Below are 230,686 nucleotides of genomic sequence, written 5' to 3' on the forward strand. Positions count from 1 at the left end.
TTCAGGCCGGTCAACTCGTCTGTGTAAACCAGAAAAGTCACTTTCGCCTCAATCCGTTCCTTGGCCAAAAGCAGGGACAGATAGCTAGCGGCCACGGTATGCAGCAGCACCAGCAGCGCCATGACGAACAGCCAGTTCGAAACCGGCACCCAATGGATCAGCCTCACGGGAGACATCACCGCAAAGGGCACGACAGCCACATGGACAAATGCAAAGCTGTAAAAGGTGACAGCAGCATAGCGTGCGGATGGCAAAGGCACGCCACGATCATCATCACCGCGCTGAACCTCGTAGGCCGTCAACGCGAAGAAGAGTGCCGCAGTACAGAAAATATAGACTTCGCGCGACAGCAGCACAGACAGGGCGCTCTGGTCAAAAGACAATCCCAGCGGGATGAAACCGAGCAATGCCAACCCCGGTAACCACAGGATGATCTTGCGCTGAAAGAAGGACCGCATCCCAAGCCAGACACAGGCAATGCCTAGGAGAAAGGCCATGCAGCCGAGATAATCACTCAGAAAATGCGGTTCCAGAGGACGTAGGGCAATCAAAACGCCGGCGACCGCCGGGGCCCAAAAGGTGACGGCCCAAAAACGCAAATGGCCGGACGCAGACTTTGAGAGAACAGCCACGGTAACGGCCAGCAGAAAGAAGCAGTAGACAGCGGCAAAACAAAGAACAACTGCTGGAACCGAGAGGACGAGATCCAAAGAATCACTCCGGTTTGAGACCAGGCACATATACGCAGAAGCACTGATATAATCCAAATGCCCTGCGGGGCAACCCGCAGGGCACTGTAAATGTCAAAGGGTGTTGAGGTGTGTCTCAATCGCCGCAATCGCCTCATCGGCCTTGGCGCCATCCGGACCACCGGCCTGGGCCATTTCCGGGCGACCGCCGCCACCACGTCCGCCCAGAGCCCCTGCGCCCTGACGAACCAGATCAACCGCATTGACCTTCTCCGTCAGGTCAGCCGTCACAGCCGTAACGATGGCAGCCTTGCCATCATCAGCCACGTTGATCAGCACCACCACACCCGACCCAAGCTGCGTCCTGATCTCTTCAGCCAGACCCTTGAGATCTTTGCCATTGATGCCCGTAACCACGCGCGCCATCAGCTTGAAGCCATTCACCTCGCGCGCGGCATTGCCGCCCTCTGAGCCACTGCTCATGGCCAGCTTCTTGTTGGCATCGGCGAGATCTTTTTGCAGACGTTTGCGATCGTCGATAAGCTGCGACACACGGACCGTCAGATCCCCCGCACCGACCTTCAACAGTGCAGCAAGCTCTCGCACCCGGCGATCCTGCTGATCGAGATAGGCCCGCGCCTGCGATCCCGTCAGAGCTTCGACGCGACGCACGCCCGATGCCACCGCGGCTTCGGAAACGATCACGACCAAGCCGATATCACCAGTTCGCGACGCATGGGTCCCACCGCAAAGCTCGACGGAATAGGTCTTGCCCGCCTTGTCGCCATGCAGCGCCCGACCCATCGAAACGACCCGAACTTCCTCGCCGTATTTTTCGCCGAACAACGCCATTGCGCCGCTCTCGATAGCATCGTCCACCGCCATCAGACGGGTCTCGACGGGCGCATTCTGCAGGACGATTTCATTGGCCAGAAAAGCCACCTGCTGCAACTCTTCATCCGTCACCGGCTTGGGGTGAGAGAAATCAAAGCGCAAACGCTCAGAAGTGACCAGCGACCCCTTCTGCGCCACATGTGAACCAAGCACTTCGCGCAAGGCTTCATGCAACAAGTGAGTGGCCGAATGGTTGGAGCGAACCGCGCCGCGACGGTCGTGGTCGACCACCAGCTCGACAGCGGCATCAAGCTTCAAGGTACCTTCATCAACGCTGACACTATGAACGAACAGACCATCGGCCTTTTTCTGCGTGTTGGTGACACGCACCCTCAAGCCCGGCGCCGAGACTGTGCCGGTGTCGCCAATCTGCCCACCGGATTCGCCGTAGAACGGCGTCTGATTGACCATCATGAAGCCGCTTTCACCCGCTGCGATCTGCTTGACTTCCGTCCCATCCAGCACAAGCCCCGTGACAACGCCTTCCACATTCTCGGTCTCATAACCGAGGAATTCAGTGGCACCGAGACGATCCTTGAGGGCAAACCAAATGGTTTCCGTGGCAGTCTCGCCTGAGCCGGACCATGCTGCGCGGGCTTCCGCCTTCTGGCGCGCCATGGCGGCATCAAAACTGGTCACATCGACGGTAATGTCGCGTGCACGCAAAGCATCCTGCGTCAAATCAAGCGGGAATCCGAAAGTGTCATACAGTTTGAACGCCGTTTCGCCATCCAACTCGCCACCAGCGCTCAGATCGGCGGTCGCATCATCGAGTAGCCCAAGACCACGTTCCAGCGTCTTGCGGAACTTGGTTTCTTCCAGCTTGAGCGTCTCTTCGATCAGGCTTTCAGCGCGTACAAGTTCCGGATACGCCTGCCCCATTTCACGGATCAGTGCCGGAACCAGCTTGTGCATCAGCGGATCGCGCGAGCCCAGCAAATGAGCATGGCGCATCCCGCGACGCATGATACGGCGCAGAACATAGCCGCGCCCTTCATTCGACGGCAACACGCCTTCCGCAATCAGGAAGCTGGTCGACCGCAGGTGATCGGCGATCACTCGGTGACTGGACTGGGCCGCGCCTTCGGCCGCAACACCGGTGGCATTGACCGAGGCAGAGATCAGGGCCTTGAACAGATCAATATCATAGTTGTCATGCACGCCCTGCAACACGGCGGCGATGCGTTCCATGCCCATGCCCGTATCAATGGAGGGACGTGGCAGATCGACGCGCGCGTCCAGCGTTTGTTCATACTGCATGAAAACGAGATTCCAGATCTCGATGAATCGGTCGCCATCTTCCTCAGGGGATCCCGGAGGGCCACCCCAGATGTGATCGCCATGATCATAGAAGATTTCCGAGCATGGGCCACAGGGACCGGTTTCACCCATGGTCCAGAAGTTGTCCGAGGTTGGAATGCGGATGATCTTGTCGTCCGTCAGCCCGGCAATCTTCTTCCAGTAGGCCGCAGCATCTTCGTCCTCGGAATAGACAGTCACAAGGAGCTTGTCCTTGTTGAGGCCGAACTCCTTGGTAATCAGATTCCAGGCCAGCTCAATGGCCTTAGTCCTTGAAATAGTCACCGAAAGAAAAGTTACCGAGCATTTCGAAGAACGTATGGTGACGCGCCGTGTAGCCGACATTGTCGAGGTCATTGTGCTTGCCACCGGCGCGCACAACCTTCTGCGAGGTGGTCGCACGGCTGTAATCGCGCTTCTCGACGCCGGTAAAGACGTTTTTGAACGGTACCATACCTGCATTGGTGAACATCAGGGTCGGGTCGTTGCGCGGCACCAACGGTCCCGACGGCACGATGGTGTGCCCGTTTTTCTCAAAATATTCCAGAAACGTCGATCTGATCTGATTCACGCCGGTCATGCGGTTGTCTCGCTTGCGTCTCTTGAAGGCGGGTCGGGGATGCCCGGAAGCCAAAAGGATGTTGTTCGCCAGCCCCCCAAGGGCCACGAAAGTCGTGAAGCCTTTTAGCTTTCTGGCGCGACACTGTCCAGAACACCAACCGCACGCGGTCCGGAAATCGGCAGAAAAAGCCACCCTCATATTCTTTGCAGCACACCCCTGCCCCAGACCAGAACGCGCGATGCTCGAGTTCGGTCTCATAGAGACGCTTTAAATGGCGTCATAAAGCGCAATGAGCTTGCAGGAAAGGCGGGGAAGAAAGAGGGCTTTGGCCAGTTGAGCCATCTGACGCAGCCGGATCGCCGCGGCTTTGACATCCAAGAAGAGGCGGGCAGAGTGGCCTGTCTGTGTCGTTGCGACGTCTTGAAAACCCTACGGTTTTCTGCGCATCTGCGCCTCACAGGCAGGACAACCTGCTTTGACTATTTTAAATGCATTTATGGATCACCACCCTAGGTGCGCTCACTCCACCTCACGTTACCAACGAGACAGGGAAAGCGCACACAAAAAACCCCGAAGCAACCACTCCGGGGTTTCTCAAATCAGATCAGACCAAACGAGCAGATCACTCGCCGTCATCCTCGGCAGAACCGCCAGCATCCGGATCAATGATGCGCTCGGCAATCAAGCCGGCATTCTGACGAATGGCCAGTTCGATCTCAGCCGCAACCTCTGGATTGTCACGCAGGAACTGCTTGGAGTTTTCACGTCCCTGCCCCAGCCGCTGGCTGTTATAGGAGAACCATGCACCAGACTTTTCGACGATACCTCCCTTGACCCCAAGATCAATCAGCTCGCCCATCTTGGAGACGCCTTCACCGTAAATGATGTCAAATTCAACCTGACGGAAAGGCGGGGCCAGCTTGTTCTTGACCACTTTCACACGGGTCTGGTTGCCAATCACCTCGTCCTTGTCCTTGATCGCGCCAATCCGGCGAATATCAAGACGAACAGAGGCATAGAACTTCAGCGCATTACCACCCGTGGTGGTTTCCGGCGAGCCAAACATCACACCGATCTTCATGCGGATCTGGTTGATGAAGATGACCATGCACTTGGAGCGGGAAATCGAGGCGGTCAGTTTGCGCAAGGCCTGGCTCATCAAGCGTGCCTGCAGCCCCGGCAGACTGTCCCCCATTTCGCCTTCAAGCTCGGCTTTCGGTGTCAAAGCGGCCACGGAATCGACCACCAGAACGTCGACCGCGCCAGAGCGCACCAACGTATCGGCAATTTCCAACGCCTGTTCACCTGCATCCGGCTGCGAAATCAGCAATTCATCCAGATCGACACCCAGCTTGCGGGCATAGATCGGATCCAGCGCATGCTCGGCATCAATAAAGGCACACACGCCGCCAGCCTTCTGAGCCTCGGCAATGGTGTGCAGTGTCATGGTCGTCTTGCCCGACGATTCAGGACCATAGATCTCGACAACACGACCGCGCGGCAATCCACCGATCCCCAAGGCGATGTCGAGACCAAGAGAACCTGTCGAAACAGACTGAATATCAACCGCCTGCTTTTGCCCCATCTTCATGACGGAACCTTTGCCGAAGGCGCGCTCGATTTGCGATAGCGCTGCGTCCAACGCTTTGGTCTTATCCATCTGGTTGCTTTCTACAAGACGAAGTGAAGTTTGTGCCATAGCTCAACGCTCCTTATTTCACGATGGACGCGGCGTTTCAAACCATGACTTTGTACCTGATTTGTTCCATCAATGCAAGCATTCATAAACCATTGAAAAACAAATAGAACAGAGATTATGTTCTTTATCTGTACCAAATTTGATTTTGTTAAATTACCCCAACGGCATCAATCACTTCACGCATTGCAACACAGAATCACATCCCCCGACACGGTCTTTTGTGCGCTGCTCAGGGCTTTCACACCGCATACTTATGCCCATCTGATTGACATGTCGCTATGCGAACAGATGGAAATCTGGCTTTGCCTTGCGATAAATCGGAGTGTCGCAGTGCGGCCACAAAAGCCTGAGAAAAATGCGGAAGACGATGCTTTTCCCGACACTAGATTGACTCGACCCCAAGTCGCTGACTAGTTGATAGCAGGCGACAAAGCGAATGATGAGCCCGCCCCGCCATTCGGCCTTTTGTTACCTTTCAAAGGAGTTTCCTGACATGACGGAATTGACCAGTTCTCCTTCTACCTCCCTTTCGCCCTTGCAGTATCTCGATCGCGCGCTCGGCAAGCTGCGCGAGATGGGGCTGACACCTCAAAGCGAAACGGATGCACCGATCAACGCCCTGCTTCAGCAAATTTCGGTGCTGGACCCGGACAAGGTCGCCGTGATCACGCGCACGCTTGCGCAAGCCAGCGCCTTTAACGAGGTGGTCCGCTCCCAGGTCGGCCAAATGGACATCGGTCAGCGTTACGAAGAGATCACAGAAGCCTTTGACAGCATCCGCGACGATGCCCGCACGTTGGTCGACCAGCTTGACGACGGCAAGATTTCCTTCACCGAGAGCTTGTCCAACAAATGGCGCGATTTCCGCCGGGGCACGATTTCAGACCGCTTCAACGACATTCGCACGACCTACAAGGATGTTGCCGCAGCCACCCGCGACCAGATCGAGCGCGAGCAGGCCATTCTGGAGGCTTACCGGGATTTCCGCGGCGCACTGAAGCAGGCAGAGATCGAGTCTCTGGATCTGTTGACTGTCGCCGCAGAACGCTTGCAGACAGCGCAAACGGCACTGGAAAGCGCCTCTGCGACACTTGATGGCGCCGATGCAGAAGAGGCCGCTGGCAAAGCCCGGCTCGAACTGGCGCGCGACGAACGCCTGCGCGAGGTACAGGACGAGGAAAAACGCTATCAGATCGTCAAGGATCTTTCGGACAATCTGACGGTTGGTTACAACACCTCTGAAGTGATCATGGCGCGACTGGTGCAGACCACCAATGCCAAGGAGCGCGTTTATGCGCAGTCGATCAGCTTCTTCTCGACCAATGAATCCGTTCTCACTGCGCTGAATGCGTCCTTCACAGGATTGCAGGGGCTGCATGAATCAACGGAAACCCTGAACGCGATGAAGGACGGCATCAACAAGAGCCTGGAAACACTGGCCGATATGGGCGATCACGTCCAGAAAGAAGCCCTGAAGGCGGGGTATGGCCCTACCGTGCAGGCCTCCGCGGTCAAGAAGCTCGTGGATTCGGTCGTCGCCTACCAAAGCTCATCTCGTGATATCATTGATGAAATGCGCCGCATGTCGACGCGAAATTCCGAGGAAATCCGCGAAGCCGTTGAAGACGGCAAGCAGCGCCTTGTGAAATTGGCCCAAAAGGAAGCAGCCTGCCAGCCAAGTGAGAGTGCGGTTCACCTCCCCCTGAACGACACACCGCTTTGCCAAAGGCCTGACACTGCACATGAGATCAGCTGCCCCCCTCGACGACATGATGATGGCCATGGACGTGGTGGATACTCTGCGCCATGAAGAGGCCCTGGTCCAACAGGAGATGTCCGCCGAAGATCGCGACGCCCAGATGGTGACCCGGCTTCGGGAAATCTACCACCGGCAGGGCATAGAAGTCTCTGACGAGGTTATCCGGGAAGGCGTGGAAAGCCTCAAACAGGACCGTTTCGTCTATCACCCGAAGATCTCGCGGCTGACGCGAGCGCTGGCAACCGCCTATGTCACCCGTGCCAACTGGGGTAAATATGCCCTCGCCGCCATCGGCGTCGTTGTTCTGTTGATCTTTGCTTACTGGCTGTTTCTGATCAAGCTGCCCGATGATCGGGCCGCCGCCGCCTTGCAGATCGAACTGACACAGACCCTGCCTGCCTCGGTCAAGTCGCTGAAGGCGGAAATTTCGTCAATTGCGCTGGATCAGGCGGATGTCAAGGAAGCTCAAACGCTGGCCACCGCCGCACAAGATGCCATCGACAAGAAAGACGCGGTGACAGCCCGCAAGAACGTCACGGCACTGCAAACCCTTGCGGCACAACTCAAGAGCGTCTTCAGCGTTCACATTGTGTCCAAGCACTGGCACCACAACCGGCGTAACCCGCATACCCGACGCCAATCCGCAAGCGCGCAATGATTACATCGTTGTTCAGGCCATCGCGCCAGATGGTTCAGTCCTGCCGCAAACGATCCTCTCTGAAGAGGACAATCAGCAACACACGGTCACCATCTGGGCGCAACATGTGACGCGCGAAACCTTCGAGCGCATTCGCAAGGACAAAGCAGACGATGGCTTGGTCGAAAACAAGGTTTTAGGTCAAAAGAAGCGCGGCGAACGCACCATCGACTGGGGCCCCGGCGTCAAGAAGGGAGCCATCACCCAATGGTAAACTCTATCGGTTTCCTGCTGACGACGACGAAAGATAAATCATGCTGACGGGTCGCCAGACACTGAACACCCTCAATGCTGCGCTCGCCGACTTGCGCCGCGAAGAGCTGGAACTGGCCAACCGTATTGAACGATTGGGCAGGTCGATCACCGATATTCGCGGTCGACAAAGCGATGCATACCGCGAACTTGCAAGGTTCCGACTGGACCAGAATGTCTCGACCGCGCTGGATGTACGGCTGGACGACGCTTCGCGCGAGGCGCGTGAGATCATGGACAAGCGTGCCCGCGATCACAAGATCCTGACGGACAAGTTGCGCGACATTGAAATCGAACACGCCGCCCTGCAAAAACAACGTGAAGCCCTCAGTGAAGAACGGGACGCAGCCTCTGAAAAAATGGACGGCCTGATGGAGGAGGTCGACCAGCTTCTGGAACAAGACCAGAGCTATCTGACCCAGAAACAGATTTCCGAGGAAGCCCATGACACGGCGGAGCGCGCCGAAAACAAGGTTTCGCAAGCCTTGCAGGATCAGGACGACAAGGGACGCGCCTATCAGGACGACGTCCTGTTCATGTACCTATGGAAGCGTCATTTCGCCACCGACAGCTATGACCAAAGTGGTCTCATCCGCAACCTTGATCGATGGGTGGCGCGCAAGATCAATTATGAAACCGCACGTATCAACTTCTCCCTGCTCAATAGCATCCCCGATCGGTTGTCGACACATGCGGAGCGATGCGCCCTGAGGGCACAGGATGCTGACCACCAACTGGCTGTGATGAGCCGTGAAGCGCTGACCCGGCTGGCTGGTGACGATCTCGCCGGGCACATTGATGCGATGAGCGAAACCATCGCCGGTCTTGATCGCCAGATCGACGGCCTGTCCCGCTCGATGGAAACCCTGAGCTAAGGCCTTGCAGGATTTCTCGGCCGGTGAAGACGACGGCTTTCACAAGGCAGAGGCGCATCTGGCAAATTCGCTGCAAGACGACAGTCTTCGGGTTCTATGGCAAGAAGCCTTGTCCACTCCTTCGCCGGAGGATGAGGTCATCGTCAGCCGCCTGGAAGAGCTGGCCGATCTTGTGAAAGACAATGAAGCGGAGATCCGGCAGGACCGCGAGTTGCAACGCAATGTCGCCCTGCGACGTCAGGAAGTTGCCAGTGTATCGCGCCGGTTCCATACACATGGCTTTGATCAATGGAATTCCTATTTCACCGATGAAGCGTTGATCAGCGACCTTCTGGCTGACCTGATCAATGGCGCTATTTCGGGAGATGATTATTGGGAGCGCGCCAAGAACAGCCATCGCCAACGCAGCACACGTGGACGACGTGTTGGCTTTCGCCATGGCACCGGCGTGCCCTACACCATGGGCGGCATGTTTCCCGGACCGGGCCTCGGCGGCGGCTTCGGCGATGACGGGTTCGGCGGCGGATCTGGTGGCGGGGGCGGTTTCGGCGGTGGTGGCTTTTCCTCAGGCGGCGGTTTTGGCGGCGGTGGTTTCACGTCCGGAGACAGTTTCTGAGATGCGATTGTTTCCGAGCAAAGAAAATTTGCAACTTTCCTCCGGAACGCAAGTTGACCCATCGGGGGCGCGATGAAAAATCGTTCATGTTCCGACCGGATCTTTGCAAATAAGTCCGCGTCATCATGAAAGCCATGCGCCCCGACCAATCAGCCTATTTCGGGGGGCCCATGAAAAAATATATCGTCCTTGCTCTCATGCTCGGCGTTGCCGGGTGCCAGAGCACCAGCACCACACATTATTCAGGCAACGGAGTTGGCTCTGTCGCGCAAACGCCTTAGCTCTCAAAGTGTGACCATTGCCGCATCGCCCGACACCGTGCACAAAACGCTGGTTGCAAGTGCCACCCGCAAGGGCACCAGCATCATCCAGAACCAGCCGGATATGCTGGTCATGGAGCGCCGCCTGACAGGTGACAATCCGGCTCTTGATGCACAGTTCGGCAAGTCCGCTGTCGGTTATCGCACAGTCCGCATTCGCATTCGCTTCCGGGCACTGCCTGCCATACGATGGCCGTGCAGGACATGGCGATCATCAACAATGCCCGCACCTCTCGTGAAGAAAGCTTCGCGATGCCCGGCAACCGCAACACCATGCGCAGCCTCGAAGGTCTGAAGTCCCACGCCGAACGTCAGAGCCCCTGCCCGAGCGTCTAAGCTGACAGAGATCTTTCAAAACATCCTCGTGAGACAAAATAGTCAAACGACCATCACACAAAAAAGCCGGCTCGCTTGAGCCGGCTTTTTCAATGTCTACCACATTTATGAAGTGGCCCCCTGAACAAGCTGATATGACTTAATCGCCAGAGGTCACTGCCACTCAACTCTGCGACTGCCGGATCAGCTTGCGAGCACTTCCTTGACCTGCGTTGCCAACTGCTTGAGCGTGAAAGGCTTGGGAAGGAAGAAGAACTTTTCACCAAGGCGGCAGATTTTCCTCGAAAGCATCTTCGGCATAACCGGAGACGAAGATGATCTTCAATTCCGAGTTGATCTTGCGCAATTCGACAAGAAGCGTCGGGCCGTCCATTTCCGGCATCACCACGTCGGACACGACAAGATCAATCTCGCCATTTGTCTCATCCATGATCTCAAGCGCTTCCGTGCCCGAGCCTGCCTCATAAACCTTATAGCCCCGCGACGACAATGCCCGTGCGCCAAAGGCGCGCACGGCCTCCTCGTCTTCCACCAGCAGGATTGAGGCTGATCCCGTCAGATCGGCGACTTTCTCGGGCTGAATCACTTCCCTGATTTCAGGCTCATCTTCCGCCAGCGGTGTATGACGTGGCAGGAAGATGCGGAAGGTCGTGCCTTCATCTACTTCACTGTTGCAGAAGATGAAGCCCCCCGTCTGCTTGACGATACCATAGACCGTCGACAGGCCAAGCCCGGTGCCCTTGCCCACTTCCTTCGTTGAGAAGAAGGGGTCGAAGATTTTCTCCATGACTTCCGGTGGGATACCGTGGCCGGTATCTTCTACCGGATCAACGTGTATTCGCCCGGAGGCATTCCGCGTGTGTTTTCAAACTGGGTCGATTCGGCTTCTTCCACATTGCGGGTACGAATGGTCAGAATACCGCCTTCGGACATGGCATCGCCGGCGTTGACTGCCAGGTTCATGATCACCTGTTCCAACTGGTTCTCATCTGCCATAACCGGCCAGAGATCACGGCCATGCACAACCTTCAATTCGACCTTCTCGCCCAGCAGACGATCCAGCAGGATCGACAGGTTGGCCAGCACATCATTCAGCTCAAGCCGCTGCGGCCGCAAGGTCTGACGCCGAGAAAACGCCAGAAGCTGCCGCACCAGACCTGCCGCACGATTGGCGTTCTGCTTGATGTTCATGATGTCCTGGAAGGACGGGTCCGTGGGCCTGTGGCTGGCCAGAAGCAGATCAGAAAAGCCAATAATAGCTGTCAGAACGTTGTTGAAGTCATGCGCGACACCGCCAGCCAACTGGCCGATTGCCTGCATCTTCTGGCCCTGCGCAAATTGCGCTTCCAGCGCGCGTTGCTGTGTTGTTTCAAGCGCATAGACAATTGCAGATTCGCCATCCCCCTCGCCTTCCTGCACCGCAGACACATAGAATGTCGCAGATCGGGGATCCGTGCCTTCCGATAGAGGAATATCGACCGGAGAGATCTCGCCAATGCCATGCGAGGCCGATGTCAGCGCAATGGACAGGTCGGAGCGACCGCTTTCAGCCACAAGCTCGCTCAGGAAGGGCGGTTCGCCGCTTAGATCCACCGGACCGAACAGGCGCAGGAACGGCGCATTGGTACGCAGCACCCGGCCATCCTTGTCAAGCGATGCAATGGCAATTGGCGTGTTGTTGAAGAAACGTGCAAACCGCACTTCCGCCGCCCGCAAGGCCTCTGACACCTCTTCGCCGCGCGACCGGTTGAGCACCAGCGTGCGGCTGTCTCCCGGCAGACCGTTTTCACCGAAGGGCACCCGGTGCAACAAGCGCACCGGCAAGCCGTGACCGTTGCGGGTCACCAGATCCAGATCAACCGAAATGCTCTTCACTTCGCCCGCATGACCGGTAACGGAGCGAATCAGCTCGGTGCTGTCACCGCTGACGATCTCACTGAGATTAAGTTCGCCCGCTTCGAACTGCGCCAGATCGTACCCCAGCCAATCAGCCAGCGTCGCATTGAGGTAGACAAGACGACCATTGGCATCGCAGGAAAAGAACCCCGCCGGCGCATGATCAAGAAAATTGATGACCCGCTGCAATTCCTGAAACGAGTTTTCCTGTTCAGCCCGGTCGCGGGTGATATCCGCAAGCTGCCAGACGCCGAGACGGCGGCCTGAGCCAGCGGCTTCCTTTTCGTTGAGTGTCAAGGGACGCACCGATACACGATACCAGCGCGCCGCCCCTTCCTGCCGCCCCAGCGGGTGCGGCATACGCATTTCCTCAACGGCGCGGCGTCCATCGCGCACAGCCTGGGTCAGACGAAAAATGGCATCGGCGGCATCAGGGTCAGACGAAAACACCCGTTCGACCATACGCACTTCCGATGCGGTCGCAGCGCCCGTCAAACTGGCATAAGCCTGATTGGCATAGACAAGGCGTCCTTGACCATCGGCAATCAGAACCCCGTCATCCAGCGAGTTCAGAAAAGTTGAGGCGACCGGATTGCCACCTGAGCTGACCCCCAGACGCAGAAAGCCGATAGCGCCGGCAAACAGACAGAACACACCGATCACCGACAGGATGCCGAGCAAGGCCAGTACGAACGGCTGCGATTGTTCCTTGCCCACAATCGTGAAGGCCGCAACAGCCATGATGAGCGCCAGGGCAAGCCCGATCAAAAGCCATATATTCCCGGACCGCTCGGGCCGGTCTATGATGGGGTCGCTTGGCACACCGTTCACGTCTGTCATCTCCAAAACTCCGAAAGCCCGAATCATTCTGTCGAGCTCTGCACCAAGCATTCTGTGCAATGCCGGCGAATTCAACCATCTCAGTCGTCTTTTGCCCGCCAACCGGAGCTACTGCGCATTTTGAACACGAAACCGATGATTTCCGCGACCGCCTTGTAGTGCTCCTCGGGGATTTCCTGGTCAACGTCCACAGTTGCGTAGAGTGCACGCGCCAAAGGCGGGTTCTCCAGCACCGGAATGTCATTGTCCTTGGCCACTTCCCTGATTCTGAAGGCAACGGCATCATGCCCTTTGGCGAGACACAATGGTGCAACCATACCCTCTTCATATTGCAGAGCGACGGCATAGTGCGTCGGGTTCGTGACGACCACGGTCGCCTGAGGCACAGCGGCCATCATGCGCTTGCGACTGCGTTCCATGCGCAACTGACGGATCTTGCCCTTGATGTGCGGGTCGCCTTCCTGCTGTTTGTATTCTTCCTTGACCTCGCGCTGGGTCATCTTCTGCTTTTCAAACCACTTATGACGCTGATACAGAAAATCCCCTGCCGCAACGACCGTCATGAAGGCCAGGACAGCACCCAGAAGCTGAAGGGTCAGCATTCGCGTTTCACCGAGAATCGCAGGAATTTCGGCAAAGATCACCGCTTCCACCTCATCACGATGCGGCCAAAGCACACCGCCCATGAGCGAACTCACCACACCAATCTTGATCAGGCCTTTCAGAAAGTTCACGAGACTTTCTGACGAGAACAGGCGTTTGAAGCCGGATGCAGGCGACACCTTGGAAAACTTTGGCTTGATCGGCTCTGCCGTCAGCACGGCGCGGCCCTGCACCAGATTTCCAGCCACCGCCATGGCGACCATGATCAACAACGGCAGGCCTATCACCGCCGCAAGCGCAAAGGCAGAGGTGCGAAACAGCGAACGCAAGGCCATGCCATCGACAGGAATGTCGCCCGCATGTTCAAGATAGCCACGCAGGATCGAGCCCACGGAGCCGGCCATCGTCGGCGCAAAAATCAGAATGAGCAGCGTGCTCCCGGCCATTGTGAACCAGGTGTTGATCTCTTGTGATTTCGGTAGGTCCCCTTTGTCCCGCGCATCGCGCAGGCGTTTTTGGGTGGGGTCCTCAGTCTTATCTGAGTCGTCGCCTTCATCGGCCATGACGCGCTCCTAACCAGAAGTGAAGACCCCGACCGCCGTTCTGAAATGATCCATATAGAAAGTCATCAGAGACGAGACGAGAACGTACAAAAGGACCAGACCCGCAGAGATATTCACCGGCATGGCAATGAAAAAGATCTGCATCTGCGGCATCAACTTGTTCAGGAGCCCCAGACCAAAATAGAAAACAAGTCCCACTACAATAAACGGCGCGCTCAAGCGCACTGCAATCGAGAAAACGTTCGCAACCGTGTTCGTCACCAGATTTGCGAAATCCCCGACCGGCAACCAATGACCAGGAGGAAAAAGCTGAAAGCTGTCATGCAATGCCGCAATCAGCAGAAAATGGGTATTGGTGACGAAAACCAGCGTCACGCCGATAATCGACAGGTAATTGCTGACCAACGTGCCTTGCTGGCCCGCATTGGTCAGGTCCTGCCCCATGGCGTAGGAGAGGCCCGTCTGGTTGGCGATGATGGTGCCGGCGATCTGCAGGGCAGTTGTGATCAGCTTCATGCAAAGGCCAAGCGACAGACCAATGGCAAACTCTCCCGCCAAAAGCACCAACAGGCCGGTCGGGTTGGCCAGCAGATTGCCCGGATAGAACGCCCGCGCCGCCGGATACATGATGTAAGTCAAAAGCAGCGCCATCGCCAGACGCAGGCGCATGGGAATAGATGTCTCCCCGAGTGCCGGCATCTGCATCAGCATCGAGCCAAGCCGGGCGAACATCAGCATGTAGATAACGGCCAGTTGGGGAAGCAGACTTATTTGCAGCGACATGCGTCAGGTCCCGGCCAGAACATGTGATCGCTCAAACGCAGGCGCCAACCACTCATACGTTTGGAAGATGACCCCGCACATCGCTCCGGTCCCCACACCGAGGTGACCAAGAGATAAGGTCGTGCGCCAATTTGCGGTCATCATTCGGGACGTACCCTAATTTGGCAAAGCCAGTATCATTTGCGATATCTTGGCCATGAAGCCTGCCATGACCTGTCCCATGAACGGCAGGGTCAAAAGAAGAATAACGAAGATGGAAAGGATCTTGGGAACAAAGACAAGCGTGGCTTCCTGGATCTGTGTGAGCGCCTGAAACAACGCAATCACCACACCCACCAGCAGCCCGACAATCATCACCGGCCCTGCCATCAGGATCATCGTCCAGACACCTTCTCGTCCCAGGTCCAGAACCTGTCCAGCCGTCATGATGAATATCCTTATCCCCAAAAGCGATCCCGGAGCCGTTTTCAGGCTAACTCCGGGAAAGCTAAAGGTCTGTAATTTTGTATCTTTTCCGAGTGGATGCCATGTGTGAGTGCACCATCTGGATCAGATCGACATCCGCATAATATCCTGGTACGCGGAGATAACCTTGTCACGAACCGTGACCATCGTTTCAAGGGCCACCTGTGTTTCTGCCACCGCCGTGACGACGTCAACGACGTTGGACTTGCCATCCACAAGGCCGATGGACTTCTGGTCCAGGTTTTGCCCCTTGTCGACGACGTTCCCGACAGCACTCTTGACCATTTCACCGAAGTCGGCGCCTGTGCCGTGCTTCGAATTATCTTCCGGAAACACCGGATTGCTGGTCAGATTCGCCGCTGTTTTGTAGGCGTTACTGGCTACGGCTGGAATAGTCATGCTTGTCACCTTTCTGAAAAAGGCCCTGTTAAAGCCACCTCAAAACACTCACGGTCACCACAAAGGCTCAGGCCTTCAGGATGTCGAGAGTTCGCTGAATCATCTGCCGCGTTGCATCGACGACATTCAGATTAGCTTCGTAAGACCGCTGTGCCTTAGCGCATATCGACTGTTTCGATCAGCGTGTTCACATTGGGCAACTTGACGTAGCCGTCCTTATCTGCGGCCGGGTTTCCCGGCTCATATTTTGTATTGAACGGCGTCTTGTCCTCGGCCACTCGACCGAGTTCCACCACCTCTCCGCCCACTTCATCATCGAAGTGAGACCGAAAGGTCGGGATCTTGCGCCGATACGGATCCTCACCCGGAGTACGTCCGGTGGAATCCGCATTGGCGATGTTTTCTGCAATCACCTGCATCCGGGCATTCTGTGCCTTCAGACCCGATGCAGCGACAAAAAGAGACTTTGAAAATTCCATCATACGTCTCCGCGTTTACGAGCCCTTGGAAAGAGCCGTTTTGATCAATCCCAGCGCTCTTGGCGTAAAGCGTCGAGGCGGCCTGATAGTCCATTTGGTTCTGAGTGACCTTCATCATCTGCTCTTCCAGAACCACGTTGTTGCCACTCGGCGTGATCTCGAACATGTCTGGCTTGTCGGTCTCGACATTCCCCGTGTCCGAGATGCCCGTGACGAAGTGTTCAGGGTTCGTCGCCTCGGTTCGCAGACTGGAGACATGCAGCCCCATCTCGTCTTCGAAGCTGAACGGCTTCACCTCACGCGCCCTGTATCCCGGCGTATCGGCGTTAGCGATATTTTCCGACAACACGCCCTGCCTGACCTGATGCCATCGCATTTTATCCTTGAGGGCCTGCAAGACCGGAAGATCAGTGAGCGCCATGGAATTCACCATCTGTTAACGAACTAGGCAAACCCTGCCGCCCTAATGGTTAACAAAAGGTTAACAGGCGATCTCTCAAGGCTTATTTTCAGCCTTTTTCACCGCAACCGCAAATTCGCATTCTGCAATTCACAATAAAAAACCGAGATACAGGGGCAGAAATTGCCCGGTTCTGTTAACATAAACTTAATGACGGGAATCGATTCAAATGAAGAAAAAAGGTTGTCTTTCAACGCTTAATAGCTCTGAAATCATTTTAGCCGCCGCCGTGCCACAGAAGCACCCACAACTGGCTATAAGCAGTCTTGCCAAGTGTGGAATACAGTGACACTCAGACTTAAACATCCTGAAGCTGGTGGCAGAGAAGAATCGAACGCGAATCGGCACCCGAACAGCCCGTAGTAATGAGGACGGCATGTATACTTGGATTTCTGAAAACCTCGGGTTTCCCGACGCAGTCGCAAGAGCAATGTCCTTTGCGATCGCGCTGGCGATCGTTCTGTTGCTGATCGCGCTCTTCGTATACATCCTCAAGCGCCTGACGGGTACACGCGTCCCAGGTGGACGGTCGCGTCAACCACGACTGGCCATCATGGATGCCACGAACATCGACACCCGTAGACGTCTGCTGCTGATCCGTCGTGACGACGTCGAGCACCTGATTCTCGTTGGCGGCGGTAATGATTTCGTCGTCGAGCAGAACATCGTTCGCAGCCCCCGAACACCAGGGCCAGACACAGGGGCACGGCAAACGCCGTCCATCAGCACGACGCAGACCCCAATCCCTTCGCCTGCGTATCGCGACGCGCCTGCCATTGAGTCGACGCAAGGTCCAGTTCAACCGGAAGTCAGACCTGACCCGGAACGCATATCCGCTGCCGTTGACGGGCTTCCGCAGGTTGCGGACGCCGACTTTGCCCAAATGGAGCAGACCGCACCAGAAGAGCACAAGGCCGCAGAACTTTCAGTGCCTGCGCCTGCCGTGTCCACAGCTCCTCGCGCTGCTCGCACGCCATCAGAGGGACGCGAACGCTCGGTCCGCTGGGCCCCTGAGCATCCGGCAGACAAAGTCGTTTCAGATGCTCCACGTGCGGCTCCTGTCTCTCCCGCGGCGGCGGAAGAGACCCGCGAAGCATCGCGTACCAAATCTGCCGATCCCGGTGAAGCAGAACAACGGCGCATCGCCGCCTCCGTCTTTGGCTCGCTTGATCAGCCGTTTCATGGCGAAGCCCATGATCGCGGCTCCCTCGACAATGCCCGCCCCCGTCAAGACCGCGCACCGCGCCAGACATCGCAGGCCGCATCCTACGATGCCGACAACCGGGACGATGATGCGTTCGGCAGTGACCGCGTCACCGCACAACCAACGGTTCGCGCACCTCGCCCAGAGACCGATTTTCCCGATCAGGCCCCTCGCGTCGTACCGCCAGTGCAAAACGCGTTCACCGCGAGTGATGATGAGGTAGAAGAGCGCAAGGCACGCTATGACGCGCGTCATCGCGATCATGATCTTGACGCTGGTCGCAGTCCGAGACGCACAACGACGGAACAGGTTGCCGACATCGCCCGTGACCTTGGGCACTTTGCCCGCGACCCGAACCAGGAACAATCGTTTGTCCGTAAGGCCAGCAGTGTGCAGATTTCGCCGCCTGCATCCGGGCCAGCCGCGCGTGCAACAACTGCTTTTCCCAATGGTCTGAGAAGTCGGGCAGACGACGATGACGACCAATCTGACCAGAATGGCCGTGGACAGTCTGCTGCCGGGCGCTCCCACTTTGGCGCGCCAACCAGCGGCCCTTTGAAGCCCATTGCCGTCAACCGACCTGATCGTCACCTGACTGCGAATGGAGAGGATGACCCGCTTGCTTCAACCGTCGTCAAGGCTCCCGCGAAATCCGTTGTCAAAAGCTTCGTCGATCAGGTGACAGCGACCCGCCAGACATCCATGCGATTCAACAAGCAAGCACAACCTCCGCGACCGGCAGAAACAAGCAAAGCACGTTTCAAAGTCACAACAGCCCGCGAAACCACTGTCTCCGAACGGACCGTGTCAGAAGTCACCGTATCTGAAACGGACGACGAGCAATACACCCATCAAAACAGATCGCGAACCGTATCGTTCTCTGACCGGGCCATGCAAACGCATGAAACCTCCATGGATGATGATGAGAGCATCACCATCCTGTCACAGCCGGTGGTTCGTGACGGTGTAACAGCCTATCGCGCAACTGCATTTGGCCGCACGGACGGTCCGCATGGATCGGAAGAATTATACATCGAGCACAGCAGCAGCGAACCCGCGTCAGCCGACAACGATCTTTTTGCCGGTGATGGCCCCAATGGACTCGTCGATGTATCACCACCTACGTCCGATACACGTGGGACCAGCGATGCACGCACGCTATCGGCCTATAGCCAAAGCCGCAACATGCGGATGCCAGACCCTGTCGTGCGAGTGCCGAACGCCGATCGCCGCGACGTAAACCCCATCGAGGACGAAATGGCGAAACTGATCAACGAACTCGGCGGATCGAAGAAATCATGACATCGACCATCAGCCGCTCACGCAACAAGCGGCTGATTGCCCTTTGCATCGGCTCGTTTCTGACGCTCGTTCTTGGCCTGACCACGGCGGCCTATGCGCAGGACATAGGACTGAATTTTGCGCCCGGCACCTCGCTGACAGAGCGGTCGGTACAGCTTGTCGCGCTGATCACGGTCCTCAGCCTTGCGCCGTCGATCCTGATCATGGTCACGAGCTTTACCCGCATCATCGTGGTTCTGTCGTTGCTGCGCTCGGCCATCGGCCTACAAACGGCGCCCCCCAACACGGTGCTGATCTCGCTTGCCCTGTTTCTCAGTGCCTTCATCATGGCACCGACATTTCAGACCGCTTACAACGACGCGGTCGAACCTCTGGTCAACGGCGATATTACATTGCCTCAAGCCTTTGACCGGGCTCAAGGGCCGTTCCGCACCTTCATGCTCAAGCAGGTGCGCGAAAAGGACCTGATGTTATTCCAGCAGATGTCCGGACGACCGGAACCGGCAACCCCCGACGACCTTACCATGAGCACGCTGATTCCGGCCTTCATGATCAGTGAGTTGCGTCGCGCCTTTGAAATCGGCTTTCTGCTCTACCTGCCGTTTCTGATCATCGACCTTAGTGGTCGCCTCCGTCTTGATGTCCATGGGGATGATGATGCTTCCACCTGTCGTGATCTCCCTGCCCTTCAAGCTCATTTTCTTTGTGCTTGTTGACGGCTGGAATCTTGTCGCTGGCAGCCTGATCCAGAGTTTCGGCGGGACTGGTTAAGCATCGCTGTCTATCTGAAACTGAAAAAGCCATCGCCTTTCACAAGACGGTGGCTTTTAGTTTTCTTGACGTTTTCTGTATCAGCAGCAGGCACCAAAATAAGTTACGGACCCAAGTTTGGAGACAAAGGCTGCGATGGGCCGAGACAGTAGTATGAAAACGGCTCACTTCGGTACAAAGCAGTTCAGAAAGCCTCACTTAAAGAAGAGAGCTGTCTTCACAATCACCCGTTGTTGGTTGCTGGCGCTGCCGGGGGTGCAGCTCCCGCATTGTTGGCCGGTGCCGTCGGTTGAGCACCGCCGGGTGCCGCCGGCGCTGGCGTATTGGCAGCGACCGGCTCACCCATACCACCATCTGCATTCCCGGATGGGGTCATGTATTGCTTGCGATATTGCTGAAGAAAGGTCTCAAGCTCATCCGTCTCGGAGATCTGCTTTTCGACGTTCAGAAACTCAACGCCTTTTTCTTCGATAGGACGGGTCACCGTCTCAAACGCCAGAGATTGCGGTGTATCAGCCATTTTGGCTAGGTACTTCTGCTTGATCCGATCGAGGCTCAACTGATCATCGGCTAGAGAGTAGGCAATCGCCGCCTTGAGAATATCCCGTTGCTCGGTCTTGTCGAGCGGCACATTGTCTTGCCAACGTGCGCCATGCATCGCCTCTAACGCTTCACCGGCCTCGCGCCAACTCTTTGCTGCCCACAATGTATCGGCACGCAGACGCTCAACATCTTCACCACGCATATTGCGCACCAGTTCGAGCGCCAGATCCGGCCGCCCACTTTCCGTCAGAGCACGCGCTTCCACCACATTCCGCTGACGCTGCAACTCCGGCGGCAAAGCGGCCTGCCTGGTTTCTGTTGAGCACCCGCAAGGCTTTCTCCGGCTTGCGGTCGCTGAGATAGATGGCAGCAAGATCGGCAGCAATCTGCGCCCGTGCTGCGCCCTTCAAACGATTATCGACCTGATGTTGCAGCAGATCCTCCGCCTGATCCAGCAAGTCAACCTCGACAAGACGACGCGCAAGATTACGCACCATTGCATCGCCCTCATTACCTATGGCGGCACCATTTCCTTGAAATCGTAAAACAGCGCAAGCGCCTTGACCGGAGGCATCTTGTTGGCTTTGCCATCCAGAAACAGCGACGAGAACAGTGTGCTCATTTCATCTTGCAAAAGGCGTGTGGTCTGCGCATCCGGATTGGCCTGAACTGCGGACCGCATCGCCTCGAACGCCTCGCGGTAATTGCCTTTTTCCGACTGCAACTGAGCCAGTAACCGCAAGGTCTTCAATTCGGTCTCGTCGCCACGCCAGGATGTGGCCAGACCTTCAAGATTGTTGATCGCATCATCAATCTTCTCATCGCCGTCGCGATAGCGAATTCGCAGCGCCCTGTAGCGAGCCTCTGCCGCCCGGGGGCGATCGTCGGACTTGGCGACCAGATCAAAGGCTCGCAATGCCTCCTGCGAGCGTCCGGAAGCATCCGCGACCCGACCCCGCAGAATGTCATAACGGGCGGCCTGTGACGCACTCATATCGCTTGGTTCGATCTCGGCCAGAATACCGGTCGCCGCTCCAAAATCATTGGCCTCGACCATGGCCCGGGCAGCAGCCAGCTTGAACTCTGTCTGCAAGGAAACCGGATAATTGCCGATAATTGCACGCCCGCGTGGCAAAGCGATACGGGCTTCCGTCCACTGGTTCAGGTTGGCATCAACAATGGTCTGCCACACAGCCGCGTCGGCACTGTCGCGCAACTGCGGTCGGCTGAGGTATTTGTAAGCTTCCTTTTCACGCCCGGCAAGCGCATGAGAAGCCCCTTGCATAAGGTTGAAAGACGCACTGTCGGCAAGGGTCGGATCTTCCTCCACCGCCAGATCCATCACGCCAAGCGCCTCCTGAGCGAATTGATGCGCCAAGTAGAACTTGGCAAGGTTCATCAAGGGGGCACTGCGCTTGCCTTGCGGCTCATTGGCGAGTGTCTCCTCAAGCTGCAAGAGCTTATCGCGATAGTTTGCCGGATCCTCGGTCTTCAGAGAAACAAATTCGACGCTGCCCTTGTCGCTGGGGCCAGCGACCGAATCCATACTGGAGTGACGTTCCGCGTTGGCTCCCGTGGAAATAGACAAGCCCTGCGGACGCTGAATGACGACGTCATCTCCAGACAACGAGACTTCGACATCGTCTGACTTCTTCACAAGGGCGACACCCTGAGCCGACGACAGAGCATTCAGATCGACAAAATCATGAGCCTTCAACACACCGCGCGCCGGACCAAAGCCTGTCACCACAGTGATCTTATCGCCGACAAATGGATCTGCAATTTCATGTACCTGCTGCGGATCGCCATATTTGATACGCAGAACAGATCCACCGTCACTGCGAATATTGCGGTCAATCGTGAGAGGCCTCGACGGCGCAAGAATCATGTTGCCAATCACGAGGTTCCAGGCATTGCCCTCCAATCCGACCGAGGCCAACGCCGGGCTCGACAGATCGACACGGAGCACCTGATAACCGTCCTTGCGGTCTACTGAAATCGAGTTTGACATATCTGCGAGAGCCGAACGCAGACCACGCGTATCGATGGTCGCTTCCGTGTCAAAGATCATCCAAACCGTGTTGTGACGCCGAAAAACAGCGCTGGCAACCGGCTCGGAAAAGGGAAACACAACGCGCACTGTATCACCGATACGCCGCGCCTCGGCTGAAACGAAACTGCGCGCTTCTGCACCAACATTTTGCGGCGGCGTTTCAGGCGATGGCTCCGCATTGCCAGCCTTAGTCGGAGATCTGAGCCTCTTTCCAGACCTTCTCATCGCGCTTCGGACGCCCCTCAATCTCAATCGCGGGAGGCATCACTTCAGCAGTTCGCGCTGGTGCCTGTGCGTCTGCCTGAGCCATCTCCGAGGCTGGAGCTGGAACCTCCTGCGCCGGTGTTGCCTCATCGGGCGTCGTGCGAATGGGCGCGCGTGCAGCCGCTTTGGCCGGTTCAGATGTCTGGGCCGTCTGCGGAGTTTGAACCGCAGGCGTTGGCTTGGCAGGAACAGTCGCAGGCGCGGCCTCCGGAGCAACGGACGTTGCCTGTTGCGGCTGGCTGGCCTGCGTTTCAGATTCGGTGTTCGGCTCGGGCTCAGGGGCCGGTGTCACAAGGGTCATCGGCGTGCCGTTTGGCGTTTCCGGCGTGCCCTCTTCAGCCGCAGTAGTGTCATTCGCCTTTGGCAGGGAGGCCGTCACATCAGTACCAAAAGCCACCTGATCGGGTGTCACAGCTGCCATCTGATCAGCGGGCAACACCGGCAGGCTCGCGGCCGGTTTGGGGGCCGGGGTTATCGGCTGCGCCGCAGCAGGAGCAGGCTGCACCGGGGAGGCTTCCGACGCGGCAGCATCAGACGACTGATCCGTGCTGTCTTGGGCCGATGGAACGACAGGCACTTCCGTATTCGGATCGCCGTTCAACTGCGCTGCACCAGCGTCTTCCCCCGGATCGCGATTTGCGGGCGCGTTGATCACCGACGACTGATCACCTTTCGGCTCAACACCCATCTTGCGATCAATCTCGGCGTTGAGTGGATCGGGCTTTGTCATATCTGCGGGTGTGATATCCACCACGTAGGTGTTCTTCTCGCGAAACGCGCGAATGTCCACCTTGGGATCCAGCCGCATCAAAAACTTGAGCTTTCCCTTGTCCTTGAAGGCCGCGGCATCCACCACACCGGGCGGCAAATTGGTCTTCATCTCGGTAATGTCGAGATCGGCGGGATGATTGAAGGACACCCGCACCACATCACCGTCACGCGCAAAGGAACTGTCGAAATTCACAGACCAGTCGAACACCAGACGAGTGAAAGTCGGATGGGTTCCAATCCTCAGTTTGACGGACGGACCATCCTGCGCCTGCAACCGATCCTGCTCCAGCGCGCGCACCTTCTGCAAGGCTTCCTTCGCCCGTTCGGCCAATTGCTTGACGACATCTTCAGGCAAACCTGGAGGCAGACCCTGCCAGTTCTTCGGCAGTATATCGACGAACAGTTTTTCGCCCGCTTCCAGCGTACTGATGCGATAATCGGATTTCAGCGCAAACCGCACGGCCGTGCCATCCGGATCACTGCGGGCAATCGAAATGTAATCGCCCAGCTTCAAGGGAACATTATCAACGTTTGCATCCACCGGCGCCTCAAAGGACACTTTGAGAACGCCGCCTGAAACCGAGGCATCATAATTCGGCAACAAGGTACGCTTACTGAATGTCAGAATGATCCGGCCATAGCCGTTTTCCGCAATTGCCTGCACATCAACCGGCTCGGCAGACTGCGCCATGGCAGATCGGACCGGCACCAGCACAGCAAAAATGACGGCACAAATGGACAAAAAAAGGCCGACTGCGGGGAGACGCGCAGAACGTGCCCGGTCGCTCCGCTTCAGGCGAAGGCCTAATCGTCGAAGTGGACCGGTTTGAAAGAACACGCTGTCAGTTTCCCCTGGATGCAGATTGGCCAACCATCTTTATGCGCGTTGACTTAACGTGGCCTTACAACGGCCTTACCAAACAGTCGTTCTCGTCAATTGGACTGAATTTTCGGCAAGGCCTGCGGGGAAGAACTCGCATCGGCAGATGCCTGCTGAGGCGGGGTCTCGTCGGTTGCCAAGGCAACGGTCAGTCGCTCAGCCGCCTCTGGCGACATCTTACCAAGAATATCCGCCATTTTACGCGGTTTCATACTGCGAACAACCTTGAGAAGAACATCAAGGTTCAACCGGTCGAAGATGCGCGCCGCGTCTTTCGGCTTCATGTTTTCATACATCTTCACAACACCTGCGATTTTCTCGTCTTCTTCCTTCTTCTTCTGCTCGGCAGCCTGATTAATATTGGTCTGCAGCTTCTTTAGCTCATCGACGCGCTTCTGGATGCGCTCTTCTGTCGCTTGCAGCAGTTTTTCGCGCAAATCCAGTTCACCACGCTGTGATTGCAACTGCTGACGGCGCTTGCCAAGGCTTTCCAGCACCGCACGCTCCGCAGCAGATCCGCCAATCTCGCTGGAATCCGGTAAAGCCGGCGGCATATTGAGATCAGGCGTCGCACCACCGGCCTTGGTGGACGCATCGCCTTGCTGCATCTTGGCATCGTCAGGCGCAGCCTTCGTCGTGCCAGCATCCTTGGGAGCGCCGGGTGTCGCAGTATCCGTTTTTCCTGGGCCACAGCCCCTTCAATGGGCATAAAAATGCCCGAGCCGCCCAACGCGAACGAAAGCAGCTTCAGCGCCAAAAGGGCGCTGGCAGCTACTACGATCATGGGCAGCACTCTTATATTCATGCGACAGCACCGTTTGCATTTCGTCTGAAGCGTTCAACACGTGCCGTTGCTTCCGCAGCCGCGCTGCGAATATCGGCGACACTGAAACTCCGCGTCTGGGTCGTCGAGGCGGCAGCCACATCTTCGCTTGCTGCCGGCGCTTCGCTCTGCACGGGGGCCGGAGCACTCACCGCTTCGGCCAAGGCCGTACGAGCCAAGGACACATCACGCCCTGCGTCGGCCTTGCGGGCCGCCTCTGCAATCTGACTGATGCGGGTAAAGATTCTGTCTCCTTCAACGATCTGCTCGCCGAGTTTCTGCGACAAGCGCTCTGCGTCAGTGAGATGATTGCCAAGCGTCTGGTCCGCACCTGCGGCTGTCGACTTCAGACCCATGATCGCCCGCTCGGCAATTTCGGTGGCCGTAATAAGCTCGGAAATCGTTGCCTTCAGCGTTTCCTCATCGGACCGCAGATGTTTCAGACGCTTGTTGAGCAACCAGCAATAGGCAATCGTGACGACAAGAAGAACCGAAACCAAGCACTCGATGAGCATACCGATAGGAAAAGTGGTCATTGTGTTTCCATTTCTTTTTGCATGGCCCGTTCGAAAGCAGCGAGCGTCATCTTTGGTTTCTTGAGGTTCTTCGCAACACGAATGGCAATCGAATCATCAATCTTGCCCATCGTTCCTTCGGTCAGATGAATGTTGCCACACTTCAGTTTCACAAGGTCCGTTGGCTCCACATCGAAAACCAGCGTCTGACCGACGTCCAGACTAAGCACTCGACTGAGTGGCAGATGCGTTTCATACAGAACCGCATCCAGTTCCACTTCAGCGGAATGGATCTCCGATGCCAAATGGCCTTCCCAGATGGGATCACGCCCGAACTTTTCGCCCATGAACATCTGCAGCAGCAGATCGCGGATCGGCTCCAGCGTGGCATAGGGCATCATGATTTCAACCGTGCCGCCGCGATCTTCCATGTCGATGCGAAGCTCGACCAGAATAGCCGCGTTGGCCGGACGAGAAATGGCGGCAAACCGAGGGTTTGTCTCCAGTCTCTCAAGGTTGAAGCGAACCGGCGACAAGGGCGCGAACGCCTGCTCGGCATCCTGCAAAATGATCTTCACCATCTGCTGGACAAGGTTCGTTTCGATCGTCGTATAAGGACGGCCTTCAACGCGAACCGCACTGGCGCCGCGTCCGCCGCCAAGCAGCACGTCGATGATCGAATAGATGAGGCTTGATTCAACCGTCACCATGCCGAAGCCGTCCCACTCCTCAGCCTTGAAGACACCGAGAATGGCCGGCAACGGGATCGAGTTCAGATAATCGCCAAATCGAACGGAGTTGATCGAATCAAGCGATACTTCAACATTGTCCGAGGTGAAATTGCGCAAGGACGTTGTGGTCAGACGCACGAGGCGGTCAAACACGATTTCCAACATCGGCAGGCGCTCATACGTCACCATGGCTGAGTTGATCAGCGCCCGGATGCCACTCTGGTCGCCCGCAATCGTGTCTTCAATGTTGAAGCCGAGAAGATTGTCGATTTCTTCCTGGTTCAGAATACGATCAGCGCCGCGCGTCGCATTTTCCAGCTCCGGCTCGCTGTCATCGATCATCGCCGCCCACTGGGCCGCCATGTCGTCGCCACCACCAGCACCCTGCTCCTCAAGCGCAGCTCCCCAGGCCGCAGCGAGATCATCATCATCGCTGCCGGCGCCCTGCTCTGCGAGAGCCGCCCCCTGAGCATCAGCCATATCTGCTTCGGACAGATCGTCGTCGTCGACCATTGTGTCACCAAGTGCTCAGGTTACTGGACCAGTATTTCCTTGAACAGCACACCTTCAACGTGTCCTGGATATACGGAAACATTAATTCTACGCAGCAGCTCTTCCTTGAGCCGGAACAACCCGGCCGATCCTTCAAGGTCTGCTGGACGCAACTCGCGCATATACACCTGAAAGGCATCAAGTATTCTCGGCAGATACGGTTCAATCTTGCCGATCATTTCTTTATTCTCGACTTCCAGCGCCACCTGAACCTTGAGATAGGTCGCCCGCCCGTCGGTGGCCAGATTGACCGTCATCTCAGGCAGATCATAGAAAACAACTGGTTTCTGCGCTGGCTTGGCAGGCTCCCCATCGGCCACAGCAGTTTCGCCACTGTCACCGCCCATCAGGAAGAAATAGGCTCCGCCGCCAATTACCAGAAGAGCCACGAGCCCGATCACACCAAAGAGGACAAGCTTCTTTTTCTTGCCGCCTCCGGCGTCATCGCCGCCGCCGTCTTCTGTGTCGTCAGCCACCCCTTCGTCAGCCATTAGGCTCTCCGCATCCATGCCCGCGCGTAAAAGTATCTAAAGAGTTAATGGTTAACGAATCCTTACCAGAGCGTTAACGCATTCAACCCGGCAATAATTGCCACACGGTTAATATCTGCCGGAACTTCTTGCCTTTGACACTTCGTATTTTTGACGTTTTCGGCCTTTTGCCCATGTTTTTCAGGCGTTTAATTTTTGGCACGCTATGTGCATTAAGCATTGCAAGCCGCGAATCTGGGGAGATTGGCGGCCTTTCGGGGAGTAAAGGATTCAACCATGGAAAACGCGCAGCTCGTGACACTGTCGCGCCAGACGGTTCTCAGGAAACAGCTCAATGTGGTCGCCAACAATATGGCGAATCTCAACACCACGGGCTACAAGCGGCAAAATATGCTCTTTGAGCAGTACATAATGCCGGTTGCCGAGAACAACGCCTTTCCGCGCAAGTCCGACGAAGACATTTCGTACGTTCATGATTACACCACCGCCCTTGATATGTCGGACGGTGGCATCAAGACGACGGGGAATGATCTGGATGTCGCCATCAATGGCAAGGGCTTTTTCGCCGTCCAGATGGATGACGGCAGCGAGCGGTACACACGCGACGGCTCGTTCCAGCTCAACGCCAACGGCACGCTCGTTACCGATGACGGTCACCCCGTCATGACAGATGGTGGCCCGATCGTGTTTTCGGCCGCCGACGGCAAGGTCGAGATCGCCAAAGACGGCACGATCAGCACCAAGCAGGGCATCCGTGGCCGTATCCGCCTCGTCGACTTCACCAATCCGCAAACAGACCTCCAGAAGGAGGGCGACAATCTGTTCCAGGGTCAAAACCCCGTTCCAGTCACCAACGTGCGTGTTGAACAAGGAGCCATCGAAGGCTCCAACGTCAACGGCGTTGTGGAAATGACAGACCTCATCAAGCTGCAGCGCGCTTATGACAGCGCCACGAAGCTGATGCAACAGACCGACGATTTGCGCCAGAAGGCCATCGACCGGCTCGGTAAACTCAGCTCGTAATCGCATCGAAGGAACAGACAAATGAAAGCTCTCCAAATCGCTGCGAGCGGCATGCAGGCGCAGGAACTCAACGTTGAGGTCATCTCCAACAACGTCGCCAACATGCGAACCTCCGGCTACAAGCGCCAGCGCGCAAATTTCCAGGATCTACTCTACCAGAACACCCGCCGCATGGGCTCGCAGACCTCTGCCGCCGGCACAGTGGTGCCAACCGGCATCCAGATCGGTTCTGGTGTGAAGACAGCGTCTACAACCCGCATCATGTCACAAGGGACGCTGGAGCAGACCAACAAGGAACTCGACGTTGCGGTTCGCGGTGAAGGCTTCTTCCAGATCCAGATGCCGGACGGCACGACCGGCTACACCCGCGACGGCTCGTTCGAGCGAGACCCCAACGGCAATCTCGTGACTGCCGACGGCTACATTGTTCAGCCTGGCATCACCATTGGCGATACCAACCGCGACGTAACCATCACGTCTGATGGGACGGTGCAGGCAGCTGATGCCAATGGCAATACGGTCAATCTCGGCCAGATTGAATTGGCCCGCTTCGTCAACAAAGCTGGCCTTGAGGCCATCGGCGACAACCTGTTCAAACAGACGGACGCATCCGGTGACCCGCAAACCGGCAATCCGGGAGACGACATCTTCGGTACCATTCAGCAAGGTTATCTGGAATCGTCCAACGTCGAAGCCGTTTCTGAAATCTCGGACCTCATCGCCGCACAGCGCGCTTATGAGATGAACTCCAAGATCATTCAGGCTGCCGATGACATGTTGCAAACGACGTCGAACATTCGATAGGGAGCCGGACAATGAAACGCATTCTTGCGATTGTTCTGACGCTCACCGGACTGGTGGCGGTCGTGCCCGCAGCCTTCGCCGACAGTACACCGGTGCTGAACTCGAATGTCACGACGCTGGCCAACGTGGTCACCATTGGCGACTTTTACGAGAACGCAGGACCCTATGCCGACGTACCGTTGTTCAGGTCGCCAGATCTTGGCACCTCGGGCAATGTGCCCGCCGACGTGGTTGCCAAACGCGCCCGCGCCGCTGGTCTGATTACTGCCGGGACCAACGGTCTGCAATCCGTTTTGGTCAGCCGCCGGGCAGAAGTCTACGATCAGAACCGCCTCAAGAGCATGGTGAAAAGCGCCATTGCCAAGCAGGGTGGCGGCTTGACTGCGGACGATCTGGAGATCCAGTTCTACCGGACACCGCAGCCCATTCAGGCCAATCCCTCGGCAGATGATCCGGTCGAGATCTCGCATGTCAGCTGGTCCCGCAGCGACGGCCGTTTTCAAGCAGAGCTTGCTGTCAGCGGTATGCGCGGCACCTATCAGGTCGTGCTGACAGGCTATGCCCGCGAAACAATGGAAATCGCTACTCTGTCGCGCCCGCTGCACCGTGGCGAAATCCTGCGCCAGAGCGACATCGAGATGAAGCGCATGGCCGTTGCTCTGATCCCGGCGCACGCCCTCAATTCGGCAACGAGCGTTGTCGGCATGGCAGCCACGAACAACCTGCGCCCCAACGCACCGTTGATGCCTCGGAACTTCGAGTACCCCGTGCTGGTGAAGCGCGGCGACAAGGTCACGCTAACCTACCGCATCGGCGGCATGAGGCTGACAACGCGCGGCAAGGCCATGGATGACGGCGCCAAGGATGATGTCATCGACATCATGAACACCACCAGCAAGCGGATCGTCCAGGGAACAGTTGTGTCCCGCGGCCAGATTGCGGTCGAAAACCGGAACCCGAAGGTGGCCAGCCTGAGCACCACCCCCAAGGGGAGCGTCCAGTGATGGCGATGACCAAGACACCTTTTGCCCTGATCACCTGCAGTCTGCTGGCGTTCAATCTTGCAGGCTGCGGAGCGGCCACCCGATTGGCAGACGTTGGCAAGCAGCCTGCCCTGACCGCCATTCAGGACCCCACGACAACGGCAGGCTATCGTCCGGTGCGTATGCCGATGCCAGAACCAGAACAGGCCCATTACAACCCCAACTCGTTGTGGCAATCGGGCAACCGCACCTTTTTCGGCGATCAGCGCGCCAAGAAGGTCGGCGACATTCTGACGGTCAAGGTCACGATTGCCGACAAAGCCCAGTTCGACAACACCACTGAGCGCAAACGCACAGACACCAATTCCACCGGAGCGGGTGGCGCTGTCGGTGCGGCACTGAATACCGTCTTGCTTCCCGCCGGAGCGGATGCCAGCAACCTTGCATCGATCGACAGCTCGAATGATTACAAGGGCGAAGGCAGTATCGACCGGAAGGAAACTCTGCAGACATCCATTGCCGCAGTTGTTCTACAAGTCTTGCCAAACGGCAATCTGGTGATTGAGGGCCGGCAGGAAGTTCGTGTCAATTACGAAGTTCGGGAGCTGGTCGTCGCCGGTATTGTGCGCCCGGAAGACATCTCGTCTGAAAACATGGTCGACAGCGACAAGATTGCCGAGGCCCGCATCGGCTATGGCGGTCGCGGCCAGATCACCGATGTGCAGCAGCCGCGCTATGGCAGCCAGGTCATGGACATCATGCTGCCGTTCTAAAGAAATTCGGTAAGGGCCCCCTAGCCGATCTCCTCCCCCGGTCACAGAAACTGGTTTTCTAGAAACGGCGTTGCTGTGACTGATAAACGGGTACGGTACCTCGCTCCCCGAGTGCCGTACCCGTTTTCTTTTCTGCCATCCCCACAGGTGAACATCAAGACATGGCCTTTGGTCAGCCCCTATTCTGCCAAAAAGCCAGATCATGTTTTCCAAACATAAAAAAATCCCGACAGCGTCTGGCCTGACACTATCGGGATATGAAATTCTTCTCTGTGCGTTTGCGTTTACTCGTCCCGGTAAACGCGCTCGCGTCTTTCGTGGGCCTCTTGTGCCTCGATCGAAAGGGTAGCGATGGGGCGTGCTTCGAGACGACGAACCGAAATGGGTTCTCCCGTCTCTTCACAATAGCCATAGCTGCCATCTGCAATGCGTTCCAGCGCCGAGTCGATCTTGGAGATCAGCTTGCGCTGTCTGTCACGGGCACGCAGTTCAATTGCGCGATCCGTTTCCGAAGAGGCTCTGTCGGCCAGATCGGGGTGGTTCTGGCTTTCTTCCTGGAGGGTGGCAAGCGTTTCCTTGCTCTCGCGCAGAATGTCATCTTTCCAGGCGAGCAGCTTGTTCTTGAAGTACTCACGCTGTCTGTCACTCATGAACACTTCGTTCTCAGACGGACGATATTCAGACTCAAGTTCCAACGTCATCGATAGCTCCGGATCTCCGTTAGATTGTCGGCAATATATCGTCACGTAAACAAAGCGACAACGCTCCTTTTCAGAAATTTAACGTGCAAAATAGTGATTTAAATTCAACAACATAAATAAAGGCGATCAAATTACAGGCAAAGAACGCCGCCGAAACGACCACATCAATCAGAAGAATCGGCCCAGTTTTGCAAGCTCAACCTTGGCCCGCAATTCGATCTCGCCGAGCAACTTATCAAGCTCCTCGTCCCCGCTCTCCTCGCGATCAGAAACCTGCCGCAACAAGGCATCAAGCCGCTCAGGGGCAACCCGCCCCTCAAGCATATCCAGCTTCAGATCGTCGAGAATATCGAGCATCGAGTGGCCCCGCTTCTTGGCCTTCTTCTTGCGATCCGGCTGCGGCCCGACTTCCTGCAAGCTCAGAAGTGACTCAACATTAAAGACACTGGATGCACCGGATGATTCACTCGTCTCGCTTGCACTTTCAGAGAAATCCGGTGCAAACGTCGAATTGCTGGAACCCGCCCGCTTCTTGCGGTTGCCGCCAGATACACTGGACGTTGAGTTGGGTCCATTGATACGCATTCTGCCTCCGGTCGATTGCCTGTGTTCGGCCACACCACGTTATAACAGTCGTCAGGTCGGCACCTGAAGGCACCCTTCTACCCGCAACCAAATAAGGACGGACAACCGAAACTCCGCGAGCCTTGCCATCCAGCGCCCGCGCCATCACAACGCAGACGACCGACATAGCGGGTCGCAAGATCGTCACCATCATGATGCTCCCAATATCTTCAAAGAGATAGATCAGATATTCGAGGCCGTTCTATGACGGTTAGAATCTGCCGAGAGGGTAAAAGAAAAACCACCAACTCGGCAATGTTTGCCTCCCTCAATACCCATCTATGTTGCGCGTCTTCTCGACTATTTTTTCAAACCACTGATTTATATAATCAATTTTTTTAAATTGTGATGGAACCACTTTGGCACGGCATTCGCAATATGAACTGCGAATTCACGGGCACGGTGTGCCAGAGACAGATTTTGCCGTAGTCGGGGCACTCGCATGAAGATCAGGTTTTTTATCGGTTTCGCTCTGCTTGCCTTGATGATGTCCACCATCGTCGAGCCCGCGTTTGCCGCCTCCCGCATCAAGGACCTTAGCCGATTTCGAAGGCATCCGTGAAAACCAGCTCATCGGCTACGGCCTTGTCGTTGGCCTGAATGGCACTGGCGACAACCTGAAGAACGCCCCCTTCACCAAACAGAGCCTGCAAGCCATGTTGGAACGTCTCGGGGTGAACATCCGCGACGTTGATCTGAATACCAACACGGTTGCTGCCGTCATGGTCACCGGCAACCTGCCGCCATTTGCAACGCAGGGCACACGAGTAGACGTCAATGTGAGCGCGCTCGGCAATTCCTCCAGCTTGCAAGGCGGCACATTGCTTGTCACGCCGCTGGTCGGTGCGGACGGTCAGGTCTATGCCATTGCGCAAGGCTCGGTCGCCATCGGAGGTTTTTCTGCACAGGCTGATGCAGCATCGGTTGTTCGCGGTGTTCCAACTGCGGGCCGCATCACAAACGGCGCGCTCGTTGAGCGCGAACTCGACTTCAAACTCGCCTCGCTGACCAGCTTGCGCATTGCCCTGCGTAATCCGGATCTGACGACCGCACGCCGCATTGCGCTTGCCATCAACGAATTGATCGGCGAACCAACGGCAGAGCCGCTCGACCCGGGTACAGTGCGGATCAATCTGCCGAAAGACTACGACGGCAACATCGTCGACCTGCTGACAGACATCGAGCAACTTGTGGTTCAGCCCGATCTGCCCGCCCGCATCGTGATAGATGAGAATTCCGGCATCATTGTCATGGGCCAGGATGTGAAGGTCTCTACTGTCGCCGTCGCCCAGGGCAACCTGACCGTGACCATTTCCGAAACACCTCAGGTCTCACAGCCGAACCCTCTTGCCAACGGCCAGACGGCAGTGGTGCCACGATCCAATCTGACTGTGAACAGCGATCCTAACGCCAAACTCGCTATTGTTCCGGAAACGGTAACCCTGAAGAAGCTCGTCGATGGCCTCAACGATCTGGGCATTGGCCCACGCGACATGATCTCCATCCTTCAGGCGATCAAAGCCGCAGGTGCCCTGCAAGCCGAAATCGAGGTGCTGTGATGACTGACAGTCTACAATTAAGCAGCACGCAATCGCAGACAAACCCGTTGACCCTGCTGAAAGGCCTGGATCACAGCAACAAGGCTGCCGTTCACAAGACGGCGCAGGAATTCGAGCACGTCTTTTTGAAAAACATGCTGCAACCGATGTTCGATACGCTGCAAGGCGGTGGCACCTGGGGCAACGGCCCTAGCTCCGACATGTGGCAAGGCATGCTCGTCGACGAATACGCAAAGTCCATCACCAACAGCGGCGGCATTGGCATTGCCAGCACCGTTGAGCGCGAGCTCCTGTCGGTTCAAGAGGCCTCACAGTAATGACCAGAGAAACACAGCCAATGCCATTTTCCGAGGAACGCCCGCACACGGCCTCCGAGGCAACCCTGTTTTGCGCAACGCTGGCTCAAACGATGGAAGGCCTTTTGCGCCTCATTGAAAGGGAGACAGAACTGGTGCGGGCCGGCAGCCTGCGTGAAGCCGGTGTGCTTCAGCCGGAAAAGGCCCGTCTCATTCATGAATACACACGCGGCATGCTTTGTGCGAAGGAACACTCAGTTGCGCTCGGCAATCTGTCGCCTGGCGCAGCGCGCGATCTGCGCCGCCAACATGCCGAGTTCCAGCCCTTGCTCCGCATTAATCTGGCTGTCCTATCGACTGCCCGTGACGTGGCAGGTACCATTGTCAGCACCGTCGCGAAAGCCAAAGGTGCGGGCCAGAAGCCAACGACTTATGGTCGCAAAGGCACCAAGCCAGCCGGACCGGACATGATCAATGGCATTTCGGTTAATCGCTCTCTGTAATAGACTCAGGCCAGACGACGTCACTCCAAGGTGATATGAGATGACGCCGTCCCACTTTACCTGCTCACCAGATCTCGCTGGAAAAGACAAGTGAGTTACTCTGCGTAAGAATCGTTACAATCGTTAAAATTGTAATGGTCTTTGTTATGTCGCGTTCAGACCTAAGGTCTAAGGTCGTTCCATCGGGTACTCCACAAGCCTACCCGGAGGGCAAAGCAATGGAAACGACAGCAGTAAGGCCACCAGTACCAACGTATACTTCGATCACACCGACGACACGTGCGCCTGAAGTCACGCAACCCGCCGCCACAACAGATGTTCCGGCTCGGGCAGCCGTCAGTCCCTCATCCGACACCAACGACAGCTCTCGCTCGTCGGACAATGGCAACGGAAAAAACGACGAGGGCACAGCCGAATTCCAGACACCTGTCGACCGGCTGGAGCGCAAGAACCTGATCGACCCGGACAGCGACACCCTTGTGTTCGTTGCAACCAACCGAGATACAGGTGAAGTCGTCCGTCAGATCCCGAATGATTCCCTGCTGCGGCTGCGGGCCTATGCGCAAAAGCTTGAAAAGCAGGAAGACAATTCGGTCGAGACTGCGGCCTGATCAAAGCAAGGCACGCCTTTGACAGCGATAGCACGCTTTAAAAGGATGCCATAAAGTCGCCGGCCAGATCGCGCGACCGCTTCTGATCCTCATCGTGAGGTCTGCATAAATTCAAAATTCACAAGCCCTGCCCCGACCCGGATCTTCTCAAGATTACCCCGCAAACTTTCAAAGCCCCGCATTGGGGCTTTTCTTTTATCCAAAAAAATCAAGTAAATATAATGATCTATATCAGTTCGTTTACTGTATTGATTTTAATTGACTTAACGTTAATTGCCAATAACCAACTTAATTATCATTCGATACAAATTTTAAACTCAGGATCTCTCCTGTCATTCAGAACGAATGATTGGGATAGAAAGGGATCTAGTAATGAGTGGTATTACTCTTTCAAGTGCAGTACGCACGAACCTCAATGCTCTTCAGGCGACATCTGACCTGATGAGTTCCGTTCAGGAACGCTTGTCGACCGGACAAAAAGTCAACTCGGCTCTGGACAATCCAAACTCCTTCTTCACGGCGCAAGGTCTGAGCAACAGAGCCAGTGACCTCTCCTCCCTCCTCGACGACATGGGGCAGTCGGTTCAGACATTGAAGGCCTCCGACAAGGGGATCGAGGCCATTTCAGATCTGGTCGATGCGGCGAAAGCCAAAGCCAACCAGGCAGCGCAGACGTCCAGTCAGACCGAGCGGGCGCAGTATTCCAAAGAGTACAATGAGTTGCTGACGCAAGTTGAAGACCTTGCCAAGGACTCTGGTTACAAAGGCAAGAACCTGCTTGGCGGGACAGGTAACGACCTCTCCGTGACCTTCAACGAGGACGGCACGTCTTCCTTGTCGATCTCATCTGTCGATTTTACAGACACATCGCTTTCCACCGGCCTGAACCTGTCCGACCTGGCAGAGGGAGCAAGCGGCACGGCGACCATCACCCTCAGCACGGGCGTCACGGCGGGCACATTGCTGTCAAACGACAGCAACTATGCGGTCGGTGACACCATTACGTTGACAGATGTCAACGGGACGGACATCGCGGAATTCAAAATCGAGGATGACACCACCGCACAGGACTTTGTCGACTTTCTGGACGAGCAGGATGGCGTGGACGCGAGCATCACCGGCACAGCCATCTCGATCGAGATCCGAATACCAAATCACCGTCGACAGTGATGGGTCCGGCTACTCCTCAACAACAACCGCTGGCGGCACAGACTCAGGCTTTGCCAAGGACGATGCAATCGACACAGTGTTGAGCGGATTGCAAAAGGCTCAGGACACTCTCCGGTCGCAGGCCTCCACCTTCGGGACCAACCTGTCCATCGTGCAAAATCGACAGGACTTTACAGAGTCCCTGGTCAATACGCTGGAAGAAGGCGCGGGCAAACTAACCCTCGCCGACACCAACGAGGAAGGGGCGAACCTTCTCGCCCTGCAAACGCAGCAGACTTTGGCCTCGACCTCCCTGTCACTGGCGGCCCAGGCAGACCAGAACGTCTTGCGATTGTTCTAAACATGACCCTAGGTATTTTTTTAAAATAAAGTAAAAACAAGAGCATGGCGATAGATACTCGCCATGCTCTGCTATCGTTTCAAACTGCATTAACGTAAGAATCTTCGTAACCATATTTCTTTACGTTTGTTTACTTCCACCCTGCCATGTTCAGTCGCGTCGGGTCCAGAACGGACCCAGTAATGCGTACATCCTAGAAAGGATACATCATGGCTGATAGCATCAATCTGTCCTCCGCAGTTCGTTCGAACCTGAACGCCTTGCAGGCAACCTCCAAGATGATGAGTTCCGTTCAGGAACGTCTGTCGACGGGGAACAAGGTCAATTCCGCGCTGGACAACCCGAACTCCTTCTTCACAGCCAAAGGGCTGAGCAATCGCGCGAATGACCTTTCGTCCCTGCTCGATGACATGGGCCAGTCGGTCCAGACGCTGAAGGCAGCCGACAAGGGTATTGAGGCGATTTCGGATCTGGTCGATGCCGCAAAGGCAAAGGCCAACCAGGCCGCTCAGACATCCAGTCAGACAGAGCGGGCCCAGTATGGTCAGGAATACAACGAACTGCTGACGCAGATCGAGGATCTGGCCAAGGATTCGGGCTACAAGGGCAAGAACTTGCTCGGCGGGACAGGTAACGACCTCTCCGTGACCTTCAACGAAGACGGCACGTCTTCCTTGTCGATCTCGTCTGTCGACTTTACCGACTCGTCGCTCTCGACCGGCCTGAACCTTTCAGACCTGGCCGAAGGCACCAACAGTGCAGCGACCATCACTTTGAGCACAGGAGCCACCGCCGGTGCCCTTCTCTCAGGTGATAGCAACTATTCTGTTGGCGACACCATCACGTTGACCGACGTTAACGGAGCCGAGATTGGCGAATTCAAAGTTGAAGACGACACGACCGTTCAGGATTTTGTCGACTTCATTGATGAGCAGGATGGCGTTGATGCGAGCATCACCGGCACAGCCATCTCGATCGACTCCGAGTATCAGTTGACCGTCGACAGTGACGGAGCTGGATATTCGGCAACGACAACGACTGGTGGCACGGACTCCGGCTTTGCCCAGGACGATGCGATCGACACCGTGTTGAAAGGCCTGCAAAAGGCTCAGGATACACTGCGCTCGCAGGCCTCCACTTTCGGTACCAACTTGTCCATCGTGCAAAATCGGCAGGATTTTACCACCTCGCTGATCAACACTCTGGAAGAAGGTGCCGGCAAGCTGACCCTAGCCGATACCAACGAGGAAGGTGCAAACCTTCTGGCTCTGCAGACACAGCAGTCACTGGCTTCGACATCCTTGTCGCTGGCAGCTCAGGCCGACCAGAACGTGCTGCGACTGTTCTAACAGCCCCTTGCAAACTGCGAAGAACGGCGGGTTTCACGACCCGCCGTTTTATTTGACTGAAACCAATCATTAACGTTAATACACGCTAACCATAATTCTTTACTTAAGGTTATTTAGATCAAACTTTAATCAAAATCGTAAGTTCCAGGAAGGAACTGAGTATTGCGTAGATCAAGGAAGGTCTTTTTACTATGGGTGACATCACCATCTCCAGCGCCGTGCGCTCCAACCTCATCGCTCTCCAGTCCACATCCGATCTGATGAGTTCCGTTCAGGAGCGTCTGTCAACGGGCCGGAAGGTCAACTCGGCGCTGGACAACCCGAACTCCTTCTTCACGGCCAAAGGACTGGAAAACCGGTCCAGCGATTTGTCGTCCCTTCTCGACGACATGGGCCAGACCGTTCAGACATTGAAAGCATCCGATCAGGGGATTGAATCGATCTCTGACCTGGTTGACGCCGCCAAGGCAAAGGCCAACCAGGCTGCACAGACATCCAGCCAGACAGAGCGCGCTCAATATGGCAAGGAATACAATGAGCTCCTGACGCAGATCGAAGATCTGGCCAAGGATTCCGGCTACAAGGGCAAAAACCTGCTTGGCGGAACCGGCAACGACCTTTCCGTGACGTTCAATGAAGACGGTTCGTCTTCCCTTTCGATCGCCTCCGTGGACTTTACAGACACGGCGCTCTCGACCGGCCTGAACCTGTCGGATCTGGCGGAAGGCACAAACAGCACCGCCACGATCACCCTGAGTGCAGGGATCACAGCCGGCGCCCTCTTGTCGACAGATCCCAGCTATTCTGTCGGCGACACCATCACGTTGACAGACGTCAACGGCGCAGAAATCGGCGAATTCAAGATCGAAGACGACACGACCGTTCAGGATTTCGCCGACTTCCTCGATGATCAGGACGGCGTCGATGCCAGCGTCAGCGGGACGGACATCTCCATCGATTCCGAATACCAGCTTACGATTGACAGCGATGCGTCCGGCTATTCAGCAACGACGACTGCTGGTGGCACGGACTCAGGCTTTGCCAAGGACGATGCGATCGACACCGTGTTGAAAGGCCTGCAAAAGGCCTAGCGACACGCTGCGCTCGCAGGCCTCCACTTTCGGGACCAACCTGTCCATCGTGCAAAACCGTCAGGATTTCACGAACTCCCTGATCAACACGCTGGAAGAAGGTGCTGGAAAACTGACCCTGGCTGACACCAACGAGGAAGGTGCAAACCTTCTGGCTCTGCAAACGCAGCAGTCACTGGCTTCGACTTCCCTGTCGCTGGCAGCGCAGGCGGACCAGAACGTTCTGCGATTGTTCTGACCCCTCCCCCAAATCAGTGAAAACCAAGTTCAAAAGGCGGGCCACAAGGCTCGCCTTTTTACATTAGGTCATAAGTATATTTTACAATATTACTGTAATTTATTACAATGACCGAAGACAAAATTTCTAAAAAACCGCGTCACTTAACTTCCGATTAACCATAGAAATGCAAGTTCTTAAGCATTGATTAGGGTTAACAGAAGGTAATCCCGATCAGTCTGCTCAGGATGAACAGACATATTCAGGACCCAGGAAAGGGACGCATAAAATGGGCGACGATATTACCCTCTCTGCCGCCGTGCGGCAAAACTTGCTCACTCTACAGTCGACGGCTGATTTAATGTCCGGTGTCCAGAACAAGCTGGCAACCGGCCTGAAGGTAAACTCGGCCCTTGATAATCCCAACTCGTTCTTCACCGCTTCCGGATTGAACTCCCGCGCCAGTGATCTAAGCAACTTGCTGGACGACATGGGCCAGTCTCTGCAGACCATCAAGGCGGCAGATCAGGGCATCACCACGATCACCGATCTGGTTGAAACGGCAAAAGCCAAGGCCAATCAGGCCCTGCAAACCCAAAGCCAATATGAACGTGCCCAGTTTGCCAAGCAGTACAATGACCTGCTTGAACAGATTGAAGACGTTGCCAAGGACTCGTCCTACAAGGGCAAGAACCTGCTTGGCGGTGATGGCAACGATCTGACGGCGATCTTCAACGAAGACAACACGTCAAAGCTGACCGTCAAGGCTGTCGATTACACCGACACTGCAATCTCCGATGGCCTTAACCTCTCGGAGCTCGCCGAGGCCCAGGGTGGCGCGACCTCTTTCCAGCTCGAAGGTGGCGCAGGAAGCCTGACCCTCACCGATTCAAACTCGGATGCCTTGAATTCCGGATCACTTCTGACAGATAGCGGAGCCTTCACCGCTGGTGACAGCATCACCTTGCGCACCGCAGCAGCTAGCGCCGGGACTGCACTCGTCACGATCAGCATCACATCAACGCTCACCGTTGCTGATGTTGTGTCGCAACTGGACGCTGTCGCAGGCGTTCGGGCGACCTTTGACGAAACCGACGGGTCTCTGGACCTTGTCGCGAATGACGATGTGTATCTGCACTCAGATGCGACAACTGATCTTATCAGCCTGACATCGGCCAATTTCAGTGCGACCTCACAACTGCTGACAAATTCGGCCTCCTTCAAGGTGGGAGATGTGCTGACCCTGCAAGATGGCAACAACTTCGAGCTTGGGTCTCTGGAAATCGACGAGACCACGACAGTCAAGGATCTCCGTGACTTCCTGGACGAGTCAAAAGGCATTGATGCAAAATTCAATGCTTCAACTGGCAAGGTCACGATCCAGAGTGACGTCTCGCTCAGCCTGACCAGTGACAATGCGGATTTCAATGCGGATAATTTTGTCGCCGACACAGATGGCGTCAATGTTGCTGCCTTTGTGGATTCGGGATTTGCGACCGATTCTGCCATTAACAAGACAGTTGACCGGCTGAACTCCGCCCTGTCCGAACTTCGAGCACAGGCCAGTGACTTCGGCACCAATCTGTCGACCGTTCAGATCCGACAGGACTTCACCAAGACGATGATCAACACCTTGCAGGAAGGTGCAGGTCTTCTGACCCTGGCCGACACGAATGAAGAAGGTGCCAACCTTCTTGCCTTGCAGACACGACAGCAGCTTGCCACAACATCCCTCTCGTTCGCGTCGCAGGCGGACCAGACAGTTCTCTCGCTCTTCTAAGACAGAAGAATCACCCGGCAAAGCGACTCACAACCTAACAACCAGACCCGGCGGGCAAACCACGCCCGCCGGCGGTCATTAACGTTTTAAATTTAGATTAAAAGGGATATTTCTCTAGAAAATTCAGCATATTATCGGATTTCTCTTGGTAACTGAGAAATTGAAAGTTTTGACAACTGCACGCAGCGTTAACTTTCAATTTACACTTACAGCCTGAGCGCCTCGAAACAACGCGAGGCGGACAATGCGCATTGCCTGAATGCGCGCTCAAACTGTGGTGGAGCCATGAGCGATATTGTTCTTACAAGTGCCGTCCGTGACAATCTTCTGTCCTTGCAGAAAACAGCGGACTTGCAGTCTCGCACGCAAAACAGGCTGGCTACCGGGCTGAAGGTCAATTCGGCGCTGGACAACCCGAACTCCTATTTCACGGCGGCGTCTCTGAATGATCGCGCCAGCGACATGACCAACCTGCTCGATAACATGGGTCAGGGTGTTCAGACCATCCGGGCAGCCGATGACGGCATCACCTCCATCACCAAGCTGGTGGAATCCGCAAAGGCAATTGCCAATCAGGCCCTGCAAACGCAAAGCGAATATCAGCGCAAGGTCTACTCCCAGCAGTACAACGACCTGCTCGAACAGATCGAGGATCTGGCGCGCGATGCCGACTACAAGGGCAAGAACCTTCTGGCTGGCGAAGGCAACGAATTAAAGGTGATCTTCAATGAGGACAGCACCTCAACGTTAAAGGTCGAACCGGTCGATTACACCGACACGACGCTTTCAACAGGTCTGGCCCTGATGGATCTCGACACCGGCGCCGGAGCGACCACCGCTTTCGGCATGGCCTCTGGCAATGTCAGTGTAGCGCTGACCGGGCTGCAAGCCTCATCCAAATTGTCTGACCTCGCAAACTGGTCAGATGGCGACATCGTGACCGTTTCAGATGGCGCTGTCAGCTATCAGTTGACCGTTGGCACGACCATCACCACGGTGCAGGATTACGTCAACGCCTTGGACGATCTTCAAGGCATCAAGGCCACTTACGACGAAGACACGGACTCCCTGTCGATCACTTCGGGGCTCGATACGGGCACGACATTGAGTGTATCCAAGGACAATGCAGGCGGCGGCACGGCCACGGCCGGTGGCGCGGCGGCCGGCACGGCAACCACCCTCGTCACGACCGCAATGACTGCCAATGCGACATTGATCTCTTCCGGTGGGTTTTCGGTTGAAGACATTCTCTACATCACCGATGGCAACAATTATGAAGCGGCTTCGCTGGAAATCGACGACGACACAACCGTGAGCGATTTCGTCGATCTGCTGCAATCGGTCAAGGGCCTACAGTCCACCTTTGCGCCCGGTAGCATCAGCCTGCAAGGCGATGTCAGTTTCAATGTCACCAGCACGAACAAAGATTTCAACGTAACGGACTTCTCTGTCACCGATGGCTCAGTCGCGCTGACGGCAACGGATTCAGGCTTCAAGTCGGATACGGACATCGAGCGAACACTGCAAGCAATCAACAATGCGCTCGATGAACTCAGGTCGTCAGCCAGCACCCTGGGGACCAGTCTGTCCACTGTGCAGATCCGAACCAACTTCACCAAAGAGTTGGTCAATACACTGGAAGTCGGAGCCGGAAATCTGACGATTGCCGACATGAACGAGGAAGGCGCGAACATGCTGGCACTTCAAACGCGGCAACAGTTGTCGTCAACCGCCCTTTCCCTTGCCAACTATAGGCAGAGCAGAGCGTCCTGAGCCTATTTGGTTAATTTTACCAGTGATGAACAAAATTAATGCCACTATTTCATAGTAATTTTTGACATAGCAAATAAATACGATAATCTATTAGAATAAACGTCTCTCTTAAAAAGAATCCACGCCTGTCTGCGCAAGTTCAATTTGTTAACTTTTAAGAAATGTGGATGTCTGATACTTGATATGGAGGTCAAGAAATGGCGCTCAAGGTAGAGCTGAAGCCTGGTGAACGAGATCATCATTGGCGATTCCGTCATTACAAATGACAATCAGAGGACCCGCCTTTTTATCGAGGGAAACGCGCCAATTCTGCGGGAAAAGGATATTTTCACCGCGGCCACAGCGAACACCCCCGCCAAGAAGGTCTACCTCGCCGTTCAGCTCATGTACCTCTCCAGTGAAGTGGAGAAAATTCAGGAAGACTACTTCACTCTTGTCAACGACATCATCAAGGCTGCGCCCAGTACGATTCCGTACATTACGAGAATCAGCAACGCGATCCTCGGCGGAGCCTTCTACAAAGCACTGAAAGAAGCACGCAAGCTCATCGAGTATGAGAGGACGCTGATAGAAAATGTACAAACAGGCAGCGCAGGCCTACCAGAAGACGAGTCAGGTGGCAGTGTCACCGAGGGAACTGGAGGCAAACCTACTGATGAAGGCCGCAGGTCGGCTCCAGTTGATCAGGGATGACTGGGAACAGTCGTCCTTCGCCGAACGTGACGAGGTCCTGGTCTACAATCGAAAGCTTTGGACCATTCTCGTCACTTCTGCCACAAGCGCTGAAAGCACACTGCCACAGGATTTGAAGAACAACCCGGCTTCGCTGGGTGTTTTTGTGTTCAAGCACACCATGACGATCATGATGTATCCCGATCCGGACAAGCTCGCCAGCCTGATCCAGATCAACCGCAGTATCGCGGAAGGGCTCCGGGCACGGCCTGAACAATGATCCGGATGGCGGCGCGGTATAAGATCCGGGCCGCCCCACAGACAGCCCCCAATTCCTGCCTGCTTCAGCCGTGGCCGATACTCGGCATGCGTAAGCCAACGGACACGGGCTTGATGGCGTAATGTACCGCGCCCCTCCCCCGTCTCCACGTCTCCACGTCTCCAGAAATGAACGGTCGCCTCGATCAAGCCAAGGATCACCTCCCGTGGCCGTGAGGGGCAGCGTCTCAGTCGCAGTGCTGCTCCACGGGTCATACCAGCCCCTTGCCCGATGCTGACAGGACAAAGGCTCGGTCACCACAGCCCAGCGCGCTCCTCAACAGGCAGAAGCCCAAAAAAAACGCCCCCGAAAACGGAGGCGTGGAGTAGATGTGCATAAGGTTATACGTTCAAAGGAAGTCAACCAGGCTCAAATTATAAACAATTGATGAAGCGCGGTAAGATGCCTCGATGTTGGTCTTGAGCTGAAGGATCTCTGCGGCAAGAACTTCATTGTCCACCCCTTCGATTTCATCAATGGTTCCCTGGTAGGTGGACTTGGTCTGAGCGTGGCGATCATCCGTATCGCTCACTGTGCGAAAGGCGATGGAAATCTCGGTGTTGATGTCGGCAATACCGGACTGATCCACCCCCTCGGGTGCCAGCACACTTTTCATGCCCTCAGACAGCGCATTGTAATAGGCCTCGTCCGTTGTGCCCCCGCCGGAAAAATCCGCAGCCACGAAGGTCGCCAGCGCTTTCATCACAGCAGCAGGGCCTTCCTCATTTGCCCGAACGCCGTAACGCACCGACAGGTTGTCGTCGATGACCGCCGTTTCATCCTTGCGTGGATTATCCGTGGGCGAATTGTCGCCAGTGTACCAGGCGACTGTTGTGCCCGCACCCGACACTTGTGCCGTCGCCGTCTCGTAAGGCGGACCATCAATGCGAAGCGTGTCATCCCCGCCAAACGTGTCAAAGAACTCATCCGCCGCCCACCCATCGGCCGTGGCCTTCAACTTGGTCTGAGCATGCGTTTCAATCTCTGAAGTGATGGCGCTCAGGAGATTGTTCGCCGTCTCTTCCAGATCCGCACCAATTGCAAACTGCCCATCGGCCCCATTGGTCGAGGCGGCCGTAAAGGTAAAGGTCACCGGCTCGCTATGGTCCGGCGGCAGGGTCAACTGGATCTCCAGCGTCTCCCCCAATGTCGGCTGTCCGGTGAATTGAACGTCGAAGCTGTCCGGATCGCCGCCACTTGGACCTGTCAGCGTCACATTGCTCAGATCATTGGTGACGCTGTCAATGTCATACCCAAAGTCATGTGCGCCATCTTCGGCAATGGTGAAAGTGCTGTCCGTGGGAACTGCTCCGGCAAAGTTGGTGGTTGAGGCAGCCGGAATGATCAGACGACCATGATTGTCAGCGCCCAGATTGGCCGCCTCATATTCCGCCATCACATCGCGCAGCCCGGCCTTGCCGTCTGCGCCGTCGAGCAGTTCCTCAACCTGTGCCACCGGATTGCTGTTGGCATCACTGCCCCCATAGAGATAGCGTCCGGCAACATTGCTGTTCAGCAAGCTGACGGCTTCATACAAGAGCACCTCGGATGTAGCTTGCGACGTGGTTTGCCCGTCAAGCTGCAATTCATAGTCATTCGGGTCGATGGCGGCCTTTGAATCAAGCCGAAGGTCTTCCAGACGATCCAGCGTGATGTTCAGCGTATTGAGTTGCAGGTTCGCCTTGGTGATCGTCTCCTGATAGGAATCGATACGCGACACCTTCTGTGTCAACTCAAGATCGAGAAGCCGGTTTTGTCCTACACCACCATAGGTGTTGGACACTTTGCCAGTGGCAAGTTGCGTGGTGCGTTCCTGCAATTTCTTCGTCAGGTCCGTAACCTGCTGCGTCAGATAGGAACGCGATGTTGTAATGGTATCAAAAGCCATGACGTCACCTAGACTGCGTTGAAGAGAACATCGTACATTTCATTCACCGCCTGCATGACCCGTGCATTGGCCGTGTAGGAATTCTGCAACTCGATAAGAAACGCCATCTCCTTGTCGACATCGACGGAGTAGCTTTCCTCGTAGCGGATCGCCAGATTGCTGGTCAGTGTTTCCTTGGCATCGGCATAGGTCGCCGCGTCTGACGCCTGATCGCCCTGATACGCCACCATCTGATTGACATAGGACAGAACCGTGCCTTCATAGGGTGTGCCCTTGGTGCCAATGCCCGCCGAAGGGTCAAACGCAACCGTGGTCTGCGCCAACTGCCCAACCAGATATTCTGCCCGCGACGAGTCATTTTGCGAATTTTTTGTTGGCGTGGTCTCATAAGTGACCAGCAAATCGCTGTCATCCAACAGATCTGGATTGACGGTGATCGCACCGGCGTAGCCAACGCTCTGCCCGCCATCCTCAAGAGCATCCGTGAACAGACCGCCCCCATCGCGCGCGTCGGTGAAGATGTTGAGCCCCAATCCCTGATCTGAATTGGCGGTCGGCGTGATATTGGCATTCAGGCTGTCGACACTCGCTCCGGTTCCCGTATTGCCGAGAATCTGGAGATTGTCAGAGCCGTCGTTGCTCACCGCCAAATCCGTTGTCGCAAGGGCAGCCTGGATCTGGGTGATGGTATCTGCGGGGTCACCACTGGAAATATCGATGCCATAAACCGTGTCACCCTTTTGGGCCGTCTGACTGTCAGCCAGTGGCAGCAAGGACGGATCAGTGACGGCAACGAACGACACATTCTGCGTCGCGCCCGCCGCATCCTCATAGGACAAGGTGATCGTGTTGCCACTCTGCAAGCCGGAGACATCCAGCGTGAAACCGTCTTCTGTTCCCACGGTGGTATCTTCGCCCTCAACATTCACATTGGACATGGCGAGCGACAGCTGTGTGGCCAATTCGTCAAGTTGAGCCTGTGCTTCCGGGAGAACCTCATCGCGCAATTCGCCCAATGCCACCATGGAGCCAGAGCGCGAACTGTCGAGCAGATCAAACGTGGTGCCACCGGGTGTCTTCACCTCAACCGAACGACCCGACGCGCCGGGTTGCAGATTGACGCTTTCGGTAAAGCTCAACGTCGAGGCCTTGTTGTCGGCATAAAGCTGATCCCCGCGCGCCGTCATGATTTTCAAAGTGCCAAGGCTGCCCTCAGAAACACTGACATCAAGGTAGCCGGACAATTGCTCGACGTAACGGTCGCGCTGATCTTCAAGTTCGACCGTTGTGACACCGCGGGACTGGGCATCAAGGATCTGGCTGTCGGTATCCTGAATATTCTGCAACAGATCGTTGACGTCATCAGTCTGCGAAGCCAGCAGATTATCGGTCTCGCTGCGCAAGTCGTCGATGTCACCGTAACTGCGGTTCATTTCCTGCGCCAGATATTGAGCCGATGAGACAACCTGCTGCTGCGCGGAAAAGCTGCCCGGCGAGTTGACGAGCTGTGCCAGAGAATTGGAAAAGTCTGTCACCAGCGACGCAACACTCGACCCATCGTCCAGCGTGCCGAACACCTCATCCAATCGCGTGGTGAAATCGCTCATGGCCGCCGAATATTCCCGGTCCGACAGGGACTCGAAATAGGAAGACTGGATCTGCTCGTCGACAACGCGCCGCACATTGCCAGACAACACGCCGGCGACGCTGCCATCGCCCTGGAAGAAGACATTTGCCTCGACCGTTTTCAGCGTATAGCCCGCCGTATCGGCGTTGGCGACGTTGGCGGCGGTCAGATCGATCTGCTTCTGATTGTAAGTCAAACCGAAAAGCGCTGTATTCAATGCTGACGACAAACCCATGGTCGTGTCTCCTGGTGTTGCACACCCAGTCCATGCGACCTCATTCGAGGCCAAAAACCTGCAAGGCTGGCGCAGCACGAAGAAGCTTCATGCCCCTACGCGCCACGCCTGCCCGAAAGCCGTTACCGAACCATGCTCAGCGCATCGTCCAGCATCTGATCCGCCGAAGTGACGACCCGTGAGTTGGCCGAATAGGCCTGCTGGGTGATAATGAGTTTCGCGAATTCGTCGGCAATGTCCGAGTTCGACTGCTCCAGCGCATTCGCCACCACCTCACCGCCGCCGGTTAAATTGGCAACGCCAGATGTAGCTGTGGCTTGAAAAGCGGCGCCATCGACGCGTTGCAGGTTCTGCTCAGCCTGAAAAGTGGCGATCGGAATTTCGAAGAGCGCCCGGCTCTGGCTGTTCGAATACGTCGCATTCACCTGTCCAGCAGAATCCACGGCAATACCGATCAGCTCACCCGCCCCATAGCCGTCCTGTTCCAGATCGACAGAGGACGCGATGCCGGTTGAATTCGAATACTGCGACAGGGAATCCCCCGCGAAGGACACATTGACGTTGGACGTCGTGGTCGATCCGATGGTCAGGGAGGCGATGTCGAAGCCTGTGCCATTGCTGTCGACGGTTCCGTTTGCGCCCGTCGTCAATGTATCCAGCGCACCGCTGCTATCGAACGTGGCCGACCCGATCTGCAACCAGGAGGGATCATTGCCGCCACTGCCCAGATACATACTCCAGGTGTCTTGCGTAGATGTCACGGCATCTTCATTTGCGGTCTTGGCCCACCGCGCCTGCACATTCATTTCGGTGCCATTGGCATTGTAGATCGTGATGGAGCCGCCACCAATGGATCCAGCCAAAAAGGTCGATTCATCCGCGGATGCAACATCACCGGTGCCGACGGTCGCCGTATCCAGCAGCGCCGTGTCCGGATCGCTGCCGTCGTAATCCGTCGTATCAGGCACGATCGGCAGGGAAATCTGATAGTCGATGTCGCTGGTTGCCTGTGCCGCAAGTGGCAAATCGTCAATCTGGATCACTTCGGGAGAATCGCCGACCGGATTGCCCGTGGTCGGATCAATCTCGAAACCCGTCAGGTAATACCCGGAGCTGTTGACCAGATAACCGTCTTCATCGATCTCGAAATCACCGGCGCGCGTATAATATGGCGTATCGTTGAAGGTCGTTGTCCCGTCAGATACGCTCTCCGGTGTCTGCACGACGAAATAGCCTTCGCCGTTAATCGCCAGATAGGTGTCCACTTCATTCGACGCGATGTCGCCCTGCAAGGTATTGGTCGCACGCGATGTGGCGTAGGTCGTCCCGGAAACCTGGTCTCGCCTGGACGGATCCCCCGCCGGACACAAGATCCGAAAAAGTCGTATCCAGTCGCTTATAACCAATGGTCTGGGTGTTCGCGACGTTACCGGACAAGTTCTCCAGGGCGGTTGCCTGTGCAGCCAACCCGGAGATGGCCGAATTGATAGCCCCATAAATGCCCATCTTACTCTGATCCTCTCAAGCTCTGGGCCAACGCCCACTCAACACCCTCAAGTATTCGCAAGCGGCATGCCAAATCGTTCCAAATATTTTTTCGAATTCGAATCAGTGACTTGCGCCGGGACACTGAAATCAATCCTGATAAAAACAACAGGACCACAAAAACTCAGAGAGGAAACTTTTATCCGGCAAGTTCCATCTCAGGTCTTTTGACAAATGTTGATTTGGACATTGCTTTTATTACGAAGTTTTCTTGGAAAAATGAGCGCACGGAAGATTGCTGATGCATGTGAGCAATCTGACAAGGCGGCTTGCGCTTGAGGGCTGCCAGACCGACAATACATTTTGTACAGATCAGATTTGCGCGCGCCATGACGCGCATCGCAAGGTCATGGAGGCCCCGCTGACTTTGACACCTCGACAGCCATCCGCGGACGAGCCGCTATACCACCGGCTGCGGTTTCTATGGTGCCTTGGCACTGGCAGTCGCATGCCTGATGGGGGCAGCAGTCACCGCACAGGCCGAGGATTATCTGATCAAGGAAGACAACGGCTGGATCAATGATGTTCTGGGCATGCACCATTTTTCCGGCCTGCGCTGCCCGGACAAGGTGGGCGCATTCTATCGCACTAAAGTGCTCGCCTCGGATGGCGACCGGGTGGCCGGTTGCATCTACACCACCCGAAAAGGGCTCAACGCCGTTTTGCGCCAGCACGAGAAGAACAGTGGCGAACGTGCAACGCAAGAGTTCATGACTGCCTATACTCAGGCAGGCTTCACCCCCATCACACTGACAGGCGCAGCTGCCGACGGCATTTCCTTCAAGACCCGTTCATGGACGCCGGAACCGCTGATCGAGACCATGTGGCGATTTTCTGGCCCCAAAGCAGATTACACCCTCTGGATCGCCTATCAGCTGCCCGAGGATGAAACCACCATAGGACCCGGGCTTGCCGCCTTCGTCCAGACCCTCCAGAATCAGAATTGATCCATGTCCAATAAAGATACCAAGACCCTTCGTCTCATTCTCATGCGCCATGCCAAATCAGACTGGAGCAATCCTGAACTCGACGACCACGACCGCCCCCTCAACGCACGTGGCGAGCATTCCGCTCCGCTGATGGCGCGGTGGCTTTTACAGAACGACCTGCTGCCCGACCGGGTCGTGTGTTCAACCGCCGTTCGCGCCCGCAAGACGCTGGACCCGCTCCTGCCTTTGCTGGCTTCAAACGTAGATCCCATTCTTGCCGAGGAACTCTACCGGGTGAGTGACAGCACCTATGTCGACCTGATCAACAAGCAGCCCTCGAATGCCAAGGTTCTGATGATCATTGGCCACAATCCAGCAATTTCCGAAACGGCTTGCACGCTGATCGGATCCTCAGAGCCTGATCTTCGGGATCTCAGGAGCCAGAAATTCCCAACCGGAAGTGTCGCCGTTCTCGACTTCGACGTGCCGACCTGGGCGGATGTCGACAGGCGCAGCGGTAAGCTGATCAATTTTCAACGGCCTCGCGCCCTCGACTAAAGACTTCGTGACAGGGTCGCACTTGCCCTGCCCTCTCACAAACCTACATCAGAGCCGGAGGAACTTGCGTGAGCCGACTGTTGTCACCTGGCCGATGAGGCCCGTCTGACATTATCGAACCTGAGTGATGCGGCCGTCGATCTGACAGTGCCCAGCCTGCGTCTTGGGGTGACGGGACTGGCACGGGCCGGCAAGACCGTCTTCATCACCGCGCTGGTGCATAACCTGCTGCACGGAGGCAGACTGCCGGTGTTTCGTGCCGCCGCAGGTGGTCGCCTTAGCGATGCCTATCTTCAGGCCCAGCCCGACGATGCCGTGCCGCGTTTCGATTATGAAGCTCATGTCGCCGCGCTGGTGAAAGATCGCATATGGCCCCAGTCGACGCGACAGATTTCTGAACTGCGGCTCACCCTCGAATACGAGAGTGCCTCCTATTTCTCGCGCAAGTTCGGACCCGGCAAGCTGCACCTCGATCTGATTGATTATCCAGGCGAATGGTTGTTGGATCTGCCACTTCTGGGCAAGAGCTATGCAGCCTTCTCCGCCGAGGCCATCAAGCTTGCCCGCGCATCCAACAGGAAGGAACCGGCAGCCCCGTTTCTTGCTGCGCTCAGCTCTGTCGATAAGACCGCAGAAGAGAGCGAAACCGATGCGCAAAAGCTGGCAGAGGCTTTCAAGCGCTATCTTGCAGACTGTCGTCAGGAAGCCTATGCGCTATCGATGCTGCCGCCCGGCCGCTTTCTGATGCCGGGCGATCTGGAAGGCTCACCCGCTCTGACCTTCGCTCCGCTTGACATTCCCCATGATGCTGCAGCACCGCGCAAGGGATCGCTTCATGCAATGATGGAGCGACGCTATGAGGCTTATAAGGCGCATGTCATCCGCCCGTTCTTCCGGGATCACTTCGCACGGCTGGATAGGCAGATCGTTCTGGTTGACGTCCTGCACGCCCTGAATGCCGGCCCCACTGCAATGACCGATTTGCAGACCGCCCTCGGCGAGGTCCTCACCAGCTTTCGGCCCGGCAAGAAGTCATGGCTCAGCTCCATCCTGTCCCGGCGTATTGACCGCATTCTGTTTGCCGCGACCAAGGCGGATCATCTGCAACGACAGGATCATGACCGTCTTCAGACCATCTTGAAGAAGCTCGTCAATCGCGGCATGGAACACGCCCAGTTCAAGGGGGCCGACGTTCAGGCACTGGCCCTTGCCTCGGTGCGCGCCACCCGAGAGGCCAGTATTCAACATGGCCGCGAAGACCTGCCCGCCATCTTCGGCACGCCCATGCCCGGACAGAAATTTGACGGCAAGCTTTATGACGGCGAAACGGAAATCGCTATGTTTCCCGGAGACTTGCCTGACGACATTGACTCACTTTTCCAACATTTTGAATCAAAACCTGAAGCAGAGGCCAAGCAGGCCAGCGCCGTTGAATCAATTTCTGAAGCGCAAGACGATGCCATCCACTATCTCAGGTTCCGTCCGCCGCAACTGGACAGAACCGCAGAAGGTATGACCTTGTCCCTGCCGCATATTCGCTTGGACAGAGCCCTCGATTTCCTGATCGGAGACTATCTCGCATGAGCCAGCCCTCGGATCTTTCACAGCCTCCGCGGCGTCGCCCGACCGCGCTGTCGCTTGATGATGAGCGCGTGAGGTTCTCCACCCGAGCCTCTCTCGCAGATGCAGAAGACGAGGCGGATTTTGCAGAACCGCTGATGACGCAGGACGGACAGGAACTGCCACGTCTGGAAGCGGGCGTCGCCTCACCCAAACGCCGCTGGCACTTCGGCCGCTGGATCATGAGCGGGCTGGCCGGTCTGGTCAGCCTGAGCATTGGGCTGGCCATCGACAATCTGGTGCGCGATCTCTTCGCCCGCACGGACTGGCTTGGCTGGGTTGCAGTCGCCCTTACCTGTCTGGTTGGGGTCGGGCTGGTCGGCCTGATCATTCGGGAGGCCGTCGGTTTGCGCCGTCTCAAGAAGATCGACGGATTGCGCGAGGCGCTTGCTTCATCGGCTGCAAGCGACGATAGCCGAGAGGCAACGAAGGCCCTCAAGGACCTGATGGCCCTGTATGAGGACCGCCCCGAAACAGCGCGCGGACGCAAGGCGCTCAAGAGCCATCTTGAAGAGATCATTGATGGCCGTGATCTGGTCATGCTGGGAGAGCGCGAGTTACTCGCCCCTCTTGATCTGGAAGCGCGCCGCATTGTCATGAACAGCGCCAAGCGTGTCTCCATCGTCACGGCGGTGAGCCCTCGCGCGCTGATCGATATTCTGACGGTGCTGTTCGAAAACCTGCGCATCATTCGCCGTCTGGCCAGCCTTTACGGAGGTCGCCCCGGCACTCTGGGCTTCATCCGGCTCACTCGCCACGTACTGACACATCTGGCGGTAACAGGCGGCATGTCGGCAGGTGACAATCTCGCCTCTCAAATCCTCGGTCACGGACTGGCAGCGCGCCTGTCCGCCCGTCTTGGCGAAGGCGTCATCAACGGTCTGCTGACAACCCGCATCGGGCTGGCTGCCATCGCGGTGTGCCGCCCATCGCCGTTCCTAGCCACGAAAGGGCCAACGGCTGCCGAATTCATGAGCGAATTGGTCCGCAGCTCCACGCCACCCGACAAGACGTCGGAAACAACCAAATCCAAATCGCGCGCAGAAAACCGCAAGACCAACGCTTGATCCGGCATCTGTTGCACGTCACGGACCGTCAGCCACATACAAAAATGGCACCGGCGACACCGGTGCCAAATGCACTTTGAAAATCAAAGCCGCAAACACTGCCCAGAAGCGTGACGCTCAGGCCTGACGCTCAGGTACATGTACGACCAAGCCATCAAGATTTGCATTTACCTGAATCTGGCAGGACAGACGCGAGGTCGGCTTCACGTCATATGCAAAGTCCAGCATATCTTCTTCCATGGGATCCATGTCCGAAAGCTTGTCCTTCCAAGCCTCATCCACATAGACGTGGCAAGTCGCACAGGCACAGGCACCGCCGCATTCGGCCTCAATTCCCTGCACCATATTTTTGATAGCCGTTTCCATCACCGTGGCACCTTCAGAGGCTTCCACTTCGGTGCGCTGCCCATCAGGCGATACATAAGTTACTTTTGGCATGACCCACGTCTGGTTATCGTTGTCGACTGTTCCTCTCTTCGACATAAGCCTTCGTGATCAAAGGTCAAGCAAAGATGGTCAATTCTGTTCGCGACATCGCGCCTTTTGAGGAAGGTCAAGAAGTCCGAGCACTGCCGGAAAAGCCATCAATGACCTGCACAGCCTGTTCAACATCCGCCCGCAATCCGGCAAAGGAAACAGGCTCGCCCTTTAACAGACACTCTTCAAGCGCGGCGCACTGCCCGGCCACGCGCACGGCAGCCACGGCTTGCGACGACCCCTTTAAACTGTGCAACTTCTCGGCACACAAACGTGGATCCGCCTCGCGCTCGATCTCAGACAGCATCGCAAGAGATTGTGTCCGATACATCGTCAACACCTGATTGCGCAAATCCGCATTGCCAAGCGTGTTGGTGTCCAGAAGCTGCATGTCGAAAGCATCATGAGGGTCCGGGCCATTCTCGGGAAACATCGTGGTGTCGACCTTCTGTCGTCGTGATTCGAAACGGGACGCCCCACCGCACCCCACGCGCGGCGCACCATGACCGCCTGTGCGGGGAATGTCATTAACCCTTTAACCCTTCCGCGAAGTCACACGCGGTTTCCCCAAAAAATTTAACAAATGGTTAACGTCGATTCATGAATTTATGCTAACTGTCAAACTTGGCGAGAGTAGATTCTGCTATTTTCCTGCACCCACTGTGGAGCGTTGACCCCGTCAGATCGGCATCAGCCGCCCCCTCGACACGAACGGCGCCACCGGTAACACTGACTCTGCGGCAGAACGCCCCCAAATCAAGCGCCTGAAAAAGGCTTTTTACTTCAAGCCTCTACCATTTATGCCCCTACGTCATATATATGAATCAAAACTTTAAGAAGCCGTCCAAACAGTTTGTATGACTCTGCTTTTTGGAGATTGAAGCAGCGCGATATTTCTCGCCCAACCCACAAAAACAGTATCGGCTGGCAGGTGCAAAACAGCTTCAAACGGCTTTCAAAGAGATGTTTTTCACCACAAAAAGACCCTAGATTTTGCCCGAAGAGACAATCCTAGCGCCTTAAAAGGATTGCCGTTTGTCATTCGTTAGTAGACACTGTGCGATGACATTCAAAGATGTCTGACAAGGTGACATTAAGGCTAACGGAAAGACATGTGTAAGTCTCCGCTTTGCCGTCACCCTGTCAAACCATGAAGGACTTCGAAAGGGCAGCTTTCAAGTCCCTTCACAGGTCAATGCATTCGGCAGGTTACGGCTTGACCGAACCGACCGAAATGTAACGAGTACGGACGTGAGGCGATCCCATATGGCAAATCCCCCGAAGGTGAAAGACCCTGCGGAAGCGGCACTCTCCGCTGTAGAAGAAGCTTTAAAGCTCGATTTCGGCGACACCGCTAGTGACGATCAGACAAATTCAACCATGTCGTCTGCACCTGCAGGATCGCGAGTATCAGATCAGCCGCAGCCCAGCACGGGCGCGAGCGCTCGTGAGAAGCGCCAGGCTGAACGCGAGAAGCGCAGAGGCGGACGGGGCGGAAGACCCCCGGCAGCAAACGATGACCGCCGCAACATTGGCAGCCTCATCTTTGCCCTGCAAAGACGGCCCTCGACGGCCCCCTTCTGGGGCGCCTTTGCCTTGTCGATTGTGTGGGCGCTGATTGGAGTCAGTCTGACGGCGTCGTCGTTCGGACCTCAGTTCTCAAATATTCGCGGACTTGGCGATCTGGCCAATGCACCGGGCGTGCTGTTGGCCATTGTCGCCATCGCCGTGCCGATCGTGTTCTTCTGGGTTATGGCCATGATGATCTGGCGGGCGCAGGAAATGCGCATCGTCGCACGCGGCATGACCGAAGTTGCACTGCGTCTTGCAGAGCCGGAGGACATGGCCAAGGAGTCCATCCTCAGTGTCGGCTAAGGCCATCCGCCGCGAAGTCTCCGCCATGGGGGACGGCATCGAAAGGGCGATTGCCCGCGCCAGCGAGCTGGAAGTTCTCGTTCATAACGAAGTGTCTTCGCTCGAACGCTCCTACAATGACAACGAATTGAAGATCCGCTCGCTGATCGATGAACTGGTCAGCCAGCGTGAATCCATCGTTGCCAATGCAGATCGCGTCCGTGACACGATCTCCGGTGCTCACGAGTCCGTCGCTGCCCGACTGGCCGAGACATCCGACCGCTTCGGCAACACCATCGATTCCGCCACGACGCGGATGATTGATGCCGTTGACGGCCGTACCAACCAGTTCACCTCCTCGGTTGACAAGCAGCTCGAATTCCTGCGCGAAGGACTCGACAGCTCGGGCAACGAACTCGTTGAAACCCTGTCGTCCCGTGCCGGCGATTATCTTGACCGTCTTCTCACGTCGGGTCAGGATCTCGTCGAAAACCTGTCGACCTCGGGCAACACCATCTGGGAAACCCTGTCGACGCGTGGCGAGGAACTCAACACCCGCTTTGCGACAACGGCACAGACCTTCGTTCAGTCGCTGGAAAGCCACAGCTCGAACATCGAGCAATCCATGAATGGCTCCTCCACCCGCGTCATCGAAACGCTGGGCAGCACGGCAGAGGAATTCCGAAAGACGCTGGAAGCCACGGGCAGCACGGTTCACGACGCAATTTCGCGACGCGGCGACGAAGTCAACGACCGCCTCAACAGCACCACCGAGTATTTCGTCGAGACCCTGGGCGCACAGAGCGGCCGGATCGAGGAAATCATGTCCGGCTCGTCCAGCCGGGTTGTTGAGGCTCTTGATCAGAAGACCCAGGAATTCCGCACCACGCTGGAGACCACCGGTCTTTCGGTCGGCGAGACGATCTCCAAGCAGGGCGAAGAGATCAACGCCAACATCGCACTCACCAGTGGCCGCCTGATCGACACGGTCACGACACGCACCGACGAACTGATGTCGTCCATGGAAATGCGCGTCACCGGTCTCGATGCCTCGCTCAGCCAGACGGGCGCAATGGTTGTCGACAGCATCTCCACCCGCGCAGCAGAGGTCACCACAGCCATATCCGAAAGCGGCGCGGACATTGTCGAAACCCTGTCGGAGCGCACCTCGGAAGTTGCGGAAATCCTGCGCGGCACCGGAGAATCCATCGTTGTGGATCTGTCGCTGCGCGGTGGCGAAATCGCCTCCAAGCTGGACGAAACCGCTGGCAGCCTGTCCACCACAATCACCGTCAACGGCGGCGAACTGGTCGACAAGCTCGGCAACATCTCCGAGCGCATCTACGAATCCATTGCCGTCAACGGCACGGATCTCGACGAGCGTCTGGCCAGCCGTGGCCGCGAAATGGCCGACATCATGGAACAGCAGACCATGGGTCTGCGGGACAGCCTTGAGGGCATTTCCGCAAGAATCTCTGCGTCTCTGGGTCAGGAAGCCAACAACCTCACGTTCACTCTGGCCGAAACCGGCACGTCGCTGGCCGAACTCATTGGTACACGCGGCGATCGCATCACCAGCGACATCACCGCAGCCGGCGACCGCCTTGCAACGAATGTCAGCACCATTGGTGAAACGATCACGGCCAACGTCACCATGCTCGGTGACAACATCACCAGCACTGGCACATCCCTGGCTGAAGTGCTCGACAGTCGTGGCACACAGATCACCGCCGACATCAATGCGGCAGGCGATCGCCTGACCACCAACGTGACGTCCATCGGCGAAAATCTGGCTGACAACATCAGCACGATTGGTGATCTGATCACCTCGACGCTGGAAACCAAGGGCTCCAACATTCAGGCCATTCTGGGCAACCAGCTCAATGATCTGGATCACATCGTCACCGAGCGCGGTGGCAAGCTCATCGAAGGCTTCGATGCACGCACCTCGCATCTGACGGAAAGCCTAGACAGCCGCCTCTATACGCTCGACTCCACCTTCTCGACCCGGATCGAGAGCATGGACGAGTCGCTTGGCAGCCACATCAACACGCTGGATCTGACGCTGGATCAGCGCACGTCTTCCTTCGAAGCCGCGCTTGAAACCCGCACAGTGATGCTGTCCGAAGCCATTGAGCAGCGGACATCAGGCATCACCGAAGCCTTGGAAGAAAAGACACGCAACATCTCGGACATCCTGATGGATCGTTCAGACGCCATCACCGTCCGTCTGGGCGAGCGCGTCGAAGCTGCCGGATCAACACTTGCCGAGCGCGCCGAGATCATCGGCACGACCCTCAGCAGCCGTGTCGATCAGGCTGCAACCTCCATGTCGGAAAAGGCAGAACATCTGTCCAAGACGATGACGGAAGGCACGCAGCGTATCGACGAAACCCTCGATACCCGCGCGCGCACCATCAGCGAAACACTGATCACGCGAACCCGCGAGATCGCATCCGCCTTTGTCTCCGGACAGGATGAAATGAACACGGCGCTCGATTCGCGTCTGGCAGAGGCAGGCCTGATCCTGTCGCGTCAGTCCGAACAGTTCACCGAAACGCTGTCTGAACGTGTTGCAGAGATCAATGTCTCTCTCGGAGCCAAGGTCTTCGAAGTGGCCGAGACCCTGGACACGCGCGCCAACCAGCTTGAAACGGTCCTCAACGAGCGTCTGGAAAGCATTTCCGGCACATTGAGTGGCGAAAGTGAAAAAGCCCGCGATATTCTCACCACGGTCATTTCTGAAGCCAGCACCACGCTGTCGGGCGAAAGCGACCGGATGAAGAGCATGGTTCTCGATGCCGTCGCTCAGGCCGTGGATTCTCTGGCTGCCGAACGGTCGCGCACCGTTGATGAAGTCTCGGGTACGGTCAACGACATCACGACCAAATTGTCGGGTGAAGGCGATCGGATGCGTCAGGCAGTTCTTGGAGCCGTGGGCGAAGCACGCGGTGTGCTTGTCAGCGAAAGCCAGAAGGCTGCTGCAATCATCAGCACCACGATGGTCGAGGCCAGTGAACAGATGGACGGCGAAAGCAACAAGGTTCGTGACCTGGTGCTCTCCGCTGTTGCAGACGCTGCCCGCACCATGGCCGCTGAGAGCGAAAATGCGCGCACCCTCTACGTTGGTACCCTCTCCGATTTCTCCGGCTCACTGACCGGCGAAAGCGAGAAGGTCCATGCAGATCTGTCGCGCCTCATCGCAGAGATCTCTGGCAACCTGTCTGCAGAAAGCGAACAGGCTCGCGAAACTCTCAACGAAACGCTGGAACAAGTCCGCGGCCTTCTGACCGGCGAGACGACCGCCATCCGCGATCGTGTCACCAAGGCCGTCACCGAGGCGTCGGATCTGCTTGCCAATCGCGGCATCTCGGTTGCCAACGACCTGTTCGACAAGGCTGCCACCCTCAACGAGGCCTTTGGCGCACGCTCTGGCGAACTGGCCCGTATCATCGGCAACGATGGCAACCAGCTTATCAAAGCTATCGAAGATCGGGCTCATGACCTCACCGACCGCGTCGGCGAAGTTCACCGTGCTATCCTCGATGCCATTACCGTCAAGGGCAGCGAAGTCAGCGATACCTTTGCACAGAACGGCCTTGCAGCGACCCGCTCGCTGGTCGAGGCAGGGGATCGCATCGTCGAGACCCTGAACGACCGCACAGACCGGGCCACCAATCTGCTCAACGACACTCGCGACCGTCTCGACACCGATGTCAGTGGCATCCTGTCGCGTCTGGAAAGCTCCAACAGCGACTTCCAGCAGATTGTTGATGGTGCCAACCAGAACCTGGGCGACATCGAACGCAATCTTGGCTCGCGGGCAAATGAGTTCCGTCAGGCCGTGGATCGTGCCGTCACACAGACCAACTCTTCAGTTGGCCTGATCGACGAACAGGTCGGCGCCTTGCAGACAGTCACGGAAACGACGCTGGCGGACATCACCACCCTCAGCCAGAAGTTCGCCGGTCAGGCCGACGATCTGGCCAGGGCAGCACAGCATCTCGAAGAGACAAATCGTTCTGTCGAGAGCCGCGTCAGTGATCGCAAGACGGCCATCGAGGAAGTCGCCCAAACGCTTCTGGCCAAGACGGAAGCCGTCGACAGCCTGATGCGGTCGTTCACCCAGACCCTGAGCGAAACACTCGAGAACGCCGATGATCGCGCCCGCGAAGCCGCCTCCATGTTGAGTGCTGCGGCAGAAGCGGCCAGCCGTCAGGTGGCCGAGCAATTCGAGGGCATGCGCATGACCGCCGGTCTGGAAGGCAAGAAGGCTCGCGAAGCCATCCGTGCCGCCCAGGACGACATCATGACGGAAATGGGCCGAACGGTGACCGAATCCTCCGAACGCTTCAATGAAGCAGCGACGCGCATGCGTGACGTTGCCCGCGAAGTGCATCGGGAGTTGCAGTCAACCCGCAACGAGCTGAAGCAGGGCATTCTGAACCTTCCGGAAGAAGCTGAAGAAAGTACTGCGGCTCTTCGCAAGGTCGTCAAGGAGCAGATCCAGGCGCTGAACGAACTGTCGGGCATTGTTGCCAAGCACTCCAACTCGCTTGACATCTCCCGCCCACAGTCCCGTGATGCAAGTCTGGCACCGCGCCAACCTGCCGCCCCTGCGCCGCAGTCGTCCTATGCTCCGGCACCGCGTCGTCAGGAAGCAGCTCCAGCCCCGCGCGAACGGGCGCCGGAACCGCGTGACAGCCGCGCAAGCTCCCCCGCCGGCACACAGCCGAACGAGTTGCCACGTCGTCATTCGAAGTCCGCAGAAAGCGTTGGCAACAACAAGGGCTGGGTTTCGGATCTTCTGCGCCGTGCATCACGCGAGAACGAAGACGACAGCACCGGCGAAAGCCCCCGCGGTCGCTCCCCCTGCACTCGGTTGAGAGCCTGAATTCGCTCTCCGTCGATATTGCCCGCGCCATCGATCACGACACCTTCGTTGATCTGTGGAGCCGCTACCGCAACGGCGAGCGCAACGTCTTCACACGACGTCTCTACACTCTGCAAGGACAGCAGACGTTTGACGAGATCCGTCAGAAGTACTCCCGCGACAGCGACTTCCGCACCGCAGTGGATCGCTACGTTTCGGACTTCGAGCAACTTCTCGCTCAGGTCGCGCGCAATGACCGGGACAACATGCTGGGGCAGACCTATCTGACGTCTGACACGGGCAAGGTCTACACCATGCTCGCCCACGCCAGCGGTCGCTTCGACTAAGCGCACCGTCAAATACAAAACACAAAAAGGCGGGTCACATGACCCGCCTTTTTTATTGGTGACCTGCTTCCCCCGAAACGAAAGTCAGGTTGATGCACCGCCTGTGCGATCCGCTCTGACTGAACCTCTTGTTTTGCAAAAAACAACGCCTTGCCGCTGGTCTGACCTGACAACATCAAGGCAAAGGCAACTTTCAAAGGCATCGCTCGCAAAAGCGCCGCAAACACCAGCTCAAATAATACCAGTTTCTTTCACGGCAGAGCAGCGCTTCGCATGAGCAACCGATATTCCGGCTTGGACCGAAGGCAATTTCTTCTGGCCTCATTGTGGTCTGCCACGGCATTTCCGGCACACGCAGCGACGGTTCAACGACTGCACTCAACTGATGTTTCACTGTGGCCGGAGGGGCCGCCGGGCGGTGGCGGCCCAACCGGGCCTCTGCGTATCAATCGCAATGGTGCCCTGTCGCATATCTCCAACCCCTTCTTGCGGGTGTACATCCCGGATCAGCCCACCGGCGCGGCAATGCTGGTCGCCTCAGGTGGTGGGTATCGGTATGTTCAAAACCGTCATGAAGGCGATCAGGCAGCGCGCTGGTTGCTGTCACGTGGCATCACGGCTTGCGTGCTGACCTACAGGCTGCCTCGCGAGAAATGGCAAGCAGGTGCTTTCGCTCCGCTTCAGGATGCCCAAAGAGCAATCCGCCTCATGCGATCAGGACAGTTCACCTCCGCGATCCATCCAAAGAAAATCGGGGCCCTAGGGTTTTCTGCAGGAGGCCACCTGATGGGACTGGCGGCCAATCATCCGCAATTTCACTCTTATGCTGCCATCGACCGGATTGATACATTGCCGGCGACGGTCTCCGTTGTCGCCCTCGCCTATCCCATAGTAACCTTGATGCCACCCTACCAGCACACGGCCACACGAGTTCAGATTGTCGGCCGGAATCCGCCCCCTGGTCTGGAGAAAGACTGGTCAGTCGAAACCTACATCACCCACGCCTCGCCCCCAACGTTTCTGATACAGGCGGCCGATGACCCGATCTCAGCGCCCTACAACACCGCCCTGCTGCAGGAGACATGCAAACGCATGCACGTTCCCGTGACGCGCATTCTGCTACGTAGCGGAGGTCATGGGTTCGGGATGGGGAGACGTGGCACACCCAGCAGCGGCTGGCCAGACGAACTGGAACACTGGCTGCGTCAGCAAAAATTCATTTAAGAGGCCGTTTCATGAAGGCGAAGGTCTGTCACGAGAACAACGGTCAGAGGAGACAAACCGACGTCGGCACCCTAAGCTCCGGTCGTTGTCGAACGCCGGGAGGCGATACGCTCGTAAACGCCCTCATCATGATCATCAGGGACGCACGTACGCAGGCCCCTCAACGAGATCATCAAATGCTCTTCAGACCTTAGTGATCGCCCATGTCGTGATCTGCGTCACAACGCTCTGAAAGGCTTGATTGAGAGCCTGCACAGCCTGCTGAGGATCGTCACTGGTCGACGGTGTCTCTGCATGGAAAACCTGCGTTGCAATGGTCTGCCCAACGCGATCATTGACGATCTTGGCGGCAATCTCGACAACAGCCCGGTCGCCCTTGCTCACATCAAGGCCGAACGCACGAATTTCCGTTTGCAACTGATAGTCGATCAGCAAGCTGTCACCCGGAAACCCGACGCCTTTCAGGCTACCGGTGTTCTGAAGGGCTTCAACCAACTTCGTTTGCACGACATTCGGCAGCGTATCCGTCCAAGCAACATTTGGGAAATAGCTCACTGCCTGCGACTTGTTGATCACCGCAATATTGGCGGTATCCAGCGCTTTGAGCGCACGCGGCTGAGCCACCAGAACCTGCTTGCGAGACCTGGCCCGGCCCGGATCAATCTGCGGCACAGACAGACCGTAATAAGCTGAAGGGGCACCGCTCATGCAGCCGGCCATCAGCACACCGCCCGCCAATACGCTGAACATGCTCCGCCTGCTCAACCCAGTTCCGCGTCCCGATCCTGCCATGTGATCGTCTGTCCCTTGCCGCCGTTTCAAATCTTAACAAGTCCTTGATAACGCCTTGGTGGCATTTGTCGAGTCATCGACGGTGGCCCCCCTTGTAGGTCGGAACGTTTTCACCACCGAAAATGATCCGGTTCGGATCCCGATCGAAATTACTGACCGCTCGCTGGATTTCGACCAACGTCCGGTTGAACTGGTTCATCGCCGACTGGAATTGAGCCGAGCCCTGGCTGGTAAACTTCTGCAAGCCACCCGCAATCACATCGGCACGACCGGCAAAGGCATCCGCAACCTTGCGGATCGACTTGGCCGCCTTGGTCGCCTCATCAAAGAAGCCCTGGCCGCTGGTGCCATCGACCATGGCGCCAACACGGTTGACGATGCCCTGCACCCGCGTCGATGCCGCGTTGAGCTTGGCCGACACTTGCTTGGCGTTGGTGATCACAGCATTAACGTCATCCGTGCGCTTCGACAGGTCGTCGGTCATGTTGGAAATATTCACGGTCGCCTTGTTGGTGTGTTGCAGAATGCTGTCGATGTTCGACTTGTTCTTGGCCACACCGTCCGTAATCGTCTCGAGTGAACTCGCGATACGGGCAATTTGTTCCGGCTTCACCGCAGCAACCAGCTGTTTGACGCTGGTCATGCTGTCGTTGAGCTTGCCGGAAAACGCCTTGAGGTTATCTGTCGAGGTCTTGGCGTTGGCGACAATATCGGTCATCTGGCCCTTGGCGGCCTTCAGGCCATCACTGAAATCAGACAGGTTCTTGACGATCTCGTTGACCTGATCCGAGGGCACAGCCGCCAGAATTCGGTTGGCCTGATCCACTAGTTTGCCCATGCGGCCGGAGAGATCAGTCAACGCCTGGCTGACGGATGCCACACTGCCCATGAACTTCTTCACACCATCGGAATTGGAGGCAAGCGCGTCCGAGAAGGTAGCCGCGTTGCGCACGATCCGGTTCACCTGCGGTTCATTTTTCTGAATGACGTTGTCGATGGTCGACATGGTGGAGTCGGCCCGCTTCAGGACATTGCGCGCGCCATCGGCAATATCGTCAAACAACGACTTGTCGGCCTTGATGGTCGGCACATGATCGGATCCCGGACGCAGCAACAGCGGAGAATCCTGCGAACCGCCGTTCAGATCCACATACGCCACACCCGTCAGCCCCTGAAAGTTCAAGGATGCCTTGGTATCTTTGCGCAAAGGGGTGTTCGGCTTGATACGAACCGTGGCGATAACGACTTTCGGGTTTTGCGGGTCAAAGTCGATGCTTTTCACATCGCCGACCTTGATACCGTTGTAGAGCACCTGCCCGCCAACCGGCAGGCCCGTGACCGGGGCAGGGAAAATAACGCGCACATAGACATTCTCGCGGCTTTCTGCTGTGGCCGCCAGCCAGTACACGAACCCGAATACGCTGACCAGAACAGCCACCATGAAGGCGCCGATCAGAATGTAGTTCGAACGGGTTTCCATTCACTGTCCTTCAGATACGTCTGAGGGCGCGTTCGCCCCGAAAATAAGAGATGACCCACGGATGATCGTTATGCATCATATCGTCGATCGTTCCCTCGACAAGGACCCGCTTTTCCCCAAGAACGGCAATGCGGTCACAAATCGAGTGAAGGCTATCAAGGTCATGTGTGACCATATACACGGTCAAACCCAATGTGTCGCTCAGACTCCGGATCAGAGAGTCGAATTCTGCCGCGCCAATCGGGTCGAGACCCGAGGTCGGCTCATCCAGAAAAACCAGATCCGGATCCAGTGACAAAGCGCGTGCCAGACTGGCGCGCTTGATCATGCCGCCCGAAAGCTCTGACGGGAATTTGTTGGCTGCACTGCCCGGCAAGCCCACCAGCGCAAGCTTCAATGCTGCCAGTTCATCCATCAGCGACTGAGGCAAGTTGAGATACTCGCGCATCGGCACTTGAATGTTCTGGCGCACTGTCAGCGACGAAAACAACGCTCCCTGCTGAAACAATACGCCCCAGCGCCTGTCGATCAGCCGCTTTTGCTTTGCCGTCACCTTGTCAATATCCTGCCCAAACACCTCAATCGTGCCGCTCTGTTTCGGCGTCAGACCCAAAATGGTGCGCATGAGCACGGACTTGCCCGTTCCCGAGCCGCCCACGAAGCCCAACACTTCCCCCTGTTTGACTTCGAGGTCGAGATTTTCAAGCACGGTGGGACCGCCAAAGCCGACAGTCACATTCTTGGCGGACAGAATGATCTGACCTTTTTGTGCCTCCCTTTCCGGAGACACAGGTGGCGCATCGGGGGAAGACGTCATCTCTCGCTCAAACTCCGATCGCGGCCAGGAAAATCGCAAAGACACCATCCATCACGATGACGAGGAAAATCGCCTTCACGACGGACATGGTGGTGTGATGACCGAGCGAGTCGGTCGAACCACCAACCTTAAGGCCCTCGACACAGGCAATCAAACCAACAACAAGTGCCATAAAGGGTGCCTTGAGGATGCCAACCAGAAAACTGCTCAGCGTGATGGCTTCATGCAAACGATTGAGGAAGGCCTGTGGCGGGATATCCAGATAAGCCCACGTCACCAGCGCACTGCCAAGCAATGACGACAAATCGGCAATGAAAGTCAGAATCGGCAAGGCAATCATCAAGGCAAGAATTCGGGGGAGAACCAGCACTTCCGTCGTGCTGAGACCGATAACCTGCAAGGCATCGACCTCCTCACGCATTCGCATCGCCCCCAATTCGGCAGTAAAGGCGGACCCGGACCGCCCGGCCACCATAATGGCCGTCAGAAGCACACCAATCTCGCGCAAAACCAGAATTCCGGCCAGATCAACCACGAACAGGTCTGCGCCAAATTGCCGCAGGTAAAACCCGCCCTGCTGTGAAATGATCGCGCCGATCAGGAAGCTCATCAGCATCACAATCGGCACCGCGCCGATGCAGGTCTTGTCGAACTGCACCGCAACAGCCACAGCGCGAAGCCGCCGAGGATGCACGATGACCGAGGCCAACAGCGCCCCAAGCGATCCCAGGATATGCAGCATCGAGATGGCATCATGGCCGATATGGGCCGTATTCCTGCCAAGATAGATCAAAAACTTCGTCAGAAAGAACTCTTTGGAATCGGGTTTCCACTGCTCCGGATCAGCTTCACCGATGCGTGCCAGCAGATTGTCCTGCATCTCATTCAACCCGACAACTTCTACGTTTGCGCCCTCGCGGTCACAGGCCGAGCGCAGCTTATGAACCAGCCATGCGCCTGATGTATCAAGGTGTTTCACAGCGGTGAGATCAAGCCGCACAGAACTGCCGGACTGCTGCGAAACCGAATTGACCTTGCGCTGGCCTTGGGCGGCCGTGGCAATCAACCAGTCTCCGGTCAATTTTATCGTCGGAACTCCTTGTTCCGTAACGACTTCAAGGTCCGGTGCCTCATTTTTACTCAAGAATGACATTCCGGGCACTGCCCCCTTGCCGCTGGCTCGCTATACCCCCTATACCTTGCTCTGAACTGAAACGTCCAGTCGTTAGCGGGACTGGAAATTTGTGGAGCAGCCCAGCATGAAAATAGAATTTCCATATCTTCTGTTCCTCGGCGATGTGCCGGATGCGCTGGCAGCGAAGACTGCAACCGGAATCGTCGACTGGCGCAAGGACTGGTGCCTAGGCCAAAACCGCCTGGATGGCTGTGTCGCCGACACCGGTCTCCCGGATGTTTCCATCAAGGATGCCGCCTCGCAAGGCGCAAAGACAATGATCGTTGGCGCGGTCAATGCAGGTGGTCGTTTGCCCGAGCATTGGGTCGCCTCCATCGTTGAAGCCCTTGACGCCGGCATGGATGTTGCCAGCGGCCTGCATGTTCGCCTTGGCAGCGTGCCCGCAATCAAGGAAGCAGCCGAGCGCAACAACTGCAAACTGTTTGATGTCCGCCACGCCGACCAGACCTTTGCCACCGGCAAAGGCACCAAACGCACAGGCAAGCGCATTCTGGCCGTCGGCACCGATTGTTCGGTCGGCAAGAAGTACACCGCTCTTGCCATGGAAAAAGCCATGAGCGACCGTGGCTATGCCGCCACTTTCTGCGCCACGGGCCAGACGGGCGTTTTCATCTCGGGTCGCGGTGTGGCGCTTGATGCGGTTGTGGCCGACTTCATCTCCGGTGCAGCCGAATGGATCTCACCGGATACGGACGATACCCACTGGCAGATCGTCGAGGGACAGGGATCGCTCTACCATCCGTCGTTCGCAGGTGTGTCCCTGGGTCTGCTGCATGGCTCTCAGCCGGACGGTTTCATAGTCTGCCATGAACCGACCCGCAAGACCATGCGCGGCGTTCCTGCCGCCCTGCCGACGATTCAGCAGGTCATCGACCTGACGATCCAGTGCGGCCAGCTCACCAACCCGGACATCCGCTGCATCGGCATCGCCATCAACACCAAGGCTTTGGGCGAAGACGAAGCCAAGGCGTATCTGGCTGACGTCTCCAGGGCGCACAACGACCTTCCAGCAACCGACCCGGTTCGTTTCGGCATGGAGGCCATCGTTGATCAGGTTGAAGCCGTTTACGGTGCAGCCTGATGCGCAAGCTCACCATTGAAGCTGCCAGCTTCAAGATCGCGGGTGATGGATTTTCCATCTCCCGCGGCACACGCACCCACGCGCATGTGCTTGAAGTCAATTTGAGCGAAAACGGCATTACCGGACGAGGCGAATGCACACCCTACCCGCGTTATTATGAAACCTTTGAAAGTGTTTCGACGCAGATCCGCGAGATCGAACAGAAACTTGCCGAGGGACTGGACCGTCAGGGCCTGCTCTCGGCAATGCCGGCAGGTGCGGCCCGCAATGCCGTCGATACGGCGCTGTGGGATCTCGAGGCCAAGACCTTGGGCAAGCGTGCTTTTGAAATCGCAGGCCTGCCGTCGCCAAAGCCGTTGATCACCGCTTACACCATCAGTGTCGGCACTCCGGACAAGATGGCAGCCGATACGCGCGCCGCCCGCACACGCCCCCTGCTGAAGGTCAAGCTGGGCGGAGATGGGGATGCAGAGCGCATCGCCGCCGTGCGCGAGAGCGCGCCCGATGCCGACCTGATCGTCGATGCCAATGAGGCCTGGGATGAGCACTGCTACAAGGCCAACATGGAAGCTTGCCTGAAGGCGGGCGTTCGCTTGATCGAGCAGCCACTGCCTGCCAACAACGACGATCTGCTGGCTCGCGTCGACCGTCCCGTTGTGGTCTGCGCCGACGAAAGCGCCCACACCAGCGCTGATCTGGAAAAGCTGAAAGACCGCTATGACGCCGTCAACCTGAAGCTCGACAAGACCGGTGGGCTGACGGAAATGCTCATTGCCGTCGAACAAGCCCATGCCCTTGACTTCAAGTTGATGGTCGGCTGCATGCTTGGCAGCTCCCTTGCCATGGCTCCGGCACTTCTTGCGGCTCAGGTGGCCGACTTCGTCGATCTCGACGCGCCGCTCCTGTTCTCGGAAGACCGTGACCCGGCGCTTGTCTACGAAGGCAGCACAGTTTTCCCACCGGAGGCCTCTCTCTGGGGATGACCCTCGAGAAATTCGAAAGAGCGGCAAGGCGGGCAAACGGCAAGTTTCCCGCCTTGCCTGTCAGAAGAGACTGGTCAACACACAGAAGAATACATCGTCCTGACAGGCTCTATTCGTTCGCATCTTTCACAGCCTAATAATAAATCTCAATAGCCTTAGCCGTTAACCAAACAATACGATCCGTATTTTTTGCAATTCGATAGCCTCCTAAAGAGATGTTAACGATTCACGATGTAGCGTTGAACCATGCCGTATCGCGGCTTCCGCTCGACCTTGAGGCCAATCGAGATAGTCTTCCCAATGCAAACATCACAAGCCATTGCATCACCAGAACAAATTGGCGAAGAAGAATATCGCACGCTGGAGCAGACGCTTACAGAATCGACTCGCGGACGCCTGTTTCTGAATGAGTTTCTGAAACGCAACAAGTCACCTGAAACGCAGGAAATCCTTGAAGCGGTTCTGCGTGTCGAAAAGACCGTCACACGCCAGCGCAAAGTGCCTGATCTGGACCGCATCCGGCTTGATATTGCCGATATGCACGAGGCCATTGAACGCACCAAGAACGAAATTGCCAACATCAAGGCCGAGGAAGAAGAGAGCAATCGCTTCCTCGATGCCTCACACGAGCTTGATGCGATCCTGACCCAGACAGAGGGCGCGACGCAGACCATTCTGGAAGCCGCTGAACAAATTCAGGAACAGGCCTGGACCCTGCGTGAATCCGGCGCGGCCAGCGAAACCTGTGACGAAATTGACGCCAAGGCGACCGAAATTTTCATGGCCTGCTCATTCCAGGATCTGACAGGCCAGCGCACGACCAAGGTTGTGCAGGTGCTGCGCTATCTGGAAAGCCGCATCAACATGATGATCAACATCTGGGGTATTGAAGACCAGGGTGCCGACGACACGGCTGGCCCGGTTGATACACGCCCGGATGCGCATTTGCTGCATGGTCCGCAAATGGAAGGCAGAGGCGTCGACCAAAGTGCGGTCGACGATATGTTCTCATCTGGCGGATCGGAAACAGACGACAGCTTTGAAGCCGAGACCGCAGTTTCCGGCGACGTTGAAGCCGTTGCCGACATGGTGACGGAAGAGCGAGCCACAGCCGACGTGACGCAGGAAATTGCGCCAGAGCAGGCAGAGGCAATCGGCGAGACAAACGCCCATCTTGACAGCACGTTGCCCGACACGGTGGCCAGTGAATCTGACATTGACGCCATGTTCACTCAGGTCAGCGCCGCATCAAACGATCTCGACATCGAAATGGTGTTGGACGACACGCCTGACGTCGGTGTTGACGCTTCCCTGGACAGTCCTGACGACGCCGTGGAGCAAAGTGCCACACCGGACGATCTGTCTACCGAGGCGGAAGATACAACCGACGCAGGCGACGTCGAAGAGGTCCTCAGCGAGACAGACATCGACAAGCTCTTCGACACCGTTGAGGAAACGGAAGCGGATGAAAACTGGGAAATGGAGGCCATGGCCGAACTCGAGCAGGACGATCCGCTGGCCGATCTGAGTGAGGCCGAGCGTCAGGCTCTCTTTAACTGATTGCCCCCGCGGACTAAGGCCCTTTGAGAAAAAGCGCCTCAACGGCGCTTTTTTGTTTTCCTGACGTTGAGAAAGGCGACCAAAGATCGCCGCCCGACAGCCGCTCTCACACAGGCAGACTGAGCGCCTGCTCCAACGTCTGTGCATCCAGATTTCCACCCGTCAGCACGATCGCCACGCAGCGTCCTGAAATATCGAGTTTTCCGGACAAAAGTGCTGCAAGAGCAACCGCCCCGCCGGGTTCGACCACCAGTTTCAATTCCCGAAATGCAAAGGCAACTGCAGCCAGCGCCTCTTCATCGCTGACGGCATAGCCGGGCGTGCCATGGGCGGTGAGAACATCCAGCGCAATCTTGCCGGGTGTCGGTGCCAGCAGCGCATCACAGCAAGACCCGCCAAGCCGCAGGTTATGCTCGCGGACGCCGGACATCAGCGAACGATTAAGATCGTCAAAACCCTCCGGCTCGACCACTTGCAGCCGACATCCCGGCAAATCACTGGCAAGTGCCAGAGCAACGCCTGAAGCCAGTCCGCCGCCAGAGGCGCCGAGCAACACCGTATCCGGAGCCAGCCCCATCGCAAGGGCCTGCTCGACCAATTCCACACCGGCCGTGCCCTGCCCGGAGATCACCCCGGCGTCATCGAAGGGATGCACGAAGGTCGCACCTGTTTCTGCGCAAATTGCGTTGGCGATAACCTCACGGTCATCGGTTTCGCGATTGTAGGTGACAACCGTTGCACCATAATCCTGCGTCCGCTGAAGCTTGATTGCGGGCGAATCCAGCGGCATCACGATGGTCGCTTTCATGCCGTGCAGCCGCGCGGCCAGGGCAACGCCCTGTGCATGATTGCCGGACGAACAGGCCACGACGCCATTCGTGCGCTGCGCGTCCGGGATCTGTGAAATACGGTTGTAGGCGCCGCGAAACTTGAAGGAGCCGGTGCGTTGCAAATTTTCCGCCTTCACCAGAACCGTTCCGCCGGTGGCCTCATCCAGAACCGGAAACCGCACCAAAGGCGTGACAACCGCCTGACCCTGAATACGCTTCCGCGCTGTTTCGATATCCTGGCGTGAAACCGGCAAATCCATGCAACCCTCCTGACACTGACCATCGTCAGCGTAAAAGGTTGGCTCCGACAATCAATTGCAGAATTGTTCCGAGTACAAACCTTTGGAGGAAAGCGCATCTCGCCGCACACCAACGGAGAGGAAAACCGCATCAGCTGGCGCGTTTGCGCGCAAACTGGCCGTAAGACGCACGTGGCGTCGGAACGACGTCTTCGACCTCGTCATTGGACTGGACAACATTATCCCAAAACTGCCGCGCACTGGCCGCCCAGCTATATCGCAACGCGGTCTGCCGGCAATGCTCACGCGGAATATCGAGCGCAGCCTCTGCCGCTTCTGCAAGATTGTTGGACAGAACACCTGCCCCGCTTCCTTGCAGAATATCCAAAGGCCCCATGACTGGGAACGCAGCCACGGGAACACCACAGGCCAAGGCTTCCAGAATGACATTGCCGAAAGTATCCGTCAGCGACGGAAACACAAAGACATCAGCGGAGGCAAAGTGCCGGGCCAGATCTTCACCACTGTGCGCACCGGTAAACAGCACGTCCGGATACTTGCGGCGCAAGGTCTCCAACTGCGGTCCGTCCCCGACGACCACCTTGCTGCCATCCAGATCCAGATCGAGGAAAGCCTCGATGTTCTTTTCAACCGCGACTCGACCGACGTACATGAAAACCGGTCCCTTCAGGGTACTCGGCAGAACACTTGTCTCATAAGGGCGGAACAGATCCGCATCGACCCCCCGTGACCAGCGGCGCAAGTTGGTGAACCCGCGCGCGTCAAGATCTTCGTCAAGCGATGCGGTCGCAACCATGCAGCATGTGCCGGAATTATGGAACCGACGCAGCAAAGAATAGGTCCAGGCCTTGGGCACGGGCAGCCGTGCGGCCAGATACTCAGGAAAGCGTGTGTGATAGCTGGTCGTGAACGCCTGATCGGTCTTGCGGGCATAGGATGCCGCCATCAACCCGAGCGGGCCTTCTGTAGCCAAGTGCAGATGCTTGCAGTCTTTCTCCGCAATCTTGCGACCGACCATACCACGATGCGCCAGACTCATGCGTATCTCGGGATAGGTCGGGCACGGCAGCGTGCGGAAATCGGCCGGCGTCAGAAACTCGACGCGAATACCCATCTTGCGCAATTCAGCCGCAGTGCGTTCCAAAGACCGCACGACGCCATTGATTTGCGGATACCAAGGCATCCGTCACGATGAGAAGCGAGGTCATGCAGCCACTCGCTTTCCATCATTGGTTGCCAACACGAGTTCGCGAGAGGAAGAGACCCAGTTGATCACCTCGAAGGTGCCATCCATATTTTCCGCCACAACAGTGCAGCTCTCGACCCAGTCGCCGGTATTGAGATAGTGAATACCGTTGACGTCACGGTCCGCAGCATGGTGGATGTGACCACAGATCACACCATCAACGCCCTGACGACGGGCTTCTTCGGACAAGACATCTTCATACTGGCCAATGAAGCTGACTGCATTCTTGACCTTGAGTTTCGCCCAAGCCGACAACGACCAATAGGTCAGACCCATGCGACGGCGGATGCCATTCAGCAATGTATTGATGCCCAGCGCCAGCTCGTAAGCCTTGTCACCGAAGAATGCCAACCACTTGGCATGCCGGATGACGACATCAAACTGATCGCCGTGCATGACGAGATAACGTCGCCCGTCGGCGCTCTCATGAATCACACGGTCAGCAACTTCGACACCGCCAAAATGCGTGCCAATGAAATCGCGCAGGAACTCGTCATGATTGCCGGGGATATAGAAAATCTTCGCACCCTTGCGGCCTTTTCGCAAGATTTTCTGCACCACATCATTGTGTGACTGCGGCCAATACCATGACCGGCGCAGACGCCAACCGTCTGCAATATCGCCCACAAGATAGATCATCTCGGCATCATTGACCTTGAGAAAATCAAGCAGAAGATCTGCCTGACATCCACGGGTCCCGAGATGAAAATCGGAAAGAAAAAGTGCACGGTACTGTTTGCTGACAGGGGCCTTTTCCATGGCTCGCACTCCATCGAGGTCTTTGGATGCCCTTAGACGCGATTCAGTTTGCAGCAATGTGACAGAAGGGCATGTCTTTTACTTGGAACTGTCGATAAACGACTTCACGGACACCATATCTGGTAGGCGAAACGGTGAACCGAACCCGAAAAATTTTCGTCTCAACCGATTCCGGAGCCTATTTCCTTCGTATGTTCAGAAGCTTCGCGCCACTTATTCGTGAGACGAACAGAAGAAAACGGCTCTCGTTCACAAATGAGGCAAAAGAGAGCCGCAATCGGGGGATCATGTTTCAAATGATCTAATTGTGACAGGTCAGACCTGCGCCAGACCACCATCGACGAAAAGTTCTGCACCTGTCACATAGGACGAGTCATCGCTGGCCAGAAAAAGTGCCGTATTGGCAACTTCTTCCGGTTGCCCCAAGCGACCGAGCGGAATGCGGGAGGTAATGGCCTGATGCATTTCTTCCGAAACGGCTTCAAACATTTTCGTGGCAATAGGACCGGGGCTGACCACATTGACGCGGATCTTGCGCCCCGCCAATTCATGCGCCCAAGTCCGGGCAAAGGCCCGCACGGTTGCCTTACTGGCACCGTAGACACCATACCCCGGCGTGCCCGTAACACCAGCAATCGACCCGATCAACACGATGGAACTACCTTCCCCCATCAAGGGCAATGCTGCTTGTGCGGCGAAGACCGGAGAACGCACATTGAGCGCAAACGTCTGATCGAACGTCTCTTCGGACAGATCTTCAAGGCTTGCATATTCTGCGCGCCCGGCGTTGATGACCAAAGTGTCCAGCCGGTCGAGACGCTGCCCCAAGCGGGCCACCAGTGCCTTCACCAGCGCAGCGTCGCTGGCATCGGCCACTTCGCCTTCCCCGTTCGCCCCGATGGTTTTCAAAGCTTCGTTCAGTCGCTCCTGTGTCCGACTGGTAATGATCACGCGCGCCCCCTCAGCGGCAAAGCGTTCCGCAATCTTCAGGCCAATCCCGCTTGCACCACCGATGACCAGCGCCGTCTTGTTCATCATTCTTGTCATTTCAAACCTCATGTTCTGGTGCTTGACGACAAGATATAAATTATATACCTAATATCAATTACGCACTTTAAAGTGCCTAAATAGCCTGGAGTATATCGTGCCCTTAACGTCCCATAACGAAGCCTTGATCGACGTGGAGTTGACCCGCCCGGTTCTCGATCAGATTTCCAACAAGTGGTCGATCCTGATCCTCAATGTGGTCTGCCAGCACCCCACCCGGTTCAATGAGCTGATGCGACGTCTTGAGGGCATCACCCATAAGGCCCTTGCCGAAGCGCTCAAGCGACTGGAGCGCAATGGCCTGCTGCATCGCAAGGTTTTGCCGACAGCCCCCATCGGCGTTGAATATTCGATCACGCCTTTGGGCATGTCGTTGAAAGAGCCGTTTGCCGCACTCTATCTTTGGGCAAAACAGCACGCAGACGATCTGGAGGTGGCTCGACAGATGTACGACGCCCGCTCGGAGTAAAACGACAAAGCCTTCATTTTTCAGACAAAAGGGCTTGTCATAGAAGGCCAACAAGGCACTCTGCGTGTCGCATGTCAAAGAGGAGCATCATCATGGATCTGGGTCTCAAGGGAAAACGCGCGATCATCTGCGCTTCAAGCCGTGGTTTGGGCAAGGGCTGTGCCATGGCGCTAGCGTCAGCTGGGTGCGACGTAGTCATCAACGGGCGTAATGAAGCCAAGCTTCAGGAAACCGCCGACGCAATTACAAAGGCCACCGGCGTGACAGTAACGGCTGTCGCTGCAGACGTCAGCACGCACGCTGGACAGGATGCCCTCCTCGCCGCCTGCCCCAATCCGGATATTCTGGTCAACAACAATGGCGGCCCGCCTCGCCGCGACTATACAGAGCTTGACCGCGAAGCAATGCTTTCAGGGGTCGTGCAGAACATGGTCACACCGATTGAACTGATCCAGCGTGTGATTGATGGCATGTGCGGGCGCGGTTTCGGGCGGATCGTCAATGTCACCTCCATGTCAGTGCGTATGCCGATTGAAGGTCTGGACCTGTCGTCCGGAGCGCGCGCCGGGCTGACGGCGTTTCTGGCTGGCGTCAGCCGTCAGGTTGCCGGCAAAGGGGTTACAATCAACAATCTGCTTCCCGGCAAGATGGATACGGACCGCCTGACCGGCGGGTTTGAACGTGCTGCCAGGCAAACCGGCAAAAGCATTGAGGACATTCGCAAGGCACAGGCCGGAGAAGTGCCGATGCAGCGTTTCGGCACGCCCGAAGAGTTCGGCGAAACCTGTGCCTTCCTGTGCTCGGTCCATGCCGGATACATGACAGGCCAAAACATCCTGCTGGATGGCGGTCTGTATCCGGCAGCCTTCTGAGAACGGAGTTGAAAGCCTGTAAATAGACCAGAGACATCTCCAGGACACAAAAAGGCCAGCACCTGCGAAAAGTGCTGGCCTTTTTAAACAAACACGCCGATGTCAGACGCGAGACGGGCTCGACGCACGCCGCATCTTGGTACGATCCAACCCCAGCCGATGCTCGCGGTAGATCACAAAAACTCCGGCCATGATGACAATCGCGGAACCAAAGAGAACGCTGGCCTCCGGCACCTCGGCAAAGACGAACCAGCCCAGCAAAATCGCCCAGATCATGTTGGTGTAGTCAAAGGGCGCAATAGTCGAGGCATCGGCATAGCGATAGCTCTGCGTCAGCAGGATCTGCCCCATGCCACCGGACAGTCCCACCATCACCAACAGCGCAGCGGTCAGCGGATCTGGCATGACCCAAGCCTGAGAGGGCCAGATCAACCCCAGGAAGGGCGTCATCATCGACAGAATCGTCGAGGTCATGGTGAACCAGAAGACGATGGTTGATGTGCGTTCTGTTAAACAAAGACGGCGCACGCAAATCATCGCCAGCGCAGCGACCAATGCGTTCAGCCCACCGAAAATCGCTCCAAGGGACTGATTGCCCGTCATCTCGGCTTCCCCCAGATGCGGCGACAGGATCACCAGAATGCCAAGAAAGCCCAGCCCGACTGCACTCCACCGATAAACCCGGACAGTCTCTTTCAAGATCAGCCAGGCAAAGACAATCACCATCAGGGGCGTTGCAAAACTGATGGCCGTTGCTTCGGGCAAAGGCAGAAGGGCAAAAGAATTAAATGAACAGAACATCGCCGTAAGACCGACGCAGGAGCGCACGAGATGGCCAAGACGGTTCTGGGTGGAAAAGGCGATCTTCAATTCACGGCGATACGCCACCATGGCCACCACCGGCCAAAGGCCGAAGAAGTTGCGGCCAAACATGACTTCACCGATCGGCACCGATTGCGATGCCTTTTTCAGGCACACCAGCATGATGGCGAACAGCACTGTCGACAGGACTTTCAAGGTAATGCCCAGCATCGGCGCTGGTCGATTCATACCCGTTGGTGCAGGGCCTTTATCGTGCCCCGTGGCGAGCCCATCGCTGCCAGTCATTTTTGCCCCCAATGGCCGAACGTCCTGGTGTGCAATCGCGGCGCAAGGCTTGCGCGCTGCCATCATCCCACGGGCCTCTGGCGCTTCGGCGATACGCAAGACCCCGGATGGTGACAAGTCGATGCCGTGAAGCAGATCCACGGATGTCCCTCAAGCTGACCGCACCCACGGGCTGACCTCTCCTCAGACTGCAAAAAACAGGGGCTGTTGAAAGGATCGGCGGACACGCCAGGACAAAGAACTGTGTGATGTGTGCAGGACACAGCTTGAAAGACACCTTTGGTCTTAGACCTGCTTTTTGAAAGCGACAAGCAGCATTGAGGGAAAAAATCTTGTTCTTTGAGCAGCACCTTCCCACCATCCGCCAAAACAAGCGCCGTCGGGCTCCGACATATGCAGAAAACCTACACTCGAAATCCCGGCGTTCTGCCCTTTGCCTTTCCCTGAAGCCAGATGGCGACAGTCTGACCAGCGCTGTTTTCAAGGCGCGTTTTTTCGGTGCACCGCTGGGGCATGTCGCCTGCAACAAAGAAATCTGCCGCTAAGGCAGTCGAAAAAGAAACATGGTCAAAGTGTCGCAGCTGGCCTATGAAAGCGGTGTATCCATTCATTTCCAAGGCTTTGCTGCAGGTCTTTCCTGCATCACTCATCAAGAGCGCAAGGCCCTCGCCCGATCCCGGAGCCTTGATGACACAGGCCACTCCTCCCGACACGCCATCTTCTGTCCCTTGCAAAACAAAGGACATGGATGACCGTCTGGGAGTGAGGCTACGCACCAAATTGCACTCCTTGCCCAACAACAGCATCGGTGCTTTCTGGATCTTGCAGGCAGCACTTTATTTCACTGTCATGACCACGGTGATCAAATTGCTGGGCACGGATCTTCCGGTCGTGCAGATCCTGTTTCTACGCCAGATCGTCATGTTCTCGATCTCGCTGCCAAAGATCCTGCGGGGCCTGCCGCATTCCCTCATCACCCGGCGGGTCGATCTGCAAGTCGTGCGTGTGATCCTGGCCTGCTGCGCCATGATGTGCAGCTTCACGGCCCTCGTGTATCTGCCATTGGCCACCGCGACTGTCATCAGCTTCTCGAAGACCTTCTTCGTCACCATCTTTGCCATCGTGTTTCTCAGCGAAAAGGTTGGCCTGCACCGGTGGAGTGCCACGATCATCGGCTTCCTGGGCGTCTTGCTAATCGTCAGTCCGGATGGCGACGGAGCCACCCTCAGCTTCTATGCATTGCTCGCCCTCAGCGGTTCAGCCATCGCCGCGCTGATCACTATCGTGGTGCGTAAACTCAGTCAGACGGACCTGCCCATCACCATTCTCACCTATCAGGCGTTTTTCGTCGGCGTGATCATGGCCGGACCCGCCATCTATTATTGGCACACGCCAACGCCCTTCGAGTGGCTCTTGCTGGTCGTGGTCGGCGCCGCGTCCTGGGCTGGGCAGATGTGCAATATCAACGGCTACCGGATCGGCGAGGCCACAGCCATCGCCTCACTCGATTACACCCGCATCCTCTACGCCTCGATTATTGGCATTCTGGTCTTCAGCCAATGGCCAAGCCTGATGACGTTATGTGGCGCTGCTGTGATCATCGCCGCATCGCTCTACACCGTCTGGCGAGAAGCAGCCCTCGGCCGCCGCGTCCGCTCGACACCGCATCACGATTGATCGGCGGGCTTAGCGTGGAATTGCCAAGGACTTAATTAAAAAACGTAATCACCTAAGATAGACGCAGCCTCCCCGTCCATCTCTCGTATCTTCTGTAAAGTCTCTTCTTTCATCGAAAAATCTTTAGATCGTTCCGAAACATTAATGCGGCCCGCAACCCTTGGTCGCTCTCCAAAAACAAGCTCTGCATCACGATCTAATTCTTCTTGATGCAAAAATTTAATTTTTCCTGCAATTCTCTTGAGCTCGTCGATGACTTCCTCATAGGTTTGAAAGTCTTCTGTGCGGGCCATAGAAAAATGATGGACCATGGTCCACGTCCAAAACCCCATACGGGTCCGACCAATGAATGAAAATATATCAGAGAACGATTGAGCGTATACTATAGAAGAACTCAATTTTTGCTCAGCAGAAAAATTTTCAGAATCAAACATATTACTTATCATTTCATCAAAACTACAAGTCAATGAGTCTTGACAGTATGCGCTAATAGGATGTGATGGTGGAAAATTACCATCTGATTGCGCCGCAGCGTTAAGCCCTTTAATTCTAAAGTAATAAAATGAAAGATACCAATCATCCGGCGAACGTATAAGTCCTAATATTTTTGGATTATTTCTTAGTTTCGCATCACGAAGAGCTCCATGGCCAATTTGTCGAACATCCCATCGAGTATTGAGATCCCACACCTCGCGAAGATAGGTTCCACCACATTTAGGTGTATGGACAAGTAATTTCTCTCCAAATAATTTAATTCTTATTTTATTGATTAATGCAGTCACGAAAACCTCAAGAGTTTATTCGTTAATATAAAAATATAAGATAAAATTCGTATTATTATTTCAAGTCAAAAATCGAATCGCATCACGATTGATCGGCGGGCCTATCCGTTGACAGCCCGTCTGACCCGTTCTTCGGCCACCAATTCCTTCTTGGAAAGCTTGCCCACCAGTGTCTTGGGCAAGGCACTGCGGAACTCGTATTCGTGCGGTTGCTCTATGGGCGAGAGACGGGTTTTGAGAAACGCTCGCAGATCAGCTTCGGCCAGGGCCGCACCGTCACGTATCTTGATGAAGGCCTTCGGTGACTGGCCGCGATAAGCGTCAGAAACACCGATAACAATCACCTCCTCAACACTTGGGTGCTGATAGATGGCGTCTTCGACCATACGCGGGTAAACATTATAGCCAGAGCAGAGGATCAGATCCTTGATGCGGTCGACCAGATAGATATACCCCGCCGCATCCTGATAGCCGACATCGCCCGTGTGCAAAAAACCGCGAGCATCCAGCGCGTGCCGGGTTTCCTCCGGTCGCCGCCAATAGCCCAACATCACTTGCGGACCACGGATACACAATTCTCCCTTCTCGCCCGGGGCAACGGTCTGGCCCGGATGGTCAAGATCTCGAAACTCCGCTTGTGTTCCCGGCAAAAGCAGGCCGATCGAGCCTGACACATTGGAGCGGTCCAAAGGATTGACCGCACACACTGGCGCACATTCGGTCAGCCCGTACCCCTCCACCAGCGTGCAGCCGGTCGCCACCTCAAAGGCCTGCTTGACCTCCACCGGCAATGGCGCTCCCCCCGAAATGCACAGGTCAAGACTGCTCAGGTCTTCAGGAGACAGGCCTTTCGCGCCATTGATGGCAGTAAACAACGTCGGCACACCGGGAAACAAAGTGATTTTGCGATCCCGAATAATCTGGAGCAATTGCTTCAGATCAAACTTCGGCATGAGCACCATTTCCGCGCCAAGGATTACTGAAAGGTTCTGCGCCACCGTCATGGCAAAGACGTGGAAAAACGGCAACACCGCAAGCAACCGCTCCTCCCCCGGCCGGGCCTGCTTGAAGATCTCGCGCATCTGCTCGATGTTGGCTGCCAGATTGGCATGACTCAACATCGCTCCCTTGGGCAGGCCTGTGGTCCCGCCGGTGTATTGCAACACCGCAATGGCGGTCTTCGGATCAAGGCTGACCGGCTCAGGAGCCTCTCCCTTGCGGCAGACATCGCCAAAACGAATGTGGGCTGCATCACTGGGCACATGAGCCAGTTGCCCCCGCTTGAACACGCTGAACAAGAACCGTTTCAGCGGCGACAGAATGCCGATCATCGGACACACAATGATGCTGTCCAGCTCATGGCATTTCAGGATGCTTTCGATCTTGTCATAGATGAGGCTCAGATCAATCGTCACCATGATGCGGACATCCGCATCGCGGATCTGATATTCCAGCTCTTGTTCGGCGTAAAGCGGATTGAAATTTACAACTGTGCCACCGACCTTGAGAATGGCAAAATAGAAGATCGTATAATACGGCGTATTGGGCAGGCACAGCCCAACATTGACCCCCGGCCCAACGCCGCGCTGCTGCAAGCCCGCCGCAGTTTCTTCAATCAGTCGGCCATAGTCAGCGTAGGTCCACACACGCCCCAGAAAGTCCGCAGCCGGGCGATCACCAAATCGGGCAACGGTTTCATCCAGATACGAGTGCACCAAACGCGGCACGAAGTCCGCATTCCACTCCTCCCAAGGGGCCATGGCGATCTCCCATCGCAAGCTGGACGGCGTCTCAGTCTGTCTTCACGCACCACCTGATCGTGTCCAGAGACCCCGCATCAAGCTCCTCCGGCGCAACAGAGAAAACATATGAAATGTCGCTAGCTTATTGCTCTTTATAGATTAAATCTGAGCCGAGTTGATGTGCCCGTCAAGAAGAATGCGCAGAACAAGGAAAACACAATACTGCGATGGTTCGTGAAAAAACCAACGCCATGTGCAACGGCACGGAGCAGATGCGGCGCACACGCCTCATTCTATCAGCTTGAAAGCATCGACATCGAACAGGCCGAAATCCGTGATTTTCAAATGCGGGATCACCGGCAGTGGCAAAAAGGCGACTTGCAGGAACGGCTCCGGCAAAGTACACCCCAGCGCCTTCGCGGCATCGCGCAAAACCTCTAATCCCTCTTTGACCTCTTCAAACGACTTGAGGCTCATCAGCCCCGCGATTGGCAAGGCCAATTCTGCCTGAACGCCAGTGTCGTCGGCGACCACAAAGCCCCCCTTCAGGGCGATCACCCGATTGACCGCCTGCGCCATGGCGGCATCACTGGCGCCCACTACGCAGATGTTGTGGCTATCGTGACCGACAGAAGACGCAATCGCCCCTTTGGTCATACCAAAGCCCTTGACGAAGGCCCGACCGATGTTGCCGGTGTGCCGATGACGTTCGACCACACAGACCTTGAGCACATCGGCAGTCAGATCCCGATCCACCACGCCATCACGCACGCTCAGTTCATGCTGTAAATGCCGGGTCAAAATCAGCCCGGCTTCCACACCGATGACATGCGCCTGAACCGTATTCGCTCCCTCAGGCCTCGGCGAAATGCGGAAATCCTGCGCCCTCACCGGGTCCGCATGCACACTGTCCAGTCCGACCGGCGCAACTTGCCCCTTACCGTCAAAGAGCGCCGGCGTGACCCAGCGCCCGGCGCTGACGACATCGCCGACCTGACAGGTTTCGAAATCGTCCAGAATGACCAGATCCGCCCGCCAGCCTGGCGCAATCAACCCGCGATCCTTGAGGCCAAAGGCATTGGCTGCCGACCAGCTTGCCGCACGATAGGCATCCAGCGGCCGCACACCCTTGGCAATCAGACGCCGGACCATCAGATCCAGATGGCCTTCTTCAGCAATGTCCAGCGGATTGCGATCATCCGTACACAGCGCGATGAAGGCAGAGACATCCGGCTTGAGGATCGGCGCAAGTGCATCGAGATCCTTCGAGACCGATCCTTCGCGGATCATCACCGTCATGCCCTTGGAAAGTTTCTCAGACGCTTCTTCCGCCGTGGTTGCCTCATGATCCGTCCGGATACCTGCCGCCAGATAACCATTCAACGCCATGCCACGCAAAAGCGGCGCATGCCCGTCAATGTGACCATCCTGAAAGGCCGCAAGCTTCGCCAACACCTTGGGATCACAGGCCAGCACACCAGGAAAATTCATGAACTCCGCCAGCCCAATCACCTTGGGATGTTGGCGCAAGGGCAACAGGTCCTCCACCTCCAGCACGGCGCCGGAGGTTTCAAAAGCCGTCGCAGGGACACAGGACGACAGATTGACCCGCAAGTCCATCACCGTCTTCAGTGACGCATCAAGGAAATAGCGAATGCCTTCTTCACCCAGGACATTCGCTATTTCATGAGGATCGCAGATCGCCGTGGTCACCCCATGTGGCAAGACGCAACGGTCGAACTCAAACGGTGTCACGAGGGATGATTCGATATGCAGATGCGTGTCGATAAAGCCCGGAACGACCATACGCCCCCCAAGGTCAATTTCCTCGCAGCCCGTATAGGTTCCCTGAACGCCAACGATACGGTCCCCAACGATAGCAATATCAGTTTGACTCACAGAGCCATCGAGCACGGAAAACACGCGCGCATTCTTGAGCACCAGATCGGCTTTTGCCGTCCCCGTGCCAGCCTTGATAGCCCTGGCCAAAAACTCTTGCGTCGCATCGCGTTCAGCCTGCCTCGGCCCGTTGGGGTCTGTGGTGTGCATTCAGTGGCCTCCATTGGCATCTTTTCTGCCTCCAGCATAGCGCCGTGAGCCAGCGGAACAATGACGCATCATCACCATTCACCGCTGCACCCTTTCATTCAGCGTCGCCCGACATGCCTCAGCCGTCGTGTTTCTGAACGATTACCGGCCGAACTCAGTCTCGAAGCACCTGAAATTCAGAAACATTTTGCAGCCTGGGGATAAGCTCGCCTTGGCAATTTTATCAAGCCTTTAAAAAGAAAGAGCTTTTAAGGCTGAAAACCCTCCCCAAACTGGCATATCGGCCTTTCACGACTGCGTGAAATATGCGGCACCGCACGCAGTTTTACGTAGAAGGCCTTTTCCAATTGAGAAACGAAAACAGGGTCTTAGAAAAAACAGAGCCCCTTCGTAGAGGAAGGGTTTGCTGCATCACGGAATTGCTTTCGCACGCACAGCACCTTTCCAAATTGACATCATGGATCTCCGTAAAATAACTTTAGGAGAATTAATAAACCCCGGTCCAGCCGATGAGGAGGATCTGCTGATCTCGGGGTGACAGTAAAGAGTTCAGGTCAACAGTCGATCCGTGGAAAACAACGGATTTCAGAGTGTTGTCGGGAGGAGACCTGAGATGAGGAAGGGGCATCAGTCCGCCGGTGACGCAAGTGCGTCGCCTCGGCGGCGATACACCGAGCGTATCGTCATCGAACTTCTGCGTCGCATGCAACCGACGTCGAAGGCCGAAATTGCACGCGCCGCCGGTCTGACGAATGCGTCGGTCGGCACGATTATTCAGCACCTCATCGAAGAAAGCATGATCGTCGAAGTCGGCAAGCATCATGGCGGCGGCCGTGGTCAGCCCGCGACGCTTCTGGCATTGTCCCCGCGCGGCGCCTTTAGCATCGGCATCAGCATTGATCGCACGATGATCGAGGTCGTGCTCGTCGATTTCGATGGAAATATCCTGGAGCGCACCGCTTACGACGGACTTCTGCCGCCTCCGGAGGAGACCATCCGCACGCTTTCAAGCAAGATCAGTGAATTGATCGGCACCCTGAAGAAAGCCGAGCGCAAGCGCATTGTCGGCATCGGTCTGGCGCAACCCTTCAATCTGGAAGCCTGGATTGACGAACTCGGCCTGCCGGAAGCAAATTTTGCGCTCTGGAAAGATCACGACATCAGCGATGAGCTGTCAAAGGCTGTCGGCTTGCCGGTCTACCGGGAGAACGATGTGACGGCGGCCTGCGTGGCCGAGCTGTTTCATGGCCGCCAGCGCCACCACAAGGATTTCCTGTATCTCTTCTTGGGCGCGGCCATCGGTGGTGGTCTGTGTATCGACGGCGAAATCGTCCGGGGCCCCAGAGGAAACGCCGGCGATGTTGCCATGATGCCTGTACCGCATTCCTCCCTGAGCAGCGCGCCGTCCTCATCGAAACCCTGGAGCCTGTTGCTCAGTCGCGCCTCGATGGTGTCTCTCGCCCGCCACCTCAATCCTGATGATTTTGTCTCTACCACCGTGGACGAGTTGCGTCAGGCGATCGCCAGCCAGGATCCACGGGTCGAGGAATGGCGCACAGATTGCCTCAATGCCCTCGCTCCCAGCGTCAATTCTGCTGTAGCTCTGCTCGATTGTCCGCTTGTGGTGCTGGACAGTCATCTCGATGGCCCCTTCCTGCAATCAATCGTCGATGACCTCGCTGCCCTGCTCAACAAGACCGCGCCCGAGGCCCGGCCGGTGGCACAGGTGACCGCTGGTAGCTTTGGCTCGGACGCCGGCCCCTTGGGTGCGGCAAGCCTGCCCCTGTTTTTCAATTTCTCACCCAAAAGCCCTGACGCTCAGGATCACTCCGCCGTCCTTCCGGACGGCGTCGAGACCGTCGACGACTTGGCCTTTGACGAGACCAGCATGAGACCGGAGGAAAAACTGGCCGCTTCCGGGCCTCGGGAGGAGACCATGGCCAGGGAGGAAACAAAATGATCCGGAAGTTTCTTGTGACTGCGTCCATGCTCACCGGCATGGCGTGCACCCCTGCATTGGCGGCAGATATGTCTGCCTGCCTGATCACCAAAACCGACATCAACCCCTTCTTCGTCAAAATGAAAGAAGGTGCCAAAGCAAAAGCTGACGAGCTTGGCATTGATCTGAAAACCTATGCCGGCAAGGTGGACGGCGACCACGAAACCCAGGTTGCAGCCATTGAAACCTGCATTGCCTCTGGCGCGTCAGGTATTCTAATCACCGCCTCCGACACCAAGGCGATCGTGGATTCGGTCAAGATGGCCCGTGACAATGGCCTGCTGGTCATTGCGCTGGACACGCCGCTGGATCCGGTGGATGCCGCCGATGCAACCTTCGCCACCGACAATTTAAAAGCTGGTGAACTGATCGGCCAATGGGCCAAGGCCCGTATGGGTGATAAGGCCAAGGATGCCAAGATTGCCTTCCTCGACCTCAATGCCAGCCAACCCACTGTTGGCGTCTTGCGCGATCAGGGCTTCATGAAAGGCTTCGGCATTGACGTGAAGGATATCAACAAATGGGGTGACGAAGATGATCCCCGCATTGTTGGCCATGAAGTGACACAAGGCAACGAAGAAGGCGGGCGCACCGCCATGGAAGGCCTGCTGCAAAAAGACCCCGGCGTGAATGTCGTCTACACGATCAACGAACCGGCAGCTGCAGGTGCGTATGAAGCCCTCAAGGCCGTTGGCCTGGAAAAGCAGGCGCTGATCGTCTCCGTCGATGGCGGCTGCCCGGGTGTAAAGAACGTGCAGGAAGGCGTCATCGGCGCAACCTCGCAGCAGTACCCATTGCTGATGGCCTCCAAGGGCATTGAAGCCATTGCGGCCTGGGCCAAGGACAAGACCAAGCCCCAGCCGACCTCCGGCAAAGACTTCTTCGACACCGGTGTGTCGCTGGTTACAGATCAGCCTGTTGACGGCGTGAAGTCGATTTCGGTCAAGGAAGGTCTGGACAAGTGCTGGGGCTAAGCCCTGCGCCTGACTGGTCCTGACGGATCGAACTCCAACTCCAAGACTGTCTTTCGCGCGCTTTGCCGCGCGGAAGACGTCCGGAATGTAACGGATGCCGAAGACAATCGGGACACCCGGGGTTTCGTCGGCACCAAAGGGAGGTTCCATGAGCTCTGCTGCTTCCAACGCACCCAAAGGTACGCCGTCCGGCGAGGACCAGCACCCGGCTGCGTTTCAAACCCACCCCAAGAATGGTCTCGATCGCCTCCAGCATTTTTTGCATGGCAACCCCACCATGGTGCCTGTCATCGTGCTGGTATTATCATTGCTGGCCTTCTGGGGCATTGCCGGGCACCGTTTCTTTTCGGGCTTCAACCTGTCGCTCATCATGCAGCAGGTCTCCATCATCGGTATTCTTGCCTCGGCCCAAAGCCTCGTCATCCTGACGGCCGGCATTGATCTGTCGGTGGCCGCCGTCATGGTTCTGATGTCCGTTATCATGGGGCGTCTCGGCGTCGAGCTGGGGTTCCCCTGGCCGTTGGCTCTGCTGATCGGCTTTGCCGGTGGCACTCTCGCGGGCATGTTGAACGGCTTGTTGGTGACCATTGTCCGGCTCCCGCCGTTCATCACCACGCTTGGGACGTGGAACGTTTTTCTGGCGCTGAACTATTATGTCTCCGACCGACAGTCGATCCGCAGTCAGGATATTGATGCCCATGCGCCGATGCTGAAATTCTTCGGCGAAAACTTCGCCATCGGCTCTGCCCGCTTCACCTATGGCTCCGTCTTGATGATCCTGGTATTCGTGGTGCTTTGGTATGTGCTGAACAAGACGGCCTGGGGTCGACAGGTCTATGCCGTGGGCGACGACAAGGAAGCTGCCGAGCTGGCCGGAATCCGCACCAACCGCGTGCTCATTCAGGTCTATGCCGTGGCCGGGCTTATCTGTGGCATTGGCGCCTGGGCCTCTATCGGGCGCGTTGGCTCAGTATCTCCGACCAGCTTTTTCGAAGGCAATCTGGAATCCATCACCGCGGTGGTCATCGGCGGTATCTCCCTGTTCGGCGGGCGTGGTTCGATCATGGGACCGCTGTTCGGGGCCTTGATCGTCGGGGTCTTCAATTCGGGACTTCGCATCGCAGGCGTCGATGTTCTCTGGCAACTCTTCTCGGTCGGCTGGCTGATCATTCTCGCCGTCGCCGTAGACCAGTGGATCAGAAAGGTATCAGCATGACACAGTCTCCAATTCTGACCGCCCGCAATCTGGTCAAGCGCTACGGACGTGTGGTGGCGCTGAACGATGCCGACTTCGATCTCTATCCAGGCGAAATTCTGGCCGTCATCGGTGACAATGGCGCTGGCAAATCGTCCCTGATCAAAGCCTTGAGCGGTGCCGTGCAACCCGACGAAGGCGACATTCATCTGGAAGGTGAAAAGGTTCACTTCGCCTCACCGATGGAAGCCCGGCAATACGGCATCGAAACCGTGTATCAAACGCTGGCGTTGTCGCCTGCCCTGTCGATTGCCGACAACATCTTCATGGGCCGCGAACTGCGCAAACCCGGACCGCTTGGCACCTATCTGCGGATGCTGGATCACAGGAAGATGGAAGAGTTCGCCCGCGAGAAGCTCTCCGAACTCGGCCTGCTGACCATCCAGAACATCAATCAGGCCGTGGAAACCCTGTCGGGGGACAGCGACAAGGCGTTGCAGTGGCTCGGGCAGCGGCCTTCGGATCCAAGGTCATTATCATGGACGAACCGACAGCCGCCCTTGGCGTCAAGGAAAGCGGTCGTGTTCTGGATCTGATCAAGGACGTCAACGCACGGGGCATGCCCATCGTCCTGATCAGTCACAACATGCCGCATGTTTTTGAGGTGGCCGACCGGATTCACATTCATCGGCTGGGAAAACGCATCGCTGTCATCCGTCCGAAAGACTTTTCCATGTCAGATGCAGTGGCAATCATGACGGGGGCTATGGAACCGCCCGCAGAAACAGCATAGAAGGGGGCGGTCGGTTCTCAAACGAACCGGCCGAGCACTGTCGAAGATTTGCCCCGACACCGGCGTCGTCGGGCCCTAAAGCAATGGATGTCCACCATGATTCTCGTTTGCGGCGAAGCCCTGTTTGACTTTTTCACAGACGACATTTCGCCCGATCCCATTGAGTTTCGCGCGCACCTTGGCGGCTCGCCGTTCAACGTCGCCATCGGCATTTCCCGCCTCTCGGGCAAGTCGGCCTTCTTCGGCGGCCTCTCCAACGATCTGCTTGGCGGTCGTCTGGCAAAACGCCTCACCGATGAGGGCGTCAACGTCTCCTATGCGCGCCGCAAGGCAGCGCTCACGACCCTGAGCCTCGTTCAAAAAGCACCTGACGGCCAGCCGTCCTACACCTTTTACGGCGATGGCGCCGCAGACCGCGTCATTGATAAAAATGACCTTCCGGTCCTTGATGAAAGCGTGACCTGTATTCATATCGGATCTTATACGACACTTGTTGAACCGATAGGCTCCGCCTTGAAGCATCTCATCTCCACGCAAGGCAAGGATCGAGATCGTTGCCTTTGATCCGAACATCCGCCCGACGGTCGTGTCCGACATGACGCAGTGGCGTGACAACACGGAAGAGCTTGTGACGCGGTCCAACGTCATCAAGGTCAGTGACGAAGATCTGTCGCTGATTTATCCTGACCGCACCCCCTCCGAGATTGCACAGGACTGGGTGAAGAAAGGCCCGGCTCTGGTCGTCGTCACATATGGTGCAGATGGCGCAGAGGCCTTTACTGCAAACGGTTGCATCCGCACCCCGGGCCACACGGTCAAGGTGGCTGATACGGTGGGCGCTGGCGACACCTTTCAGGCCGCTCTCCTGTGCGAATTACAGAGCCGCGACATTCACACACCGACCGATCTTCATACCCTTACCGACGACACATTGACCCGTATTCTGGAAACAGCCACCGCCGCTGCCGCCATCACTGTTTCACGACAGGGTGCCGACCTCCCGACAGCAAATGACTCATGGCTGACTACTTGCAGACCCGCTGAGACTTCGCCTAAGTGTGTCTGCAACCGCCTGCCTTTTAAATTGAGGACCCCCACATGAGCGCTCGCATCATTGAAGTTGATGAATTTGATCTGGTCGTATTCGGCGCCTCCGGCGACCTTGCCCATCGCAAGCTGATCCCTGCCCTGTACCACCGTTGCGCTGATGGTCAGGTTCCCGAGTATGCACGCATCATCTGCTCTTCGCGTCGCGATTATTCCGATGAGGAGTATCAGAAGTGGGCGGAAGAGGCGCTGCGCGAACACGTTAAGGATCTGGACGAGGCCGAGCTCAAATCCTTCCTCAAGCGTTTGTCGTACGTCTCCATCGACGTTGGATCAGGCGAAGGCTGGGACCAGTTGCAAACGATTTTGTCGCACCGCCCCGATGTCATTCGCGCCTTTTATCTGGCCGTTGGGCCGGACTTGTTCGGCACCATCTGCGAGGCCATTGGCAAGGCGGGTCTCGTCAATGACAACACACGCGTCATCATTGAAAAGCCAATCGGCAAGGACGGTCAATCGGCACACGAATTGAATGCCACCGTTGGCCGGGTGTTCAAGGAAGAACAGATTTTCCGCATCGATCACTACCTTGGCAAGGAAACCGTGCAAAACCTGATGGCGCTGCGCTTTGCCAATGCCCTGTTCGAACCACTGTGGAACGCTGCTCACATCGACCATGTGCAGATCACCGTCTCCGAAACGCTTGGAACCGGCAACCGCACCGGCTATTACGACACGGCTGGGGCGCTGCGCGACATGGTGCAGAACCACATTCTCCAGCTTCTCTGTCTGGTGGCAATGGAACCGCCAGCATCCATGGATGCTGACAGCCTGCGTGATGAAAAGCTGAAGGTGTTGAAGGCCCTTTCACCGATCAACAGCGACAACTCCGACAAGCTTACAGTGCGCGGCCAGTACACCGCAGGGGCCTCTGCCGGCGGCCCGGTGCCCGGCTATCTCGAAGAGCTCGGGGACGAGAGCACGACCGAAACCTTCGTGGCGCTCAAGGCCGACATCAACAACTGGCGTTGGTCCGGTGTCCCCTTCTACCTGCGTACCGGCAAGCGCCTTGCCGAACGCATGTCGGAAATCGTCGTCCAGTTCCGCCCGATCCCACATTCAATCTTCAACACCGAATCTGGCCACATTCCGCCAAACCGACTGGTCATTCGCCTGCAACCTGATGAAGGTGTGCAGATGAAGATCATGATCAAGGACCTGAGCCCCGGCGGCATGCGCCTGCGTGAAGTCCCACTCGACATGAGCTTTGCCGAAGCCTTCAAGGTGCGCAACCCGGATGCCTATGAACGCCTGATCATGGACGTGATCCGCGGCAACCAGACGCTGTTCATGCGCCGCGACGAAGTAGATGCCGCATGGGCCTGGATCGATCCGATCCTCAACGCCTGGGACAATGCCAAGGAGCGTCCGCGCAACTATACCGCTGGCACATGGGGTCCGTCTGCCTCCATTGCCCTGGTGGAACGTGACGGCCGGACCTGGGACGAAGACACGGATCTCTTCTGATCCAAAGACGCTTCGCGTTCAACGCCCTCTCCCTGCCCCGCGACCGAGGCTTTTGCTTCTGGCCGCGGGTGCACCGACCTCCCGATCGAAAACCTCGTCTTCACAGAAAATCTCAAGCCAACAAGCATTTGACATCAATCCTTTACAGATGCAGGCTTAGATTAAATCGATTTAAAAGCCTTTTTTTCGCGCGAAGCGCCGAACCCGTTGACGGTGAGATGAGTTCACCTCATGTGGTTCCAGGCAAGCCGCAGAAACGCCATCTTGGAAGGAAACAGACATGACAATCCAAGCCCGTATCGGTGAGGTCACCGAGCGCATTGCCAGAGCGCAGTCATGACAGCCGCTCAACCTATCTGGAGCACCTGAAAGGGGCTGCAGAAAAAGGCCCGACCCGGACCAAGCTTGCCTGCGGGAATCTCGCGCATGGCTTTGCCGCCTGTGGTGTCGACGACAAGGCCGCGCTTTCCGGCGATACAGTGCCTAATCTTGGCATCATCACCGCTTACAACGACATGCTGTCAGCCCACCAACCCTATGAGCATTTTCCGGATCTGATCCGCAAGGCTGCCCATGAGATTGGCGGCGTGGCGCAGGTGGCCGGTGGCGTTCCTGCCATGTGCGACGGCGTGACCCAAGGCCAGGAAGGCATGGAACTGTCGCTGTTCTCACGCGATGTCATCGCCATGTCGGCAGCCGTCGGCCTGTCGCACCAGATGTTTGATGCCGCCGTGTTCCTCGGCATTTGCGACAAGATCGTTCCGGGCCTCGTGATTGCAGCTCTGTCGTTTGGCCATCTGCCTGCCATCTTCATTCCGGCAGGCCCGATGACCACCGGCATCTCCAACGACGAGAAAGCCAAGATCCGCAACCTCTATGCCGAAGGCAAAGTCGGGCGGGCGGAACTGCTTGAATCCGAGTCCAAGGCGTACCACGGTCCAGGCACCTGCACCTTCTACGGCACAGCAAACTCCAATCAGATGCTGATGGAAATCATGGGCCTGCACATGCCGGGAGCCTCCTTCGTCAATCCGGGCACACCCTTGCGTGAAGCCCTGACCCGCGAAGCTGCCAAGCGCGCACTGTCGATCACAGCCCTTGGCAATGAATACACGCCGGTCGGTGAAATCATTGATGAAAAGGCCATCGTCAATGGCGTGGTCGGTCTGCATGCCACCGGCGGCTCGACCAACCACACCATGCATCTGGTGGCCATGGCCAATGCAGCCGGCATCAAGCTGACGTGGGACGACATTTCGGATCTCTCCGATGTCGTGCCCCTGCTGTCGCGTGTTTACCCGAATGGCAAGGCTGATGTGAACCACTTCCAGGCCGCTGGTGGCCTTGGCTTCATGATCCGTGAACTGCTGGACGAAGGTTACATGCACCCGGACGTCAAGACCGTCTTCGGCACCGGCCTCGATGGTTATACGGTGGAAGCCAAGCTGGACGAGAACGGCAACGTGCGGCGCGACCCCGCACCGAAAACCTCTGGTGATGAAACTGTTCTGGCGCCCTTCTCCAAGGCCTTCCAGCCCAATGGCGGTCTTCAGGTCCTCAAGGGCAACATCGGCAAGGCCGTCATCAAGATTTCCGCCGTTGAAAAAGAACGTCACATCATCGAGGCTCCGGCGCGTGTCTTCCATTCGCAGGAAGCCTTTCTCGACGCGTTCAAGAACAAGGAACTCAACGGCGATGTCGCTGCAGTGGTCCGTTTCATGGGCCCCAAGGCCTGTGGCATGCCGGAACTTCACAAGCTGACGCCACAGTTGTCGATCCTTCAGGCCCGCGGACACAAGGTTGCGCTGATCACGGATGGACGCATGTCGGGCGCATCCGGCAAGGTTCCAGCCGCCATCCACGTCACACCGGAAGCGGCCATGGGCGGTCCGATCGGCAAGATCAAGGACGGCGACATGATCCGCGTTGATGCGACCACCGGTGAATTGACCGTGCTTGTCGACGAGGCCGAATTCAACGCCCGGCCGAATGCAACGCAGGACATGTCCGCCCACCAATACGGCGTTGGCCGTGACCTGTTTGCCGCTTTCCGAGCAAATGTCGGAACCGCAGACAGCGGCGCACACGTCTTCGGCGCTTGACAAAACAGGCTGGTGAACGCCATTGAAGCGTCAGCTTTTATGAAATTCGGGTGTTCCCGGAAGCAATTGGAGAAAATGGATGCCACAGGATATTGCCCGTGTTGAAGCCGTGATGATGGCCGCACCCGTGATCCCGGTTCTGATCATCGAAGATGCCAAGCTGGCTGTTCCGATGGCTGAGGCCCTGGTTCGCGGCGGTCTGCCCGCCATCGAGATCACTCTGCGCACGGACGCAGCTCTGGAAGCGATCAAGCTGGTGGCGGACAATGTCGAAGGCGCAATTCCGGGGGCAGGTACGGTATTGAATGAACTGCAATACGAGCACGCAGTTGCGGCTGGAAGCCAGTTCATCGTCTCGCCCGGCGCAACACCCAAGCTGCTTGACGTGGCCGACCAGAGCGATGTTCCGCTGCTGCCGGGTGTTGCAACAGCTTCGGAAGTCATGGCTCTGCTGGAGCGCGGCTACGAGCGCCTGAAGTTCTTCCCGGCCGAACAGGCCGGCGGTGCTGCATACCTCAAGTCGCTGTCTTCGCCCCTTGGAGCGGTCAAATTTTGCCCGACAGGCGGTGTTTCGCTGGACAAGGCGCCCGACTACCTCAAGCTCCCGAATGTTCTGTGCGTTGGCGGATCGTGGATTGCGGATGCCAAAGCCATTGCCAATCAGGATTGGGCGGGCATTGAAGAGCGGGCGCGCGCCGCCTCCAAACTTGGTGCCTGAGCGACCACCGATTGACACAGATGACGTAGCGCCGGATCAGTTTGGTCCGGCGCTTTTGTATTTGCATTCATGAGTTTGAGAGAAATAATGCTGCGGCACTGTTCCCGACAGGAACGCACTGTGCGCCGCCGCATGACCCGCATTTACAGGACCACAGCCTGCTAGCCGACAGCCTCGGCGGCCTGTGGCTCGGTAACAGCCCCCCATTCCAGTCGCAGTCCGGCTGATTTTTCGGTGCGCTAGGCGAATTCGGCCATAACCGGACGATCAAACTGGGACATCTTGACGATAACCTCTTCCGGCAGATCCGCAAAGCCCGTCCCCGTGACCCGACAGCCGTTCGGGCCAGCATCCGTGATGACACAATCAACAGTCAAAGCCCCGTTGGGATCGGAAATTTCAGCAGGAATTTCAACTTTGTTGCGCCGTTCGCGACGCTTATCGTGGGCCTTGACCTCACTTTTGAGCAAGATAACAGCGGCCTCATTCCGTTTGACAGCCGTCACCTGCGCCCGAACCATATTGACCTGACCCGGAATCCGAATACCGATGCTTTTGTGCAGCTCATTGGCGAGGTCCGAGATCACACAACAGCCCCACTCGCTAACGTTGCGAATCTTTGCCTCGATACAGGCTAGATTGTCCAGATCGACAACCGTCACTTCCTGATCGCTTTCGGCGACTCTTGCTAATTTTTGCCAGTTTGACATGGCATCCTCCAAGATCCGAAATCTGTGTATCAAGAAATGATTGCCAGCAACTTAAGGCATCATTGTTAAAATGACCAAGTATTAAACCGAAAGTAATTTATAATACTGTAAAATATAACAGTAATAATTCTGATAAATAAAATATATTCATAATATTTTAAATATTTGAAAATCTCATAAATAAAACAAAAGATCATGCCCGTTCTTCCGGAGACGAAATATGCATTTTTCGAGCGTCACTGCTTTTGGGATTGCCCTTGCCCTGGTTTTTTCAGCAACACCGTCTTCAGCCCAGTCACTTTGTACTGGATTTGGCCCACAAACACCTCGCGATATTGCTCAGCACGCGGGCGAGAACAAACGCATTTTCTCTGCGGCACCAGCAGCCGAAAAGCTCAATCTCTGCAACATCCATACTCATACCAACGCCGAGCACAAGGCACCCGGGTTCTCGATATATGCAGGCCCGGGAGAACACGGCGGCTACAAATGCAATGGCACGGGAAACCTGACGCCGGCCGAGCTGGCCCCGCCGAAGCATGGGGCCGAAGCCTTTCATGGCGTCAAGCCCGGCGATACGATCGAAGTTCACTGGGTCTACACATCTTGCGCCGCCAAGCCTGGCAAAGGTCTTGGATCCTGCCTCAGTGATAGCTGTGCCAATCCGGAATTGCGCGTGGAAGCGCAGGCTTTTCTTGTGGTGAATAACCCAGACGCTCTCAATTTTATGGATTACGTCTATCAGGGCAACATGGCCAACGGTCTGTACCAGCCCCTGAAGCTGCCCACTGGCACGGGCACACCTGTTGAATTTGCAGGCTCCACCACAGGCCCCAGCTACACTCAACAGAAGTGCTCCCCTCTTCAGGTAACCTGGAGCGTGCGCCCACAATGTGCAAAACTGGATATCAACTCGCTCCAGGTCTGGGCAGCTATGGGTAACGTCTTTCAGGAAGACCATTCCCACGGCGTCCGACAGCTTGTGACCGCTCCGTCACTCCTGTCGCAAATCGCTGATTGATTTCACTTTTGTCCGGGCCGATGCAGCCGCAATGGCCCGGATAAAGCCAAATGAAATTTCAGTCCCTCTTGTCCTCCCCTTCCGACACCTTACGTGTTATTCCCTTGGCGCAAGTTGTTCCGACGCGCGGCATCGCCGGCTCAGTCGATTATTTTTGAAAGGGAAAAACTCATGGCCCTGTCCACCGCTCTCCAGAAACTCACCGATCATGCTTCGACGCTGAAAACGCAGTCTCTGCGAGATCTGTTTGCTACAGACCCGGACCGGTTTGCGAAGTTTACGGCGCGCACCGACGACATGCTGCTCGATTTCTCCAAGAGCTTGCTTGACGAAACTGCACTGTCCCTGCTGATTGAACTGGCGGAAGAGCGCGGCGTCGCCAAGCGCCGGGATGCAATGTTTGCCGGCGAGCGGATCAACACGACGGAAAACCGGGCCGTGCTTCATACAGCCCTGCGCAACCGCTCCGACAAGCCCGTCATGGTGGATGGCAAGGATGTCATGCCCGACGTTCATTCCGTGCTGGATGCCATGTCCGATTTTTCTGATGGTATTCGCTCCGGAGACATCGTGTCGTCGTCTGGCGATCCTTTCACCGATGTGGTCAACATTGGCATTGGCGGCTCGGACCTCGGACCGGTCATGACCACGCTGGCACTCGCTCCCTATCATGACGGGCCGGAGCTGCATTACGTTTCCAACGTTGATGGTGCCCACATTGCCGACACGCTGGCCCAGCTCGATCCCTCGACCACACTGATCATTGTCGCATCCAAGACGTTCACCACCATCGAGACGATGACCAACGCGCAGACCGCGCGCGACTGGATTTCCTCGACACTTGGCGAAAAAGCCGTTCCGCATCACTTTGCTGCGGTCTCGACAGCTCTCGAAAAGGTAGATGCTTTCGGCATTCAGGCTGATCGCGTTTTCGGGTTCTGGGACTGGGTCGGCGGACGCTATTCAGTCTGGTCCGCCATCGGTCTGCCGCTGATGATTGCCGTCGGCCCCGATGCCTTTGCCGAGTTCCTCGACGGCGCACACGCCATGGACACACACTTCGCCGAAGCCCCTTTGCGCGAAAACTTGCCTGTTCTGCTTGGCCTTGTCGGCGTCTGGAACCGCAATGTGCTGAAACACAGCGCCCGCGCCGTGCTGCCCTATGACCAGCGTCTGTCGCGTCTGCCTGCCTACCTTCAACAACTTGACATGGAATCAAACGGCAAGGGTGTCACCCATGCCGGCGAACCTGTTGACGTCGACACTGGCCCGCTGGTGTGGGGGAACCTGGCACAAACGGCCAGCACGCCTTCTATCAGTTGCTGCACCAGGGCACGACCGTCATTCCCTGCGAGTTCATCGTTGCAGCCAATGGCCACGAAGAAGACCTCAAGCATCATCACGAAATGCTGGTTGCCAACTGTCTCGCACAGTCCGAAGCCCTGATGCTGGGCCGCACGCGGGATGAAGCCAAAGCTCTGCTCAAGAACAGCGGTCTTGACGAGGCAGAGGTGGACCGCCTGACGCCGCATAAGATGTTCCCGGGCAACCGCCCGTCGCTAACCATTGTTCACGACAAGTTGACCCCGTTTGCGCTCGGCCGCCTGATCGCGCTTTATGAGCACCGCGTCTTCGTGGAAGGCGCCATCTGGGACATCAATTCGTTTGACCAGTGGGGCGTCGAACTAGGCAAGGAACTGGCGACAGCGCTTTTGCCCATGGTGCGCGGTGAGACAAGTGCCAAGGACAAGGATTCCTCGACACAAGGCCTGCTCAAGGAACTGACCGGTCATTGATCGGCATTTTCCCGATTAAGAACAATCGGCCTCGGCGTTTCAAACGCTGAGGCCTTTTTTGATCTGACGCCTGCTCGCCTCTCAGGGACTGAGTTGGACCATCTCCTAAACCTTTTTTAACTCTCTCACGTTTGGCCGGAACCAACCTCGATACCGCACGTTGTAAAAAGCAAGACGGGGGTGTCGGCAAAGATAATTTGCAGATCTCTCGCACACCGGCAAAACCGGTGACACGCGGACGATGGCGAATGTTCTTCAACGTTTCCGCTCCATAAACTGATCCGGGAGATACCGATGAAAAAGCTTTTTATTGTAGCCATGGCCCCTCTTTTCCTCGCAGCTTGTCAGTCTGACAGCCAGAGCGACCGCGCCCTTGTTGGCGGCGGCCTCGGCGCAGCAACAGGTGCGGCAGTTGGCGCAGCAACAGGTGGCGGTGCTGGTGCAGCGCTTGCAGGTGGCGCGATTGGTGCAGTCGGCGGCGCAGCCATTGGTGCCTCAACGACTCCAAAGAATTGTACTGCATATGACCGTCATGGTCGCCCTTACGCAGTTGCTTGCCGTTAAGGCTATAAGTGTGCTTTGATCAGCTGGGCTGATCATTTCATTTGACGAGGACCTAAGATGAAAAAGTTGTTTTTGCTCGGTGTAGCAGCAATGCTGCTGGCTGGCTGTCAGTCTGATAGCCAAAGAGACCGCACCTTGGTTGGTGGCGGTCTTGGGGCAGCGACCGGCGCTGTTGTGGGCGCAGCCACAGGTGGTGGCGTTGGTGCCGCTCTGGCAGGTGCTGCAATCGGTGGTGCCGGTGGCGCGATCATCGGCTCGGCAACGACGCCGAAGAACTGCACCGCACGTGACCGTCACGGTCGCCGTTACGCGGTTGCTTGCCGCTAACAGCGGCTAGTCAGAAACAACAAGCCGACAAAAGGCCAGTCTCGTTGTAAAGTGCGATGATTCTGAAACTGATCGGAACATCGTCATGCGGATCATGATCCTTGCAATGGGGCTGGCACTTCTACTCTCGGGCTGTGTCGCAAACACGGAAAGCCAGAGAGACAGAATGCTGATCGGCGCAGGTCTTGGCGCTGCCTCAGGCGCAGCGCTCGGAGCTGCCATCGGGTCCACTGGTGGAGCGGCGATTGCCGGAGCTGCCGTTGGCGCTGTTGGCGGCGGATTGATCGGGGTTATCTCGACGCCGCGCAACTGCATTGCCCATGATCAAAAGGGCCGTGCCTACCGGGTGCGCTGCCCCTGATCCAAATGGCAGGCCAACACATTGAGAAACACGAAAGGGCGATCGACACACTGTTTGAGGTGGTTGGTCGCCCTTTTTCCTTTGTGTTTCAGTCGACCTTGGACGCAAAGCACGTTATAGTCCGGCGGCGAAATTATGCCCTCGGAGTAGATAGTGTCTTTTCAGATCTCTCGCTTAACCAACGAGACCTACCAAACTGGTGAATGTCCAACATGGGACGAGGAGCACCAGCTTCTCTATTGGACCGACATTCCGGGCCGAACACTTCAAGTCATGGATTGGGAGACCCGCAAGATCTCCTCATTTCCGCAAGAGAATGAGGTCGGTTGTTTCGGCCTGACCGATGATGGTCGCCTCATCCTCGGGATCTGGGACAAGGTCGTTTACCTCGATCCCAAGACCGGCGAGAAGCAGCATCTGGCTGATGTTGAAACAGATATCAGCCACACGCGCATCAATGACGGCAAGATTGGCCCTGATGGCGCGTTCTGGCTCGGTACGATTGACAATAACAAGCCGCGTGAGGCTGTTGCCAACCTGTATCGCATCGATGCCAGTGGCCATGTCGCTCATATCCGCAGTGACTTACAGGCCTCCAATGGTCTTGCCTGGTCTCCGGATGGTACCTGGATGTATCACTCTGACAGCGGCCCCGGCTGGGTAGAAGCCTATAGCTTTGATCCGAAAAGCGGCGCTCTTGGCTCTAAGATGCTGTTTGTCCAGCAAACGGACGAGAGTGGGCGCCCGGATGGTGCGACCTGCGACATCGACGGCAATTACTGGAGTGCAGGCGTCTCAGCTGGCGTGCTGAATTGCTTCAGCCCGGATGGCAACCTGAAACACGCCATCGATCTGCCGGTCGACAAACCGTCGATGCCTTGCTTCTGCGGGCCAGACCTGGATCAGCTCGTTGTAACGACCATCCGCCCCGGCGATGTTGCTGCCGACGATCCTGCGGGCAGCCTGTTGCTGGTGGAAGGTCATGGCACCAAAGGCACGACAAGCTATCGGTTCAAGACCTCGGACTGAGGTCAAAGCCCTTTCACGGGCTTGCAGCCAGATTGCTCAACCTCTTGAAAGCGCTGCATTTGCAGCGCTTTTTTGTTAGTCAAAACAACAGCGACAGAGAACGAACCGTCAAACCAGAAAAATCAATCGTAATCCGTATCATCGTTGATGATGTGCTTGGCTTCCTCCGGAATCCACTCACCCCAACGCGGCTGCAATTTGTGATCCACCGACACGCGGTCATCGAAGACGAAACATTCGCCGTGCCACAGACTTTGCTCTTCCGGCACTTTCTCAAGGTAATTCAAGATACCACCTTGCAGATGATAGACCTCTTCAAAGCCTTCGCGCTTCAACAGAGACGTGGCCTTTTCACAGCGAATGCCACCGGTACAGAACATCGCAACCTTGGGCTTGTCTTCCAGTTCCATGGCTTGATGCACCCAGTCCGGAAACTCACGGAATGACTGCGTCTTGGGGTTCAGCGCACGCTCAAAGGTTCCGAAGGCGTATTCATAGTCGTTACGCGTATCGATTACCACGACATCAGGATCCTGGATCAGGGCATTCCAGTCTTCAGGCTGTACATAAGTTCCAACCGTCTCGTTCGGATCGATCCCATCGACGGCCAGACGCACGATTTCCTGCTTCAGCCGCACCTTCATGCGCTTGAAGACCGGCCGCTCACTCCAGGCTTCCTTGTGTTCAAGCCCGGCCAGACGCAGATCTGCCTTGAGATAGTCGAGCATTTCGCGCACACCGGCTTCCGGCCCGCAGACAGTCCCGTTGATGCCCTCACTGGCCAGCAAGATGGAGCCGCGAATATCGCGCTCCTGACAAAATGCCTTGAGTGGATCACGAAGAGAAAGATGATCCTCACCAAGCTCGGCGAACTTGTAGAGGGCGACAATCAGGATCTGGGGCATGCTACTCGTCTGTCGGTGCGTTCGTGTCGATGCGTGGGTGAGTTGGTCAAGGCTTATAACGCCGGAAACCGGGTTGTGAGAAGTCCGGAAATATCCCAAGTCCGTCTATGTCGCATTTTTTCCTGCCGAAGACACACGAAGTGGCTGCCGGATGATCATCGCAGTTTTCCTCAGCCTCAGTCCGAAAACGCATAGCAAGATCGAAAATGTCGCAAAATGCATCACTTCACGCATTATCAGGAAAGAAAAATCATAAAATTCGACAGGAAATCACTTTTCCGTGTGTTTTTGGGGTTCATTCCTCCGTGTCTTTCCTCTAAGAGACCAGTTCCATCTTGAATGACATGCCACAGGATACGCCTCTTTTTGTCAGCGACGATCCTGTGTGCCTCCCTTAGAAAAAAGTCTGAGACATTCCATGACTGACACGGCATCTTCCCTGTCGTCCGGCGCATCGTCCACAACGGGCCCGGCCCATTCGCCCTGGCGCATTCTGATTGCCAGCCTCGTCGGCACGACTATCGAGTTTTTCGATTTCTACGTGTATGCCACTGCGGCTGTGCTGGTGTTCCCGCATCTGTTCTTTCCGAACTCCGACGGCACAACGGCTATTCTCCAGTCCTTTGCGACCTTTTCGATTGCGTTCTTCGCACGTCCGATTGGTGGCGTGATCTTTGGCCACTTCGGCGACAAGATCGGCCGCAAGGCGACGCTGGTTGCCGCCCTTTTGACCATGGGCGTGTCGACCGTCGTCATCGGCCTGCTACCATCTTACGCCTCCATCGGCGTGTGGGCTCCGTTGCTGCTGGCACTTTGCCGCTTTGGCTAGGGTCTGGGCCTTGGTGGCGAGTGGGGGGGCTGTGTTGATGGCAACCGAAAACGCGCCGGAAGGCAAGCGCTCTTGGTATGCCATGTTCCCTCAGCTTGGTGCGCCCATCGGCTTCATCCTCTCCACCAGCACGTTTCTGCTTTTGGGGGCATTTCTCACCGACGCCGACTTCATGGCCTTCGGCTGGCGCATTCCGTTCCTGGCCAGCATCATTCTGGTCATCACCGGCTTGTATGTGCGCCTGACCATTAGTGAGACCCCGGAATTTCGGAAAGCGATGGAAAAGCAGGAACGCGTTGAAGTTCCTGTCAGCCGCATCTTGTCGTCGCACAAGCGCAGCCTGTTTCTGGGCACCTTCACGGCCCTGTCGACCTTCGTTCTGTTCTATCTGATGACAGTGTTCCTGCTGTCCTGGGGCACGCGCGAGCTTGGCTACTCCCGTGAGCATTTCCTGATGATCCAGATGGTCGGTGTGGTGTTCTTCGGCTTGCTGATCCCGACGGCTGGCAAATTGTGTGATGTCTTTGGCCGCCGCCGCGTGCTGCTGCTGACCTCGCTTGCAATCATCGTCTTCGGTCTCTTCCTCGGGCCGCTTCTGACGAGCGGGCTGACCGGAACGCTGTTCGCAGCGATTGTCGGGCTTGGTTTGATGGGGCTGATCTATGGCCCGATCGGCGCAGCGCTCGCATCCCCCTTCCCGACGGCGGTGCGCTATACCGGCGCATCGACCACATTCAATCTGGCTGGCATCTTCGGGGCGTCCCTTGCGCCCTATATCGCCACCTGGCTGGCGACAAGCTACAGCCTGAATTATGTCGGGTATTACCTGTACCATCGCCGGCGTCATTTCCATGCTCTGCATGCTGGCACAGAGCGACAAGGAACTGTCCTCCTGATCCCAGCGAGGACTCGATAAACAGACATGCAGGGTCGCAGCGACAAATCGCTGCGACCCTTTATTGTTGTTGTTATTCAAGTTGATGGGCCCCGTGCACGCGGGCAGACGCCTTAGCGACCAGAATTCTGGCTGAAGGCGCTCAGGACACTCAACAGACCCGTCATGTTGTCCGCAACACCCGTCTGACCGACCTTTTCGCTGGCACCCGCAACCGCAGTGGTGTCCAGGCTGTAGATCTGCATCACACCCTGGTTCACGGCAGCCTGTGCCAGAATATTCTGCTGCTGCTGCGCAGCAACCGCATTTTCGAACAGGACACCTGTCGAATGCGCCATGGACTGGTACAAGGTTCCCAGCGCCATGGCTGGGGCTTCCCCGACGACCTTGACGTTAGACTGGGTGACAGCATCCGTAATCATTGAAGAAACCGTTGCAGGTTCAGCCATTTCTACACTCCTCGAAGCTACGCCAGCCTCAGCGCTGGCATCAGACATTCAAAGGACGTCCCCACCTAGCAAGTGTGACGCAGACCACCACATTTTTCCGATAGATTTCAAAAAGGCCTGCTTCGTCTGGCACGTCCGGGTTGTGAACGCAGGAAGCCCGCCTGCTCCGACACATCGAAGCAAACGGGCAACACCGCCAAAGGCAGGCCGGCAAGATCATCAGAGACATGCACCGGCCCTAAAACAAAAACTCCAGTCTCAAATGTCCCTTACAAATCAGAGCGCCGCGCGGATGCTCCCGTGGTGCGATCACCAGTGGCTCCCGCCTCGGTCCTGGAAGAAGGATTTACCTGAGGATCCTCAGACCCTCCGGCCGCAGGTGGATGCACGTCTGCAACTGGCGCCGGGTCACCTGTTGCAGCCTGTGGTGGTTCGGGCGGCTTTGCGCCCATGCGCGTCTGGACCTCTGCCTCCACCATATTGCGGATCATCGTCATCATCGTGTTGAGCTGTGCGCCCACATCCGCTGAAGATTGCGCCCCCTGAACCCCCATGCCTTGCCCTCCGGCCAAACCAGGTTCCCGACGACTGACTGTCGAGCCGCCCTGTTCCTTCAGGGCCGCCATGATGCGGGTCACAAGGTCCGGATTCGCAATCAGCTCACTCAGCGATGCCTGCTGCTTCTGGATAGCGGTGATCATCCGGTCCGTCTTGCCATGCGCCTCACGCAACAGCCGATCAACAACCTTCAGCCCGTCATTATACGCTGCGGCGCTGTCTTCCTTCTGCTTGTAGATCTGGCCCGTAATCCCAAGAGCCACTGGCAAAGCCTGCTGGAAAGCGCGGTAATCCTCCTGCAACCGGCCAGCCTCCTGCTGCCCCTGCAACAATTCTGACAATAAATGCGCTGGCGTCGCATGTGTCGTGGGTCCCGTCGCGGGACTTGCCGCTTGAGCGGTGGCGGGACCTGCTCCCTCGCTGGAATGACCTGCCTCGGCAACACTTGACTGGCCCGGCATCCCTCCTGCCTGTAATGGTGTATCGCGTTTCATGCGCCCCTCCCTGCCAGTCGCCCTGCGCCCTGGCGCGTCCGCATGGTTCTCCCCACCAGGCGACCCGGAGAGGGCAATTGCCCCGCACTTGATGGCGACCGCGCGGCTCTCGCCAATCCGGCCAAGTCAAAATCCGACATCTCGTCATCACCAGCGGACATGCTTTCCGCACAGCGACCCGCTACGAACGCCTGCGTACGGGGGGCGGAAGAAGAGGATTGCAACGCAGATGGAGACGCCGCTCCCATGCGTCTCTCCTGGTCTATCGGCATATCCTGCAAGAGATCCGACAGGCAGGCGCGCGAAGTTGAAACCTCATTCAACAACCGCGTCAGAACTTCCTGACGAAACACCAGACGCTCTTCCGCATTTTCCAATTGCTGAACCTCCTGCCACAGCGCCAGAAATTCAAACAGAAGCCCTTCCAGATCCTCATACTGCTGTTCATTTGATGTTTGCATCGCCTCTGCCCTTTTGACCACTCTTGTCAGTGCTCCAAGCCCATTCGACCTCGACCAACAGACAAGGTTTCATCGTCGACGATCCGTCACCGGAACCGCCCTGCACATTCGTTTCCTTTTAAAATCTAGCGCGCCGGACTGAGGGCCCCGCGCTTGCGCCCGTCAGCGTTTGCGATTTCCGAAAATACGCTTCGCAATCGAAAGCAACGTTCGTCGCTCTCCCGTTTGCAGGCCAGCGGCCGCTTCTTGCAGATCCACAGCCCCGGCGGTCGCCCCCTTTTCAGCGGGTTCTGGTGTCGAGCTGTCCGGGTCAACACGCCCCGCCTCAGACCGCCCACCCAGAGCCGACGGCTTATGGTCCTCCGTCTCATCACACAGGATCAGGCCGGAGAGTCGCCAGCCGGTTCTGAGCGAAGCTCTGTTGGTGAGAGACGTGTAACCGGATAGCTGAAACATCCCGTCCATGCCGCCTCCGCACAAGAGCGTGCCAGAAGATCGTACGAAGATCGTCTTCAAGGACATCGGCTTGCTCCCTCCCTCTCTCACCCGCCCTATGCATCACCGCTTGATGGACAAGTCACCCGCGTTTCATTCCGGTCTTGAAAACATCTCAGCCATTCAAGTCCGACAGATCTGTTTTCGCGCTGGAGCCCGCAGTATTGCTGACATTTTGATAGACAGAAACCGCATCGCCTACCATTTTCTGGACAGCCCCCATCAACGGCGTTTCCTTTGGTGCATTCACTTCCGGATTCTCTGCGACTTTCTTGATGGCGACCGCCTGTGCGGCCACGGCGATCTGCATGATCGCATTCATGTATTGTTTCGCATCCAGCACGGCCAGCCCAAGACTTTCCCCGATCATCACACTCGGAGAAACAGCCGCCGCCTTTTCTGCATATCCATAGGTCTCGGAGTTGGAAAACTGCACGGCCTGGACGATTTGCTGATTCAGCGCACCAGTTGGTGGTGCGGACACTGTCTTTGCGGGGTCCGGCGCCGAGGCGGCGCCTGCAGCCTTTTTAGGGGCAGGAGCCGCCCCCAGCGACGGGCCGGAAGACGCAGCAGCATGAGACGGCGTCTGATGATGTGTTTCGGCGGCAGATCCCTTTGGCGGGCTGTCGTCCTCTGATGCGGTCTTGCCAAACCAGCCAAGCATGATCGGCCCTCCTGTTCAGATAGTTCTGATCTCTTGTTATTTGCTCGCACCGCCAGAAGCCCCACCAGACGGCTCTGCAATGTCCATGATCAACTGGCACGCCTTGGAAACCACGGCGGTCGTCAACTGGTTCATGGCCTGCTGACTGTGGACCGCGTTCTGGATCGACAATCCGGAAGCATGGCTGGCAACCTGATACAGGTTGGCCACGGCCTGGGCCGGCGCCTCTGCAATCACCTTGACGTTTGTCTGGGTCACCGCATCGGTAATCTGGGAATTGACACTATCAGCCATGGCTTCATCCTGTGCGTTATCGTTGGTATGTCAGGCCCTGTCCCGGATCTGCCGGAAATGCCTGAACCCACTCAGACAACAGACCCGGTAAATCCTGTATTCTCGTGTGGCCGCCGACCCATTTCCAGTCACCGCCAGTGACCCCAGATCAGGGCTTTTCAGGCAAGGAAGACTCCGCCAAGCCGCCACAGTGTCTCTCGTTCTCTGGACGCCTCACCCGGCCAGTCGTGACAAGCTGGCGACCCAATGAGAACTGCCGTCGTCTTCGCCGGCTTCAAGAATGATCTCGCGCAGGTAGGCCCGCAAATGCTGTACCCTTTTGCGCGCAAGAACATCGGTAATCTGAAGGGCCTTGGCGATGTCGCGGTAGCTCATTTCATCGCAAAATCGCATTCGAAAGATCTGGCCGAACTCGTCCGGCAGGTTATCAACCAGCTCGATGACGGACCGCAATCGCTGTTGCTGGTAGAAAATCTCATCCTGTGCCGGACGTTCTGTGCCCTGAAACATCTCGTGCAAAACAGTTTCGCCGTCGGCACTCGCATCGCGCAGTTGCCGTTCGGACCGCAAACGCCGCAATCGGCTGATGTGCTCATTCTTCATGGCAAACAGCAAAAAGGCGCGAGGCTCCCGAATTTCGGTGTCATTCTGTTGCACATGACTGACCGCCTTGATCAGCGTTGACGACAGAAGATCCTCGGCATCTTCCCGATTGCCCTGTGTCAGGCGCAGGGCGCGACGCCGCAAGACCACTGCATCCTCAACCCAGCTCATCCATATTCCGGTGGCAGCAGATTTGGCCCCGTGCCTCGCTTTGATGTCATCACTCACGAAACCAATCTCCCTTCCCGACCGAGATGTCCGGCTTCCTGTCATTCAGGACGTGGAGGCACACCCTCTGTGAATTAATTCTTGGGATTTTTTTCCAGATTGCCGGTTTTGAAAGGTGGGCCTGCACGTGCGCATGTCTCTTCCCCCGACACCCCGGCCATCTGATCGCACCTTACTCAACACAGAGTTTCACAAGCACAACCAAACAACAACCATCAGTTGCAATCACATTTTCAGGAAACAGACAAAGACAGGTGCGAAGGCAATACCGCGCACATGGAAGCACTCGGATTAGCCTTGCACATCCGCACGATGTGCGGCGTGTCGCCGAGTAAAATCTTGCGCCAGATCGGACAGGGAAATTTCGCCAAACCGCTTAAGAAGCAGGTTTTCAGCCTCAAGAAACGCATCATCAAGTGCCGCATTGACCGATTGCTCAATCACAGGCACTCCGGTGTCTCATTGCGATTCCCGATAGCGAAGACGGCAGGTTCACCCAACGCAGCATGCAGCTGCGCCAGCGTCACAGATGACAGATCTGCCATAATACGCCAGCCCCCCGACTGTCCCCGATCAGAGGCAACAATGCCTGCCTTGCGCAAGTAGCCCATGGTGCGGCGAACAACCACCGGATTGGCGCCAAGACACAGCCCCAGTTCATCCGATGTCATCGGACCATCACGCTCCGCCATGTGCAAAAGGGCATGCAGAACGGAGGAAAGGCGACTGTCTCTTTTCATATCACTTTTTTGGTGTCGGAAAAGACGGCTGTCAATAAGGGGCGACGGCTAAAGACCGTATCCGGAGGCTTTTCATGAAAACATCAGCCATGCCGGAATCATCGCGCCGAAGCGCGTATTACTGATTTGGAGGAAACATCGAGGGAAAGAATGGTGGGTGCACGGGGATCCGAACCTAGGACCGGCTGATTAAGAGTCAGCTGCTCTACCAACTGAGCTATACACCCATCTTTCGCACCGGGGCGAACCCCGATGTGCGCCTCAGCGCGTCGATGAGCGGTGTATATAGCTGGCTATTTTGGAACGCAAGCCCCCTGTTCTATTTTCTTGATGAAAATACAACGCTTGTGGGGAAAGCCTCATCCCGCCGATAGTCATGGCGGTTTTCCGAGCAGTTTTGGCCGCTTACACGGCGGACGCGTAATTTTCAAAAACATCCGACGCTAAAAAGGAAATATATGAAATTTCGCCTTGACCCTTTAGTCTGGTCTGACTAGTGTTCGGGCACGATTGATGCATTGCAAAGCAGTTACAGCCGCTTCGGCTGGAGTTCCTTCGCATTTCACCAATCTTGTGTTTTTGGAAACCCGTTGAGCTGAACAGAGGCTATCTCTGATGTCGTTTGCAAACATTGTGCTAGTCGTAGGAATGCGCGCTGCCGCCTCGGGTTAATCTCCGACGGTAACAGGTAAGCGCGCACATAGGTCCCAACGGGGCCTTTTTTTATGCCTATCTATTGTTGCCGTCAGAGCCACCCGCGCCTCGATCTACGATCTGTTACAACACACATCAGGGAAGACCCCTTGATCACAGGATCAGGTCCGATCAAACAAGGAAGCGAAAGTTTCCGCCAATCGGACCTCAATGCAAGGAAGACAGGAATGACTCGGGAGATGACCGGCGCTGAAATCGTCATTGAAGCGCTGAAAGACCAGGGTGTCGACACGATCTTTGGCTATCCGGGCGGCGCAGTGCTTCCCATTTACGATGCCATTATCCAGCAATCCGGTCTTGAGCATATCCTCGTACGCCACGAACAGGGCGCCGGACATGCCGCCGAAGGCTATGCACGCTCCACAGGGAAGCCCGGCGTATGCCTTGTAACCTCGGGTCCGGGTGCCACCAACATGGTGACCGCCCTGACCGATGCGATGCTGGATTCCATTCCTCTCGTTTGCATCTCCGGCCAGACCGCGACGCATCTGATCGGCACGGACGCCTTTCAGGAATGCGACACGGTTGGCATCACCCGCCCTTGCACCAAGCACAACTGGCTGGTGCGCGATGTGGATGATCTGGCGCGGGTTCTGCATGAAGCGTTCTATGTTGCCACATCCGGCCGTCCGGGTCCGGTCGTCATTGACATTCCGAAAGATGTTCAGTTCGCCATGGGAACCTATCAGGATCCCAACCGCAACATGGCCAATGAGCACAAGAGCTACCGCCCGCAGGTCAACGGCGACACGGCCGCCATCCAGAACGCCGCCGAATTGATGGCCAAGGCCAAAAAGCCGGTCTTTTATACCGGCGGCGGTGTCATTGCCTCGGGCGACGAGGCCTCAAAGCTGCTGCGCGAGTTGGTTGCGACCACAAACTTTCCGATCACCTCGACGCTGATGGGTCTGGGCGCCTATCCGGCATCGGGTGAGAACTGGCTTGGAATGCTGGGCATGCATGGCACCTATGAAGCCAACATGACCATGCATGACTGCGACCTGATGATCTGCATCGGAGCCCGCTTCGATGATCGCATCACCGGGCGACTGGATGCCTTTGCCCCGAACTCGACCAAGATCCATATCGACATTGACCCATCTTCGATCAACAAGATCGTCAAGGTCGACCTGCCGATCGTCGGAGATGTGGCACATGTGCTGAAGGAGCTTCTGGCCGCGTGGAAATCCGCAAGCCTGACAGCGGATGCAGAGGCTAAAGACTGGTGGACCCAGATCAATGCCTGGCGGGCACGCAAGTCCCTCTCCTATCGTCCAAGCAGCGACATCATCATGCCGCAGTACGCCATCGAGCGCCTGTACGAGCACACCCAAGGCCGTGAAACCTACATCTCGACCGAAGTCGGACAGCACCAAATGTGGGCAGCCCAGTTCTTTGGCTTCGAGGAACCCAATCATTGGCTGACGTCCGGTGGTCTTGGCACCATGGGCTATGGCCTGCCCGCCTGTATCGGCGCGCAGGTTGCGCACCGCGATGCTCTGTGCATCGACATTGCCGGCGACGCCTCGATCCTGATGAACATTCAGGAAATGTCGACAGCCGTTCAGCACAGTCTGCCGGTCAAAGTCTTCATTTTGAACAACCAGTACATGGGCATGGTGCGCCAGTGGCAGCAACTGCTGCATGGCAACCGTCTGTCGCATTCCTACACCGACAGCCTGCCCGATTTCGTCAAATTGGCAGAAGCCTACGGCGGCGTCGGCATTCGGGCACAAAAGCCGGACGAACTAGACGATGCCATCGAAGAAATGATGGCCGTTAATGATCGGCCTGTGATTTTTGATTGCCGCGTTGCCAATCTTGCCAATTGCTTCCCGATGATCCCCTCGGGCAAGGCCCACAACGAAATGCTGCTGCCGGACGAAGCCACGGATGAAGCCGTTGCCAATGCCATTGATGCCGCTGGCAAAGTTCTTGTCTAAGGATTGAAACAGATGAATGCCAAGCTCAACCCGACTGCCCCATCCATCTATTTCATGGCGGAAGTCAGCGACACCATCGAACGTCACACCCTGTCGGTTCTGGTCAACAACGAACCGGGCGTGCTCGCGCGCGTCATTGGCCTGTTCTCTGGCCGTGGCTACAATATCGACAGTCTCACCGTGTCGGAAACAGAACACGAGAAGCACCTGTCGCGCATCACCATCGTCACCACCGGCACACCGATGGTGATTGACCAGATCCGCCACCAGCTGGAACGACTGGTGCCTGTGCATCACGTCACCGACCTGACCGTCGAGGCACATCTCAACAATCAGGAAAAACCTCTGGAACGAGAGTTGGCCCTGGTCAAGGTGATCGGAAAAGGCGAGCGACGTCTGGAAGCGCTGCGCATTGGCGAAGCCTTCAATGCGACCGTTGTGGATGCCTCGATCGAGCATTTCGTCTTCGAAATCCGGGGCCGTTCATCCCGCGTCGAGCAGTTCATCTCCGTGATGGGCGACCTTGGCCTGGTTGAGGTTTCCCGCACCGGCGTTGCCGCCCTGCAGCGCGGCGCCACCACTCTTTAGCCCCGACGGCTCCTGTCTCTACGACAGGAGCAGTGGACGCGCTGCGAATCCCATCGTATATGACACCGGCAAAGGACTGCCGGTGCCGGCGTCCTGCAAAATTGCTTCGCAAGACACAAAGGCGGATTGCCATGACCCACGGTCTGTCCCGACCGAAGAACCAGATCTGCTGGCTGCTGCTGGAGGGCATCTCACCCACCGCAACCGCAATTCTGGAGAAAAACGGCTACGACAACGTCAAGCTGTTGACCACTGCCCTCGACAAGGATGCCTTGATCGAAGAGCTTCAGGGCGTTCAGATGCTTGGCATCCGCTCCCGCACACAACTCACTGAGGACGTGCTGGAAGCCGCCAAGTCGCTTGTCGCCGTTGGCTGTTTTTCCGTTGGCACCAATCAGGTTGAACTGGAGGCTGCCTCCAAGCGCGGCATTCCGGTGTTCAACGCACCGTTTTCCAACACCCGCTCGGTTGCAGAACTGACGATTGCCGAAGTCGTCATGTTGATGCGCGGCATCTTCCCGAAATCGACGGGTGCCCACAACGGTGTCTGGAAGAAGTCCGCCAGCGGCTCGCATGAGGTGCGTGGCAAAACGCTCGGCATTATCGGTTATGGCAACATTGGCACTCAGCTTGCCAATCTCGCCGAAGCGATGGGCATGACGGTCTATTTCCACGACCTGACCGACAAGCTGAAGCACGGCAATGTGCATTCGACCGAAACGCTGGACGAATTGCTTGCCATGTCCGACGTCGTGTCGCTGCATGTGCCTGATACCCCGGAAACGCGGAACATGATCCGCGCCGAGGAAATCGCCAAGATGAAGCCTGGCGCTTATCTGATCAACAATGCCCGCGGCAAGGTGGTCGACATCGACGCGCTTGCAGCGGCGTTGAAATCAAAGCATCTGGCTGGCGCTGCCATCGACGTGTTCCCGAGCGAGCCGAAATCGAACTCCGACGAGTTCCTCAGCCCGCTGCGCGACTTCGAAAATGTCATCCTGACGCCGCATATCGGCGGATCCACCGAGGAAGCCCAGTCGCGTATTGGCGAGGAAGTTGCCAAGAAGCTGGTGGAATATTCCGACGTTGGCTCCACCGTTGGAGCCGTCAACTTCGCGGAAGTGCAGTTGCCCAAGGGCGGCAATGTCACACGCTTCATTCAGGTGCACCACAATGCCTCTGGCGCAATCCGCATGTTGAACGATCTGTTTGCCAATCACAACTTGAACATCTGTGCCCAGTACCTGCGGTCCTACGGCGAGATGTCTTATGTTGTGGTGGATGTCGACAGTGAAAACGTCAATGGCGTTCAAATCCTGGAGCAGATCCGCGCTCTGCCGAATACGGTTCGCGCCCGCTTGTTGAACCGGGTTTAAATCTGCTTCGCGCGTCGGCTGGCGCCCGCACCGACCCCTGAAAGCCCCTCGTGACCAGCCGTTGCGAGGGGCTTTTTTAGGCGCATCACAGGGCCGCTGCGTCACACGTCTGCGCTATGCGCATCGCACCGCTTTCCCGTTTGACAAACGGCGCGTTTGCGAGAATGTTGGCGCTCCTGCCCTTCACCCCTTGCACGACTGCAAACGTGGACCTCGACCGATGACTTCTTCTCGCCTCTCCGTCAATGTCAATGCCATCGCCATGTTGCGCAATCGTCGTGACTTGCCCTGGCCCAGTGTCACCGGACTGGCCGCCATCGCCATGGAGGCAGGCGCCAAGGGAATAACCGTGCATCCGCGCCCCGACGAGCGTCACATCCGCAAGTCTGACGTGTTCGACCTTGCCGAGTTGATCGAAGACCGGTTCCCCAACAAGGAACTGTGCCTCGAAGGCTACCCTTCCGATGATTTTCTGAAGCTGGTGGAAGAAGCGCGCCCGGAACAAGTGCTGTTCGTGCCGGATGATCCGACGCAGCAGACCTCCGACCACGGTTGGCAGTTCAACAAGGACACGGCCTTGTTGGAAAATGCCATTGCAGCGGTGAAGGACTGGGCCATTGCGGTGTCACTGTTCTGCGACCCGGACGAGCACGCTCCGGCGCATGCAAAGCGCCTTGGTGCAGAGCGCATAGAGATCTACACTGGCCCTTACGGCGCCTGCCATGACGACGCAGATCTGGCCGCTCGCGAACTGGCCAAGGTTGTTGCAACTGCAAAGACTGCGGATGCGTTGGGCCTTGGCGTCAATGCCGGGCATGATCTGACGGTGGAGAATATTCCAGCCCTGATCAAGGTCGCGCCTTTTATCCGGGAAATGTCCATCGGACATGGGTTCACCGCCGACGCCCTGATTTACGGCTTTGCGGAAACCGTTCGCCGTTTCCGTGGCGCCCTCGGCGAAGTCTGACCCTCCATCAGCGGTGATCAACCAACGATCTATTGTGCAGCAACCCGCCGAAGTGCTGGGCCGTACAGGCGCGAAGCACCGCTCCTGTCCCCCGGCTGCAAGTCGGCCAGGGCTTCGTTGTATTTGAAATACATCATCTGCCCCGGACGCGAAGGGTGATCCAATCCGATGGTGTGACCGATCTCATGCAAAAAGGTATACCGCAGATCGTAGGCTTTCGGGTCACCATCAAAGCCAACCTTCCAGTGCCGTTCCGGGTTGAGACAAACGGCAGCAGAGCGGATCGACCTGATGCCTTTGGACATTTTCTGTGTGGAGACGTCGGGACGAGGGCCAGCTTGTGACAGTGCCCTACGGCTCTCGGAGCGTGTTGTCTTATCCCTTTGAGCAAGCGCGCGAGCGCCCTGCCCCTCTTTTTGATCCGGCTCTTTAGGGCGCTGCTCGTAGCTCAAGGTTGCAAAAGCGGCCCCGCGCGGCACGGCCTGCGCACCTATGAGAATATTGGCGACCCCCTGATCCTGAATTTCACGGAATGACACCCCGGCAACATCGCTCCATCTGGCGAAAGCACCAACTGCCTGCGCCCGAACGACGGCAAGAGATACGCCCGACCTTTTGGCCAATGCATCCAGAGGAACCATGGCCCTGCAATTGATTGCATCGGGATCGTTAAACGGACTTGAGACAAACGCGTAGGTCACCTGCGCGGCCCAGCCCAACTCCGGCTGGCCCCATTTGACCAAATGGCCGTCGAGACGCAAAAGCCGGTAGGGGCTAGCGGCGGCCACCTGCATCGACAGCGCAAGCGACACGGTGATCAGGCCGATCAAAGGTCCCAGAGACCTCAGACCAAAGGACCTGATTGTGCTGGGACAAGAGACGCGGCTCACCGTTCGCGTTCTCACCCCAGTCGTTTCGAGAAAGATGTGGCTGTCCAAAGGCGGCATCCTCTTTCGCGTCAGTCAAAAGGGTCAAGGATCAAATCTCGCAAGAAAAGATCAAATTTCCCTTTCAGGATGACACGAAAGAACAAACAACCAACTTGGATAACCGCCTAAATCAGATGAGATGAACAGCAAATAATGTTCAAACCTGCTGAAATTACGATCATTACCCAGCGAGACCTTCCCGTTTCGCCTGTTGATGCTCATCTTCGACAAGGCCAATTTTCCAGTATCCGGAAATATAGGCGTCGGTTTTGTCGAGGTGGCGTTCCTGCAACAGATGCATCCGTAAGTCGCGAATCACACCGCTCTCGCCTGCCACACAGGTTTGCACGCGACCAGCGGGCCATTGCATCGTCTTGATGAAATCAATCTGCTTTTGAGACCGCACATGAGGGTCGTCATGCACCAGCCAGTGCACCTCAATACCGTCCGGAACGTCGATTGACTGACGATCATCGTCGGAGAGGATTTCAAGCACTGCAACCCCGCGCGCGTCGCGCGGCATCGCTTCAAGACTGGCGGAGGCCACCGGAAGGGCTGCCATATCTGCTGCAACGAGATACCAGTCTGCGTGAAATTCCGTCAGCTTGGGCGCGCCGTATCCAAGAAACACCAAAGGCGTGCCCGCTACGGCGTCCTGCGCCCAGCGCGTGCCTGTAGTCCGATGGCTCCATGCGCAACGAAGTCAATGTCCATCTCCAGCTTTTCACGACGGAAGTACCGGACTGTGTAGGTGCGAACCGGATGCACTTTGCCCTTGGGGCGACCTTCGGCATAGAGCACCGACAATGCCGCTACATCCTCACCGGCGTCCGGAAAGGCAAGTTTGCAATGCGCGCCTTCCTGTCCATCCGGAAAAGCTGCAAGCCCTTCGCCGGTCAAGGTCACGCGGATCATATGGGGTGTGATATAGCTCGTTGATTTAACGGTCAAAACAATGGGATTTGGACGCTTTTTATCGGCCATGAGATATCCTTTCATGAATATTTTACTCACATTTACTCCCTTCACGCTTATTTGGAAACCTTCAAGTACCAAAAATCAGAAATTCAATGTCGTGTTCAATCGGACAGCCTTTCACCGGACCGGTAACGGCCACAAATTGGCGCCTTGAGAGGAAGTTTTCCAATATCAGCACATTTCATCACGCCAGGCTCTTGACCCCTCGCATAACTTCGCGCATAAGGAACCGTACCGTACGGTACTAAAATTATATTCGACGGCCTTACAAGGCTCACAGACGGTTGACGATTTTGGCCCAAGTTGACGAAACAGACGCGCTGCAAATAGACTTCACGCCCCGCCAAGAAGCGGTGCTGGAATGCGCTTTGCAGTTGCTCGTCAGTGGTGGCGAAAAGGCCCTGACGACCGCTGGACTTGCGCGCGCAGCAAGCTGCTCCAAGGAAAGCCTCTACAAATGGTTTGGCGACCGCAACGGCCTGTTGGCCGCAGTCGTCAGCTATCAGGCAAGTCAGGTCCACTTGCCCGCCCGCAACGGTGTCACACCGGATACAGACGCTTTCCGCCAGCTTCTGACCGATTTTGTCGAAGAACTCCTGTCCGTTTTGTTCAGCGACACATCCGTTGCGCTCAATCGCCTGTCCATTGGCCAATCAAAGACCCATGACAATCGCCTTGGACCGCTGCTGCGCGAGCGCGGCAAGGATTTGGTCGCACGCAAGGGCGAGATCCTTGCTGGAGACCGGTCGTCGTCGCGGTTTTCTGCGCTACGACAACACGCATGAGGCTTACGAGCTGCTCTATGGCACTGGCTGTGCGCGACACACATCTACGTCTTCTTCTGGGCGAAAACCTCGTGTTTGATCGCACCGCCATCAGGCACCGGGCAGAAGATGCCATTTCGGGTTATTTCAAGCTGCTGTCTGACACGGCCTGAGAACACAAAGAATTCCAGCAGGCAGTCCATGTGGCTGACCTTGCGGAGACAACGGGAGAAAGGAAAACCCATGCGAGTTTATTATGACCGCGATGCCGACGTTAATCTGATCAAGACCAAGAAGGTCGCCATGATCGGCTACGGATCTCAGGGCCGCGCCCATGCGATGAACCTCAAGGACAGCGGCGCGACTGACATCGTCGTCGCTCTGCGCGCAGGTTCAACCACCGCTCTCAAGGCAGAAGCCGATGGCTTCAAGGTCATGACGGTTGCAGAAGCTGCTGCATGGGCCGACCTGATGATGATGGCCACTCCTGATGAACTTCAGGCCGACATCTACAAGGACCACATCGCCGACAACATCCGTGACGGCGCGGCAATTGCATTCGCACATGGCCTGAACGTTCACTTCAGCCTGATCGAGCCTAAGTCGACCATTGACGTGCTCATGGTTGCTCCAAAGGGTCCTAGCCACACTGTGCGCAGTGAATACGAAAAAGGTGGCGGCGTGCCATGCCTGATCGCTGTTCATCAGGATGCGTCCGGCAATGCCCATGATCTTGGCTTGTCCTACGCCTGTGGCGTTGGCGGCGGTCGCTCGGGCATCATCGAAACCACCTTCCAGGAAGAGTGTGAAACCGACCTCTTCGGCGAACAGGCTGTTCTTTGCGGTGGCCTCGTTGAACTGATCCGCGCGGGCTTCGAAACATTGGTCGAAGCTGGTTATGCACCGGAAATGGCCTACTTCGAGTGCTTGCACGAAGTGAAGCTGATTGTCGACCTGATCTACGAAGGCGGCATCGCCAACATGAACTACTCCATCTCCAATACGGCAGAATGGGGTGAGTATGTCACGGGCCCGCGCATCATCACCGACGAAACCAAAGCTGAGATGAAGCGCGTCCTCAAGGACATTCAGAGCGGCAAGTTCACGTCAGACTGGATGCAGGAATACAAGGCTGGTGCTGCAAAGTTCAAAGGCACCCGCCGCATGAACGACAAGCATCAGATCGAGGAAGTTGGCAAAAAGCTGCGCGGCATGATGCCTTGGATCAAGTCCAACGCTCTGGTTGACAAAGCCAAAAACTAACATTCTGCGAGAGGTGGGCGGCTCACCAAAAAAGCAGCCCCCACCTGTGCAAAAACCTTTCAAGCATCGAAAGCGGCGTCATATTTGGCGCCGCTTTCTCTTTGTCTGCAAGACCTTGAAAAAACTGAGCGAATTTCCAAACGACTTGTTTACCCTTCAGGGTAAGAGTGTTTGCTATCCATGATGTACCGTTTTATGGCACTTTAAATCTGGCGTCATTTCGGTTGGACCCATTTGCCTGCCGTTTACCAACGACATTGCGAGCCAAGAGACGCGCCTACATGAGCAACCCTTCGCTTTTTCTACTCAACGCTCTGATCTGCGGACTCTATGCGGCCTCCTTTGCCTCAGCCTTCTATGGCAAACAATTTTCGCGGCTTTACTGGCAGAAAATGGTCATGGCCTTCTCCTGTCTGGGGATCGCTTTCTTCATTCTTGACCTGCAACTCATTTCCGACAATCCACTGATCTATTATGTCCGCGGTGGCTGGGCCATGATCTTCGCGATGACGCTGTTTCGCTCCGCAGCGCGCGAGTTCAATGGCACATCAGACACGACGCTAACGCTTTTTGCGCCCTCGATCTTCGCCATTGTCGTCCAGAGCATCACCATGATGATCGGGCGCAACGACATCGGCTACATCATCCCCAATCTGATCGAGGCGTATCTCGGTTTCGGAACGGCTTACGAATTCTGGCGCGGACGCAAGGACGGGCTTCATTCACGCACAGCGCTGATCGTGACCTTTGCTATTCTCGCCCTCAATTTTCTGGTCCGGGTTTTTCAAGGCGTCTTCACAGATCTGCATCTGACCGCGAACCAATATTTTCCCGATGACGCATTGCTGCTGATCAATCTGACCATCGGTCTATTGGTCATCACCATGCTCGGCGCCTTCTCCCTGTCCATGTCCTTTGAGCAACTGGCAGATACGCAAAGGGAGAAAGCTCTGCGTGACCCCCTGACCGGCCTCTACAACAGGAGGAAATTTTCCGGTTGCCTCGAAAAGATGCTCAACACGGACGCCCCTTCCCCTTTTGCCGTAATCCAGTTCGATATTGACCATTTCAAAAGCGTCAATGATCGCTATGGCCATCAGGGCGGCGACGAGGCACTTCAGATCTGTGCAGAGGAAATGGAAAAACACATGCGCAGCGAGGATTGTCTTGCGCGTCTAGGGGGCGAGGAGTTTGCTCTGCTGATGCCCAATGTCAACATGGCGCAGGCCGAGGCCTGTAGCAAAGCCATTCTCGATGCCGTTGCCGCCATTCGGCCCCCCTTTGCCGATACGGACTTCCGCATTACTTTGTCGGCTGGAATCTATCACGGCACGGGCCAGAACATGACGCTGGACGACATTTTACGGCGTGCAGACACCTTGATGTATCAGTCCAAGATGGCGGGCCGAAACCGCATTTCAACGGAAGACGCCTCAGCGGCCTGATCACAATCGGCGCCCCCCTTTTGGCCAATGAAGGCAGGCTGACGCTTGGGCTTGCGTCCTCAGGGAACATGAAACGGCTCGCCGGTTTGCAGACCCCGCATCACTGAGAAACATAAAAACTTATCAAGAAATACAATTAGCTACATAGAATTCCAAAACCATCTCAAAGGTGCAAAAACACAAAAACCTGACAAAATCGCCTAGAGGCGCGTAACATATTTTTTACGCAAAAGTGCCATCACTAAATCAACGTAGAGAAAAGGGCGCCCCAGCGAAGTTATATGGAGAATCTAGACCTATATACCGTTTGCGTGGCGATCTCCTTGGTCAACCTCTGCTATTTCTTCATTTATTGCATGACCTACACACGGCATCGCGATCATATTTTCATGGGTTACACAGCGGCAAGCACGTTGATCCTGGCTGGCGTTGCATTCATCTATTGCAGTGCCAGCTCCTTTACGCCCTTGACCCTGTCGCTGATCAACAATTTGCTGATCTTATTGTCTTTTCTGTTCCGGTATGACGCGGCTCGGGACTTTGGCGCCAGATCCACATCCTTCCCGCGCCTGATCACGATTTCGGCTCTCACCTTCCTGGCCATCCTCCCCCTGCAGCTCCAAGGCAAGTTTGCCGAGACCTATGCCTGCTATACTGCCATTCAGTCAGCCATCTTGCTGTTGACAGCCTATGAATTCTTTCGGGATCGCAAGGACCATCTCATGTCGAGATATGGTCTGGTCGCGGCGTTCACCGTCATCGGTCTGGTTTTTGCGTTGCGCGCAGCCACTCTTTTCATGGAAAAACCAACACTGGGCCCGCTCGGCGTTCCGGACGATGCCTTTCAGGTCCAGATGTTCATCAGCTGCTTGTTGGCATGTTGTCTGACAGCCGCTCTTGGACTGAGCGCTGCATTTGAGAAAAATGCGCAGCAACGTCAGCAAGAGGCCGAACAAGATAGTCTGACGGAAACATACAACCGGCGTGGATTTGAACAGGAAGTCAGCCGCCGTCTCGCCAATCACGAGACAAGCACCGTCAACATCATCACGCTGGACATCGACCATTTCAAATCGATCAATGACAGGTTTGGACATTCGGTCGGCGACTCGGTCTTGCGCGCCACCGCGAAGAATATTCGCGAGCACCTGGACCATCAAGACGTCTTCGCGCGAACCGGCGGCGAAGAATTTGTCATCTTGCAGATCAACAAGACACGGAATCAATCTTTGTCCCTGGCCGAAGACATTCGCGGATCAATTGCAGCCATGCATTTTACCGCTGAGGGCGAGACGTTCGAGATTACTTTATCCGCTGGAATCACAATCTCGCAAAAGCTGTATAAATCCGCTTGGGATCTTCTCAAACCCGCCGACAAGGCACTCTACCGCGCCAAGGACAGTGGCCGCAATTGCATCAAGACAAGCTGGGACAAAACAGCGTCTACGCCTATGGCAAGGCGAAAAAATGTGGCCATGATGACAGACGCAAAGGTCTCGCAAGCCCAAAAGGGGATAGCGTTCGAGCAAGCTGTGTAAGGACCTCAGACCAATTTCTTAAATCGGTCGATCATCCCCGTTCAAACAGACGCCGCCTGCCCGCAGCAAGCGAGAACAGGCGGTGTCGTTTCGTCAATCCGGCAGGGATCAGGCTTTGAGCTTGTACCCGGTGGCAAAGATCCAGCGGATGATACCCAGACAGATGACCAAAAACACAAAGGTCATCGTCACCGACACCCACAGGCTGACGTCGGATGTGCCAAAGAAGCTCCAACGAAAACCAGAGATCAGATAGACGACCGGGTTGATCAGCGTCACTTTCTGCCAGAACGGCGGCAACATGGAGATCGAGTAAAAGCTCCCCCCAAAAACGCCAGTGGCGTGATGATCAGCAGTGGCACGAATTGCAGCTTTTCGAAGCTTTCTGCCCAAATGCCGATGATAAAGCCGAGCAGCGAGAACGTCACGGACGTCAACACGAAAAACACCAGCACCCAGACCGGATGCACGATGTGAATCGGTGCAAAGATAGATGCGGTCAGCAAAATGATCGCGCCAATGATCATCGCCTTGGACGCAGCAGCCCCCACATAAGCAATGGTGATTTCCAGATAGGAAATCGGCGCCGACAGAACCTCGAAGATGGTTCCAGCGAATTGCGGGAAGTAGATACCAAATGCGGCGTTGGAAACCGACTGCGTCATCAGCGCCATGATGATCAAGCCCGGGACAATAAACGCCCCATAGGGCACGCCATCGACGTGGTTGATGCGAGAGCCAATGGCCGCACCGAAAACGATGAAATACAGCGTTGTCGAGATAACCGGTGAGATGATGGACTGAAGCACCGTGCGCTTGGCCCGCTCCATCTCATTGAAATAGATGGCCTTGATTGCGTGAACGTTCATTATTGTTCCCTCACCAGGTCGACGAAAATATCTTCCAGTGAACTTTGCTGCGTCTGAAGATCATTGAAGCGAATGCCGTGTTCGCTCAATGCCCGCAACAAACTGGTGATGCCCGTGCGCTCACCCTTGGTGTCATAGGAGTATCGCAGGCGCTGGCCCTCATCGAGGATTTCCAGATTGAACTCCTGAAGAGCACTCGGGATCTCGCTCAAAGGCTCGATAAGATCAAGACGCAATTCCTTGCGGCCCATCTTGCGCATCAACTCGTTCTTGTTTTCCACCAGCATGATCTCGCCGTGGTTGATCACGCCAACGCGGTCAGCCATTTCTTCGGCTTCTTCAAGATAATGCGTCGTCAGGACGATGGTGACACCATGGTCCTTGAGACCTTGTACGACACGCCACATGTCACGGCGCAGCTCAACGTCGACACCAGCGGTTGGTTCGTCGAGGAACAGAACACGGGGTTCATGTGCCAGAGCCTTGGCAATCAGCACACGGCGCTTCATGCCGCCTGAAAGCTCACGCATCTGGTTGTCTCGCTTGTCCCAAAGGCTCAGATCCTTGAGGATCTGCTCGATCAAGGCGTCATTGCGCGGCAATCCGAAGAGGCCACGGCTCAGAGCAACATTCTTCTGGACATATTCAAAAGGTGCGGCAGGCAGTTCTTGCGGAACGAGGCCGATGAACTGGCGCGCCTTGCGAAATTCTGTGAAGGCATCAAAACCTCCAATCTTCACGGTTCCCGATGTCGGGTTAACCAGACCACAAATGGTGCTGATCAGAGTTGTCTTACCGGCCCCGTTGGGGCCCAACAAAGCGAAAACTTCCCCTTCATTGATCTCAAGAGAGACGGAGTTCAGCGCCTGAAATCCGCCTTCATAAGTCTTTTGAAGGTTCTCAATGGATATGATGGATGGCATACGATCCTGCGTTTCAACGTTAGAACGGGCATGACCCGTAAGCAATTGCCCTCACTAACTAGGGAGAGCGGTGCCATTTCTCAATGGCAAGCGGCACAATGCGGCCCTCGCGGCGCCACGCTCACAACAACAAGCTGTCTCGCTGTTGCATTCTGATCTGCCAATGACCCATGAAGGTTGCAGAACGATGACGTCACATGCGCCCCCTCCTTGCAAGCCTGAGAATTCCCGCATAGCCTCGAAGGCTTGCTCGGTTTCGTCCCACCCGTGCAAGCCGTATCATTCATTGAAGGTCTCGACGCCGCGATGACGCTTAAAATTCGCCAGGCGAACCCATCCGATACACGTGACTTGACCGAAATACTCCACCGGTCCAAGGCCTCACGCGGCTACAGCGATACTTTGATCCAGCAATTCCGCTGCGCCTATCGCATAGATCAGAAAGCCCTTGTCACCCTGAAGGTTCTGGTCGTGGAGAAGGATGGGCGGCCGATCGGTTTCATTGCCGGAAAAATCAGCGAACCCACCGGATATTTCATCTCGCATCTCTATATCACTCCAGAGCACCTGCGACAGGGCTACGGCACCCTGCTGCTGGAGCGCATGGGTGACCATGCTCGCCTCATCGGGCAGAACCGCCTCTATCTGGAAAGCGATTATTACTCGCAAGGCTTTTATGAACGGCACGGATTTTCTGTCTGCAGGCAGGTGACAAGCCCCATGTCGCCGACTGGCCTGACGCCGGTCATGGAGAAAGTGCTGGTCACCGACATTCGCCCCATCCATGCCATCAACCTGACCTATCAACCAGGTGTGCCCTGGCATTTCGAGGCCGCGAACCGGCCCGCGATCGAGCATCATTGGCACGATCAGCGACAGCGCAATCCGGATATGTGGAATGGACGCATGTTGATGGTGGCTAATCATACTCTGCGAGAGGGGATCCTCACCGGGACCTGTCGCGAATGCTCCTTCGCCGCCCACTTGGCCTGGCGGGATTGGGGCGCACCGGATCTGCACAGCAAGAATGTGTTCGGCTCAGCCGCCTTGCGCAGCGCAGATGGAGCGTTGCTGATGGGCGTCATGTCATCGCGAACCGCCAATGCGGGCAAGGTCTATTTTCCCGGCGGTAATATTGATTTCGGCGATTTGAAGCCTGATGGCACAGTCGACCTTGCCGGATCCATCCTGCGAGAACTGGAGGAAGAAACCGGGCTTCAACCAACAGACGTAACCCTGGGAAAAATGTTCATGGTCGAGACAGGACCACAGGTGGCGATTGCTCGCGAGCTGCATTCCGACTTGCCGGCAGAACAGTTGCGCGAGCGTATTCTGAACTACATGAAGACGGCAGAGGAAGAAGAACTTTCCGATGTGCGCATCATTCGCAATCCGCAGGATCTCGCCGACCCTGCCATACCCGCATTTGCAAAAGTCACCGCCCGCTATCTGCTGGAACACAGTGCGCTGCCCGTGTGACCCTTTGACGTCAAACATAAAAACACTGTCTGAGTTGTTACGGTTTCCTAACCAACGTTGAATTTTGCAGGCTGGCAATCCTCGCCACACCGTGCAACAGTCCGGCCACTGGTTCAGTTTATGGACGTGATATTTGCCCGGGAGGTCAACAATGGGTCGCCGCTATGCTTTGCTTGATGTGTTCACGAACAAGGCCCTCTCCGGGAACCCGCTTGCTGTCGTTCTGGACAGCGAAGGCCTGAGTGATTCACAGATGCAGGCGATTGCCGGTGAGTTCAATCTGTCGGAAACAGTCTTCGTGCTGCCTTCCGAAAACCCTGGCCATTCTGCGCAAATGCGCATCTTCACTCCAAAGGTTGAACTTCCCTTCGCCGGCCATCCGACCGTTGGAACCGCCTGTCTTCTGGCGATGGACCGGTTCGAGAATGTCGTCAAGGAACAGGACGCCGTTGTTGTCCTGAAACAGAAAATAGGGGTCGTCCGCAGCGCTGTTATCCTGCGCGAGAACGCCGCCGCCTTTGCTGAATTCGACGTGCCGCAGTTGCCCACCCCCAATGGCCCCACATACAGCAATGAGTTGATTGCCGAGGCACTGAACCTGGATCCGAATGACATCGGCTTCGAGGATCACCGCCCGTCACGCTACCAATGTGGCCCCTCTTTCACTTTCGTGCCCGTGCGCAACCTGAACGCTCTCGGCCGTGCCAAACCGCAGTTGCATCACTGGGACGCAGCCTTTGGCGACGAAACCGACGCCTATCTCTATTGCCGCGAAACGCAGGCGCATGAAAGTGCGTTTCAAGCACGTCTTTTTGCCCCCTACATGGGCATTTTCGAAGATCCCGCGACGGGCTCGGCAGCGGCAGCTTTTGCAGGTGCAATCCACCATTTTGACCGCCTTCCCGGTGGCACGCATTTCGTGCGTATCGAACAGGGCTTCACCATGGGGCGCCCTTCGATCATTGATCTGGAAATCGACGTGGAGAACAAGAAGCTCCATGCTGTTCGCATTGGCGGTCAGGCAGCACTCGTCGCCCGGGGCGAGCTTTACATCTGAACCGGCGTGGCGCTGAGGGCCGCTCCTTAGGGTGCCAAACAGATGCGCGGAAACACGCCGTCATGGCTGCAACTCTTTATCAGGCCTATGCTTTGGCTATGAGCGTCCAGTCGCCCCAGTGAGAGCACTATGTGCTTCGCGCCATGTCATTTGATGCAGGAAATTGGAAGAAACTTCCCCCTTGCACCATTCAAGCCGTTCGTATAGAAATTTTGTACCAAGCAAGTTGGTCATCTCGAAACAGCCCTGTTTCAGGGATGACATTTCACAAAGGCCCGAGACACCCGATGATCGCGCAGCGCGACATGACCGGCTTCTCCAGCGACGCGCACTCCTCGCGCGGCGGCCGCATCCTACTTGGCAAGCTCCTACTCCTTAGATGCCCCTGAGCGTCGGCTGATCCGTATTCAGATGGACGGGCACTCAGGGGTTTATGCGCAAGTTTCTCATCAACAAGACATGACCGCGTACCGAACCTGAGACCGTCGAATGCTATGGACAGGTTGGGCGCATGTTGCAAAGGAAGGGGCCTCAGATGACCCAGACCACCAATCCAATTTTCATTTTCGACACCACCTTGCGTGACGGCGAGCAATCTCCCGGCGCCTCCATGACCATGGAAGAAAAGCTGGAAATCGCTGAAATTCTCGACGACATGGGCGTCGACATCATTGAGGCCGGCTTCCCGATTGCCAGTGAAGGCGATTTTGAGAGTGTTCAGGAAGTCGCTCGCCGCTCCAAGAACTCGACCATCGCCGGTCTGTCACGCGCCTCCTTCAAGGACATCGACCGCTGTGGCGAAGCGGTGAAGGTTGCTGGCAAGCCACGCATTCACACCTTCATCTCCACATCGCCTATCCATATGAAATACAAGCTGAAAATGGAGCCGGACGCGGTCTTGCAGCTCGTCAGTGAGAGCGTTGCCCGCGCCCGTAACTGGGTTGAAGATGTGGAATGGAGCGCTGAAGACGCAACCCGTACGGATTTCGACTTTCTCTGCCGCTGTGTGGACGCCGCCATCCGAGCCGGCGCGACGACAATCAATATTCCGGACACCGTGGGATACTCCACACCGACCGAATATCATGATCTCTTTGCCAACCTGATCAAGAACGTCGAAAATTCTGACAAGGCCATTTTCTCTACCCACTGTCACGACGACCTGGGATTGGCTGTGGCCAACTCTCTCGCTGGTATCGCCGGTGGTGCACGACAGATCGAATGCACGATCAACGGCCTCGGCGAACGCGCTGGCAACGCTGCGCTGGAAGAAATCATCATGGCAATCCGCACACGCCAGGACGTGCTGCCGTTTGAGACCAACATCGATCCGAAATTCCTGACCCGCGCCTCCAAGATGGTCTCCAACGCCTCCAGCTTTGATGTGCAATACAACAAGGCCATCGTCGGCAAAAACGCCTTCGCGCATGAAAGCGGCATTCACCAGGACGGCATGCTGAAGAACGCCGAAACCTATGAAATCATGCGACCGGAAGACGTTGGCGTGAAGTCGACATCCCTGGTCATGGGCAAGCACTCTGGCCGCCATGCCTTCAAAGACAAACTGAAGGATCTGGGCTACGAGTTGGGCGACAACGCCTTGCAGGATGCTTTCCGCCAGTTCAAGGATCTCGCCGACCGCAAGAAGCATGTCTACGACGAGGATATCGAAGCGCTGGTGGAACGCGAAATTGCAACAGCCAACGATGACGTCAAGGTCATCGCGCTGACTGTCATTGCAGGGACAGGCGGACCGCAGAAGGCCATCATCACGATGGATGTGGAAGGCCGCCATGAAACCCGTGAAGCCAATGGCGACGGTCCTGTCGATGCCACCTTCAATGCTATCAAGAAGATTGTTCCGCATGATGCGGTGATGCAGCTCTATCAGGTCAGTGCCGTGACAGCTGGCACTGACGCGCAGGCAGAAGTGTCGGTGCGACTGGAAGCCAATGGCCATATCGCCACGGGCAAGGGGGCCGATACCGACACCCTCGTCGCCTCGGCCAAGGCCTATGTCTCAGCCATGAACCGGCTGAAGAAGCGTCAGCGGATCAAGAACCCGGGAAATGAACTCGAAGCAAACTGATCTGCCTGTCTCACAATGAGAGCTGAATAAAAAAGGGGGCGCCAAGAAATTGGCATCCCCTTTTTCAATCATCGACCCGCATCAACAAGCTGCGTGATAGCCCACGCACTCAGGTCATGTCAGGCACTGGCAACATAGGATTGAACCGACGGGCTGAAGACCTGATAAATATCCTTGGTCTCACCGGCGACCTGTCGCCTCTCCCGAAACTGGAAGCCAAGCGCCTGCATATCAGCATGGACGCGCGTGTCACCCGGACGCACACAACTGATGATATTGGGAAAATAAGTTTTCTCGAAAAACCAGTCGATAAACGCGCTGCGGATGCGGTTGCCTATACCGGGGTGCTTGCGCTCGCGCAGCGGATCAATACAGCCACGCAAGGAAATTTCAGCGGTCTCGGAGATCGGATGGAGCCCTAGCCACCCAATCAAACGATCCTCCGCCAAAGGGTCTGAAGAAGCCTCTGACGTGGAATCGGTCTTTTCCATAATCTTGTAACTGCCGAAGCCATAAACCAGTTCATCGGCCACGGCCTTGCTCAACCATGCTTCCAGATCGTCCGGTTCAAGAACCATGTCGCTCTGCGCGTTAGCCGGAGAAGCCGAACCCACCTTCTGATAAAATCGCCGCAACAACCCAAGGTCACGCGCAGCCAGCGCAGTGGCGGTAAAATTTCGTCCGCGAATGATCGTCTCTAGCATAGGTCATATTCCCGTTTCGAGACAAATATGCACGTCCACCTCTCCCAACAGACCCCCTCACCACCCTCCGATCAGGGCGCATATTCCCTTAGGTGAAGTTACCGTCTGATACCACCAATACGGGCACAGAACCAATTGGTAAAAGCCGCAGTCCGCCGTCTTTTATTTAAGTTACCAAAGGCTTACACAAACAACTCACCAACAACCAGAAAGTGCAATTTTTTCAGCATGCTGCCATGTGGATGACCTGTTCGGCCATGGCATCAGCGCTGTGTATAGAGGGATCCAGTCGCGCCCAATCGCTCATCTGGTTGCGAAACCAGGTCTCCTGACGCTTGGCATACTGCCGGGTGGCGATGGTCAAATGCTCCCTCGCTTCTTCAATCGAGAGTGCCCCGTTGAGATAAGCTGCGATTTCCTTGACCCCAATGGCCCGCATGGCAGGCAGAGACGGATCCAGCTCTTGCGCCAAAAGCTGCCTCACTTCCGAGCACCCCTCCTCGCCCAACATCTGTGCGGCGCGTCGCCCAATGCGTTCGTGCAGCCAGGGCCGTGGCGGCGCTAGGACACAGGCGAACGAGTGGTTGATCAATCAAGGCCGCACTGTTTTGCTGGCGTTGCCAATCAGCCAACGTCCGCCCTGTCGACCGAACCACCTCCAATGCCCGTGTCAGCCTCTGCAAGTCTTGCAAGGCAGCCGCCGCGTCCGGGTCTTTTTCTCTCAGCGCACGCCGTATGCCCTCGACACCCTCGGCCTCCGCAAGGGCGCGACTGGTCGCGCGCACTGCAGGAGCAATTGCTGGCACTTCAGCGAAACCTTCGGTGAGAGCCTTGAAATACAGACCAGTGCCGCCGACAAAAATCGGCGTCTTGCCTTGGCTACGAACACCCTCCAGTTCGCGAGCCACCAGCCGCAGCCAGTCCCCCGTCGAGAACGGCTGCGACGAGGGGATCACAGCGTAAAGACGATGCGGCGCTCGTGTTTCCTCATCAGCGCTTGGCCGAGCGCTGACAAGGCGCAGATCATGGTAAAGCTGCATGGAATCTGTGTTGATGATCACACCATTGAGGCGACGCGCCACTTCAATGGCCAAAGCCGTCTTGCCGCTGGCCGTCGGGCCAGCTATCAACACCGGGTCTCGTCCTGCGTCTTGCAGCTTCTTCTTTCCAGTCAAGGGTCGTCCCCATGTCCTTTGTGGCTACGCTCATTTCAAATCCGGCAACACCATCCGTCACCGACACCTTGGTGGAACAGGCCTGCCGGGCGCTTAACACCGATGGCCCGATCACTGTGCTGAAAGACGGTGTCGCCTGCGATATTGCCTTCACCGGCGATGAGACTGATGCTGCCGCAAAGACCTTGCGTCAGGCGATCACCCCTGCACCGGTGGATGTCTTTGTGCAGCCCATCACCGGACGACGCAAGCGCCTGCTGATCGCCGACATGGATTCCACCATGATTCGGCAGGAATGCATCGACGAACTGGCCGCAGAACTTGGCCTGAAAGACAAGATTTCCGCCATCACCGAGAGCGCCATGCGCGGCGAGATCGAGTTTGAGCCAGCCTTGCGCGAGCGGGTCGCCCTGCTGAAAGGTCTACCTGTTTCAGCCATCAGCACGGTCATCAACGAACGGATTCAGCTCATGCCCGGCGGCCGTACACTGGTGCAAACCATGAAGGCCAATGGGGCCTATTGCGCATTGGTCTCAGGCGGGTTCACCCATTTCACCAGCCGGATTGCCGACATGATCGGCTTTGACGAAAATCAGGCCAACACCCTTCTGGAACAAGACGGTCTCTTGAACGGTAAAGTTAGCGAACCAATCCTGGGGCGCGAGGCCAAGCGTCAACGGTTGCAAGAGCTGCTGGACGAAAAGGGCCTGACCACTGACGACGCGCTGGCCGTTGGCGATGGCGCTAATGATCTGGCGATGATCGGGCTGGCCGGGCTGGGTGTCGCTTATCACGCCAAACCAGCGGTTGCCGCAGCCGCCCGCGCCAGCATCACACACGGCGATCTCACCGCTCTGCTGTATCTGCAAGGCTACAAGGCCTCCGACTTTACCTTGAGCTGATATTCAGAATCTCTCGCCCTCTGAGGCAAAGGCACGGCGAGAAGCATCCACACAACGAAAAGGGCGCCGAAGCGCCCTTTTCTGCATCTATTTTCGCAAAATCCTCAATCGGGGATACGCACGCCAACAAACCGCGGAATACCGCTCTCGTTGGCCAACAAAAGCAACACCGTCTTGCGCCCCGAAGCTTTCAGATCATTGACCCGGTCAATGACATCCTGCGGGCTCGTCACTGTCTGCTGATCCACCTCGACAATCACATCACCCGCCTGCATTCTCTTCTCGGCAGCAGGTGTATTGTCGCGAATATCCTCAATCAGGACGCCCTTCACGTCGTCAACGATCTTGTATTTCTCGCGGGCGGCCGCATCCAGATCACCCAGAACCATGCCGAGGGCCTCTGGCTTGGCCGCCATTGCAGGCGGTGTGTTGTCGGCATCGTCATCGCTCTTGGGATCGCTCGCATCAGCAACTTCCTGCAACCGGCCCAGCTTGACCGTCAGGTCCACCTTCTTGCCATCGCGGAACACCACGACATCAACATCCTTGCCCACTTGCGTTTCCGCGACCATTCGCGGCAACTCCCGCATGCCATCAACCGGGCGGCCGTCAAATTCCAGCACCACATCACCCGGCTTGATCATCGCATCCGCTGCCGGCCCTCCATCCGTTACTCCGGCAATCAGCGCACCACGAGCCCGGCCCAAATTCAGACTGTCAGCAATTTCGTCGGTGACTTCCTGAATGCGCACACCCAGCCAGCCACGCCGCGCTTCACCATATTCACGCAACTGCGAAATCACCTGCATCGCGGTCTTGGAGGGAATGGCAAAACCAATGCCAATCGAACCGCCAGAGGGAGAGATGATTGCCGTATTGATACCAACCACTTTGCCGTTCATATCGAACAACGGGCCACCCGAATTGCCTCGGTTGATCGAAGCATCCGTCTGAATGAAGTTGTCGTAGGGACCGGAATTGATGTCACGATTTCGCGCCGAAACGATCCCCACGGTGACAGTCCCGCCCAGTCCGAACGGATTGCCAATGGCCATAACCCAATCGCCAACACGGATTGCATCGGAATCACCAAAACTCACATCTGCCAGCGGCTTTTCCGGTTTCACCTTGAGAACGGCTATATCGGTCTTTTCGTCCGTGCCGATCAGCGTGGCATCAAGCTGTGATCCATCGGTGAAATTCACCGTAATCTCATCGGCACCCTCGACCACATGGTTGTTGGTCACGATGATCCCGGCCTTACCGTCAATCACAAACCCGGAGCCGAGCGACTGAACCCGGCGCGGCTGATTCTGACCTTCGCGCTGATTGTTGAAAAACTCATCGAAGAATTTCTGAAACGGCGAGCCTTTCGGCACCTGTGGCAGCGGCACGGATCGCTGTGCCTTGACCGTCTGCGACGTCGAAATATTGACCACCGCATCTTTCAGTTGATCCGCGAGATCCGCCACAGAGGCAGGCCCTTGCGCATAAGCGGGCTCAATGGCGGGCACGGCCAGCACGCTGCTGCCGACCAGCAGGGCAAGCGCAGTCAGACACCGCCTTGCAGACATCCCCAAGGATAAGGTTCTGGCCATGGGTTCCCTCTTTCCATGTTGTTGTGAAGGCTGGCGCTCCCACCAGCCCGACGCCATCCAGTCTTGCAGGAAGACACGCGAACGTCACGAAAAAGGGGAGCAAAGCCCCCCTTCTCACGAGATTGTCACAGCCGCACCAGCCAGAGGATAACCACTCCCAGAGCCAGCGCTCCAATGCCGATATACCGCATGACGTGATCCGGCATATCAAGCGCACTGCGCATCATGCTCTTCATTCCCTTCGGCATCAGCGCGTAAAGCAGACCTTCAAACGCCAAAACCAAAGCGACGGCCTTGGCCAGCTCGATCATTGCTCAACAGGAACTGTTGCGCCTTTGGCTGCCGCCTTTTCATCAGCTTCAGCACGGGCTTCGTCAGCGGCTTGCGTCGCTGCCTCGCTCTTGCTGTTGTCGTTGGCGGCCGCCTGACCATCCGTTTCCGATGCTGCCTGGCTGGAGACTTCCGGTTCCTGATCAGACGTTGCCGCCTTTTCGCTCGGGTCCCCGTTCGGATCCCCAAAGTACCGGAAGAAACTAGACTTCGGCGACAAGATCAGCTTGGTATCGCCCTTTTTCATGCTTTCCCGATAGGCCTGCATGGACCGATAGAAGGCAAAGAAGGACGGATCCTTGTCATAGGCTTCCGCATAAATACGGTTGCTCTGCGCATCGCCGTCACCGCGGATGATTTCCGGATCGCGCTTGGCCTCAGCCACGATCACTGTTGCATCGCGGTCTGCCCGCGAGCGGATCTTGCGACCGGCTTCCTCACCCTCGGCACGAATTTCGGCAGCTTCCTGCTGACGCTCAGTCTGCATGCGGGAATAGATCGCCTGCGAGTTGGCATCCGGCAGATCGGCACGACGGATCTTCACGTCGACGACCTCGATACCAAGCTGCGCTGCGCTCTGGCTCACATCCTTACGAATGCGCTCCATCAGGCCCGCACGATTGTCTCGCACGATGGCTGTGAAGGGTGCGGTTGCCAGCACCGAACGCAGCGAAGACTGCAAGAACGTCGACAAACGCTCATTGGCTTCCAGAACGTTGTTGACGCGCTGATAGAACAGCACCGGATTGTTGATGCGATAGCGTGCAAAGGCATCAACTTTCAGGCGCTTCTTATCCGAAGCAATGATTTCCTGCGGCGGCATGTCGAGATCCAGAATGCGCTTGTCGAGATAGACAATGTTCTGGAATGGCGACGGCAGCTTGAAATAGAAGCCTGGTGCCTGAATGACCCGATCGATTTCCCCGAACGTCAGGACCAGAGCCTGACGGGTCGGCGTCACGATAAAGGTCGAGGCGTAGACCACGATGGCAAGGATCGCGACGACAATGGCGATGAGACCACTTCTCATTTGTTCGCTCCCTTGCTCGAGGTCGTTGCATCGGACTTCAACTGGTCAAGCGGAAGGTACGGGACAACCCCCTGCCCCTTGCCCTGCTGATCAATGATGATCTTCTGATTGTCGCCCAAGACTTTTTCCATGGTTTCCAGATAGATGCGCTCACGGGTGACGTCAGGCGCCTTCTTGTACTGCTGGTAGATCTTGGTGAAGCGGTCAGCCTGACCGGTCGCTTCAGCCACGATCTGATCCTTGTAGCCATTGGCCGATTCAAGCACACGAGCCGCTTCCCCACGCGCCTGCGGGACAACCCGGTTGGCGTAAGTCTGAGCTTCGTTCTTGATACGGTCCTGATCGGCACGCGCTGCCTGCACATCCCGGAAGGCATCAATAACCTGCTGCGGCGGATCGACCTTCTGCATCTGCACTTCGACGATCTCGATGCCGGCCTTGTAGGTATCCAGCGTCTGCTGCATCAGCTTGTCGACGTTGTTCTGAATCTTGACGCGATTTTCGGTCAAAATGTCATCAATCTTCGACCGGCCAACAACTTCGCGCATGGCGCTTTCCGCCACGGCCTTCACAGTGCCGGTCGGGTTCTGGATGTTGAATAGGTAATTCTTGATACCCTCACGCGTGTTCTTGATACGCCACTGCACCTTGAACCCAACATCGACGATATTTTCATCGCCGGTCAGCATCAGGCTTTCCTTGGGGATATCACGCTGAACGATGGATGACCCACGAACGGTTTCGTCGATACCCACCATCAGTTCGCGCTGACGCTCGACCATCGGCTTGTAAACCTGGCCGATCGGATAAGGCCAGTTGTAGTTCAGGCTAGGAGCAGTCTGATTGGACACTTTGCCCAACACCAGCTCGACGCCGACTTCCCCCTGATTGACGCGGTAAAAACCGGTCGCCAGCCAGATGACCACAACCACAGCCACGACAAGAATGCCGCCCAAAAGACCTACACCACGGCCACCGCCGCCTGGCATCATGCGGCGCATTCTGTCCTGCGTGCGCTTCAAGAGTTCTTCGAGATCAGGCTGCTGGTTGTTGCCCCCACCGCCACTACGGTTGGGACCGCCGCCCCAGGGGCCGTTGTTGTTGCCGCCGCCGTTCCCCCAGGGACCGCCGTTGTTTCCGCCACCTTTCCAGGGACCTCCGCCGCCGCCTGATTGATTGCTCCAAGGCATCAAGACTTCCTTTTCAATCGATTGTCCGACCCACTGCACGGAAAAACCATCGGTTTTGCCGGAACTTCATGGGCCTTTCTGACTCACCGAAGGTTATAAGAACGTTACCAGCCCCTTTCAATCGGACCCGGCACGGGTCTTCTTGCAAGAGCGCTAAAATAATTGTTATCGCTGCGAGATTTCGCAGGACCACCAAGGCCATACCAGCGTGTGTCTGGCACACCCTAGCATCAAATACCAGCGGGTGGAAAATGGCCTTTTGCAGATGCCAATCAGAGCAGATTATTTCTTGCAATATGAGACGAAGGAAAACGCTGCGCTGTCACGCTCACTGCGCAAGCCCGCCTCACGCGCAGTTTCTCGCCAGACATCCCCATCAATGTCAGGAAACCTGACGTCGCCTTGCGGTTCGGCCTGAACTTCCGTGATTTCAAGCCGCGTGGCTAAAGCCATGGCTGCCGCATAAATCTGGCCACCGCCCATGATCACAACCTCATCGACACCAAGCGAAACCGCGTGTCTTTTTGCGATCTGGAGAGCCTCATCCAGGAGGAAACCACCTCGGCCCCTTCGGCCACAAAACCGTGATCACGCGTGATCACGATATTAGGGCGCCCCGGCAAGACACGCCCTAGAGACTGAAACGTCTTGCGCCCCATGATCACAGGCTTGCCGAGCGTCTTGGCCTTAAAATGTTTCAAATCGCCTGGCAGCCGCCATGGCATGTCGTTGTCCGACCCAATCACACCATTTTGTGCGACCGCAGCAATCATCATGATGTCAGTCATGGCCAACCTCTTCGGAAGATGCATCCCGCTCGCTTCAAACCGCGATCAGCGCCTTGATGTGGGGATGAGGGTCATAACCGACCAGCTCGAAATCCTCGTAAGTGAAGGCAAAGAGATCGTTCACCTGCGGATTGAGCTTCATTGTGGGCAAGGGCCGCGGGGTTCGCGTCAACTGCTCATGCGCCTGTTCGAAATGGTTCGAGTACAGATGCGCATCGCCCAGCGTATGCACAAAGTCGCCCGGCTGCAGACCACAGACCTGCGCGATCATCATCGTGAGCAAGGCGTAGGAGGCGATGTTGAACGGCACCCCGAGAAACACATCCGCCGAGCGCTGATAGAGTTGGCAGGAGAGTTTGCCGTCGGCGACATAGAACTGGAACAACGCATGGCACGGCGGCAGCGCCATCTCGTCAACCAACGCCGGGTTCCACGCTGATACGATCAACCGGCGGGACTCCGGATTGGTGCGGATCATCTTGAGAAGATTGGCGATCTGATCGATGGAGCCTCCGTCTGGCGCGGGCTAGGAGCGCCACTGATACCCATAGACAGGCCCCAGGTCGCCATTCGCATCGGCCCAGTCATCCCAGATCTTGACACCGTTGTCCTGCAGATAGCGCACGTTGGTATCGCCTTGCAAAAACCATAGCAACTCATGAATGATAGATCGCAAGTGCAGCTTCTTGGTGGTTACCACCGGAAAGCCCTTGCCCAGATCAAACCGCATCTGGTGCCCGAACACCGAGCGCGTGCCGGTTCCCGTGCGATCGCCCCGGTCGACGCCTTCTTTCAGAATGCGCTGCATCAGGTTGAGATATTGATCCATCGTTCTCGCCTTTTTCGCACACCGCCTGGAAAATGCGATGCAGACCACATGGTCCTTTACGGCATTTGTCTTAGCTGACGGCAGGCCGGATTTCCAGTCGTGAGGCCGCCTTGCAATGGTCGCTCAAGCGTCATCCAGTTGTTATTTTTCAGCTCCACCCCCTTTCATTTAAAGGGCGTTCAGCCTATATCGGGCGTGCTGGCTTGACCAGCTACGGCAATAAACGGTCAGTGAAATAAGCCTTTCGGACCCGGGGGCGGTACCCGGCGCCTCCACCCAAGCACATCACTCCGCCTGCGCAAACCTTACGCGTATGGCGCATGACAGATGTTCTTCGGCGGGGGCGAAATAGGATCGACGAGGGTGTAAAGACTGCGCTTTTGCTCGGCATGGTACCACCGACATCGGGCCATCCTAATAGTTGCAAATGACAACTATGCTTCGGACATGGCTGTCGCTGCGTAACGCAGTGCCGGTAGTCCACCAAAGTCCTGCCGGGTAGCACCGGTAGGCGGGGTTCGGAGGCACCTTAGCAACAGAAGCCTCCACTTTCCTGATTGGCTGTCTTTCCCACATATCGATCGATTGATTGCAGGATTTCTCATGTATCCTGCCTATTGGTCATTGATCGGCTCACTGGGTTCAGTCATAAAATAGGAACATTCCCGAGCTGGGTTGTCTCAGGCTCCGCTTCCACAGAGCCAGAGACTGTTGAAACCCCGCGATCGCGACAGAGATTTGACGAAGAGAAGATGGCCGAAGACCTCCTCCGATACGACATTCTGATTCAGGACGCGCTGCGAGGCGCCGTCAAAAAGATTCTCGCGGAGGTCGGCCGCACCGGTCTTCCCGGGGAACACCACTTCTATATTGCCTTCGATACGACGGCCCCGGGTGTGCGTATTTCGCCGCGCCTCAAGGAGCGGTATCCGACAGAGATGACGATAGTCCTCCAGCATCAGTTCTGGGATCTGTCCATCGGCGAACACGCATTTGAAGTGGGTTTGTCGTTTGGTGGTGTGGCTGAAAAGCTGCTGGTCCCCTACAGCGCCATCAAAGGGTTCTTCGACCCCTCCGTCCAGTTTGCGCTGGAATTCGACCCCGGCAAGACGGCAGAAGAACTGCCGGAAGAACTGCTGGAGGCCGTTGAAGAGCTGACCCGCGCCGAAGAGGCTGCGACAGATGCTCTGAGCGCCACAGAAGAGCCAAGCGAAAGCGAGAAGATCGCAGAGACCGCGACCAAGAGTGACAATGGTGGCGAAGTCGTCTCGCTCGACGCATTCCGCAAGAAACCCTGATCCTGTCGAAGTGCCATGACCTCTGACGTCGTCAACCTTCGGCAAGCCCGCAAGCGCAAGGCCCGGTCCGAGCGCGAGAAGACGGCAGAGGAAAATCGCATCCGCTTTGGCCGCACCAAAGCGGAACGACAGGAGGAAATTGTGCTGAAAAGCCTGTCCGAGCGGCGCATTGACGGCCATCGCCTGTCAGAGACAGAGACGAGGCCATCATCTATGTCCAATGACAGAGATGCGGCGGACGAACAGCCACCTTCTCCCCAAAAGCCATCCTGCTGACACCATGGTGCTGCTCAAGCGTTCCCTCGCCCTGCATGGCCATAGAACCAGCTTGGCCCTGGAGCCACTGTTCTGGCAGGTGATTGATCGGCATGCTGAGGACGCACAGATGTCACTCGCTGCTTTGATTGCCCAGATTGACGACACCCGCGATCCCGACGACGCCCTGTCGTCCTCCGTGCGTGTCTTTGCCCTGCGACAGGTTCTGGAACACACCGGGCAAACACACCTTGTCGAGGACGATGATTTTTTCAACACAAATGAAAAAGTCGACGGCGACGCTCTGAACGACGATTGAAGCCTGATCAGAACGACTGCGCACCGTTTTGCCCGCCATCGACATGCCAAGGGTATTGCGGCGGCTTATTACTGATTGAGCGACCGATTGATCAACGACCCCATTGGAGTCAGGTCGAGTGGCTTGCCATCATTTGCCGGAGCGGCCGAGGCCGAGGTGGTCTCGAACGGCTTTTCAAGCGGCAACGGTTTGTTGGCCGTGTCCCTGCGGCTCAAAACCGAGCGAATTGATGACGCAAAGTCAGCGGTGGGACGGGTCTGCGACACTGCATCCACCTTGCGAACATTTACGCGCGACGTGCTGTCGGATTTCTTCAGCATAGTGCGTTCACCACTTGCTGCGTCATCCTGTGAAGGACCAGTAGGCGCTTGGGGCGGCTCTTTGGTCTCAGATGGCCCGGCCGGGTCTGGAGCCGCTTGCGTTTGTCCTGGTTGTGTCAGAGGCTTTGCATCCGGCTTGCTCTTGTCAGAAGAGACAGACTCTTCTGGCGACGCATTGTCCTGCTGTTGTTTTTTCTGTTCAGCAGCAGCCTGCGCCTTGGCGGCGTCCTCCTTGCGCTTTTTCTCGCGCGTTTCTTCTTCCAGCTTGTCCATCAACGCCCGCCGCTTTGCCTGCTCGGCCTGCAGCTTCTCCACCTGCTTGACCTTGCGCTCAAACGAGCGAAGCGTCAGATAGGCAGTCATGGGCGATATGTCCACGCTGCGCCTTGGGGCTGCCCACGGCCCCTTGAACGTAAAGTCAACCTGAGGATCACCGCCTGTCTCAGTGGCATCCTTGGCATCCACCTGCATGGAAATCTGGCTGTCCAATGCGAGATCCTCCAAATCCATATGGCCCGAGCCAAAGATATTGGTGGCGTCGGACTTCAAGATGATATTCGGCAGACTGACCTGACCCGATGCAACCGACAGGGCACCGTCAAACTGGTCGAAGGTAAAGTCGCCTGCGTCCAAATGTTGCAGAAACACTTTGCGAATGGGCGCATCTTTGAGCGCCAGACCGTCATTGTCGACGGCATCCACCGTGGCCTGAAAGGCATCCGGGTCAAGCATATGGGCCCGTCCATCATGAATGGACACGGTCCCGCCACCCGAAAGACCAGCCATCAGACCAGAGAGACTACGGCCTTTTCCATCCAGATTAAGCGACAGATCCAAGGTGCCTTCGAGAACCGGCTTATGACCAGACTGCCAGGAAACCTGTGCCAGATGTGCTTTGCTCAACGACAGTTGCGACGTCAGTTCGGCCTGCGGGCCATCGCGATGGACGGCGAGACTTCCCGACAACATGCCGCCTGCCGCTTGGCTCTTGAACTGGTCCAGTCGCATCTCATTGGGCCGCATGCGCAATTGCATTTGCGCCCGCCCAAGCGTCTGATCATCCGCCAGCCGGAAATCCGCGCTCGTCAGATCCAGTGTCAGATCGGTGCCTTGAAAGAGGGGCGCGGCGAATGGTGTCTTGGTCCAGTGCCCGGCAGGTCCAGCTGTGCCCTGCCCTTTTGCCTTGAACCACTGATCATTGCCGAAAATAATTTGCGCCAGATAGGACAGATCAACCGTTCCCATCGACAGTTTGCCCTTGATCACCCGTGCATCCTGCCCGGGATTGGCCGTCCAGTTTCCCGCCAGATCACCGTTGAACTCAGACTGACCCAGCGTGCCATCCAGATTGTTGATCTTGAAAGCGTTGCCTTTGCCTTCAAGATCGAATTCCGAAGTCAGTCCCACAGATCCCAGACTGACCGGGATCATCTGACCGCCCATCAGGGCGAAAGGCAAAAGATCATCTGCTTTGGTCGTGACATGCAGAGAATAGCTCGGCATATCTGTGGACGCGAGGGCGACAGTCCCCGTCCCTTCGACCTGCGCGCCACCCGTCGCAGCCTTGAGATCGACGTTAAGACCATCGCCCGGCTTGCCCTCTGCCGTCAGAACAACGTCGCCGCTGCCAAGCTGGTCCAGTGGCAGAACATCGAACCCGAATTGCCGCATAAGGGTTTCGCCATTGTCACTGGACAGTTTGACAGAAGCCTTCACATCAGCTGAACGCCAGGTGTCGATGCGCCCGCCCATGCCCAATTGGGCGCTCAGGTTGGTGTTCCCTGCCTTGCCCAGCAGCTTCAGCGAAATAGCACTGTTGCGTCCCTTGGCCTGTGCGCTGAAGTCCGCCAGAAAATGCGCGGGTTGCAGAAGACCGGAAGTCCGCTCGAATTGATCAAGGCCGGGCGTATGCGGAAAGGCCTTTTTCAAAAGCGCGACAATGTCGTCCAACTTGTCAGCGCTCAACTTGCCACTGAGCGACCCCGAGGGCGCTGTGGAGATGTCTTGCACCTCACCGGAAAAATCAAGCGAAGCCCCCGCCAGATTACCTGCAGACAATCGATCCACCCGCAGCGTGTCTCCGGAATAAGACGCCTTGACGGAGAGATCCCTGCCCGTCACACCCGCCATTTGCAAGGCGCCTGCGTCCAGATTGACATCCAGGTCAAACGGTATAGCAACTGGCAGCGCATCATCCGCCTGCTTCGCCGATTTGGCAGACGCCTTGCCCGCATCATTCGGCCCCCGTGAGCTGATCACATCTTGCTTGACCAGCGCAATAAAGCGGCCAAGTCCGTCAAGATCAGCGTTGTCGGTATCAAGCGACACCTTCAACCTGCCGCGCCCCTTCGGGTTTGCCGCATAGGACACGCTGCCCTCAAGCTGACCACCGGGAAGGGTCATTGTCATCGTCGACAAGTCAAAGCCATTCGGCTGCGCTGTCATGTAGCCACTCAGAGAGATCGGCGTGCCGATACGCCGCCGATCATCCTGCCCACTGAGCCAGCCGACAAAAGTGCCTTAGCTGCTTCGACTGAAGTTTTATATCCCCCTGAAAGCCCGGATTGGGGGCAATCGACACATAGCCCTTGGTCGAAACCTGCGTGCTGCCCGGAGCCGTCAGCGAAAACTGGTTGATCTCCCATCCACCGGGCGTCGGCGTCGCATTCAACACCACGTTGTCGGCCAGATTGCCTCCGACGACCAACTTGTCCATGCTGAGATGCAAAGTGCCATCCATGTCGAAAACCGGCAGGCGGGCGAGAGCGCTTGAAATCTGAGCACCAACTTCACGCACAGGAACAGGCGTTTGCACCCCACCACCAAGGAACCGGTCAAGGTCAAGCTGTGCCGCATTCATCGAGATGTCAAAGGACGGTTTGCCTGCGAGCGAAATACGCCCTTCCCCATCCATTTGAACAGATCGGTCATCCGGGCCATAAGTGGCCTGATACTTCGACAGGTCAATCGCCTTGGTCGTCGCCTTCAGCTTACCCGCAAGCCGCCACTTGGGCGCGGGCTTCTTCTTGGTGACGATAGAGGCCGCGTCAAAGGTGCCGGTGAAAGAGGGAATATCGTTCGCGATTTTCAACTGACCGTCGATGGCAAAATCCGCAGCCATGTCCTTTGGCGTCACGACGCCCTTCAGATGAATGCTGTCATCGGCGGCCACGTGGCCGGTGGACATCTTGAGAGAATAGTCATGCTGGGCATAGCCGAGCGTGCCATCCGCCTTGAACGGCCCGGACAGCGAGCGTGCACTCAAGGTCAGATTGGCATGATTGAACTGGTAGGTCTTGCCCGAGCGCGCATCAATCAGCGAAATATCGCCATCGACAATAGAGGTGTCGTCCAGCGAAACATCATCCGGGTTCAACTCGGCCAACATGCTGCGTGATCGGTAGCCTGTGAGAATGTCCGGGCGACCCTCTTCATCCAGCGCGATCTGCAAGTGCGGATGCACCAGTTGCATGTCCAGAACCCGCACATGCCCCTTCAACAGCGACGGCAGGTCAATGCGCATCTGGAACTTGGAAACGCGTAGCAACGGATTTTCGGAATCCCCCACGCGCACATCCGAGAAAGACACCATAGGCGTTGGCAGCAAACGCAAGTCCGCAGAGCCCAGCACGGTGACATTATGCCCCAGCGTCTTCTCTGCATATTTTTCGAAGCTGGAGCGATAAACGTTCCAATCGACCAGATAGGGACCGACAAGCGCAGCAACGAGCACAAAGATGATCGCAATCCCAAACGAGATAAGGATTGAATTCAGACTTATACGTCGTCGACCGGCTGCCATTACCGTCCTCTTTCCATGTGAGCTGCCATTTCCAATACTCTTCTGGCCCTCACGTCAGCCCCTGGCTGACTTCTACTCAAACAGACCTGCCGCTTGATTGTTCACGCGACAGGCCACGTCAATCAGGCGTCGGGAAGAATCTTTCCCGGGTTCATGATGTTCTTCGGATCAAGCGCTTGCTTGATCTGACGCATCACGTCAAGTCCACCACCATGCTCGCGCTTCAGGTACTTCATCTTGCCCTGGCCAACACCATGCTCGCCGGTGCAAGTGCCGCCCATTTCGATGGCGCGCCAGTTGAGCCGTTCCACGAAGGCTTCCGCCGCCGCGATCTCTTCTTCACTCTGGTCATCGACCAGCAGCAAGACATGAAAGTTACCATCGCCAACATGGCCCACAAGTGTGGCAATCAAACCGTGCTGCTTGAGATCATCCGAGGTTGTCTCCACGCAGTCTGCCAACTTCGAGATTGGCACGCAGACATCCGTCGACAGTCCCTTGACAGCCAGGACGAAGCGTAAAAGACGCCCAAAAAGCATTATGACGCGCCTCCCAAAGCTTGGTGCGTTCTTCTGCCTGACTGGTCCAGACAAAATCGGCTCCGCCGAAATCCTTCGCAATTTCACCAAAGAGTTCCGCCTGTTCCGCAACACCTGCCTCAGACCCGTGAAATTCGACGAACAATGTCGGCGTCACGGCCAGATCCAGTTTGGAATAATTGTTGCAGGCAATCACCTGCTGCTCGTCCAGAAGCTCAATGCGGGCAACGGGGATGCCGCACTGAATGGTCATGATTACCGCATTGCAGGCCGAAGTAATGTCGGGGAAAGCACAAACGCCCCCGAAATGGCTTCCGGTTGGCCATTCAAGCGCAGGCCGATTTCGGTGATGATCCCAAGGGTGCCTTCGGAGCCGACATAAAGCCGCGTCAGATCGTAGCCAGCCGACGATTTTCTTGCCCGGCCACCTGTATGAATAATCTCGCCGCTGGCCGTGACCACGGTCAGGCCCAGAACAGCATCCTTCATCGTGCCGTAACGCACTGCATTGGTGCCCGAGGCGCGGGTGGCGGCCATGCCACCAATGCTTGCATCAGCTCCCGGATCGATTGGAAAGAAAAGGCCTGTGTCACGCAGGTCCGAGTTCAACTGCTTGCGGGTCACACCTGCCTGCACGCGACAATCGAGATCTTCCGCATTGATCTCCAACACCTTGTTCATTCGCGACAAATCAATGGAGATACCACCGCCCGGTGCGTTCAGATGCCCCTCTAACGACGATCCTGTGCCGAACGCAATCACCGGCACTTCGTGCTGTGAACACAAGCGAACGATTTCGGCAACTTCTTCTGTGCTCTCGGCAAAGACGACACCATCCGGCATCTGCGTCGGCAACCAGGTTGTCGTATGGCCATGCTGCTGGCGCACGGCTTCTGCCTTGGAAAAACGATCCTCAAACCGCGTTGCCAGTGTTTCCACAACAACGGCGATCTGTTCATCATTGCGAGCGACAACAGATTGCAAGGCGGCCAAAGACATTTCCGGTATCCCTATTCAAGTTCCAGTTTATGTTTTTCTCACAGAGCACCATACCTCAAGTGCGGGCAAGCCTGTGGAGGCGTTTTTCCGCGCAAAGATGAAACTTTTTCCAACCAGAGCGCCCCATATGGGATAACCCCCCGTTTTTAAAAGGGTCATCAACCAAACTGCACACTCAAAAGGTATCTGTTTCACGTCTGTGAGAGCCGTGCTTCAACGGCTTTCTTCAGGCAATCTTGCCTTGAAGCCATACTTGCGTGAGGTGGCATTGAACTTGTCGGCAACCGCGTGGCCGAGATTGATTCCCAGCGCCTCTGCCAAGAGGTCGAGCGCCACGATGCAATCCCCCATTTCGGCGCGAATATCCTCGATAGTCGCGGTCGTACCGCGCATTCCGCGCTCCTTGCGCAGATACTTTTTCACCGCCTCCGCCAGTTCCCCTGCCTCTCCGGCAACTTCCAGCGCCCGAAAAGCCAGATCCAGCCTGGTCATCGCCGGGCCATTCGGTTCGACGCAACTGGTTGGCCGCTCGAATTGCAGAAAAAGTGAGATCGGACATGCATCTGGTTTCCCGGAGTTTGAAAGAGCGTCACGGAAACGGCCTGACACACGGGAGCCCGGATGACAAAGCGGTTCCAAGTTCCCCCTTGGTATCCCAGATCGCCCAACGCTGTGAAGGCCCTGCCCCCATTACAACGAAAAACGGGGAGCGACTGGCGCTCCCCGTTCTCGGTGTCTTCGGTGCGAAACGGTCGTCTTCAACCGTAATGATTGGAGATCACCGCATTGGCGATCTCGCGCGTATCAATCACGCCGACCACATCCTCAGGCCGCGGAACACCATTGTTTTCACCATTCAGGATGATGGCGTAGGACCGCCCGCGCTGGTTCATGCGCGCGATGATCGAGTTGAGAATATTGGTGCGCGGTGCCACAACGAAATCTCGTGAAAGAATGTCCCGCAAGGTTTGCCCGGCAAACCGGTCGGCCTCGTATGGAATTGTCCCGAAGCGCACGAGATCCGGCAATGCGGCTGCCTTCCGACACGATGATATGCAGAGCACTCGCCTTTTGCATTTCGATAATGGCATCCTTGACCGGCGTTTCCGACGGCAGGATGAGGAAATTCTTCGCCATCAATTCATGCGCCTGACGTACCAGATACATGTTGGTGTGGCGATTGGACGGAATAGCTTTGCCACGGTGGCGCAGCTTGATGGTGTAAATATTTTCCGCCACCAGATAGCGACGCATGCCAACCGAGATGGCAACAGCAAGCACCAGTGGCACGATGACGTTATAATCGCGGGTCATCTCAAAAATCATCACGATGGCGGTCATTGAAGCGCCTGTCGCACCGCCCACGACAGCCCCCATGCCAACCAACGCGAATTCGGCCGGACTGAACCCGTGTCCGTGAAACAGGTGCTGACCGAGCGAGCCGACCAACGCGCCAACCGTCGCCCCGATGAACAGCGCTGGCGAGAACACGCCACCAGACGCCCCGCAGCCAAGGCTGATGGAGGTGGCAATCACCTTGCCGATCAGCAAAGCGACAATCAACAACAGCGCGTAAGGAGCTCCATTCAGAAGATCCTGAATGGTCGCATAGCCAACACCTTGCGTGTGATAATGGCCAGTCACCTTAAAGAAGCCAAAGGCCATCACGCCGATGATAAGCATGCCCAGCATGTTTTGCAGGTATTCATTGACCGGCAGGGAGGGAAAGAAATCTTCCATCCATGCCAGCGTGCGGATGAACGCCCAGGACGCCACACCGGCAACGACACCGAGAGCGGCATAGGCAATCAACTGAACGGCATCCACCGCATGATCCGGGGAGACGGCAGCCACCGGCACAACAAAAGCCGGATCCAGACCAAAGGCCATCCGACCAACGTAAGTCGCTGTCGCCGTGGCCACCACAACCGGCAGGAACGTGCGACTGCTGAGTTCCGGCAGCAGCATTTCAACAGCGAACAACACACCGCCCAAAGGCGTATTGAACGTCGCTGCGATGCCGGCCCCCGCGCCAGCCGACAGCAAGGTAATCTTCTGCCAGCGCATCAGGTTGAAGGCACGGGCCAGCGTCGATCCGAAAGACGCCCCGATCTGAATGATGGGCCCTTCGCGTCCGACCGATGCGCCACTGCCAATGGAAATGGCAGATGCGATCGATTTGACGACGGCAACGATGCCGCGAACGTTGCCGTTGTTGTGGTAGATGGCGAACATTACCTCGGGAACGCCATGCCCCTTGGCTTCCGGCGCAAAGGTGCGCACGAGAAACACCACAACCAGCCCGCCAATGACTGGAGACAGAATAACAAACGCGCCCTGCAGGCACTGGGCGCACCGAAAACATTGGCATCGTAGAAGGCTGAGAATTTGCCGTAGAACATGAAATTGTGAACGATGGAAATCAGATACCTGAAAACCACGGCCCCCATGGCGGCAACGATACCGATCAGGAAGGCAATAAGACACAAGGATGGGACAGACAGGATACGGGCTTCATCCGGCAACTCTTTTTCAGTTTGAGGTTCCGGTTCGACGCTCGCATTCGGTTGATCAACGGCAGACATGATACCCAACTTTTCTAGTTTTCTAGGGCTTGTTTGGACGGGTGACGCAAAAGCTCGCAAAGCATCGGCACACACCCTCCCAGTCGCCTGTTGGCATGCTTTAGTGTCCGAACTTTGGGATCTGCGGCTTGGTCTGAACCCTGCCAATTTCAAAATCAAGGGAAAACCCGTACACTTCTCCCCAAAAGCTTCAAAAAACGCATTTTACATTTGACAACGGTCTGAAATGCCACGCCCCAGCACACTGTGGATAAATTTCTGACCGAAACATACCGTAGCGTCAATCTTCACTTGGAAGAAAGCGAAAGTCAGGGAAATGCCTTGGAAATGAATCACTTTTTAGCTTTAGCGGCGAATCCCGGCTTTCGCTGATTCGCGCTTTCGCCTTGGCGCGTGAGCGATGCGAATTGCTCACACTGCAAAATTATTTCTCATCGTGTCCGGTGACTTTTGACCCCGGATACAAAAATACCGGCCCCTGCCGAGGCCGGCATTTGATCATAAGTCATCGCTCCATCGGCAGCACACCCAAAGGTCGCCGCCTTGCCTCTGCCCTCAGATGTCGAGCGTGGCCTCGTCCAGCCAACTGCGCGACTTGTCGTCGACAAGCGGGCCGATCACATCACGGACTTTCCTGTGATAGCGGTTCAACCACTTGCGCTCGGCCGCGCTGAGCAGCTCTGCATCGATCAGACGGCGGTCGAATGGCACAAGGGTCAGCGTCTCAAATCCAAGCATGGGACGTTCGCCCCCTTCGACGGCGCGAGGCTCTGTCACCAGCTCCAGATTTTCCAGACGAATGCCGTATTGGCCTTCCGGATAATAGCCCGGCTCATTGGACAGGATCATGCCGGTCTGCAACGCCACATGACCAGCCTTGGAGATACGTTGCGGACCTTCATGGACAGAGAGATAGGAACCAACGCCATGGCCTGTGCCATGGTCGAAATCCAGTCCTGCCTTCCAAAGATCAATGCGGGCCAGCGCATCAAGCTGTGCGCCGGTTGTGCCTTTGGGAAAGCGCGCCAGGGAAATGGCGATATGGCCTTTCAACACAAGCGTATAATGCCGCTTCATGCCGTCTGTCATCTCGCCCACCGCCAGGGTGCGGGTGATGTCAGTGGTTCCATCTTCGTATTGAGCCCCACTGTCGATCAGATAGGGGCGATTTTCCGGCAACTTGAGATTGCTATCCCGGTTGACCCGATAGTGGCAGATTGCCCCATTGGCACCCGCGCCCGAAATCGTGTCGAAGGAAATATCCTTGAGCACACCGGTTTCGCGCCGAAACGTTTCCAGCTTTTCAGCGACACTGATTTCGTCGAGATCGCCCAGCGGTACGGCTTCGTCGAACCACGCGAGGAAACGGATATAGGCCGCGGCGTCACGCACATGTGCGGCACGCGCACCATCGATCTCCGCATGGTTTTTCACCGCCTTGGGCAGTAACACAGGATCTGATGCTTCGACCAGTGTGCCACCAGCCTGCGTGATGTCGTTGGCAATACCCTGGCCCACGAGTGCCGGATCAATCATCACCCGGGCATTCTTTTCTCCAAGCGCCTTGAGGCCCGGACGAAACCCTGACGGTTCATCAAGATCGACCATGCTTGCCAGATGATTGCGCACCGAATTGCTGAGTTTGCGACCGTCGATATAGAGCTGGGGCTTGCCCGTACTCGGCAGAATGGCGAAGGACAGTGGCAGCGGCGTGTGCGGCACATCGGCACCACGGATATTCAGCAATACAGGCTGATGGAATCAGGCTGTGTCAGAACACAAGCGTCAGCATTCCGATCGGCAATGCTTGTCTGCAAATCGGCAATCTTGGCAAGCGCAGCCTTGCCGGCCAGGTCTTCGGCGTGTAGCGACACCTGTCCAAGCGGCGGCTCAGGGCGATCTTCCCAGACCGCATCAACCGGGTTGGACTGCAAACACACAAGCTCTGCCCCGACCCGATCGCAGACCTTCTGCAACGTCCGGATTTCCCGCACGCTGTGCAGCAGGGCATCATAGCCGAGCTTCTGTCCCGGCTTCAGATTTGCCGCAAGCCAGCCTGACAGCGGGTCTTCGATCAGATGCAGCAGCTGGAACACAGTTGCATCCACCTGCTCGCGTACCTGAATGGTATAACGGCCATCAACGAAGATGGCAGCCTCTTCGCCCAGAATGGCTGCAACCCCTGCCGATCCGGAGAAGCCCGTCAGCCATTGCAGGCGACAATCACTGTCCGGCACGTACTCGCCCTGATGGGCGTCTGCTCTGGGAATCAGAAAACCATGAAGCCCGAGTCGCTTCAGCTCTGCTCTGAGAAGCGCTGCACGCGGCGCCCCGCAGGAAGGATCATTTTGATCATCAAATGACTGGAACATGCAGGCAAGCTAGTGTTTCCCCCCAGCCTGATCAAGTCATTTCCCGACTTTCTGATGCTTGCCGAGACCGTAAAAGTTATTGCAATGCAACACGTTTTCTTCGCACATGCCCACAATGCAAGACAGCCATGCAGAATACGCGCTACTCATTTTTGAGGCATGCCTCCATATTAGGTGCAACAGAGATCGAAGCGAGACCAAAAACAAGCAAGCTGAGATCCAAACCACTGAAACGCATGGAGAATTGACCATGGCTATTGCTACAACAACTGTCGGTGCCGGGCACAACACTCATGGCGGGACCTTCCGTCGCGCTCTTGACCGCATGATCGAAGCTCGCGAAAAGCAGGCCCGTCGTTACGTCAACGGCTACCTTCTGTCGCTTGACGACGCAACACTTGCAGCACACGGTCTTGACCGCGCTGAAATCGAAAAGGAAGGCTCGGCTCACACGATCCTCTGATCGCAGCCGGCCCCTGATCCTGATCTTGAAAAAGCAGCGCGGTGACCCCCACCGCGCTCTTTTTGTATGTGCTCGGCCTGATCAATGGGCGCCAGACAAAAACGGCGGAAAGCATTTGCTCTTCCGCCGCATTGCATTTCCAATGTGTTGGCTTGAGGGTCAGACCGCCTGGCGACCGCGGATCAATGTCAGCGTCAGCCAACCATCTTTTTCTAAACGCCGCACCAGATGAAAGCCCTGCGTCTTATAGGCGAACAGGATGCGCGGCCCATCTTCGATCCGCAGACCGGACAAGACCAGCGTACCCTTGTCAGCGAGTTGGGCTGCAATGGATTTCGCCATTTTCATCAGTGGTTTTGCCAGAATATTGGCAACGATCAGATCAAACGGACCATAATTCTTGAAGCGGCGATCCTGCATACCGTTTGCGGTAAAGGCAGAGACCATATGCCCTGCACCATTGGCGCGCGCATTTTCCAGTGCCGTCTTTGTGGCCACCGGATCAATATCCGTTGCCAGCACTGGCTGGCGGTTCATCAAGGCAATGGCGATGGCCAGAACGCCCGTGCCCGTGCCCAAATCCAGGACACGATTGAACCGGCGCATGCTGAACAATCGGTCGATTTCTTGCAAACAGCCGGCTGTCGTACCGTGATGACCGGTGCCAAAAGCCAGAGCGGCCTCAATCTCGATGCCGATGACACCGGGGCGCAGTTTGTCACGGTCATGCCGACCATGAATAAAGAAACGTCCTGCCTTGACGGGCTTCAAGCCTTCCAGGCTCTTGGCCACCCAGTTCATGTCTTCCGGCAGTTCAGCTGCTTCAAACAGGGCGTCCGGGAAGGCATCCCCCACACAGGCACGCACGTCGTCTAGGGCCGCGTCGGCCTCCTGCTCGAACAGCAGAATTTCGGCAGCCCAGGTCTTGTCCTTTTCCGAAATTTCATAGAGCGTGACGGGATTACCGTCCACCTCGTATGCCTCTTCCAGGATCTGTGAAATCGTCTTGGCGTCCACTGCGTTCGTGGTCACCTGAACCTTGACGGTCTGCATGAAGCCCTCAGCCTGTGTCTAAATAGATCTTGGCGACGGGTATAACGGTCCGCTCGCCACTCAGCCAGCCCCAGCGATGCTTTTTATTACTGTCTGGGCAGCAACAGACGAACGGTCAGACCACCGCCGGGCGTTTCCGTCAAATGAACCAGCCCGCCATGTGCCTCGACAATTGCCTTGGAAATCGACAGACCCAGGCCAAAGGTGGTTTTCTCCGAAATCGCACGGGCTTCATCACCGCGTTCGAACGGCAGCATGAGACGCTCTCTGTCGGCTTCGGCGATACCGGGACCATGATCTCGCACCTCGATAGCGACCGTGTCTTCACTCTTTATCTCTCGCGCCGAAAGACACACATCATCTGAATAGCGCCGCGCGTTCTCCACCAGATTGACAATGGCGCGCATCAGCTCAGTCGGCCGCGCACTCAGGCTCAAGCCTTTTTCACACTGCATTTTAAGATCGAAATCAAGGTCGGCGAACTGATCCTGAATGCCCCAGAGAAAGCTGCTCAAATCAATACGGGTTTCCTGCTCGCTGGTGCGCCCTTCCCGCAGGAACGTCAATGCGCCATTGATCTGCACCTCCATCAGCGACAGATCTTCCAGGTTGCGTCGTTTGATTTCGTCATCGCTCATCAGCGCAATGCGCAAGCGAAGCCGGGTCAAAGGCGTGCGCAAATCATGCCCCACATGCGTCAACATGCGGGTTCGGCGCTCGATCAACTCCTGAATACGCTGCTGCATGCGGTTAAAAGCATTGGCGACTTCCCGCACTTCGCGCGGGCCCTTAGCGCGCACCGGCACACTTCGGGTGGAACGATCTCCGAACTTGGCCGCCGCTGATGCCAATGCCGACAGAGGCTTGACCACGGTTGCCGTCACCCAGATGAAAAGCAACACCAAGGCTGATTGCAACAAAGATCAACATCTGAAAAAGCGGATCGCCCATCAGCATCGGCGTGTGACGAGGAGCCACTTCAGCACGCACATACGTGCCGTCTCGCAGCCGGAAAATCAGATGAGGCGGGGAATCCTGCTGCTTCTTGGCAGACGTCAAATGGTCGACAACCGCAACAAGCGAAATATCATCGCCAAGAGCCGTTTCATAGAACGGCAGATGATGAAACCCGGCATCTTCCTTACTGCTCGTCACATCCGGCTGCACCGGAAAGGACAGGTTCAGGCCATTGTCTTCTTTCATCAATTTACGTGCCAAAGCGGCGCGATCCGCCTTGGTCGCTGCATTCAATTGCACCACGGCCACAGTCTGGCGCAAGGCTGTCATAACGGTAGAGCTATCCGGTGGTGCCGGGCGGGAGATGTAGAAGATCAACCAGAAAACGCAGCTCAACAACAGCACTGCTGTCAACATGATCAGCGTGATCTGGGCAACGATCCCGTGCGGCATCATTTTGGATAAGATTGGCTTCAAGCGCTTTTCACATCCGCTACAAATTCATATCCACCCGAACGCACGGTCCTGATGAACTGATAATCGGCACCGGCGGCTTCAAGCTTGCTGCGCACCCGACTGATCAGAATGTCAATGTTGCGGCCCCGGCTGGCTGACTGTTGTGTGCCGTGGGTCAGATCGATCAATTGCTCCCGGCTCAAAACACGTCCATGACGTTCACAGAGAACCTGCAAGAGGTCAAATTCCGCCGGAGTGAAAGTAATGGTTGCGCCTTGCGGGTTCTTGACCGTGCGCACAGTGGTATTGAGTTCCCACCCTTCGAAGCTCAGCACCTTGCCACTGACTGCTGGTGTTGTCATGCCCATTTCCATGCGCCTGAACATCGCTCGCACCCGGGCAATCAATTCTCGCGGATTGAAGGGCTTGGCCAGATAATCATCCGCCCCCACTTCCAATCCGACCACCCTGTCAAAGTCGTCCGACTTTGCCGACACGATGATGATCGGCAAAGTAGAGGCGGCTCGAACCCGGCGACAGATGCTGAGGCCATCTTCGCCGGTCAGCATCAGGTCGAGAACCATGAGATCAATACGCGAAGCGGCCATGATGCGGTCCAGCTCGGCGCCGTTATGGGCCAGACTGACCTTCCAGCCGTTTCCGACTAGATGTTGCTCGATCAGCTGGCCGATTTCCTCGTCGTCTTCGACGACGACAATATGTTCTGTGCGTGTCATGGAAATAGATATGCAGATTTACGGCAGCGTTGCATCTTAAAAAATGTACACTTTTGGCCCTCAACAACCGTCTTAAACACGCAGAAACAAAAGGAAATGCTTGAGATATTTCCGTATCAACACATTTGCCGCAAAGTGCTTCCCGCCGCGACGGAAGTTTCATAACACCTGTTGATTTTTCAGTCTCATGGCACACTCCACAAATAGGCACGAGCAAATCAATGCAGCGCCCGCTCGTGGATATACACCCGCAGATCAGGTCGATAACGGGAGATAAAGTGCACGGAAAACCATTGACGCAAGACCATGAACGCAGGCATCGCGTAGTGAGGCAACCGGACCATAACAGTGAGAACTGGCTCACCCAAGCGCACGGCCTGCGTCAGTGTCGTTCTACAAAGCTGTCGATCACTTTCTTCGCGCCTGTCTTTTCAAAATCGACAGTCAACTTGTTGCCTTCAATGTCGATAATGGCGCCGTAGCCGAACTTGATGTGAAACACCCGTTCGCCAAGCGTGAAATCCGATCCGCCGGGACTGACGGATTTCGCCACCAATTCGCCTTCGATGGTCGTTGGACCACGGCGCTTGGTCCGCGTTGAATGAAAATCGCTTGAACGCGAGGCAACCGCATCCTGCGCGGCACGAGCTTTTTGCGCCCGCTGCCACCCCGGCGTGGAATAGGTATTCTGGAAGGGATCGCGATTTTCGAAGCGGGACGAGCCAAGACCACCGCGCGCATATCCGCCGCCGCCATAGCCACCGTAGTTCGAAGAGCTCTCAACGATTTCAACATCGTCTGCGGGCAATTCATCCAGGAATCGCGACGGGATGGTGGATTGCCAGAGGCCATGAATGCGGCGGTTGGAGGCAAAGTAGATTTTTGCCCGCTTGCGCGCCCGTGTCACACCCACATAGGCCAGACGACGTTCTTCTTCCAATCCGGCACGGCCCGTTTCATCCAGCGCGCGCTGATGCGGAAACAACCCTTCCTCCCAGCCTGGAAGAAAGACTGTGTCAAACTCAAGTCCCTTGGCGGAATGCAAAGTCATGATCGACACAGCGTCGTTGTTCTCATCGCTGTCACGATCCATCACCAGCGACACATGTTCAAGGAAGCCCGCCAGACTTTCAAATTCTTCAAGGGAGCGGATCAGCTCTTTCAGGTTGTCCAGACGACCTTGCGTTTCGGCGGACCGATCCTTGCGCCACATCTCCGTATAACCGCTTTCGTCCAGCACGATTTCGGCCAGCTCGACATGCGACAAGGTGGCAACCTGCTTGTTCCAGCGTTCGAATTGCGCGAGCACATCACGCAACGTATTGCGTGCTTTCGGCCTCAGTTCTTCCGTCTGCACCAATTGGAAGGCTGCCTGCATCAGCGGGATGCCTTCCTTGCGCGCAAGCCCATGCACCAGCTTCAAGGTTGCCTCGCCCAACCCGCGCTTTGGCGTGTTAACGATCCGCTCAAACGCCAGATCGTGAGCCGGCTCCACAACGCAACGGAAATAGGCCATCGCATCGCGAATTTCCAAACGTTCATAAAACCGCGGACCGCCAATGACCCGGTAATTCAACCCCAGGGTCACGAAGCGATCTTCAAATTCGCGCATCTGGAAGGAAGCACGCACCAGAATAGCCATGTTGTTGAGTGCATGTCCCTGCCCCTGCAAGGCCTCGATCTCATCACCAACCGAGCGTGCTTCCTCCTCCGAATCCCAGACAGAGGCAACCGCGACCTTCTCAGGATCGTCGCTCTCGATATCTGTAAACAAGGTCTTGCCAAGTCGCCCTTCGTTATGGGCAATCAACTGCGAGGCAGCCGACAAAATGTGACTGGTTGAACGGTAATTCCGCTCCAGCCGGATCACGACAGCGCCCTTGAAGTCCTTCTCAAAGCGCAGGATATTGTCGACTTCGGCCCCGCGCCAGCCATAGATCGACTGATCATCATCCCCAACGCAGCACACATTTGGATTGCCCTGCGCCAACAGGCGCAGCCACAGATACTGCGCAATATTGGTATCCTGATATTCGTCGACCAGCATGTAGCGGAAACGCGACTGATAATCGCGCAAGATATCCGGGTTGGCCTTGAACAGCGTGATCACATGCAGCAGCAGATCGCCAAAATCAGCTGCGTTCAAAATCGACATTCGTTCCTGATAGTCGGCATAAATCTTCCGCCCCAGACCATGGGCAAAGGACGCAGCTTCCGCTTCGGGCACCTCATTGGGCGTCAGCGCCCGGTTTTTCCAGCTGTCCATCAGGCCGGCAAAGGCCTTGGCCGTCCAGCGCTTGTTATCAAGCCCTTCGGCGTCAATGATCTGTTTGATCAACCGGATCTGATCGTCCGTATCGAGAATGGAAAACGTGGACTTGAGACCGACAAGGTCTGCGTGACGGCGCAGGATCTTGACGCATATGGAGTGAAAGGTTCCCAGCCACTGCATCCCCTCAACATGACCGCCGATGAAGCCGGAAATCCGGTTCTTCATCTCTCGGGCCGCTTTGTTGGTAAAGGTCACCGCCAGAATTTCCGAGGGGCGTGCCGACCCTGTGGCAAGGATATGTGCAATACGTGTCGTCAACACTCGCGTCTTGCCAGTGCCCGCGCCTGCAAGCACCAACACAGGTCCATTCAAGGTTTCAACGGCCTGACGCTGTTCCGGATTCAGACCGTCCAGATAATCGGGAGCGCCGCCCTGCCGGGCCGCCATGGCCCGCGCTGCAATTCCTCCGGACGATGGCCGCACAGCATCGGGTGCCTGTCGCGGCGGATCCTTGAAATCGCTGGGAAAGTCATCATCATCATAAAAATCCGTGTACCCGTTCGGGTCTGCCATCATATCTGCCGTCAGTCTGGAGTATCAGGTACGCGAGCAGGAACAATATAGCAACAAAAGCGGCCACTGCGAGGCAGGAACGACAGATTTCCATAGAAGAAGCGATCTCACTCTGAGTGCTTGGGGAAAAGTTACGTTATTTAATTGATGTCAAGACCTAGAGCCGCCTATTCTCCAAAATTAAATTTAACGAATAAATTGGAGGACAAAGTGGAAAAAACGAAATCAATAGAAAAAAAGTAAGCTTCGTCATAAAAACTTTTGAACGTCCTGATATGGTTAAGCGTTGCATAAACAGTATTCGAAAAATACTTCCAAAAGCAACAATAATATTAGCTGATGACAGTAAGATACCTTTTTCATGCCCTCAAGATAAAAATTTAATGGTAATTTCACTCCCCTACAATAGCGGCCTATCGTATGGTAGAAATAAAGCAATAGAGCATGTATCAACGCCCTATTACGCACTAATAGATGATGACCATTTTTTCTCAAGCGATCACAACATTGAAGCGATCTTAGAAATAATAGAAAATAAGGGATTTGATATTGTTGCATTTCGAATGTTAGACTATAGACCAAAAAAAGAGTACTATAGAGGAGAAAAGATATACGCAGGAACTTTTAATATTTCTAACGGGCATGCAACACACTATTCTGGGAAAAGTCGAGGTTTTTTCAATGGCCTTCCACTCTATGATCTGGTGTTAAATTGCTACATAGCACGACGAGAAAGCACTCGTATGATCAAATTCGATGATAAAATTAAAATAGGCCATGAACACGTCGATTATTTTCTAGAGGCCCAAAATAAAAATCTTCGAATTACCGTATCCCCAACCTCTTTTATTCATCATAAGCCGGTCTACTCAAATCACTACAAGAAATTTAGGCAAGCTAGTGACGTATATCATCAATATTACAAAGAAAAGCATGGCATAAACTTTGAACATTCGGTAGGAATCACCTATAATAAAAGCATTAAAAAAAGTCTTATTTTTAACACTCGCATGAAATATTATTTCAAATTTATAATTAGATGCGTTACTAATATTAAATTGTAAGATTTAAATATTTTTACTTTTTCGACCCTCGAAAAATCCAAAAACTTTTACGCCAAACCTTAAACGCGCTAACAAAAAATCTATGCCGTATAAGAGTTCGAATAGCTTGATCCCTTCTTAATCTAGAAAAATTAATACTATCAGAATCAATACGTATGATCTCAAGTAGTCGTATAAAAATCTTTAAGTTCATTTGCAAAAGAATTTCGTTTCGTGCAAGAGCATAAGCAAAATCCAACAATAACTCGTTCACAGTCAGCGCAACATCAGCCGGATCCTGCTTGCCCTTTGTGACACAATGGTCTGCATAAAGTGCAGCCAACGAAGCTCGCTGACCCTCAGATTTATTTACGCGGGTTACCTGTTTGTCATGCATGCGGTATTTCAGCAGATAGCTCGGCAGTATGTCGATCTCACCAACGCGCGCGAGGCGCAAATATAGATCGTGGTCTTCTGCTCCATCGAAGATTTTGCGATACCCGCCGATCTTGTCGAAGGCAGACTTGCGGAACATGATCGTTGGGTGAGCGAAGGTTGCCTCGCGCTTGATCGCCTTGCGCAAATAGGCGTCGCCGATATGCGGGGCCATCTTCTCACCGATCGTCGTGTCGACGGAAAAAGTTTCTGCATAGCTTCCAAGCAAAACCAACCCATCGCGCCGTTCAAATTCCTTGACCTGCAACTCCAGCCGCTCCGGTGCACACAGATCATCGGCATCGAGACGAGCGATCAGTTCACCCCGCGCCTGCGCAATGCCCTGGTTCAACGCATCGCTGATGCCCCGGCCTGTTGCCCGGAGCAGCACCAGCCGATCATCGCGTTGTTTAAAATCCAGAAGAAGCTGCCATGTTCCATCTTCGGAACCATCGTCGACGACAATAACCTCAAAATCCTCAAACGTCTGAGACGACAGGCTCTCCAGAGTTTCGAGAAGCGTCTCCTCACCGTTTTTCACCGGAATGACAACGGAAACAGGGAGATAGGTGGTCGAAGTGGAAGCTGAACTCATTTGGAACCTGTTGTTGCCTTGCCATCGTTCTGACGGGTATTACCGCTGCACAACGCCCTGCTGTGCACCGATACAAACGTATCAACGCAGAAAGCGTTGCCCCTTGTTCAGGATCACGCCATTTGCGCTGGCGACACCCATTTCCAGACTGGATGCAATGCGGTGTGCGCGTTGGAGGAAGTAATCTGCGGCAATTTCGTTGCATTCCACGCGGACAGTTTCTTCGAACAACGCCAACCAGCGATCAAAATGAACCGCATCAATTGGCAGAGGCATATGTTTGGGCATGGGACGTCCGGCGTAATTGCCACTGCCCAAGGTGACAGATGCCCAAAACAGACACATCTGGTCCAGATGAGGCTCCCAATCCGAGATGCGGTGAGCAAAGATTGGTCCGATCAGATCATCTTCCCGCACCCGGTCGTAAAACCGGTGCACAACCCGCTGGATCAACGCTTCATCAATACCAGTCTCTGAACGCAACCGGGCCGTTGTCCGGGCGCGCCGCTCCTCGGGCAAAAGATCATCATTGCCCTCGTCCTCGGCGCTGTGAGGAGGAGCGCTCATGACCCGCAAGCGGGAATCATCTTGGGCCATTACGAAACTCCCACCAGATCAAACCAGCCATCTTCCGAAATGACCTCTACGCCCAATTGCTCTGCTTTGGCCAACTTGGAACCAGCCCCCGGCCCGGCAACCACAAGATCGGTTTTCTTGGAAACGGACCCCGAGACCTTGGCCCCGAAGCGTTCAGCCATCGCCTTGGCCTCATCGCGTGTCATACGCTCCAACGAACCGGTAAAGACAACCGTCTTGCCTGCAACCGGGCTGTCGCCTGCATCAATCGGGTCCGGGTCCTGCGGCGTAACCTCCTCAAGGAGAGCCTCCAGAACCTGCCGATTGTGAGCCTCGGCAAAGAACTCGGTGACCGCCTCAGCAACAATCAACCCGACACCATCAATGTCATTCAGGTCAGCCCAGGCTTCATTCTCATGATCGGCGGCGGCCATCATCGCTTCGGAAAACGCGGTCCAGCTTCCATAAGCCCGCGCCAGCAACTTGGCATTGCCCTCACCAATATGACGGATGCCGAGAGCGAAGATGAAGCGATGCAGGTCGATCATCCGACGCTCGTTGATCGCCTCGAACAGATTTCGGGCAGACACCGCGCCCCAGCCGTCACGATTGCGCAGTTTGGTCAGGCCCTGCTTGTCCCGCGCTTCCAGAGTAAAGATGTCCGCCGGCGTTGTGACCAGATCCTCGTCGAAAAAGGCGTCCACCTGCTTGTCGCCAAATCCCTCAATGTCAAAGGCATTGCGCGACACGAAGTGCTTGAGCTTTTCGCGGGCCTGCGCCGCACAGACAAGCCCGCCGGTGCAACGGCGCACGGCATCGCGACGCCCGGTCTTCTCGTTTTCCTCGCGCACGGCGTGACTGCCACAGACAGGACAAAGAGTGGGAAACACGAAAGGACCCGCATCCTCGGCACGCTTGTCGAGATCAACATCGACCACCTGCGGAATCACATCGCCAGCACGCTGAATAATCACCGTATCGCCTTTGCGAATGTCCTTGCCCTCACGCAAGGGTTCTCCGTCCGGCCCAATACCCTTGATGTAGTCTTCATTGTGCAGCGTGGCGTTGGAAACGACGACGCCGCCAACAGTCACCGGCTCCAGCTTGGCTACCGGCGTCAACGCGCCTGTCCGACCAACCTGTATCTCGATGTCATTAAGGATGGTGAAGGCGCGTTCGGCTGGAAATTTATGGGCAATTGCCCAGCGAGGCGAACGAGAGACAAAACCAAGACGCTCTTGCAGATCCAATCGATCTACCTTGTAGACAACGCCATCAATGTCATAGCCGAGCGTTGCGCGTTTTTCCTCAATAGCATGATAGACTGCAATCAGCTCTTCAACGCTCTCGCAGCGCTTCATGTGATCGTTGATCTGAAACCCCCAGTCGCCAAAGGTTTCCACCATCTTAAGCTGAGTGTCTGCGGGCAGAGCGCTCATTTCGCCCTAAGGCATAGGCAAAAAACTTCAGCGGTCGTGACGCCGTGATCTTCGAATTGAGCTGGCGCAGCGATCCGGCAGCCGCATTGCGCGGGTTGGCAAAGATCTTGCCGCCATTGCCTGCCATCCGCTCGTTCAACGCCTGAAAATCGGCATGCGCCATATAGATCTCGCCGCGCACCTCAACAATCTCCGGCACCCCAGCAGGCAATTTCACCGGCACATCCTTGATGGTCCGCACGTTCGCCGTAACGTTTTCGCCTTCAGTGCCATCGCCTCGCGTCGCGGCGTAGACCAGATCGCCATTTTCATAGCGCAACGAGCAAGACAGTCCGTCAATCTTGGGTTCCGCCGTCACACCGAGCGCCCCCATCAGAGGATCGAATTTCAAAAACCGCCGCACCCGCGCCACAAAGTCGCGCACGTCGTCATCCGAAAAAGCGTTGTCGAGCGACAGCATGGCAACCCGGTGTCGGATCTTGCCGAATGCTTCGGAGGGCGCGGAGCCAACGCGCTGAGACGGACTGTCCTGGCGGACCTGATCCGGAAAAGCCTCTTCAAGAGCGCGGTTTCGCTGGCGTAATGCATCATAGGCAGCATCCGAAATCTCGGGCGCATCCTCGCCATGATAGCGCTTGTCATGATGTGAGATCTCAGCGGCCAGCCGTTCAAGCTCGGCGCGCGCACCCGCTTCATCCAGGTCGTCAACCGCGATTTCGGAAAAAGGTTTGTCGCTCATTTGCCACGCCATTTGTCAAAAGACGCCAAGGTCTGATCACAGATCTCAGCTACTCTATCGAGAGATCAGGGAATTGTATGTCTCCTGGCTCCGACGCAACGCGTCGACAGCAGGAAAGAACAATTGCTTTAAAAAACGGGATAGAGGAACCGAATGCCGCGCTCAAGAGTTCTCTAAACGAAAGGCAACTCGCCAACGTAAATCAGGAGAGCCCTATGGCGGTTACAAGAAACACAAATAATGCGCCACGCACCAATGGATCGTCCGCTGGATGGTTCATTGCAGGAGCCCTCGTCGTTGCCATTGCTGGTGGAGCTGCACTCTATGCAGGTGGCTTCTTCCAGCAAAAAGACGAGCTGGCCATCAAGCTCAAGGTGCCCGATGTGAAGGCACCGGACTTCAAGCTCCCAACGCTTGATAAGAAAAACCCAAACACGGACAACTGATCTATCAGCTCCGAGTTCAACTGACCTCCTATAAAGGACGAGCCACTTCCCCGCTGGCTCGTCCTTTTCTTTTGCAAATTCGCTTTCCCAAGCACCGCCTCGGCCCAATGTAGCCAGATCAGCTTGCCGCTTGAAGGATCAGTTTCCCGGCGGCTGCGCGCGCTTCATCGGTGATCACACTGCCTGCAAGCATGCGAGCGATTTCCTCACGCCGCAGGTCGTCTTCAATACGCTGAACCCTCGTTGCCACGGTCTTGGCTTTGGTCTGCTCCTTGCGGATCAGGAAATGCCCGGTCGCCCGTGCCGCGACCTGCGGCGCATGGGTGACAGTCAGCACCTGCACCGCATCGGCCAGACGCGCCAGACGCATGCCAATGGCTTCGGCCACGGCCCCTCCCACACCAGTGTCGATTTCGTCAAACACCAGTGTCGGCGCAGATCCCTTGTCGGCCAGTGACACTTTCAAGGCCAGCAGGAAACGTGACAACTCACCGCCAGAGGCAACCTTCATGATCGGACCCGGCCGCGTACCTGGGTTGGTCTGCACATGAAATTCCAACGTGTCGATCCCTTGCGGTGATCGTTTGTCAGGAGCACTATCAAACTCAACCAGAAAGCGGGCAAGCTCCAGTTTGAGGGCGGGCAATTCCTTGGCCACCGCCTTCTCCAGCGCTGTGGCAGCCTTCTTACGCGCACCAGAGAGCTTTGCGGCTTTCGCATCATATCCATCACGGGCAGCATCCGCCGCGCCTTGCAATTGCGCCAGACGGCTCTCGCCGGCATCCAAATCCGCCAGATCCGCGCTCATGCGCTCGCAAAGGCCAGAAGCTCATCCACTGTGACCGAATACTTGCGCGAAGCGGCACGCAGCGCAAACAGACGCTCCTCGGCCCCCTCCAGTTCACCGGGGTCAAAGTCTGTCTGGCGCAAGGCATCTTCCAAACCACTGCGGGCCTCTTCCAGCAGATCCAGCGCCCCGGACAACGACCGCACAGGGGCCTCCATCAACTGCGGCACCTGCTCGACCTTACGCTCCATCCGACGCAGCAAACTGGCAAGTTCCGGAATGGGAGACGCATTGCCGTTCAAAGTCTCGAAGGCGTCATTAAGATCACCAGCGATCTTTTCCACTTGCATCATGGTGGTACGGCGCGCGGCAAGCTCCTCCTCCTCGCCCGCAACCGGAGCAAGTCGAGTGAGTTCGTCTACGGAAGACGTCAGGAAATCGGCTTCACGACGAGCATGTTCGATACGTGCCTGCGTGTCACGAACCGCCTTCTCGGCGGCACGCCATGTCTCATATGCCGCCGAAACCTTGTCGACGTCGCTCCGCAGCCCGCCGAAGGCATCCACGACAACGCGATGCGATTCCGGGTCCACAAGGGCCCGGTCATCATGCTGTCCGTGAATTTCAACGAGAAGCGAGCCAACCTGCTTCATCAGCGTGACACTGACAGACTGGTCATTGATAAAGGCGCGGGTCCGCCCGTCAGCACTCTGAATACGGCGCAGGATGACGTCGCCGTCATCATCAATGCCGTTGTCTTTCAGAAGCTGACGCACGATGTGGGCACCGGCCAGATCAAAGATGGCCGTTACCTGTCCCTGATCCTGCCCGTGGCGCACAAGTCCGGCATCCCCGCGCCCGCCAAGCGCCAGCGAAAGAGAGTCGAGAAGAATGGACTTCCCGGCCCCCGTCTCGCCGGTAAGCACCGACATTCCCGAGGTGAATTCCAGATCCAGGCGATCGATCAGGACAATGTCACGAATTGCCAGCGCTGCCAGCATGGACACCTCCGACTTCCGTTACCGGCTTCAGAGATCTGTGATGCCTCTGAAAGCCTTGCTGATCCAACTGTCTTTGTTTTCAGACGGAGACACGCCGTTCTTCTTCAACAGCGCATAGGCTTCATGGTACCATTCGCTGTCGGGATAGTTATGCCCGAGAACCGCGGCAGCTGTCTGAGCTTCCGAGACGACGCCCAGAGCATAGTAAGCTTCCACCAGTCTGAACAAGGCTTCTTCGACGTGACGGGTCGTCTGATAATGGACAACCACAGTTTTGAAGCGATTGATAGAGGCGAGATAGTTCTGCTTTTTTAGATAGAAGCGACCAATCTGCATTTCTTTGCCGGCAAGCTGGTCTTTTGCAGCTCGCAGCTTCTCGGAGGAATCAGAGGCATACTCAGAATCCGGGTAGCGCTGCAACAATTCGGCAAAGGCACCTGCCGCCTTACGCGTCACATCCTGATCACGCGTGATATCCGGCATTTGGTTGAAGTAGCACTGACCGATGATATAGAGCGCATAGGCTGCATCATCACTGCCCGGATAAAGCGCCATAAAACGTTTCGCAGACGTAATCGCCTCGGTGTACTTACCACGAGAGAAGTTCACATACGCCATGTTGACGAGCGACTTCTTGGCATATTCCGAATATGGATAGGTCTTGTTGAGTTGCTCGAACTTGTCAGAAGCTTGGCGCAACTTGTTTTGAGCGCGCAAGGCAAGGCCCTGATTATAAAGCACCGCCGGCGGCGTGTCGGTCAGCGCCAGCTCGTCCTTGTCCTTATGGGCACACGCTCCAGCAATCAGCGGCAAAGCGAGAACGGCAATGCGGACAAATCCGCTCACCGACTGAGGTCGACCGTTGGTTCTGCGCGTCATTGTCAAGTTCACCCTTGGCACTCCTTGCTCCGTTGCGTTCCCCTAAGGAACACAACAGGCGTCTGATTGCAATTTCAGGACGATTGTTTAGCCCATAGGAGCGTGCTCCGCCACGCCCCGTTGCCGATCTGCCGTGTTTTTTTAAGCTTTTTTATGGCATCGCCACCAATCAGCCCGGAAAATCACCGTTTCAGCAAACTGTAAGAACAGGCTTGGAGTGTTTAAGATCGGCTGGGATCGTAGACGGCACCAACAAGACCTGCGCGCCCGCTCAGGCCAGCTTCGCGAAAGCTTGGCGATTCTGACCACTTCATAAGCGCTGCGATCCTCAAAAAGCTTGACGAGAATAGAATGGTTCATCTTGTGACCACCCTTGTAGGAACGATACATGCCGATCAACGGCAAGCCTGCCAGCGACAGATCGCCTACAGCATCCAACGCCTTATGGCGGGCAAATTCATCTGGCCAGCGTGTACCTTCCGGGTTCAGGATGCCATCGCCCTTGATGGCCACTGAATTGTCAAGCGACGACCCCATAGCAAAGCCCATTTTCCAAAGCTTCTCGACGTCCTCGACATGACCGAAAGTGCGCGCGCGTGACAGGTCACGGGCAAAAACGCCAGGCGTCAACTCAAAGGCAAAACGCTGGCGACCAATGACCTTGGCTTCAAAGTCGATGGTGATATCGAAATAAGTGCCCTCATATGGCTGCAGCTCGCATCAGGCGCTGCCATTGTCCAGGCGCACCGCCTTCTTGATCTTGAGATATCGGCGACCGCGATCAAGGTGCTTCAGTCCTGCCTGCTTGAAGGCCTCCACGAAGACCGTGCTGCTACCGTCCATGATCGGGGTTTCCGGCCCATCGATCTCGATCAGCATATTGTCAATGCCCATGCCGTAGATGGCTGCCATCAGATGCTCGACGGTGGAAATGCCATCCTTGGAAGGGTCGCCCAAAACCGTGCAAAGCGCTGTTGCGGAGACATTCTTCCAGTTGGCGGCAATATCTTTCGCATCACTCTTGTCGGAGCGTTGAAAAACGATACCCGTCCCGGCGTCGGCCGGATAAAGCGTCAAGGTGGCGGGCTTGCCGGAATGCACACCGATCCCCGTCAGGGTAATCTGCTCAGCGAGTGTAGTCTGGCGATCAATCGGGTAAGTCATTCTGCCCAGCCTTTTTGCGAATTGCGTCTCGGGGATCGCTTACGCGGAAATCCATCGTTCCCTTACAGGAATCATTAACGATCCGAGGTAGCAGGAACATAGTGTCTGGATCGGCTCAGTTGAAATAAAGCTTTATTACGCTTTGTAACGTTCAACAGGCTGGCAAATCATTGAAAACAAACATCTAAAAAATGCGCTGACACCCCGGCGTAAAAAAGCCGGGGTGTCTGGCAGGGAAGCCGTCGCGCTTTGAACGAATCAGTTGGTACTGGCGGCGCAGGAATGCCGGGATTTCCAACTGTTCGTCTTCGCTCACTTGAGGAGCACGGGCCGGTGCACGGCCCGTCGTGTCGAGCTGACCGGCTGCGCCGGCATTGCTCGGACGCTGTGCCGGACGAGGCGCAGGAGCCGCCGCCTGGACAGGAGCCTGCACGGGACGCGGTGCCTGCTGCGGCTGAACCGGAGCATGGGACTGCGGGTAGTGCATGTCAGCTTCGTGATGATGCACGTCCTCATGATCTTCACGACGACCCAAGCCAGTAGCCAGGCTGACGCAGGAGACCCTTCGGGCGGCGATCTTCATCACGCTCATGGTCATCATAATGAGCATGGTCGTGCGGAGCAGGTTGAGCGACATGGGCCTGCGGCTGAACCGGAGCAGCCTGTTTTGGCTGCTGCGGGGCTGCGGGTTGCTGTGCTGCGGCCGACCGGAATTCACGCTGAGCGATCGGCGGGAAATCTTCGACGCGCGGCATACGCGGAGCCTGGTTGTGCTGTTCGGCAACCGGCGGAATATACGGACGGTTGACGTGTTCGTCTTCGACGTGAGCGGCATGCGGCACATCATCGATGTCCTGCATGGAAGCCTTTGCCTGCTGCATGCCAGCCTGCTGCGGGCGATACGGCTTGATTTCCACATCCGGATCAGATGCGGCAGAAACCGGATGGGCATCGCCCATGGTCAATTCGCGTTCCAGCGAAGCGGCAGCCTTTGCGGCAGCTTCTTCGGAACGTGTCGTTGCCTGTGCGCGCGGTGCAGACTGTGCCGGTGCAGGTGCAGGCGCAGCCCGTCCCTGAGCCGGTTCAGACTTTTTTCCGGGATCGGCTCGGCGGCAGTTTCCGGTTCACGGTCGATGCCGGTGGCAACGACAGAAACGCGGATGATGCCATCAAGGCTTTCATCGAACGTAGCACCGAGAATGATGTTGGCGTCTGCGTCAACTTCTTCACGAATACGGGTCGCTGCTTCATCGACTTCAAACAGCGTCAGGTCGTTGCCGCCTGTGATCGAGATCAGCAGACCGCGTGCGCCCTTCATGGAGGATTCGTCGAGCAGCGGGTTTGCAATCGCAGCTTCAGCAGCCTGCTGGGCACGATTTTCACCACTGGCTTCGCCGGTTCCCATCATCGCCTTGCCCATGCCGCGCATCACGGAGCGCACATCGGCAAAATCGAGGTTGATGAGACCTTCCTTGACCATCAGGTCGGTGATGCAAGCAACACCGGAATAAAGCACCTGGTCAGCCATCGCAAAAGCATCGGCAAAGGTGGTCTGGGCATTTGCGATCCGGAACAGGTTCTGGTTCGGGATCACGATGAGTGTGTCGACGTTGCGCTGCAGCTCTTCAATGCCGGAATCGGCAATGCGCATGCGGCGGCCACCTTCGAACTGGAACGGCTTGGTAACCACACCTACCGTAAGTATTCCCTGTTCACGGGCAGCACGGGCAATGACCGGAGCAGCACCGGTTCCGGTGCCCCCGCCCATGCCGGCGGTGATGAACACCATGTGCGATCCGGACAGATGGTCATTGATCTCGTCGATCACTTCTTCAGCCGCAGCACTTCCGACTTCAGGCTGGGATCCAGCGCCCAGTCCTTCGGTGACCGCAACGCCCATCTGGACGAGACGTTCGGAGTGGTTGGTGGCCAAAGCCTGGGCATCCGTGTTGGCAACGACGAAGTCGCAACCCTGGAGACCAGCGGTGATCATATTGTTGACAGCGTTGCCTCCTGCACCGCCGACGCCAAAGACGGTAATCCTTGGCTTCAACTCCTGAATGTCAGGCATCTTCAGGTTGATGGTCATGTTTTCCTCGCGACCCTCTGGGTGTCCCTGAACGGGTGCACCCTCTGCTTCCCTAATCTGTTCAGCCGTTACCGGCCGTTCCTGTCCTGCGCTCATTTCGTCAGAAACTTTCTCTGATCCACTGACCCACGCGGGCCAGATAACCAGTTTCTCCAGTCCATCCCAATCGTCTCGTTCTATGCTCGAACTGCTCGATCTGGGCGACTTGCGGATAAATCAGGAGGCCAACGGCTGTAGCAAATGCCGGGCCTTTTGCGGCCTCCGGGAGGCCTGCCACACCAAGTGGCCGACCAAGACGAACGTTACGCCCGAGGACCCGGCGCGCAACTTCACTCAAACCCGTCAACTGGCTTGCACCCCCAGTTAGAACAACCTGTTTTCCGACGCGCCCGGCAAAGCCGGAAGCCGTCAAACGGTCACGTACGAGTTCAAGGATTTCTTCCACCCGAGGCCGAATAACTTTCGTCAGCGCCGAGCGAGGTATCTGGTTGGGCAGGTCGCTGTTATGTTCCAGCGGCGGAACCGTGAGCATCTCACGATCGTCCGAACTGCTGGTCAGCGTCGAGCCGTAAAGGGTTTTCAAGCGCTCTGCGTCCTGAAGACGCGTCGCGAAGGCCCTTGCAATATCTGTTGTCACATGGTGCCCGCCAACGGCAATGGCATCAAGGTGAACCATATGGCCTTCAACAAAAACCGAGAGTGTTGTGGTGCCGCTGCCCATATCAATACAGGCCACGCCCAGTTCACTTTCATCCGTCACGAGTGTTGCAAGACCGCTGGCGAAGGGCGTTGCCACCATCGTTTCCACATTCAGATGACTGCGGTTGATGCAGAGTTCAAGATTGCGCACCGGCGGCGTTTCCGTGGTCACAACCTGAATGTCGACACCCAGCTTGTTGCCCATCATGCCACGCGGATCGCGGATGCCACGGTTGCCATCCAGCGAATAAGAAATCGGCAGGCCATGCGTTACAGCGCGACCTTCGGTCACCGAGTGGCTGGAGCCTGCAGACAGCACGCGCTGAATGTCGGCTTCGGTCACCGATTCACCGACCAGTGCCACGCTGGCTGAAAAGATGTCGCTCTTCAGACGGCCACAGCTGACATTGACGATCAGCGATTCAACTGTCAGGCCAGCCATGCGTTCAGCCGCATCCACGGCCTGGCGGATCGCCTGCTCGGCTGCATCCATATCCACGACAACGCCGGACTTGATGCCTTGTGAGCGCTGGTAGCCGTAGCCCAGAACCGTGACCGAATGCGAGCGACCGGACAAAAGCCCGTCGTCTTCACGCGGTGTCAACTTGGCAATCAGACAGCAGATTTTCGACGATCCCACGTCCAGCACCGACATGATGACAGCGCGGCGTCCTGGCAGCGGCCGCATACGCGGCAAATAGATCGAGTTTGCGGAGCGGCTCATGTGTTGCGCTCCCGACGAGGAGACTTGTCTTCGCTCTGCTGCCACGCTTCAAAGCGTCGCTTTCCATCAGCAGTCAGTTGGACGACAATCCGGTCTGAAACGCGCATATCAACCATGGAGATCTCGCGGGACAAAAGAGCTTTTTCTGATCGAGTTGCACCAGATCCGTCAGTGCCGGAGCGATGTTCGTCTCCGGCAGACGGATGGTCATGTTGTTTTCCAGCAGGAGATCCCAGCGACGGCCGGCAATCAGCATCGCGGCGCGAACACGCGGGCGCAATTGCGGCACGGTGTTCAGCGCATCAATGATGTCCTGCGCATGTTCTTGTGCGCCGTCATTCACCAGAAGCAGCAAATTGGCGTATCGCCCATCAGCCTTGTTGGTGATGACGTCCCCGTTCTTGTCGATGACAGACACGACCGTGCCATGCTGCCACAACGCATAAGGGATGCGTTCGTGGATCGAGACCTTGAGCGTGCCGGGATAGAGCTTCATCACGGACACGTCTTTGACCCAAGACACGTTTTCCAGACGCTTTCGGGCTGCATCGGCATCATACAGCACCAGCGATGCGCCTTCGGGAATATTCAGCGCCGTAAGGATTTCCTGCTCTGACGTCTGCTGTTCGCCTGCAAGCTGTACGGTCTCAAGACCCAAGCCACAGGTGGAGAAGAAAGCATCGGCAACCATACGGCCATAACCGCCCTGGACAACGCCGTAACCGATAGACAGAGACAAAAAGGCAATAGCCGCCAGCGACCCGGTCCAGCGCGGCAGTTCGGCCAACCGGCCAACCGCCCTCCAGACTGGCTGGCGATTCAGACGAGACACACCACGCCCGGCCGGGGCCAATTCGGCCTCCAGGGGGAAATGTGATCCCGCTTTCTATTTCGCCTTATCGACAGCAACTTGCGTCCTCTACCATCCAGCTCACCAAGGCCTTGAAATCGATACCTTCGTAGGCGGCGAGTTCAGGAACCAGTGAAGTCGGCGTCATGCCGGGTTGTGTATTCACTTCCAGACAAATCAGTTCGCCACCGTCTGCTGTCTCGTTGAAACGGAAGTCCGCTCTGGAGACTCCTCTGCAGCCAAGGGCCTGATGCGCCTGAAGTGTCAGTTTCTGTATATCTTGGTAAACAATCGGTGAAATTTTTGCAGGAAGGAGATGTTTGGACCCTCCATCCGCATATTTCGCATTGAAATCGTAGAATTCTTCACCTGTGGGTAAGATGTCGATAACCCCCAGGACCCGGTCGCCCATCACCGCACAGGTCAGTTCACGACCCGGAATGTAGCGTTCGCACATGAAAGTATCTGGAAATGGCCAATCTTCGCGGCTTAACTCCTGCGGTGGATACAAGGCATCTTCGCGTACAATGAACACGCCGAGGCTCGATCCTTCACAGATGGGCTTCAAAACATAAGGCGGCTTCATCGGGTGGTTTTGCCCGATATCCCTTCTATTCACAATCAAGTGTTCAGTAACGTTAACACCGGCTGAATCCATGACCGCTTTGGCCTTCACCTTGTTCATTGCCAACGCTGACGCCATTACACCCGAGTGTGTGTAGGGAATCTCCATGACTTCAAGGATGCCCTGGACGCAGCCATCCTCACCAAAAGGACCATGCAGCGCGTTGAACACGACATCAGGCATCACCTGCCCCAGCACGGCGGGCAGGTCGTGGCCCACATCAATGCGCGTGACCTTGTAGCCCGCCTCTTCCAGTGCATCAGCACAGGCTTTGCCGGAACTCAGGCTGACCGGTCGTTCATTGACCCAGCCGCCCATCAGGACGGCAACGTGTTTCTCGCTCATACCGGCTCCTCAGTCGTTACCCCAAGAAAAGGCTCGATCTTGCCCTTGCTGCCAAAGGCACCCAGACGTTTGATTTCCCAATGCAGCCGCAAGCCGCTCGTTTCGAACACACGCTTGCGCACGGTTTCTCCCAGAAGCTCCAGATCGTGCCCCGTCGCCTCACCTGTGTTGATCATGAAATTGCAGTGCATTTCCGACATTTGTGCGCCGCCAATCGTCAATCCACGACAGCCTGCCTTGTCGACTTCCTTCCACGCAGAGGTTCCCTCCGGGTTTTTGAAGGTCGACCCTCCGGTTTTTTCCCGAATAGGCTGCGCCTTTTCACGATGGGCAACGACATCGGCCATTTCCTAGCGAATCAGTGCCTCATCTCGTGGATCACCTTCCAGAAGCGCTTCGACGAAGATCATATCGGCAGGCGCATCGCTGAACCGATAGGCGTAGCGCATGTCTTCATTCGTCAGCACATGCCGGGCGCCGCTGCGGTCAATGCCCACCAGCTCCACCATACGCTCGCACGTCTCAGTTCCATGCGCGCCCGCGTTCATGCGCAAGGCCCCGCCGAGACCACCGGGAATGCCTGCATAAAACGAAAACCCGCCAAGGCCGGACTGCGCCGCAGTCTCGGCCAGACGTTTGTCTGGAAGGGCTGCGCCAACGCGCAGGCGTGTCTGGCCCTCGCGCTCAACCTGGCCAAACCCCTTGGCGCTGAGTCGAATGACAACGCCTTCCAATCCGCCATCGCGAATGAGCAGATTAGATCCAAGCCCAACGGGAAGGATCGGAATGTGCTTCGGCAACCGGGTCAGAAACAACCTTAGATCGTCGACATCAGCAGGCTGAAACATCAGTTGAGCCGGACCGCCGGTGCGAAACCAGGTGACGGTTGACAGCCGCTGATGCGGCGTCAGCCGCCCGCGAATACCCTCAGTCAACTCCGGATGAATCTCAAGCAGATCAGGCAGGCTCATGCGCCAGTGTCCTTCAACGCCTTCAGATCCTCCGGCAAGGCGTAGGCCCACTGAGTGATGCTGCCAGCGCCCATGCAAATGACATAGTCGCCCTCATGTGCCAGGTCTCCGACAAGAGCGGCCAACTCACTTGGATCGTCGATAGCGATGACCGAGCGGTGCCCGCGTGTTTTCAGGCCCGATACGAGATCACGATGCTCTGCGCCCTCGATTGGCTGTTCACCTGCCGGATAAACCGGCGCAACGATCACCGTATCCGCATCATTGAAGCAACTGGTGAAATCATCAAAGAGCGACTGCAGGCGCGTGTAGCGATGCGGCTGCACGATGGCGATGACCTTGCCCTTGGCCGATTCACGCGCCGCATGAAGCACCGAGCGGATCTCGACCGGATGATGCGCGTAATCGTCGAACACGTCGACGCCCTCAACCGACCCGGTTTGGGTAAAGCGACGTTTGACGCCCCCGAACGACGCAAGCCCGGCGCGAATCTCATCCGGCGACATGCCAAGTTCAACGGCTACGCAAACCGCAGCTGTGGCATTGGAAACGTTATGCAGTCCCGGCATCGGCAGCATGAGACTTTCCAGACGCCGCTCTTCCCCTGTCTGGCGATCACGCACCTCGACGGAGAAGATCGACTTGCCACCACTCATCTCGACATCGAAGAACCGCACATCGGCCTGAGGATTGCGACCATAGGTCAGAATGCGGCGGTCTTCGATCTGTCCGACAAGCGTTTGCACTTCCGGATGATCGAGGCACATGACGGCGAAGCCATAAAACGGGACGTTCTCAACAAACTGACGGAACGCAGCCCGCACACCGGCAAAATCGCCATAATGATCCAGATGTTCCGGGTCGATATTGGTCACCACCGCCACATCGGCAGGCAACTTGACGAAAGTACCATCGCTTTCGTCTGCCTCGACCACCATCCACTCACCTGCCCCCATGCGGGCATTGGTGCCATAGGCATTGATAATGCCGCCATTGATCACGGTCGGATCAAAGTTGCCCGCATCCAGCAGTGCCGAAATCATCGAAGTTGTTGTTGTCTTGCCATGCGTGCCGCCAACAGCAATCGCTTGCTTGAAGCGCATCAACTCGGCCAGCATTTCGGCGCGACGCACCACCGGAATCAGCTTTTCACGCGCAGCCACCAGCTCGGGGTTGTCCTTGCGGATAGCAGAGGAGACGACCAGCACACGCGCATTGCCAAGGTTCTCTGCCGTGTGGCCAACTTCAATGTTGATGCCGTTTTCCCGCAAACGTTTGACATTGGCGTTTTCGGCCATGTCCGAGCCTTGCACGGTGTATCCCAACGTCTTGAGCACCTCGGCAATGCCACTCATGCCGATCCCGCCAATGCCGACAAAATGAATCGGACCTATATCCTGCGGCATCTTCATGCGCGTTCTCCTTTGGTGTCAGTGTCGCCGTGAGCAATACGTTCGACGAGGTCTGCCAGACGACCAACCGCATCGGTTTGCCCCAGGCCGCGTGCGGCCTCTGCCATACCGGCAAGCTGGTCGGGCGCACGCATCAGGGTTTCGAGTTCTTGAGCCAGCGTTTCCGCCCTCAGCTCTGCTTGATTCAAGACACGGGCTGCCCCCGCGCGCTCCAACGCTTGCGCATTGATCAGTTGATCCTGATCCAGCGCATTGGGAAGCGGCACCAGCACTGAGGGACGACCAAGAGCCGCCAACTCACTCACGGTTGAGGCACCAGAGCGGCACAACGTCAGGTGATTATCGGCAATGCGCGCCGGCATGTCGGTAAAGAAGCTGTTCAGTTCGGCGTCGATCTTCAGTTCCATATAGGCCTTGCCGACGCGCGTCAGATCCTCCGGGCGACATTGCTGCGTCAAGCGCAAACGTCCCCGCAGATCCTCGGGCAGCAACGCAATGGCCTGCGGCATCAGATCAGAAAACACCCGGGCGCCTTGCGAACCACCGAACACCAGCAGGTTGAAAGGCCCGTCTGGCGCAATCGGCGGAAACGACTGGCCAACGCAGGCAATCACCGCGTCGCGCAATGGGTTGCCCGTCTCGACGATCTTGGCCTGCAAAGCATTCGAAACACCATGTAACGGCACGCTCGTCGCCAAAGCGCTGACGCCACCTGCCAGCATCCTGTTGGCACGCCCCATGACGCCATTGGCCTCATGCAGGATAGATGGTGTACCGGTCAACCTGGCGGCCAGCATTGGCGGAAAAGTCGGGTAGCCACCAAAGCCGACCACGACCCCAGGGCGCAGAGCATAAATCAGCCGCCGCGCCTGCCACGTGCCCTTGAACAACCGAAAGAAGGTCTTCAGCAGGGCAAACGGATTGCGGCCGCCAAGCGTGGCCGATGCCACAATGTGCACCCGCCGCGCAGGGAAATCGCTGCCGAACTTATCGGCGCGCTCATCGGTTGCCAATTCCACCACATAACCACGACGCGCCAACTCGGAGGCGAGCGCCTGCGCAGGAAAAAGATGCCCGCCGGACCCCCCGGCTGTCAGCAGGATGCTTTCGTTCATAACGCGCCTTTCGACCAACTCGAAAAATTACATCAGCGACGAAGGCGACAGACGACTGACAGTCACATCCTCGCCGCGTGTCGCAATGGTGGACGGACGCTTGCGCGTCAGCGCCAAAATGGCCCCGGCCACCATCGCGGACGACAACAGCGATGACCCGCCGTAGGAAATAAAGGGCAGGGTCATGCCTTTGGACGGAATGAGGTTGAGGTTCACCGAAAGGTTGATGCAAGCCTGAAGGCCGAAGAGAACCCCAAGCCCCGCTGTTGCCAAACGGCGGAAAGGATCCTGTACCTTGCTGGCATGGTGGAGCACCCGCATCACGATGAAGATATAAACCGCAATCAGGATCATGCAGACGATGATACCGTATTCTTCTGCTGCGACCGCAAAGATATAGTCGGTATGACTATCCGGCAGGATCCGCTTGACGGTGCCCTCGCCCGGGCCGCGCCCGAACCATCCACCGGACAGAAACGCCTGCATCGAGGTGTCGGCCTGATAGGTATCGCCAGCACTTGGATCAAGGAACTTGTTCACGCGCGAAGTCACGTGCGGCAGGAAGGCGTAAGCTGCAAACAAGCCACTGACCCCAACCGCCCCCAGTCCCATGATGGCGTACCACGGAATGCCGTTCATGAAGAACAACGCGCCCCAGACGGTTGCAAGCAACATAGTCTGGCCAAAATCCGGCTGCGCAATGAGCAATGCCGCACACATGGCGAACAGAAGCACGGACGCAAGAATTCCTAGCACTTCCTTGCTCTTGTTGCCCTCCGATAAGAGGAAGGCGACAATTATGACGAAGGCCGGTTTCAGAGTTTCAGATGGCTGGATCGAAAATCCTGCAAGGTGGATCCAGCGCCGTGATCCCTTGGCTTCCAGACCGACGAACAGGGTCGCCACCATCAGCACCAGTGAAACCACAAATATGACGAGAGCCACGCGCCTGATCTGGCGCGGCGTCAGCAAACTGGCCCCCACCATCAACATAAGCGCCAGCGGCATGAAGGCCGCCTCGCGCTTGACGAAGAAGAAAGGCTCCACGCCGATGCGCTCAGCCACTGCCGGACTTGCCGCCAGCGAGAGAACCACCCCCCAGATCATGAGAAATGTGAAGGCCGCCAGCAGATAATGGTCCACAGTCCAGAACCACTCTGCAAAACGGCTGCGATCGGCGCGACTAACCATCAGGCGACTTCCTCTGTTTCGGCATTGCTGGTCAACGCGCGAACATATTCGGCAAAGGCTTGACCACGGGCCTCGAAGCTCTTGAACTGATCAAAGGACGCACAGGCGGGCGACAGAAGCACCACCGCTTCCTCTGCCTCATCTTGACGGGCATCGGCAAAGGCTTGGCGTACCGCCGTCTCAAGCGCGCCCGAGCGCACATAAGGCACCTTGGCCTCCAACGTCGCGGCGAAATCCTCCGCCGCTTCGCCGATCAGATATGCCTTGGCAATGTGGTCGAAATAGTCCGTCAGGCTGGAGATCCCTCCTGCCTTCGGCTTGCCGCCGGCTATCCAGTAGATCCGCCCGAAGGTGCCAAGCGCACGCGCGGCGGCATCCGCATTGGTCGCCTTGCTGTCGTTGACGAACAACACCTGTCCGCAGCGGGCGACCATTTCCATGCGATGCGCCAGACCGGGGAAAGATGTCAGCCCGGCTGCAATCACGTTGGCGTCCAGTCCAAAGGCACGCAAAGTCGCAAAAGCCGCCGCTGCATTCTGACCGTTGTGTGCACCGCGCAGGCTGTCGATCCCGGCGAGAGAAGCCACGACCAATGCGTTGCCCTCATGCGCTTCGCTCAAGGTTTCGCCGTCGCAAAACACGCCGTTGTCGACGGGATGCATAGATGAAATCCGCCAGACCGGCATCAGCGCCACATCCTGACGCTTGGCAATCTCGGCCGACATGACGTCATCAACGCCCACCACAGCGACGTGGCTACTGGCAATCAGGCGCTCTTTGATGGCCGCGTAATGGGTCATATCGCCATGGCGGTCTAGATGGTCTGGCGACAGGTTCAAATGCACGCCCACATCGGGATCAAGGCTGGGCGACAGGTCGATCTGATAAGACGAACATTCCACCACATAGACCCGCTCGCTTGACAATTCCTCAAGCGCCAGAATAGGCGTACCGATGTTGCCGCCCATCTGCACATCGAAACCGGCTGCCCCGAGAAGGTGCGAAATCAATGCAGTTGTGGTCGACTTGCCGTTGGTGCCGGTAATAGCAATCAGCTTTGCGCCCGGACACTGAGCCTGCCGCTCGCGGCAAAACAACTCAATATCGCCGATAATCTCAACACCATGCACCTGTGCAGCCTCGACGCTCCAATGCGGCTGCGGATGCGTCAGCGGAACGCCCGGCGCAAGCACCAGCGCTGAGATCTGCGTCCAGTCGATGCCACGCAGATCCGCGACGGACAGCCCGGCCGCACGCGCTTCATCGACCCGCGCCTCAGCGTCGTCCCACACGAGAACATCGGCGCCACCGGCGAGCAATGCCCGGGCGGTTGCAACGCCGGACCCGCCGAGCCCGAAGAGCGCGACCGTCTTGTCCTTGAAGCTTGTTACAGGGATCATCTGATTACCTCAGCTTCAAGGTTGCAAGACCGAGCAAGGCCAAAACCACGGCAATGATCCAGAAGCGGATCACAACCTAGGATTCCGTCCAGCCGAGATATTCGAAATGGTGGTGAATGGGCGCCATGCGGAAGACGCGCTTTCCGGTCAGTTTGAACGAGAGCACCTGCACGATGACCGAGACAGCCTCCAGAACGAACAGACCGCCAACGATTGCCAGCACGATTTCATGCTTGGTGGCAACGGCAATGGCACCGATCATCCCGCCGAGTGCCAGAGAACCTGTATCACCCATAAAAATGGCGGCAGGTGGCGCGTTGAACCATAAGAACCCCAGCCCTGCCCCAATGACTGCACCACAGATCACAGCCAGTTCACCGGTCCCGGCCACATGGTGGATTTGCAGATAATCGGCAAACACGGCATTGCCTGACAGATAGGCAACGAGTGCGAAGGACGCGCAGGCGATCATCACCGGCACGATGGCCAATCCATCCAGACCGTCGGTCAGGTTCACGGCATTGCCGGCCCCCACCATCACAACCGCTGCAAACGGCAGGAACAGCACACCAAGGTTGAGCGTCAAATCCTTGAGAAAGGGAAAGCCAATGGAAGTGGAATACGGCGGATTATCAAGCCAGGTCACCGCAATGGCGGCCACAAGCGCGATAACGAATTCCAGCGCCAGACGCATCTTGCCGCTGAAGCCGCGGGCCGTCGACGTGGAGACTTTCAGGTAGTCATCATAAAACCCGATAGCACCGAACCCGACGGTGACACCAATGACGATCCATACGTAAGGATTGCTCAGATCCGACCACAGCAAGGCAGCCACCAGCGCGCCAGACAGGATCATCAGGCCGCCCATTGTTGGCGTGCCCTTCTTGGTCAGAAGATGGCTTTCAGGACCATCTGCCCGGATCGGCTGACCGTGCCCCTGACGCAACCGCAGGCTGGAAATGATTTTTGGTCCGAACAGAAACACGAACAGAAGCGCCGTCATGATGGCTCCGCCGGTGCGGAACGTGATGTAACGAAACACATTCAGTGCAGAAATCTGATCGGCAAAATCACCGAGAAAATAAAACATCTAGCTTTCCTCAAGCTTCCTCGGCATCAGCCGTTGGCGTATAATTCTTCTTCAGAGCTTCAACGAGCGGCCCCATTCTGGTCCCGAGAGACCCTTTGATCATCACGATGTCGCCCGGCTTGACAGCCTCGACCAAGGCATCGCGTATCTCTTCGCTGGCCGGTGCATAGCCTCCCCGCAGGGGCTCCGGCAGACGATCCCAAAGCGCCCTCATATGCGGTCCGACACAAAAGACGCAATCGACAGCAGCATCATTGAGGGGAGCCAGCAAAGCGGCGTGCAGCTCGTCGGCGGTTTCGCCCAGTTCACGCATATCGCCCAGAACGGCGACACGACGACCTTCTCCCTCCGGCTCCACATCGGCCAACACACCAAGTGCTGCCCGCATCGAAGCCGGGTTGGCATTATAGCTTTCATCGAGAAGTGTTGCAGTGCCTGCGGTGAGTGACAATTTCGACACCTCGCCTCGTCCTTTCGGCGCACTCATCGAGCCAAGCGCATCGGCACCTTTTTGCACATCAGCCCCCACTTCCGACACCGCCCCCAGCACTGCGAGACTGTTGAGGACCTGATGTTGCCCCCGCGCGCCGACCCGGTAGGAGATGCGAGTGCCCGAAATCTGCGCGACAACATCCGAGCCGTCGATACGGCGCGTCACATCAAGCAAACGTATGTCGACACCCTGGCCCTGCCCGAAAGTCAGCACATGATCGACGCGGGCCGCCTTTGCCAGAAACCGTAGCAGATCATATTGCGGATTGTCCTGATTGAGCAGCACCGTTCCACCCGGCTCCAGACCATTGAAGATCTCGGCCTTGGCCTGCGCAATCTTCTCGACAGAGGCAAAGAATTCCAGATGCACCGCCTGCACGGTGGTGATGATGGCGACATGCGGCCGCACCATCTTGACCAGCGGCGTGATCTCGCCTGCGTGGTTCATGCCAATCTCAAACACACCATAGGCGGCATCTGCCGGCATCCGCGCCAGTGTGACGGGCACGCCCCAGTGATTGTTGAAAGATGCCAGCGAGGCATGGGTCTTGCCACTGGCGCTCAAGGCCAGTCGCAGAGCTTCCTTGGTACTGGTCTTGCCGACCGATCCAGTGACCGCGATGATGCGAGCATTGGAGCGCGCCCTTGCCGCCTTACCCAGTCGCTCAAGAGCGGCCAGAGGGTCATCAACGAGTAGATAGCGCCCATTTTCCGGCAACCCATCAGCGCTTGCCCGCGCCACGACGGCGATCGCTGCGCCCGCCTCGAGGGCAGCCCCGACGAAGCGGTGGCCATCGAAATTGTCGCCCTTGATGGCGAAAAAGGCGTCACCCGGTTCCAGCGTCCGACTGTCGATGGAGATTCCGGCGACATCCTGAGACACGGCACCCCGGCGCTCGCCCTCACAGGCGCTGACGAAATCGCTCAAGGTCCACAGGGTCTCGCTCATGCATTCGCTCCAGCTGCAATGGCCGCAGCCACCGCCTCATGATCTGAAAAGGGAAGCACCGTATTGCCGACAATCTGGCCAGTTTCGTGGCCTTTTCCTGCTACACACAGGATATCGCCGGATTTGAGATGCGCAATGGCCACCCGGATCGCTTCGCCACGATCCCCAATCTCCTGCGCATTCGGAGCGCCTTCGAGAACCGCCTTACGGATCTTGGCGGGATCTTCGGAGCGCGGATTGTCATCCGTCACGATAACAAGATCCGCATTCGCCGCTGCCGCCTGCCCCATCAACAGACGTTTTCCCGGATCCCGGTCTCCACCCGCGCCGACGATGACACCAAGCGTGCCGCTGGCAAAGGGGCGCAGGGCCTTCAACGCATTCTCCAAGGCATCGGGCTTATGCGCATAATCAATCACAACAATGGCGCCGCTGGTCGTGCGGCCTGCGAATTCCAATCGTCCCGGAGCACCATGCAGAGTTTCAAGCGCGCGAATAGCCGCCCCAGTATCCATACCTGACGCAATGGCAAGACCTACGGAAATCAACGCATTGGACACCTGAAAGCGGCCAATCAGGGGCAATGTCACGGAATATTCGCCCCGCGCCGTGCCAAGACGCAATTCCTGTCCAAAGCCTTCGCCGGACGGCTTCAGTCCAAGAAGCGTCAGGTCCCGACCATGCTCACCAACAGTGAAAAGCGGCAGGTTGCGGTCTTGCGCCACAGCCATAACCCGATCGGCATATCGCTCATCCGGATCAACAACGACTGTGCCCCCGTCGGGCAGAACGTCCTTGAACAGGCGCAACTTGGCTTGAAGATACTCCTCGATGGTCGGATGATAATCCATGTGATCGCGGCCGAGATTGGTAAAGGCCGCAGCCGTCAGCCGCACACCATCAAGGCGATGCTGATCCAGTCCGTGACTGGAAGCCTCCAGCGCCAGATGCGTGATCCCGTCTGCGCTCAGTTGATCAATCGCCTTGTGCAACGAAACAGGGTCCGGCGTTGTCAGCCCCCCGTAACTGCGGCCATCATTGGTCACAACCCCAATCGTGCCAAGAGCAGCCGCCGAATGGCCGGCAGCCTGAAAGATCTGGCGGGTGAAATAAGCCACAGAGGTCTTGCCGCTGGTGCCGGTGACAGCAACGCTGACTTTGGGTTGGCGGCCATGAAAGCGAGCTGCCATCAGCGCCAATGCACGGCGCGGCTCGTCACTGCTTAACAGGGACACTTCAGGATCAAGTCCCGGCAGAATGCGATCAACATCGTCACTGGCACAGAGAATGGCACTCGCGCCCGCCTTGACCGCCTGCGCCACAAAGGCTGTGCCATCAATCCTAGCGCCCTTCAGCGCGGCAAATAGAAAGCCCGGCGCAACCTCACGACTGTCCGGCGTCAGCCCGGATACAGATCCCGATGCCTTCTGAGTGAAATTCGCCAGTCCGCTTGCAAGTTGTTGAAGATCCATTTCACCAGGTCGTCTGTCTGTGCGTTGATCCAATTACCTGCGCCGGATCCGGACACGCTCACGTGAAACCGGCCTGACCCAAGCGGTCTAGTTGGCAGCCACCATCGGCTTATCCTAGCCGCCAAACTGAGGGACGACACCCAGCAGCGGCGCCATCCGTCGAATGATGGCTGCGGTTGTCGGCGCCGTGTTATAGCCTGCAGTTGCATAGTGGTTTGGCGGAACCGGCTTCGGATCATCCAGCAAAACCAGTGTCATGTACTTCGGATCATCAATCGGAAACGCGGCAATGAACGTGTTGCGGCGTCTGTTGTTCGCATAGGCGCCATTCACGATCTTTTCCGCAGTCCCCGTCTTTCCGCCGACCATGTAGCCTGGAACCGTTGCATTCTTGCCCGATCCCGCAAGTGCATTCAGGCGGAAAAGATAGCGCATTTTGCGGCTTGTATCTTCAGAAACAACACGTTTCCCCAGAGCTTTGACCTGATCTGCCGAGCGCGGGAAGAAGGTTGGCTGCATAAGAATGCCACCATTCATCAGCGCAGCCGACGCCATGAGCGTTTGCATGGGTGTAACCGCGATACTATGACCGAAGGCAATGGTCATCGCCGCCAGCTCTGTCCATTTTTGCGGCAACAGCGGCGTGGCCACTTCCGGCAATTCCGTATGCTCGCGCGTGGTCAATCCAATGCGCTTCAGGAATTTCTGCTGTTCTTCGATCCCTGTCTTGATGACCATTTTGGCCGAGCCGATATTGGACGAGAAGCGGAAAATGTCCGGCACGGAGAGCGGATACTTTTTCGGCTCAAAATCGTGAATGGTCCGACCAGCAAAATGAATGGGGCTACTGACATCGAACTTGTCCGTCAGCTTCACCTTGCCGGAATCCAGCGCCATTGCCATCGTGAATGTCTTGAAAACAGACCCCATTTCAAAGACCGCACCGGTTGCGCGGTTCATCCGCTTGGGATCCAGCGCCTGTGCACGATCATTCGGGTCGTAGTCCGGGATTGAGGACATCGCCAGCACTTCGCCTGTCTTGTCATTGACGACGATACCAACAGCAGCGGTCGCCTGATAAAGCTTCATCGCCTTTTGCAGCTCATCGCGCACAATGTGCTGGACCCGCAGATCAATCGACAGCTTCACAGGCTGAAAGGTCTTGCTTTGTGTCAGCCCGGCCTTTTGCAGGTCGCCCAACCAGTGCTTATCCAGATAGCGCTCGATGCCCGTCAGACCCTGGTTGTCGACGTTCACCGACCCGACAATATGACCCGCGGTCGGCCCGCCTGGATAAAACCTCTTGTTTTCAGACACGAAGCCAATTCCCGGCAGGCCCAGATTATGGATCCGCTCGGCCTGATCTGGAGACAATTCGCGCTTCAGCCAGATAAAGCCCGCCTTGCTTTCCAGACGACGGCGCAAGCGGCGCGCATCCAGATCCGGTAGAATGCGCGTCAGCCCATCCACGGCTTCATCCACGTCGATGATGCGACGCGGCTCAGCATAAAGCGAGGCTGTCTTGATGTCTGTTGCTAAGGATCTTGCCGTTGCGATCCACCAGATCCGGGCGCGATTCCGAGATCGACTGTTGTGCGGAAATCCATGCAGAACTCGGCGCTTCCTGCATTTGCCCAAGCTGCACCAGGCGCCCGCCGATAATCGCGAACACGCCGAAAAATGCCACCATGGTCATCAGGATACGCGCCTTCACCGTTCCTGCAGACACACCTTTTTTCTTGGCACGTCCTTGCGCTCTTGGGATCTGAAGGATGGATTCGGTTTCGGTAGCCATCGTCATAAGTTGCCCCTCATCGCGCGGGTTGAGTGGTGGTGTCGGAACCCGCGGATGACTTGGCTCCATCAATCGGTTGCAAACTGGACTGTCGCATCGGCAAATCGTCAAAACTCACGATCTGATGCGGATCAACTTCCTGCAGTTGCAGGTAGTCCTGGTAACGCGCCGCCAGCGTTTGCAGCCGGTCCGGCTGGTCAAGCACGGCCCATTCAGCCTCCAGATGCTTGATCGTGTTTTTTTCCTGAGAAATCTGCTTTTGCAGCGCCTCGACATGTAGGGCCGAATTACGAGCCCCCTGCTTGATGTCATAGACAGCCATCGCACCAACAATGACCAGCATGACCCAGACCACATTGAGAAAACGAACCACGCTCACCCCCCAATCCATGGAATTCCGCCAGACGCGGAACTCCAAATGCATGAATGTCAAAGGCGCGTGCGGGCTCTTGCGTACGCTTTCCGGCGCGCAACTTCGCAGAACGTGCACGCGGATTGGCTTGAGCCTCTTCATCGGTCGGGTCGACCGCCTTGCGGGTCAACAGCTCGAACGTCGGCGGTTCAATTTCTTCTTGTGGCATGTGACGCGAGCCACCCGCATGAGTGCGCGAGCGGTCCGCAAAGAACCGCTTCACAATGCGATCTTCCAACGAATGGAAACTCACCAGAACCAAACGGCCACCAGGACGCAAAATGCGTTCGGCCGCCTCAAGCGCCAAAGCCGCCTGATGCAATTCCGCGTTCACATAAATACGCAAGCCCTGAAAAGTGCGAGTGGCAGGGTGGATCTGCGCCTTCTTCGGCGAACGTCCCAGCACCTTTTCAACCAGAGCGGCAAGCTCACTCGTCCGCTCGAACGGTTTTTCCTGCCGGGCACGCTCAATGGCATGTGCCACAGACGTTGCCCGCTTCTCCTCACCAAGAAGCCCGATGATGCGGATCAGATCCTTGACTGGCAATTCATTGACCACATCGGCAGCTGACGGGCCCGCCTGCTCCATACGCATGTCCAGAGGTCCGTCGCGCATAAAGGAAAACCCGCGCTCCGCCTCATCAAGCTGCATGGACGAAACGCCCAGATCCAGCACCACACCGTCCACCGCTTCATGCCCGGCCTGACGCGCATGTTCATCCAGATGGCGAAACTGCCCCGGGACAAGCTGTAAAGCCCCGTTGGAGGCTTCCACCAGCGGTTGTCCGTTGGCGATAGCGTCCGGATCTCGGTCAATTCCGACCACGCGCGCGCCGGCAGCCAGCAAGGCACGAGAATACCCGCCAGCCCCGAAGGTGCCGTCAATAATCACCTCACCCATCTGCGGCGCGAGATAACGCACCACCGGATCCAGGAGCACAGGTACATGGCGTTCTTCATTCTGTTTGTCGGTAAATACATCTGCGCCAGATCGCTCCATCAAGACAGCCCTCCCGCAGCCGAGCCGCCGGGCATCTGACCTGAGAGCATCGCCATGGCGCGCTTGGCGGCCTCGGCACGATGCACCTTGAACTTTTCCGGTTGCCAGATCTGAAATTTATAGCCAAGCCCTGCGAACGTCACATGATCAGTCAGGCCGGTGTGCTCACGCACCATGTCAGAGATCATCATACGTCCATCACCGTCGATCTTCGGCGTTTCACTGGCTCCGAACAATGCCATCGCAAGGGCATCGTGGTCGGGCGACAATTTGGAAAAGGCATCGAGCCGGGTTTGAATTTCGCCAAGCAGCTCATTGCCGCCTGCGTCAATGGCCTCGCAATGCGGTGACGCAATGCAGTACAGGCCTTCAAATCCATCCTTCGCAAGAACCGCACGGAAGGGAGCCGGGATCGAAACACGACCCTTGGCATCCAGCCGGTTGGTGAAATGCGAGACGAACCCTGCCATTTGTCTCCCCAAGACGGACCATCACAGCCCGGATTAAAGCCTAAAAAGCACCCAAATCTTGAGAAGAGCCGCGAGCAGAGCTGCCTGTCGGCAACGGCTTGCCCGCAACGTCCCATACAGGACACGAAAACGGGATAACACTCCCCTTTCTGGGTATTTATGGGATACCATGGGATTTGATGGGAGGTCAATGGAAACGCGCTGTCCTGAAGAGCTTGAGAGAGCACCCCTGCCTCATACAGAAGCATGGCCTTCTATGGTTAATGGACCCTTGACAGCATTGAGGAAACAGCCATTGGCGTAGACGAAAAACAACGCTCAAATTGCCTCTTGGCGACCCTCCGTAAAATTGTCAAAACTGTGGACAGAGTGGGATAACTCAAGGCATTTCCTGCCACAAAGCAGGTCGCGTCTCGCGTGGAGATATCATTTGCGCTCGTGATTTCTGCTAGGCAGAAACGGCCTGCTTTTTGCAAATCGCAAGAAGTGTGTGCAGCGCACGCTCCAGAACAGGCTCCTCGAAAGCGGCATATCCAAGCACCAGCCCCTGTCGCACCTGTGCGCCGACATAGAAGCCCGACAAAGGCCGCACTCCGAGTCCCGCATCTCGCGTCGCCCGGCACAGGTCCACATCATGCAAACCTTGCAAGCGCGGGCCCAGCGCACACACGAGATGCATACCGGAAGGCTCCACCATCGGCACCAGCAAGCCTTCGAACTGATCGGCCAGCCGTTGCAGCACAAACCGCTGACGTTGCGCATAAAGCCTGCGAACACGGCGCAAATGAGATGCAAACTCGCCATCGGCCATGAACCGGGCCAAAGCCGGTTGCGGGATCAACGAGGGTTGCAGTGCTCGACGTCGTACTTCCGTTCGCACATCGGCCAGCGCGCGCTCTGGAACAACGACGTATCCAAGCCGCAAGGCGGGCGACAAAAGCTTTGAGAAACTTCCCAGATAGATCGTCCGACCCTGCTGATCCAACCCGGCGAGAGCAGGCAATGGCTGACCGGTATAGCGAAACTCACTGTCGTAATCGTCTTCGACAATCAGCTTGCTGCCCGTGCTTGCCCAGTCAAGCAGCTTCAGGCGCCGGGCCAGTGGCATCGTCATGCCAAGGGGAAACTGGCGCGACGGCGTAACGATGGCGCACACGGCGTCTGCGTTCAAGAGAGCAGGATCCAGCCCGTCGCCATCCACCGGCAAAGGCTGCACGTCCATGCCTTCCTCCGCAAAACGACCTCTCATCGCCGCATATCCGGGATCTTCCATATGAACGATCCCACCTTGCGGCATCAGGCGTGAGATCAGACGAAACGATTCTGACGCTCCAGACGTGATGACCACTTGACCGGGACCGCACCTGACACCCCGCCATGCTTCCAGATGCGCCGCAATGGCAGCGCGTAGAGCAGGCAGACCAAGCGGATCGGGTAATTCCAGCAGGTCAGGTGTCGGATTTTGCCACGCACTCGCCAGATACCGGGCCCACAATCGGTGCGGAAACGCTGCCATATCCGGCATTCCCGCATAAAGCGGTCGCACAACCTGGCTTCCCTCAGGTGCGGACTGCTGATGGACTTGCCCCTGATCCGCACGGGCATGTGGCGATGTCAGATGCGACAATTCGTCAACGACAAAGGTCCCCGCCCCTGGCGGGAGGTCAAATAACCCTCGGCCCCCAGTTGATCGAGCGCAGCGACCACTGTCGTGCGCGACACGGAAACCTCCGCCGCCAGCACACGGCTGGCCGGCAGGCGTGCTCCCCTTGGGGCCACGCCATTCAGGATCATCTGACGCAACGCGTTCACAAGCTGCACCTGCAATGACGTGCCACCGTCCCGATCGAGTGTCAGCGACAAAAGCGCAGACTGAAACCGACTGCTGGCGGAGCTTTTGGGCATGACGAGCTTTCTTCACAAAATTGGACTTATGCTTTTTATCGAAAATGGATCTTTTTAAAAGTCCTATTTGGCAACACAAGACTAGGGAACACCGATCAGAAAAGAGATTGCTCCCATGGATGTCCTTCAACAAACAGACAGAACCCGCCTGAGGCGCTCGCACCCGCGAGGCTTGTTCGACCGCGCCACGGTCAACGCCGTTCTTGACGCCCAGCCAATGTGCACTGTTGGATATGTGTTCGATGGCAAGCCTTACGTCACTCCGACCCTGCAATGGCGCGAAGGCAATCATGTCTATTGGCATGGTTCCTCCGCCAGCCGCGCCCTGAAGGCGGGCCGTAACGAAGAGGTTTGCCTCAGTGTTTCGATCCTGGATGGTTTCGTGATCGCCCGTTCCGGCTTTCACCACTCGGTCAACTCGCGCTCGGTCACGCTTTTCGGCACAGCGCATGTCGTGCCTGAGGAAGATAAGGAAGCCCGCCTATGCGCCTTTCTTGACCACCTTTGGCCCGGACGCGCCAAGGCAGTGCGCGCCAACTCCGCACAAGAGCGCAAGGCCACAATGATCCTCTCGATGGAAATTTCCGAGGGCAGCGCCAAGGTGCGAACCGGTGGGCCGAATGACGATGAGGAAGACTATGCTCTGCCGATCTGGGCAGGTGTCATTCCCGTCACCACCACAATCGGAACACCCGAACCGGATCCACGCAATCTGCCCGGCGTCGACATGCCCACGCATCTGACGCGCAATCCCTGGATCGACTGATCCGTTCCCTTTGACACCCGAGAGCGCCGCGCAACGCCCCTGTTCGCGGCGCTTTTCGTCACCCCGATAAAGTCAGGTCAGCGATCAATCCATTGCATGGCCTGACCATGAGGCATGGTCCAGGCCATGGGCTGACCGTCTTGAGCCATGAGAAACATGCCAGATGGCTCAGGTCCAACGCCTTGCGAAAAGGCCGGAAACACACGCACACTCTCATTTGAAATCCAGACCGTACGCGGATGCGCGCGCATCGTTTGCGCAAAGGTTTGGCGTTTTTCCGGGTCCCGGATGTAGCTCAAGACCGCCGTATGAAAGACAACCGGCGTCACATCCTGTGGCACGTCCGCCAGCAGATCGGGCAGATCGATCAATAAATCACCTTGCTCAACAACAGGCAGAGCATTTCGTGCCAGCGTCACGGCTTTGCGAAATCTCTCCAATCGCGCCGTTTGTCCTAGCCAGATCAGAGTTTCCAGCCATCCGACGGCCGCTTCGTCTCGAACATCCAGTGGGTTGAGGTCAAGACCACGGCGCCAGACCACCTGTGGCAGCACGGCTGGCAATGGCGTTTCCGGGGAGACCTTGCAAGGAAACTCAGGCCAAGCTTCAGCACCCGCAACATCTGGCTGCAAGCGCATCGTATCATTGTAGCAATAGCCATACTGCTCCGGCAGCAGACAGAGCCCTGCCGACGCGCCCACTTCAATCAAGGCAACCGGCCCCTGTATCCGCCCCAGCAACGGCATCAGCACAGCACACCGCGCTGGTTCATTCGTCTGGGTGGAGTGCGTGGCCATGATCTGCCGCAAGGCATCGCCTCGCTCCAAAACCGCCTGATCCAGCAGGGTCCCATCCTGCCCTGCGCCATACAGCATGCGCACGGCAGCAAAAAACAGATTGGGTTGCTGCTCGCGCGGTGACAAGGGCGTCAAAAATTGCTGCACGACCGGACTTTGCGCCGCATGGCGCGCCCAGCGTTCGTAAAGCGATGACACACCAGCCGCCTCTTTTTCGGCAAAGCGATCATAAAGACCGGCAATCGGTGAAGGCATTCAAGGCTCCCGGTTCCCGCGCAGTCATTTACACAGGATGAAGCGCGTCACACGCTGCAACTGTTTGGCAAGGTCCTCCGGGGACAGGCGTTGCACTGTATCCGACAGCGTTGGCTTAACGCTGTTTTGCGACAGGAACAATTTGGCGATCGCTCCGCGAATGGCAAAATTGATGTTTTGCGGAATGTCGCCATTCAGTGCGGCCACCCGACGCGCATTCAGTTTGGCAACCACCACGCCGACCACTCGCCCATAGGCATCCATCACAGGACCACCAGAATTTCCCGGCTGAACCGGAGCCGAAATCTGCATCTCGGTGCTCTTGCCATGCAAGCCTTTCAAGGCTGTGACAGCCCCTCTCGTGACGTTCAGCCCGCCCAGAATATCCGCCAATGGATAGCCTGCCACCGTGACGTCCGCATTCAGTGGCGCGGCCGCCGGCGCGAAAGATACCGCAGGACTACCGCTCAAATCTGCAACCTTCAGCAAGGCCAAATCAAAGACGGCATCCTGAGCGACCACAACCGCAGCATGACCATCAACGGTCACCATATGACAGCCGTCAACCACATGATTGTTGGTCAACACAGATCCGCTCGTCGCAACGACAAACCCTGTGCCGGAATAAACAGCGCCTTTTTCACGCGGCTCGTTTGCTGCGGACGGCATACCCCCCGACGCCTCCAAGCCGTTTTCGCTCTCCGCCCCATTTGTCGCTGGAAGGATAGGCGTTTCCGGGACAGGTGGGGCCGAAGGCTGTTTCTGGCTCTGTTCGAACTGTTTGCGCAAGGACGCAACCGTGCCTTGGGGAATATCATCCGAGAGTTCGTTTGCCTTGAGCACCTTGGCCAGAGAGACGATCCCTTCGTTCAATTCGCCTGAGGGCAAATAAATTGGCAGAGCATATCCCCGCTGGATACTGCCGGAGACCGCCGCCATCAGCCCCGCATCCTGACGACCCGCCGACAAAATGATCGTCGACCAAGCCCCTTTGCGAAAATCAGAGCGCGTGTAGATCGACAGACCAGCCCCAATCTTCGTTGACGTGATCCACAGCGATGCTTTGCGAAGGCTATAGGTCTTGGAACCTCGCAAGGCCTTGCGCATGGCAAAGGCATGCAACGCGACCATCTGCTGATACCTGCCACGCGTCAGGGAAATGCCGAGAGAGCTGCCCGTATCCTCAAGATTGAAAATCGTCTGTGTCGAGGCTCCATCGTGAATGGTCTTCGCCGGCATCAAAAAGGACATGTCCAGCGTTTCGAAATATTGCTCACGCCAGCCTTTCTTGTCGAAGGCGAGTGCTGTTTGGAAGGCAAGGAACGACACTATCCAGTTTGGGACCATCGCACCGTCCAGACCTGCGGACAGAGCATAGTGCTCAAGTGCTCGCTGACTGCCGCGCCCCCAAGCCCCATCAATCAAAGCCTTATAGTCACCGTTCAAGGCCAGCCCGGTCTGCAAAAACCGCTTCTCGGTTGAGGACAGAAGGCGCGCATCAAACTCGGCACTAAGACCAGGCACCGTATAGGCAAAAACCGGACGCAAAAGTGCGCTAAACATCAGCAGAGCAAGAAAAAAGAACCGCATGGAACCGGGTTGTAAAAGAGATGAAAGAACAACTTTTACAAGTATCGCAATATTTGGAAACCAAGACAAGCACGCAGGGAATGACCGGGGCGCGCCTTGATCTGAAATGAAAATGCCAGTCGGCCTGTAAGCCGGGTTCTGTACGGTATACGGCCGAAACCGCATACGTGACAGCCATTCATCTGGGACGCCCGTTGCCGGACGCCTCTCGCAACCTACCCGGACAACTGGCCTGTAAACGAGCCCGGACGACAAGCGCCCGCGTTGTCCCTATTCGGTTTTGCTCCCGGTGGGGTTTACCGTGCCGCGTCCGTTACCGTCCGCGCGGTGGGCTCTTACCCCACCCTTTCACCCTTACCTTGCATCAAATGCAAGGCGGTTTGCTTTCTGTGGCACTTTCCCTGAGGTCGCCCTCGCCGGGCGTTACCCGGCACCGTGTTTCCCTGGAGCCCGGACTTTCCTCCCCCGCGGCCTTTCGGCACTTGCGGCAGCGGCTGTCCGGCCGACTGGCACCCGCTGCATTAGGGGCATTTGCACAACAGGTCAACCGCCACAGCACATCCTTGTGCCACAGCAACAGATGAGTGGCCCAGCGCGTCAACTACAGGCAACGTTTCGCACTCCAAAACACAAACGGCTCCCCGTTCAACCTAGAACAGGGAGCCGTTCGCAAATGGGCCTTTGTCAGGCCGGATATCAGACAGGAACCGCTCAACCGAGCAGTGAACGATCTCCAGTATCCTTGCGAGGGGCCTTGGGTCCGGGATCCGAGACCGCGCGCGCCCAACGCTCAAGACAGGAAACGCCTTTTGACCTCACCGCTCATCAGGACACGACACAACCTCTTGCGGGCTTCAGTGTCGATATGACGGAGTGGATCTATTGCAGAGCGTTTGCCTGCCAGGAGGATCAGCCAGCAGCCAGCAAACGCTTGACGTTGGTACAATAGCGCGCGCTATGCGGGTTCATCCGCTTGGCATAGTGACCGGCATTATAGCGCAGGATTGTGCCGCACAGGCTGCCTGAAGCAAGCTGCTGTGCCTTGGCAAGATAGCGCATGCCATACTCGAGGTTAGTCTTTGGGTCATAAAGCCCCTTGGCAGAGCCATGGTAACCGATGGCGCGGGCTGTCGATGGCTTGATCTGCATCAGGCCGATTTCGCCGTGCGTTCCACGAGCAAACGGATTGAAGTTGCTTTCAATCTGAACCACCGCTTTGGCAATCTGAAAGGACACGCCGTGCTTGTCGGCGGCATCACGGATCAGCTTCAGATAACTTGCCTGACGCGTATTGAACTTTTCATACGCTGCAACAACCGTCTTGGTATCCGCTTTCTTGGGCGCGCGCTTTGCAACCTTTTTGGCGGCATGACGTTTTGCCTTGCGAGCAGTGTGCGTCTTCTTATGCTTGCGCGCAGGCTTTTTCGCCGTCTTCTTCTTGTCTTTGGAGTCCTGAGCCTTACCGGCATTGACCACGCGCAGGATACCACCTTCACCCGATGGCGAACCGATGACGTCCAGTTTTACATTCTTGCGATTGTTATCGTGAGAAGACGACTTCGTATCGCTCGCCTTCGGGCGGATAATGCCCCCCTGTGCCATCGCAGGCTGATAACAGCCAAGTACAGTCAAAAGAGAAATTGCCAAGGCCAATCGGCCGGGCGTGTGTCGTAAACGACTTCAACATTCCGTCGAGCCCTCAAAGTTTGCATCAGGTGTCTGTTTGTCGGGCCGGAGGAATGACGGAAGTATGAGACGAAAATCAGCCCGCTCAGTTCACGAAATATTACAGAAAACGGGGGCTTTTGGTGCTATGCATGGTTAAATACTAAGCAAAATTGACCATTAAATTTGAAAAATTGACAGAAAAAAGGCGAAACATTGCCCAGAGATTGACGCGCGTGACGTTAATCTGACAACACCTCGTCGGGATCTTGATCACCCTTATTTTTTACAATCCACTATCCCCAACGTATCAGTTAATGAAAAGTTTCATTTTCGCGGCAGAAAAAGGTCACTTCCGGCTGAAGCGCCGTTTTCACCATCACACGCGCAAGACACAGATCGACACAACGCGGACCACAAAGCCGCCAAGCTTTGACCTGTCAGACAATTTTCACGGTCGAGAAGGTGATAAGAGGTTTTGGCCAGCCATGGGGCAGGACCGGGCTGCTCAAGGATCAGCGTTGCAGACGGTAAGCCATGCCTTGCGTGTTGTCGGGCGCCGTCAGCTTGAAGCCATATTGTGCATACAGGCGGTGAGCTTCGCCATCGGCCATCAGACTGACGTAAGCCAGATCCGGCAAATGCGCATCAACATATTGCATCAAAGCACTCATGATAACTTTGCCGAGTCCTTGGCCACGATGCGCGGCATCAACGACAATATCCGTAATCTGAAAAAAACAGCCACCGTCACCGGTCAGACGCCCCATACCGACAGGAAGGCCGCCCTTCAGGACTGTCACACCGTAAATCGAGTTCGGCAGGCCTATCATGGCTCCTTCCCGCGAGAAGGCACTCAAGCCCCCGTTCTGGCGGAGCCGAAGATAATCGTCCACATCAGGAACGCGCTCCACAACATCATAGCCTTGCACCTGTGAAATCATCTCAAACACTCCCCCTCGTCATCGCGGATCATAGGCCACTTCCAGCCGCGTGCCGCCTGGTTCATAGACCATGAAATGCTCCTTCGGCCCCTTCCCGGAAAACTCGGGCGCAAACTCGACCTCAACGCCTTAGCCATCCCTTGACCGCTTCAAAAACCTCGCGCAGAGCCTCGGCAGATGCCACCTTCAGCGCAAAATGGTGCAGCCCGATATTCTTGTGACGATCAAAAGCCGCCAACTCGTCGCCCTTGCATTGCCAGAGTGTCAACTTCGACACGCCATCGGTCATATAGGCAGATGGATAGTCAGGATTACCACCCGTTTGCCACCAGCCCAGCACCTTTTCAAAAAAGTCTTTGCTGGCGCCCAGATCACGCACACTCAACCCCAAGTGATCAATGCCCACAGTCACAGCATCCCCCATGTCGGACCTCCTTTGCAAAACCAACGCATGAAGCCATCGCCCCCATGGTCCCGACAGATGGTCGAAGAGCAAGGGCACGTGCATCGTGGCAGGGAAACCACAAGATACGACCCAAAAAATCGGCCACAGGATCAATCAGATTTTCTGACCGATGGCGCAAATCGACTAAAGTTTTTGAAGCTGCGGAAGCCTTACGCCAGGCTCGGCAGCCGCGACAGAAGTGTGTGAAGGGTCTCGACAGTCGACTGGTCAACGATGCCATCCACCCGTGCGGGTCGGAAATGGCGCTGGAAGGCTGTCACGGCATATCGGGTCTTTTCATCAAACACGCCGGAGATAGGAACGTCATAACCGTAAATACCCAACATCGACTGGACGGCCTCCACGGGCTGGCCCTCCTCCCCTTCTTGCAAAAAGAGATTGCCGCGGAAAGCGGCCGGTTCAACGTAATGGCCAACGCCTTGTGCTGCGAGACGATGCCAGGGGAATTTTTCGCCCGGATCTTCCTTGCGATCAGCCGCCACGTCCGAATGAGCCAGCACACGAAAGGCTGGAATGTCATGACGCCGACAAATGTCCTGCGCCAACTCGATCACACTGTCGATCTGAACCTGCGGAAAGTCCGCATAACCATGTTCATGGCCCGGATTGACAATCTCGACGCCAATGGAACAGGAGTTGAGGTCGGTCTCCCCTTCCAGAAACTGCGTCCGGCATGCCATGCGCGACGGCTTTCTGGAACGCACTGCAAAATGGCACCGTCTTCATGCACCAGATAATGCGCCGAAACTTCCGACGCTGGATTGCACAGTCGTTGCAGGGCAGCTTCGCCGGTTTCCATACCCGTATAATGCAGGATAAGCATGGTGATCTTGGCGCCGTCGGGCCGTTCGCCATGATTGGGCGAAGGGTGAACCCGCGCCTTGACGGAAGTATCGGTGGCAATACCCATGTTCAAATTCCTCTTTCGAGCCGGATTTGCGACCAGGCCTCGTTCAGAGACGCCATGCGATCATTGGCCAGCCTGACAAACGCCTGCGGCACACCACGTGCGATCAGTCTGTCGGGATGGGTTTCACGCGCCTCTTTGCGATAGCGCTCGCGCAACTCCGTATCGCTTGCATGTCTTGTCAACCCGAGAACCCGATAGGGATCGCCCGCATCCCGAACGTGCCGTGCCTTCACCCGATCAAATTCGCTCTGGCTGAGTTCGAACAGTTCCGCGACGCGCGTCAGAAAGGCGATCTCCGTTTCCGTGATCAGCCCGTCCGCCGCAGCGATCTGGAACAGGCCATCCAAAATATCCATCAAGGTCAGCTTGTCGTAGGGAAACAGATAGGCAAGCTTCTTGGCGTAGGTCTCAAATCCGGCAATATCGGCCTTGGCCAGATTGAACAGCCGCGCGACGTTTTTCTCTTCGTCAGGCGGGATCTCGAAAAGATCCTCAAATGCGCGAACCTCGTCTGTTGTCACAACGCCATCGGCCTTTGCCATCTTGGCGGACAGAGCAATCATGGCAACCGTAAAAGCAACCGAATGGGTGCCCTCCGGTTTGGACAACACCAATTGGACCAGCCGGTCAACCAGTTGGACGCCGCCCGTGCCGATGCCGGACAAAATGCTCGCCAGATTTCGCCAAACGCTCAAACGGATCTCCTGCCTTGGTCGTCCATTCTAGTCCTCCCTGGAATGCCTCACCGAGTGATCCGAATCCAGGCCCTTCCATTCGGGACAGGGTTTAACCTTCAACCCCCAACATGAAAAGCGTTATAGTTGGCAACCAGAGCGGCCCTGCAACATTTCACTGTGAAAGGTACATCACCCCGCATCCCTCAGGTTGGCAGGGGCACTTTTAAAACTTTTAAAACTACTGCCACGCGCAACCAACCAAAAGTGACCAGCCAAGATAAGATCAGAGACTTTCAAAATCTTACCGCACGGGTAAACTGATGAGAAACGAGTTCGTGCTATTGTTTGTTTTTTCAAGGGAAGAATTTTCTGATCCGCATGCGACCAGTACCACAAATTACAAGATTGTTTGTCTTCGCGCTCGCGATCATCGCGTGCTGTGGCCTATTGCTTTTTGCCAGCGATCGCATCATCAAGATCTCTGATCTGAACAGCTTCTCCACGACTGCGACGACACGCGTCGCAGGGCTTTTGACAGAAGATGACTTTCGCAATCAGCTCAACTCGACACTTGATCGCAAGATCCAGGCGGATGCTATTGGCATTCGTCCAAGCGCCGACATCCTTGACCAGGACGCGGGGCAAAATTCTGATCCGCAGACTGCGTTCCTGCCAGATCGGCTGCGCATGGGGCTTGAAAAGGTCGTCGCCCCAGCCACCATTACGGCGGTCCTTGTCCAGCCGCTTGACGACATTCGTGCTGACAGCGCGCTGAGCAACAGCCAGTCGATGCTGCTGGCCAAAGGAGGTCTGCCAGCACAGATCCTCAAAAAGGCCAAAGCGCGCATCGCCCGTGCCAGCCTGCCCTTCATTGAAACCGCATTCTCGTTCTTCGGGCCGATCTCGGATAAAACTCTTCTTGTCATCCCGCAGCGCAAGAGCAGCACGACCAAGGCCGCCTTGTTGCTGGCTCTGGACAACACACCCGCCCTTGCCCCTTACAGCCGCAATCGTCAGATCGCCCTGACCTCGTCACTGCTGCTCGCACTGTTGTGCATCTTTGGCACCGGTTTTTTGTTCTGGCTTCAGTTTCGTAAGAAAATGCAGACCAGCGAAGCTCTGGAATTTCTAGCCCACCACGATGCTCTGACTGGCCTGCCCAACCGCGTGGTGTTCAACGCCCGCATGGCTGATGCCATTCGCATGTCGCACACCAAGGCGGAGAATATTGCCGCCATGCTGATCGACGTGGACAAGTTCAAACAAGTCAACGACACGCATGGCCATGGTGCGGGTGACATCTATTTGCAGATCATTGCAGAACGATTGCGCACCGTCTTCGCCAAGCATCTGGTCGCCCGCCTGTCAGGCGACGAGTTTGCTGTTCTGTGCCTGCCGGGAACCGACCGGACACGCTTGACGAAATTGGCAATCGACCTGATGAGCGCAGCAAAAGTACCATGTCTGATTGAAGGCAAGGAAATTCCGCTGTCGCTCTCCGTGGGCATCGCCTCGGCCAAGGATGCCAACTGGCGCCCGACCCGACTGATGCATTGCGCTGATCTGGCTCTTTACCGCGCCAAGCACAGCGGTCGCTCAACCTATGTCTGGTATTCCGAAGACATGGATGCCGAAGCACAGCAACGCAAGGTGATTGAAGCAGGGCTTGAAGATGCCCTTCTCAACAATCAGTTCGAGTTGGTGTTCCAGCCGGAATATTCTCTGATCGACAACAAACTGCGCTGCTACGAAGCGCTCATCCGCTGGCAACACCCCACCAAGGGCAATATTCCGCCTGATCGCTTCATCCCGGTTGCCGAAGAAAGTGGCCTCAGCACCAAGATTGGCGACTGGGTGCTGGTCAATGCCTGCCGTCAGGCAGCCTCCTAGGCTGACAAGTCGACACATCTGGCCATCAATATGTCGCCAACGCAGTTCAATCCGGATGAGACCCCCTCGCGCATCGCAGCCGCTCTGGAGAGCACCGGTCTGGAGGCAGAGCGCCTTGAACTAGAGATCACCGAGCCTCTGCTGCTGTCGAATACGGATGCCGTCCTTGCCGCGCTTGAAGAGATTCGCAGGCTGGGCGTGAGTGTCACAATGGACGATTTCGGCACGGGCTATTCTTCCCTCACCTATCTGAGCCAATTTGCCTTCGACAAGGTCAAGATCGATGGCTCTCTGATCCGCCGCCTTGGACGCGACGAGCGCATCGACGCCATCGTCACGTCGATCATCGGTCTTGGTCGCTCACGAGGCCTGCGGGTTGTGGCGGAGGGCGTGGAAACGCACGAGCAGGTGACGCTCCTGCGGGCTGCGGGCTGCGATCAGGCGCAGGGCTTTCTGTTTGGCCGTCCCAACGCAGTGCATCTGCATGAGAACCGCCGCGCCGACCGAGAAACCGGTGAACTGGAAGCCGCGACCACCAACCATTGGACAATGTTGTCCGAGACCGAAAAGCCCAAAACCACCTCTCCAACGGATAGTCTGCCTTGCACCTCATGACGAGGTAGAGCTGCCGTCTCTGTAGTAGCGAAGGGCAACCGGCGGGCAGTTCGCTCTGGATGAAAAATAGCACCCCGAGGCAAGGCACTGACAGTGACTACCTGCAGCGTACGCTGCTCAAGCGTGCTGCTGCGTGAGGGGCTTGACACTGACATCTCTCAGGAGATGGCCAGCCTGCGTTACATGGCCGCCGCAGCACGCGCAGCTTGATCATAATGCCCGGAGACAAGCCTGAGGGTCGTTGCCAAACGGGACAGTTCTTCTTCGTCCAGTTTCAGCGCTTTCAATGGTTCAACCAACAAGGCCTCCCGGAGACGCCGGTATTCCAGACACGCTTCCTCCCCTGCCGCTGTAATCGCAACGGACTTTTCCTTGCCACGGCGTCCGGTTTCCACCAATTCGGCCTTTTGCAGTTTCTTCAAGGCATAGGTCACCACATGCGTGTCCTCGATGTTGAGAACAAGACAAATATCCGCCAAGGTTTTGGGGCGGCCGCGATGGTTCACTGCATGTAAAACCTGCACATCCATCGGGCCAAGGGCCTGCGTGCCACCTGCTGCCATGCAACGCGTCATCCAGCGTTGATAGGCATTGACCATCATCGTCACGGCAAATTCCAGTTCGGACAACGCTGGCATCGCGCCAGAAGCCAGATGTGCTGCCGATACAATCGGCCCGATGTGCCGCTTCGCACCCGCGTCGTCACTTGTCATGATGATCCCCAACCCTTGCTTCTGTCTTACCCGACATCGCACGAAAACGACGCCAGTGCCTCATAATGATCAGCGTTGAAGCTGGCATCAAGCGGATGAACGGGGAAAACTGCGATCAGGAGGCGGCGATGGCTTTGGCATCGCTGTCATCCAGCCCCAGACGAGCCTCGTAACGACACCGGCGCAAGCACATCCAGAAGACGGTCAACGGCACAAGCCCTGAAACGGTGAAGCTGGCAAATGCCGTCAAAGCAAAGCCTGCGAGCATCAACACCACGACGCCAAAGAGGGCCTCCCGCTCTCCCGTCAGGAAGCCATCGACCATGCCGCGCCGCGCCAAAAGCGCCAGAGGAATGGCCATAAGGGTCAAATCATAGTTGAGGAAAAACGGACTGGCCATGGCGCCTGCACTGACAAGCAGGGCAGCCTGCGATTTGAAGGGCAACGTGTGACGACGCCAGACAATCACCACTGAAATGAATGCAACCACAGCAACCACCGTCTGTGCAAGCGACGCAAGGCTGGCGGGCAATCCGATGCCGCGTATGAAGCCATACAGCGAGGCATATTTCGTCATCGGCACAATGGCATCGGCAAGCCAGACGTGAGCAAACGGGATCTGGGCGAAGAAGGCCATCCAGACCCCAAGACCGAAGGCCGCAATACTGGCTCCCACAAGGACCATCGTCGTGAGAACCGCAATCCCGAAAGTGCGCCAGTAGCCACCAGCCATCAAAGCGAAGGGAATGAGAATGCCCAGGTGCGGCTTGAACGTCATCAGACCGATCAAAACCCCCGCAAGACTAAAATGACGGCGCTGGAGACACGTCAGCGCCCCCGCGAGAAGGGCCGCACTGAGCAAAGTGTTCTGCCCTGACAGCACACAATACAAACAAGCAGGAAACAGCAAGGCAACGCTTGCCAGCCACCGGTCTTTAACCAAGGCCCTTAATGCAGCCCAAAAGACCGCGAACGACAAGGCTTCAAACAAAAGCACCGCCTGCAAGAACCCGAAGAAGGCAAATGGCATCACGTAAAGCAGAAAGGTCGGCGGATAGAAGAAGGCAAACTCACCATGTCCGGTCAACGACTGCTGGAACGACGAAAACAGATCATAATGATAAGGCAGATCCACTTCGCCTGCCAAAACAGCGTTCGCTGCCGACCAGAAAGAAATGAAATCGGCGAAATGCGCCTGACCGCCGCCGCGCAGAATTGCGACGATAGACAGAGCAATGCCCACGGCAAGGCAGACCAGTTCAAAGGCACAAGCCGCGTCGACAAAGTTGCGAGAGAGAAGTCGACCGCGCCATCGGGCATAGACTGCCTTGAAGCGCAAGCCCCCTGCATCGGCACTTAGTTCGCGTTCGCCTGCCGTCAAAATGGTGCTCCCACTAGATTGCGGTCAATTCAAAATACGATCAGGCCGCGCGCCTTTCACAAATCAAACGGTAACGCCATACTGCTTCACCACGTCTCACAAAGCCGTTAATCGGCGACAAAAGTTTAGATCTATCTCTCATTGACAATTTATCGATATTTTATGAATGTCAGACAACGGCGGGCGTAAGATCTGCCAAGGACCAGACAGAGGATCAGAGTATGACGGCAAAGTGGGACTTTTGGGTCGATCGCGGTGGCACCTTCACGGATCTGGTCGGACGTGCGCCAGACGGCAGCATTCACCCCCACAAGGTGTTGTCTGAAAACCCGGAAGCCTACCGCGATGCTGCCATTCAGGGTATCCGCGACCTGATGGGTCTTGCCGCCGACACTCCGATCCCGGCCGACCAGATCGCCACCGTAAAAATGGGCACCACCGTTGCCACCAACGCGCTTCTGGAACGCAAGGGCGAACGCACGGCCCTGTTCATCACCAAGGGCTTCCGCGACGCGCTGGAGATCGGCTATCAGGCACGGCCAGACATTTTTGCCAAGGAAATCATCAAGCCTGAACTGCTCTATGAAGAGGTCCACGAAATCAACGAGCGGGTACGCGCCGATGGCACAGTCGAGCAAGTCATCGACCTGGAGGGCGCCCGCACGCAGCTTCAGGCTGCATTTGATGCAGGCATTCGCTCCATTGCTCTGGTGTTGATGCATGCCTATGCCTTCCCCGAACATGAAGTGAAGCTTGCCGAGGTTGCGCGGGAGGTTGGCTTTCCGCAGATCTCCATTTCGCATGAGGCCTCCCCGCTGATGAAGCTGGTCGGGCGCGGCGACACCACGGTTGTGGATGCCTATCTCTCGCCCATCCTGCGACGCTATGTCAGCCAGGTACAGGACGAACTGGGAGACGGCCCGCGCCTGATGTTCATGCAGTCGTCCGGTGGACTGACGGCCGCCGACCTGTTTCAGGGCAAGGACGCGATCCTGTCAGGACCTGCGGGCGGCGTCGTTGGTGCTGTCGAGACCTCTCGCATGGCCGGCTTCGACAAGATCATCGGCTTTGACATGGGCGGTACATCCACTGATGTCTGCCACTATGACGGCGACTACGAGCGCGCCTTTGAAACAGAAGTCGCAGGCGTTCGCATGCGCGCGCCGATGATGATGATCCACACGGTTGCCGCCGGTGGCGGCTCGATCCTGCATTACAAGGACGGCCGCTTTCAGGTTGGCCCCGACAGCGCTGGCGCCAATCCGGGTCCGGCTTGCTATCGCCGTGGTGGTCCGCTCACGGTCACCGATGCGAACCTGATGACCGGGCGCCTGTCACCCGACTTCTTCCCCAGGGATCTTCGGGCCCAACCGGGACGAGCCGCTGGACGATGCAGTGGTGACCGAAAAATTCGAAGCCATGGCGAAAGACATGGCAGACGGGCGCACCGCAGCCGAAGTCGCCGAAGGGTTTCTCAAGATCGCTGTCGAGAACATGGCCAATGCCATCAAGAAGATCTCGGTACAACGCGGCTATGATGTCACCAATTATGCTCTCACCTGTTTTGGTGGCGCTGGCGGACAGACAGGCTGCCGGGTAGCCGACAGCCTCGGCATGAAGACCGTCATCCTGCACCCGTTCTCCGGCATTCTGTCCGCCTATGGCATGGGCCTTGCCGATGTGCGCGCTGACCGACAGCAAGCTGTTGTCAAGCGACTGGACGACGCCCTGTTGAGTGACCTCGACGCTTTGCGCCAACACCTTTCCGATCAGACAGAAGCCGAGCTGGACGCCCAGTCGATTGCCGTCGACGAGCGCAAGACACGCGCCATTGCTCACCTGCGCTACGAAGGCTCAGACACACCATTGCCCGTGGATCTTGGGTCCGTCTCAGCCATGCGTCAGGCATTCGAAGACCTCCATCGCAAGCAATTCGGCTTCGCCTATTCCGACAAGCCGATTGTCGTTGAAGCGCTGGAAGTGGAAACCATCGGTGGCGGTGCCGGTATTGATGAACCAGACCAGCCTATGAGCGAGCAAACGGGGAACACCGATCGCACCACCCGTTTCTTTGCTGACAACACCTGGGCCGAAGCAGGGGTCTACACCCGCGATGCCCTGACGCCCGGCACGAGCGTTTCCGGACCAGCGCTCATCATCGAGCCTCATGCGACAATCGTCGTTGAAGAGGGCTGGCAGGCCACCGTCAACGCCAAGGATCATGTAATCCTGACCCGCGTCGTCGCGCTGAAACGCCTCGATGCCATCGGCACCAAGGCCGACCCGGTGATGCTGGAAGTGTTCAACAACCTGTTCATGTCGATTGCTGAACAGATGGGCGTGACACTTCAAAACACCGCCTATTCGGTCAACATCAAGGAGAGACTTGATTTCTCCTGTGCCGTTTTCGATCACGATGGCGCTCTGGTGGCCAATGCGCCGCACATGCCCGTGCATCTGGGGTCGATGGACCGCTCTGTCGAAACCGTCATCAAACTCAACAAGGGCAACATCAAGCCGGGCGATGTCTTCGCTCTCAACGCGCCTTACAACGGCGGCACCCATCTGCCCGACATCACCGTTGTCTCGCCGCTCTTCGACGATGATGGCAAGAACATTCTGTTCTGGGCGGCCTCACGTGGACACCACGCCGATGTCGGTGGTTCGGCCCCCGGCTCCATGACGCCGCGCGCCACCACCGTGGACGAGGAAGGCGTTCTCTTTGACAACTTCAAGCTCGTCGATCAGGGGCATTTCCGCGAACAGGAGCTGATCGATCTTCTGACTGATCACCAATATCCGGCGCGCAACCCACACCAGAATGTTGCCGACCTGTCAGCTCAGATTGCCGCCAACGAAAAGGGTATTCAGGAGTTGCGCAAAATGGTCGCAAACTTCAGCCTTGATGTCGTGCAGGCTTATATGGGCCATGTACAGGACAACGCCGAGGAAAGCGTTCGCCGAGTAATCGGGGCTCTTAGCGACAGCAGCTACAGCTATCCGACAGACCAGGGGGCCGTGATCAAGGTCAAGATCACCGTCGACCGCGACAAACGGGAAGCCACCGTTGACTTTACCGGCACATCGCCCGTGAAGCCGAACAACTTCAACGCTCCCGAACCTGTCACCCGCGCCGCCGTGCTGTATTGCTTCCGCGTCATGGTGGAGGGCGACATTCCAATGAATGCCGGCTGTCTCAAGCCGATCCACATCATCATTCCAGACGAGTGCATGTTGAAGCCAACGTATCCGGCGGCAGTGGTCGCAGGCAATGTCGAAACCTCGCAGCATGTCACCAATGCCTTGTTCGCAGCCCTTGGTGCCATGTCCAACAGCCAGGGCACGATGAACAACCTGACCTTCGGCAATGACACCTACCAATATTACGAGACCATCTGTTCCGGCTCTCCTGCGGGCCCCGGGTTCAATGGCACCGATGGCGTGCACGTGCATATGACCAACTCGCGTCTTACCGATCCGGAAGTGTTGGAATTCCGCTTCCCTGTGCTGCTGGAGGACTTTCACATCCGCAAACAGTCCGGCGGTCGCGGCAAATGGACGGCAGGCGATGGCACAAAACGAACGCTGCGCTTTCTGGAGAAGATGGATTGCTCCATTCTGGCCTCGCATCGCTCTCTGCCTCCGAAAGGTCTTGATGGCGCGAGCGACGGCGAAGTGGGACGCACTGAAGTCCGGCGTCTGGACGGCCGCATTCAAGTACTTGATGGCTGTGACCAGACCATGCTGGAAGCCGGTGAAGCGGTCACCGTGATCACACCAACTGCCGGTGGCTGGGGCACCGCGTAACGCCCCCGTTTCGCAACAGGTTCAGCCACCACAGACTTCCCGCCGGCACCTCTCCCGGCGGGAAGATGTTTTCCCCATCCGCTTTACAGCATCACCAATCTGTGGTCCGCCGCAGGGCCCTGTTTTAACCGGCGGCCGGACCGCCGGACCACACCACAGGATTGCAACAGCGCCAAGCTCAGGCGCTCTCCCGATGAAGCGCGGTAACTCATCCCCGAACACGACCATCGTCCCCCGGGGGCAGCTTATGGCCTTGCGGCCAATCCCTTGCATTCATTCGATTTTGTTGCTCTGATTGATAGGAATCCAAGCAGTTGAGCCACTCTGCACACCACCTTCAGTCTCTCATATCAGCCTCTGATGGTCACAAATCTGCACTTGGTCTCGGCCAAACGATCCGTTTATCGCGCACAGTTTCTTTGCGACGACAGGCTCGATGTCAGCGTGTCTGATATGGAGAGAGGCTCTCCACTCTAAGTAGAAATAGATATGCATTTCATTTTTATTCTGATTTTAAATATTTAAATCGATGAGAACTAGGCATTTATATCAATAAACTGGCTGTTTTCGATAATTTTGATTTAACACTTTACTTGAAGGATGAGCATTCAAAGCAATTTAACCAAGCCGAGACCGTGAAATGAATTTTTTGCTTTTCAATCGCTCAATATTGTCAAAAATACTTTTCCTGATTGGCTTGCTCAGCATTGCAACAATCGGATGCGTCACCATTGCGATCTATCAGATGGTCAGCATAGGCAACGAGCTGGAAGATGTAGCCCAGCACAATATCCCCCTGACCAAGGCGGTGAATGACGTCACGATGCACCAGCTTGAACAGACCACTCTGCTCGAACGGACCTTGCGAATGGCGGGCATTAGCCCGGACAATGCGGGAGCCATTCTGGAGCAAACAGAAAAGCAGCTGATCCTGCTCGGCAAAAGCATCGATAAGGAGTTAGGCAGAACCGTCTCCATCGCCGCCAAAGAAGCAGAGCTCGCCTTCGAAACCGACACCACCCTCAATCATGGTGTCATACGCCAGCGTCTTGAAACGCTGCGCCAAAATCATGGGGCCGTCCAATCCCTCATTTTACAGACCGTTCAGGCGATCAACCAAAAGGACATGAGGACAGCGCATAAACTTGCAGATACCGTCACCGAGCAGGAAGAAGCGCTCAATGACCAGTTCCTGAAAATCATCGCAACGCTTGAAAAAGCAACACAAGCGTCTGCAACACGCGCGCTGCACCATGAACAGACTGGAACCTTGCGTCTGATCACGATCGCAAGCATTGCCATCCTCGTCGCTATCATCTGTGCGGTTCTCATTGCACAGCGCGGTATCTCGCGGCCGCTCACCCGCATCTCACGAGCCCTCAAAGGGCTGGCCGCGGGCAAGACCGACATTGATGTCAATGCCGAGAGCCGCGATGAGATCGGTGATCTTGCCCGCACCTTTTATGAGTTCAAGGAAACCATGCTCGAAGTGGAGCGACTTCGCATTCAGGCCAAGGAAGAGGAAGAGCGCATCGAATTGGAAAAGCGCGATGCCACGCTGCGTCTTGCAGATTCCCTGGAGACCCAGGTGAAATCCGTGACAGACCAGGTCGGGACTGCCATCAAGGCGCTGGAGCAGACCGCGGATGGCCTGTCGGCGGCCTCAGAAGACACCAATCAGCGCATTGTCACTGTCTCGGCGGCCTCGGAAGAATCTGCGACCAACGCCCAGTCCGTCGCCACAGCCATCACCCAGCTTGCCACCTCGATCAACGAGATCAGTCGGCAGGTCACCAAGGTGCAATCTGCATCCTACCAAACAACAACGCTGGTCAGCGATTCCACCAAGACGGTCATCGGATTGTCTGCATCGGCTCAAAAAATCGGGGATTTCCTCAGCCTCATCAGCGACATCGCAAATCAGACCAATCTCTTGGCTCTGAACGCGACAATCGAGGCTGCGCGCGCTGGCGAATCCGGCAAAGGCTTTGCCATCGTCGCTGGTGAGGTCAAGGCCCTGGCCAGTCAGACCGCAGGAGCGACAGATCAGATCAGTCGCCTGATCGCAGATCTGCAAACGGGGACCGAGCAAACAAGCAATGCCATCTCGCAGGTGCTTCAAGCCATGGAAACCATTGACGCGGAAGTCGGCGGCATTGCGGCTGCGATCGAGGAACAGAATACCGTCACAAGCGAGATTGCCAGCAACACGGATGGGGTAGCAGCTGGCAGTGAGGACATTTCGCGCAACATGACACCTTTGCGTGAAACATCTCAACGCTCGTCTGAGAGCGCCAGCAACATGCGCCAGACGGTTCGTGGATTGAACCAGCAAACTGCCACGCTGGATCAACAGCTCAACGCCTTCCTGCTCAACATCCGCGCATCGTGACCGGCGGTCAGGCCAACGACAGCTGACAGCGGGAAATCGTCGCCTGCAAGACAGTTCGATTTGCCAATGCAGCCGGGCTGTCTTGTCCTCCTCTGCTTTCTGTTCTGTCTGCGCTCTCGACCCGGTGACTTTACCTCGAAGTGTCTTCGCAAGTCGTCACAAGGCACATCCGCGTCAAGAAATGGTCTTGATCTCGACTTAACTTGGACGCAAGCAGGCATTTAAAATACTAGAAAGGTGCCCCATCTATAGAGAGTGGCCCGGTAAATGCGTTTCAAAGCGGCGTACTTCGGTTGAAATGCACTTATGAGGCCACATCAGGGGACCGCTCCCTTTCTGAAATTTTGAAGAACGGACATCTGCCCCCACACAGGGTTTATGCATGATATCTGGCGGAAAATAGCGACGGAGCAAACGTTAGATCCAAGATGAATGCAACATGAACATGGATCTCAGACACCGTTCAAACCGTTTCCCCTAGGATGACATCATAAACAAGGCACCGGATGCCTCGCTCATACGAATGTTATGGAGACCAAGACGATGACCAAGTCAAAACGCATCATTGCCCTCGCTCTTTCCAGCGCACTGCTGCTGCCAACCGTCGGCGCAGCACAGGCTGATGGCTGGCACCACCACCACCACCGCTATTACGGCCACCGCCACCACAACAACAACGCCGGTGCTGCCGTGGCTGCTGGTGTGATCGGTCTGGCCGCTGGCGCGATCATCGGCAGCGCTGCCAGCCAGCCGAGCCGTCGCGTTTACCGCGAACCGCCTGTCACATCCAGTGGCCTGAAGCCCTGGAGCCCTGCATGGTATCGCTATTGCTCGAACAAGTACCGGTCGTTCAACCCCCGCACCGGCACCTACGTCGCCTATAGCGGTGACGTAAACTTCTGCAACTAAACGCAGACGTCGTATGAGCAAGCCTGCAACGGATGTCATATTGCATCCGTTGCAGTGCCGCCTGAGATAAGAAGACTGACGTGTCGCATCACCACATGCGGTAAACGAAAAGGCCCGGTTTGAACCGGGCCTTTTCGTTTGTATCTATCGTTCGCCGCCTTGGCCGGGGATTTCTGAATAACAAGCACAGCCGCTGAGTTCGTCAGGCAGCAGGCGCCTTGCCTTCCATCTCCTGATCGGCGCTTTTCTGCATTTTTTGCAAGGCGCTGCGGGCACTCGCTATGGAAAGCTTATCAAACCGATCCAACTCGGCAACAATCTCTGCGCCACCGTATTTATGGTGCTTCGCACGCATCGTCAAAATGCTCTTGTAGCCAGTCGATCCCAATTTTTCTGCCTTGCAGATCACCATGAGAGGGCGAACATCGCGGTTCTTGATCGAGCGAATAACAGCCGCAAACGGCAGCTCCGCACGGGCAGCCAACACAAGACCCAACTCCATCAACTTGTTTGAACGGGCATAATTCCCAATCACGTCATCAAATTTCATCTCGCCTTTGGCAATGGCTTCAACAACCGCGCCGACCTGTTCTCGGGTCACAGCCAACCGTCGCGCCCGTTCTTCCTGTTCACGAGCCGTGCGCTCGGCCAGAGCCGCAGCAAACACGCTCTCCCCGCCGAGATCCTTGAGATGCGCCCGCAACTCGCCGCTCAAAAGATGCACCAGAAGCCTGATCGCCTCCTCCGGCAAATCCTTGCGTTCGATCAGCACTGCCTGAAGTTCGTTGAAATGTTCACTCTTGCGGATCAGACGATCAAAAGTCGCAGCGGTCATGCGCGCGCCTTCATTCTTGGCCACCTTGGCTCAACACCGCCTCATTGCCGCGTTCGACCAGAATCTCGGTCACGCTCTCGCCGAGAGCATCTCGCTGAGCCAGCGCCCAAAGATGCTTCATCGATCCTGTTTGAGCAATATTCTGCTGTTCATCAGGCGGCAACATCTGCGCCGATTTCAAAACCGGTCCAGCAACCGAGATGCTCTCATCTGCCGCCAGTTTCCGGATCAGTTCTTCCGGAACATTGGCATGCGGCGCAATGCGGTGCGCCAGCCGAATACGGGTGTCTTCTTCCAGCGTCTGGAACACCTCAAGCACAATCTGTCCAAACAGATTGCGCACATTTTCATCTTCGTTTTCATTCGAAATGAAGAACAATTCGGTCAGGGCGTCAATCAATGCACGGCGGCCCTCCCGGCTGTCATCACGGGCCAACTGCGGCAATTCACTGAGATGGACCATGCACCTACACTTTCAAGACCTAAACAGTATTAGACACATTCAACACAAATGTCGTTAATAAGATCCAATCAAAAATCGCAATTCTGGCCAAATATGTCAAATGTGACGAGGATTAGTAAACTGTAATTGTCTATACAACATCTTGACGTCTGACAATGGATGCTGCGGAGTGAAAGGTCACACGCCCAACCTCTTGTGACTTTTCGCTGTTCAATGCCAAAGCCTTAAAATCAAATGGGTTTCAAAATCGGCAGTTTGCCGGAAAATTGATATCCAGGGTGCGTCAATTTTGAACATCTTTTCTCTTCGCAAGGCCGTTAACTTCCCGTACACTCCCTCCTGTAGAAAAAGGTAACAGGGAGTGCATTATGGTTTTGACACGTCACTTGAATGTGATCGTCTTCTGCGCTGCTATCACCTTTGTGGCTTGCATCGCTGTGGGCGTCATTTGACGAGACGCGAAAACGGGGGCTGCTGATCTGATGAGATCAGCCCCCTGAAAAAGATCATTCACCGCTGTTCGTCAGCGTTGGATTTTGAGTAAGCCAATTTTTCAACCCCTTGGGACAGAACGTCCCGCGTCGGCGTTGTTTTACGAGTAGACTGCGGGCGTCGAGGAGATGCCCGCCGAGGTTTCAGTCCCGCAAGTCCGCCTTGGTGCATGACCACCCCACAGGGATATTGCCCTGCACGGACATGGGTTTGAAGCTTCAGAGTAGCTCACCAGATGTAAAGCGGCATTCAAAGCCTCTGGCGTCCGGTGCAGAGATTTTCTTGTTCCAGTTGGGCACAAGCATGATGATGCAATGGCTCACACTGGATTTTTTTATTTTGCCCAACCATCTTGCAGCGCCCCGGCATATCTTTTGCCCGAACGAAATTTTGCAAGCCCTCACAGACCACCCAACCGGATACGAAAAAACCGACGCACAATACGCCGGTTTTTCAAACTTCGCTTTGGCAACGGCCTGACACTCGAGGATAAGCCTCGTCGCGGGAGAGGCCTATTCGGCAGCCTTCATCCGCAACGGATCGTAATTGAGGATGGGTGCCAACCAGCGTTCCGCGTAGCCGATATCCCACCCCTTGCGCTCTGCATAGTCCTCAATCTGATCACGTTCCACTTTGCCAATGCCAAAATAATGGCTGTCCGGATGCGAGAAATACATGCCGCTGACCGATGACCCCGGCGACATGGCAAAGCTCTCCGTCAAGGAAATTCCGGTGGCCTTTTCCGCGTCAAGCAAACGGAAAAGTGTTTCTTTTTCGGTGTGATCCGGCTGTGCGGGATAGCCCGGAGCCGGACGGATGCCAGCATATTGCTCACCGATCAACTCCTGATTGCTCAAAGTCTCGTCGGCTGCATAGCCCCACAGATCCTTACGCACGATCTGGTGTAGCTTTTCTGCGAAGGCTTCTGCAAGCCGGTCGGCAATCGCCTGGCTGAGGATCTTGCTGTAATCATCATTGGCTTTGTCGTAGATCGCGGCAAGCTCGCTCTCACCATGTCCGGCGGTCACGGCAAAGCCGCCGAGATAGTCAGGAATGCCCATATCTTCAGGCGCAATGAAGTCACTCAGGGCAACATTGGCGCGCCCGCCGCTGGTTCGGCTCATCTGCTGTCGCAACGTATAGAAGGTTGCGATTTCGCGCTGACGCTGCTCGTCCTCGAACAGAACAATATCATCCCCCCGCGCAGTCGCGGGCCACAGGCCGGCAACGCCGTTGGCGGTGAGCAGCTTCTTTTCGACGATCTCTTCCAGCATCCGCTGTGCATCGTTGAAAAGCGCCGTCGCTGCCTCGCCGTAGCGATCATCGCTCAACACCTGCGGATAACGCCCCTTGATTTCCCAGGTCGAAAAGAATGGCGTCCAGTCAATGACCGGCACCAGATCTTCCAGCGGGAAATTTTCAAAGGTTTTCAGCCCAAGATGCTTGGGAGCTTGCGGGCGATGTGCCTTGAAATCAGGCTTGAAGGCATTGGCCCGTGCCGCAGCAATTGATGTGCGCTTGGCGCCGCCACGGGTGCGGGCATGTTCAGCAGCGATACGCGCGTATTCCTCGCGGATTTCACCGAAGTATTTCGGACGTTGCTCCGGGTTCATCAGACGCGAGGCCACACCAACGGCTCGGCTGGCATCCGTGACGTAAATCGCCTGCGCGCGCTCATAGTTCGGGTGGATCTTGACTGCCGTATGCACCTTGCTCGTCGTTGCACCGCCAATCAGCAGTGGCACGTCAAAGCCTTCACGCTCCAATTCGGCTGCAACATGGCACATTTCATCGAGAGATGGCGTGATCAGACCAGACAGCCCAACGATGTCGACCTTCTGCTCACGCGCGACTTCCAGGATCTTGGCTGCGGGCACCATCACACCCAGGTCGACCACCTCGAAGTTGTTGCACTGAAGAACGACGCCAACGATGTTCTTGCCGATGTCATGCACATCGCCCTTGACCGTCGCCATCAGGATCTTGCCGGAAGATGACTGCTGTTCCAGCCCCTGTTCTTCCTTTTCCTTCTCCATGTAAGGCATCAGGTAAGCCACAGCCTGCTTCATCACACGGGCAGATTTCACCACCTGCGGCAGGAACATCTGGCCTGAGCCGAAAAGATCACCAACGACGTTCATGCCGTCCATCAGCGGGCCTTCGATGACGTGCAAGGGACGGTCGAAGCTCTGACGCGCTTCCTCGGTGTCGGCCACCACATATTCGGTGATACCGTTGACAAGCGCATGTTCCAGACGCTTGGCCACATCCCAGGTGCGCCATGTCAGATCCGCTTCGCGCTTCTTGCCGCCCTCGCCCTTGTAGCGCTCGGCCGCCTCCAGCAAGGCATCCGTTGCCGCCTCAGACCGGTTGAGCACGACATCTTCACAAAGCTCTCGCAGCTCAGGATCCAGCTTGTCGTAAACCGCAAGCTGCCCCGCATTGACGATGCCCATATCCATGCCACGCTGAATGGCGTGATACAGAAACACCGAATGCATGGCTTCACGCACACCGTCATTGCCTCGGAAGGAGAACGACAGGTTCGACACACCGCCCGAAATATGGGCGTGAGGCAGATTGTCCTTGATCCACTTGGTGGCATTGAGGAAATCGTTGCCATAATTGTTGTGCTCTTCGATGCCCGTTGCGACCGCAAAAATATTCGGATCGAAGATGATGTCTTCGGGTGGCAGTCCAATCTCTTCAGTCAGGATCTTGTAGGAGCGCGCGCAGATCTGCGTCTTGCGCTCATAGGTATCGGCCTGACCGGTCTCGTCGAACGCCATGACGACAACGGCAGCTCCATAGCGGCGCACAAGCTGCGCATGTTTGCGGAACTCGTCTTCGCCTTCTTTCAACGAGATCGAATTGACGATCCCCTTGCCCTGAATGCACTTCAGACCAGCCTCAATCACTGTCCATTTGGAGCTGTCGACCATGATCGGCACACGGGCAATATCCGGTTCGGCAGCAATCAAATTGAGGAATGTGACCATCGCCTCCTCGGAATCCAGCAGACCTTCATCCATGTTGACGTCGATAATCTGCGCACCGTTCTCAACCTGATCACGCGCCACATCAAGCGCTGTGGCGTAGTCGCCCGCCTTCACCAGCTTGCGGAATTTGGCCGATCCTGTGACGTTGGTCCGCTCCCCCACATTAACAAAGTTGACTTCCGGCGTGATCACGAAAGGCTCGAGACCCGACAGGCGCGTGTGGCGCGGCACATCCGGGATCTGACGCGGTGCCTTGTCGGCAACAACCTCTGCAATCGCTTTGATGTGGGCCGGCGTCGTGCCACAGCAGCCGCCAACCACATTCACCAGACCTTCTTTGGCGAACTCTTCCAAAAGACCAGCCATGAACTCCGGGCTCTCGTCATACTCACCGAACTCATTCGGCAGACCAGCGTTCGGATAGGCACAAATCAGTGTGTCGGCAACGCGCGACAGTTCATCAATATGGGCGCGCATTTCCTTGGCACCCAGCGCACAGTTGAGACCAACGGTCAAAGGCTCTGCATGGCGGATGGAATTCCAGAAGGCTTCCGGTGTCTGACCGGACAGCGTACGTCCCGACAGATCGGTGATCGTGCCTGAAATCATCACCGGCAACTTGCGCCCGATTTCCACGAACACTTCATCAATGGCGAAAAGCGCAGCCTTGGCATTCAGCGTATCAAAGATGGTCTCGACCAGAATAAGGTCGGCGCCACCGGCGATCAGCCCGCGCACAGCCTGCGCATAGGCGATGCGCAAATCATCGAACGAAACGGCACGAAAACCCGGATTATTGACATCCGGCGAGATGGACGCGGTCCGGTTGGTTGGCCCGAGGCCTCCGGCGACGAAGCGCTTGCGCCCCGGCTCCTTGGCTTCCATCTCATCGCAGGCCTCACGGGCCAGACGTGCACTGACTTCGTTCAACTCATACGCCAGTTCTTCCATGCCATAGTCGGCCTGGGCGATGGTTGTCGATGAGAAGGTGTTCGTCGCAACGATGTCCGCTCCCGCCTTCAGGTAATCCAGGTGGATCGCACGGATCGCATCAGGCTGCGTCAGGCTGAGAAGATCGTTGTTGCCCTTGATGTCCGACGGCCAGTCGGCAAAGCGGTCACCCCGGTAGGCGGCTTCGTCAAATTTCAGGTTCTGGATCTCGGTTCCCATCGCCCCATCAAGGATGAGGATGCGGGAAGCAGCGCTAGTGCGCAGTTGCTCGAACGCGTCAGTCTTTTTCACTTTTCAACCTTTCGGGCCAGCCGTCCGCTTCACGCTGCTTCGATCTTGGGCGAAGCCGGTGTCAGTCCCAGCATATGGCAGATGGCATAGGTCAGCTCTGCCTTGTTCATGGTGTAGAAATGGAACGTCGAGATGCCTCGATCAACCAGATCCATCACCTGTTCACAGGCAACAGCCACGCCTACCAGCTTGCGCGTCTCGGCATCGTCTTCCAGACCGGCGAACCGACGCTCCAGCCAGGCCGGAATGGACGTGCCGCATTTCTCGGAGAACGAACAGGTCTGCTGGAAATTCTGGATCGGCAGAATACCCGGCACCACCGGAATAGTGATCCCGGCCTTGGCCAGACGTTCCAGATAGGCTTCAAACAAATCATTGTCGAAGAAATACTGGGTGATGATCCGCGACGCGCCAGCATCCACCTTGCGCTTCAGATTGTCGATCTCGAAGTCCCACCCGGCACTTTCCGGGTGCCGTTCAGGATAGCCGGAGACAGAAACATCGAAGTCGCCGATCTTCTTGATCCCTTCCACCAGATCACACGCATAGGCATAGCCTGCAGGATGCGGCTTGTACTCAGTGCCAATACCATCAACAGGATCTCCGCGCAGGGCCACCAGATGACGCACACCCATGGCCCAATACTCGCGGATGATTTCGTCAATATCATCGCGTGACGCAGCCACACAGGTCAGATGCGCGGCCGGGCGCAATTTGGTTTCCTTGAGAATGCGCTGCACAGTCTTATGTGTCCGCTCGCGCGTTGATCCGCCCGCACCATAAGTGACCGAGACAAATTCCGGCGCGATGGGCGCAAGACGTTCAACCGTCTGCCAAAGCACCTCGGCCATCTTGTCGCTCTTGGGCGGAAAGAATTCGAAGGACACCGACATATCGGGGGCACTCGACTGACGAGACAGTCTGTTTTCGCTTGTATCACTCATGTTCAGGCAACCTCCCGATTGTGGTCTAGGACCGGATAATCCGTGACAATCCTTGGGTCACGGGCGAGCCACAGAGACACTGTGAGCTGCGCTTCCTGGTCATTCTTGGGTGTCAGGTCTTCGACCAGATCCAGTTCAAGATGCAGCGCTTCTATCCAGCGCTGCATCTGATCGTGCGAAAAGCCAAGCCGGCGATGGGCATGGCCGTCACGCAGAAATTCAAGGTCATGGGGCGCAAAGTCGATGATCAACAACCGACCACCGGGCCGCAATGCTCTTGCAGCTTCCGACAGGGCACGCGCCGGCTCATCGAGAAAATGCAACACCTGATGGATCGCCACAACATCAAATGAGCCCTGCGGCACATTCAGCGCATAAACATCGCCCTGCCGCACCTGTGCGCTTGTCAGGTGTGCAAGGTTTGCACGGGCCACCGACAACATATCATGCGAGGCATCAATGCCCAGACCCGCCTGATAGCGATCCGACAGCAATTCCAGCAATCGTCCCGTGCCAGTGCCCAGATCGAGGAAACTTTGAAACGGTGTCTCGCCGAGAGCACGCAGAATGGCAGCTTCCACATCACTGTCATCAGCATGCAGCGAGCGCTCCTGGTCCCAGGTCGTTGCACGGGCGGCGAAATAGGCGGCGGCCTCCTCGGCCTTCCCCTTGCGCAAGGCCGAAAACCGAGCCTGATCCGCACTCAGGATCGGATCCTCCGGGCTGATGCGCGCAACGACTTCGCGCGCAAGGTCCGCCGCCGGGCCATCGGACAGACGATAGTAGACCCACGATCCTTCAGGGAAGCGCAGCACCAGTGCCCGCCTCTGTCAACAGCTTGAGATGGCGCGAGATCCGCGGCTGACTCTGCCCCAGAATGGCCGTCGCATCCTTGACCGTCAGCTCACTTTCCGCCAGCAGCGCAATCAGGCGCAAGCGGGTGCTCTCGCCGATCGCGCGCAAGGTCGCCAAGGATTCCTCAATCGAAAACATTCGTCTCTCGCCCTCAAAACGATATAAACATATCTTTATGCGACAATTGAAATGATTGCAACCCGCGCAAACGCAATGACACATGTTCTCATGAAAAACGGCAGGACGGTGAAGGCAAAGAAAGAAGGACCTGCCAATGCTGTCGGCAGGTCCTCAGGTGGGCCTAAGGCCACCCGGCCGAAACCGGGCTTATGCGCACTGCTAACCCGTCTGGAGGTCACGGATCAGCCCTTTGCCCTACACTCTCCGGCAACATCTGCGAGGGGGAAGCAGCGTTGCAGGTCGGGCGATTTCCAAACGCTACACCTGCCGCATTAATCAGATATGCTCCCAATACCCGACAAGCCAGAGGGTCGCATTTGCCAAGTATTCACAAATTAGAAATTGTAATTAGGCTCTTTCCCGTAGTCCGCGAGAGCCCCTTTTTCTTAAGCCCCTGAAAAACAAAGAGCGGCCGAAGATCGACCGCTCTAAACTGACTTTTACGTGTAAATCGCTTTTTTGGGTGACTTACAGCATGTCCGACAAGTTCCAGTGTGCAACCTTGGTCTGCGCATCAGACGGGCTCATGCGTTCAAACTTATGCATGGCATCCGTACGATCTTCCGCCGACAGGCGATAGCGCCATGGCCCGATTTTCAGGAGGCTGCTGACCGTGAGGCTTGATAGCCCCATGGCGCGTGCAATTGTCACGAACGGCAAGGGATCGGCCCGCACCATCCAGTGACTGACTTCCTCCAGTCCACAACGCATCAACCAGGCGGTTGTGGCCACTGCTTCCGGGAAACGTTCTTCAGAAATGAACCGGCGCAACGTGCCTTCATTGACCAGCCCTTCGCGGGACAGTTGCAGAACGCGACTTCGCGCCGTTTCGAAATCATAGCGCGAGATCCAGTACTCATTGGTCATGCGCTGCGTGGCGAGTTTTTCAGCCTCCGAGAGATAACCGGCCTCAGGATCCTGGCCTTTTTCTTCAAGCTTCTTGCGAACCTCAGCTCCAGCCACCTTCACCAACTGGCGAATATGATCTTCCGCCAGATTGGGACGTTCGCTCAACAGGTCCAGCAAAGTGGCGTCCGCAGACGCGTCACCGATCAGGCGCACCATACCATCGCCGGAAACATTGGCCCCGGCATTCCGCGCCACCTGACGCTTGACCCGAATATCTCCACGCTCAACCAGCATGTCGGTGACCATCTCAGACAGCAAGTCGCGCTGTGCGATTGCCAGCATATGATCGCTGCCCTTGGTCCGGGCGATCTCGACCAGATCACTATCACGCAGCACCGGCGAATTCGTCAGCACCGGCTCTGCCACCTGAATTTCATCGGCAGCAAGCTTGCGCAGGGTTTCTTCCGGCCCTCGTCGCAGGCCAGACAGTTTTTCGGCCACGAAACTGCGGACTTCCAGTTCCACCATGCCAACGAGCCGCACGAGCACACTGTCGTAAACGTCCACCTGCTCGTCCGAGCAGCGATCCGACGTAAAAGAAAACAGCATGGCCACATGGCGGGCCAATTCGGCTTTGCGACCGCTATCAACATCCCCGGCCAAGGCATTGAAATTCACGAGTTCGGTTTTGACGACTTCAGACATTCATTGCTACCCAGCTTTATCTTTAGGGACGGATGATGCGGGTGAGACCTAAAAAACCCAGAAAGTCTTCCTTCCAAAGTCGATTCAAAAGAGATTGGACCTGACAAGGTTTCGTTAACGTTGTCACAACGAACGCACCAAAAATCTGATTTCATTCGATAATTACAATCAAACCGCACAGAGTTCACGGAAAAAGCACTGCAACTTAGGCTGCAAAAAGCCAAAAGTACCTGTTGATGAAACCGACCATCCCGTCAACAAACACTGGCACAGAACCTCCTGAAAAGACAAAGGGAGGACAAAGCCTCCCTTTGCTTAATGCTTACAGTGACACTCAGACAGGATGCCGTTATTCAGCGGCTTCCTGAGGAGTGTTCTCGTCAACCGGAATGCCGTTCGGGTCATAGCCCTCGCCGGCTTCCTCAAGTGCCTTGCGGACCCCTGCGCCATAATCTGGATGCACCAGATCAAAATGGCGGCACTGCCGTTCCTTGATGTAATCCGGAACGCCAGCCATGGCACCCGCGATGTTGGCACACAAACGCTTGCGCTCACCATCGTCCATTACCTTTTCAAACAGTGCACGGACCTGGCTGTAATCGTCATAGCCCTTGCGGTGGTCATAACGATCGGCGTTGCCGTCGATCTTGAGCGGCGGCTCTTTGGCGGACGGCTGTTCAACCGCACCGTTAAAGGAGTTTGGCTCATAGTAGGCATTCACGTCCCCGGAGGCCAAGCCACCGTAAACGTTCATCTCACCATCGCGGTGGTAATGATGCACCGGGCATTTCGGACGGTTGACCGGGATCTGCTCGTAATGTGTTCCAAGGCGGTGACGATGGGCATCCGCATAAGAGAAGACACGCGCCTGCAACATGCGATCCGGCGAGAAGGCAATACCCGGAACAATGTTCGACGGTGAGAACGCAGCGGTCTCAATCTCGGCGAAATAGTTGTCCGGATTGCGGTTCAGCTCGAAATAGCCAATATCCATGGGCGGATAATCGTCATGCGGCCAGACCTTGGTCAGATCGAACGGATTGAACGGGCAGTTTTCTGCCTCCAGCTCCGGCATGATCTGGATCTGCATTTTCCAACGCGGATATTTGCCATCTTCAATCGTGTTGTAGAGCGCTTCCTGATAGCCTTCACGCGTCTTGCCGACGATGTCTTCCGCTTCTCCGTTGGAATAGTGCTCGTGGCCCTGTTCCGTTTTGAAGTGGAACTTGACCCAGAACCGCTCACCGTTGTCATTCCACAGCGAATAGGTGTGCGAACCGTAGCCGTTCATGTGCATCGGGGTCTTCGGCAAACCACGATCCGACATCAAAATAGTGACCTTAGTGCAGACTTTCAGGCGACAGCGACCAGAAGTCCCACATGGCAGTTGGCGAGCGCATATGTGTGCGCGGATGGCGCTTCTGCGTGTGGATGAAATCCGGGAACTTGTAAGGATCGCGCACGAAGAACACTGGCGTGTTGTTGCCCACCAGATCCCAGTTACCTTCTTCGGTATAGAACTTCAGGGCAAAGCCGCGCACGTCGCGCTCGTGGTCGGCCGCTCCCAACTCACCAGCCACCGTTGAGAACCGGGCCAGCATCGGCACTTCCGCGCCCGGTTGCAGGGCCTTGGCCTTGGTGTACTTGGAAATATCACCCGTGATCTTGAGCACGCCATGCGCACCCCAACCCTTGGCGTGAACTGTGCGCTCCGGGATCCGCTCGCGGTTCTGATGTGCGAGCTTTTCCAGCAGCTGATAATCCTGCATCAGAATCGGGCCGCGTTCACCCGCAGTCTGACTGTTCTGGTTGTCCGGCAAAGGCGCGCCGCCGGTCGTTGTCAAAATGGGCTTATCGCTCATGAGAACTCTCCTTTTCCCTCTTCGGCGAAACTATAAGATACCTGAAACGATCAGGTCCAATTGTATTGATTCCAGATTGCGATCAGTTATTCTTATTGACCATGATCTCATTACGCCAACTCCGCTACCTCGAAGCCCTCGCCACTCACTTGCACTTCCGCAAGGCAGCCGACGCCGTTGCCGTGTCTCAGCCGGCCCTGTCTATGCAAATCAAGGACCTTGAGGCCACACTCGGCCTGAAACTGGTCGAACGACAACCCAACTCTGTACGCCTCACATCGCAAGGGCATGACATCGTCGAACGGGCTCAGAAAATCCTGACGGACGTGAGAGATCTGGTGGACTATGCGCAACAATTGGCCAGTCCCTTGTCGGGGCATCTGCGTTTGGGGATCATACCTTCGATCGCTCCTTATCTGCTGCCGCGAGTGTTGCCCGAGTTGAACCGGGCACACCCGGAATTGCAGCTGACCATTCGCGAGACCCTGACGGATCCCATGACCAGAGAACTCATCGCAGGCGATTTGGATGCAATGATTGTCGCCTTGCCAATCCGCAATCCGGGGCTGGTCAGCGAACCCTTGTTCACCGACCGCTTCCTTCTTGCCCGCCAGGCAGATCCGACGATTTCGACCGAAGACAGGGTGTCGACGGATGATCTCGACACCAAAAACCTGCTGCTGTTAGAAGAAGGGCATTGTCTGCGCGAACAGGCGCTGAACTATTGCCAGCACCTGCCCTCTCCCGAACGCAATACGCTGGGGGCCACATCTCTTGCCACCGTCATGCAGATGGTGGCCGCGGGATATGGCGTCACTCTGCTGCCGGAAATCTGCGCCGACTTTGAAGTGCGCGATGACAGGGTCTTGCTGCAGCGCTTCACGGACCCTCAGCCTTCGCGCACCGTCGGTCTTGTGTGGCGCAAGTCTTCGCCCCGCACCAATGACTTCGAAGCGCTGAAACTCTCACTCAACACCGCAATAGGTGACCTGGCCCTGTCAGCGGACTGACGCTCATGGCGCCTTCAGCCCGCCGCCAATCATAACGAGGGCCGTCAGATCGTCAGCGGCGGATTACCGGGATCGACTTGCTCCCCGATAGCCTTTTCAAATCCATGCAGACGTTTGTAGATCGACAGCAGTTCGATGATCGTTGTCCACGAATTCACCAGATACTGGAAGGATCCGGACACCTGACTGAAGGCCGTCAGGATTTGCTGCAAGATGCCATAAGTGATCTTGGCCGCTACGATGGTAGGCACCAGAATGAAATAGGCAAAGAGGTTGTCCGCCTGAAGATAGAACGACCGCGCAAGGTTGAAATAGACATAATGGAAATACAGGCGAAAATAGTTGTGTCTGACATTAGAGAACAGCTCGGCCAATGTGATTGGATCGGCGCGGTTTTCATGATCCTCGCCATAAACCAATTCTTTTCGGTAGGCCGCTTCCACGCGCTGATTGCGAAATTCCAACCCCGGCAATTTGATGCCGACGACCGACAACAACACGGTCCCGAAGAGGGACCAGAAAATTGCCGCGACGAACAGTGGGGCCGGGATCTCACCAACAATAGGCAAATGTGTGACGTATTTTGACAACCCGTACAAGACTGGCAGAAACGCGATCAGCGTCATCACCGCCTCGATCATCGAGACGCCCAGCCCCTCCATAATCGAGGCAAAGCGCATGGTATCTTCCTGAATACGCTGTGATGCCCCTTCGATATGGCGCACACGCGGCCACATGCTGACGTAATAATCGTTCATCGCTGTGCGCCAGCGAAAGATATAATGGCTGATGAAAAAGCGCGTCAGAATATAGAGCGCAACGCTAACGAAGGCGATCTCGGCAAAGCTCGACATCAGCGAATAGAAATCAGCCGTCGTGACGCCCTTCTTGCCTTGAAGCGCATTTTGCAAGGTATCACCGAAGGGCCTGCGCCAGTTGTTGATCGCAACCGAGACCTGCACCGAGAAATAAGTGGTGAAGATGATCAGGGCCGAACCCCAGACCGACCACAGTTGCCAGCGATGATTGCGGGCGAAGATCCACCAGAAGCCCCCGAAAATCGCCGTGCACAGACCGTAATAGACGTAGAACCACAAGAATTCGGGCGTGATGAAATAGCCAAGACCAATCGGGGGCGGCGTGCCCTGCGGCGTTGTGCCAAAGCCCAGTGCGCCCCCCAGTCCATCGGCAAAGCCGTACCAAAACACAACGGCAATGAGAGACCACACCGCCGCAGTGCTGAAAAACAGCTTGGGCCTTGGGGAAAAAGCTTGGAGCACGGACGGCAACCCTTTTACGCGAACCGGAAGAGGCGAATGTCGCACAGACTTGCCGCGCGCCCGCACAGTTGCAACTTAACAATTGGATAGAATTGGCATTTTCGTAGCCACACGTTGCACGGCACGCTTCAGGCGAGATGACTGCGCACCAGATCGACAACCTTGGCTTCGGCGTAAAATTCATTGGGGGCGAGCGTGAAGACGCCAACCGTTGGTGTGCCTTCAACCTCCGGGAAATGATAGATCGCGCAGGAGGCAAAAGGCCCTGTACCGGAATGCCCGAAGCAGCGACCGAGCTTGTCCACATCACCCGACATCAGACCAAGGCCATAGCCATGCCGTGCCCAGGTCCGTCAGGCAAGCCTCGACCAAGTGGGAAAATATCGGTCATTTCGGAGAGCACTTCACCTGAAAGCAGATGTCCGGCAAAGAGTTGATGCAGCAGCGACACTGCATCTTCGGCACTACCCACGACACAGCCATGAAACACCCAGCCCGGATTGAGGAGCCGTAAGGATGGCCAATAAACGTTTTTGAACCCGTCGCGCTGGACAGCAAGATGCGCGGTCTTCAGCCCAAGGGGCTCAAACACCAGAGCCGACAAGGCACTGCGCAAAGACATGCGCGCCGCCTTCTTGATCAGATCTCCGATGATGAGATACCCGATATTGCTGTAGGCCCAGCCTTTGCCGGGCTCGAATACCGGCAGCGAAAGGTCGACGTGCTCACAGAGTTGCCGCCGGGTCCAGTGTAATGAATGATCGGCCACCGCAGCGTGATAGGCATCCAGCCCACGATAATCGGGCAGACCTGCCTGATGGCGTAAAAGCTGCCGCAAGGTATAATCATGCGGCTCAACGGGCGCGTCGAGCAACAACAGGCCTTCCTGAACGAGACGCAAGGCACAGATGGCCAGAATGGTCTTCGAAAAGCTCCACCAGGGAAAGAACGCGGCATCGGCTCCGGCGGAGCGCAAGTCGCTATCCCCGTCCAGTCTGACCCAATGATACGCCTCGTCAAACATTCCAAATCCCTTGGGTCAGCCTACGCGCAATCGACGCCGCACCCGGCCATCTATTCGCGCTGACCTACCTCAATCCACATTGTCGGAGACTGGCCGACAATCCGCAAGAATTCCCGATTGAAATTCGACTTGGTATTGAAGCCACTGTTGTACATGGCGGCTGAAATTGTCTCGCCCGCACGCAATTGATCGCAGGCATGAGAAATACGGAAGGCATTGATAAAACGGGAAACATTCTCACCAGTTTGCCGATTGACCGCACTTGAGAGACGCTTGGCAGGCACCTTTAACCGCCTTGCCAGACGTGACAATGTCAACTGTGGATCGAGGTAAAGTTGTTGCCCCAGAACGAGCTCTTCCAGCCGTTGTACAAGAGCCTTGTCTTCCGATGTTTCAAGCGATCTCGCCCGGCATCGCATTCAAGTGGTTTTCCGCAGTCACAGCCGGTCTCTCGGCGATCTCTTCCCCTCCCCCTGCTTCTTCGGGGGCGCCCCCCTCAAGCGCCCCCAGAACCGCGATCAACAAAAGGTCAAGGGACGAAAACAGACTGACTAGCAGGGGACGCCATTGCTCGTCGCCATTCCATAGCGCTGCCGCAATGATCCAGTCGGACACACCGGAGAGGATCAGCACATAGCCAACCACCTGCCAGAGCACCGGTGGCACGACACCACCCTCCAGACGTGCCAGAGGCAGATCGCCGCCAGAGCAATACACCATGATCAGGATTGCGCTGCCATAGCCACAAAACACCAGCGTCACCAAGACATCCAACGCCAGTGGAGCCGTTAGCACACAGAACACAACCAAGGCGACGACGACGCTGTGGAGAGCATCCTTGCGCATGGACAACGGCACCAGCGCATTGGCCTTGAAGGCGAGAAAGGCAACGACCGGGATCACACAAGCGGTGACAGGCTGCACCCAGCGCAAGACAGTCACGCCGTAATATTGATTGAGGGAGATCACCACCCCCTGCACCGCACACAAAGCCAGCAGCGCAGCAAGGCTGCCACTTCTGCGCTCCGACACCCAAAGACGAACAAGCAGAAAGACAAAGACGAATGAAACAACCAACGGTATCGGAACGACGATCATCGGCACTTTCTCAGGTACACCTACATGTATCTGAAGTGGCACACAAAATCGTCTTTGTTGCAAGGTCGCACGACATGAGGTCACGCTGAGAAAACCCTCGCGACCCTTGCAGTTCTGACAGTCCCTCAGGACCTTAAACCGGTTTCAGGTCGACTTAAACCGGATACAGGTCGCCAGACACCCCCGGCGGCACGTCTCCTCATCGCAGACATCCCTGCAGCCATGGCTCACACATCAAACAGTGAAGCCCCGGCCGCCAACCACAGGAGACCTGCGATGAACACTCTGATCCCTACTCTGCCCTTGCGCCTTACCACAGTCGCCCTTTCGACGCTGTTGACTTATGGTCTGTGCTCTCATGCCCATGCTGACAGTCCCTCACCTCAAGTCCCCGAAACAAAGACTGCCACGTCCACTCCACTTCGCATGGCGGGCTATGACCGCTTGACCATTGCCGCACCACACCGTGTGCAACCGCTCGCAGGAACAATCTGGTATCCGGCGGCACGTAAAACCTACATCAGCCGCGTCGGCGACAATAGCGTCTTCAACGGCACTACCGGTTACACGGGTGCTGCTGTGGCGAAAGGGCGTTTTCCGCTGCTGCTGCTGTCGCATGGCTCCGGCGGCAACATGGACAACATCGCCTGACTGGAGAAAGGACTGACACAGAGAGGCATCATGGTTCTGGCCGTCAATCATCCCGGCAGCACCACCGGTGATTCCTCCCCACGGCGCTCCATGGATCTCAAAGCACGTGCACTGGATCTCTCCGCCAGCCTTACATTTCTTGAAAACAGCCCGACATTCGGGGCTCACATCGACCACAAGCAAATTTCGGCTCTCGGCTTTTCGCTCGGTGGCGGCAATGTTCTGGGCATGGCGGGCGCACGCTTTTCGGCCACTCGCTACAAAAGTTACTGCGCGGATCAGCCCAAAGCAGCCGATTGTATTTTTCTTGCCAAGGGCGGTGTCGATTTCGACCATATGCCTGCTGGCTTTGCAGCCGACATGAGCGACCCACGTCTCACAAACTTCATCATGATCGATCCTGGGTTCACTTATGGCCTCGACCCTGCAAGTTTACCCAGCCTGCGCGACAGGTCATTGCTGTTCATCAATCAGGGCATCGAAAACCGTTTCCACGCCGCCGATGTTTCCAAAACCGGCAGCAACCTGATCGCTCAATTACCCAACGCGATTTATGATGTCGTCGCTCCAGCCCACCACTTCACCTTTCTTGCAACCTGCAAACCGGGAGGGGCGGCCGCATTGAAAGAAGAACAGGACGACCCGGTTTGTGATGATCCGGCAGGCACAGATCGCGCCGCTATTCATCAGCATATCATCGACGATGTGGTCGCTTTCTTGAACAAGCCCAAGAGCTGAGATAACAAAAGGGCGGCCCTCATGAGCCGCCCTTTTGTTATAACTCCAAAGGCCGTTTGTGGCGATCAGATCTCGAATTTGATGCCTTGCGCCAACGGCAACTCACGAGACCAATTGACGGTGCTGGTTTGCCGACGCATATAGCTCTTCCATGCATCCGAGCCGCTTTCGCGCCCGCCGCCAGTTTCTTTTTCACCACCAAACGCGCCACCGATTTCCGCACCAGAAGGTCCGATATTGACATTGGCAATGCCGCAATCCGATCCAACGGCCGATAGAAACAGTTCCGTCTCGCGCACATCCGTCGAGAAAATGCAGGACGAAAGCCCTTGTGGAACACCGTTTTGCAGGGCAATAGCCTCGCCCAGATCCCGGTACTTCATCACATAGAGGATCGGCGCGAAGGTTTCCTGACGCACGATGGCGGTCTGACCCGGCATTTCAGCGATTGCTGGGTGGACATAGGCGGCATCGGGCTTGCTGTCGCCCAGTGCCTTGCCACCACCATGGACCGTCCCGCCTTGATCCGCCGCAGCGACCAGCGCCTTGGACATGGCATCAGACGCAGAACCGTCAATGAGCGGGCCAACCAGCGTGCCATCGTCCAGAGGATCGCCAATCGGCAGTGCTTCATAGACCGACACAAGCTTGGACACGAGGTGATCATAGACATCCTCATGCACGATCAAACGACGCAGGCTGGTGCAACGCTGACCTGAGGTACCAACGGCGGAGAACACAATCGCCCGCAAGGCCATTTCCAGATCGGCGGATGGCGCCACGATCATGGCGTTATTACCGCCCAGTTCCAAAATGGTTCGACCGAGACGCTTGGCCATAGCGGCCTGAACCTTCTGACCCATGGGCACTGATCCTGTAGCAGACACAAGTGCCACATCCGGGGAGGCAGTCATTGCCTCGCCAAGCTCGGCGCCACCGACCAGCACCTGAATAAGCCCTTCCGGGGCATCTGCGCCAAAGTCTGCCAACACCTTGTCGCAGATCTTCTGTACGGCGAGACCACACAACGGCGTTTTTTCGGACGGCTTCCAGAGGATCGGATCGCCACACACCAGCGCCAGAGCAGCGTTCCACGCCCATGGCGCCACGGGAAAATTGAATGCAGTGATAATGCCACAAACGCCCATTGGCTGCCAGGTTTCACGCATCGAGTGACCGGGGCGTTCAGACGCAATCGTCAGGCCGTACAGTTGCCGCGACAAGCCCACTGCAAAGTCGCAAATGTCGATCATTTCCTGAACTTCCCCAAGACCTTCCTGATAGATCTTGCCAGCTTCCAGCGTGACCAGACGGCCAAGGTTCTCCTTTTCTGCCCGCAGAGCTTCACCCAGAAGGCGCACCAACTCACCGCGACGCGGTGCAGGGACCTGACGCCACGCTTTGAACGCCTCAGCCGCCTTGGCGATGGAGGTCTCTGCCTCGGCCCGGCTGTGAATACCAAGCCGTGCGATCACGGAGCCATCAACCGGCGTGGTGACAACCAGGTCCCCCGCAGACAGGACGTCCGCTCCAAAACCACAGTTTGCAAGAATATCATCGAATGCCATCATAACCCTTCCGATGCCTGCGAAACCACATGGCTCCGTAGCGACATCTGGACTGAAAATCGAAGCGCGCGTGCATATACGCGCTCGCCAAAAAGAAGAAGCTGGGCGATCACCCAGAAAGGCGGTTGACCACACCTGTTGATCTTTACTTTGGGCAGTTCAACCGGGAAGGTAAAACGACATTGCCGCATAACTCCATGATGATCTGGAATGAAGCGAGTGACGCAGCCTGCAATCAAATTAGTGCAGGAAAAAGTACAAATCTATGAATTGGCTTGCACTTGGTAGACACATCGCTGTCCACCAGACAGCAGATGCTCCACGCGGGTCAATTCCACATCGTCACCCAGGACCTGTTGAAACAGTCGCATCTCGGAGTGACAAAAGCCCTGACAAGCAGTGGCGGCGGCACAGATGGAACAATGATTTTCGACAAGCAGATAGCCTGCCCCGTCTGGCGCCTCGCTGACCTCGGCCATATAGCCTTCCGCCGTGCGCAAGCCCGCAAGGGTTTCAAGTTTGTCGCTCAGATCGGTCTTGTCGGACAGCGCAGCTTCATAGGCATTCAACATCTCTGCCTCGCGTCGAACAACCAGTTGATCAAGCCCGGCGTCCCCGAAGAGATCTCGAACCCCGTCGAGCAATCCCTTGATCAAAACCGAATGATTGTCGGGAAACTGCGCATGTCCCTTGGCAGACAGCCGCCACAGTCGCTTGGGACGGCCAACCGTGCCCTTGACGTCATCGAAAGCCACCAACTCATCACGCAACAAGCCATCCAGATGCTGACGCACGGCCACTGGCGTCACCTGTTGGGTTTTCGCAAGCTCTGCTGCGGTTTTGTCGCCCGAGGTTTTCAGGGCAGTGAGGAGGCGGGTTCTGGTGCGATTGGACATATGCCATTCATAACATGAATTCGCATTTTAAAAAAGAAAACACTTTTTATATTGCCAAGTCGCATTTCACGGCGCACGATAAAGAAAGGAAAATATTGTTTTATAGAATCGAAAGGCATCCCGATGCTCCACCCTGCCAAAGCGCCTCCTTCAGGAAAGTCGTCCCCAGTCCCCCGGTCGGTCCGTCCGCAGCCGGGACATGGCACGCAACGCGTTCAGCCCCTGCTGCGGCCTCGCCGCCCGGCTTATGGCATCCTTCTGCTGCATTGGATCTTTCGCCTCGTCAGGCCGCGACGCTCTTTACGCCGGATCGACACGCTGCCAGATGCCTTGTTGAAAGATGTTTTTTGTGACAGCGAGGAGCGAGCCAGCCTGCGCAATCGGCTTGAAAACAAGCGGGACGGACTTCCACACGACACACGATGGCGGTAAGTTTCTGTCATTCGACAGCCCGCTCATGGGGCCTTCCAGCCGACAGCAAGAAGGAAACAAAGGCATGGCCGGCAGAACCAAACGCCAGCAGGAAACCCGCAAGCAACTGCGCGCACTCGCGCCCAGACTGTCCATGGCTGAGGCAGAGGCCATTCTCGACAAGGCGCTGGCTGGCCACCTGCGCCACCTCCCGCCATCCATTGCCGTCTGGCAAGCCGTCACCAGTTACATTCGCCATGAACGCACCGACTATGACACCCTGCTGACCGATGGTTACGAACAGGACGCCGCCCGTTTTTTCGTCCGTGAAGACATGAATGACGTCCTCACCGACTGGGGATGCAGCAGGCTCATCGAAGACACCGACGAAAGTGTCGAAGCCTAGGATGTGGGCCTTTACGCAAAAAGCCAAGCCAGCACACCCGATCGTCAGGCATGGCAACATACGGTCAATTGACAAACCTGACGCAAGGTAATCCGTTTTTCATGATTTTCGGCCATCGTGCATCACCAATCTCGGGAAGCACAGATGAAACGGCTTAAACGGTTCTGGACGTGGTTGAGCATTGATGAACGACATCCTGAACTGGCGCGGGCTCAACACCAAGAGCTACAGCGGCAGTTGCCGATGATGCATGCTCTCCTGATCGTCAACGCAGGTATGGTCTGTTACACACATCTGGGCGTCGCTCCAGACTATCTGACGATCTACGCTTTCCTCATCCTTTTGGGAGGCTCTGCCGTCCGGCTAATTATCTGGCTAAAACGTTTCCAACTGCCCCTGTCTCAAGAGCGCGTCTTTCAAGATCTGCGACACACCATCATTCTGGGCGTCACCATCGCCCTGCTTTTTACGGTCTGGTCTTTGTTGCTCAATGGCTATGGCGACCCGTTGCAACGGAGCTATGTCCTTCTCTTCAATTCCACAACCGCTATTGGCTGTCTGTTCTGCCTCTTGTATCTGCCCTAGGCCGCGATCCTGATCCTGCCGGTCATGGCCATCCCCCACACCATCTATCAAATAACCACCGGCGATCCGACTTTTATCGCAATGTCGATCAATATCTGCCTTAGTTTTCCTGCTGATGATCAAGGTGTTGATGGTGCGTTACAAAGGTTTCCAACTGCTCGTGGAATCCCAGATTGCCCTGACGCGCAAGCAAAGCGAAACGGAGATCCTGAACCGCGAGAATGCCCGTCTTGCCCAAACGGATGTGCTGACAGGATTGCCCAACCGGCGGTATTTCTTTTCCGAACTGGATCGACGCATGGCCTGTGGCGCGCAAGCCGCAACCCACTTTGCCGTCGGCGTGCTGGATCTGGATCGGTTTAAACCCGTCAACGACACCTACGGTCACAAATTCGGTGACCGGTTGCTGGCCGAAGTCGGCAATCGTCTTGCCACCCTCCCCCGCGACCGCTTTGAAGTTTGCCGTTTGGGCGGTGATGAATTTGGTCTGATGATATTCGAGCCGGACGAAACGCTGGAACGGGTGGGCTATGAATTGTGTGATTTCCTTGCCAGGCCCTATCAGGTCGGCAAGACCCAGGTGTCCATCGGCTGTTCTTGTGGGCTGGCCGTGTTCCCGGAGGCGGGCACCAATGCGCATGATCTGTTTGATCGCTCTGATTATGCACTTTATCATTCGAAGCAGGAGCGTCGCGGCTAAGGTCACCATCTATTCGCACACGCATGAAGCCCGGATCCGGCGCGAACGCGCCATCGAGAGCGCCCTGCAGCGGGCCCATCTGGAAGACGATTTTACCGTCGTCTTTCAACCCATCATCGACCTCAAGACCGAAGAAGTGCGGGCCGTAGAGGCACTGGCCCGCTGGACCGACCCGGACATGGGCCCCGTGCCAGCGGAAGTCTTTATTCCAATTGCCGAGAAGACCGGCCTTATCCGTCAGATGACGCTGGTGCTGTTCAACAAGGCCATCGAAGTGCTCGCAAGCCTTCCTACGCCGATCAATCTTGGCTTCAATCTGTCGACGCTTGATATCTTGCAGCCAGAGACGATCACGACGCTGATCAACACGACACGGCGTTATGGCATTGCCAATGAGCGCATCACCATCGAAATCACCGAAACCTCAGTGTTTCGTTCGCTGGTTGAGGCGCAAATCGGTATGGACAAACTGCGTCAGGCCGGATTTATCCTGGCGCTGGACGATTTCGGCACCGGCTACTCAAGCCTGGGCTATATGCATCGGCTGCCAATCGACCGGATCAAGATCGACCGCAGTTTCGTCATAGCCCTTGACGAGCCGAAATCCCGCAAGGTGATTGCCTCGATCATCAAACTTTGCGACGTGATGAAACTGACGTCGGTGGTGGAAGGAATCGAGTCGCAAAAGCAGCTCGACATTATCCGCGAGCTCGGCTGCGATTGTGGGCAAGGCTATTTCTTCTCCCTCCCCTGACACACGAAGACCTTCTGCCCTGGCTGGCGCAGGAAGAGGCTCGGCGCCTCAACGTAGTCGCGCAACGACCTTTCTGGGAAGGGCTCTCACCTGAAAGCGCGGGCCAAAATCAGGAACCGCCGTCTGTTGACGGCGAACAGGACACCCGCTTCGGTTAACGTCACCGCTCGCCAGACCAAAAGTCTTATGCGAGGTCTGCCACATAAATCCACTGGGGTGGAATATGCGCCGTAACAGCCGCATCCGGCGTAATCACGCCTGCTTTCTCGACAAAGCCGACAAGGCCACGCAAGAACCGCGCCTTCTTGGGAAACAGAAGGTCCAACCCGTCACGCTCGGGAAAATGGCTGGCAATCGATTTTCCCGCAGCCCGACACGGGGCATTGTCGCCATCCACTCGAACGACCGCACCGCCTTCAAACTCCAGCCGGGTGCGCGGTGGCATCAGGGACAAGCTGGGCAGACCAGCCAGAACCAGATTGGCCCCGATCCACTCTGCCTTCACCTCCGGCAATTCCATGCGCTGCGCGATCACCTGCAACTCGTCCACGGAGAGAATGGACAGTTGCCGCTCATTACAAATTTCGGTGCCACGCGGATAATACGGCTCACGCCCACCGGATTTGCGAGTAAATCCGCCATGCCGATCCCCGGGAATCCCCTCAAGTGTCAACTCCAGAGACGTCTGAAGGTGCGTCGGAAAATCATCCGGGCTCACCGATGACAGCACAGAAACAACCTGGCCTTTGAGACGACGCGGGCGCGTCATCTCAAGTGTCTCAAGCGGCGAAGGAGACATATCAGAGACGGACAATGGAAGGCCTTTCGCAAAAGAACAAAATCAACGGTAGCAAGCCACATGGCCGCACACAACTCGGCAGACACATGTTCTCAAAACCCATGACGATGATATCGCCAACTGCGAAATAAGCGACAGGCTTGCGTGTTTATTTTTCCTTTGTGGACGCCGCTGTTTGCAAGATGACCTTCTGGCCCGAGACCACAACATAAGACCGACCTTGCGCGTCCACCTGCACCTGCGCATGAAGCTCTTTCGCGGAGGGGTTTTGGCGGCTCACGGTCTTCGCTCCGGCACGTGGTGTCACCTGAAGGTCTTGCGAGCGTTGCGACGCTTTCCCATCCTGCCCGAAACGCGGACCTTTGCCCCGGAGCTGCGATGCTCCCGCAGCCGTCGAAGGATCGGCTACAACCACTTGCGGCAGGCTGACGGCTGGCATTTTCGGCATGGGAATTGAAATATCCGGCAGACTCATATCTGGAAAATCCGTATCCCCGCCGCCGTGGCGATCACCGGCTGTCCTGCCTCCCGGTGTGGCGCGAAGTCCTCCGCCTGGTGTGGTCTCAGAGGCGTCAGGCTGCGCCAGCGCACCCGCAGCAAGTCCAAGCAGTTGATGGATGAAGTCTTGTTTCTCAGGCACCTCTGCGGGTTTAAAATCAGCGGCCATAGCTGGAACGGCGGACATCCCCACAGAGACGAAAACGCCAATCACCGCAAGACCCGCCCAAAATCTCCGCATGTTCCTCAAATCCATGACCTCATCGCAGCAATTTCGCAAGAATGCGCGCGCCGTCGGTCGGTCACAAGGCTTGCGACCAAGAGAATCGTGGACACGCACCTGTATCCACCCGAATAAAAAACGCCCCGGCCAATCTGGGTCCGGGGCGTTTCCAAATTTTCAAAAAGGGTCAAGCGGCGCTTTAGCGCGTCAGCGGCTTGTACTTGATGCGACGCGGGTCGGCGGCATGAGCGCCGAGACGACGGACCTTGTCCTTTTCATAATCTTCGAAGTTACCTTCGAACCATTCCACATGGCTGTCACCTTCAAAGGCGAGCATATGTGTGGCCAGACGGTCAAGGAACATACGGTCATGCGAGATGACCACGGCGCAACCGGCGTAGTTTTCAAGTGCGTCTTCGAGCGCTGCCAGCGTTTCCGTATCCAGATCGTTGGTCGGCTCATCGAGCAGCAGCACATTGGAACCCTGCTTGAGAACCTTGGCGAGATGCACACGGTTTCGCTGCCCACCCGACAGATCCCCAACTCTTGCCTGTTGTGCAGGGCCCTTGAAGTTGAAGGACGAGCAGTAAGCGCGCGAATTGATTTCCTTGTCGTCGAGATAAATCACCTCGGCACCGCCGGAAATTTCTTCCCAGACATTATTGTCCGGGTTCAACGCATCGCGTGACTGATCAACGTAGCCCATATGCACGGTATCGCCGACGATGACCTCGCCGCTGTCAGGCGTTTCCTGACCGGTCAACATCTTGAACAAGGTCGACTTACCGGCGCCGTTCGGACCGATCACGCCAACAATACCACCACGCGGCAGCTTGAACGACAGGTCGTCGATCAGCAGACGGTCTTCAAAGCCCTTGGAGACGTTCTTGACTTCGATGACGTTGGCACCGAGGCGCTCGCCCACTGGAATGAGAATCTGCTCGATAGACGGCACACGCTCTTCCTGTGCCGACAGCAGCTGATCATAGGCCTTGATACGCGCCTTGGACTTGGTCTGACGCCCCTTTGGCGACATGCCCATCCATTCGCGTTCGCGGGAAATGGCACGGTTGCGCGCCATGTTCTCGCGGCCTTCCTGCTCCATACGCTTGGACTTCTTCTCCAGATATGCGGAGTAGTTGCCTTCGTAAGGAATGCCAGCGCCCCGATCAAGTTCAAGGATCCAGCCCGTAACATTGTCAAGGAAGTAGCGATCATGGGTGATGATCAGCACGGAGCCCTTGAACTCGCGCAGGTGGCGTTCCAGCCAATGCACGGTTTCAGCGTCAAGGTGGTTGGTCGGCTCATCGAGCAGCAGCAGGTCCGGCTCGCTCAACAGCAACTGACACAGCGCCACACGGCGGCGTTCACCACCCGACAGATTGTCGACATTGGCATCTTCCGGCGGGCAGCGCAGGGCTTCCATCGCCATATCGACCTTGCTGTCGAGGTTCCACAGATCTTCCGCGTCAATGACATCCTGGAGCTTGGCTCCTTCCTCGGCGGTTTCATCCGAGTAGTTCATCATCAGGTCGTTGTAGCGCTCGACAATGGCCTGCTTGTGGGCAACGCCTTCAAGGATGTTTTCACGCACCGTCTTCTCAGGATTGAGATGCGGCTCCTGCGGTAAATACCCGACGCGCGCGCCCTCTGCGGCCCATGCTTCACCGGTGTACTCCTTGTCGAGCCCGGCCATGATTTTCAGCAAGGTCGACTTACCAGCACCATTCGGTCCCAGGATACCGATCTTCGCATCCGGGTAGAACGACAGGTGAACGTTATCAAGAACCTTCTTGCCGTTATAGGCCTTCGAAAGGCCATGCATATGATAGATGAACTGACGTGCCATGAGGCGTCTGCATCTCCGTTTGGACGTTAAAACTTTTCGGAATCTTTGGAGCGTCTTTTAAGGGAGAATTGAGTGCGGGGCAATGGCAGAGGCAGTCTTTGTCGCAAGACACCTCTCTCCTTCCCCCCGAGATCCCTCAATGTCCGCGTCAGACTGCCGGTTTCAATTGTCTTGGCACACTCATTCTTCTTTCTTGACGCATATAAATAACAAGTTATATAACATTGCATAAATTTTAATGGACCATACCTCATGACACACGACATCATTCGCCAGCTCGCTTATCAGACGCTTGGTACCCGGCTGAAACGCCTCGGCGAAAGGCTTCAGGCGCATACGCAAGACCTGATTGCCCAGTTCGAGGACATGGAGGTGACGACAGCTCACAACCCGGTGCTGTTTGCCTTGCACCAGCTTGGCCCAACAAGCATCGGCGATCTTTCCGCCACCATGGGGCAAAGTCAGCCCGGGATGACACGCATGGTCAACAAGCTGAAAGATGTCGGGCTGGTGGCAACCCTGCCCGACCCCAACGATGGTCGCGTCAGTCGCGTTCAATTGACGAACGAGGGCACCGCACTGACACAACGACTGATGGCACGGGCATGGCCCGCAGTCGAACGGGTTGTCCGCACGATCTGTGAGCCGCTTGAAGGGACGCTCCTTCATCAGATCACGGGACTGGAGGACGCGCTGGAATCGTCATCACTGGCCGAGCGCGCGGCAGCCCTCCCCCCGATGACATCCGGTCAGCAAGAGGTCCACCCGCTGGACCGCGTCGTCTGGAAATCATTGGCAACAACCCATGCGCCATTCTCACGAGGCACTGCCCGGGCCAAGATCTTCGACCCACAAGTCGGCCTTTTTGCCGCAACCATCGACGACAGTCCGGAAAGTGTTGCCGAACTCGGTGCCCTTTTCGCTGAGCCGTTGCAGAGCTTTTATCACGCGCAAACCAGCAAGGTGCTGGTTCCTAAGGGCATGGACATTCTGGCGCAGACCGAGGGCGTGCAAATGGTGCAGATGACACCATCTGACGTGACACCCTGCGATCTGGAAATCACGACACTTGGAACAGAAGATGCGCAGGATATGCTGGATCTGGCTTTGTTGACGGAGCCAGGGCCGTTTCGCATTCGGACCGGCGCCCTGGGACATTTCATTGGCATCCGCATCGAGGGCAAGCTGATTGCCATGGCGGGCGAGCGCCTGAAGGTCCCGGGCTTCACAGAGGTCAGCGGCGTGTGTACCCATCCGGACTTTCGCGGACGCGGCTTGGCAGGAGCCTTGATGACACGCGTGATCGCCGGAATACGCCAGCGAGATGAGACGCCGTTCCTGCATGCCTATGCCAGCAACACCGGCGCAATCAAGCTATATCAAAAGCTTGGATTCGAAATCCGGGCCAAGATAAACATCGCCCATATTCAGCGCCCGGCCGCCATATAGAATGCGGCCAACACAGGTTACGGCCTGAGCAAAACGCAGGATCTGCGAGAAAGAAGCGGAGCGTCCCCTCACCGATCCTGCCAACCGTACCACCAATACGCCACCTGAATGGCGGGCTTGCGCAGAAACGGAATAGGAAACCGGCCAAGAGGCTGCGTGATAACGGCGGGCAATTCATTCGGCACGACACGGCCAAGAATGAGCTCCGCCACTTTTTCTCCC

The 230,686-nt window shown here is 56.5% G+C and carries 181 protein-coding genes, 1 tRNA gene, 2 other RNA genes and 32 pseudogenes (2 of these 216 cut by a window edge); 87 read left to right on the forward strand and 129 right to left on the reverse strand.

Annotation, left to right across the window (positions count from 1 at the left end; genetic code table 11):
* The 3 genes and pseudogenes from AC0L7U_RS04470 to recA all read right to left on the reverse strand — a co-directional run.
* Positions 1–632 carry the 5' portion of a hypothetical protein gene (locus AC0L7U_RS04470; protein ID WP_473694128.1) on the reverse strand. 58 nt of this gene lie to the left of the window's left edge, so 632 of the gene's 690 nt are visible here — the first part of the coding sequence; the start codon lies at positions 630–632; its stop codon lies off the left edge, out of view.
* Positions 633–803: 171 nt separating this feature from the next.
* Positions 804–3,462: pseudogene (gene alaS / locus AC0L7U_RS04475) on the reverse strand (alanine--tRNA ligase).
* 604 nt (positions 3,463–4,066) lie between these two features.
* Positions 4,067–5,143, reverse strand: a complete 1,077-nt coding sequence (recA, locus tag AC0L7U_RS04480; protein WP_473694130.1) for a recombinase RecA — start codon at positions 5,141–5,143, stop codon at positions 4,067–4,069.
* Positions 5,144–5,636: 493 nt separating this feature from the next.
* On the opposite strand from recA, the gene AC0L7U_RS04485 reads away from it, so the two are divergent.
* From AC0L7U_RS04485 to AC0L7U_RS04510, 6 genes are all read left to right on the forward strand, one after another.
* Positions 5,637–6,953 (forward strand): Mce/MlaD family protein, encoded by a 1,317-nt coding sequence (locus AC0L7U_RS04485; RefSeq protein WP_473694132.1) that lies wholly within the window; start codon positions 5,637–5,639, stop codon positions 6,951–6,953.
* Positions 6,886–7,560: a DUF6384 family protein gene (locus AC0L7U_RS04490; RefSeq protein ID WP_473694134.1), complete on the forward strand. Its 675-nt coding sequence runs from the start codon at positions 6,886–6,888 to the stop codon at positions 7,558–7,560. The genes AC0L7U_RS04485 and AC0L7U_RS04490 overlap by 68 nt, the downstream gene beginning before the upstream one ends.
* Complete coding sequence (locus AC0L7U_RS04495) at positions 7,490–7,813, forward strand: DUF6384 family protein (RefSeq protein ID WP_473694135.1); 324 nt, start codon at positions 7,490–7,492, stop codon at positions 7,811–7,813. Before AC0L7U_RS04490 ends, AC0L7U_RS04495 begins: the two co-directional genes overlap by 71 nt.
* A gap of 40 nt (positions 7,814–7,853) precedes the next feature.
* Positions 7,854–8,726 carry a hypothetical protein gene (locus AC0L7U_RS04500; protein ID WP_473694137.1) on the forward strand — a complete coding sequence of 291 codons (873 nt, stop codon included), beginning with the start codon at positions 7,854–7,856 and terminating at the stop codon, positions 8,724–8,726.
* 4 nt (positions 8,727–8,730) lie between these two features.
* On the forward strand, positions 8,731–9,342 hold the full coding sequence (locus tag AC0L7U_RS04505) for a hypothetical protein (RefSeq protein ID WP_473694139.1): 612 nt from the start codon (positions 8,731–8,733) through the stop codon (positions 9,340–9,342).
* 524 nt (positions 9,343–9,866) lie between these two features.
* Positions 9,867–9,998, forward strand: a complete 132-nt coding sequence (locus AC0L7U_RS04510) for a hypothetical protein (protein ID WP_473694141.1) — start codon at positions 9,867–9,869, stop codon at positions 9,996–9,998.
* 183 nt (positions 9,999–10,181) lie between these two features.
* Here the strand turns inward: AC0L7U_RS04510 and cckA are convergent.
* The 7 genes and pseudogenes from cckA to flgB all read right to left on the reverse strand — a co-directional run bounded on the left by cckA (position 10,182) and on the right by flgB (position 16,447).
* Positions 10,182–12,734: pseudogene (gene cckA / locus AC0L7U_RS04515) on the reverse strand (cell cycle histidine kinase CckA).
* Positions 12,735–12,814: 80 nt separating this feature from the next.
* Complete coding sequence (gene flhB, locus AC0L7U_RS04520; protein ID WP_473694143.1) at positions 12,815–13,900, reverse strand: flagellar biosynthesis protein FlhB; 1,086 nt, start codon at positions 13,898–13,900, stop codon at positions 12,815–12,817.
* Positions 13,901–13,909: 9 nt separating this feature from the next.
* Positions 13,910–14,683, reverse strand: a complete 774-nt coding sequence (fliR, locus tag AC0L7U_RS04525) for a flagellar biosynthetic protein FliR (RefSeq protein WP_473694145.1) — start codon at positions 14,681–14,683, stop codon at positions 13,910–13,912.
* 156 nt (positions 14,684–14,839) lie between these two features.
* Complete coding sequence (gene fliQ / locus AC0L7U_RS04530; protein ID WP_473694147.1) at positions 14,840–15,109, reverse strand: flagellar biosynthesis protein FliQ; 270 nt, start codon at positions 15,107–15,109, stop codon at positions 14,840–14,842.
* 123 nt (positions 15,110–15,232) lie between these two features.
* Positions 15,233–15,547, reverse strand: a complete 315-nt coding sequence (gene fliE / locus AC0L7U_RS04535) for a flagellar hook-basal body complex protein FliE (protein WP_473694149.1) — start codon at positions 15,545–15,547, stop codon at positions 15,233–15,235.
* Positions 15,548–15,614: 67 nt separating this feature from the next.
* Positions 15,615–16,026 (reverse strand): annotated as a pseudogene (gene flgC / locus AC0L7U_RS04540) (flagellar basal body rod protein FlgC).
* A gap of 15 nt (positions 16,027–16,041) precedes the next feature.
* Positions 16,042–16,447: pseudogene (flgB, locus tag AC0L7U_RS04545) on the reverse strand (flagellar basal body rod protein FlgB).
* A gap of 415 nt (positions 16,448–16,862) precedes the next feature.
* Between flgB and AC0L7U_RS04550 the strand changes: the two are divergent.
* Together AC0L7U_RS04550 and fliP are read left to right on the forward strand one after the other, a co-directional pair.
* Positions 16,863–18,992, forward strand: a complete 2,130-nt coding sequence (locus tag AC0L7U_RS04550) for a hypothetical protein (RefSeq protein ID WP_473694151.1) — start codon at positions 16,863–16,865, stop codon at positions 18,990–18,992.
* Positions 18,989–19,763 (forward strand): annotated as a pseudogene (gene fliP / locus AC0L7U_RS04555) (flagellar type III secretion system pore protein FliP). Before AC0L7U_RS04550 ends, fliP begins: the two are co-directional and overlap by 4 nt.
* 223 nt (positions 19,764–19,986) lie before the next feature.
* Here the strand turns inward: fliP and AC0L7U_RS04560 are convergent.
* The 8 genes from AC0L7U_RS04560 to AC0L7U_RS04595 form a co-directional block, all read right to left on the reverse strand.
* Entirely contained in the window at positions 19,987–20,571 is a 585-nt protein-coding gene (locus AC0L7U_RS04560) for a hypothetical protein (protein WP_473694153.1), read from the reverse strand.
* The gene (locus AC0L7U_RS04565) at positions 20,498–20,803 is read right to left on the reverse strand and encodes a hypothetical protein (protein WP_473694155.1); all 306 of its coding nucleotides are present in this window, start codon (positions 20,801–20,803) and stop codon (positions 20,498–20,500) included. Before AC0L7U_RS04565 ends, AC0L7U_RS04560 begins: the two co-directional genes overlap by 74 nt.
* A gap of 17 nt (positions 20,804–20,820) precedes the next feature.
* Positions 20,821–22,584, reverse strand: a complete 1,764-nt coding sequence (locus tag AC0L7U_RS04570) for a hypothetical protein (RefSeq protein ID WP_473694157.1) — start codon at positions 22,582–22,584, stop codon at positions 20,821–20,823.
* A complete protein-coding gene (locus AC0L7U_RS04575) occupies positions 22,547–24,136 on the reverse strand; it encodes a hypothetical protein (protein ID WP_473694159.1) in 1,590 nt (529 codons plus the stop codon). Before AC0L7U_RS04575 ends, AC0L7U_RS04570 begins: the two co-directional genes overlap by 38 nt.
* Before the next feature lie 191 nt (positions 24,137–24,327).
* Complete coding sequence (locus AC0L7U_RS04580) at positions 24,328–24,882, reverse strand: MotE family protein (RefSeq protein WP_473694160.1); 555 nt, start codon at positions 24,880–24,882, stop codon at positions 24,328–24,330.
* A gap of 193 nt (positions 24,883–25,075) precedes the next feature.
* On the reverse strand, positions 25,076–25,633 hold the full coding sequence (locus AC0L7U_RS04585; RefSeq protein WP_473694162.1) for a DUF6468 domain-containing protein: 558 nt from the start codon (positions 25,631–25,633) through the stop codon (positions 25,076–25,078).
* On the reverse strand, positions 25,630–26,856 hold the full coding sequence (fliM, locus tag AC0L7U_RS04590; RefSeq protein ID WP_473694164.1) for a flagellar motor switch protein FliM: 1,227 nt from the start codon (positions 26,854–26,856) through the stop codon (positions 25,630–25,632). The genes AC0L7U_RS04585 and fliM overlap by 4 nt, the downstream gene beginning before the upstream one ends.
* 20 nt (positions 26,857–26,876) lie before the next feature.
* Complete coding sequence (locus AC0L7U_RS04595; RefSeq protein WP_473694166.1) at positions 26,877–27,386, reverse strand: flagellar basal body-associated FliL family protein; 510 nt, start codon at positions 27,384–27,386, stop codon at positions 26,877–26,879.
* A gap of 276 nt (positions 27,387–27,662) precedes the next feature.
* Between AC0L7U_RS04595 and flgF the strand changes: the two genes are divergently transcribed.
* Genes flgF through flgH form a run of 4 tightly spaced genes read left to right on the forward strand, consistent with a single transcriptional unit; the run spans position 27,663 to position 30,969 of the window.
* Entirely contained in the window at positions 27,663–28,409 is a 747-nt protein-coding gene (flgF, locus tag AC0L7U_RS04600; protein ID WP_473694168.1) for a flagellar basal-body rod protein FlgF, read from the forward strand.
* A 21-nt stretch (positions 28,410–28,430) separates the two neighbouring features.
* Positions 28,431–29,213 (forward strand): flagellar basal-body rod protein FlgG, encoded by a 783-nt coding sequence (flgG, locus tag AC0L7U_RS04605; RefSeq protein WP_473694170.1) that lies wholly within the window; start codon positions 28,431–28,433, stop codon positions 29,211–29,213.
* Between the two features lie 11 nt (positions 29,214–29,224).
* Entirely contained in the window at positions 29,225–30,217 is a 993-nt protein-coding gene (gene flgA / locus AC0L7U_RS04610) for a flagellar basal body P-ring formation chaperone FlgA (RefSeq protein WP_473694172.1), read from the forward strand.
* Complete coding sequence (flgH, locus tag AC0L7U_RS04615; RefSeq protein WP_473694174.1) at positions 30,217–30,969, forward strand: flagellar basal body L-ring protein FlgH; 753 nt, start codon at positions 30,217–30,219, stop codon at positions 30,967–30,969. The genes flgA and flgH overlap by 1 nt, the downstream gene beginning before the upstream one ends.
* Before the next feature lie 284 nt (positions 30,970–31,253).
* Here flgH and dksA read toward each other — a convergent pair whose 3' ends face one another.
* Entirely contained in the window at positions 31,254–31,670 is a 417-nt protein-coding gene (gene dksA, locus AC0L7U_RS04620; protein ID WP_473694175.1) for an RNA polymerase-binding protein DksA, read from the reverse strand.
* A 168-nt stretch (positions 31,671–31,838) separates the two neighbouring features.
* Positions 31,839–32,255, reverse strand: coding sequence for a flagellar assembly protein FliX (locus AC0L7U_RS04625; protein ID WP_473694177.1), 417 nt, complete (start codon positions 32,253–32,255; stop codon positions 31,839–31,841).
* A 523-nt stretch (positions 32,256–32,778) separates the two neighbouring features.
* Between AC0L7U_RS04625 and AC0L7U_RS04630 the strand changes: the two are divergent.
* The 11 genes and pseudogenes from AC0L7U_RS04630 (at position 32,779) to flaF (ending at position 43,935) form a co-directional block, all read left to right on the forward strand.
* Positions 32,779–33,853 (forward strand): annotated as a pseudogene (locus tag AC0L7U_RS04630) (flagellar basal body P-ring protein FlgI).
* Positions 33,853–34,170 (forward strand): rod-binding protein, encoded by a 318-nt coding sequence (locus tag AC0L7U_RS04635; RefSeq protein ID WP_473694179.1) that lies wholly within the window; start codon positions 33,853–33,855, stop codon positions 34,168–34,170. The pseudogene AC0L7U_RS04630 and the gene AC0L7U_RS04635 overlap by 1 nt, the downstream one beginning before the upstream one ends.
* Complete coding sequence (locus tag AC0L7U_RS04640) at positions 34,170–34,652, forward strand: flagellar protein FlgN (RefSeq protein WP_473694181.1); 483 nt, start codon at positions 34,170–34,172, stop codon at positions 34,650–34,652. The genes AC0L7U_RS04635 and AC0L7U_RS04640 overlap by 1 nt, the downstream gene beginning before the upstream one ends.
* A 218-nt stretch (positions 34,653–34,870) precedes the next feature.
* A complete protein-coding gene (locus AC0L7U_RS04645) occupies positions 34,871–35,263 on the forward strand; it encodes a hypothetical protein (protein ID WP_473694183.1) in 393 nt (130 codons plus the stop codon).
* 372 nt (positions 35,264–35,635) lie between these two features.
* Positions 35,636–36,773: pseudogene (locus tag AC0L7U_RS04650) on the forward strand (flagellin N-terminal helical domain-containing protein).
* 209 nt (positions 36,774–36,982) lie between these two features.
* The gene (locus AC0L7U_RS04655) at positions 36,983–38,122 is read left to right on the forward strand and encodes a flagellin N-terminal helical domain-containing protein (RefSeq protein ID WP_473694185.1); all 1,140 of its coding nucleotides are present in this window, start codon (positions 36,983–36,985) and stop codon (positions 38,120–38,122) included.
* A gap of 191 nt (positions 38,123–38,313) precedes the next feature.
* Positions 38,314–39,451, forward strand: a pseudogene (locus tag AC0L7U_RS04660) (flagellin N-terminal helical domain-containing protein).
* A 268-nt stretch (positions 39,452–39,719) separates the two neighbouring features.
* The gene (locus AC0L7U_RS04665) at positions 39,720–41,210 is read left to right on the forward strand and encodes a flagellin N-terminal helical domain-containing protein (RefSeq protein ID WP_473694187.1); all 1,491 of its coding nucleotides are present in this window, start codon (positions 39,720–39,722) and stop codon (positions 41,208–41,210) included.
* A 285-nt stretch (positions 41,211–41,495) separates the two neighbouring features.
* Positions 41,496–42,983 (forward strand): flagellin N-terminal helical domain-containing protein, encoded by a 1,488-nt coding sequence (locus tag AC0L7U_RS04670; protein ID WP_473694188.1) that lies wholly within the window; start codon positions 41,496–41,498, stop codon positions 42,981–42,983.
* A gap of 225 nt (positions 42,984–43,208) precedes the next feature.
* Complete coding sequence (flbT, locus tag AC0L7U_RS04675) at positions 43,209–43,676, forward strand: flagellar biosynthesis repressor FlbT (RefSeq protein WP_473694190.1); 468 nt, start codon at positions 43,209–43,211, stop codon at positions 43,674–43,676.
* Positions 43,558–43,935 (forward strand): flagellar biosynthesis regulator FlaF, encoded by a 378-nt coding sequence (gene flaF / locus AC0L7U_RS04680; protein WP_473694192.1) that lies wholly within the window; start codon positions 43,558–43,560, stop codon positions 43,933–43,935. The genes flbT and flaF overlap by 119 nt, the downstream gene beginning before the upstream one ends.
* A 388-nt stretch (positions 43,936–44,323) precedes the next feature.
* Here the strand turns inward: flaF and AC0L7U_RS04685 are convergent, their stop codons facing one another.
* The 4 genes from AC0L7U_RS04685 to AC0L7U_RS04700 all read right to left on the reverse strand — a co-directional run bounded on the left by AC0L7U_RS04685 (position 44,324) and on the right by AC0L7U_RS04700 (position 49,230).
* A complete protein-coding gene (locus AC0L7U_RS04685) occupies positions 44,324–45,862 on the reverse strand; it encodes a flagellar protein (protein WP_473694193.1) in 1,539 nt (512 codons plus the stop codon).
* An 8-nt stretch (positions 45,863–45,870) separates the two neighbouring features.
* Entirely contained in the window at positions 45,871–47,724 is a 1,854-nt protein-coding gene (gene flgK / locus AC0L7U_RS04690; RefSeq protein ID WP_473694194.1) for a flagellar hook-associated protein FlgK, read from the reverse strand.
* 122 nt (positions 47,725–47,846) lie between these two features.
* Entirely contained in the window at positions 47,847–49,094 is a 1,248-nt protein-coding gene (locus AC0L7U_RS04695) for a flagellar hook protein FlgE (RefSeq protein WP_473694195.1), read from the reverse strand.
* Entirely contained in the window at positions 48,991–49,230 is a 240-nt protein-coding gene (locus AC0L7U_RS04700) for a flagellar basal body protein (protein ID WP_473694196.1), read from the reverse strand. The genes AC0L7U_RS04695 and AC0L7U_RS04700 overlap by 104 nt, the downstream gene beginning before the upstream one ends.
* Positions 49,231–49,724: 494 nt before the next feature.
* On the opposite strand from AC0L7U_RS04700, the gene AC0L7U_RS04705 reads away from it, so the two are divergent.
* The 4 genes from AC0L7U_RS04705 to AC0L7U_RS04720 all read left to right on the forward strand — a co-directional run bounded on the left by AC0L7U_RS04705 (position 49,725) and on the right by AC0L7U_RS04720 (position 53,443).
* Entirely contained in the window at positions 49,725–50,216 is a 492-nt protein-coding gene (locus AC0L7U_RS04705) for a hypothetical protein (protein WP_473694197.1), read from the forward strand.
* A gap of 3 nt (positions 50,217–50,219) precedes the next feature.
* Entirely contained in the window at positions 50,220–50,756 is a 537-nt protein-coding gene (locus AC0L7U_RS04710) for a SixA phosphatase family protein (RefSeq protein ID WP_473694198.1), read from the forward strand.
* Between the two features lie 87 nt (positions 50,757–50,843).
* Positions 50,844–52,340 carry a YcjX family GTP-binding protein gene (locus AC0L7U_RS04715; RefSeq protein WP_473695659.1) on the forward strand — a complete coding sequence of 499 codons (1,497 nt, stop codon included), beginning with the start codon at positions 50,844–50,846 and terminating at the stop codon, positions 52,338–52,340.
* Positions 52,337–53,443: a YcjF family protein gene (locus tag AC0L7U_RS04720; protein ID WP_473694199.1), complete on the forward strand. Its 1,107-nt coding sequence runs from the start codon at positions 52,337–52,339 to the stop codon at positions 53,441–53,443. Before AC0L7U_RS04715 ends, AC0L7U_RS04720 begins: the two co-directional genes overlap by 4 nt.
* 117 nt (positions 53,444–53,560) lie before the next feature.
* Here the strand turns inward: AC0L7U_RS04720 and AC0L7U_RS04725 are convergent, their stop codons facing one another.
* The gene (locus AC0L7U_RS04725; protein ID WP_473694201.1) at positions 53,561–53,881 is read right to left on the reverse strand and encodes a 2Fe-2S iron-sulfur cluster-binding protein; all 321 of its coding nucleotides are present in this window, start codon (positions 53,879–53,881) and stop codon (positions 53,561–53,563) included.
* A gap of 115 nt (positions 53,882–53,996) precedes the next feature.
* The gene (locus AC0L7U_RS04730) at positions 53,997–54,353 is read right to left on the reverse strand and encodes an Hpt domain-containing protein (RefSeq protein WP_473694203.1); all 357 of its coding nucleotides are present in this window, start codon (positions 54,351–54,353) and stop codon (positions 53,997–53,999) included.
* Positions 54,354–55,186: 833 nt separating this feature from the next.
* On the opposite strand from AC0L7U_RS04730, the pseudogene AC0L7U_RS04735 reads away from it, so the two are divergent.
* The 3 genes and pseudogenes from AC0L7U_RS04735 to AC0L7U_RS04745 form a co-directional block, all read left to right on the forward strand.
* Positions 55,187–57,377, forward strand: a pseudogene (locus tag AC0L7U_RS04735) (apolipoprotein A-IV repeat region-like domain-containing protein); the annotation flags it as partial.
* 21 nt (positions 57,378–57,398) lie between these two features.
* Positions 57,399–60,668, forward strand: a complete 3,270-nt coding sequence (locus AC0L7U_RS04740; RefSeq protein ID WP_473695661.1) for an apolipoprotein A-IV repeat region-like domain-containing protein — start codon at positions 57,399–57,401, stop codon at positions 60,666–60,668.
* A 179-nt stretch (positions 60,669–60,847) separates the two neighbouring features.
* The gene (locus AC0L7U_RS04745) at positions 60,848–60,994 is read left to right on the forward strand and encodes a hypothetical protein (RefSeq protein WP_473694205.1); all 147 of its coding nucleotides are present in this window, start codon (positions 60,848–60,850) and stop codon (positions 60,992–60,994) included.
* Between the two features lie 8 nt (positions 60,995–61,002).
* On the opposite strand, the gene AC0L7U_RS04750 is transcribed toward AC0L7U_RS04745, so the two are convergent.
* On the reverse strand, positions 61,003–61,221 hold the full coding sequence (locus AC0L7U_RS04750) for a hypothetical protein (RefSeq protein WP_473694207.1): 219 nt from the start codon (positions 61,219–61,221) through the stop codon (positions 61,003–61,005).
* Positions 61,222–61,267: 46 nt separating this feature from the next.
* Here AC0L7U_RS04750 and AC0L7U_RS04755 point away from each other — a divergent pair, with 46 nt between their 5' ends.
* Entirely contained in the window at positions 61,268–62,218 is a 951-nt protein-coding gene (locus AC0L7U_RS04755; RefSeq protein ID WP_473694209.1) for an alpha/beta hydrolase, read from the forward strand.
* 183 nt (positions 62,219–62,401) lie between these two features.
* Here AC0L7U_RS04755 and AC0L7U_RS04760 read toward each other — a convergent pair whose 3' ends face one another.
* From AC0L7U_RS04760 to AC0L7U_RS04775, 4 genes are all read right to left on the reverse strand, one after another.
* Positions 62,402–62,968 (reverse strand): ABC-type transport auxiliary lipoprotein family protein, encoded by a 567-nt coding sequence (locus AC0L7U_RS04760; RefSeq protein ID WP_473694211.1) that lies wholly within the window; start codon positions 62,966–62,968, stop codon positions 62,402–62,404.
* A gap of 115 nt (positions 62,969–63,083) precedes the next feature.
* Complete coding sequence (locus AC0L7U_RS04765) at positions 63,084–64,490, reverse strand: MlaD family protein (protein WP_473694212.1); 1,407 nt, start codon at positions 64,488–64,490, stop codon at positions 63,084–63,086.
* A 10-nt stretch (positions 64,491–64,500) separates the two neighbouring features.
* Positions 64,501–65,307 (reverse strand): ABC transporter ATP-binding protein, encoded by an 807-nt coding sequence (locus AC0L7U_RS04770; RefSeq protein WP_473694214.1) that lies wholly within the window; start codon positions 65,305–65,307, stop codon positions 64,501–64,503.
* Between the two features lie 7 nt (positions 65,308–65,314).
* Complete coding sequence (locus tag AC0L7U_RS04775) at positions 65,315–66,460, reverse strand: ABC transporter permease (protein WP_473694216.1); 1,146 nt, start codon at positions 66,458–66,460, stop codon at positions 65,315–65,317.
* Positions 66,461–66,566: 106 nt separating this feature from the next.
* Between AC0L7U_RS04775 and dgcN the strand changes: the two genes are divergently transcribed.
* The 3 genes from dgcN (at position 66,567) to AC0L7U_RS04790 (ending at position 70,126) form a co-directional block, all read left to right on the forward strand.
* The gene (dgcN, locus tag AC0L7U_RS04780; RefSeq protein WP_473694218.1) at positions 66,567–67,583 is read left to right on the forward strand and encodes an N-acetyltransferase DgcN; all 1,017 of its coding nucleotides are present in this window, start codon (positions 66,567–66,569) and stop codon (positions 67,581–67,583) included.
* A complete protein-coding gene (dgcA, locus tag AC0L7U_RS04785; RefSeq protein WP_473695662.1) occupies positions 67,580–68,566 on the forward strand; it encodes an N-acetyl-D-Glu racemase DgcA in 987 nt (328 codons plus the stop codon). Before dgcN ends, dgcA begins: the two co-directional genes overlap by 4 nt.
* A 300-nt stretch (positions 68,567–68,866) precedes the next feature.
* The gene (locus AC0L7U_RS04790) at positions 68,867–70,126 is read left to right on the forward strand and encodes a protein phosphatase CheZ (RefSeq protein ID WP_473694220.1); all 1,260 of its coding nucleotides are present in this window, start codon (positions 68,867–68,869) and stop codon (positions 70,124–70,126) included.
* 106 nt (positions 70,127–70,232) lie between these two features.
* On the opposite strand, the gene AC0L7U_RS04795 is transcribed toward AC0L7U_RS04790, so the two are convergent.
* The 4 genes and pseudogenes from AC0L7U_RS04795 to AC0L7U_RS04810 form a co-directional block, all read right to left on the reverse strand.
* The gene (locus AC0L7U_RS04795) at positions 70,233–71,216 is read right to left on the reverse strand and encodes a threonine ammonia-lyase (protein WP_473694222.1); all 984 of its coding nucleotides are present in this window, start codon (positions 71,214–71,216) and stop codon (positions 70,233–70,235) included.
* Positions 71,217–71,346: 130 nt separating this feature from the next.
* Positions 71,347–72,424: pseudogene (locus AC0L7U_RS04800) on the reverse strand (glycosyltransferase family 4 protein).
* Positions 72,421–73,221: a UDP-2,3-diacylglucosamine diphosphatase gene (locus tag AC0L7U_RS04805; RefSeq protein ID WP_473694224.1), complete on the reverse strand. Its 801-nt coding sequence runs from the start codon at positions 73,219–73,221 to the stop codon at positions 72,421–72,423. The pseudogene AC0L7U_RS04800 and the gene AC0L7U_RS04805 overlap by 4 nt, the downstream one beginning before the upstream one ends.
* Before the next feature lie 315 nt (positions 73,222–73,536).
* Positions 73,537–74,268 (reverse strand): SDR family NAD(P)-dependent oxidoreductase, encoded by a 732-nt coding sequence (locus tag AC0L7U_RS04810; RefSeq protein WP_473694226.1) that lies wholly within the window; start codon positions 74,266–74,268, stop codon positions 73,537–73,539.
* A 97-nt stretch (positions 74,269–74,365) separates the two neighbouring features.
* On the opposite strand from AC0L7U_RS04810, the gene AC0L7U_RS04815 reads away from it, so the two are divergent.
* Both AC0L7U_RS04815 and AC0L7U_RS04820 read left to right on the forward strand, forming a co-directional pair.
* Complete coding sequence (locus AC0L7U_RS04815) at positions 74,366–74,737, forward strand: winged helix-turn-helix transcriptional regulator (protein ID WP_473694228.1); 372 nt, start codon at positions 74,366–74,368, stop codon at positions 74,735–74,737.
* Positions 74,738–74,829: 92 nt separating this feature from the next.
* The gene (locus tag AC0L7U_RS04820; protein ID WP_473694230.1) at positions 74,830–75,609 is read left to right on the forward strand and encodes an SDR family oxidoreductase; all 780 of its coding nucleotides are present in this window, start codon (positions 74,830–74,832) and stop codon (positions 75,607–75,609) included.
* 102 nt (positions 75,610–75,711) lie between these two features.
* On the opposite strand, the gene AC0L7U_RS04825 is transcribed toward AC0L7U_RS04820, so the two are convergent.
* Positions 75,712–76,857: a DMT family transporter gene (locus AC0L7U_RS04825; RefSeq protein WP_473694232.1), complete on the reverse strand. Its 1,146-nt coding sequence runs from the start codon at positions 76,855–76,857 to the stop codon at positions 75,712–75,714.
* A 603-nt stretch (positions 76,858–77,460) separates the two neighbouring features.
* Between AC0L7U_RS04825 and AC0L7U_RS04830 the strand changes: the two genes are divergently transcribed.
* Positions 77,461–78,393, forward strand: coding sequence for a DMT family transporter (locus AC0L7U_RS04830; protein WP_473694234.1), 933 nt, complete (start codon positions 77,461–77,463; stop codon positions 78,391–78,393).
* 35 nt (positions 78,394–78,428) lie between these two features.
* Here AC0L7U_RS04830 and AC0L7U_RS04835 read toward each other — a convergent pair whose 3' ends face one another.
* From AC0L7U_RS04835 to ade, 3 genes are all read right to left on the reverse strand, one after another.
* Positions 78,429–79,175 (reverse strand): hypothetical protein, encoded by a 747-nt coding sequence (locus AC0L7U_RS04835; RefSeq protein ID WP_473694236.1) that lies wholly within the window; start codon positions 79,173–79,175, stop codon positions 78,429–78,431.
* A 101-nt stretch (positions 79,176–79,276) separates the two neighbouring features.
* Positions 79,277–80,935, reverse strand: a complete 1,659-nt coding sequence (locus tag AC0L7U_RS04840) for a long-chain-fatty-acid--CoA ligase (protein WP_473694238.1) — start codon at positions 80,933–80,935, stop codon at positions 79,277–79,279.
* A 270-nt stretch (positions 80,936–81,205) separates the two neighbouring features.
* Positions 81,206–82,966, reverse strand: coding sequence for an adenine deaminase (ade, locus tag AC0L7U_RS04845; RefSeq protein ID WP_473694240.1), 1,761 nt, complete (start codon positions 82,964–82,966; stop codon positions 81,206–81,208).
* Positions 82,967–83,579: 613 nt separating this feature from the next.
* Here ade and AC0L7U_RS04850 point away from each other — a divergent pair.
* The 9 genes and pseudogenes from AC0L7U_RS04850 (at position 83,580) to eda (ending at position 93,321) form a co-directional block, all read left to right on the forward strand.
* Positions 83,580–84,926 (forward strand): ROK family transcriptional regulator, encoded by a 1,347-nt coding sequence (locus AC0L7U_RS04850; RefSeq protein WP_473694241.1) that lies wholly within the window; start codon positions 83,580–83,582, stop codon positions 84,924–84,926.
* On the forward strand, positions 84,923–85,939 hold the full coding sequence (locus AC0L7U_RS04855; RefSeq protein ID WP_473694243.1) for a substrate-binding domain-containing protein: 1,017 nt from the start codon (positions 84,923–84,925) through the stop codon (positions 85,937–85,939). Before AC0L7U_RS04850 ends, AC0L7U_RS04855 begins: the two co-directional genes overlap by 4 nt.
* Positions 85,940–86,087: 148 nt before the next feature.
* A complete protein-coding gene (locus tag AC0L7U_RS04860; protein WP_473694245.1) occupies positions 86,088–87,155 on the forward strand; it encodes an ABC transporter permease in 1,068 nt (355 codons plus the stop codon).
* Positions 87,152–87,927: pseudogene (locus AC0L7U_RS04865) on the forward strand (ATP-binding cassette domain-containing protein). The gene AC0L7U_RS04860 and the pseudogene AC0L7U_RS04865 overlap by 4 nt, the downstream one beginning before the upstream one ends.
* A 96-nt stretch (positions 87,928–88,023) precedes the next feature.
* Positions 88,024–88,491 carry a PfkB family carbohydrate kinase gene (locus AC0L7U_RS04870; protein ID WP_473694247.1) on the forward strand — a complete coding sequence of 156 codons (468 nt, stop codon included), beginning with the start codon at positions 88,024–88,026 and terminating at the stop codon, positions 88,489–88,491.
* A gap of 31 nt (positions 88,492–88,522) precedes the next feature.
* A complete protein-coding gene (locus AC0L7U_RS04875; protein ID WP_473694249.1) occupies positions 88,523–89,029 on the forward strand; it encodes a PfkB family carbohydrate kinase in 507 nt (168 codons plus the stop codon).
* Entirely contained in the window at positions 89,026–90,501 is a 1,476-nt protein-coding gene (zwf, locus tag AC0L7U_RS04880) for a glucose-6-phosphate dehydrogenase (protein ID WP_473694250.1), read from the forward strand. Before AC0L7U_RS04875 ends, zwf begins: the two co-directional genes overlap by 4 nt.
* Before the next feature lie 280 nt (positions 90,502–90,781).
* Positions 90,782–92,603 (forward strand): annotated as a pseudogene (gene edd / locus AC0L7U_RS04885) (phosphogluconate dehydratase).
* Positions 92,604–92,682: 79 nt separating this feature from the next.
* Positions 92,683–93,321, forward strand: coding sequence for a bifunctional 4-hydroxy-2-oxoglutarate aldolase/2-dehydro-3-deoxy-phosphogluconate aldolase (eda, locus tag AC0L7U_RS04890; RefSeq protein WP_473694252.1), 639 nt, complete (start codon positions 92,683–92,685; stop codon positions 93,319–93,321).
* A 239-nt stretch (positions 93,322–93,560) separates the two neighbouring features.
* Here the strand turns inward: eda and AC0L7U_RS04895 are convergent, their stop codons facing one another.
* A complete protein-coding gene (locus AC0L7U_RS04895) occupies positions 93,561–94,031 on the reverse strand; it encodes a PilZ domain-containing protein (protein ID WP_473694253.1) in 471 nt (156 codons plus the stop codon).
* A 220-nt stretch (positions 94,032–94,251) separates the two neighbouring features.
* Here AC0L7U_RS04895 and AC0L7U_RS04900 point away from each other — a divergent pair, with 220 nt between their 5' ends.
* The 6 genes and pseudogenes from AC0L7U_RS04900 to AC0L7U_RS04925 all read left to right on the forward strand — a co-directional run bounded on the left by AC0L7U_RS04900 (position 94,252) and on the right by AC0L7U_RS04925 (position 99,129).
* Complete coding sequence (locus AC0L7U_RS04900; protein ID WP_473694255.1) at positions 94,252–95,052, forward strand: delta-class carbonic anhydrase; 801 nt, start codon at positions 94,252–94,254, stop codon at positions 95,050–95,052.
* 177 nt (positions 95,053–95,229) lie between these two features.
* Positions 95,230–96,848 (forward strand): annotated as a pseudogene (gene pgi, locus AC0L7U_RS04905) (glucose-6-phosphate isomerase).
* A 294-nt stretch (positions 96,849–97,142) separates the two neighbouring features.
* Entirely contained in the window at positions 97,143–97,412 is a 270-nt protein-coding gene (locus AC0L7U_RS04910; RefSeq protein WP_473694257.1) for a bacteriocin, read from the forward strand.
* Positions 97,413–97,469: 57 nt separating this feature from the next.
* Positions 97,470–97,739, forward strand: a complete 270-nt coding sequence (locus AC0L7U_RS04915) for a glycine zipper domain-containing protein (protein WP_473694258.1) — start codon at positions 97,470–97,472, stop codon at positions 97,737–97,739.
* Positions 97,740–97,824: 85 nt separating this feature from the next.
* Positions 97,825–98,100, forward strand: coding sequence for a hypothetical protein (locus AC0L7U_RS04920; RefSeq protein WP_473694259.1), 276 nt, complete (start codon positions 97,825–97,827; stop codon positions 98,098–98,100).
* Positions 98,101–98,253: 153 nt separating this feature from the next.
* Positions 98,254–99,129 carry an SMP-30/gluconolactonase/LRE family protein gene (locus AC0L7U_RS04925; RefSeq protein WP_473694260.1) on the forward strand — a complete coding sequence of 292 codons (876 nt, stop codon included), beginning with the start codon at positions 98,254–98,256 and terminating at the stop codon, positions 99,127–99,129.
* Positions 99,130–99,251: 122 nt separating this feature from the next.
* Here the strand turns inward: AC0L7U_RS04925 and trhO are convergent, their stop codons facing one another.
* Complete coding sequence (gene trhO / locus AC0L7U_RS04930; protein ID WP_473694262.1) at positions 99,252–100,034, reverse strand: oxygen-dependent tRNA uridine(34) hydroxylase TrhO; 783 nt, start codon at positions 100,032–100,034, stop codon at positions 99,252–99,254.
* 418 nt (positions 100,035–100,452) lie between these two features.
* On the opposite strand from trhO, the pseudogene AC0L7U_RS04935 reads away from it, so the two are divergent.
* Positions 100,453–101,759, forward strand: a pseudogene (locus tag AC0L7U_RS04935) (MFS transporter).
* Between the two features lie 112 nt (positions 101,760–101,871).
* Here AC0L7U_RS04935 and AC0L7U_RS04940 read toward each other — a convergent pair.
* The 9 genes and pseudogenes from AC0L7U_RS04940 to AC0L7U_RS04980 form a co-directional block, all read right to left on the reverse strand.
* Complete coding sequence (locus tag AC0L7U_RS04940) at positions 101,872–102,207, reverse strand: RebB family R body protein (protein ID WP_473694264.1); 336 nt, start codon at positions 102,205–102,207, stop codon at positions 101,872–101,874.
* Between the two features lie 269 nt (positions 102,208–102,476).
* Positions 102,477–103,259 carry a hypothetical protein gene (locus AC0L7U_RS04945; RefSeq protein WP_473694266.1) on the reverse strand — a complete coding sequence of 261 codons (783 nt, stop codon included), beginning with the start codon at positions 103,257–103,259 and terminating at the stop codon, positions 102,477–102,479.
* Positions 103,256–103,720 (reverse strand): hypothetical protein, encoded by a 465-nt coding sequence (locus AC0L7U_RS04950; protein WP_473694268.1) that lies wholly within the window; start codon positions 103,718–103,720, stop codon positions 103,256–103,258. Before AC0L7U_RS04950 ends, AC0L7U_RS04945 begins: the two co-directional genes overlap by 4 nt.
* Before the next feature lie 162 nt (positions 103,721–103,882).
* Positions 103,883–104,242 (reverse strand): hypothetical protein, encoded by a 360-nt coding sequence (locus AC0L7U_RS04955; protein WP_473694269.1) that lies wholly within the window; start codon positions 104,240–104,242, stop codon positions 103,883–103,885.
* Between the two features lie 88 nt (positions 104,243–104,330).
* Complete coding sequence (locus AC0L7U_RS04960; protein WP_473694271.1) at positions 104,331–104,879, reverse strand: hypothetical protein; 549 nt, start codon at positions 104,877–104,879, stop codon at positions 104,331–104,333.
* Between the two features lie 36 nt (positions 104,880–104,915).
* Positions 104,916–105,173: a RebB family R body protein gene (locus tag AC0L7U_RS04965; RefSeq protein ID WP_473694272.1), complete on the reverse strand. Its 258-nt coding sequence runs from the start codon at positions 105,171–105,173 to the stop codon at positions 104,916–104,918.
* Positions 105,174–105,386: 213 nt separating this feature from the next.
* Positions 105,387–106,004 (reverse strand): RNA polymerase sigma factor, encoded by a 618-nt coding sequence (locus AC0L7U_RS04970; RefSeq protein WP_473694274.1) that lies wholly within the window; start codon positions 106,002–106,004, stop codon positions 105,387–105,389.
* Positions 106,005–106,295: 291 nt separating this feature from the next.
* Positions 106,296–106,744, reverse strand: a pseudogene (locus AC0L7U_RS04975) (RrF2 family transcriptional regulator).
* Between the two features lie 151 nt (positions 106,745–106,895).
* A tRNA-Lys gene (locus AC0L7U_RS04980) sits at positions 106,896–106,971 on the reverse strand.
* 654 nt (positions 106,972–107,625) lie between these two features.
* Here AC0L7U_RS04980 and AC0L7U_RS04985 point away from each other — a divergent pair.
* The 4 genes from AC0L7U_RS04985 to AC0L7U_RS05000 all read left to right on the forward strand — a co-directional run bounded on the left by AC0L7U_RS04985 (position 107,626) and on the right by AC0L7U_RS05000 (position 112,332).
* A complete protein-coding gene (locus AC0L7U_RS04985) occupies positions 107,626–109,401 on the forward strand; it encodes an acetolactate synthase 3 large subunit (RefSeq protein WP_473694276.1) in 1,776 nt (591 codons plus the stop codon).
* A gap of 12 nt (positions 109,402–109,413) precedes the next feature.
* Positions 109,414–109,989, forward strand: a complete 576-nt coding sequence (gene ilvN / locus AC0L7U_RS04990; RefSeq protein ID WP_473694278.1) for an acetolactate synthase small subunit — start codon at positions 109,414–109,416, stop codon at positions 109,987–109,989.
* Between the two features lie 131 nt (positions 109,990–110,120).
* The gene (serA, locus tag AC0L7U_RS04995) at positions 110,121–111,365 is read left to right on the forward strand and encodes a phosphoglycerate dehydrogenase (RefSeq protein ID WP_473694280.1); all 1,245 of its coding nucleotides are present in this window, start codon (positions 110,121–110,123) and stop codon (positions 111,363–111,365) included.
* 220 nt (positions 111,366–111,585) lie between these two features.
* Positions 111,586–112,332 (forward strand): pyridoxine 5'-phosphate synthase, encoded by a 747-nt coding sequence (locus AC0L7U_RS05000; protein ID WP_473694282.1) that lies wholly within the window; start codon positions 111,586–111,588, stop codon positions 112,330–112,332.
* Between the two features lie 29 nt (positions 112,333–112,361).
* Here the strand turns inward: AC0L7U_RS05000 and AC0L7U_RS05005 are convergent, their stop codons facing one another.
* From AC0L7U_RS05005 to AC0L7U_RS05015, 3 genes are all read right to left on the reverse strand, one after another.
* On the reverse strand, positions 112,362–113,162 hold the full coding sequence (locus AC0L7U_RS05005) for a matrixin family metalloprotease (RefSeq protein ID WP_473694284.1): 801 nt from the start codon (positions 113,160–113,162) through the stop codon (positions 112,362–112,364).
* 280 nt (positions 113,163–113,442) lie between these two features.
* On the reverse strand, positions 113,443–113,892 hold the full coding sequence (locus tag AC0L7U_RS05010; protein WP_473695664.1) for a siderophore-interacting protein: 450 nt from the start codon (positions 113,890–113,892) through the stop codon (positions 113,443–113,445).
* Between the two features lie 14 nt (positions 113,893–113,906).
* On the reverse strand, positions 113,907–114,245 hold the full coding sequence (locus tag AC0L7U_RS05015; protein WP_473694285.1) for a siderophore-interacting protein: 339 nt from the start codon (positions 114,243–114,245) through the stop codon (positions 113,907–113,909).
* Between the two features lie 284 nt (positions 114,246–114,529).
* Here AC0L7U_RS05015 and AC0L7U_RS05020 point away from each other — a divergent pair.
* From AC0L7U_RS05020 to AC0L7U_RS05035, 4 genes and pseudogenes are all read left to right on the forward strand, one after another.
* Positions 114,530–115,176: pseudogene (locus AC0L7U_RS05020) on the forward strand (TetR/AcrR family transcriptional regulator).
* Between the two features lie 70 nt (positions 115,177–115,246).
* Positions 115,247–116,266 (forward strand): ketol-acid reductoisomerase, encoded by a 1,020-nt coding sequence (gene ilvC, locus AC0L7U_RS05025; RefSeq protein ID WP_473694287.1) that lies wholly within the window; start codon positions 115,247–115,249, stop codon positions 116,264–116,266.
* A gap of 281 nt (positions 116,267–116,547) precedes the next feature.
* Complete coding sequence (locus AC0L7U_RS05030; RefSeq protein ID WP_473694289.1) at positions 116,548–117,711, forward strand: GGDEF domain-containing protein; 1,164 nt, start codon at positions 116,548–116,550, stop codon at positions 117,709–117,711.
* 323 nt (positions 117,712–118,034) lie between these two features.
* The gene (locus tag AC0L7U_RS05035; protein ID WP_473694291.1) at positions 118,035–119,249 is read left to right on the forward strand and encodes a GGDEF domain-containing protein; all 1,215 of its coding nucleotides are present in this window, start codon (positions 118,035–118,037) and stop codon (positions 119,247–119,249) included.
* A gap of 108 nt (positions 119,250–119,357) precedes the next feature.
* Here AC0L7U_RS05035 and AC0L7U_RS05040 read toward each other — a convergent pair.
* Positions 119,358–120,118 (reverse strand): annotated as a pseudogene (locus AC0L7U_RS05040) (ABC transporter permease).
* Positions 120,118–121,041 (reverse strand): ABC transporter ATP-binding protein, encoded by a 924-nt coding sequence (locus AC0L7U_RS05045; protein WP_473694293.1) that lies wholly within the window; start codon positions 121,039–121,041, stop codon positions 120,118–120,120. Before AC0L7U_RS05045 ends, AC0L7U_RS05040 begins: the two are co-directional and overlap by 1 nt.
* A 306-nt stretch (positions 121,042–121,347) precedes the next feature.
* On the opposite strand from AC0L7U_RS05045, the gene AC0L7U_RS05050 reads away from it, so the two are divergent.
* The 3 genes from AC0L7U_RS05050 (at position 121,348) to AC0L7U_RS05060 (ending at position 125,666) form a co-directional block, all read left to right on the forward strand.
* Positions 121,348–122,520, forward strand: a complete 1,173-nt coding sequence (locus AC0L7U_RS05050) for a GNAT family N-acetyltransferase (RefSeq protein ID WP_473694295.1) — start codon at positions 121,348–121,350, stop codon at positions 122,518–122,520.
* 151 nt (positions 122,521–122,671) lie between these two features.
* Complete coding sequence (locus tag AC0L7U_RS05055) at positions 122,672–123,577, forward strand: PhzF family phenazine biosynthesis protein (protein ID WP_473694297.1); 906 nt, start codon at positions 122,672–122,674, stop codon at positions 123,575–123,577.
* Positions 123,578–124,112: 535 nt separating this feature from the next.
* Positions 124,113–125,666, forward strand: a complete 1,554-nt coding sequence (locus AC0L7U_RS05060) for a 2-isopropylmalate synthase (protein WP_473694299.1) — start codon at positions 124,113–124,115, stop codon at positions 125,664–125,666.
* A gap of 119 nt (positions 125,667–125,785) precedes the next feature.
* Here the strand turns inward: AC0L7U_RS05060 and AC0L7U_RS05065 are convergent, their stop codons facing one another.
* Both AC0L7U_RS05065 and miaA read right to left on the reverse strand, forming a co-directional pair.
* On the reverse strand, positions 125,786–126,370 hold the full coding sequence (locus tag AC0L7U_RS05065; protein WP_473694301.1) for a GNAT family N-acetyltransferase: 585 nt from the start codon (positions 126,368–126,370) through the stop codon (positions 125,786–125,788).
* Between the two features lie 223 nt (positions 126,371–126,593).
* Positions 126,594–127,527 (reverse strand): annotated as a pseudogene (miaA, locus tag AC0L7U_RS05070) (tRNA (adenosine(37)-N6)-dimethylallyltransferase MiaA).
* A 29-nt stretch (positions 127,528–127,556) separates the two neighbouring features.
* On the opposite strand from miaA, the gene serB reads away from it, so the two are divergent.
* The gene (gene serB / locus AC0L7U_RS05075) at positions 127,557–128,447 is read left to right on the forward strand and encodes a phosphoserine phosphatase SerB (RefSeq protein ID WP_473694302.1); all 891 of its coding nucleotides are present in this window, start codon (positions 127,557–127,559) and stop codon (positions 128,445–128,447) included.
* A 104-nt stretch (positions 128,448–128,551) separates the two neighbouring features.
* Here serB and AC0L7U_RS05080 read toward each other — a convergent pair whose 3' ends face one another.
* The 6 genes and pseudogenes from AC0L7U_RS05080 to AC0L7U_RS05105 all read right to left on the reverse strand — a co-directional run bounded on the left by AC0L7U_RS05080 (position 128,552) and on the right by AC0L7U_RS05105 (position 134,212).
* Complete coding sequence (locus AC0L7U_RS05080; protein WP_473694304.1) at positions 128,552–130,045, reverse strand: DegQ family serine endoprotease; 1,494 nt, start codon at positions 130,043–130,045, stop codon at positions 128,552–128,554.
* A gap of 125 nt (positions 130,046–130,170) precedes the next feature.
* On the reverse strand, positions 130,171–130,356 hold the full coding sequence (locus tag AC0L7U_RS05085; RefSeq protein ID WP_473694306.1) for a DUF2065 domain-containing protein: 186 nt from the start codon (positions 130,354–130,356) through the stop codon (positions 130,171–130,173).
* On the reverse strand, positions 130,353–131,405 hold the full coding sequence (gene hflC, locus AC0L7U_RS05090; RefSeq protein ID WP_473694308.1) for a protease modulator HflC: 1,053 nt from the start codon (positions 131,403–131,405) through the stop codon (positions 130,353–130,355). The genes AC0L7U_RS05085 and hflC overlap by 4 nt, the downstream gene beginning before the upstream one ends.
* Entirely contained in the window at positions 131,402–132,595 is a 1,194-nt protein-coding gene (gene hflK, locus AC0L7U_RS05095; protein ID WP_473694309.1) for an FtsH protease activity modulator HflK, read from the reverse strand. Before hflK ends, hflC begins: the two co-directional genes overlap by 4 nt.
* Before the next feature lie 282 nt (positions 132,596–132,877).
* A pseudogene (locus tag AC0L7U_RS05100) lies at positions 132,878–133,407 on the reverse strand (dihydrofolate reductase).
* 10 nt (positions 133,408–133,417) lie between these two features.
* Positions 133,418–134,212, reverse strand: a pseudogene (locus AC0L7U_RS05105) (thymidylate synthase).
* Positions 134,213–134,370: 158 nt separating this feature from the next.
* Between AC0L7U_RS05105 and ssrA the strand changes: the two are divergent.
* From ssrA to AC0L7U_RS05125, 4 genes are all read left to right on the forward strand, one after another.
* Positions 134,371–134,762: a transfer-messenger RNA gene (gene ssrA, locus AC0L7U_RS05110) on the forward strand.
* A gap of 202 nt (positions 134,763–134,964) precedes the next feature.
* On the forward strand, positions 134,965–135,510 hold the full coding sequence (locus AC0L7U_RS05115) for an SspB family protein (RefSeq protein ID WP_473694311.1): 546 nt from the start codon (positions 134,965–134,967) through the stop codon (positions 135,508–135,510).
* 15 nt (positions 135,511–135,525) lie between these two features.
* Positions 135,526–135,786 carry a DUF4169 family protein gene (locus AC0L7U_RS05120; RefSeq protein ID WP_473694313.1) on the forward strand — a complete coding sequence of 87 codons (261 nt, stop codon included), beginning with the start codon at positions 135,526–135,528 and terminating at the stop codon, positions 135,784–135,786.
* A 4-nt stretch (positions 135,787–135,790) separates the two neighbouring features.
* Positions 135,791–136,084 (forward strand): ribbon-helix-helix domain-containing protein, encoded by a 294-nt coding sequence (locus AC0L7U_RS05125; protein ID WP_473694315.1) that lies wholly within the window; start codon positions 135,791–135,793, stop codon positions 136,082–136,084.
* 68 nt (positions 136,085–136,152) lie between these two features.
* Here the strand turns inward: AC0L7U_RS05125 and AC0L7U_RS05130 are convergent, their stop codons facing one another.
* From AC0L7U_RS05130 to AC0L7U_RS05165, 8 genes and pseudogenes are all read right to left on the reverse strand, one after another.
* Positions 136,153–138,849 carry an AsmA family protein gene (locus AC0L7U_RS05130; RefSeq protein ID WP_473694318.1) on the reverse strand — a complete coding sequence of 899 codons (2,697 nt, stop codon included), beginning with the start codon at positions 138,847–138,849 and terminating at the stop codon, positions 136,153–136,155.
* Between the two features lie 40 nt (positions 138,850–138,889).
* Positions 138,890–140,206 (reverse strand): AsmA family protein, encoded by a 1,317-nt coding sequence (locus AC0L7U_RS05135; RefSeq protein ID WP_473694320.1) that lies wholly within the window; start codon positions 140,204–140,206, stop codon positions 138,890–138,892.
* 122 nt (positions 140,207–140,328) lie between these two features.
* Positions 140,329–141,744: pseudogene (locus AC0L7U_RS05140) on the reverse strand (FAD-binding oxidoreductase).
* Positions 141,745–141,957: 213 nt separating this feature from the next.
* A complete protein-coding gene (locus AC0L7U_RS05145; protein WP_473694322.1) occupies positions 141,958–142,236 on the reverse strand; it encodes a MazG-like family protein in 279 nt (92 codons plus the stop codon).
* Between the two features lie 266 nt (positions 142,237–142,502).
* Positions 142,503–142,637, reverse strand: coding sequence for a hypothetical protein (locus tag AC0L7U_RS05150; RefSeq protein WP_473694324.1), 135 nt, complete (start codon positions 142,635–142,637; stop codon positions 142,503–142,505).
* Positions 142,594–144,039: a chloride channel protein gene (locus tag AC0L7U_RS05155; protein WP_473694326.1), complete on the reverse strand. Its 1,446-nt coding sequence runs from the start codon at positions 144,037–144,039 to the stop codon at positions 142,594–142,596. The genes AC0L7U_RS05150 and AC0L7U_RS05155 overlap by 44 nt, the downstream gene beginning before the upstream one ends.
* The gene (locus AC0L7U_RS05160) at positions 143,979–144,329 is read right to left on the reverse strand and encodes a hypothetical protein (protein ID WP_473694328.1); all 351 of its coding nucleotides are present in this window, start codon (positions 144,327–144,329) and stop codon (positions 143,979–143,981) included. Before AC0L7U_RS05160 ends, AC0L7U_RS05155 begins: the two co-directional genes overlap by 61 nt.
* A gap of 555 nt (positions 144,330–144,884) precedes the next feature.
* Positions 144,885–146,701: pseudogene (locus AC0L7U_RS05165) on the reverse strand (aminopeptidase P family protein).
* A 250-nt stretch (positions 146,702–146,951) separates the two neighbouring features.
* Between AC0L7U_RS05165 and AC0L7U_RS05170 the strand changes: the two are divergent.
* Entirely contained in the window at positions 146,952–147,164 is a 213-nt protein-coding gene (locus AC0L7U_RS05170) for a hypothetical protein (RefSeq protein WP_473694330.1), read from the forward strand.
* A gap of 159 nt (positions 147,165–147,323) precedes the next feature.
* Here the strand turns inward: AC0L7U_RS05170 and AC0L7U_RS05175 are convergent, their stop codons facing one another.
* The 5 genes from AC0L7U_RS05175 to AC0L7U_RS05195 all read right to left on the reverse strand — a co-directional run bounded on the left by AC0L7U_RS05175 (position 147,324) and on the right by AC0L7U_RS05195 (position 153,212).
* Positions 147,324–148,217: a 50S ribosomal protein L11 methyltransferase gene (locus tag AC0L7U_RS05175; RefSeq protein WP_473694332.1), complete on the reverse strand. Its 894-nt coding sequence runs from the start codon at positions 148,215–148,217 to the stop codon at positions 147,324–147,326.
* An 86-nt stretch (positions 148,218–148,303) separates the two neighbouring features.
* On the reverse strand, positions 148,304–149,119 hold the full coding sequence (locus AC0L7U_RS05180) for an ATP-binding protein (RefSeq protein WP_473695666.1): 816 nt from the start codon (positions 149,117–149,119) through the stop codon (positions 148,304–148,306).
* Complete coding sequence (locus AC0L7U_RS05185) at positions 149,007–149,651, reverse strand: hypothetical protein (RefSeq protein WP_473694334.1); 645 nt, start codon at positions 149,649–149,651, stop codon at positions 149,007–149,009. The genes AC0L7U_RS05180 and AC0L7U_RS05185 overlap by 113 nt, the downstream gene beginning before the upstream one ends.
* Positions 149,648–150,367, reverse strand: a complete 720-nt coding sequence (locus tag AC0L7U_RS05190) for a response regulator (protein ID WP_473694336.1) — start codon at positions 150,365–150,367, stop codon at positions 149,648–149,650. Before AC0L7U_RS05190 ends, AC0L7U_RS05185 begins: the two co-directional genes overlap by 4 nt.
* A 382-nt stretch (positions 150,368–150,749) precedes the next feature.
* The gene (locus AC0L7U_RS05195; RefSeq protein WP_473694338.1) at positions 150,750–153,212 is read right to left on the reverse strand and encodes an ATP-dependent helicase; all 2,463 of its coding nucleotides are present in this window, start codon (positions 153,210–153,212) and stop codon (positions 150,750–150,752) included.
* Positions 153,213–153,487: 275 nt separating this feature from the next.
* On the opposite strand from AC0L7U_RS05195, the gene AC0L7U_RS05200 reads away from it, so the two are divergent.
* Positions 153,488–154,276: a glycosyltransferase gene (locus AC0L7U_RS05200; RefSeq protein WP_473694340.1), complete on the forward strand. Its 789-nt coding sequence runs from the start codon at positions 153,488–153,490 to the stop codon at positions 154,274–154,276.
* A gap of 13 nt (positions 154,277–154,289) precedes the next feature.
* Here the strand turns inward: AC0L7U_RS05200 and AC0L7U_RS05205 are convergent, their stop codons facing one another.
* The 3 genes and pseudogenes from AC0L7U_RS05205 to ligA all read right to left on the reverse strand — a co-directional run bounded on the left by AC0L7U_RS05205 (position 154,290) and on the right by ligA (position 158,039).
* Complete coding sequence (locus AC0L7U_RS05205; RefSeq protein ID WP_473694342.1) at positions 154,290–155,285, reverse strand: glycosyltransferase family 2 protein; 996 nt, start codon at positions 155,283–155,285, stop codon at positions 154,290–154,292.
* 81 nt (positions 155,286–155,366) lie between these two features.
* Positions 155,367–155,882, reverse strand: a complete 516-nt coding sequence (locus AC0L7U_RS05210; protein ID WP_473694344.1) for a group III truncated hemoglobin — start codon at positions 155,880–155,882, stop codon at positions 155,367–155,369.
* A pseudogene (gene ligA, locus AC0L7U_RS05215) lies at positions 155,882–158,039 on the reverse strand (NAD-dependent DNA ligase LigA). Before ligA ends, AC0L7U_RS05210 begins: the two are co-directional and overlap by 1 nt.
* 215 nt (positions 158,040–158,254) lie before the next feature.
* On the opposite strand from ligA, the gene AC0L7U_RS05220 reads away from it, so the two are divergent.
* Positions 158,255–158,485 carry a hypothetical protein gene (locus AC0L7U_RS05220; RefSeq protein WP_473694347.1) on the forward strand — a complete coding sequence of 77 codons (231 nt, stop codon included), beginning with the start codon at positions 158,255–158,257 and terminating at the stop codon, positions 158,483–158,485.
* Between the two features lie 118 nt (positions 158,486–158,603).
* Here the strand turns inward: AC0L7U_RS05220 and recN are convergent.
* The 22 genes and pseudogenes from recN to AC0L7U_RS05330 form a co-directional block, all read right to left on the reverse strand.
* Positions 158,604–160,273, reverse strand: a pseudogene (gene recN, locus AC0L7U_RS05225) (DNA repair protein RecN).
* A gap of 27 nt (positions 160,274–160,300) precedes the next feature.
* Positions 160,301–161,152: an outer membrane protein assembly factor BamD gene (locus AC0L7U_RS05230; RefSeq protein WP_473694349.1), complete on the reverse strand. Its 852-nt coding sequence runs from the start codon at positions 161,150–161,152 to the stop codon at positions 160,301–160,303.
* Between the two features lie 141 nt (positions 161,153–161,293).
* Positions 161,294–162,316: pseudogene (lpxC, locus tag AC0L7U_RS05235) on the reverse strand (UDP-3-O-acyl-N-acetylglucosamine deacetylase).
* A 268-nt stretch (positions 162,317–162,584) separates the two neighbouring features.
* Positions 162,585–164,405: pseudogene (gene ftsZ / locus AC0L7U_RS05240) on the reverse strand (cell division protein FtsZ); the annotation flags it as partial.
* A 100-nt stretch (positions 164,406–164,505) separates the two neighbouring features.
* Positions 164,506–165,828, reverse strand: a complete 1,323-nt coding sequence (gene ftsA / locus AC0L7U_RS05245) for a cell division protein FtsA (protein WP_473694351.1) — start codon at positions 165,826–165,828, stop codon at positions 164,506–164,508.
* Positions 165,829–165,901: 73 nt separating this feature from the next.
* Positions 165,902–166,681, reverse strand: a complete 780-nt coding sequence (locus tag AC0L7U_RS05250; protein WP_473694352.1) for a cell division protein FtsQ/DivIB — start codon at positions 166,679–166,681, stop codon at positions 165,902–165,904.
* A gap of 43 nt (positions 166,682–166,724) precedes the next feature.
* On the reverse strand, positions 166,725–167,648 hold the full coding sequence (locus AC0L7U_RS05255; protein WP_473694354.1) for a D-alanine--D-alanine ligase: 924 nt from the start codon (positions 167,646–167,648) through the stop codon (positions 166,725–166,727).
* Positions 167,645–168,619, reverse strand: a pseudogene (murB, locus tag AC0L7U_RS05260) (UDP-N-acetylmuramate dehydrogenase). The gene AC0L7U_RS05255 and the pseudogene murB overlap by 4 nt, the downstream one beginning before the upstream one ends.
* Complete coding sequence (gene murC, locus AC0L7U_RS05265) at positions 168,616–170,031, reverse strand: UDP-N-acetylmuramate--L-alanine ligase (RefSeq protein ID WP_473694356.1); 1,416 nt, start codon at positions 170,029–170,031, stop codon at positions 168,616–168,618. The pseudogene murB and the gene murC overlap by 4 nt, the downstream one beginning before the upstream one ends.
* The gene (gene murG / locus AC0L7U_RS05270) at positions 170,028–171,146 is read right to left on the reverse strand and encodes an undecaprenyldiphospho-muramoylpentapeptide beta-N-acetylglucosaminyltransferase (protein ID WP_473694358.1); all 1,119 of its coding nucleotides are present in this window, start codon (positions 171,144–171,146) and stop codon (positions 170,028–170,030) included. The genes murC and murG overlap by 4 nt, the downstream gene beginning before the upstream one ends.
* A gap of 27 nt (positions 171,147–171,173) precedes the next feature.
* Positions 171,174–172,337 carry a putative lipid II flippase FtsW gene (gene ftsW / locus AC0L7U_RS05275; RefSeq protein ID WP_473694360.1) on the reverse strand — a complete coding sequence of 388 codons (1,164 nt, stop codon included), beginning with the start codon at positions 172,335–172,337 and terminating at the stop codon, positions 171,174–171,176.
* The gene (gene murD, locus AC0L7U_RS05280) at positions 172,337–173,737 is read right to left on the reverse strand and encodes a UDP-N-acetylmuramoyl-L-alanine--D-glutamate ligase (protein ID WP_473694362.1); all 1,401 of its coding nucleotides are present in this window, start codon (positions 173,735–173,737) and stop codon (positions 172,337–172,339) included. The genes ftsW and murD overlap by 1 nt, the downstream gene beginning before the upstream one ends.
* Positions 173,738–173,741: 4 nt before the next feature.
* Positions 173,742–174,827, reverse strand: a pseudogene (gene mraY, locus AC0L7U_RS05285) (phospho-N-acetylmuramoyl-pentapeptide-transferase).
* A gap of 10 nt (positions 174,828–174,837) precedes the next feature.
* On the reverse strand, positions 174,838–176,268 hold the full coding sequence (locus AC0L7U_RS05290; RefSeq protein WP_473694364.1) for a UDP-N-acetylmuramoylalanyl-D-glutamyl-2,6-diaminopimelate--D-alanyl-D-alanine ligase: 1,431 nt from the start codon (positions 176,266–176,268) through the stop codon (positions 174,838–174,840).
* Complete coding sequence (locus tag AC0L7U_RS05295; RefSeq protein ID WP_473694366.1) at positions 176,265–177,740, reverse strand: UDP-N-acetylmuramoyl-L-alanyl-D-glutamate--2,6-diaminopimelate ligase; 1,476 nt, start codon at positions 177,738–177,740, stop codon at positions 176,265–176,267. Before AC0L7U_RS05295 ends, AC0L7U_RS05290 begins: the two co-directional genes overlap by 4 nt.
* A 114-nt stretch (positions 177,741–177,854) precedes the next feature.
* A complete protein-coding gene (locus AC0L7U_RS05300; protein WP_473695668.1) occupies positions 177,855–179,351 on the reverse strand; it encodes a peptidoglycan D,D-transpeptidase FtsI family protein in 1,497 nt (498 codons plus the stop codon).
* A complete protein-coding gene (locus tag AC0L7U_RS05305; RefSeq protein WP_473695930.1) occupies positions 179,242–179,541 on the reverse strand; it encodes a hypothetical protein in 300 nt (99 codons plus the stop codon). Before AC0L7U_RS05305 ends, AC0L7U_RS05300 begins: the two co-directional genes overlap by 110 nt.
* A 10-nt stretch (positions 179,542–179,551) precedes the next feature.
* The gene (ftsL, locus tag AC0L7U_RS05310) at positions 179,552–179,878 is read right to left on the reverse strand and encodes a cell division protein FtsL (protein ID WP_473694368.1); all 327 of its coding nucleotides are present in this window, start codon (positions 179,876–179,878) and stop codon (positions 179,552–179,554) included.
* Positions 179,844–180,947, reverse strand: a complete 1,104-nt coding sequence (gene rsmH, locus AC0L7U_RS05315) for a 16S rRNA (cytosine(1402)-N(4))-methyltransferase RsmH (protein ID WP_473694370.1) — start codon at positions 180,945–180,947, stop codon at positions 179,844–179,846. Before rsmH ends, ftsL begins: the two co-directional genes overlap by 35 nt.
* A complete protein-coding gene (locus AC0L7U_RS05320) occupies positions 180,947–181,417 on the reverse strand; it encodes a division/cell wall cluster transcriptional repressor MraZ (RefSeq protein WP_473694372.1) in 471 nt (156 codons plus the stop codon). The genes rsmH and AC0L7U_RS05320 overlap by 1 nt, the downstream gene beginning before the upstream one ends.
* A gap of 448 nt (positions 181,418–181,865) precedes the next feature.
* Complete coding sequence (gene pdxR, locus AC0L7U_RS05325; RefSeq protein ID WP_473694374.1) at positions 181,866–183,044, reverse strand: MocR-like pyridoxine biosynthesis transcription factor PdxR; 1,179 nt, start codon at positions 183,042–183,044, stop codon at positions 181,866–181,868.
* Complete coding sequence (locus AC0L7U_RS05330) at positions 183,032–183,322, reverse strand: GntR family transcriptional regulator (RefSeq protein ID WP_473694376.1); 291 nt, start codon at positions 183,320–183,322, stop codon at positions 183,032–183,034. Before AC0L7U_RS05330 ends, pdxR begins: the two co-directional genes overlap by 13 nt.
* A gap of 115 nt (positions 183,323–183,437) precedes the next feature.
* On the opposite strand from AC0L7U_RS05330, the gene AC0L7U_RS05335 reads away from it, so the two are divergent.
* Positions 183,438–184,088 (forward strand): pyridoxamine 5'-phosphate oxidase family protein, encoded by a 651-nt coding sequence (locus tag AC0L7U_RS05335; RefSeq protein ID WP_473694378.1) that lies wholly within the window; start codon positions 183,438–183,440, stop codon positions 184,086–184,088.
* Positions 184,089–184,165: 77 nt separating this feature from the next.
* Here the strand turns inward: AC0L7U_RS05335 and AC0L7U_RS05340 are convergent, their stop codons facing one another.
* The 8 genes and pseudogenes from AC0L7U_RS05340 to AC0L7U_RS05375 all read right to left on the reverse strand — a co-directional run bounded on the left by AC0L7U_RS05340 (position 184,166) and on the right by AC0L7U_RS05375 (position 191,410).
* Positions 184,166–185,140, reverse strand: coding sequence for a DUF2332 domain-containing protein (locus tag AC0L7U_RS05340; protein ID WP_473694379.1), 975 nt, complete (start codon positions 185,138–185,140; stop codon positions 184,166–184,168).
* Between the two features lie 24 nt (positions 185,141–185,164).
* Positions 185,165–186,703: a S1C family serine protease gene (locus AC0L7U_RS05345; protein WP_473694381.1), complete on the reverse strand. Its 1,539-nt coding sequence runs from the start codon at positions 186,701–186,703 to the stop codon at positions 185,165–185,167.
* A gap of 138 nt (positions 186,704–186,841) precedes the next feature.
* Positions 186,842–187,240: RNase P RNA component class A (rnpB, locus tag AC0L7U_RS05350), an RNA gene on the reverse strand.
* 399 nt (positions 187,241–187,639) lie between these two features.
* A complete protein-coding gene (locus AC0L7U_RS05355; RefSeq protein ID WP_473694383.1) occupies positions 187,640–188,377 on the reverse strand; it encodes a lytic transglycosylase domain-containing protein in 738 nt (245 codons plus the stop codon).
* Positions 188,378–188,910: 533 nt separating this feature from the next.
* Positions 188,911–189,339 (reverse strand): GNAT family N-acetyltransferase, encoded by a 429-nt coding sequence (locus AC0L7U_RS05360; RefSeq protein WP_473694384.1) that lies wholly within the window; start codon positions 189,337–189,339, stop codon positions 188,911–188,913.
* 121 nt (positions 189,340–189,460) lie between these two features.
* Complete coding sequence (locus AC0L7U_RS05365) at positions 189,461–189,763, reverse strand: VOC family protein (RefSeq protein ID WP_473694386.1); 303 nt, start codon at positions 189,761–189,763, stop codon at positions 189,461–189,463.
* A gap of 191 nt (positions 189,764–189,954) precedes the next feature.
* A pseudogene (locus AC0L7U_RS05370) lies at positions 189,955–190,715 on the reverse strand (N-acetylmuramoyl-L-alanine amidase).
* Positions 190,716–190,717: 2 nt separating this feature from the next.
* A complete protein-coding gene (locus AC0L7U_RS05375; protein WP_473694388.1) occupies positions 190,718–191,410 on the reverse strand; it encodes a TerB family tellurite resistance protein in 693 nt (230 codons plus the stop codon).
* A gap of 771 nt (positions 191,411–192,181) precedes the next feature.
* Between AC0L7U_RS05375 and AC0L7U_RS05380 the strand changes: the two are divergent.
* A pseudogene (locus AC0L7U_RS05380) lies at positions 192,182–193,897 on the forward strand (putative bifunctional diguanylate cyclase/phosphodiesterase).
* Positions 193,898–194,076: 179 nt separating this feature from the next.
* Here the strand turns inward: AC0L7U_RS05380 and AC0L7U_RS05385 are convergent.
* Positions 194,077–194,610, reverse strand: coding sequence for a winged helix DNA-binding protein (locus AC0L7U_RS05385; RefSeq protein ID WP_473694390.1), 534 nt, complete (start codon positions 194,608–194,610; stop codon positions 194,077–194,079).
* Between the two features lie 115 nt (positions 194,611–194,725).
* Positions 194,726–195,991 carry a glycosyltransferase family 87 protein gene (locus tag AC0L7U_RS05390; RefSeq protein ID WP_473694392.1) on the reverse strand — a complete coding sequence of 422 codons (1,266 nt, stop codon included), beginning with the start codon at positions 195,989–195,991 and terminating at the stop codon, positions 194,726–194,728.
* Positions 195,992–196,212: 221 nt separating this feature from the next.
* Here AC0L7U_RS05390 and AC0L7U_RS05395 point away from each other — a divergent pair, with 221 nt between their 5' ends.
* The 4 genes from AC0L7U_RS05395 (at position 196,213) to AC0L7U_RS05410 (ending at position 203,099) form a co-directional block, all read left to right on the forward strand.
* A complete protein-coding gene (locus AC0L7U_RS05395) occupies positions 196,213–197,529 on the forward strand; it encodes a hydantoinase/oxoprolinase family protein (protein ID WP_473694394.1) in 1,317 nt (438 codons plus the stop codon).
* Positions 197,411–199,798, forward strand: a complete 2,388-nt coding sequence (locus tag AC0L7U_RS05400) for a hydantoinase B/oxoprolinase family protein (RefSeq protein WP_473695670.1) — start codon at positions 197,411–197,413, stop codon at positions 199,796–199,798. Before AC0L7U_RS05395 ends, AC0L7U_RS05400 begins: the two co-directional genes overlap by 119 nt.
* A gap of 640 nt (positions 199,799–200,438) precedes the next feature.
* Positions 200,439–202,190 (forward strand): methyl-accepting chemotaxis protein, encoded by a 1,752-nt coding sequence (locus AC0L7U_RS05405; protein ID WP_473694396.1) that lies wholly within the window; start codon positions 200,439–200,441, stop codon positions 202,188–202,190.
* A gap of 543 nt (positions 202,191–202,733) precedes the next feature.
* Positions 202,734–203,099: a BA14K family protein gene (locus AC0L7U_RS05410; RefSeq protein ID WP_473694398.1), complete on the forward strand. Its 366-nt coding sequence runs from the start codon at positions 202,734–202,736 to the stop codon at positions 203,097–203,099.
* 202 nt (positions 203,100–203,301) lie between these two features.
* Here AC0L7U_RS05410 and AC0L7U_RS05415 read toward each other — a convergent pair whose 3' ends face one another.
* Complete coding sequence (locus AC0L7U_RS05415; protein WP_473694400.1) at positions 203,302–203,958, reverse strand: DUF2336 domain-containing protein; 657 nt, start codon at positions 203,956–203,958, stop codon at positions 203,302–203,304.
* The gene (locus AC0L7U_RS05420; protein ID WP_473694401.1) at positions 203,945–204,397 is read right to left on the reverse strand and encodes a DUF2336 domain-containing protein; all 453 of its coding nucleotides are present in this window, start codon (positions 204,395–204,397) and stop codon (positions 203,945–203,947) included. The genes AC0L7U_RS05415 and AC0L7U_RS05420 overlap by 14 nt, the downstream gene beginning before the upstream one ends.
* A gap of 702 nt (positions 204,398–205,099) precedes the next feature.
* Between AC0L7U_RS05420 and AC0L7U_RS05425 the strand changes: the two genes are divergently transcribed.
* A complete protein-coding gene (locus tag AC0L7U_RS05425) occupies positions 205,100–205,369 on the forward strand; it encodes a hypothetical protein (RefSeq protein ID WP_473694403.1) in 270 nt (89 codons plus the stop codon).
* Positions 205,370–205,401: 32 nt separating this feature from the next.
* Here the strand turns inward: AC0L7U_RS05425 and metH are convergent, their stop codons facing one another.
* From metH to AC0L7U_RS05450, 5 genes and pseudogenes are all read right to left on the reverse strand, one after another.
* Positions 205,402–209,130: a methionine synthase gene (gene metH, locus AC0L7U_RS05430; protein ID WP_473694405.1), complete on the reverse strand. Its 3,729-nt coding sequence runs from the start codon at positions 209,128–209,130 to the stop codon at positions 205,402–205,404.
* A gap of 29 nt (positions 209,131–209,159) precedes the next feature.
* Positions 209,160–210,074: a methylenetetrahydrofolate reductase [NAD(P)H] gene (metF, locus tag AC0L7U_RS05435; RefSeq protein WP_473694407.1), complete on the reverse strand. Its 915-nt coding sequence runs from the start codon at positions 210,072–210,074 to the stop codon at positions 209,160–209,162.
* A 2-nt stretch (positions 210,075–210,076) separates the two neighbouring features.
* A pseudogene (locus tag AC0L7U_RS05440) lies at positions 210,077–211,067 on the reverse strand (ArsR/SmtB family transcription factor).
* 510 nt (positions 211,068–211,577) lie between these two features.
* Positions 211,578–212,663: a DUF2336 domain-containing protein gene (locus tag AC0L7U_RS05445; protein WP_473694409.1), complete on the reverse strand. Its 1,086-nt coding sequence runs from the start codon at positions 212,661–212,663 to the stop codon at positions 211,578–211,580.
* Between the two features lie 349 nt (positions 212,664–213,012).
* Positions 213,013–214,525 (reverse strand): annotated as a pseudogene (locus AC0L7U_RS05450) (catalase).
* Positions 214,526–214,626: 101 nt separating this feature from the next.
* Between AC0L7U_RS05450 and AC0L7U_RS05455 the strand changes: the two are divergent.
* A complete protein-coding gene (locus tag AC0L7U_RS05455; protein ID WP_473695672.1) occupies positions 214,627–215,535 on the forward strand; it encodes a hydrogen peroxide-inducible genes activator in 909 nt (302 codons plus the stop codon).
* A 44-nt stretch (positions 215,536–215,579) separates the two neighbouring features.
* On the opposite strand, the gene sbmA is transcribed toward AC0L7U_RS05455, so the two are convergent.
* The 5 genes from sbmA to AC0L7U_RS05480 all read right to left on the reverse strand — a co-directional run bounded on the left by sbmA (position 215,580) and on the right by AC0L7U_RS05480 (position 218,937).
* On the reverse strand, positions 215,580–216,815 hold the full coding sequence (gene sbmA / locus AC0L7U_RS05460) for a peptide antibiotic transporter SbmA (RefSeq protein WP_473694411.1): 1,236 nt from the start codon (positions 216,813–216,815) through the stop codon (positions 215,580–215,582).
* Between the two features lie 128 nt (positions 216,816–216,943).
* Entirely contained in the window at positions 216,944–217,132 is a 189-nt protein-coding gene (locus tag AC0L7U_RS05465) for a hypothetical protein (RefSeq protein ID WP_473694413.1), read from the reverse strand.
* Complete coding sequence (locus AC0L7U_RS05470; RefSeq protein WP_473694415.1) at positions 217,132–217,839, reverse strand: serine hydrolase domain-containing protein; 708 nt, start codon at positions 217,837–217,839, stop codon at positions 217,132–217,134. The genes AC0L7U_RS05465 and AC0L7U_RS05470 overlap by 1 nt, the downstream gene beginning before the upstream one ends.
* 50 nt (positions 217,840–217,889) lie before the next feature.
* Positions 217,890–218,258: a helix-turn-helix domain-containing protein gene (locus AC0L7U_RS05475; protein ID WP_473694417.1), complete on the reverse strand. Its 369-nt coding sequence runs from the start codon at positions 218,256–218,258 to the stop codon at positions 217,890–217,892.
* Positions 218,233–218,937, reverse strand: a complete 705-nt coding sequence (locus AC0L7U_RS05480; protein WP_473694419.1) for a hypothetical protein — start codon at positions 218,935–218,937, stop codon at positions 218,233–218,235. The genes AC0L7U_RS05475 and AC0L7U_RS05480 overlap by 26 nt, the downstream gene beginning before the upstream one ends.
* A gap of 276 nt (positions 218,938–219,213) precedes the next feature.
* Here AC0L7U_RS05480 and AC0L7U_RS05485 point away from each other — a divergent pair, with 276 nt between their 5' ends.
* The gene (locus AC0L7U_RS05485) at positions 219,214–219,588 is read left to right on the forward strand and encodes a hypothetical protein (protein ID WP_473694421.1); all 375 of its coding nucleotides are present in this window, start codon (positions 219,214–219,216) and stop codon (positions 219,586–219,588) included.
* 30 nt (positions 219,589–219,618) lie between these two features.
* Entirely contained in the window at positions 219,619–220,326 is a 708-nt protein-coding gene (locus tag AC0L7U_RS05490) for an alpha/beta hydrolase family protein (RefSeq protein WP_473694423.1), read from the forward strand.
* A 65-nt stretch (positions 220,327–220,391) separates the two neighbouring features.
* Here AC0L7U_RS05490 and amaB read toward each other — a convergent pair whose 3' ends face one another.
* Both amaB and AC0L7U_RS05500 read right to left on the reverse strand, forming a co-directional pair.
* A complete protein-coding gene (amaB, locus tag AC0L7U_RS05495; protein ID WP_473695674.1) occupies positions 220,392–221,894 on the reverse strand; it encodes an L-piperidine-6-carboxylate dehydrogenase in 1,503 nt (500 codons plus the stop codon).
* 263 nt (positions 221,895–222,157) lie between these two features.
* Positions 222,158–222,790, reverse strand: coding sequence for a helix-turn-helix transcriptional regulator (locus tag AC0L7U_RS05500; RefSeq protein ID WP_473694425.1), 633 nt, complete (start codon positions 222,788–222,790; stop codon positions 222,158–222,160).
* A 496-nt stretch (positions 222,791–223,286) separates the two neighbouring features.
* Between AC0L7U_RS05500 and AC0L7U_RS05505 the strand changes: the two genes are divergently transcribed.
* From AC0L7U_RS05505 to AC0L7U_RS05520, 4 genes are all read left to right on the forward strand, one after another.
* Positions 223,287–223,607 carry a DUF2293 domain-containing protein gene (locus AC0L7U_RS05505; RefSeq protein ID WP_473694427.1) on the forward strand — a complete coding sequence of 107 codons (321 nt, stop codon included), beginning with the start codon at positions 223,287–223,289 and terminating at the stop codon, positions 223,605–223,607.
* A 144-nt stretch (positions 223,608–223,751) separates the two neighbouring features.
* Entirely contained in the window at positions 223,752–224,192 is a 441-nt protein-coding gene (locus tag AC0L7U_RS05510; RefSeq protein ID WP_473694429.1) for a hypothetical protein, read from the forward strand.
* 130 nt (positions 224,193–224,322) lie between these two features.
* On the forward strand, positions 224,323–224,892 hold the full coding sequence (locus AC0L7U_RS05515) for a diguanylate cyclase domain-containing protein (RefSeq protein WP_473694431.1): 570 nt from the start codon (positions 224,323–224,325) through the stop codon (positions 224,890–224,892).
* Positions 224,825–225,646, forward strand: coding sequence for an EAL domain-containing protein (locus AC0L7U_RS05520; protein WP_473694433.1), 822 nt, complete (start codon positions 224,825–224,827; stop codon positions 225,644–225,646). Before AC0L7U_RS05515 ends, AC0L7U_RS05520 begins: the two co-directional genes overlap by 68 nt.
* Positions 225,647–225,830: 184 nt before the next feature.
* Here the strand turns inward: AC0L7U_RS05520 and AC0L7U_RS05525 are convergent, their stop codons facing one another.
* The 3 genes from AC0L7U_RS05525 to ettA form a co-directional block, all read right to left on the reverse strand.
* Positions 225,831–226,415, reverse strand: a complete 585-nt coding sequence (locus tag AC0L7U_RS05525) for an MOSC domain-containing protein (RefSeq protein WP_473694435.1) — start codon at positions 226,413–226,415, stop codon at positions 225,831–225,833.
* A gap of 178 nt (positions 226,416–226,593) precedes the next feature.
* Positions 226,594–227,184, reverse strand: coding sequence for a hypothetical protein (locus AC0L7U_RS05530; protein WP_473694437.1), 591 nt, complete (start codon positions 227,182–227,184; stop codon positions 226,594–226,596).
* A gap of 181 nt (positions 227,185–227,365) precedes the next feature.
* Complete coding sequence (ettA, locus tag AC0L7U_RS05535; protein WP_473694439.1) at positions 227,366–229,015, reverse strand: energy-dependent translational throttle protein EttA; 1,650 nt, start codon at positions 229,013–229,015, stop codon at positions 227,366–227,368.
* Between the two features lie 252 nt (positions 229,016–229,267).
* On the opposite strand from ettA, the gene AC0L7U_RS05540 reads away from it, so the two are divergent.
* Positions 229,268–230,464 carry a GNAT family N-acetyltransferase gene (locus AC0L7U_RS05540; protein WP_473694441.1) on the forward strand — a complete coding sequence of 399 codons (1,197 nt, stop codon included), beginning with the start codon at positions 229,268–229,270 and terminating at the stop codon, positions 230,462–230,464.
* Positions 230,465–230,532: 68 nt separating this feature from the next.
* Here the strand turns inward: AC0L7U_RS05540 and AC0L7U_RS05545 are convergent, their stop codons facing one another.
* On the reverse strand, positions 230,533–230,686 hold the 3' portion of the coding sequence (locus AC0L7U_RS05545) for a hypothetical protein (RefSeq protein ID WP_473694443.1). 104 nt of this gene lie beyond the right edge of the window; 154 of the gene's 258 nt are visible here — the last part of the coding sequence; its start codon lies off the right edge, out of view — the gene reads right to left on this strand; the stop codon is at positions 230,533–230,535.

The organism is Roseibium sp. 10G30-5 (assembly GCF_055809635.1).

Bases quoted from the DNA above. Each gene is read 5' to 3' on its own strand.
- recA (WP_473694130.1), bottom strand. From the start codon at position 5,143: ATGGCACAAACTTCACTTCGTCTTGTAGAAAGCAACCAGATGGATAAG.
- AC0L7U_RS04485 (WP_473694132.1), top strand. From the start codon at position 5,637: ATGACGGAATTGACCAGTTCTCCTTCTACCTCCCTTTCGCCCTTGCAG.
- AC0L7U_RS04490 (WP_473694134.1), top strand. From the start codon at position 6,886: ATGAGATCAGCTGCCCCCCTCGACGACATGATGATGGCCATGGACGTG.
- AC0L7U_RS04500 (WP_473694137.1), top strand. From the start codon at position 7,854: ATGCTGACGGGTCGCCAGACACTGAACACCCTCAATGCTGCGCTCGCC.
- AC0L7U_RS04510 (WP_473694141.1), top strand. From the start codon at position 9,867: ATGGCGATCATCAACAATGCCCGCACCTCTCGTGAAGAAAGCTTCGCG.
- flhB (WP_473694143.1), bottom strand. From the start codon at position 13,900: ATGGCCGATGAAGGCGACGACTCAGATAAGACTGAGGACCCCACCCAA.
- fliR (WP_473694145.1), bottom strand. From the start codon at position 14,683: ATGTCGCTGCAAATAAGTCTGCTTCCCCAACTGGCCGTTATCTACATG.
- fliQ (WP_473694147.1), bottom strand. From the start codon at position 15,109: ATGACGGCTGGACAGGTTCTGGACCTGGGACGAGAAGGTGTCTGGACG.
- fliE (WP_473694149.1), bottom strand. From the start codon at position 15,547: ATGACTATTCCAGCCGTAGCCAGTAACGCCTACAAAACAGCGGCGAAT.
- AC0L7U_RS04550 (WP_473694151.1), top strand. From the start codon at position 16,863: ATGTATACTTGGATTTCTGAAAACCTCGGGTTTCCCGACGCAGTCGCA.
- AC0L7U_RS04565 (WP_473694155.1), bottom strand. From the start codon at position 20,803: ATGGTGCGTAATCTTGCGCGTCGTCTTGTCGAGGTTGACTTGCTGGAT.
- AC0L7U_RS04570 (WP_473694157.1), bottom strand. From the start codon at position 22,584: ATGAGAAGGTCTGGAAAGAGGCTCAGATCTCCGACTAAGGCTGGCAAT.
- AC0L7U_RS04580 (WP_473694160.1), bottom strand. From the start codon at position 24,882: ATGCAGCAAGGCGATGCGTCCACCAAGGCCGGTGGTGCGACGCCTGAT.
- AC0L7U_RS04585 (WP_473694162.1), bottom strand. From the start codon at position 25,633: ATGACCACTTTTCCTATCGGTATGCTCATCGAGTGCTTGGTTTCGGTT.
- fliM (WP_473694164.1), bottom strand. From the start codon at position 26,856: ATGGTCGACGACGACGATCTGTCCGAAGCAGATATGGCTGATGCTCAG.
- AC0L7U_RS04595 (WP_473694166.1), bottom strand. From the start codon at position 27,386: ATGGCTGACGAAGGGGTGGCTGACGACACAGAAGACGGCGGCGGCGAT.
- flgF (WP_473694168.1), top strand. From the start codon at position 27,663: ATGGAAAACGCGCAGCTCGTGACACTGTCGCGCCAGACGGTTCTCAGG.
- flgG (WP_473694170.1), top strand. From the start codon at position 28,431: ATGAAAGCTCTCCAAATCGCTGCGAGCGGCATGCAGGCGCAGGAACTC.
- flgA (WP_473694172.1), top strand. From the start codon at position 29,225: ATGAAACGCATTCTTGCGATTGTTCTGACGCTCACCGGACTGGTGGCG.
- flgH (WP_473694174.1), top strand. From the start codon at position 30,217: ATGGCGATGACCAAGACACCTTTTGCCCTGATCACCTGCAGTCTGCTG.
- dksA (WP_473694175.1), bottom strand. From the start codon at position 31,670: ATGACGTTGGAACTTGAGTCTGAATATCGTCCGTCTGAGAACGAAGTG.
- AC0L7U_RS04625 (WP_473694177.1), bottom strand. From the start codon at position 32,255: ATGCGTATCAATGGACCCAACTCAACGTCCAGTGTATCTGGCGGCAAC.
- AC0L7U_RS04635 (WP_473694179.1), top strand. From the start codon at position 33,853: ATGACTGACAGTCTACAATTAAGCAGCACGCAATCGCAGACAAACCCG.
- AC0L7U_RS04640 (WP_473694181.1), top strand. From the start codon at position 34,170: ATGACCAGAGAAACACAGCCAATGCCATTTTCCGAGGAACGCCCGCAC.
- AC0L7U_RS04645 (WP_473694183.1), top strand. From the start codon at position 34,871: ATGGAAACGACAGCAGTAAGGCCACCAGTACCAACGTATACTTCGATC.
- AC0L7U_RS04655 (WP_473694185.1), top strand. From the start codon at position 36,983: ATGGCTGATAGCATCAATCTGTCCTCCGCAGTTCGTTCGAACCTGAAC.
- AC0L7U_RS04665 (WP_473694187.1), top strand. From the start codon at position 39,720: ATGGGCGACGATATTACCCTCTCTGCCGCCGTGCGGCAAAACTTGCTC.
- AC0L7U_RS04670 (WP_473694188.1), top strand. From the start codon at position 41,496: ATGAGCGATATTGTTCTTACAAGTGCCGTCCGTGACAATCTTCTGTCC.
- flaF (WP_473694192.1), top strand. From the start codon at position 43,558: ATGTACAAACAGGCAGCGCAGGCCTACCAGAAGACGAGTCAGGTGGCA.
- AC0L7U_RS04685 (WP_473694193.1), bottom strand. From the start codon at position 45,862: ATGGCTTTTGATACCATTACAACATCGCGTTCCTATCTGACGCAGCAG.
- flgK (WP_473694194.1), bottom strand. From the start codon at position 47,724: ATGGGTTTGTCGTCAGCATTGAATACAGCGCTTTTCGGTTTGACTTAC.
- AC0L7U_RS04700 (WP_473694196.1), bottom strand. From the start codon at position 49,230: ATGGGCATTTATGGGGCTATCAATTCGGCCATCTCCGGGTTGGCTGCA.
- AC0L7U_RS04705 (WP_473694197.1), top strand. From the start codon at position 49,725: ATGGGGGCAGCAGTCACCGCACAGGCCGAGGATTATCTGATCAAGGAA.
- AC0L7U_RS04710 (WP_473694198.1), top strand. From the start codon at position 50,220: ATGTCCAATAAAGATACCAAGACCCTTCGTCTCATTCTCATGCGCCAT.
- AC0L7U_RS04720 (WP_473694199.1), top strand. From the start codon at position 52,337: ATGAGCCAGCCCTCGGATCTTTCACAGCCTCCGCGGCGTCGCCCGACC.
- AC0L7U_RS04725 (WP_473694201.1), bottom strand. From the start codon at position 53,881: ATGCCAAAAGTAACTTATGTATCGCCTGATGGGCAGCGCACCGAAGTG.
- AC0L7U_RS04730 (WP_473694203.1), bottom strand. From the start codon at position 54,353: ATGTTTCCCGAGAATGGCCCGGACCCTCATGATGCTTTCGACATGCAG.
- AC0L7U_RS04755 (WP_473694209.1), top strand. From the start codon at position 61,268: ATGAGCAACCGATATTCCGGCTTGGACCGAAGGCAATTTCTTCTGGCC.
- AC0L7U_RS04760 (WP_473694211.1), bottom strand. From the start codon at position 62,968: ATGTTCAGCGTATTGGCGGGCGGTGTGCTGATGGCCGGCTGCATGAGC.
- AC0L7U_RS04765 (WP_473694212.1), bottom strand. From the start codon at position 64,490: ATGGAAACCCGTTCGAACTACATTCTGATCGGCGCCTTCATGGTGGCT.
- AC0L7U_RS04770 (WP_473694214.1), bottom strand. From the start codon at position 65,307: ATGACGTCTTCCCCCGATGCGCCACCTGTGTCTCCGGAAAGGGAGGCA.
- AC0L7U_RS04775 (WP_473694216.1), bottom strand. From the start codon at position 66,460: ATGTCATTCTTGAGTAAAAATGAGGCACCGGACCTTGAAGTCGTTACG.
- dgcN (WP_473694218.1), top strand. From the start codon at position 66,567: ATGAAAATAGAATTTCCATATCTTCTGTTCCTCGGCGATGTGCCGGAT.
- AC0L7U_RS04790 (WP_473694220.1), top strand. From the start codon at position 68,867: ATGCAAACATCACAAGCCATTGCATCACCAGAACAAATTGGCGAAGAA.
- AC0L7U_RS04795 (WP_473694222.1), bottom strand. From the start codon at position 71,216: ATGGATTTGCCGGTTTCACGCCAGGATATCGAAACAGCGCGGAAGCGT.
- AC0L7U_RS04805 (WP_473694224.1), bottom strand. From the start codon at position 73,221: ATGGAAAAGGCCCCTGTCAGCAAACAGTACCGTGCACTTTTTCTTTCC.
- AC0L7U_RS04810 (WP_473694226.1), bottom strand. From the start codon at position 74,268: ATGACAAGAATGATGAACAAGACGGCGCTGGTCATCGGTGGTGCAAGC.
- AC0L7U_RS04820 (WP_473694230.1), top strand. From the start codon at position 74,830: ATGGATCTGGGTCTCAAGGGAAAACGCGCGATCATCTGCGCTTCAAGC.
- AC0L7U_RS04830 (WP_473694234.1), top strand. From the start codon at position 77,461: ATGGATGACCGTCTGGGAGTGAGGCTACGCACCAAATTGCACTCCTTG.
- AC0L7U_RS04840 (WP_473694238.1), bottom strand. From the start codon at position 80,935: ATGGCCCCTTGGGAGGAGTGGAATGCGGACTTCGTGCCGCGTTTGGTG.
- ade (WP_473694240.1), bottom strand. From the start codon at position 82,966: ATGCACACCACAGACCCCAACGGGCCGAGGCAGGCTGAACGCGATGCG.
- AC0L7U_RS04850 (WP_473694241.1), top strand. From the start codon at position 83,580: ATGAGGAAGGGGCATCAGTCCGCCGGTGACGCAAGTGCGTCGCCTCGG.
- AC0L7U_RS04855 (WP_473694243.1), top strand. From the start codon at position 84,923: ATGATCCGGAAGTTTCTTGTGACTGCGTCCATGCTCACCGGCATGGCG.
- AC0L7U_RS04860 (WP_473694245.1), top strand. From the start codon at position 86,088: ATGAGCTCTGCTGCTTCCAACGCACCCAAAGGTACGCCGTCCGGCGAG.
- AC0L7U_RS04870 (WP_473694247.1), top strand. From the start codon at position 88,024: ATGATTCTCGTTTGCGGCGAAGCCCTGTTTGACTTTTTCACAGACGAC.
- AC0L7U_RS04875 (WP_473694249.1), top strand. From the start codon at position 88,523: ATGACGCAGTGGCGTGACAACACGGAAGAGCTTGTGACGCGGTCCAAC.
- zwf (WP_473694250.1), top strand. From the start codon at position 89,026: ATGAGCGCTCGCATCATTGAAGTTGATGAATTTGATCTGGTCGTATTC.
- eda (WP_473694252.1), top strand. From the start codon at position 92,683: ATGCCACAGGATATTGCCCGTGTTGAAGCCGTGATGATGGCCGCACCC.
- AC0L7U_RS04895 (WP_473694253.1), bottom strand. From the start codon at position 94,031: ATGTCAAACTGGCAAAAATTAGCAAGAGTCGCCGAAAGCGATCAGGAA.
- AC0L7U_RS04900 (WP_473694255.1), top strand. From the start codon at position 94,252: ATGCATTTTTCGAGCGTCACTGCTTTTGGGATTGCCCTTGCCCTGGTT.
- AC0L7U_RS04910 (WP_473694257.1), top strand. From the start codon at position 97,143: ATGAAAAAGCTTTTTATTGTAGCCATGGCCCCTCTTTTCCTCGCAGCT.
- AC0L7U_RS04915 (WP_473694258.1), top strand. From the start codon at position 97,470: ATGAAAAAGTTGTTTTTGCTCGGTGTAGCAGCAATGCTGCTGGCTGGC.
- AC0L7U_RS04920 (WP_473694259.1), top strand. From the start codon at position 97,825: ATGCGGATCATGATCCTTGCAATGGGGCTGGCACTTCTACTCTCGGGC.
- trhO (WP_473694262.1), bottom strand. From the start codon at position 100,034: ATGCCCCAGATCCTGATTGTCGCCCTCTACAAGTTCGCCGAGCTTGGT.
- AC0L7U_RS04940 (WP_473694264.1), bottom strand. From the start codon at position 102,207: ATGGCTGAACCTGCAACGGTTTCTTCAATGATTACGGATGCTGTCACC.
- AC0L7U_RS04945 (WP_473694266.1), bottom strand. From the start codon at position 103,259: ATGAAACGCGATACACCATTACAGGCAGGAGGGATGCCGGGCCAGTCA.
- AC0L7U_RS04950 (WP_473694268.1), bottom strand. From the start codon at position 103,720: ATGCAAACATCAAATGAACAGCAGTATGAGGATCTGGAAGGGCTTCTG.
- AC0L7U_RS04955 (WP_473694269.1), bottom strand. From the start codon at position 104,242: ATGTCCTTGAAGACGATCTTCGTACGATCTTCTGGCACGCTCTTGTGC.
- AC0L7U_RS04960 (WP_473694271.1), bottom strand. From the start codon at position 104,879: ATGCTTGGCTGGTTTGGCAAGACCGCATCAGAGGACGACAGCCCGCCA.
- AC0L7U_RS04965 (WP_473694272.1), bottom strand. From the start codon at position 105,173: ATGGCTGATAGTGTCAATTCCCAGATTACCGATGCGGTGACCCAGACA.
- AC0L7U_RS04985 (WP_473694276.1), top strand. From the start codon at position 107,626: ATGACTCGGGAGATGACCGGCGCTGAAATCGTCATTGAAGCGCTGAAA.
- ilvN (WP_473694278.1), top strand. From the start codon at position 109,414: ATGAATGCCAAGCTCAACCCGACTGCCCCATCCATCTATTTCATGGCG.
- serA (WP_473694280.1), top strand. From the start codon at position 110,121: ATGACCCACGGTCTGTCCCGACCGAAGAACCAGATCTGCTGGCTGCTG.
- AC0L7U_RS05000 (WP_473694282.1), top strand. From the start codon at position 111,586: ATGACTTCTTCTCGCCTCTCCGTCAATGTCAATGCCATCGCCATGTTG.
- AC0L7U_RS05015 (WP_473694285.1), bottom strand. From the start codon at position 114,245: ATGGCCGATAAAAAGCGTCCAAATCCCATTGTTTTGACCGTTAAATCA.
- ilvC (WP_473694287.1), top strand. From the start codon at position 115,247: ATGCGAGTTTATTATGACCGCGATGCCGACGTTAATCTGATCAAGACC.
- AC0L7U_RS05030 (WP_473694289.1), top strand. From the start codon at position 116,548: ATGAGCAACCCTTCGCTTTTTCTACTCAACGCTCTGATCTGCGGACTC.
- AC0L7U_RS05045 (WP_473694293.1), bottom strand. From the start codon at position 121,041: ATGCCATCCATCATATCCATTGAGAACCTTCAAAAGACTTATGAAGGC.
- AC0L7U_RS05050 (WP_473694295.1), top strand. From the start codon at position 121,348: ATGACGCTTAAAATTCGCCAGGCGAACCCATCCGATACACGTGACTTG.
- AC0L7U_RS05055 (WP_473694297.1), top strand. From the start codon at position 122,672: ATGGGTCGCCGCTATGCTTTGCTTGATGTGTTCACGAACAAGGCCCTC.
- AC0L7U_RS05060 (WP_473694299.1), top strand. From the start codon at position 124,113: ATGACCCAGACCACCAATCCAATTTTCATTTTCGACACCACCTTGCGT.
- AC0L7U_RS05065 (WP_473694301.1), bottom strand. From the start codon at position 126,370: ATGCTAGAGACGATCATTCGCGGACGAAATTTTACCGCCACTGCGCTG.
- serB (WP_473694302.1), top strand. From the start codon at position 127,557: ATGTCCTTTGTGGCTACGCTCATTTCAAATCCGGCAACACCATCCGTC.
- AC0L7U_RS05080 (WP_473694304.1), bottom strand. From the start codon at position 130,045: ATGGCCAGAACCTTATCCTTGGGGATGTCTGCAAGGCGGTGTCTGACT.
- AC0L7U_RS05085 (WP_473694306.1), bottom strand. From the start codon at position 130,356: ATGATCGAGCTGGCCAAGGCCGTCGCTTTGGTTTTGGCGTTTGAAGGT.
- hflC (WP_473694308.1), bottom strand. From the start codon at position 131,405: ATGAGAAGTGGTCTCATCGCCATTGTCGTCGCGATCCTTGCCATCGTG.
- hflK (WP_473694309.1), bottom strand. From the start codon at position 132,595: ATGCCTTGGAGCAATCAATCAGGCGGCGGCGGAGGTCCCTGGAAAGGT.
- AC0L7U_RS05115 (WP_473694311.1), top strand. From the start codon at position 134,965: ATGGCCGAAGACCTCCTCCGATACGACATTCTGATTCAGGACGCGCTG.
- AC0L7U_RS05120 (WP_473694313.1), top strand. From the start codon at position 135,526: ATGACCTCTGACGTCGTCAACCTTCGGCAAGCCCGCAAGCGCAAGGCC.
- AC0L7U_RS05125 (WP_473694315.1), top strand. From the start codon at position 135,791: ATGGTGCTGCTCAAGCGTTCCCTCGCCCTGCATGGCCATAGAACCAGC.
- AC0L7U_RS05130 (WP_473694318.1), bottom strand. From the start codon at position 138,849: ATGACAGCGCAGCCGAATGGCTTTGACTTGTCGACGATGACAATGACC.
- AC0L7U_RS05135 (WP_473694320.1), bottom strand. From the start codon at position 140,206: ATGGCAGCCGGTCGACGACGTATAAGTCTGAATTCAATCCTTATCTCG.
- AC0L7U_RS05145 (WP_473694322.1), bottom strand. From the start codon at position 142,236: ATGACCAGGCTGGATCTGGCTTTTCGGGCGCTGGAAGTTGCCGGAGAG.
- AC0L7U_RS05150 (WP_473694324.1), bottom strand. From the start codon at position 142,637: ATGAACCAGCGCGGGCGGTCCTACGCCATCATCCTGAATGGTGAAAAC.
- AC0L7U_RS05160 (WP_473694328.1), bottom strand. From the start codon at position 144,329: ATGTCTGCCGTTGATCAACCGAATGCGAGCGTCGAACCGGAACCTCAA.
- AC0L7U_RS05170 (WP_473694330.1), top strand. From the start codon at position 146,952: ATGGCTATTGCTACAACAACTGTCGGTGCCGGGCACAACACTCATGGC.
- AC0L7U_RS05175 (WP_473694332.1), bottom strand. From the start codon at position 148,217: ATGCAGACCGTCAAGGTTCAGGTGACCACGAACGCAGTGGACGCCAAG.
- AC0L7U_RS05190 (WP_473694336.1), bottom strand. From the start codon at position 150,367: ATGACACGCACAGAACATATTGTCGTCGTCGAAGACGACGAGGAAATC.
- AC0L7U_RS05195 (WP_473694338.1), bottom strand. From the start codon at position 153,212: ATGGCAGACCCGAACGGGTACACGGATTTTTATGATGATGATGACTTT.
- AC0L7U_RS05200 (WP_473694340.1), top strand. From the start codon at position 153,488: ATGGTTAAGCGTTGCATAAACAGTATTCGAAAAATACTTCCAAAAGCA.
- AC0L7U_RS05205 (WP_473694342.1), bottom strand. From the start codon at position 155,285: ATGAGTTCAGCTTCCACTTCGACCACCTATCTCCCTGTTTCCGTTGTC.
- AC0L7U_RS05210 (WP_473694344.1), bottom strand. From the start codon at position 155,882: ATGGCCCAAGATGATTCCCGCTTGCGGGTCATGAGCGCTCCTCCTCAC.
- AC0L7U_RS05220 (WP_473694347.1), top strand. From the start codon at position 158,255: ATGGCGGTTACAAGAAACACAAATAATGCGCCACGCACCAATGGATCG.
- AC0L7U_RS05230 (WP_473694349.1), bottom strand. From the start codon at position 161,152: ATGACGCGCAGAACCAACGGTCGACCTCAGTCGGTGAGCGGATTTGTC.
- ftsA (WP_473694351.1), bottom strand. From the start codon at position 165,828: ATGAGCCGCTCCGCAAACTCGATCTATTTGCCGCGTATGCGGCCGCTG.
- AC0L7U_RS05255 (WP_473694354.1), bottom strand. From the start codon at position 167,648: ATGAGCGAGAAACACGTTGCCGTCCTGATGGGCGGCTGGGTCAATGAA.
- murC (WP_473694356.1), bottom strand. From the start codon at position 170,031: ATGAAGATGCCGCAGGATATAGGTCCGATTCATTTTGTCGGCATTGGC.
- murG (WP_473694358.1), bottom strand. From the start codon at position 171,146: ATGAACGAAAGCATCCTGCTGACAGCCGGGGGGTCCGGCGGGCATCTT.
- ftsW (WP_473694360.1), bottom strand. From the start codon at position 172,337: ATGGTTAGTCGCGCCGATCGCAGCCGTTTTGCAGAGTGGTTCTGGACT.
- murD (WP_473694362.1), bottom strand. From the start codon at position 173,737: ATGATCCCTGTAACAAGCTTCAAGGACAAGACGGTCGCGCTCTTCGGG.
- AC0L7U_RS05290 (WP_473694364.1), bottom strand. From the start codon at position 176,268: ATGAGCGAGACCCTGTGGACCTTGAGCGATTTCGTCAGCGCCTGTGAG.
- AC0L7U_RS05295 (WP_473694366.1), bottom strand. From the start codon at position 177,740: ATGGATCTTCAACAACTTGCAAGCGGACTGGCGAATTTCACTCAGAAG.
- AC0L7U_RS05305 (WP_473695930.1), bottom strand. From the start codon at position 179,541: ATGACGATGGCTACCGAAACCGAATCCATCCTTCAGATCCCAAGAGCG.
- ftsL (WP_473694368.1), bottom strand. From the start codon at position 179,878: ATGCTGGTCATTGTTGGTGCGATGGCTGTCTATGACATCAAGCAGGGG.
- rsmH (WP_473694370.1), bottom strand. From the start codon at position 180,947: ATGGAGCGATCTGGCGCAGATGTATTTACCGACAAACAGAATGAAGAA.
- AC0L7U_RS05320 (WP_473694372.1), bottom strand. From the start codon at position 181,417: ATGGCAGGGTTCGTCTCGCATTTCACCAACCGGCTGGATGCCAAGGGT.
- AC0L7U_RS05330 (WP_473694376.1), bottom strand. From the start codon at position 183,322: ATGCCCAAAAGCTCCGCCAGCAGTCGGTTTCAGTCTGCGCTTTTGTCG.
- AC0L7U_RS05335 (WP_473694378.1), top strand. From the start codon at position 183,438: ATGGATGTCCTTCAACAAACAGACAGAACCCGCCTGAGGCGCTCGCAC.
- AC0L7U_RS05340 (WP_473694379.1), bottom strand. From the start codon at position 185,140: ATGCCTTCACCGATTGCCGGTCTTTATGATCGCTTTGCCGAAAAAGAG.
- AC0L7U_RS05345 (WP_473694381.1), bottom strand. From the start codon at position 186,703: ATGTTTAGCGCACTTTTGCGTCCGGTTTTTGCCTATACGGTGCCTGGT.
- AC0L7U_RS05360 (WP_473694384.1), bottom strand. From the start codon at position 189,339: ATGATTTCACAGGTGCAAGGCTATGATGTTGTGGAGCGCGTTCCTGAT.
- AC0L7U_RS05365 (WP_473694386.1), bottom strand. From the start codon at position 189,763: ATGGGGGATGCTGTGACTGTGGGCATTGATCACTTGGGGTTGAGTGTG.
- AC0L7U_RS05385 (WP_473694390.1), bottom strand. From the start codon at position 194,610: ATGACAAGTGACGACGCGGGTGCGAAGCGGCACATCGGGCCGATTGTA.
- AC0L7U_RS05395 (WP_473694394.1), top strand. From the start codon at position 196,213: ATGACGGCAAAGTGGGACTTTTGGGTCGATCGCGGTGGCACCTTCACG.
- AC0L7U_RS05400 (WP_473695670.1), top strand. From the start codon at position 197,411: ATGGCGAAAGACATGGCAGACGGGCGCACCGCAGCCGAAGTCGCCGAA.
- AC0L7U_RS05405 (WP_473694396.1), top strand. From the start codon at position 200,439: ATGAATTTTTTGCTTTTCAATCGCTCAATATTGTCAAAAATACTTTTC.
- AC0L7U_RS05410 (WP_473694398.1), top strand. From the start codon at position 202,734: ATGACCAAGTCAAAACGCATCATTGCCCTCGCTCTTTCCAGCGCACTG.
- AC0L7U_RS05420 (WP_473694401.1), bottom strand. From the start codon at position 204,397: ATGGTCCATCTCAGTGAATTGCCGCAGTTGGCCCGTGATGACAGCCGG.
- metF (WP_473694407.1), bottom strand. From the start codon at position 210,074: ATGAGTGATACAAGCGAAAACAGACTGTCTCGTCAGTCGAGTGCCCCC.
- AC0L7U_RS05445 (WP_473694409.1), bottom strand. From the start codon at position 212,663: ATGTCTGAAGTCGTCAAAACCGAACTCGTGAATTTCAATGCCTTGGCC.
- AC0L7U_RS05455 (WP_473695672.1), top strand. From the start codon at position 214,627: ATGATCTCATTACGCCAACTCCGCTACCTCGAAGCCCTCGCCACTCAC.
- AC0L7U_RS05465 (WP_473694413.1), bottom strand. From the start codon at position 217,132: ATGTCGGGTGATGTGGACAAGCTCGGTCGCTGCTTCGGGCATTCCGGT.
- AC0L7U_RS05470 (WP_473694415.1), bottom strand. From the start codon at position 217,839: ATGTTTGACGAGGCGTATCATTGGGTCAGACTGGACGGGGATAGCGAC.
- AC0L7U_RS05475 (WP_473694417.1), bottom strand. From the start codon at position 218,258: ATGCGATGCCGGGCGAGATCGCTTGAAACATCGGAAGACAAGGCTCTT.
- AC0L7U_RS05480 (WP_473694419.1), bottom strand. From the start codon at position 218,937: ATGATCGTCGTTCCGATACCGTTGGTTGTTTCATTCGTCTTTGTCTTT.
- AC0L7U_RS05485 (WP_473694421.1), top strand. From the start codon at position 219,214: ATGAACACTCTGATCCCTACTCTGCCCTTGCGCCTTACCACAGTCGCC.
- AC0L7U_RS05490 (WP_473694423.1), top strand. From the start codon at position 219,619: ATGGTTCTGGCCGTCAATCATCCCGGCAGCACCACCGGTGATTCCTCC.
- amaB (WP_473695674.1), bottom strand. From the start codon at position 221,894: ATGGCATTCGATGATATTCTTGCAAACTGTGGTTTTGGAGCGGACGTC.
- AC0L7U_RS05500 (WP_473694425.1), bottom strand. From the start codon at position 222,790: ATGTCCAATCGCACCAGAACCCGCCTCCTCACTGCCCTGAAAACCTCG.
- AC0L7U_RS05505 (WP_473694427.1), top strand. From the start codon at position 223,287: ATGGCCGGCAGAACCAAACGCCAGCAGGAAACCCGCAAGCAACTGCGC.
- AC0L7U_RS05510 (WP_473694429.1), top strand. From the start codon at position 223,752: ATGAAACGGCTTAAACGGTTCTGGACGTGGTTGAGCATTGATGAACGA.
- AC0L7U_RS05515 (WP_473694431.1), top strand. From the start codon at position 224,323: ATGGTGCGTTACAAAGGTTTCCAACTGCTCGTGGAATCCCAGATTGCC.
- AC0L7U_RS05520 (WP_473694433.1), top strand. From the start codon at position 224,825: ATGCGCATGATCTGTTTGATCGCTCTGATTATGCACTTTATCATTCGA.
- AC0L7U_RS05525 (WP_473694435.1), bottom strand. From the start codon at position 226,415: ATGACGCGCCCGCGTCGTCTCAAAGGCCAGGTTGTTTCTGTGCTGTCA.
- AC0L7U_RS05530 (WP_473694437.1), bottom strand. From the start codon at position 227,184: ATGCGGAGATTTTGGGCGGGTCTTGCGGTGATTGGCGTTTTCGTCTCT.
- ettA (WP_473694439.1), bottom strand. From the start codon at position 229,015: ATGGCACGTCAGTTCATCTATCATATGCATGGCCTTTCGAAGGCCTAT.
- AC0L7U_RS05540 (WP_473694441.1), top strand. From the start codon at position 229,268: ATGACACACGACATCATTCGCCAGCTCGCTTATCAGACGCTTGGTACC.